At 71.4% G+C, this 230686-nt stretch carries 205 protein-coding genes, 7 tRNA genes, 2 pseudogenes and 2 riboswitches (2 of these 216 cut by a window edge); of the genes and pseudogenes, 119 read left to right on the forward strand and 95 right to left on the reverse strand.

All coding sequences use genetic code 11. The features are described 5' to 3' along the window. Positions 1-36, forward strand: the 3' end of a protein-coding gene (locus OG928_RS21865; protein ID WP_406286356.1) for a molybdopterin-dependent oxidoreductase. 1524 nt of this gene lie to the left of the window's left edge; the window shows 36 of its 1560 coding nt (coding positions 1525-1560); its start codon lies beyond the left edge, outside the window; the stop codon is at positions 34-36. Between the two features lie 27 nt (positions 37-63). Here the strand turns inward: OG928_RS21865 and OG928_RS21870 are convergent, their stop codons facing one another. Further along, the gene (locus OG928_RS21870) at positions 64-1104 is read right to left on the reverse strand and encodes an LLM class flavin-dependent oxidoreductase (protein WP_406291120.1); all 1041 of its coding nucleotides are present in this window, start codon (positions 1102-1104) and stop codon (positions 64-66) included. Positions 1105-1346: 242 nt separating this feature from the next. Here OG928_RS21870 and OG928_RS21875 point away from each other — a divergent pair, with 242 nt between their 5' ends. Then, on the forward strand, positions 1347-2798 hold the full coding sequence (locus OG928_RS21875) for a catalase (protein WP_406286358.1): 1452 nt from the start codon (positions 1347-1349) through the stop codon (positions 2796-2798). Positions 2799-2877: 79 nt separating this feature from the next. On the opposite strand, the gene OG928_RS21880 is transcribed toward OG928_RS21875, so the two are convergent. The 7 genes and pseudogenes from OG928_RS21880 to OG928_RS21910 all read right to left on the reverse strand — a co-directional run bounded on the left by OG928_RS21880 (position 2878) and on the right by OG928_RS21910 (position 7950). Then, on the reverse strand, positions 2878-3537 hold the full coding sequence (locus tag OG928_RS21880; RefSeq protein ID WP_406286360.1) for an RICIN domain-containing protein: 660 nt from the start codon (positions 3535-3537) through the stop codon (positions 2878-2880). 78 nt (positions 3538-3615) lie between these two features. Continuing rightward, positions 3616-3936: a quaternary ammonium compound efflux SMR transporter SugE gene (gene sugE / locus OG928_RS21885; protein WP_406286363.1), complete on the reverse strand. Its 321-nt coding sequence runs from the start codon at positions 3934-3936 to the stop codon at positions 3616-3618. 50 nt (positions 3937-3986) lie between these two features. Continuing rightward, positions 3987-4052: riboswitch (guanidine-III (ykkC-III) riboswitch) on the reverse strand. A gap of 165 nt (positions 4053-4217) precedes the next feature. Then, complete coding sequence (locus tag OG928_RS21890) at positions 4218-4520, reverse strand: GroES family chaperonin (protein ID WP_406291122.1); 303 nt, start codon at positions 4518-4520, stop codon at positions 4218-4220. Positions 4521-4720: 200 nt separating this feature from the next. Further along, complete coding sequence (locus tag OG928_RS21895; RefSeq protein WP_406286365.1) at positions 4721-5101, reverse strand: DUF3618 domain-containing protein; 381 nt, start codon at positions 5099-5101, stop codon at positions 4721-4723. A 216-nt stretch (positions 5102-5317) separates the two neighbouring features. Continuing rightward, positions 5318-6130 carry an energy-coupling factor ABC transporter ATP-binding protein gene (locus OG928_RS21900; RefSeq protein WP_406286368.1) on the reverse strand — a complete coding sequence of 271 codons (813 nt, stop codon included), beginning with the start codon at positions 6128-6130 and terminating at the stop codon, positions 5318-5320. After that, positions 6127-6906, reverse strand: a complete 780-nt coding sequence (gene cbiQ / locus OG928_RS21905) for a cobalt ECF transporter T component CbiQ (RefSeq protein ID WP_406286370.1) — start codon at positions 6904-6906, stop codon at positions 6127-6129. The genes OG928_RS21900 and cbiQ (OG928_RS21905) overlap by 4 nt, the downstream gene beginning before the upstream one ends. A gap of 1 nt (position 6907) precedes the next feature. Continuing rightward, positions 6908-7950, reverse strand: a pseudogene (locus tag OG928_RS21910) (energy-coupling factor ABC transporter permease). Between the two features lie 176 nt (positions 7951-8126). On the opposite strand from OG928_RS21910, the gene bcp reads away from it, so the two are divergent. Then, a complete protein-coding gene (gene bcp, locus OG928_RS21915) occupies positions 8127-8603 on the forward strand; it encodes a thioredoxin-dependent thiol peroxidase (RefSeq protein WP_406286372.1) in 477 nt (158 codons plus the stop codon). A gap of 286 nt (positions 8604-8889) precedes the next feature. Here the strand turns inward: bcp and OG928_RS21920 are convergent, their stop codons facing one another. Both OG928_RS21920 and OG928_RS21925 read right to left on the reverse strand, forming a co-directional pair. Then, positions 8890-10533: an amidohydrolase gene (locus OG928_RS21920; RefSeq protein WP_406286374.1), complete on the reverse strand. Its 1644-nt coding sequence runs from the start codon at positions 10531-10533 to the stop codon at positions 8890-8892. A gap of 67 nt (positions 10534-10600) precedes the next feature. Next, entirely contained in the window at positions 10601-12025 is a 1425-nt protein-coding gene (locus OG928_RS21925) for a purine-cytosine permease family protein (RefSeq protein WP_406286377.1), read from the reverse strand. A 353-nt stretch (positions 12026-12378) separates the two neighbouring features. On the opposite strand from OG928_RS21925, the gene OG928_RS21930 reads away from it, so the two are divergent. The 3 genes from OG928_RS21930 to OG928_RS21940 all read left to right on the forward strand — a co-directional run bounded on the left by OG928_RS21930 (position 12379) and on the right by OG928_RS21940 (position 13903). Beyond that, positions 12379-12969 carry a TetR/AcrR family transcriptional regulator gene (locus tag OG928_RS21930; protein WP_406286379.1) on the forward strand — a complete coding sequence of 197 codons (591 nt, stop codon included), beginning with the start codon at positions 12379-12381 and terminating at the stop codon, positions 12967-12969. 101 nt (positions 12970-13070) lie between these two features. Beyond that, positions 13071-13157, forward strand: a tRNA-Leu gene (locus tag OG928_RS21935). Positions 13158-13345: 188 nt separating this feature from the next. Continuing rightward, positions 13346-13903 carry a hypothetical protein gene (locus OG928_RS21940; protein WP_406286381.1) on the forward strand — a complete coding sequence of 186 codons (558 nt, stop codon included), beginning with the start codon at positions 13346-13348 and terminating at the stop codon, positions 13901-13903. Positions 13904-13997: 94 nt separating this feature from the next. On the opposite strand, the gene gndA is transcribed toward OG928_RS21940, so the two are convergent. Then, a complete protein-coding gene (gene gndA, locus OG928_RS21945) occupies positions 13998-15434 on the reverse strand; it encodes an NADP-dependent phosphogluconate dehydrogenase (protein ID WP_406286383.1) in 1437 nt (478 codons plus the stop codon). A 239-nt stretch (positions 15435-15673) separates the two neighbouring features. Here gndA and OG928_RS21950 point away from each other — a divergent pair, with 239 nt between their 5' ends. Then, positions 15674-16303 carry an HD domain-containing protein gene (locus OG928_RS21950; RefSeq protein WP_406286385.1) on the forward strand — a complete coding sequence of 210 codons (630 nt, stop codon included), beginning with the start codon at positions 15674-15676 and terminating at the stop codon, positions 16301-16303. A 48-nt stretch (positions 16304-16351) separates the two neighbouring features. Here the strand turns inward: OG928_RS21950 and OG928_RS21955 are convergent, their stop codons facing one another. Further along, positions 16352-16552 (reverse strand): DUF397 domain-containing protein, encoded by a 201-nt coding sequence (locus OG928_RS21955; RefSeq protein WP_406286387.1) that lies wholly within the window; start codon positions 16550-16552, stop codon positions 16352-16354. A 56-nt stretch (positions 16553-16608) separates the two neighbouring features. Continuing rightward, positions 16609-17349 (reverse strand): GntR family transcriptional regulator, encoded by a 741-nt coding sequence (locus tag OG928_RS21960; protein ID WP_406286389.1) that lies wholly within the window; start codon positions 17347-17349, stop codon positions 16609-16611. A gap of 379 nt (positions 17350-17728) precedes the next feature. On the opposite strand from OG928_RS21960, the gene OG928_RS21965 reads away from it, so the two are divergent. Further along, positions 17729-17956, forward strand: a complete 228-nt coding sequence (locus OG928_RS21965; RefSeq protein WP_406286391.1) for a hypothetical protein — start codon at positions 17729-17731, stop codon at positions 17954-17956. 74 nt (positions 17957-18030) lie between these two features. Beyond that, complete coding sequence (locus OG928_RS21970) at positions 18031-18570, forward strand: hypothetical protein (RefSeq protein WP_406286393.1); 540 nt, start codon at positions 18031-18033, stop codon at positions 18568-18570. A gap of 90 nt (positions 18571-18660) precedes the next feature. On the opposite strand, the gene OG928_RS21975 is transcribed toward OG928_RS21970, so the two are convergent. From OG928_RS21975 to OG928_RS21990, 4 genes are all read right to left on the reverse strand, one after another. Beyond that, the gene (locus tag OG928_RS21975) at positions 18661-19125 is read right to left on the reverse strand and encodes a hypothetical protein (RefSeq protein WP_406286396.1); all 465 of its coding nucleotides are present in this window, start codon (positions 19123-19125) and stop codon (positions 18661-18663) included. A gap of 157 nt (positions 19126-19282) precedes the next feature. Continuing rightward, the gene (locus OG928_RS21980; protein ID WP_406286398.1) at positions 19283-19723 is read right to left on the reverse strand and encodes a DUF6325 family protein; all 441 of its coding nucleotides are present in this window, start codon (positions 19721-19723) and stop codon (positions 19283-19285) included. 90 nt (positions 19724-19813) lie between these two features. Next, positions 19814-22411 (reverse strand): protein kinase domain-containing protein, encoded by a 2598-nt coding sequence (locus tag OG928_RS21985; protein WP_406286401.1) that lies wholly within the window; start codon positions 22409-22411, stop codon positions 19814-19816. Positions 22412-22476: 65 nt separating this feature from the next. Next, positions 22477-23223, reverse strand: coding sequence for a hypothetical protein (locus OG928_RS21990; protein WP_406286403.1), 747 nt, complete (start codon positions 23221-23223; stop codon positions 22477-22479). 541 nt (positions 23224-23764) lie between these two features. On the opposite strand from OG928_RS21990, the gene OG928_RS21995 reads away from it, so the two are divergent. Next, a complete protein-coding gene (locus tag OG928_RS21995; protein ID WP_406286405.1) occupies positions 23765-24298 on the forward strand; it encodes a cell division protein SepF in 534 nt (177 codons plus the stop codon). Positions 24299-24363: 65 nt separating this feature from the next. Here the strand turns inward: OG928_RS21995 and OG928_RS22000 are convergent, their stop codons facing one another. After that, positions 24364-24951 carry an NTP transferase domain-containing protein gene (locus tag OG928_RS22000; RefSeq protein ID WP_406286407.1) on the reverse strand — a complete coding sequence of 196 codons (588 nt, stop codon included), beginning with the start codon at positions 24949-24951 and terminating at the stop codon, positions 24364-24366. A 310-nt stretch (positions 24952-25261) separates the two neighbouring features. On the opposite strand from OG928_RS22000, the gene OG928_RS22005 reads away from it, so the two are divergent. Together OG928_RS22005 and OG928_RS22010 are read left to right on the forward strand one after the other, a co-directional pair. Further along, complete coding sequence (locus tag OG928_RS22005) at positions 25262-26044, forward strand: SDR family NAD(P)-dependent oxidoreductase (protein ID WP_406286409.1); 783 nt, start codon at positions 25262-25264, stop codon at positions 26042-26044. Between the two features lie 59 nt (positions 26045-26103). Then, positions 26104-26952, forward strand: a complete 849-nt coding sequence (locus OG928_RS22010; RefSeq protein WP_406286411.1) for a helix-turn-helix transcriptional regulator — start codon at positions 26104-26106, stop codon at positions 26950-26952. 82 nt (positions 26953-27034) lie between these two features. Here OG928_RS22010 and OG928_RS22015 read toward each other — a convergent pair. Then, positions 27035-27108: transfer RNA gene (locus OG928_RS22015), tRNA-Lys, on the reverse strand. Between the two features lie 209 nt (positions 27109-27317). Between OG928_RS22015 and OG928_RS22020 the strand changes: the two genes are divergently transcribed. The 7 genes from OG928_RS22020 to OG928_RS22050 are packed head-to-tail and all read left to right on the forward strand — an operon-like array spanning position 27318 to position 36378. Next, complete coding sequence (locus tag OG928_RS22020) at positions 27318-28601, forward strand: hypothetical protein (RefSeq protein ID WP_406286412.1); 1284 nt, start codon at positions 27318-27320, stop codon at positions 28599-28601. Positions 28602-28628: 27 nt separating this feature from the next. Further along, positions 28629-30683, forward strand: coding sequence for an AAA family ATPase (locus OG928_RS22025; protein ID WP_406286414.1), 2055 nt, complete (start codon positions 28629-28631; stop codon positions 30681-30683). Beyond that, positions 30676-31950, forward strand: a complete 1275-nt coding sequence (locus OG928_RS22030) for a hypothetical protein (RefSeq protein WP_406286417.1) — start codon at positions 30676-30678, stop codon at positions 31948-31950. Before OG928_RS22025 ends, OG928_RS22030 begins: the two co-directional genes overlap by 8 nt. Positions 31951-31954: 4 nt before the next feature. Beyond that, positions 31955-32440, forward strand: coding sequence for a hypothetical protein (locus tag OG928_RS22035; protein ID WP_406286420.1), 486 nt, complete (start codon positions 31955-31957; stop codon positions 32438-32440). Continuing rightward, entirely contained in the window at positions 32440-33402 is a 963-nt protein-coding gene (locus tag OG928_RS22040; protein ID WP_406286422.1) for a hypothetical protein, read from the forward strand. The genes OG928_RS22035 and OG928_RS22040 overlap by 1 nt, the downstream gene beginning before the upstream one ends. After that, positions 33399-35969, forward strand: a complete 2571-nt coding sequence (locus OG928_RS22045; RefSeq protein WP_406286424.1) for an Hsp70 family protein — start codon at positions 33399-33401, stop codon at positions 35967-35969. Before OG928_RS22040 ends, OG928_RS22045 begins: the two co-directional genes overlap by 4 nt. A gap of 1 nt (position 35970) precedes the next feature. Next, on the forward strand, positions 35971-36378 hold the full coding sequence (locus OG928_RS22050; RefSeq protein WP_406286427.1) for a hypothetical protein: 408 nt from the start codon (positions 35971-35973) through the stop codon (positions 36376-36378). A 206-nt stretch (positions 36379-36584) separates the two neighbouring features. Here the strand turns inward: OG928_RS22050 and OG928_RS22055 are convergent, their stop codons facing one another. The 5 genes from OG928_RS22055 to OG928_RS22075 all read right to left on the reverse strand — a co-directional run bounded on the left by OG928_RS22055 (position 36585) and on the right by OG928_RS22075 (position 41108). Beyond that, a complete protein-coding gene (locus OG928_RS22055) occupies positions 36585-37454 on the reverse strand; it encodes a TauD/TfdA dioxygenase family protein (protein WP_406286430.1) in 870 nt (289 codons plus the stop codon). Positions 37455-37990: 536 nt separating this feature from the next. After that, on the reverse strand, positions 37991-38374 hold the full coding sequence (locus OG928_RS22060; protein WP_406286432.1) for a BlaI/MecI/CopY family transcriptional regulator: 384 nt from the start codon (positions 38372-38374) through the stop codon (positions 37991-37993). Positions 38375-38521: 147 nt separating this feature from the next. Beyond that, positions 38522-39082, reverse strand: a complete 561-nt coding sequence (locus OG928_RS22065) for a TetR family transcriptional regulator (protein WP_406286434.1) — start codon at positions 39080-39082, stop codon at positions 38522-38524. A gap of 182 nt (positions 39083-39264) precedes the next feature. Continuing rightward, a complete protein-coding gene (locus OG928_RS22070) occupies positions 39265-39876 on the reverse strand; it encodes a hypothetical protein (RefSeq protein WP_406286437.1) in 612 nt (203 codons plus the stop codon). Between the two features lie 68 nt (positions 39877-39944). After that, on the reverse strand, positions 39945-41108 hold the full coding sequence (locus tag OG928_RS22075; RefSeq protein WP_406286439.1) for a hydrolase: 1164 nt from the start codon (positions 41106-41108) through the stop codon (positions 39945-39947). A 168-nt stretch (positions 41109-41276) separates the two neighbouring features. On the opposite strand from OG928_RS22075, the gene OG928_RS22080 reads away from it, so the two are divergent. Continuing rightward, positions 41277-42284: an acetamidase/formamidase family protein gene (locus tag OG928_RS22080; protein WP_406286441.1), complete on the forward strand. Its 1008-nt coding sequence runs from the start codon at positions 41277-41279 to the stop codon at positions 42282-42284. Between the two features lie 51 nt (positions 42285-42335). Here the strand turns inward: OG928_RS22080 and OG928_RS22085 are convergent, their stop codons facing one another. Beyond that, positions 42336-42899 carry a Uma2 family endonuclease gene (locus tag OG928_RS22085; protein WP_406286442.1) on the reverse strand — a complete coding sequence of 188 codons (564 nt, stop codon included), beginning with the start codon at positions 42897-42899 and terminating at the stop codon, positions 42336-42338. A 119-nt stretch (positions 42900-43018) separates the two neighbouring features. Here OG928_RS22085 and OG928_RS22090 point away from each other — a divergent pair, with 119 nt between their 5' ends. Next, complete coding sequence (locus OG928_RS22090) at positions 43019-43726, forward strand: endonuclease V (RefSeq protein ID WP_406286444.1); 708 nt, start codon at positions 43019-43021, stop codon at positions 43724-43726. Positions 43727-43849: 123 nt separating this feature from the next. Here OG928_RS22090 and OG928_RS22095 read toward each other — a convergent pair whose 3' ends face one another. The 3 genes from OG928_RS22095 to OG928_RS22105 all read right to left on the reverse strand — a co-directional run bounded on the left by OG928_RS22095 (position 43850) and on the right by OG928_RS22105 (position 48515). Further along, the gene (locus OG928_RS22095) at positions 43850-46411 is read right to left on the reverse strand and encodes an ABC transporter permease (protein ID WP_406286446.1); all 2562 of its coding nucleotides are present in this window, start codon (positions 46409-46411) and stop codon (positions 43850-43852) included. A 20-nt stretch (positions 46412-46431) separates the two neighbouring features. Then, positions 46432-47190, reverse strand: coding sequence for an ABC transporter ATP-binding protein (locus OG928_RS22100; RefSeq protein WP_406291124.1), 759 nt, complete (start codon positions 47188-47190; stop codon positions 46432-46434). Between the two features lie 332 nt (positions 47191-47522). After that, positions 47523-48515 carry a helix-turn-helix transcriptional regulator gene (locus OG928_RS22105; RefSeq protein ID WP_406286447.1) on the reverse strand — a complete coding sequence of 331 codons (993 nt, stop codon included), beginning with the start codon at positions 48513-48515 and terminating at the stop codon, positions 47523-47525. Between the two features lie 63 nt (positions 48516-48578). On the opposite strand from OG928_RS22105, the gene OG928_RS22110 reads away from it, so the two are divergent. Then, positions 48579-49076, forward strand: coding sequence for a pyridoxamine 5'-phosphate oxidase family protein (locus tag OG928_RS22110; protein WP_406286449.1), 498 nt, complete (start codon positions 48579-48581; stop codon positions 49074-49076). A 319-nt stretch (positions 49077-49395) separates the two neighbouring features. Here OG928_RS22110 and OG928_RS22115 read toward each other — a convergent pair whose 3' ends face one another. Beyond that, a complete protein-coding gene (locus tag OG928_RS22115) occupies positions 49396-51030 on the reverse strand; it encodes an ABC-F family ATP-binding cassette domain-containing protein (protein ID WP_406286450.1) in 1635 nt (544 codons plus the stop codon). A gap of 768 nt (positions 51031-51798) precedes the next feature. Here OG928_RS22115 and OG928_RS22120 point away from each other — a divergent pair. After that, the gene (locus OG928_RS22120; protein WP_406286452.1) at positions 51799-53010 is read left to right on the forward strand and encodes a hypothetical protein; all 1212 of its coding nucleotides are present in this window, start codon (positions 51799-51801) and stop codon (positions 53008-53010) included. Between the two features lie 66 nt (positions 53011-53076). Here the strand turns inward: OG928_RS22120 and soxR are convergent, their stop codons facing one another. Beyond that, the gene (gene soxR / locus OG928_RS22125; protein ID WP_406286454.1) at positions 53077-53553 is read right to left on the reverse strand and encodes a redox-sensitive transcriptional activator SoxR; all 477 of its coding nucleotides are present in this window, start codon (positions 53551-53553) and stop codon (positions 53077-53079) included. A 99-nt stretch (positions 53554-53652) separates the two neighbouring features. On the opposite strand from soxR, the gene OG928_RS22130 reads away from it, so the two are divergent. Both OG928_RS22130 and OG928_RS22135 read left to right on the forward strand, forming a co-directional pair. Beyond that, positions 53653-54357: an SDR family NAD(P)-dependent oxidoreductase gene (locus OG928_RS22130; RefSeq protein WP_406286456.1), complete on the forward strand. Its 705-nt coding sequence runs from the start codon at positions 53653-53655 to the stop codon at positions 54355-54357. Further along, positions 54354-55370, forward strand: a complete 1017-nt coding sequence (locus OG928_RS22135) for an S-adenosylmethionine:tRNA ribosyltransferase-isomerase (RefSeq protein ID WP_406286458.1) — start codon at positions 54354-54356, stop codon at positions 55368-55370. The genes OG928_RS22130 and OG928_RS22135 overlap by 4 nt, the downstream gene beginning before the upstream one ends. Here OG928_RS22135 and OG928_RS22140 read toward each other — a convergent pair. The 5 genes from OG928_RS22140 to OG928_RS22160 form a co-directional block, all read right to left on the reverse strand. Then, a complete protein-coding gene (locus OG928_RS22140) occupies positions 55329-56024 on the reverse strand; it encodes a DUF6629 family protein (RefSeq protein ID WP_406286461.1) in 696 nt (231 codons plus the stop codon). The genes OG928_RS22135 and OG928_RS22140 overlap by 42 nt on opposite strands. Before the next feature lie 109 nt (positions 56025-56133). Further along, positions 56134-56787 carry a class I SAM-dependent methyltransferase gene (locus OG928_RS22145; protein WP_406286463.1) on the reverse strand — a complete coding sequence of 218 codons (654 nt, stop codon included), beginning with the start codon at positions 56785-56787 and terminating at the stop codon, positions 56134-56136. 43 nt (positions 56788-56830) lie between these two features. Further along, positions 56831-58015: an Ig-like domain-containing protein gene (locus OG928_RS22150; RefSeq protein ID WP_406286465.1), complete on the reverse strand. Its 1185-nt coding sequence runs from the start codon at positions 58013-58015 to the stop codon at positions 56831-56833. Between the two features lie 132 nt (positions 58016-58147). After that, positions 58148-59404: an Ig-like domain-containing protein gene (locus tag OG928_RS22155; protein ID WP_406286467.1), complete on the reverse strand. Its 1257-nt coding sequence runs from the start codon at positions 59402-59404 to the stop codon at positions 58148-58150. A 945-nt stretch (positions 59405-60349) separates the two neighbouring features. Then, positions 60350-60423, reverse strand: a tRNA-Lys gene (locus OG928_RS22160). Positions 60424-60669: 246 nt separating this feature from the next. On the opposite strand from OG928_RS22160, the gene OG928_RS22165 reads away from it, so the two are divergent. The 4 genes from OG928_RS22165 (at position 60670) to OG928_RS22180 (ending at position 66573) form a co-directional block, all read left to right on the forward strand. Next, the gene (locus OG928_RS22165) at positions 60670-62493 is read left to right on the forward strand and encodes a hypothetical protein (RefSeq protein WP_406286468.1); all 1824 of its coding nucleotides are present in this window, start codon (positions 60670-60672) and stop codon (positions 62491-62493) included. Positions 62494-62567: 74 nt separating this feature from the next. Continuing rightward, positions 62568-63704: a hypothetical protein gene (locus OG928_RS22170; protein ID WP_406286470.1), complete on the forward strand. Its 1137-nt coding sequence runs from the start codon at positions 62568-62570 to the stop codon at positions 63702-63704. Beyond that, on the forward strand, positions 63701-65203 hold the full coding sequence (locus OG928_RS22175; protein ID WP_406286471.1) for a hypothetical protein: 1503 nt from the start codon (positions 63701-63703) through the stop codon (positions 65201-65203). The genes OG928_RS22170 and OG928_RS22175 overlap by 4 nt, the downstream gene beginning before the upstream one ends. Further along, a complete protein-coding gene (locus tag OG928_RS22180) occupies positions 65200-66573 on the forward strand; it encodes a helicase (RefSeq protein ID WP_406286473.1) in 1374 nt (457 codons plus the stop codon). Before OG928_RS22175 ends, OG928_RS22180 begins: the two co-directional genes overlap by 4 nt. A gap of 134 nt (positions 66574-66707) precedes the next feature. Here the strand turns inward: OG928_RS22180 and OG928_RS22185 are convergent, their stop codons facing one another. Then, positions 66708-67043 carry a hypothetical protein gene (locus tag OG928_RS22185; RefSeq protein ID WP_406286476.1) on the reverse strand — a complete coding sequence of 112 codons (336 nt, stop codon included), beginning with the start codon at positions 67041-67043 and terminating at the stop codon, positions 66708-66710. Positions 67044-67345: 302 nt separating this feature from the next. Further along, positions 67346-67783: a hypothetical protein gene (locus OG928_RS22190; protein WP_406286478.1), complete on the reverse strand. Its 438-nt coding sequence runs from the start codon at positions 67781-67783 to the stop codon at positions 67346-67348. Between the two features lie 358 nt (positions 67784-68141). On the opposite strand from OG928_RS22190, the gene OG928_RS22195 reads away from it, so the two are divergent. Next, the gene (locus tag OG928_RS22195; protein WP_406286481.1) at positions 68142-69143 is read left to right on the forward strand and encodes a transcriptional regulator; all 1002 of its coding nucleotides are present in this window, start codon (positions 68142-68144) and stop codon (positions 69141-69143) included. Between the two features lie 131 nt (positions 69144-69274). Here OG928_RS22195 and OG928_RS22200 read toward each other — a convergent pair whose 3' ends face one another. Then, on the reverse strand, positions 69275-69943 hold the full coding sequence (locus OG928_RS22200; RefSeq protein ID WP_406286483.1) for an HAD family hydrolase: 669 nt from the start codon (positions 69941-69943) through the stop codon (positions 69275-69277). A gap of 627 nt (positions 69944-70570) precedes the next feature. On the opposite strand from OG928_RS22200, the gene OG928_RS22205 reads away from it, so the two are divergent. Together OG928_RS22205 and OG928_RS22210 are read left to right on the forward strand one after the other, a co-directional pair. Beyond that, the gene (locus tag OG928_RS22205) at positions 70571-71707 is read left to right on the forward strand and encodes a phosphotransferase family protein (protein ID WP_406286485.1); all 1137 of its coding nucleotides are present in this window, start codon (positions 70571-70573) and stop codon (positions 71705-71707) included. Positions 71708-71950: 243 nt separating this feature from the next. Continuing rightward, on the forward strand, positions 71951-74233 hold the full coding sequence (locus OG928_RS22210) for a RelA/SpoT family protein (RefSeq protein WP_406286487.1): 2283 nt from the start codon (positions 71951-71953) through the stop codon (positions 74231-74233). A gap of 20 nt (positions 74234-74253) precedes the next feature. Here OG928_RS22210 and OG928_RS22215 read toward each other — a convergent pair whose 3' ends face one another. Both OG928_RS22215 and OG928_RS22220 read right to left on the reverse strand, forming a co-directional pair. Beyond that, positions 74254-74724, reverse strand: a complete 471-nt coding sequence (locus OG928_RS22215; protein WP_406286491.1) for a MarR family winged helix-turn-helix transcriptional regulator — start codon at positions 74722-74724, stop codon at positions 74254-74256. 128 nt (positions 74725-74852) lie between these two features. After that, positions 74853-75710, reverse strand: coding sequence for an enoyl-CoA hydratase-related protein (locus tag OG928_RS22220; protein ID WP_406286493.1), 858 nt, complete (start codon positions 75708-75710; stop codon positions 74853-74855). Positions 75711-75865: 155 nt separating this feature from the next. On the opposite strand from OG928_RS22220, the gene OG928_RS22225 reads away from it, so the two are divergent. Then, the gene (locus OG928_RS22225) at positions 75866-77587 is read left to right on the forward strand and encodes a class I adenylate-forming enzyme family protein (protein ID WP_406286496.1); all 1722 of its coding nucleotides are present in this window, start codon (positions 75866-75868) and stop codon (positions 77585-77587) included. 184 nt (positions 77588-77771) lie between these two features. Here OG928_RS22225 and OG928_RS22230 read toward each other — a convergent pair whose 3' ends face one another. After that, positions 77772-79469, reverse strand: a complete 1698-nt coding sequence (locus OG928_RS22230) for a protein kinase domain-containing protein (protein WP_406286498.1) — start codon at positions 79467-79469, stop codon at positions 77772-77774. Between the two features lie 119 nt (positions 79470-79588). Between OG928_RS22230 and OG928_RS22235 the strand changes: the two genes are divergently transcribed. Further along, complete coding sequence (locus OG928_RS22235) at positions 79589-80752, forward strand: NUDIX hydrolase (RefSeq protein WP_406286500.1); 1164 nt, start codon at positions 79589-79591, stop codon at positions 80750-80752. Here OG928_RS22235 and OG928_RS22240 read toward each other — a convergent pair. Next, entirely contained in the window at positions 80743-80949 is a 207-nt protein-coding gene (locus tag OG928_RS22240) for a hypothetical protein (protein WP_406286502.1), read from the reverse strand. The genes OG928_RS22235 and OG928_RS22240 overlap by 10 nt on opposite strands. 132 nt (positions 80950-81081) lie before the next feature. On the opposite strand from OG928_RS22240, the gene OG928_RS22245 reads away from it, so the two are divergent. Then, complete coding sequence (locus tag OG928_RS22245) at positions 81082-81333, forward strand: hypothetical protein (protein ID WP_406286505.1); 252 nt, start codon at positions 81082-81084, stop codon at positions 81331-81333. Positions 81334-81416: 83 nt separating this feature from the next. Here the strand turns inward: OG928_RS22245 and OG928_RS22250 are convergent, their stop codons facing one another. Continuing rightward, entirely contained in the window at positions 81417-81965 is a 549-nt protein-coding gene (locus OG928_RS22250) for a hypothetical protein (protein WP_406286507.1), read from the reverse strand. Positions 81966-82260: 295 nt separating this feature from the next. Then, entirely contained in the window at positions 82261-82785 is a 525-nt protein-coding gene (locus OG928_RS22255) for an NUDIX domain-containing protein (protein ID WP_406286509.1), read from the reverse strand. Between the two features lie 182 nt (positions 82786-82967). Here OG928_RS22255 and OG928_RS22260 point away from each other — a divergent pair, with 182 nt between their 5' ends. After that, positions 82968-83444: a hypothetical protein gene (locus OG928_RS22260; RefSeq protein WP_406286511.1), complete on the forward strand. Its 477-nt coding sequence runs from the start codon at positions 82968-82970 to the stop codon at positions 83442-83444. Between the two features lie 125 nt (positions 83445-83569). Here OG928_RS22260 and hemC read toward each other — a convergent pair whose 3' ends face one another. Beyond that, the gene (hemC, locus tag OG928_RS22265) at positions 83570-84469 is read right to left on the reverse strand and encodes a hydroxymethylbilane synthase (RefSeq protein WP_406286514.1); all 900 of its coding nucleotides are present in this window, start codon (positions 84467-84469) and stop codon (positions 83570-83572) included. 251 nt (positions 84470-84720) lie between these two features. Here hemC and OG928_RS22270 point away from each other — a divergent pair, with 251 nt between their 5' ends. From OG928_RS22270 to OG928_RS22280, 3 genes are all read left to right on the forward strand, one after another. Next, complete coding sequence (locus OG928_RS22270) at positions 84721-84924, forward strand: hypothetical protein (RefSeq protein ID WP_406286516.1); 204 nt, start codon at positions 84721-84723, stop codon at positions 84922-84924. A gap of 268 nt (positions 84925-85192) precedes the next feature. Continuing rightward, a complete protein-coding gene (locus OG928_RS22275) occupies positions 85193-85402 on the forward strand; it encodes a DUF6243 family protein (protein ID WP_406286519.1) in 210 nt (69 codons plus the stop codon). 112 nt (positions 85403-85514) lie between these two features. Beyond that, complete coding sequence (locus OG928_RS22280) at positions 85515-85658, forward strand: hypothetical protein (RefSeq protein ID WP_406286521.1); 144 nt, start codon at positions 85515-85517, stop codon at positions 85656-85658. 214 nt (positions 85659-85872) lie between these two features. Here OG928_RS22280 and OG928_RS22285 read toward each other — a convergent pair. The 4 genes from OG928_RS22285 to OG928_RS22300 all read right to left on the reverse strand — a co-directional run bounded on the left by OG928_RS22285 (position 85873) and on the right by OG928_RS22300 (position 89129). Continuing rightward, a tRNA-His gene (locus OG928_RS22285) sits at positions 85873-85948 on the reverse strand. 85 nt (positions 85949-86033) lie between these two features. Beyond that, positions 86034-86645 (reverse strand): oligoribonuclease, encoded by a 612-nt coding sequence (gene orn / locus OG928_RS22290; protein WP_406286523.1) that lies wholly within the window; start codon positions 86643-86645, stop codon positions 86034-86036. 4 nt (positions 86646-86649) lie between these two features. Then, positions 86650-87966, reverse strand: a complete 1317-nt coding sequence (locus tag OG928_RS22295; protein ID WP_406286525.1) for a GlxA family transcriptional regulator — start codon at positions 87964-87966, stop codon at positions 86650-86652. Between the two features lie 236 nt (positions 87967-88202). After that, the gene (locus OG928_RS22300; protein ID WP_406286527.1) at positions 88203-89129 is read right to left on the reverse strand and encodes a LysR substrate-binding domain-containing protein; all 927 of its coding nucleotides are present in this window, start codon (positions 89127-89129) and stop codon (positions 88203-88205) included. 71 nt (positions 89130-89200) lie between these two features. Here OG928_RS22300 and OG928_RS22305 point away from each other — a divergent pair, with 71 nt between their 5' ends. The 3 genes from OG928_RS22305 to OG928_RS22315 all read left to right on the forward strand — a co-directional run bounded on the left by OG928_RS22305 (position 89201) and on the right by OG928_RS22315 (position 92899). After that, a complete protein-coding gene (locus OG928_RS22305; RefSeq protein WP_406286530.1) occupies positions 89201-90262 on the forward strand; it encodes a YeiH family protein in 1062 nt (353 codons plus the stop codon). Between the two features lie 690 nt (positions 90263-90952). Continuing rightward, positions 90953-91450, forward strand: coding sequence for a universal stress protein (locus tag OG928_RS22310; protein WP_020550635.1), 498 nt, complete (start codon positions 90953-90955; stop codon positions 91448-91450). Positions 91451-91573: 123 nt separating this feature from the next. Next, positions 91574-92899: a MerR family transcriptional regulator gene (locus OG928_RS22315; protein ID WP_406291126.1), complete on the forward strand. Its 1326-nt coding sequence runs from the start codon at positions 91574-91576 to the stop codon at positions 92897-92899. A 45-nt stretch (positions 92900-92944) separates the two neighbouring features. Here OG928_RS22315 and OG928_RS22320 read toward each other — a convergent pair whose 3' ends face one another. Then, complete coding sequence (locus OG928_RS22320) at positions 92945-93613, reverse strand: TetR/AcrR family transcriptional regulator (RefSeq protein ID WP_406286533.1); 669 nt, start codon at positions 93611-93613, stop codon at positions 92945-92947. Between the two features lie 159 nt (positions 93614-93772). Between OG928_RS22320 and OG928_RS22325 the strand changes: the two genes are divergently transcribed. From OG928_RS22325 to OG928_RS22345, 5 genes are all read left to right on the forward strand, one after another. After that, positions 93773-96238: a beta-glucosidase gene (locus OG928_RS22325; RefSeq protein WP_406286535.1), complete on the forward strand. Its 2466-nt coding sequence runs from the start codon at positions 93773-93775 to the stop codon at positions 96236-96238. 441 nt (positions 96239-96679) lie between these two features. Continuing rightward, complete coding sequence (locus tag OG928_RS22330; RefSeq protein ID WP_406286537.1) at positions 96680-96982, forward strand: DUF397 domain-containing protein; 303 nt, start codon at positions 96680-96682, stop codon at positions 96980-96982. Positions 96983-97088: 106 nt separating this feature from the next. After that, positions 97089-97775 (forward strand): ATP-binding cassette domain-containing protein, encoded by a 687-nt coding sequence (locus OG928_RS22335; RefSeq protein WP_406286539.1) that lies wholly within the window; start codon positions 97089-97091, stop codon positions 97773-97775. After that, positions 97775-99136: a YhgE/Pip domain-containing protein gene (locus OG928_RS22340; RefSeq protein ID WP_406286541.1), complete on the forward strand. Its 1362-nt coding sequence runs from the start codon at positions 97775-97777 to the stop codon at positions 99134-99136. The genes OG928_RS22335 and OG928_RS22340 overlap by 1 nt, the downstream gene beginning before the upstream one ends. A 142-nt stretch (positions 99137-99278) precedes the next feature. After that, on the forward strand, positions 99279-100874 hold the full coding sequence (locus OG928_RS22345) for a tetratricopeptide repeat protein (RefSeq protein WP_406286543.1): 1596 nt from the start codon (positions 99279-99281) through the stop codon (positions 100872-100874). A 107-nt stretch (positions 100875-100981) separates the two neighbouring features. On the opposite strand, the gene OG928_RS22350 is transcribed toward OG928_RS22345, so the two are convergent. Together OG928_RS22350 and OG928_RS22355 are read right to left on the reverse strand one after the other, a co-directional pair. Further along, the gene (locus tag OG928_RS22350; RefSeq protein WP_406286545.1) at positions 100982-101632 is read right to left on the reverse strand and encodes a Rid family hydrolase; all 651 of its coding nucleotides are present in this window, start codon (positions 101630-101632) and stop codon (positions 100982-100984) included. Then, a complete protein-coding gene (locus OG928_RS22355) occupies positions 101629-103242 on the reverse strand; it encodes a flavin monoamine oxidase family protein (RefSeq protein WP_406286547.1) in 1614 nt (537 codons plus the stop codon). The genes OG928_RS22350 and OG928_RS22355 overlap by 4 nt, the downstream gene beginning before the upstream one ends. Before the next feature lie 252 nt (positions 103243-103494). Between OG928_RS22355 and OG928_RS22360 the strand changes: the two genes are divergently transcribed. The 4 genes from OG928_RS22360 to ppgK all read left to right on the forward strand — a co-directional run bounded on the left by OG928_RS22360 (position 103495) and on the right by ppgK (position 109289). Next, positions 103495-104148 (forward strand): ACT domain-containing protein, encoded by a 654-nt coding sequence (locus tag OG928_RS22360; RefSeq protein ID WP_406286549.1) that lies wholly within the window; start codon positions 103495-103497, stop codon positions 104146-104148. Between the two features lie 257 nt (positions 104149-104405). Then, positions 104406-105617: an LCP family protein gene (locus OG928_RS22365; RefSeq protein WP_406286551.1), complete on the forward strand. Its 1212-nt coding sequence runs from the start codon at positions 104406-104408 to the stop codon at positions 105615-105617. Positions 105618-105788: 171 nt separating this feature from the next. After that, the gene (locus OG928_RS22370; protein WP_406286553.1) at positions 105789-108440 is read left to right on the forward strand and encodes a right-handed parallel beta-helix repeat-containing protein; all 2652 of its coding nucleotides are present in this window, start codon (positions 105789-105791) and stop codon (positions 108438-108440) included. Positions 108441-108551: 111 nt separating this feature from the next. Next, the gene (ppgK, locus tag OG928_RS22375; RefSeq protein WP_406286555.1) at positions 108552-109289 is read left to right on the forward strand and encodes a polyphosphate--glucose phosphotransferase; all 738 of its coding nucleotides are present in this window, start codon (positions 108552-108554) and stop codon (positions 109287-109289) included. Between the two features lie 52 nt (positions 109290-109341). Here ppgK and OG928_RS22380 read toward each other — a convergent pair whose 3' ends face one another. Next, the gene (locus tag OG928_RS22380) at positions 109342-109947 is read right to left on the reverse strand and encodes an exonuclease domain-containing protein (RefSeq protein WP_406286556.1); all 606 of its coding nucleotides are present in this window, start codon (positions 109945-109947) and stop codon (positions 109342-109344) included. Between the two features lie 94 nt (positions 109948-110041). On the opposite strand from OG928_RS22380, the gene OG928_RS22385 reads away from it, so the two are divergent. Beyond that, positions 110042-110809 carry an SDR family NAD(P)-dependent oxidoreductase gene (locus tag OG928_RS22385; protein ID WP_406286558.1) on the forward strand — a complete coding sequence of 256 codons (768 nt, stop codon included), beginning with the start codon at positions 110042-110044 and terminating at the stop codon, positions 110807-110809. A 48-nt stretch (positions 110810-110857) separates the two neighbouring features. On the opposite strand, the gene OG928_RS22390 is transcribed toward OG928_RS22385, so the two are convergent. The 4 genes from OG928_RS22390 to OG928_RS22405 form a co-directional block, all read right to left on the reverse strand. Continuing rightward, positions 110858-111175, reverse strand: coding sequence for a helix-turn-helix domain-containing protein (locus OG928_RS22390; RefSeq protein ID WP_406286560.1), 318 nt, complete (start codon positions 111173-111175; stop codon positions 110858-110860). 28 nt (positions 111176-111203) lie between these two features. Next, a complete protein-coding gene (locus tag OG928_RS22395; RefSeq protein ID WP_406286563.1) occupies positions 111204-111569 on the reverse strand; it encodes a type II toxin-antitoxin system RelE/ParE family toxin in 366 nt (121 codons plus the stop codon). Positions 111570-111631: 62 nt separating this feature from the next. Continuing rightward, a complete protein-coding gene (locus OG928_RS22400) occupies positions 111632-112447 on the reverse strand; it encodes a metallophosphoesterase (protein ID WP_406286564.1) in 816 nt (271 codons plus the stop codon). Continuing rightward, positions 112441-112926, reverse strand: coding sequence for a hypothetical protein (locus OG928_RS22405; RefSeq protein WP_406286566.1), 486 nt, complete (start codon positions 112924-112926; stop codon positions 112441-112443). The genes OG928_RS22400 and OG928_RS22405 overlap by 7 nt, the downstream gene beginning before the upstream one ends. Positions 112927-112984: 58 nt before the next feature. Here OG928_RS22405 and OG928_RS22410 point away from each other — a divergent pair, with 58 nt between their 5' ends. From OG928_RS22410 to OG928_RS22420, 3 genes are read left to right on the forward strand one after another with little or no spacing between them, the layout of a single operon-like run. After that, entirely contained in the window at positions 112985-113176 is a 192-nt protein-coding gene (locus tag OG928_RS22410; RefSeq protein ID WP_406286568.1) for a hypothetical protein, read from the forward strand. 23 nt (positions 113177-113199) lie between these two features. Further along, positions 113200-114660: a carboxylesterase/lipase family protein gene (locus OG928_RS22415; protein WP_406286570.1), complete on the forward strand. Its 1461-nt coding sequence runs from the start codon at positions 113200-113202 to the stop codon at positions 114658-114660. Further along, a complete protein-coding gene (locus OG928_RS22420; protein WP_406286571.1) occupies positions 114642-115847 on the forward strand; it encodes a type ISP restriction/modification enzyme in 1206 nt (401 codons plus the stop codon). Before OG928_RS22415 ends, OG928_RS22420 begins: the two co-directional genes overlap by 19 nt. A gap of 100 nt (positions 115848-115947) precedes the next feature. Here OG928_RS22420 and OG928_RS22425 read toward each other — a convergent pair whose 3' ends face one another. Next, positions 115948-117120 (reverse strand): amidohydrolase family protein, encoded by a 1173-nt coding sequence (locus OG928_RS22425; protein WP_406286574.1) that lies wholly within the window; start codon positions 117118-117120, stop codon positions 115948-115950. Between the two features lie 214 nt (positions 117121-117334). Next, the gene (locus OG928_RS22430; protein WP_406286575.1) at positions 117335-118987 is read right to left on the reverse strand and encodes a serine/threonine-protein kinase; all 1653 of its coding nucleotides are present in this window, start codon (positions 118985-118987) and stop codon (positions 117335-117337) included. Between the two features lie 270 nt (positions 118988-119257). On the opposite strand from OG928_RS22430, the gene OG928_RS22435 reads away from it, so the two are divergent. Continuing rightward, the gene (locus OG928_RS22435) at positions 119258-119980 is read left to right on the forward strand and encodes a hypothetical protein (RefSeq protein ID WP_406286578.1); all 723 of its coding nucleotides are present in this window, start codon (positions 119258-119260) and stop codon (positions 119978-119980) included. 116 nt (positions 119981-120096) lie between these two features. On the opposite strand, the gene OG928_RS22440 is transcribed toward OG928_RS22435, so the two are convergent. The 3 genes from OG928_RS22440 to OG928_RS22450 all read right to left on the reverse strand — a co-directional run bounded on the left by OG928_RS22440 (position 120097) and on the right by OG928_RS22450 (position 124162). Next, entirely contained in the window at positions 120097-122007 is a 1911-nt protein-coding gene (locus tag OG928_RS22440) for a glycoside hydrolase family 5 protein (RefSeq protein WP_406286580.1), read from the reverse strand. Positions 122008-122257: 250 nt separating this feature from the next. After that, complete coding sequence (locus OG928_RS22445) at positions 122258-123394, reverse strand: serine hydrolase domain-containing protein (RefSeq protein WP_406286581.1); 1137 nt, start codon at positions 123392-123394, stop codon at positions 122258-122260. A gap of 165 nt (positions 123395-123559) precedes the next feature. Continuing rightward, positions 123560-124162: a TetR/AcrR family transcriptional regulator gene (locus OG928_RS22450; RefSeq protein ID WP_406286584.1), complete on the reverse strand. Its 603-nt coding sequence runs from the start codon at positions 124160-124162 to the stop codon at positions 123560-123562. 419 nt (positions 124163-124581) lie between these two features. Between OG928_RS22450 and OG928_RS22455 the strand changes: the two genes are divergently transcribed. The 5 genes from OG928_RS22455 (at position 124582) to OG928_RS22475 (ending at position 129675) form a co-directional block, all read left to right on the forward strand. Beyond that, on the forward strand, positions 124582-125745 hold the full coding sequence (locus OG928_RS22455; RefSeq protein ID WP_406286586.1) for an ABC transporter substrate-binding protein: 1164 nt from the start codon (positions 124582-124584) through the stop codon (positions 125743-125745). Between the two features lie 2 nt (positions 125746-125747). After that, on the forward strand, positions 125748-126620 hold the full coding sequence (locus tag OG928_RS22460; RefSeq protein ID WP_406286587.1) for a branched-chain amino acid ABC transporter permease: 873 nt from the start codon (positions 125748-125750) through the stop codon (positions 126618-126620). Between the two features lie 368 nt (positions 126621-126988). Beyond that, positions 126989-127909 (forward strand): branched-chain amino acid ABC transporter permease, encoded by a 921-nt coding sequence (locus tag OG928_RS22465; RefSeq protein WP_406286589.1) that lies wholly within the window; start codon positions 126989-126991, stop codon positions 127907-127909. Further along, positions 127902-128792, forward strand: a complete 891-nt coding sequence (locus OG928_RS22470; RefSeq protein WP_406286592.1) for an ABC transporter ATP-binding protein — start codon at positions 127902-127904, stop codon at positions 128790-128792. The genes OG928_RS22465 and OG928_RS22470 overlap by 8 nt, the downstream gene beginning before the upstream one ends. Before the next feature lie 85 nt (positions 128793-128877). Then, on the forward strand, positions 128878-129675 hold the full coding sequence (locus OG928_RS22475) for an ABC transporter ATP-binding protein (protein ID WP_406286595.1): 798 nt from the start codon (positions 128878-128880) through the stop codon (positions 129673-129675). Positions 129676-129718: 43 nt separating this feature from the next. Here OG928_RS22475 and OG928_RS22480 read toward each other — a convergent pair whose 3' ends face one another. Continuing rightward, positions 129719-130069, reverse strand: a complete 351-nt coding sequence (locus OG928_RS22480; protein WP_406286597.1) for a nucleotide pyrophosphohydrolase — start codon at positions 130067-130069, stop codon at positions 129719-129721. 103 nt (positions 130070-130172) lie between these two features. Between OG928_RS22480 and OG928_RS22485 the strand changes: the two genes are divergently transcribed. After that, a complete protein-coding gene (locus tag OG928_RS22485) occupies positions 130173-130964 on the forward strand; it encodes an exodeoxyribonuclease III (protein ID WP_406286598.1) in 792 nt (263 codons plus the stop codon). 81 nt (positions 130965-131045) lie between these two features. On the opposite strand, the gene OG928_RS22490 is transcribed toward OG928_RS22485, so the two are convergent. The 3 genes from OG928_RS22490 to OG928_RS22500 all read right to left on the reverse strand — a co-directional run bounded on the left by OG928_RS22490 (position 131046) and on the right by OG928_RS22500 (position 134051). Then, positions 131046-132203, reverse strand: coding sequence for a DUF5925 domain-containing protein (locus tag OG928_RS22490; protein WP_406291128.1), 1158 nt, complete (start codon positions 132201-132203; stop codon positions 131046-131048). A 130-nt stretch (positions 132204-132333) separates the two neighbouring features. Beyond that, positions 132334-132702 carry a GntR family transcriptional regulator gene (locus OG928_RS22495; RefSeq protein ID WP_406286600.1) on the reverse strand — a complete coding sequence of 123 codons (369 nt, stop codon included), beginning with the start codon at positions 132700-132702 and terminating at the stop codon, positions 132334-132336. 50 nt (positions 132703-132752) lie between these two features. Then, complete coding sequence (locus OG928_RS22500) at positions 132753-134051, reverse strand: MFS transporter (protein WP_406286601.1); 1299 nt, start codon at positions 134049-134051, stop codon at positions 132753-132755. A 193-nt stretch (positions 134052-134244) separates the two neighbouring features. Between OG928_RS22500 and OG928_RS22505 the strand changes: the two genes are divergently transcribed. Both OG928_RS22505 and OG928_RS22510 read left to right on the forward strand, forming a co-directional pair. After that, complete coding sequence (locus OG928_RS22505) at positions 134245-136383, forward strand: hypothetical protein (protein WP_406286602.1); 2139 nt, start codon at positions 134245-134247, stop codon at positions 136381-136383. Continuing rightward, positions 136380-137264, forward strand: a complete 885-nt coding sequence (locus OG928_RS22510; protein ID WP_406286604.1) for a hypothetical protein — start codon at positions 136380-136382, stop codon at positions 137262-137264. Before OG928_RS22505 ends, OG928_RS22510 begins: the two co-directional genes overlap by 4 nt. Positions 137265-137333: 69 nt before the next feature. Here OG928_RS22510 and rpmG read toward each other — a convergent pair whose 3' ends face one another. Next, positions 137334-137498 (reverse strand): 50S ribosomal protein L33, encoded by a 165-nt coding sequence (rpmG, locus tag OG928_RS22515; protein ID WP_020550670.1) that lies wholly within the window; start codon positions 137496-137498, stop codon positions 137334-137336. Positions 137499-137706: 208 nt separating this feature from the next. Between rpmG and OG928_RS22520 the strand changes: the two genes are divergently transcribed. Next, positions 137707-138255, forward strand: coding sequence for an N-acyl amino acid synthase FeeM domain-containing protein (locus tag OG928_RS22520; protein ID WP_406286606.1), 549 nt, complete (start codon positions 137707-137709; stop codon positions 138253-138255). Between the two features lie 66 nt (positions 138256-138321). Continuing rightward, positions 138322-139059 carry a Mut7-C RNAse domain-containing protein gene (locus OG928_RS22525; protein ID WP_406286608.1) on the forward strand — a complete coding sequence of 246 codons (738 nt, stop codon included), beginning with the start codon at positions 138322-138324 and terminating at the stop codon, positions 139057-139059. A gap of 178 nt (positions 139060-139237) precedes the next feature. Here the strand turns inward: OG928_RS22525 and OG928_RS22530 are convergent, their stop codons facing one another. Next, entirely contained in the window at positions 139238-140203 is a 966-nt protein-coding gene (locus OG928_RS22530; RefSeq protein WP_406286610.1) for a pirin family protein, read from the reverse strand. Positions 140204-140495: 292 nt separating this feature from the next. Here OG928_RS22530 and OG928_RS22535 point away from each other — a divergent pair, with 292 nt between their 5' ends. Continuing rightward, entirely contained in the window at positions 140496-141248 is a 753-nt protein-coding gene (locus OG928_RS22535) for a protein phosphatase 2C domain-containing protein (protein WP_406286612.1), read from the forward strand. Between the two features lie 32 nt (positions 141249-141280). Here OG928_RS22535 and OG928_RS22540 read toward each other — a convergent pair whose 3' ends face one another. Then, positions 141281-141640 carry a hypothetical protein gene (locus tag OG928_RS22540; RefSeq protein WP_406286615.1) on the reverse strand — a complete coding sequence of 120 codons (360 nt, stop codon included), beginning with the start codon at positions 141638-141640 and terminating at the stop codon, positions 141281-141283. A 156-nt stretch (positions 141641-141796) separates the two neighbouring features. Then, positions 141797-142603, reverse strand: coding sequence for a DeoR/GlpR family DNA-binding transcription regulator (locus tag OG928_RS22545; RefSeq protein WP_406286617.1), 807 nt, complete (start codon positions 142601-142603; stop codon positions 141797-141799). A gap of 167 nt (positions 142604-142770) precedes the next feature. Here OG928_RS22545 and galT point away from each other — a divergent pair, with 167 nt between their 5' ends. Genes galT through galK form a run of 3 tightly spaced genes read left to right on the forward strand, consistent with a single transcriptional unit; the run spans position 142771 to position 145945 of the window. Continuing rightward, the gene (gene galT / locus OG928_RS22550; protein WP_406286619.1) at positions 142771-143868 is read left to right on the forward strand and encodes a galactose-1-phosphate uridylyltransferase; all 1098 of its coding nucleotides are present in this window, start codon (positions 142771-142773) and stop codon (positions 143866-143868) included. A gap of 5 nt (positions 143869-143873) precedes the next feature. Continuing rightward, positions 143874-144839 carry a UDP-glucose 4-epimerase GalE gene (gene galE / locus OG928_RS22555; RefSeq protein ID WP_406291129.1) on the forward strand — a complete coding sequence of 322 codons (966 nt, stop codon included), beginning with the start codon at positions 143874-143876 and terminating at the stop codon, positions 144837-144839. Continuing rightward, complete coding sequence (gene galK / locus OG928_RS22560; RefSeq protein ID WP_406286621.1) at positions 144836-145945, forward strand: galactokinase; 1110 nt, start codon at positions 144836-144838, stop codon at positions 145943-145945. Before galE ends, galK begins: the two co-directional genes overlap by 4 nt. A 527-nt stretch (positions 145946-146472) precedes the next feature. Here the strand turns inward: galK and OG928_RS22565 are convergent. Next, positions 146473-146545 (reverse strand) — tRNA-Arg (locus tag OG928_RS22565). A 161-nt stretch (positions 146546-146706) separates the two neighbouring features. Between OG928_RS22565 and OG928_RS22570 the strand changes: the two genes are divergently transcribed. The 8 genes from OG928_RS22570 (at position 146707) to OG928_RS22605 (ending at position 156932) form a co-directional block, all read left to right on the forward strand. After that, the gene (locus OG928_RS22570) at positions 146707-147759 is read left to right on the forward strand and encodes a Gfo/Idh/MocA family oxidoreductase (protein WP_406286623.1); all 1053 of its coding nucleotides are present in this window, start codon (positions 146707-146709) and stop codon (positions 147757-147759) included. A 56-nt stretch (positions 147760-147815) separates the two neighbouring features. Beyond that, positions 147816-149201 carry an ATP-binding protein gene (locus OG928_RS22575; RefSeq protein WP_406286626.1) on the forward strand — a complete coding sequence of 462 codons (1386 nt, stop codon included), beginning with the start codon at positions 147816-147818 and terminating at the stop codon, positions 149199-149201. Beyond that, a complete protein-coding gene (locus OG928_RS22580; protein ID WP_406286628.1) occupies positions 149198-150865 on the forward strand; it encodes a GTPase in 1668 nt (555 codons plus the stop codon). Before OG928_RS22575 ends, OG928_RS22580 begins: the two co-directional genes overlap by 4 nt. A gap of 240 nt (positions 150866-151105) precedes the next feature. Further along, positions 151106-151576, forward strand: a complete 471-nt coding sequence (gene ssb, locus OG928_RS22585) for a single-stranded DNA-binding protein (protein WP_406286630.1) — start codon at positions 151106-151108, stop codon at positions 151574-151576. A 538-nt stretch (positions 151577-152114) separates the two neighbouring features. Continuing rightward, the gene (locus tag OG928_RS22590) at positions 152115-153527 is read left to right on the forward strand and encodes a Cys-Gln thioester bond-forming surface protein (protein WP_406286633.1); all 1413 of its coding nucleotides are present in this window, start codon (positions 152115-152117) and stop codon (positions 153525-153527) included. Positions 153528-154052: 525 nt separating this feature from the next. Continuing rightward, a complete protein-coding gene (gene ettA, locus OG928_RS22595) occupies positions 154053-155717 on the forward strand; it encodes an energy-dependent translational throttle protein EttA (RefSeq protein WP_406286634.1) in 1665 nt (554 codons plus the stop codon). 130 nt (positions 155718-155847) lie between these two features. Then, positions 155848-156288: an acyl-CoA thioesterase gene (locus OG928_RS22600; RefSeq protein ID WP_406286636.1), complete on the forward strand. Its 441-nt coding sequence runs from the start codon at positions 155848-155850 to the stop codon at positions 156286-156288. Continuing rightward, positions 156285-156932, forward strand: coding sequence for a hypothetical protein (locus OG928_RS22605; protein WP_406286638.1), 648 nt, complete (start codon positions 156285-156287; stop codon positions 156930-156932). Before OG928_RS22600 ends, OG928_RS22605 begins: the two co-directional genes overlap by 4 nt. Before the next feature lie 47 nt (positions 156933-156979). Here OG928_RS22605 and OG928_RS22610 read toward each other — a convergent pair whose 3' ends face one another. The 5 genes from OG928_RS22610 to OG928_RS22630 form a co-directional block, all read right to left on the reverse strand. Then, positions 156980-158605, reverse strand: coding sequence for a glycoside hydrolase family 13 protein (locus OG928_RS22610; RefSeq protein ID WP_406286640.1), 1626 nt, complete (start codon positions 158603-158605; stop codon positions 156980-156982). 43 nt (positions 158606-158648) lie between these two features. Next, positions 158649-159035, reverse strand: coding sequence for a globin (locus OG928_RS22615; RefSeq protein ID WP_406291131.1), 387 nt, complete (start codon positions 159033-159035; stop codon positions 158649-158651). Positions 159036-159083: 48 nt separating this feature from the next. Continuing rightward, positions 159084-160613 carry an SDR family oxidoreductase gene (locus tag OG928_RS22620; RefSeq protein WP_406286643.1) on the reverse strand — a complete coding sequence of 510 codons (1530 nt, stop codon included), beginning with the start codon at positions 160611-160613 and terminating at the stop codon, positions 159084-159086. Between the two features lie 213 nt (positions 160614-160826). Then, complete coding sequence (locus OG928_RS22625; RefSeq protein WP_406286645.1) at positions 160827-161855, reverse strand: mechanosensitive ion channel family protein; 1029 nt, start codon at positions 161853-161855, stop codon at positions 160827-160829. Between the two features lie 98 nt (positions 161856-161953). Continuing rightward, the gene (locus OG928_RS22630; RefSeq protein WP_406286648.1) at positions 161954-164119 is read right to left on the reverse strand and encodes a prolyl oligopeptidase family protein; all 2166 of its coding nucleotides are present in this window, start codon (positions 164117-164119) and stop codon (positions 161954-161956) included. A gap of 190 nt (positions 164120-164309) precedes the next feature. Between OG928_RS22630 and OG928_RS22635 the strand changes: the two genes are divergently transcribed. Continuing rightward, entirely contained in the window at positions 164310-164852 is a 543-nt protein-coding gene (locus OG928_RS22635) for an HNH endonuclease (RefSeq protein WP_406286651.1), read from the forward strand. Positions 164853-164986: 134 nt separating this feature from the next. Next, the gene (gene malQ, locus OG928_RS22640; RefSeq protein ID WP_406286654.1) at positions 164987-167161 is read left to right on the forward strand and encodes a 4-alpha-glucanotransferase; all 2175 of its coding nucleotides are present in this window, start codon (positions 164987-164989) and stop codon (positions 167159-167161) included. Between the two features lie 67 nt (positions 167162-167228). On the opposite strand, the gene OG928_RS22645 is transcribed toward malQ, so the two are convergent. From OG928_RS22645 to pepN (OG928_RS22655), 3 genes are all read right to left on the reverse strand, one after another. Next, a complete protein-coding gene (locus OG928_RS22645; RefSeq protein ID WP_406286657.1) occupies positions 167229-167399 on the reverse strand; it encodes a hypothetical protein in 171 nt (56 codons plus the stop codon). Between the two features lie 256 nt (positions 167400-167655). Further along, positions 167656-170202, reverse strand: coding sequence for an aminopeptidase N (gene pepN / locus OG928_RS22650; protein WP_406286659.1), 2547 nt, complete (start codon positions 170200-170202; stop codon positions 167656-167658). Between the two features lie 91 nt (positions 170203-170293). Continuing rightward, complete coding sequence (gene pepN / locus OG928_RS22655; RefSeq protein ID WP_406286662.1) at positions 170294-172837, reverse strand: aminopeptidase N; 2544 nt, start codon at positions 172835-172837, stop codon at positions 170294-170296. A gap of 310 nt (positions 172838-173147) precedes the next feature. Between pepN (OG928_RS22655) and OG928_RS22660 the strand changes: the two genes are divergently transcribed. The 8 genes from OG928_RS22660 to OG928_RS22695 all read left to right on the forward strand — a co-directional run bounded on the left by OG928_RS22660 (position 173148) and on the right by OG928_RS22695 (position 180281). After that, positions 173148-173774, forward strand: coding sequence for a disulfide bond formation protein DsbA (locus OG928_RS22660; RefSeq protein WP_406286664.1), 627 nt, complete (start codon positions 173148-173150; stop codon positions 173772-173774). A gap of 170 nt (positions 173775-173944) precedes the next feature. Further along, the gene (locus OG928_RS22665) at positions 173945-174538 is read left to right on the forward strand and encodes a hypothetical protein (RefSeq protein ID WP_406286666.1); all 594 of its coding nucleotides are present in this window, start codon (positions 173945-173947) and stop codon (positions 174536-174538) included. A 64-nt stretch (positions 174539-174602) separates the two neighbouring features. Then, positions 174603-176000, forward strand: coding sequence for an aldehyde dehydrogenase family protein (locus tag OG928_RS22670; RefSeq protein ID WP_406291133.1), 1398 nt, complete (start codon positions 174603-174605; stop codon positions 175998-176000). Positions 176001-176166: 166 nt separating this feature from the next. Then, on the forward strand, positions 176167-176763 hold the full coding sequence (locus OG928_RS22675) for a biotin transporter BioY (RefSeq protein ID WP_406286668.1): 597 nt from the start codon (positions 176167-176169) through the stop codon (positions 176761-176763). A gap of 96 nt (positions 176764-176859) precedes the next feature. Further along, positions 176860-177660, forward strand: coding sequence for a hypothetical protein (locus OG928_RS22680; protein ID WP_406286670.1), 801 nt, complete (start codon positions 176860-176862; stop codon positions 177658-177660). Positions 177661-177697: 37 nt separating this feature from the next. Next, entirely contained in the window at positions 177698-178165 is a 468-nt protein-coding gene (locus tag OG928_RS22685) for a ribose-5-phosphate isomerase (RefSeq protein WP_406286672.1), read from the forward strand. 123 nt (positions 178166-178288) lie between these two features. Beyond that, positions 178289-179116 (forward strand): Fpg/Nei family DNA glycosylase, encoded by an 828-nt coding sequence (locus OG928_RS22690; protein ID WP_406286674.1) that lies wholly within the window; start codon positions 178289-178291, stop codon positions 179114-179116. Between the two features lie 115 nt (positions 179117-179231). Next, positions 179232-180281 (forward strand): PP2C family protein-serine/threonine phosphatase, encoded by a 1050-nt coding sequence (locus OG928_RS22695; protein ID WP_406286675.1) that lies wholly within the window; start codon positions 179232-179234, stop codon positions 180279-180281. 143 nt (positions 180282-180424) lie between these two features. Here the strand turns inward: OG928_RS22695 and OG928_RS22700 are convergent, their stop codons facing one another. Together OG928_RS22700 and OG928_RS22705 are read right to left on the reverse strand one after the other, a co-directional pair. Then, positions 180425-181078, reverse strand: coding sequence for an FMN-dependent NADH-azoreductase (locus tag OG928_RS22700; RefSeq protein WP_406286677.1), 654 nt, complete (start codon positions 181076-181078; stop codon positions 180425-180427). A 142-nt stretch (positions 181079-181220) separates the two neighbouring features. Then, positions 181221-181511 (reverse strand): hypothetical protein, encoded by a 291-nt coding sequence (locus OG928_RS22705; RefSeq protein ID WP_406286679.1) that lies wholly within the window; start codon positions 181509-181511, stop codon positions 181221-181223. A gap of 93 nt (positions 181512-181604) precedes the next feature. Here OG928_RS22705 and OG928_RS22710 point away from each other — a divergent pair, with 93 nt between their 5' ends. Then, entirely contained in the window at positions 181605-182486 is an 882-nt protein-coding gene (locus OG928_RS22710; protein WP_406286680.1) for a sigma-70 family RNA polymerase sigma factor, read from the forward strand. A 65-nt stretch (positions 182487-182551) separates the two neighbouring features. Here OG928_RS22710 and OG928_RS22715 read toward each other — a convergent pair whose 3' ends face one another. The 6 genes from OG928_RS22715 to OG928_RS22740 all read right to left on the reverse strand — a co-directional run bounded on the left by OG928_RS22715 (position 182552) and on the right by OG928_RS22740 (position 187122). Next, complete coding sequence (locus tag OG928_RS22715; RefSeq protein WP_406286682.1) at positions 182552-183379, reverse strand: energy-coupling factor ABC transporter ATP-binding protein; 828 nt, start codon at positions 183377-183379, stop codon at positions 182552-182554. Next, the gene (gene cbiQ / locus OG928_RS22720; protein ID WP_406286685.1) at positions 183376-184119 is read right to left on the reverse strand and encodes a cobalt ECF transporter T component CbiQ; all 744 of its coding nucleotides are present in this window, start codon (positions 184117-184119) and stop codon (positions 183376-183378) included. The genes OG928_RS22715 and cbiQ (OG928_RS22720) overlap by 4 nt, the downstream gene beginning before the upstream one ends. 3 nt (positions 184120-184122) lie before the next feature. After that, complete coding sequence (locus OG928_RS22725) at positions 184123-184488, reverse strand: energy-coupling factor ABC transporter substrate-binding protein (protein WP_406286687.1); 366 nt, start codon at positions 184486-184488, stop codon at positions 184123-184125. After that, positions 184485-185189, reverse strand: coding sequence for an energy-coupling factor ABC transporter permease (locus OG928_RS22730; protein ID WP_406286689.1), 705 nt, complete (start codon positions 185187-185189; stop codon positions 184485-184487). Before OG928_RS22730 ends, OG928_RS22725 begins: the two co-directional genes overlap by 4 nt. 27 nt (positions 185190-185216) lie before the next feature. Next, positions 185217-185425, reverse strand: a riboswitch (cobalamin riboswitch). A 135-nt stretch (positions 185426-185560) separates the two neighbouring features. Next, a complete protein-coding gene (locus tag OG928_RS22735) occupies positions 185561-186100 on the reverse strand; it encodes an RDD family protein (RefSeq protein WP_406286691.1) in 540 nt (179 codons plus the stop codon). Positions 186101-186261: 161 nt separating this feature from the next. Further along, on the reverse strand, positions 186262-187122 hold the full coding sequence (locus OG928_RS22740; RefSeq protein WP_406286693.1) for a class II aldolase/adducin family protein: 861 nt from the start codon (positions 187120-187122) through the stop codon (positions 186262-186264). A 784-nt stretch (positions 187123-187906) separates the two neighbouring features. Between OG928_RS22740 and OG928_RS22745 the strand changes: the two genes are divergently transcribed. The 3 genes from OG928_RS22745 to OG928_RS22755 all read left to right on the forward strand — a co-directional run bounded on the left by OG928_RS22745 (position 187907) and on the right by OG928_RS22755 (position 190094). Then, the gene (locus OG928_RS22745) at positions 187907-188278 is read left to right on the forward strand and encodes a hypothetical protein (protein WP_406291135.1); all 372 of its coding nucleotides are present in this window, start codon (positions 187907-187909) and stop codon (positions 188276-188278) included. A 270-nt stretch (positions 188279-188548) separates the two neighbouring features. Next, positions 188549-189463 (forward strand): NAD-dependent epimerase/dehydratase family protein, encoded by a 915-nt coding sequence (locus tag OG928_RS22750; RefSeq protein ID WP_406286695.1) that lies wholly within the window; start codon positions 188549-188551, stop codon positions 189461-189463. A gap of 139 nt (positions 189464-189602) precedes the next feature. Then, positions 189603-190094, forward strand: coding sequence for a glutathione peroxidase (locus OG928_RS22755; RefSeq protein ID WP_406286697.1), 492 nt, complete (start codon positions 189603-189605; stop codon positions 190092-190094). 346 nt (positions 190095-190440) lie between these two features. Here the strand turns inward: OG928_RS22755 and OG928_RS22760 are convergent, their stop codons facing one another. Continuing rightward, positions 190441-191253 carry an integrase gene (locus tag OG928_RS22760; RefSeq protein WP_406286700.1) on the reverse strand — a complete coding sequence of 271 codons (813 nt, stop codon included), beginning with the start codon at positions 191251-191253 and terminating at the stop codon, positions 190441-190443. Positions 191254-191510: 257 nt separating this feature from the next. On the opposite strand from OG928_RS22760, the gene OG928_RS22765 reads away from it, so the two are divergent. Beyond that, complete coding sequence (locus OG928_RS22765; protein WP_406286702.1) at positions 191511-193295, forward strand: bifunctional metallophosphatase/5'-nucleotidase; 1785 nt, start codon at positions 191511-191513, stop codon at positions 193293-193295. A gap of 104 nt (positions 193296-193399) precedes the next feature. Here OG928_RS22765 and OG928_RS22770 read toward each other — a convergent pair whose 3' ends face one another. Then, on the reverse strand, positions 193400-194092 hold the full coding sequence (locus OG928_RS22770; RefSeq protein ID WP_406286704.1) for an alpha/beta fold hydrolase: 693 nt from the start codon (positions 194090-194092) through the stop codon (positions 193400-193402). 281 nt (positions 194093-194373) lie between these two features. Between OG928_RS22770 and OG928_RS22775 the strand changes: the two genes are divergently transcribed. Then, positions 194374-195372, forward strand: a complete 999-nt coding sequence (locus tag OG928_RS22775; protein ID WP_406286705.1) for a LacI family DNA-binding transcriptional regulator — start codon at positions 194374-194376, stop codon at positions 195370-195372. A 200-nt stretch (positions 195373-195572) separates the two neighbouring features. On the opposite strand, the gene OG928_RS22780 is transcribed toward OG928_RS22775, so the two are convergent. Together OG928_RS22780 and OG928_RS22785 are read right to left on the reverse strand one after the other, a co-directional pair. Next, complete coding sequence (locus tag OG928_RS22780; protein WP_406286708.1) at positions 195573-196403, reverse strand: hypothetical protein; 831 nt, start codon at positions 196401-196403, stop codon at positions 195573-195575. A 596-nt stretch (positions 196404-196999) separates the two neighbouring features. Continuing rightward, complete coding sequence (locus OG928_RS22785) at positions 197000-197905, reverse strand: ADP-ribosylglycohydrolase family protein (protein ID WP_406286710.1); 906 nt, start codon at positions 197903-197905, stop codon at positions 197000-197002. Between the two features lie 292 nt (positions 197906-198197). Here OG928_RS22785 and OG928_RS22790 point away from each other — a divergent pair, with 292 nt between their 5' ends. After that, complete coding sequence (locus OG928_RS22790; protein ID WP_406286712.1) at positions 198198-199034, forward strand: EamA family transporter; 837 nt, start codon at positions 198198-198200, stop codon at positions 199032-199034. Between the two features lie 66 nt (positions 199035-199100). Here OG928_RS22790 and OG928_RS22795 read toward each other — a convergent pair whose 3' ends face one another. Next, on the reverse strand, positions 199101-199535 hold the full coding sequence (locus tag OG928_RS22795; RefSeq protein ID WP_406286714.1) for a MerR family transcriptional regulator: 435 nt from the start codon (positions 199533-199535) through the stop codon (positions 199101-199103). Positions 199536-199693: 158 nt separating this feature from the next. Between OG928_RS22795 and OG928_RS22800 the strand changes: the two genes are divergently transcribed. Further along, positions 199694-200599, forward strand: coding sequence for a TIGR03619 family F420-dependent LLM class oxidoreductase (locus OG928_RS22800; protein ID WP_406286717.1), 906 nt, complete (start codon positions 199694-199696; stop codon positions 200597-200599). Between the two features lie 566 nt (positions 200600-201165). Then, positions 201166-201771 (forward strand): tyrosine-type recombinase/integrase, encoded by a 606-nt coding sequence (locus tag OG928_RS22805; RefSeq protein ID WP_406286719.1) that lies wholly within the window; start codon positions 201166-201168, stop codon positions 201769-201771. Here OG928_RS22805 and OG928_RS22810 read toward each other — a convergent pair. Next, positions 201760-201833 (reverse strand) — tRNA-Gly (locus OG928_RS22810). The genes OG928_RS22805 and OG928_RS22810 overlap by 12 nt on opposite strands. A gap of 96 nt (positions 201834-201929) precedes the next feature. Here OG928_RS22810 and OG928_RS22815 point away from each other — a divergent pair. The 6 genes from OG928_RS22815 (at position 201930) to clpX (ending at position 207197) form a co-directional block, all read left to right on the forward strand. Further along, positions 201930-202005: transfer RNA gene (locus OG928_RS22815), tRNA-Pro, on the forward strand. Positions 202006-202121: 116 nt separating this feature from the next. Further along, positions 202122-203543 carry a trigger factor gene (gene tig, locus OG928_RS22820; protein WP_406286722.1) on the forward strand — a complete coding sequence of 474 codons (1422 nt, stop codon included), beginning with the start codon at positions 202122-202124 and terminating at the stop codon, positions 203541-203543. A 293-nt stretch (positions 203544-203836) separates the two neighbouring features. After that, the gene (locus OG928_RS22825; protein WP_406286724.1) at positions 203837-204148 is read left to right on the forward strand and encodes a hypothetical protein; all 312 of its coding nucleotides are present in this window, start codon (positions 203837-203839) and stop codon (positions 204146-204148) included. 301 nt (positions 204149-204449) lie between these two features. Continuing rightward, positions 204450-205022: an ATP-dependent Clp protease proteolytic subunit gene (locus tag OG928_RS22830; RefSeq protein ID WP_406291137.1), complete on the forward strand. Its 573-nt coding sequence runs from the start codon at positions 204450-204452 to the stop codon at positions 205020-205022. 79 nt (positions 205023-205101) lie between these two features. Next, entirely contained in the window at positions 205102-205764 is a 663-nt protein-coding gene (locus OG928_RS22835) for an ATP-dependent Clp protease proteolytic subunit (RefSeq protein WP_406286726.1), read from the forward strand. A gap of 152 nt (positions 205765-205916) precedes the next feature. Then, positions 205917-207197: an ATP-dependent Clp protease ATP-binding subunit ClpX gene (gene clpX / locus OG928_RS22840; RefSeq protein ID WP_406286728.1), complete on the forward strand. Its 1281-nt coding sequence runs from the start codon at positions 205917-205919 to the stop codon at positions 207195-207197. A gap of 57 nt (positions 207198-207254) precedes the next feature. Here the strand turns inward: clpX and OG928_RS22845 are convergent, their stop codons facing one another. Continuing rightward, the gene (locus OG928_RS22845) at positions 207255-207911 is read right to left on the reverse strand and encodes a hypothetical protein (protein WP_406286730.1); all 657 of its coding nucleotides are present in this window, start codon (positions 207909-207911) and stop codon (positions 207255-207257) included. 194 nt (positions 207912-208105) lie between these two features. After that, a complete protein-coding gene (locus OG928_RS22850) occupies positions 208106-208813 on the reverse strand; it encodes a hypothetical protein (protein ID WP_406286731.1) in 708 nt (235 codons plus the stop codon). 291 nt (positions 208814-209104) lie between these two features. On the opposite strand from OG928_RS22850, the gene OG928_RS22855 reads away from it, so the two are divergent. The 16 genes and pseudogenes from OG928_RS22855 to obgE form a co-directional block, all read left to right on the forward strand. Beyond that, on the forward strand, positions 209105-211738 hold the full coding sequence (locus OG928_RS22855) for a valine--tRNA ligase (protein WP_406286732.1): 2634 nt from the start codon (positions 209105-209107) through the stop codon (positions 211736-211738). A 163-nt stretch (positions 211739-211901) separates the two neighbouring features. Further along, a complete protein-coding gene (locus OG928_RS22860; protein WP_406286734.1) occupies positions 211902-213353 on the forward strand; it encodes a bifunctional folylpolyglutamate synthase/dihydrofolate synthase in 1452 nt (483 codons plus the stop codon). Position 213354: 1 nt separating this feature from the next. Beyond that, positions 213355-213690, forward strand: a complete 336-nt coding sequence (locus OG928_RS22865) for a DUF4233 domain-containing protein (RefSeq protein ID WP_406286736.1) — start codon at positions 213355-213357, stop codon at positions 213688-213690. Between the two features lie 122 nt (positions 213691-213812). Beyond that, a complete protein-coding gene (gene ndk / locus OG928_RS22870) occupies positions 213813-214223 on the forward strand; it encodes a nucleoside-diphosphate kinase (RefSeq protein WP_406286738.1) in 411 nt (136 codons plus the stop codon). A 415-nt stretch (positions 214224-214638) separates the two neighbouring features. Then, positions 214639-215658: a rod shape-determining protein gene (locus OG928_RS22875; RefSeq protein ID WP_078979486.1), complete on the forward strand. Its 1020-nt coding sequence runs from the start codon at positions 214639-214641 to the stop codon at positions 215656-215658. A 113-nt stretch (positions 215659-215771) separates the two neighbouring features. Beyond that, complete coding sequence (gene mreC, locus OG928_RS22880; protein ID WP_406286740.1) at positions 215772-216839, forward strand: rod shape-determining protein MreC; 1068 nt, start codon at positions 215772-215774, stop codon at positions 216837-216839. Between the two features lie 4 nt (positions 216840-216843). Further along, positions 216844-217350 (forward strand): annotated as a pseudogene (gene mreD, locus OG928_RS22885) (rod shape-determining protein MreD); the annotation flags it as partial. 35 nt (positions 217351-217385) lie between these two features. After that, the gene (gene mrdA, locus OG928_RS22890) at positions 217386-219623 is read left to right on the forward strand and encodes a penicillin-binding protein 2 (RefSeq protein ID WP_406286743.1); all 2238 of its coding nucleotides are present in this window, start codon (positions 217386-217388) and stop codon (positions 219621-219623) included. Next, positions 219620-220870, forward strand: coding sequence for a rod shape-determining protein RodA (gene rodA, locus OG928_RS22895; protein WP_406286746.1), 1251 nt, complete (start codon positions 219620-219622; stop codon positions 220868-220870). Before mrdA ends, rodA begins: the two co-directional genes overlap by 4 nt. A 118-nt stretch (positions 220871-220988) precedes the next feature. Further along, positions 220989-222914 carry a TIGR03960 family B12-binding radical SAM protein gene (locus OG928_RS22900; RefSeq protein WP_406286748.1) on the forward strand — a complete coding sequence of 642 codons (1926 nt, stop codon included), beginning with the start codon at positions 220989-220991 and terminating at the stop codon, positions 222912-222914. 72 nt (positions 222915-222986) lie between these two features. Then, on the forward strand, positions 222987-223859 hold the full coding sequence (locus OG928_RS22905) for a hypothetical protein (protein ID WP_406286750.1): 873 nt from the start codon (positions 222987-222989) through the stop codon (positions 223857-223859). 71 nt (positions 223860-223930) lie between these two features. Then, entirely contained in the window at positions 223931-224800 is an 870-nt protein-coding gene (locus OG928_RS22910; protein WP_406291139.1) for a TIGR03936 family radical SAM-associated protein, read from the forward strand. A gap of 1066 nt (positions 224801-225866) precedes the next feature. After that, on the forward strand, positions 225867-228497 hold the full coding sequence (locus tag OG928_RS22915; protein WP_406286752.1) for an Rne/Rng family ribonuclease: 2631 nt from the start codon (positions 225867-225869) through the stop codon (positions 228495-228497). 209 nt (positions 228498-228706) lie between these two features. Next, positions 228707-229021, forward strand: a complete 315-nt coding sequence (gene rplU / locus OG928_RS22920) for a 50S ribosomal protein L21 (RefSeq protein WP_406286754.1) — start codon at positions 228707-228709, stop codon at positions 229019-229021. A 10-nt stretch (positions 229022-229031) separates the two neighbouring features. After that, entirely contained in the window at positions 229032-229286 is a 255-nt protein-coding gene (gene rpmA / locus OG928_RS22925) for a 50S ribosomal protein L27 (protein WP_161359950.1), read from the forward strand. A 111-nt stretch (positions 229287-229397) separates the two neighbouring features. Continuing rightward, positions 229398-230686, forward strand: partial view of a GTPase ObgE gene (obgE, locus tag OG928_RS22930; RefSeq protein WP_406286757.1) — the 5' portion only. 154 nt of this gene lie beyond the right edge of the window; the window shows 1289 of its 1443 coding nt (coding positions 1-1289); it begins with the start codon at positions 229398-229400; the stop codon falls past the right edge of the window.

Consider the following 230686-nt stretch of genomic DNA (forward strand, 5'->3'; position numbering starts at 1 on the left):
ACCGGCCACCACCGGATCACCGTCACGGTCCGCTGAGAGCCGGGGCCGGGTCCGTCCGCGGGCTCACTCGGCGATGAGGCCCCACGCCTTCGCTATCAGTTCGTACGACCGGATCCGCGCGTCGTGGCCGTACACGTTGCTGATCACCATCAACTCGTCCACCTGCGTCCGCTCGCGCAGCTCGCGCATCCCGGCGCGCACCGCGGGCAGGTCGCCGACGATGTGCTCGCGCTGGTAGGTCTGCGCGAAGTCGCGCTCGGCCGGCGTCCACGGATACGCCTCGGCCTCCTCCGGCGAGGGCATCCGCCCGGGGTTGCCGCTGCGCAGCCGGAGCATGGTCAGCGCCTGCGACAGCGCCAGGCGCCTGGCCTGCTCCTCGGTGTCGGCCGCGATCACGCCCGCGGCGATCATCGAGTACGGCTCCTTGAGCGACTCGGACGGCTGGAACGACTCGCGGTACAGCTCCAGGGCCGGCACCGTGTTGCGCCCGCTGAAGTGGTGCGCGAACGCGAACGGCAGACCGAGCATTCCGGCCAACTGCGCGCTGTACCCGCTCGATCCGAGCAGCCACACCGGCGCCTCGGCCGAGGCGAACTCGCCGCCCGCCTCGATTCCGGAGGCCGGACCGGGGACCGCGTGCATGCGCGCGTACGGGTGGTCCTCGGCGAACGAGCCGGTCACGAACCCGATCAGCTCGCCGAGTGCCTGCGGGAACTCCTCGACCGATTCGGCCCCGCCGCCGCGTCGCAACGCGCGCATCGTGACCTGGTCGGTTCCCGGCGCCCGGCCGATGCCGATGTCTATCCGCCCCGGGTGCAGCGCCTGGAGCGTGCCGAACTGCTCGGCGACCACGAGCGGAGCGTGGTTGGGCAGCATCACGCCGCCCGAACCGAGCCGCAGTGTGGAGGTGTGCGCGGCGAGGTGCGCGAGCAGCACCGGCGGCGACGAGCTCGCGATGCCCGGCATGTTGTGGTGCTCGGCCACCCAGAACCGATGGAAGCCCCACTGTTCGGCCAGCTTCGCGAGCTCGGTGCTCGTGCGCAGCGCCTCGGTCGCCGAGTACCCGGTCCCGACCGGTGCCACGTCCAGCACCGACAGCTTCACAGCATTCACTCCGCGTCCCTCTTCCTCGCCACCCGTGGCCCACTCGTGCTGGGTGGTGCAACCGCCGGACACCCCGCGCTGTTCCACGGGTCAGGCGTGGAGCGGATGAAGGTGGGCATAAAGGACCGTTGGAAAGATCATGAGTTGGATGAAGTACAGGTCTTGACCCATTCCAATTTTGACCTAGGTTGGAATCGGCGCCCCAAGACCCGGCACGTGAACCACACGAAGGGGAAATGGCGATGACCGAACGCCCTACGACCACGACCGACGCGGGCATTCCGGCCCCGAGCGACGAGTTCTCGCTCTCCGTCGGACCCAACGGCCCGCTGCTCATGCAGGACCACTACGTCATCCAGAAGATGGCGCAGTTCAACCGCGAGCGGGTGCCGGAGCGGGTGGTGCACGCCAAGGGCGGCGGCGCGCACGGAATCTTCCAGGTCACCCAGGACCTCAGCCAGTACACCAAGGCGGACCTGTTCCAGCCCGGTCGCGAGACGCCGATGTTCATCCGCTTCTCGACGGTCGCCGGTGAGCTCGGGTTCCCCGACACCGTGCGCGACCCGCGCGGGTTCGCGATCAAGTTCTACACGCGGCAGGGGAACTACGACCTGGTCGGCAACAACACGCCGATCTTCTTCATCCGTGACCCCAGCAAGTTCTCGGACTTCATCCACTCGCAGAAGCGGCGCTCCGACACCCACCTGCACGACCACAACATGCAGTGGGACTTCTGGACGCTCTCACCGGAGTCGGCCCACCAGGTCACCTTCCTGATGTCCGACCGCGGCACCCCGCGGACGTGGCGCAATATGAACGGCTTCGGCAGCCACACCTTCATGTGGGTGAACGCGGGCGGCGAGAAGTTCTGGATCAAGTACCACTTCCTGACCGACCAGGGCATCGAGAACTTCACCGACGCCGAGGCCGCCGCGCAGGCCGGCGCCGACCGCGACTTCCACATCCGTGACCTGCGCACCGCGATCAAGGGCGGCAACCACCCGTCCTGGACGCTGCACGTGCAGATCATGCCGTTCGAGGCCGCGGCCGACTACCGGTTCAACCCGTTCGACCTGACCAAGGTGTGGCCGCACGGCGACTACCCGCTGATCGAGGTCGGCCGGATGACCTTGAACCGCAACCCGTCGAACTACTTCGCCGAGGTCGAGCAGGCCTCGTTCGAGCCGGCCAACCTGGTCCCGGGGATCGGCGCCAGCCCGGACAAGATGCTCCAGGGCCGGCTGTTCAGCTACCCGGACACGCACCGGTACCGGATCGGCCCGAACTACCTCCAGTTGCCGATCAACCGGCCGATCGTGGACGTCCGCTCGTACAACAAGGACGGCCCGATGCGGTACGAGAACTACGGCGACCCGGTGTACGCGCCGAACAGCTGCGGCGGCCCGGTGGCCGACCCGGAGCTGTACACGGACGAGAACTACGCCGTCACCGGCGAGATCGTCCGCTCCGCCTACAAACTGCACGCCGAGGACGACGACTTCGGTCAGCCCGGCACGTTGTGGCGCAAGGTCATGTCCGAGACCGACCGGGAGCACCTGGTCACCAACATCGTCGGGCACATGAAGAGCGACGGGCCGGTCGGCGCCGAGGTGCTGCCGCGCGTGATCGAGTATTGGACGAACGTGGACCCCGACCTCGGGGCGCGGGTGTCCAAGGGCTTCAACGGCGGCTGACCCGTCGACAGGACGAAGGAGGGGCCGCCCGCGCTGTCGCGGGCGGCCCCTCTGTCCGTGCGTGCCGGGTGGTGAGCGCTTACGCGCCGCCGGCCTTCCAGACCGCGCCGGACCCGACCGGTACCAGGGCCAGGCTCTGCTGACCCTTGACCTGGTCGGCCAGACCCAACGCGGTCCCCTCGCGCGAGACCAGCACGACGCCGGCCCCGCTCGGCTGCGGCTTCCACAACTGGTTCTGGCCGCGACCGCAGTCGTCCTGCCGGGCGCGGGCACCGCGGCCGTCCGTCGCCTCCAGGCACTTGTGCGAATGCACCGCCTCCAGGCGGACGTAGCCGCCGCCCGCGTCCCGGACCACCCACTGCTGGTTCGCCTTGCCGGCGGTCATCGGGTACGCGATCACCGCCGCCCCGTCCCGGTCGCTCTCGCCCATGACGTCCATCGCCCGACCGTCCGCGAGCGTCAGGACGTAGGTGCGGCCCGCGGCCAGGCCCGGCTTGGGCGACGCGCTCTTGGAGGCCGACGGGGACGCCGAGGTCGGCGGGGGAGTCGTCGGCGGCGTGGTCGTGATCTCGGCGGCCACGCGCGAAGTCGGCCCGGGCGACCCGGTCGAAGCCGGGCCGGCCGCGGCCGGTGTACCGCCGCCGTCACCGCCGCCGAACACCCCGACGAGCCCGCCACCGATGAAGCCCAACAACGCGACCGCGCACAGCACCGCTATCCAGATCCGACGTCGCGGCATCTGTCCCTCTCCTCGTGGCCGGCTGTTCGTTCGGATCGGGACATCCTGGCAGAGAGTTCACCCGAACGGGCGAGTCCCTCAATGCGAGCCGGTGAGCTTGAGGCCGACGATCGCGATCACCATGAGGCAGAGGAAAAAGATCCGGCCGACCGTGACGGCCTCGCCCAGAAGCGCGATCCCCAGGATCGCCGACCCCACCGCGCCGATGCCCACCCACACGCCGTACGCGGTGCCGATCGGCAGCGTCCGGGCCGCCATCGAGAGCAGGAACATGCTTCCCGCGATGCCCAGGCCGGTCAGCACGCTGGGGACGAGGCGGGTGAATCCGTGGGTGTACTTGAGCCCGATCGACCAGCCGACCTCCAGGAGACCGGCGATTCCGAGCATGATCCAGGCCATGACGACACTCCTCGCTCCACCGCCGCGAACCCGAGGGTTCGAAAAGCGGTTCAGCGTCGTCCTTGCAGGCCCGGTACGGCGCACCTCGTCGGGGAGCGGGTCGATGCGACCGGCTCGGTTCAAGGCTCGCAAATCCGGCGCGGGAAACAAAGCCGCCGGGTGGTGAGACGGCTCACCACCCGGCGGTGCTGCGAACGATGGACGGCGTACGGCCCACGGATCGGGCCTACGGATCCGGACTGCGGATGCCTACAGCGGATGCCTACGGATACGGCGGATGCCTACAGATACAGACCGGTGACCTCGCCCGAGACCTCGATGCGCTCGGCGGCGACCGCGTGCAGGTCGCGCTCGCGCAGCAGGACGTACGGAACCCCGCGCACCTCGACCTCGGCACGCTCCTCGGGGTCGTACAGGACGCGATCGCCCGGCTCGACGGAGCGGACGTTCTGGCCGACCGCGACCACCTCGGCCCAGGCGAGTCGCTTGCCGACCTGAGCGGTCGCGGGAATCAGGATGCCGCCGCCGGAGCGGCGCTCACCCTCTGCCGCGTCCTGACGTACCAGGACGCGGTCGTGCAGCATGCGGATGGGCAGCTTCTCGCCGAGATCGTGGGCGGTGTTGCTCGAAGACTGGGACCTGTCGGAACTCACGCTTCGACAAGCTACCCGTCCGACGCCCGACGTGCGTCACCGGGAGGTGTGGTGTCCCGATCCGATTCGGGTTCGACGCGGCCTCGGTGCGGCCCCGACGCGGCTGGGACGCCGCTTCGGTTTCGCGGTCGTCAGCGCTTCTTCCTGCCCTTGACGTTCGTGACCTTCTTGGCGCTTTCGACGTTCTTGCCGCCCTTGCCGCGGCTCTTGACCAGCACGACGAGCAGGAGCAGTCCGGCGGCCCCGCCCGCCAGCGGCACGATGCGCTCCTTGCGCGGCGCGCCGGTGTCGCTGTCGATGAACTGCGCCCGTACCTTGTCCATCGCGCGGGCCGCGACGTTGGCCGGCTTGACGCGGTCGACGATCTCGTCGAGCGTCACCGCCAGGTTCGCGCGCGCCGCCTCGATGTCCCGCTCGATCTGCTGCGGCGAGCGTCGGTCCGGCAGGTCGCCGTCCGCGTTCCCATTCTTGTGCCCGGCGTTCGAAACGTCAGCCTTGTGCGCACCGTCCACCGAATCCACCCGACTCCGCTCAGCGTGTGCCGTCACGGGACGGCCCAACGCCGCCCGCCCCTGTCGCTCCAACTCCGCCGGAGACAGTTCCCGCCCGTGGTCGCTCACAACCCGTCCTCTCCGGCCTTGCGCTCGTGTGTTCCCCAAGTCTGTCAGGTACATCCCCACGCCTGTGGCAACCGGGTGGCGTGGCGGCCCCACCCGGGCGGGGCCCGGTCAGGCCGGGACCGACGACGGGTCGAATCCGTACGGCAGTTCCAGCCGGTGGGCGGCCATCAGGTCGCGATCCAGGAGCAGGTCGCGGGTGCCGCCGTCGGCGACCACGACGCCGTCCGCGAGCACGAGCGCGCGCGGACACAGTTCCAACGCGTAGGGCAGGTCGTGGGTCACCATCAGGACCGTGACATCGAGCGAACGGAGCACATCGGCCAGCTCGCGCCGGCTCGCGGGGTCCAGGTTCGAGGAGGGTTCGTCCAGGACCAGGATCTCCGGCTCCATCGCGAGCACGGTGGCGACCGCGACCCGGCGGCGCTGGCCGAAGCTCAGGTGGTGCGGCGGCCGATCGGCGAAACCGGCCATGCCCACCCGGGCCAGCGCCCGCTGTACCCGCTCCTCCAGCTCGGCCCCGCGCAGACCCAGGTTGGCCGGGCCGAACGCGACGTCCTCCCGGACGGTGGGCATGAACAGCTGGTCGTCCGGGTCCTGGAAGACGATGCCCACCCGGCGGCGGATCTCGCGCAGGGTGTCCTTGCCGACGGGGAGGCCGGCCACCTGTACCGACCCCGCGCCCGCGGTCAGGATGCCGTTGAGGTGCAGGACCAGGGTGGTCTTGCCGGCGCCGTTGGGGCCGAGCAGCGCGACGCGTTCGCCGCGCCCGATGGTGAGGTCGACGCCGTACAGGGCCTGGTGGCCGTCGGGGTAGGCGTAGGCCAGGCCGCGGACGGCAAGGGACGGGGCGTTCGGGTGCGGGCCGCTCGGGTTCGGCTGCGGCTTCGGGTTCGGCTTCGGGTTCGGCGGGGGCGTGCTCACGTGGGGAACTCCGTTCCTAGGGTCAGCGTGGCCGCCCACACCACGAGCGCCGCCGCCGGCAGCGTCGCGGCGGCGAGCCACTGGGTGCCGGTGGCGCGCGCGTCCAGGATCACCGGCATGGTCCCGGTGTAGCCGCGGCTGAGCATCGCGAGGTGCACCCGCTCGCCGCGCTCGTACGAGCGGATGAACAGGGCGCCCGCGGACTTCGCCACCGCGGGGGCCTGGCGCAGGTCGCGCGCGACGAAACCGCGCGATTCGCGGGCGATCCGCATCCGGGCCATCTCCGCCGTGATCACGCTTCCGTAGCGCAGCATGAACGACATGATCTGCACCAGCAGCGGTGGCATCCGCAGCTTCTGCAGGCCGATCAGCAGCGCGCGCATCTCGGTGGTGGCCGCGAGCAGGACGCCCGCGATCACCCCGAGCGTGCCCTTGGCCAGGATGTTCCAGGCACCGAGCAGGCCGTCGTGACTGACCGTCAGGCCCAGTACGTCGACGGTCGGCCCGTCGGCGACGAACGGCAGCAGCAGCGCGAAGCCCACGAACGGGGTCTCCACCAGCATGCGGCGCAGTACGAAGCCGGCCGGCACCCGGGCGATCGCCGCGACCACGCCGAGCAGCACCGTGTACGCGCCGAAGGCCCAGTAGGCCTCGCGCGGCGTCGACACGCCGGCCAGGACGAACCCGACCAGCGCGACGAGCTTGCAGTGCGGCGGCAGCCGATGGATCGGCGAGTCGCCCGGCCGGTAGAGCCGATGTCCGTGGCCCGCCGACACGTCAGGCGCCGGATCCGGCAGTGGACGGGGCGGCGGGGTCGGGGGTGTCGGCGGGCGAGCCGGTGGAGCGCTTGCGGACCAGCCAGAACACGCCGGTGCCGACGAGCAGGGTCGCACCCACGCCGATCACGCCGGCCAGGCCGCCGGAGAGCCGTTCGTTGTCGACGCCCTTGACGCCGTAGTCCGCGAGCGGCGCGTCCTTGAGCTGGTGGTCCTTTTCCTTGGCGTCGATGCCCTTGTCGGCGGACACCTTCTCCAGGCCGTCGGGGCTCTGGCTCGCGTAGAAGCTGACGAAGCCGGCCAGGACGAGGGCGAGCAGCGCCCCCGCGATCAGGAGGGTTCGGGTACGGACGCGGGTCATCGACGGTCACCTGCCGAGCGCAGTTCGAGGGGCCGCGCGAGGCCGCGCGCGCCGTGGACGAGGTCGGGCCGGACCGCGAGCACGCTGGAGATCGTGGCCGCGGTGATGATCGCCTCGCCGATGCCGATCAGCACGTGCACGCCGATCATCGCGCCGGCGACCTTGGAGATCGACACGTCGGTGGTGCCGCCGATCGCGTAGAGCGCGGTGAACGCGGTCGCGGCGGCCGGTACGGACACCAGCGCGCCGACGAACGCGGCGATCGGCACCGACGAGTACCGCGGCGGCAGCAGGCCGAGCACGAGCCGGAAGAGCCCGTAGCCGACCACGACCGTCACGACGCCCATGATCGTGACGTTCAGCCCGAGCGCGGTCAGCCCGCCGTCGGCGAAGAACAGGCCCTGCATCAGCAGCACCATCGCCACGCACAGGATCCCGGTGTACGGGCCGACCAGGATCGCCGCCAGCGTGCCGCCGAGGAGATGGCCGCTGGTGCCGCCGGCAACGGGGAAGTTGAGCATCTGGACGGCGAAGACGAACGCCGCGACCAGGCCGGCCAGCGGCGCGGTGCGCTCGTCGAGCTCGCGGCGGGCACCGCGCAGCCCGACGGCGATCCCGGCGACGGCGACGACGCCGGCTCCCGCGGACACGGGGCCGTCGATGAATCCGTTGGGTATATGCATGTGGCCCCTCCCGAAATGCCGGATTCGGCTGTCGGATTTTATGCCTTGGAGCCGCAACTGCAAAAGCCTCGCAACTGAGCCGAGCCGGATCGGGCCCGCCCGGCCTTCGCCGGCGGACCCGGCGGCCGGCGCTAGCGTGGTCGCATTCGTTGCCGTGCGATCCGAGGAGTCACTCCGTGAGCGACCGTCTCCAGGCGGGCGACACCGCCCCCGCCTTCACCCTGTCCGACGCCGACGGCAAGGCCGTCTCGCTGGCCGACTACGCCGGCCGCAAGGTCATCGTGTACTTCTACCCGGCCGCCCTCACCCCCGGCTGCACCAAGCAGGCGTGCGACTTCACCGACAACCTGGACCTGCTCGCGGGCGCCGGATACGACGTGGTCGGCGTCTCGCCGGACAAGCCGGAGAAGCTCGGCAAGTTCCGCGAGAAGGAGAGCCTGAAGGTCACCCTCGTCGCCGACCCCGACAAGAGCACGCTGGAGGCGTACGGCGCCTTCGGCGAGAAGACGATGTACGGCAAGACCGTCAAGGGCGTCATCCGCTCGACGTTCATCGTGGACGAGACGGGAAAGATCGAGCGCGCCCTGTACAACGTCCGCGCAACCGGCCACGTCGCCAAACTGATCAAGGACCTCAAACTCGACACGGCCTGACACCGGCCGGTCGCCCACGGGCCGAGCACGGGCCCGAGCAAATTCCATCGCGGCCTCAAGCGCCGGCCGAGCAAATCCCCAGCGCGACCTCCCACGGGGTCGAGCAATCCACCGGGGTCTTGCACGGGCCCGAGCAAAATCCATCGCGGCCTCAAGCGCCGGCCGGGCAAATTCCAGCCCGGCCGGCGTTTGAGGCCACCTCGGCCGAAGGCCGGGTACATCAAGCCCGGCCGGCGCTTGAGGCCAAGCGGGCCGCAGGCCGGCCCACCACCCCCCCGGCCAGCCGCTAGGCGCTATGCACGACTGAGCCCCCGACCGCCACGATCTCGCAGACCGTGCCCAAGATGTCGGCCGGGACCACGCTCAGGATGTCCCGCGACAGGACGACGAAGTCGGCCACCTTCCCGACCGTGAGCGACCCACGCTCGGCCTCCAGGAAGTTCGCGTACGCCGAGCCCATCGTGTAGCCGTGGATCGCCGTCTCGACGTCCACCGTCTCGCTGGGAATCCAGGACGGGCCGCCGGCCAGAGACGCACGTGTGAGTGCCGTGTACAGGCCGACCATCGGGTCCATCTCGGCCACGTTCCAGTCGCTGGAGAAGGCCAGCACGGCGCCCGCCTCGAAGAGGCTCCGCATCGGCCACGCCTTGTGCCACCGCTCCTCGCCGACGTTCTCGGCCCAGTCCTGGCCCGGTCCGGCGATCTCGGGCGCGCAGTGCCGCGGCTGCATGCAGGCCACCACGCCCAGCTCGGCGAAGCGCGACACGTCCGCCGGGTCGAGGCACTCCACGTGCACGACCTGGTGCCGCGCGTCGCGCTCGCCGTTGGTGGCGCGGGCGTGCTGTACGGCGTCGAGCACGGTCCGGATGCCGCGGTCGCCGGTCGCGTGCACGAAGCACTGGAAGCCGCGACCGTCCAGCTCGGCGAGCAGGTCGGCGAACTCCTCCGCCGGGTAGAACGTCTCGCCGCGGTGGTGTCGGCAGCCGCTGTAGGGCTCCAGGAGCGCGGCCGTGCGCGGCTCGACGACGTCGTCGATGTACAGCTTGAGCGGGCCGACCCGCAGCCGGTCGTCGGCGTACGCGCGCGCCGCCTCGGCGAACTCGTCCAGCTCCGCGGCGGTGGTGCCGCGCGGGTGGAACAGCGCCGCGACGATCCGCGAACGCAGCCGGCCCTCGTGCCGGGCCCGGGTGTAGAGGGCCAGGTCGTCGAGCGAGTTCTGCGGCTCGACCACGGTCGTGATGCCGAAGCGGATCGCGTCGTCGAGGCTCTTGACCAGCCGGCCGTACTGCCGGTCCGCCGACGCCCACGGCAGGCCCAGCTCCCGGAGCGCGCGGTGACCGTCCCGGGAGAGCCCGCGGACGGCGAAGTCCTTGATGAAGCCGGTCGGTTCGCCGGTGTGCTCGTCCTTGTCGACCCGGCCGAACGGCAGGATGTCGCTGTCCCGGGTGATCTCGAAGCGCTTCAGCGCCGCGCTGTTGAGCCACGCGGTGTGCACGTCGTAGCTGAGCACGAACGCCGGCACGTCGCCGGTGACCGGGTCGAGGTCGCTCGCACGCGGCATCCGGCCGTCGGGGATCGCCGAGTAGTCGAACGCCTCGGCCTCGATCCACTCGGCGTCCGGGTTGGCCGCCAGCCAGGAGCCGATCCGCTCGTGGATCCCGGCCAGGGTGCGCACGCCGGCGAGCTGTACGCACGCGTCGTCGGAGCCGAGCCGCACGTGGTTGTGCGCGTCGATGAAGCCGGGCAGCACGCGCCGCCCGGCGCCGTCGAGCACGGTCGTGTCCGGGCCGACCCAGGCCGCCGCGTCGGAGTCCGCTCCCAGCCACGCGATCCGCCCGTCGAGGACGGCGAGCGCCTCGGCCTCGGGCAGATCGGGGTCGACGGTGTGGATGCGGGCGTTGCGCAGGACCAGGTCGGCGGTGCGGGACACGGTGACAACTCCAGGGGGTGGTGCGAGTGCGAGTGGGGGTGGGGGTAGGGGACGCGGTCGGGTGGGGTCAGTGCCTGGCGAACTGCGGCTCGCGGCGGGCCAGGGCCCAGTACAGGAGGCCCGACACGACGGCGCCCAGCAGGGTGAGGTCGCCGTCGAAGGTCTCCACCAGGGCTCCGGTCCACAAGGCGGACTCGGCGGTCAGCGACGCGAAGACGATGCCTGCGGCGAGCGCGATCATCCCGGCGGGATGGAAGCCGCGGGTGTACCAATAGGCGCCGCCGTGCATGTCGTGCAGCGCGTCCGCGTCGTAGCGGCAGCGGCGCATCAGGGTGTCCGCGATGAACACACCGCCCCACGGCGCGAACACGACCACGAGCACGGACAGGAAGCTCGTGAGGTTGTCGTTGAAGTTGCCGTTGAACAGCGCCCACAGGGAGCCGAGCAGGATGCACGCGGTGCTGACCAGGATGCCCCGGGAGCGGGACCACGGGATGCCGAGCACCTGGAGGTTCAGGCTGGAGGAGTAGAGCGTCAGGATCGAGTTGGTGATCGAGCCGCCGACCACGAGCAGCAGGAACAACGCCTCGAACCACCCGGGCACCAGGTCGGCCATGCCCGCGACGGGGTCGGTCATGTCGGCCTGGGTGGCCGCGGCCACGCCCACGACGCCGAGCAGGACCGAGGACAGCATGCCGCCGGCCGCGCCCCACAGCGTGATCGACTTGAGCGTGGTGTCCCTGGGCAGGTAGCGGGTGTAGTCCGAGGGCATCGGCAGGTAGGAGATCGGCCCGGCGACCATGACCAGCACCGCGAGCGAGATCGCGTGGAAGGTGTTCGAGGTCTCGGCCGTGCCGCCGGTCTCCAGACCGGGCACCACCAGCAGGATCAGCAGGCCGAAGCCGATGCCCAGGACGTACGCCATCCAGCGCTCTGCGGCCTGCACGGTCGCGTGGCCCCACATGGCGACCGCGAAGGTCAGCGAGAGGGTGACCGCGAGCGCGACGATCCGGGCGACGTCGCCGCCGGCCCAGCCGAGCTTGCCGAAGAGCCCTTCGAGGGCCATCGTGCCGACGACGGTGTTCAGGATCGTGTAGCCGATCCCCACGATCCAGTTGAGCAGGCCGGCCGGGAAGTTGCCGTGCACGCCGAACGCGGCCCGCGAGACGACGAGCGTCGCGGTGCCGGTGCGGACGCCGGCGAAGCCGAGCGCGCCGACCGCGAAGAAGGACAGGCCGGTGAGCACGACCACGGCGGTCGCGGCCCAGAAGGACAGCCCGAACAGCACGGCCAGGGTGCCGTTGATGACGAACGTGAACGACAGGTTCGAGCCGAACCACAGCCAGAAGACGTCCTTGGCGCTGCCGTGGCGCTCGTCGTCGGGGATCGGGTCGATACCGCGGGTCTCCACCTGGAAGAGCTCGTCGGAGGCGACCCCCGTACCGATGCCGGATGGGGTGGCGCTCACGGAGTCCGTGCGGGGCAGGGTCACCGGACCTCCTCTTCGGGGTGTGCAGCCCGGCGGGAAGCCGGACTGGAAATCTGACTGGAACTTCGAACTGGGACTTCGACTGGGACTTCGACCGGGGGTTCGACTGCACCCCCGGCTGCAACCCCGGCCGGACTTCGACCAAGACTTTGAATGACGTTCAAGACAAAGCTTGAATGTCGTTCAAGGAGTTTGAACGTCACTCAAGGTGCGCCGAGAGAGGCGGAGGTGTCAAGACTTCGTGTGGAACCCGACTGGAATTTTGACCGTCGTTCAAGTTCCCGGGCCGCGAGGGAGTAGGGTCGAGCCCTTGCGCGAGCGGGTCGTCCGCGCGGTCGAAAGGCGGGGTACGGGTGGTGGCCACGAGGCGTAGCGACGGTCGGGTAGCCCAGGACCGGATGCTCGAAGAGGCCATAGCGGCGATCGCCGAGGACGGCCTGGAGGCGCTGACGATGTCCGGGCTCGCCAAGCGCCTGGGCACCAGCGGCGGGCACATCCTGTACTACTTCGGCAGCAAGGATCAGCTGCTGCTCGCCGCGCTGCGCTGGAGCGAGGACCGGCTGACCGGCGAGCGCGCCGCGCTGCTCGCCCGGCGGGTCGGCCCGCGGCGCAGACTCGACCTCTTCCTGGCTCTCTACCTGCCGGTCGGTCCGCGCGATCCGCGCTGGATGTTGTGGCTGGAGCTGTGGGCCAGGACGGCGGGCAACGCCGAACTGCGGGTCGCGCAGGACGAGATCGACCGCGGCTGGCAGGACGACCTGACGGCGATCCTGGTGAAAGGCGCGGCCAAGGGCATCTTCACCGTCGAGGATCCGGCGGCCGACGCGTCCGAGTTGCTGGCGCTGTTGGAGGGGCTGAGCACGCGTACGGTGCTGGGCCTCGGCGGCACCACCCGCGAGGTCGCGTTGGCGATGGCCCGGCGGGCGACCGAACGTCTGATCCGCTGATCGGTTGGTTGTGGGCCGGTGGGTGCCGGCTGCCCCGGGCGGCGAGGACTAGCATGAGCCGTGGTCGGTCTCGGGCGTTGACTCACGGGGCCGGCGTGCGCGCGGCCGTGGCGCAATTGGTTGACGCAGCAGGTTTAGGTCCTGCCGTCCGCAAGGACATGAGGGTTCGAGTCCCTTCGGCCGCACCATCGTGGTGTCCGTGGTGTCCGTGATGCCGTGGGTTTCGCGTCTCGGTGGTGTTCGTGGTGCTCCCGTTCGTGATGCTCGCGTTCGTGCCGCTCCCGTTTGTGGTGCTCCCGGCCTTTTTCGGCCGGTCTTGTGCTGGTGGCCCGGTACGGTTCCGCGCTAGCTTGCGGCTGTCGTCCAGGGAGGCGCCATGCACTGCGAGTACTGTCCGAAGGTTTCCGGCGGCCGAGTGCAGACGCCGCCCGCGGAGATGGTCGTACCCAAGGTCGCCGGGGAGTGGGTCGCGTGGGCGCGGGGGGCCGCCGGGCGCGTGCGGACCACCGGGCGGGCCGCGGTCGCGGCGCCCGAGGCGGAGTGTGTGATGAGTTTCGGCCGCCGCGTGTTCGAGGGCTCGCCCAAGAGTGGGCTGCACGCCGAGATGGACTGTCTGCAACAGGCCCGGACGCTCGGACTGCGCCTGGAGAGCGGCGAGTTCACCGATGTCCACGGCGCGTGTTGCCTGATGTGCGCGAGCGCGTTGGCGGCGGTGGGCATCCGGGTGCTGCCGGCGGTGGATCCCGCCCCGAGCGCGTGCGGGCAGTGGCACGCCCCCGGCTTCCTCTTCGAGGACCCGCTCCTGTGCGTGGGCCTGATGGGCGACCGCGGGGCGCACCTGTGGCTGCGGCATGTGCCGTCGGCGGTGCGGCGACAGCTCCGGGGCACGCTGACGGGGGCGACGACACGGATGCTGGCGGGGCGCTGGGAGTGAGCGGCGCCTTCTCCCGGCCCACCCGGGCGAAGGTGCCGCCCGGGTGGGCCCGACATCGGTCGTGCGCCGACGTCGGGCCACCGGGACCTCTTGGTCAGACCGCGCGCTCGTCGCGATCGCCGGACCACTCGGTGTGGAACGAGCCCCCGCGGTCCACGCGCCGGTAGGTGTGCGCGCCGAAGTAGTCGCGCTGGGCCTGGATGAGCGCGGCCGGCAGCCGCGGCGAGCGCAGGCCGTCGTAGTAGGACAGCGCGGCGGCGAAGCCCGGAGTGGGGATGCCGAGTTCGGCGGCGCCGGCCACCACCCGGCGCCACGCGTCCTGGGCGCCGGCGATCGCGTCGCGGAAGTAGTCGGCGGTCAGGAGCGAGTCCGGCGTGTGCTCGGAGCCGTACGCCTCCCGGATCCGGTTCAGGAACCGGGCCCGGATGATGCAGCCGCCGCGCCAGATCTCGGCGACCTTTCCGGGGTCGATCGCCCAGTCGTACTCCGCGCTGCCGGCCTGGATCTGGTGGATGCCCTGCGCGTACGCCACGATCTTCGACGCGTACAGCGCCTGCTCCACGTCGTCGGCGAAGCGGTCGGCGGCGGCGCCGTCCAGGGTGGCGCCGGCCGGTCCCGGCAGGCCCTGGGCCGCCGTACGCAGGTCGGCGTGGCCGGACAGCGAGCGGGCGAAGACCGCCTCGGCGATGCCGCTGACCGGAACTCCCAGGTCCAGGGCGGTCTGTACGGTCCAGCGGCCGGTGCCCTTCTGCTCGGCCCGGTCCTGGATGACGTCGACGAAGGGCTTGCCGGTGGCCGCGTCGGTGTGCGCGAGGACCTCGGCGGTGATCTCGATCAGGTAGGACTCCAGGCGCCCGGCGTTCCAGGTCTTGAAGACCTCGGCGATCTCGGCGGGCTTGAGGCCGAGCGCGCGGTTCAGCAGGTCGTACGCCTCGGCGATCAGCTGCATGTCGGCGTACTCGATGCCGTTGTGCACCATCTTGACGAAGTGCCCGGCGCCGTCGGGGCCGATGTGCGCACAACACGGCACGCCGTCGACCTTCGCGGAGATGTCCTCCAGGAGCGGGCCGAGGGCCTCGTACGCCTCGCGGGATCCGCCCGGCATGATGCTCGGGCCGAGCAGCGCGCCCTCCTCGCCGCCGGAGATGCCGGTGCCGACGAAGTGGATGCCGCGTTCGCGCAGTGCGGCCTCGCGGCGGCGGGTGTCCGCGAAGTGCGCGTTGCCGCCGTCGACGATCATGTCGCCGGGTTCGAGCAGCGCGGCGAACTCGTCGATGACCGCGTCGGTGGGCGCGCCCGCCTTGACCATGATCACGAGCCGGCGCGGGGGTTCGAGCAGGGCCACGAACTCCTCGGCGCTCTCGGCCGGCAGGAACGTGCCCTCGTCGCCGAACTCGTCGACCAACGCTCGCGTCTTGGCCGCGGTCCGGTTGTGCACGGCGACGGTGTGGCCGTGCCGCGCGAAGTTGCGGGCCAGGTTGCGCCCCATCACGGCCAATCCGGTCACACCGATGCGAGCTCGTTCCGCCATGTTGCGTCAACTCCTGGTCTCCGCACGCCCGGGTCCGGACGCACGCCGGCGAACCCGGTCGGGACCACGCGTCGTTCGCCGCCCCGCGACAGCCACACCGACATCGATCAATGGATGCGATCACCCGGACAACATCGTGCGCACGCCTGGTTAATCCCACAGACCGACGCGCCGCCACCGAGATCGGCGAGAGCCGGTCGGGTCAACGGATGGGAGGACGACGGGTAGCATCCGGGGGCATGGGTATCGGACTGCGGACGTTTGAGGCGAAGGCCGGTTGGTCGGGTCTGCGTGAGCGCTTGACGGGCCGGCTGCCGGAACACGACCTGGTGTTGTTGGACGAGGCGGTCGAGTTCGCGGTTGTTTGGCACGCGGACCAGGTGCGGCCGGCGGGTGAGCCGTACGTGGAGCACCTGTTGGAAGTCGTGTGCGTGTTGGTCGACGCGCTGGAGACGACCGACGTCGACGTGCTGCGGGCTGCGGTTCTGCATGACGTGGTCGAGGACACCGACTGCGCGCCGGCGGATGTGCGGCGGCAATTCGGGCAGCGGGTGGCGGACCTGGTCGAGTGGGTGACGAAGCCCGAGCCGACAGAGGGTCAACTCCCGGCGGAGGCACGGGCGGCGTACCTTGCTCGATTGCGGGCCGCCCCGACGGACGCGATCGTGGTCAAGCTGGCCGACCGGCTGAGCAACGTGCAGCGCTTGGATTCGCACCCCCGCCCGGAGAAACGCCGCTCGTACTACCAAGAGACCGTGCGCTCCATCGTCCCCCTCGCCCAGACCCACCCATGGTTCCGCGAGTGGTATGCGACCTGGGACCGCACGTTCGGGCACTTGGGCGCCGATAGCTCGGATGCCGTCGGTTAGTCCAGGAGCGGCCTCATCCGGTGAGCATGAGGCCGCTTGCGGTCGATGTCAGCGCTGGAGTTCCGTGGTCGGCGCGGACCATGCATCGCGGCCGGCCCGTATGGCGCCCGCCGTAAGCTCCTTGCTGTCGCGGACGGCTGCCCCGGCGTTCGCGACCGGCGCCACCTCGACGCACTCGCCGTTGCCTTGACTGTGGCTGGAGGTCCGCCACGCTTCCCGAGCGACATCGTTTGTCGTGCAGTCCCCCACTTCGTGCTCATAGGTGTCCCTCCCTGGGGTGCTGACGTCGGCTTCCGGCGCAGTTGCTAGTCGAGTTCGTATTCGGCGGCCAGCTCGCGGCCCGTGCCGAGGATGTCCATCGCGTACTCGGTCGCGGCGCCATGTTGGTCCCAGTACAGGTTGGTCATGGTCAGCGCGGGTGTCCCGGGATCGACGCCCATGACGGACGCTGCGTCGTCCGGCACCGGGCGCACCGCCACCACGTCACGACGCCGGACGGCCCGGCGGCCGGAGCGCTCCTCGACGAGACCGAAGGTCATCTTCGGCAGCGCCTCCGCGACCAGCAACTCGGGTGCGACATCGGCGAGTTGTCCGGGCAGCCACGAGGTCGAGAGCGTCACCACGCCATCGTCGTCGCGGTACAGGCGCCGCCTTCTGACGACCTCGGCGCCGTCCGCCAGACCCAGGGCATCGGTCACGTGTTCGGGCCCGGTGATCAGTTCGGCGCCCAGGATCTCGACGTCCTCCCCGGAGCGGAACCCGGTACCGGTGGCGCGGAGGAGCGCGAGGCGATCCGGACCCGTGGTCAGGCGTCGGGGTGTCGCCACGATCGTGCCGACACCCGGAATCGACTCGGCGTAGCCATCCGCCCGAAGCACCGCGGCGACTCGGGTGGCGGTGCCGATCGAGACGCCTTCGAGCTCGACGATCTCGCGCACGGAAGGCACGCGATCCCCGGGCCGCAACTCGCCTCGATCGATGCGAGCACGAATCTCGGCCGCGATACGCCGATACGGCGGCAGTGCCTGTGAACCGGCCACGATCACCTCTCTGTTCTAGAGCGCTCTAGAGCACATGTTGACTTACGTGAGTGTTCTAGAACACTATAAATCGAGGCGCTTCCCAAGCAACAGGGGACGGCTGTGTGGCGATCGGCCATGCCCAGTCGATGCCGCCGGATCGGTGGATTCCACCCCCCTCCTTGGGAGAACACGTGATCGATCGAGAACCCGAGGCGATCCGCGTCCGATCGTCCGGCGACCGGGCGCGTCCCATCGAACTCGCGGTGGGCGATGGGCGGGGGTTCGACCACGAGTGGTCGTGCCTCCGCCTCACTCGACAACAGGGGCGGCACGTGATGCTCGCCTTCCAAGCGGTGCTCGCCCGGCCCGGGCCGGACTCCGCATTCCTACGACCGTCGAAACGGTGCTGATAGTCATGTCCGAGATCCGCTTCACCACCCTCAAGCCCGACTGCCACCCCGTGCGCGACAAGCGGACGGGTGTGATCACGATGCCCCTGGTGCTCCACGACGCACACGGAAAGCCCAGCGGCGAAACCGAGTTGCTCCTCGACGGTGTCGGCGCCGAGCTGATGCACGCCTACCTGAACTGGACCCTCAATGGGATCGACGTACCCCGGAGCGTGCGATGACCGAGATCTCCATCCTCAAGCCGCTGCCCGTGGCGCCGGAATCCGCCGCCGACGCTCGGACGACCATGCGTCGGGTGAGCGACGAGCTCGGTCTCGTCGCGGACGCCCGCGACAGCCTGGTCTTGATGGTTTCCGAGTTGGTCGCGGACGCGGCGCTTCGCTCCGAGGTGCAGTGGCTGATCGTGGGGATCAAGACCCAGCTGGTCCAACTCGACGGTGCGGAATGGGAGTTCGCTCCCGTCGTCTACGTCGGCGTGCGGGAGGTTGTGCCTCGACCGACCTGGACGCCGTACGGCTATGGGCCTCAGCTCGTGCCCGGTCGGCGGTTTGATCGGGGGAGGGGGCTTGGGCTTGTTGCCGAGCTCGTGCATCACGACTGGGTCGGCGGTCGATGTGGGTGGTCTCCGGGGGCCGCTGGGCCTACGTCCTGGTTTCTTGCGACCGACCTCGAACCTCATCTCGTCGACGGGGCGATCGGCAGTGTTCTCATGGTCGCGCGCGGGATTCGTGATGAGTGTCTGCTGACGCCGGGGATGCTTCCCGAGCCCGAGCCCGAACCCGGAGGGGAATCCGCGACCGTGTTCGCGTTGTCGGCCGGATCGGCGCTCGGGTAGGGCGCCGCCGGTTCCGGTGCCGCGCCCGTCGGCCGCGAGGGCGCCCCCGCTCGGGCGGGGACGCCCTCTTGATGACCCGTCAGGTCACCGTCACTGCGGTGGGTCGGTGAGGTCGGAGATCCGGCCGCCGTCCAGCGGGACCTGGTACCAGACCTCGGTGGGGCTGCCGCTGCCCCAGTACTCGGTCACGATCACCGTCGCGTGGCTCGCGCCGCTGCCCTCGTAGCGCACCGAACGGTCCTGCGGGACGTTCTGCGCGCGGAAGACCGGGTCGGCCTGGTTCTCGTTCGCCCACTCGGTGAGGCGCGCGTCGAGCTCCGGGGTGAGGAACTCCGCGCGTACCTCTTCCGGGTTCATGTACGGGTTCGTTCCCTCGACGGCGGACTTGTACTGGTCGTAGAACGCGGTCACCCGCTGTACGACGTCCACCCGCCGGGTCTGCTCGACGCCCGGTGGTGCACTCGCGGCGGCGAGCACCGGGGCGGCCGCGCCTGCGGCGAGGAGGAGTCCGGTGGTCACCGCGATGGCGGCTGTCCGGCGAATCTTGGCGGTCATGACGACCTCCGCTTTTTTGCTTGGGAAAGTGGCCCTTGCATCCGGTGAGACGCCCAACCGGGTGGACGGGTTCCGGGATTTGCCCGACTTTACCCTTTGTAGATAATTTCGCGCCAAGGCAAACAGAGCCGAGCGGAGGTCGGAACTCGGTCGGAGGTCAGCCCAGATCCGCCGAACCGGCCAACGCCTCCTCCGCGTCGTCCACGACGGATTGCGGCAAACGGGTGTACGACAACAGCCGGCCGCCCGCATCGCGGATCCGGGTCGCCACCTCGCGGGCCCAGATGTTCTCCACGAACAGCACCACGACGAGCGAGTCCGGCGGCATGACCTGGCCGATCTGCTCGGCGTCCTCGGCCCCCGCGAGGCCCATCATCTCGCGCGCGGCCAACTCGGCCGCCATGTCGCGCAGCCCCTCGAACTCGCTGACCTCGTGACTGCTCACGATCCCCGAGATTTCCTTGACCACGATCAGCGCGTCGATCAGCCGGACGTCGCCGCGCTCCTCGACCGACTCGAACGCGTCGAGCACGGCCGACGTCAGACGCTGACCCGGAAAGCCCAACACGATGGCGTCGACGGGTCCCAACTCGGACATGTTGCCTCGCCTCGGGGAAGAGAAGGTTGCTCCGATGCCGTCCCCGTTCCCGCTTCGCGGGCAATCATGTGTCGGATCGGCCGACCCGGTTCACTCCTCGAACGCGCTCACCGTCGACGCCTGCTTTCCGGCATCCGGCTTCCGCCAATGCGCGACGTACACGCTGCCCTTCGCGCGTACGGGACGCGACGACAGGGGGGAGGAGAGTTCGGCTTCCCAGTCGACCTTGCCGCTTTTGACGCCCAGTGCGATCAGCCGGGCCTTGCTCGTGTCCGTCGCGTCCACCGAGACGTACACCTTGCCGGACTCGACGACCGGCCCGCCGAGTGTTCCGAAAGAGGGCATCGGCTGCGTCCAGACGACCACACCACTGGACGCGTCGAGGGCGTGGATCGTGCCCGTCGCGACCGTCGTGGCGGTCGGCGCGGTGGGTGTCGCGGTCGCGGTCGCGCTCGTACCGGGCAGCACGCCCGCCTGCGCCGAGGACGGACGGGCCCCGAAGATCACCAGGTCGCCCACGCGTACGGGCTCGGTGACGTAGCGGGCGGGCATCTCGTACTTCCAGAGCTCGTCGCCGTTGTACGGGTCGATGGCCACGACGCCGGACCTGCTCAGGTCGTCGGCGCCGTTATAGGCGACGAAGGCCGTCGCGTCGGCGAGGACCAGGTCGCCGGTGTTGCCGCCCTTGAACGCGATCGGACCCCACAGCTGCGTTCCCTGCACGGCGTCCACGCCGAATCGTTGCCACGTGTAGACGCCGCTGGAGGCGCTGTCCGCCACGAGCACGAGCAGCCGGTTTTTGTGCATGACCGGATCCCGGCCCCAGGTGGTCTCCTTGAACGGCACGTCCCACAGGAACCGACCCACCTTGTCGACGGCGCGGATCATCGAGCCGTCGGACGAGGTGTTCCCCTGCGAAAGGGCGTAGATCCGGCCTTCGGCGAATATGGGAGTGCCCGGGTTGCCGTGCTCCTTCGTCAGTACCGACTCCCACAGCACCTTGTGGGTGCTCGCCTCGACCGCGACGATCCGCCCGGGGTCGGTCGAGTAGGAGTTCTCCTCCGCGATGCCCAGGTAGAGCCGACCCTCGTCCAGTGCGGCGGGCAGGTTGACCCAGCGGGCCTCGTATTCGAGGGTCCAGCGCTGCTCGCCCTGGATCGGGTCGAAGGCGTGCACGGTGCAGATCTTGGGTTGACTGCTCTCCCGGTTGCCCGACCCGGCGACCGTCCAGGACACGACGAACACGTGGTCCCTGGTCACGAGTGCGTTCGACACCGTCTGTCCGGCGGTCGGCCGCTTCCAGATCTGTTTCCCGGACGTCGCGTCGATCGCCGTCACCTGCCCCGCGCCGCCGCCCGCGCCGTTCGCGACGTGGTAGACGAGGTCGCCCTGGGCGGCCAGCGACGACGCGCCCGCGGCTTCCGCCGGGTAGTCCCACACCTGTTTGCCCGGATCGGATTCGTCGCCCATCAGCAACCACCCGGTCCCGCCGCCGACCGCGACCACCGCGAGCGCGCCGCCGCCGATCAGGAAGCCTCGACGGGCCAGTGTCCGCTTGGGGATCGGCGCTTGCGGCATGCCCACGGTCGGCGGGAGGTCGGGGAGTGGCGGCGGGGCGATCCGGGTCCGTGGGAGGTCGGAGGAGAGCGCGCCGGCGGCGGTTTCGGTGGCGGCGGCGGTCGGCTCCGTACCGATTCCGAGCGCCCGGGTCGGGGGTTCGTCGCCCGAGGCGGGCGAGTCGGCCGACGTCGGCGCCGAAGCCGCCGGCGGGTCGGACGCGATCGACGAGACCGGCGCCATCGGGTCGCTCACGTGCCGCCGCTCCAGCTCGGCCGCGAGCGCCGCCGGCAGCCACGACCGCCCGGTCGGCAACTCGCCGTCGCCCACGCACCGGTCCAGGATCTCGGCCAATTTCGGCCGCCCCTCCGGCTCCTTGCGCAGGCACTCCAGAATCAGGTGCCGGATCCCCTCCGGTACGTCGGCCGTGTCCGGCTCGTCCCGCAGCACCCGCATCATCATCTGCAACTGCGGTACCGGGTCGCCGTGGAACGGCCCCCGGCCGGTCGCCGCGAACACCAGGACCGAGCCGAGCGAGAACACGTCGCTCTCCGGGCCCAACCGCCGCCCGCCCGCCTGCTCCGGCGACATGAACGACGGCGAACCGACCACCCGGCCGGTTCCGGTCAGACCCGCGCCGCCCTCGTCCGCGGCGCGCGAGATGCCGAAGTCGATCACGCGCAGCCGGTCCCGGCCGAGCACGACGTTGGACGGCTTGAGGTCGCGGTGGATCAGGCCCGCGCGGTGGATCGCCATCAGCGCCTCGGCGAGCTGCGCGCCCAGGATTCGCAAGGCGTCCTCGGGCAGCGGGCCGTATGTGCCGATCGCCGCGGACAGGGACAGGCCGGTCAGGTACTCGGTGGCCAACCAGGGCGGCTGCGCGTCGGGGTCGGCCTCGGCGATCGGTGCGGTCCAGGCGCTGTCCACGCGCCGGGCGAGGTCGATCTCGCGCCGGAACCGGTCCCGGAAGCCGTGGTCCATGGCGAACTCCGGCCGCACGGTCTTCACCGCGACTCGAACGCCGCTCGGGGAGATGCCGAGGAACACCTCGCCCATGCCGCCCTCACCGAGCCGGGCCCGCAGCCGATACGGCCCGAGCCGCATCGGATCCCCGTCGCGCAGTTCTTCCATGACCACCGTTCCCCGTTCCGGTCGGGCAGGACTCGCCACTGTAGCCGCGCGTCCCGCCGCCGGACTCAGGCACTTCCCCCACGGAAGAACTGCTGCCAGGCCTGGGTCTGCCGGGTCTCGGAATGGTCCGGACCCAGCACTCGGGCGAAGTCCGCGATCAGCACGTCGTACAGCCCCAGCGCCTCGGCGCGATACCCCGCGAGCCCGCGATTGACCGCCTGCCCCGCGCGCGCGACCAGCGAGTCCAGGCAGTCGGCGCCCAGGATCCGGGTCGCGTCGAGCGCGAGCGAGCCGTACATCGCGGCGGCCCGGACCGGATCGCCGGACTCGCCGGTGAACCGGGCCAGGAAGCTGCGCGCGGTCAGCGTGCTCGGCGCCTCGACCCCGAGCGCGCGGGTCATCTCCGGGACGAGCTGAGTGAACAGCGCGACGGCGCGCTGCGGCTCGCCGCCCTCGCCGGTGAACCGCCCGTGGCACAGGCGCATGTCGAGGGTGACCCAGTCGCCGGGGCCGAGCACCTGCGTGGCGACCGGGATCAGGCCGGCGAACAACTGCGTGGCACGCCTGGGGTCGCCGTCGTGGCCGACGAAGTGCGAGTACGCCCGGCGGATGTTGAGGGTGTCCCGATCGGTGCGCCCGAGCACCCGGTCGGCCACGTCGCCCAGCTGCTGGAAGAGCCGGACGGCGATCGCGGGATCCTCGCTCATCCCCCACTCCCAGATGGCGGCCACCTGTTCGTTGATCCGGGTGCGCGAGGGATAGGGCTCTTCGAGCGGACGAGGGGGCCGCACGATGCGGAAAGGCGAATCCATGCTCACCTCCGAAGATGTCGCATCCGAGTGTGCGACCTGACCCGCTCCACCGGTAGATGCGCGCCCACTCACCTTTGTCTCTCGTGTGAATGCACCAACGGCCTTATGGATCAACGCGATTCGAGTGTCGGCCCCGGGCCGTAGACGGTCGGCCGGGGGCGGATCTGCGGCGAGCTCGTCGGAGGTCGCGACGACGTGCCACGCGTTTTTGGGCGGGCTACCCGGTTGTCGAGGAGACCAGTCCTGTGCGGCGGGTCGGAAAGGGCCGACGCCATCCGCGTTTCGCCGACGACAATGCGGCAAATCCATGGTGTCGCACATTAGTTCGAGATAATGCGTTCGAATAAATGTGCGCAGGAAATGATCTCAAATGACATCAGAAGCCGCACTGGGTACGCCCGTTCGAGGTCGCTTGGATGATCTGTCCGTTTATAGGCGCGTCGTTCGACGCAACAAGCCCGGCACTCGCATACAGTTCGGTCGAGTGGAGGATGACGAGATAACCCGGACGGGGCCGGGACGAGCGGACGCGGAGGTGCCCATGGGCGCATTGCGCAAGGCCGGCTCGTGGCTCGGGATCGGTTCGGGGGACGTGGACGACGACCTGTACCGCACCGGCGCGGGTTCCTACGAGACCGGTACATACGACGCAGACGACGACGATGACACGGGGTCGCGCTGGGTCTACGACGACGAGCCCGAGGAATCGCGTTCTCGCGCCCTCGAAGGCAGCGTGGTCCCGGCGTCGGAGGTGTTCGCCGCGCGGGCCGCCGCCGCGGACGCGCCGGCCCGGCCGAGCACGCGGATCGCGGTCGTGCACCCGAAGAGCTACCACGAGGCAAGGGCGATAGGCGAATACTTCCGACAGGACATTCCGGTCGTGATCGACCTCACCGCGATGGACGAGTCGGACGCGAAGCGCGTCGTCGACTTCGCGTCGGGGCTGACGTTCGGGCGGCGCGGTGCGATAGAGCGACTGGCGAAGCGGGTCTTCCTGCTGATGCCGGCCGACGCGCGGCTGCTGACGGGTGACCCGTCGCAGCAGAACCACGACGGGTTCTTCAACCAGGCCTGACCACGTTTTCGAGGGCCCCGGCCGCGGCTGGGGTCCTCTTGCGTTGTCCGGTCGCCGCGCGGGCCTCAGGGTTCGAGGCGGCCGAGGTCCTCCGGGGTGTCGATGTCGTAGGGGTCCGCGATGTCGCCGCATTCGATCAGGCGGAGTCGGGCGCGCTGTTCGGTCAGGAGCGCGCGGGCGCCGGCGTCGCCCTCGGCCTTGGCGGCGAGCTCGGGCCACCACGCGCGGCCGATCAGTACGGGGTGGCCGCGAGTGCCGGTGTAGCCGGCCGCGATCAGGTCGTCGTGGGCGGTGTACGCGGCGATCAGGCGCCGGACGGCCGCGGCGCCGACGCCGGGCATGTCGACGAGGGTGACCAGGAAGGCGTCGGCGTCGGCGGGCAGGGCGGCCACACCGGCGGCGAGGGAGGAGCCCATGCCGGCGTCCCAGTCGGCGTTGCGCACGACGACGCACCCGTCGAGCCGGGCCACCGCGAGCACCGCCTCGGCCTCCGCGCCGAGCACCACCACGACCCGGTCACAGCCCCCGGCCCGCAACTCGGCCACGCCGTGCTCGACGAGCGGCCGGCCACGGTGGATCAACCCGGCCTTGGCCCGCCCCCCGAGCCGCCGCCCACCCCCGGCCGCCAACAAGAGTCCGACAACGCCACCCAAGACATACCTCCAATGTCGATGCCCAGCCGATCCAACCACCACGCGCCGGGTCGCGGGCCCGACGGGGCATCAGCGGAGCGCGGCGGAACCGCAGGCTGCGCAACTTTTCGGAACGAGCGGAGCGGGTGGGTACCCAACCTGACCCGACCAAGACGCGACCGCAGCCTCACGGGTCCGTCGTGGACGAGACGCGACGGCGGGACGGATGCCGGCCTGCCGGAGGACTACCTGACGCCTCAAGCCGGCCCTGCGCGACCCATGGTTGTGGCGGGTCTGGTTCGGCCTGGTCGCAGGGCGGAGCCTGGGTGGCATGAACCCTTCGCAGTACGCAATTTCCGACGAATTCGCCGGCCGGGTCGTCCTGGTCACCGGTGGTACGGCCGGCATCGGGCTTGCTGCCGCCCGGCTGCTTCTGGCCCACGGTGCCGACGTTGTGATCACCGGGCGCGATGACGCTCGGCTGGCTCGGGCGGTGGCCGAACTCGACGTCGGCGAGCGGGTGTTCGCGGTGCGTGCGGATTCCGCCGACGCCGCGGACGCGGCGGCCCTCGCGGCCCGGATCCGGGAGCGGTACGGCCGCCTGGACGGGGTCTTCGCCAACGCCGGGGTCGGCGTGTTCGGGCCCGCCGCCGAGCTCGCGGCCACCGACGTGGACCACATGATCGACGTCAACTTCAAGGGGGTCTTCCACACGCTCCAGGCGGCCGTCCCGCTGCTCGAAGCGGCCGGCGGCGGGGCGATCGTGCTCAACGCGTCGTGGACGCTGCACCGCGGGATGGCGATCGCGACCGTCTACTCGGCGACCAAGGCCGCCGTGCACAACCTCGCGCGGACCTACGGAGCGGACCTGGCCGGGCGCGGCATCCGGGTCAACTCGGTGAGCCCGGGCTTCATCGACACCGACATGTTCCGCGACGCGACGCCGGAGCCGGCCGACCGGGAGGTCTTCCGGGCCCAGGTGCCGCTCGGCCGGCTCGGGCGGAGCGAGGACGTGGCCGAGGTGGTGGCGTTCCTGCTGTCGAATCGGGCGGCGTACGTCACCGGCCAGGATCTCGCGATCGACGGCGGCCTGATCGCGATCCATCCGGGCTGAGCCCAAGCCGGCCCTGACAGGGCCAGGTTGGCCGGTCGCCGCGCGCGGACAATGGACGCATGACCGGTGTGATCGGAATGGGCGAGTTTCTGCGGGCGCGGCGCGAGCACCTGCGTCCCGAGGACGTGGGGCTCACCGCCTTCGGCGGCCGACGGCGGGTGGCGGGGCTGCGCCGCGAGGAGCTCGCGGGGCTCGCCGGGGTGAGCGTGGACTACTACACGCGGATGGAACAGGGCCGGGTCAAGGGGGCGTCCGCGGCCGTGCTCGACGCCCTCGCCAAGGCACTGCGTCTGGACCCCGACGAGACCGCCCACCTGCACCGCATCGCCAGGCCCGCCGGATCGGCCGGGCGGACCGTCCGGCCGCCCGCGCAGACGGTCCGACCGACCCTCGCCCACCTGCTCGCGGCGCTGACCGAGGTGCCCGCGCTGATCGTCGGGCGCAATCTCGACGTGCTCGCGTGGAACCCGGCCGCAACGGCGCTGTTCGGCGACTTCGGCGAACTCCCGCCCGCCGAACGCAACATGGTGCACATGACGTTCCTGCGCGAGCGCTCGCGCGAGCTGTACGGGAACTGGTCCGAGTGCGCGCGTGAGAACGTCGCGTTCCTGCGCCGCGAGGCGGGCCTGCGGCCCGACGACCCGCGCCTGGCCGCGCTGGTCGGCGAACTCTCGGTCAAATCGCCCGAGTTCCGCACCTGGTGGGCCGAACACGCGGTCCGCGAGAAGACCTCGGGCACCAAGCGCTTCAACCACCCCGTCGTCGGCACCTTCGACCTCGTCTACGACACCCTGCGCTCCGGCGACGACCCCACCCAGGCCCTGGTGACCTACGTGGCCGCCCCGAACTCGGCCGGCCACGACGCGCTCCGCCTCCTCCTGTCCTGGACCGCAGTGCCCGTCGGCTGACGGGCGCCCGACGGCCACCCGGGGAGCACGACGAGAAGGGCCCCACCGGATACCGGTGAGGCCCTTCTTCTTGTTACCGCTGTGCGCCGCCAGGGACTCGAACCCCGGACCCGCTGATTAAGAGTCAGCTGCTCTAACCAACTGAGCTAGCGGCGCGTGCTGCGTGGGAAATAGTACCCGATGTTCGGGGCCGCTCTCACCTCGGTTTCCCGGCGGGCCGGCTTGCACGGTCGGTGACGATCACGTTACGAGGACGGGTTCGGCGGGTGTGCTCCCCGGGGGTTCGCGTGGCCGAGTACCGTGCTGCTTGTACGTCGTCACGACCGGTGCCGTCGGGATGGTCGTGCTCGCGGGGGAGACACACCATGTCGGATGCCGGGGCGGTACGGGCATTCCGGATGGCCACGCATCGGGAGGGCGGGGTGGAGCCTCGACTCGTCGCCATGCGTGACTTCCTGGCCAATGCCTCCGACGCCGAACTGGAGCGCAACCGCGGGCTGATCGAGAGTCAGATCGAGGCCGTCGCGACCCAGCAGCCGGAGACCGCCGCGCGCATGCTCGCGGACGTGCTCGCGCGAGATCCCCGCGGGCGCTATCCGCGCGGGGTGGACGCGGTGCTGCGGTGGTGGGCGGTGCAGCCCTCGAACGGGTTCGCCGATACCTGGGACGCGCTCGACAAGGCGCTGGAGACGGGGCCACGACCGTTGGAGCGCGCGCTGCTCGACGTGCTCGGCGGCCTGGACGCGCGGGCGCCCGCCCCGCGATGGCGGGTCGCGGCCACGGCGCGGGTCCTGGAGCGCCTCGAAGAGCGCTTCGAGCAGCCCTCCCGGCACCCCGACCACGACCTGTGGCGGCTGCTTCCGATGATCGCGCCGCCCGGCGCGCCGAGCACGCGGGGCGAGTGGGTCTGCGTGATCGGGGATCGGGCGGCGGCGCGCGGCGACGAGGCCGAGGCGCGCACCTGCTATCGGCTCGCCTTCGAGCAGGGCTGCGCCGCGGCCGCGCCGCGCCTGGCGCATCGGCTCGCGGTCGAGGGGCATCGGGAGCTGGCGGCCGGTGACGCCGTGCGCGCGGTTCGGTTCCTGTACGAGGCGGCGATGCTGGACCCGGACCACGCGGAGTACCGCGAGCTGCACCTGGCCGCGATCGCGGCGCGGGACGGGCGGCCGGGCGGTGCGCGGGCCGGCTCGGCGGTGGCGCTGGTCGCGGACGCGGCGGAGCTGTTGGATCGCGGCGACGACATGGGCGCGGTACGGCTGCTGCGGCGCGGACTGGCCGACCCCGCCCAGGACGACCGGACCTGGCCCGCGCGGCTGTTGCTCGGCGCGTTGGAGGGCGATGACGCGATGGTCGCCGGCGCCGCGCGCGACCTGGTCGAACTGCACGGCGACGCGTGGGCCCGGCGCACGCCGCTCGGCCCGGGCCTGGTGCTGCACCGGGTCACGCGCGCCGACCCCGAACTCGCCGCGACGCTGGTCGAGAAGCTGCCGCCGGATCTGCGCGCGGGACGGCTCGCGCGGGCGGTGTCCACGGCGGCCGCGTACCGAATACTGGCCGCGGGTGTGCGAGCACTCGGGGCGGGCCGGCCGGACGAGGCCCGGGCCCGCGCGGAGCGGGCCGAGCGGCTGCTCGGCGGGGACGAAGCGTGATCGGGCGGCGGGGTGGAGAGAGGCGACGTGGAGACGGACATCCTGGGGGTGCCCGAGCGACTGTTCGACGGCAACCTGCTCTCGGCGACGCGCCGGTTCCGGACCGCGGCGGCGGTCACGCGTGAACTCGGCGCGGGCACGGTCGAGGTCGCGCACGCGTTGATCGCGCTCGCCCGGGTCGACGGCGGTGTCACGGCGGCGCTGTTCGCGCGCCAGGGCATCCCGCCGGACGTGCTCGCGGCCGGTCTGCTCGGCGGCGGAGGGATCGCCGGTGGTGGGATCGCCGGTGGGCTCGCGGCCGGACTCGGCGACGGGTTCGACGCGGGCGGTGCCGAACCGACCGGCAACGGCCGGTCCGCGGCGGGTGTCCTGGCCGGTCTGCCCGTCGCGGCGAGCCTGCGCGCGGCGTTCGAGGCCGCGGCGGTCGGCGGCCACCTCGACGAACGGGCCCTGGTCGCCGAGCTGTTGCCGCGACTGGAGCCGGCCGCGGTCGAACTGCTCGTGAGCTACGGCCGGGTCGACCTGGACGCGTGGCGGTCCGAGGTGGCCGCGCCGCACCGGGCGGTAGAGGTGTTCGGGGACGACGGGGCGATCGACGAGGCCGCGTTCGGGCCGGGCGCCCGCCGGGTACTCGCGATCATGGCGACCGAGGCGGCCGGCCTCGGCCACGACCGGTGCGGCATCGTGCTCCTGCTGCACGCGATGGCCACCACCCCGGGCGGGTTGCTGGAGCAGGCATTTCTGTTCCTGCGGCGGGACGTTCGGGCGCTGCGCGAACAGACCCTCGCGCTCATCGGCACCAGCACCGGCCCCCGCGCCCGCGGTACGGCGGCGACCGAACCGCCCGGGCTCGAAGAGTCGCTGCGACTCACACTGCGCCGCGCGGCCGGGTTCGCCGCGGCCGGACCGGCCACCGAGTCGCCGGCCCCGATCACCGAACGCGACCTGCTCGCCGCGCTCCTGGACACGCCCAGCGGCCTGGCCACCGGGTTCTTCCGCGACATCGGCCTCGATCTCGACCGGTTGCGCCGCTTCGCCGACGCCTACTACCAGGAGCCGGCCGAACCCGAACCGGCCAAGACCGCCGAACTCCCGACCCCGGAGGACGCGGTGCGCTGGGTGCGCGCCCGGCTGATCGGTCAGGAGAGCGTGGTCGAGCGGCTCGCCTTCCACATCGAACTCATCAAGCGCTCGCTCAGCCGCGGCTTCCGCCCCGACGACCGCACGCGCGCCGCGCTGCTGCTGTGCGGACCCAGCGGCTCGGGCAAGACGATGACCGCGCGCCTGCTCGCGCACGTCGTGTACGGGTCCGAGGACGACGTACTGGTTTTCGAGATGGGCCAGTTCAGCTCGCGCGAGTCGATCAACAACTTCATCGGCGCGCCGCCCGGCTACGTGGGCTTCGGCGAGGGCAAGCTGACCAACGGGCTGCGCGACAACCCCCGCCGGGTCTTCCTGTTCGACGAGGTCGAGAAGGCGGACGCGCGTGTGCTCGACGCGCTGCTTCGGCTGCTCGACGAGGGCCGGATCAGCGACCCGGCCGGTCCCGTCCGCGAGGCGCACGACGCGGTGGTGATCCTGACCACCAACCTCGGCGCGGCCCACTCCGCGGCCGACGCGGTCGACGACGACGTGGACAGCGTGGAGAACCTGATCGGGTCGATCCTGGACGAGGGCCCTGCCGCCAACACCGCCGCGAACGCACGGCTGCGCCGGACCATGGAGGGCTTCTTCCGGCCCGAGTTCCTCAACCGCGTCGACGAGGTGATCCTCTACTCGCCGTTCGGCCCCACCGAGCTGCGCGGCATCGCCGAGAACGGCCTGGGCCGACTCGCGGAGCGGCTGCGCGCGCAGATCGACGTCGACCTCTCGTGGACCGACGAGGCCGCCGACCACATCGCCACGATCGCCTGGCGCGGCCGCCCGGACGAGGCCGCGCGCGGCGTCAACCGCTGTGTCAACGCCGTGGTCCCGGACATCCTGCGCCTGCTCGACGAGGGCGACGCGCGCGGCCGGCCGGTGACCGGGGTGCTGGTCCGGGTCGAGGCCGGCGCGCTCGTGGTGGGGAGCGCCGATGACTGATCGCACCGTCCTGCGCGCCATCGCCGTCCGACTTCGCGAACACAGCGCGGGAGACGGCGTGCTGGACGGCGACGCGTACGCGAGCCTGGGCACCGGCGGCGACGCGCAGCCGTGGAGCGCGCGCGCCGAGGAGCTGTGGGGGAGCGGCGGCGGCCCCTGGCGCACCCACCACCTCGCGGTCGCACTGCACGCGCGGGCGTACGACCTCGAACTCGCCGACGACCCGGATGCCGCCTTCCCGTACTGGAAACGGGCGTTGGCGCACTGGGCCGAGCTCTACCACGACAGCGCGTTCTGGGACCGGATGCACGAGCACCTCGAAGCGGTCACCGGCGCGCCGGTCCCGGCGGCCACCGTGCAGGAGGTCCGCGAGCGGCTGCCGCGTGATCTGCTCGCACCGCACCTGACCCTGGCCGGCGACCGGCGGGTGCGGGATCCGCTGTACGCCCGTCGGCACCTGGACCTGGTCCGCGAGTCCGGGTTCCCGCGGTCGGCGATCACCCGGGCCCGGGCCGAATTCGTCCGCGAGGTGCTGAGCGAGGTCACCCGGGACGTCGAGGAGGGCCGGGTCGCCGACGCCGTCGAACTGCTCGCGTCCTGGCTGGCCGTGGACCCCGGCAACATCGGCCTCGCGCGCGCGTTGCTGTACGCGACCCGGCAGCACATCGAGATCGTGGTCGCCGCCCCCGGGTGGGCGAGCAAGATCGAGTCACTGGTCGAGCGGGTGGCCCGCCTGGTGCTGCCCGCGTGGGAGGAAGTCGGCACCCCCGAGGGGTCGTTCGCGGTCGAGCTGGCCCGGCACGAGTATTGGCGCGGGATCGTGGTGCGCGAACGCGAGTCCGGCCCGGCGACCGACTCCGTCGTCCTGGAGCGGGCCGCACTGCGCTCGGGCCGGCACCTGTTGCGCGCGATGGAGCTCGACCGTGACCTCGCGGTCAAGAGCATGTACCGCGACGTCGAGCAGCTCGCGGCCGAGGAGTGGGCGCTCGCGGCGACCGCGCGGCAGCGACAGGGCCTGCCCGACGACCACGTGCGCGACGCCCTGCGCCGCGCGCTCGCGATGTCCGCCCCGGGGCCGTGGGGACGGCTGTTCATGGCCCGGGTACTGATCAACCTGCACACCGTCCTGCCCGACGACCTCGCGACCGCGCGCCGGCTCGCGGACGAGGTCGCCGCCGATCCCGACGCGAGTCATCCCGACATCGCCAACGCGCTGCGCGGTGTCGTCCTGTCCCTGGCCACGGCGCGCGGCCCCGAATGGAGTTGAGCCGATGAGCGGCAACGCGAACGAGAATCCCCCGGAGAACTCCCGCGAGAACTCCCGCGAGAATCCTTGGGCCTGGCAGGCGGGGCGAAATCCCTATCGGGGCACGGCCTTCCAGATCCTGGACCTGGACCCGGACCTCGCGGGACGGGCCGCGATCAAGGCGCAGGTGCGCAAGCGCAGACAGCGGATCACCCGCAGCCCGGAGCGATTCCCGGTGCACGGCCGGGTCCTGGGCGCGGCGGAGGTCAACGCCGCCGAGGAGACGCTGGCCGATCCGGCCGGTCGGCTGATCGCCGAGCTGCTGACCCACCGACCCGAGCGGACCGGGGCGGATCCGGCCGACCTCGCCGAGGAGTTCGCCGAGACGGATCTCCCCGAGTTGCCCGCGCCGCCGAGGATCGGGATCGACCGGCGCGTGCTCGCGGTCCTGGTACCGCCGCCCGCGCCGCGCGAGTTCGCACCGTTGTGGACCGAGGAAGGGGCGCAGTGATGGCAGGGACGAGAGAGCGGGGTCCCGGCGCGACCGACCGCGCGGCCGGCGAGGCAGTCGGCGGGGCGACCGATCCGATGGCGATCACCGAGGGCGAACGCACGGTTCCCGACCGTCCGATCGACCCGCCGTTCGCGCTCGTGTACGACGTCGTGCGCCGTACCGCGCGCGAACGCGAGGCGGGCCGCGAGGAGATGCGCAAGCGCTTGGAGTCGACGCACGAGCGGTACACCGGCCTCGCGGCCGACGCCGCCGTCGCGCTGCACGAACTGCGCGGGTGCCTGGAGGGGGAGGCGGCGCCGGCGGTGCTCGCGTCGATCGCGCGCCGCTTCGCGACCGCGCTCGACCGCGCGGGCGTACGGTTCGACGATCCCGTAGGCGAGGCGTACGCGGCGGTCGGCCGGCGCGTGGACGTCGCGCACGCGCCGGACAGCGGCGACGAGGGGACGATGATCGTGGCCAAGACGCTGCGTCCCGGCGTCCTGCTCGACGACGGCGAGGTGATCCGGCGCGCGCAGGTCGTATTGGGCTTCGTGCCGACGCCGGCGCAGCGCGAAGGGGCGGCGAGCGCGCGGGCGGTCGAGGAACCGGTGGTGAGCGCGGACCCGGTGGTGAGCGCGGAGCCGGGACCGGGGGAGGCGGCAGCGGAGGCGACGGAGGTGGCGGCGGACGCCGAGCCGGAGAAGCCGAAGCCGAGCCGACCCCGGGCCCGGCGGGGCAAGCCGCGCAAGGCGGCTCGCGAGACCAAGCCGGTCGCGAAGAGCACGCGGAACGGCGAGCCGAAACCGGCGGCCGGGAACGGGCGGACGGCCGACCCGGAGCCCCGAAACGACACCGAGCCCCGAAACGACGCGAAGTCCCCGAAGTCGCCGAAATCGCCGAAGCCATCGAGCGGCCCGAAGTCCCCGAACGACCCCCACAGCCCGAACACTGCGAACCACGAAGGCGGTACCGCCGAATGAGCATCGTCGTCGGCATCGACCTGGGCACGACCAACTCGTGCATCGCCATCCCGGCCGACGCCGAGATCCCCGACAAGGAGGCGCTGATCGCGGCCCGCCGGCTGCGCCCGGTGGGCGACTCGTTGATCGTGGCGAACCCGGATCGCTCGCCGACCACTCCGTCCGCGGTGTGGATCGATCCGAGCGGCAAGGCGATCGTGGGTCTGTTGGCCAAGAACAAGGCCCGCCTGCCCGGCGCGCCGCCCGCGATGTTCTTCAAGCGGAACATGGGTACCGACCAGGTCGTCACGGCCGGTCACGCGCGGATCACCCCGCTGGAGGCCTCCACGCACATCCTGCGGCACCTCAAGCAGGTGGCCGAGGAGACCCTCGGCGTACCGGTGGAGCGGGCGATCGTCACCGTCCCGGCCTTCTTCGAGACGCGCGCCAAGAACGAGACCACGCGCGCGGGGCAGGCGGCGGGCCTGGAGGTGGTCGAGACGCTGATCGAGCCGGTGGCCGCCGCGCTGGCTTACACGCACGAGCGGGCCCGGGAGTCGAGCGAGCCGCAGACCTTCCTGGTCTACGACCTCGGCGGCGGCACGTTCGACACCTCCGTGGTCACCTGGGATCCCGAAGTGGGCTTCGAGAACCGCTCGTTCAGCGGCGACCGCTACCTCGGCGGCTTCGACTTCGACCGCCGGATCGTGTCCTGGATCGCGACCCAACTGCCCGAGTACGACCTCGCGATCGACTCCGAGGACCCCTCCGACGGGAAGGTCGAGGCCCAACTCCTGTCGGTCGCGGAGGGCGCCAAGCACGATCTGTCCCGCTACCCGGAGACGGAGATCGTCAGCCAGTACTGCGAGGACCGCCGCGGCACCACGATGAACATCGGACTGCCCATGCGGCGCGAGGAGTTCGAGGACATGATCGCGGATCGCATCCGCGGCACCCTCGACGACTGCGACCGCGCGTTGGCCCGGGCCGGGATGACCGCGGCGGACCTCGACGAGATCGTCATGGTCGGCGGCTCGTCCCGGATACCGCTGGTCGCCGCGATGCTCACCGAGCACTTCGGCCGCAGCCCGCGGTTGCTCAACCCCGACCTGTGCGTCGCGCTCGGCGCGGCCCTCAAGGCGGCGAACGTCCCCAGCCGCAGCGGGCATCTGGAGTTGGACCGGCCGGAATCGCTGCCGCCCGAGACCGACATCGGCGGCCGGGTCCTGGCCGGCCCGAAGCTCCCCTCGCCGGCCGGCGCGCAGGTGGTGCTGACCTCGGACGACGGTCTGGTGTGGCTCGCGGAGACGGCCGACGGGGAAGGCCGATTCCTGTTCGCCGACGTGCCGTTGCGCGAGGGCCGGGAAAACGGCTTCACCGTGCAGGTGTTCGTGGACGGGGACGAGATCGAGGCGCGGCAACTGCTCGTCGAGCCGGACGGCAAGCCGCGTTCGGACGCGACCGGCGACGTGCTCGCGCACGACTTCTCGATCGAGCTGGTGGACGGCCTGCACGTCGTGGTGCGGGCCGGGACGATGGTGCCGTACCGCACCGACTTCCGCCTGGAGACCGCGTCGTACGGATCCAGCCTGCGGGTCGGTCTGGTCGAGGGCCTGGTCCCGATCGGCGAGGTCTCGATCCGGGACCTGCCCGCCGACGTGCCGGTGGGCTCGACCGTCGAGGTGACTCTCGAATTCGAGGCGGGTTGGACGATCCGGGCCGAGGCGCGGCTGCCCCGGGTGGGCGCGGAGGGCAGCGCGGTGATCGACATCCCGCGCCGCGAGATCCCGGGCTGGCCGGAACTGACCGAGCGGCACCGGCAGGTGCAGAACGGGTGGGCCGAGAAGCGCGACGCGATCCCGCCGGCCGACGCGATCCGGCTCGGCCCGACCCTGGACCGGCTGCTCGCCGAGATCGCCGACCTGGTGCGGGACCGGATCGACCCGGGCAAGACGCACCACAAGATCCTGGAGGCGGAAACCCTGGTCCAGGGCCTGCGGGTGGCGACCACCGCGGGCAGCGCGCTCAACCCGCCGATCGGTGAGTTCGAGGACAACCTCGCGTTCCTGGCCCGACTCGCCGACCGGCTGGCCGAGCAGGATCCGGCCGAGGCGGAGCGCTTCCGCGGCGCGATCCCGGGCCTGCGGGCGACCGGCCGGGCGGCGCACGCGGCCGGCAACAAGATGGACTGGCACCTCGCGAACGAGGCGGTACGGGACCGGATCAACGCGGCCGAACGGATGCTGCACGGCGGCCGGTCCCCGCAGCAGTTCACCGCCGCCGAGTTCCAGGTCGCGGTGCTCCAGGAGGTCGAGTACATCCGCCGCTCGATCCAGGAGATGGACCAGGCGTCGGCCGGGCGGCATCGGGGCGAGGCCGAGGACTTCCTGCGCGAACTCGACACGATCGCCGAGGACGCCGCGGCGGTGGACGTGCGTGACGAGGCGGCCGGGAACCGAAGGCTCGTGGAGATCTATCGGGGTCGGATCATGCCGCTGCGCGCGCGTGCCGACCGCTGGATGGAACAGATCAGGGAGGGCTCCCCGCACATCGGGCTGCGGCTCCCGAAGAACTCCCTGGAGAAGTGACATGGCCTTCGCGATCACCTGCCCCCTGTGTCGCCGGCGCATCGCCGACCTCACCGACCGATGCCCGGCCTGCGGCGGCGACCTCGGCGCGCTCGCGGGCCTCGTCGAGTTGGCCGACCGGCACTTCAACGACGCGGTGCGGGCGGCGCGGCAGGGCCGTTGGAATTCGGCGGCCGAGCATCTCGCGGTGACGCTCGCGCTCAATCCGGCCGATGCGGAGGCTCGGCAGTTGCTCAGCAAGGTGCGGTATCACCAGGACCCGAAGACGTTGCCGGATCGGCTTTGGCGGAAGGCGCGGGCGCGGTTGCCGTATGGGGAGCGGTTGCCGGTGCAGTTGCCGCGTGAAGCGGAGTTGCGGCGGCTGCTGGATGTTGCGGGTCGTCGATTGGCGGCCCGGAGGGCGGGGTGACGGAACGGTGGCCTCAAGCGCCGGCCGGGCTGATTGGCCTCAAGCGCCGGCCAGGCTATTTGGCCTCAAGCGCCGGCCGGGCTATTTGGCCTCAAACGCCGGCCGGGCTGGGTGGCCTCAAGCGCCGGGCGGGCTGGGGATAGCCCGCCCGGCGCTTGAGGGCGGCCTGTCCGGCGTTTGAGGGCAGATCGGCCGGTGTTTGTGGGTTATGGCTTCAGGGCTCGGCTCGGGGTGTTGTCGACGCCGAGCGGGGTGTCGCCGTTGATGGTTACGCGGTGCAGCAGGCGGCGTTGGCCCACGTAGTCGGCGATTACGCGGTGCTGGGTTGCGCGGTTGTCCCAGATTGCCACGTCGCCTGTGCGCCACTGCCAGCGGACCGTGTTCTCGTACCGGGTGATGTGGTTCTGGAACAGCGTGAACAGCGCGAGCGAGTCCTCCGCGCTGTAACCCGCGAAGCGGCGGACGAACGCGCCTGCGAGCAGCGTGCGTTCGCCGGTGACCGGGTGGACGCGGACCAGTGGGTGCTCGGTCTCGTACATCGTGGACTCGAAGAGCTCCCGGTAGCCCTTCTGTGCCTCGGACACCTTGTCGGGGTCGACGGCCGCGTAGTCGTACTGGTTGCTGTGCACCGCGCGCAGCGAGTTGGCGAACGCCTTCAGTTCGGTCGGCAGACCCTCGTACGCGGTGGCCGTGTTGGCCCACAGCGTGTCGCCGCCGACGTCCGGCAGTTCGACCGCGCGCAGGATCGACGCGAGCGGGTAGGCCGGCACGAACGTGACGTCGGTGTGCCAGCGGTCGGCGACCACGCCGTGGTCGCTGTCGATCGGCACGATCAGGTCGCCGTCGGCGGACGCGGTCGGGTGTCCGATCGGTTCGCCGAGCAGCCGGCCGAACGCGAGTTGGCCCGCGTCGTCCAGGTGGTCCTGGCCGCGGAAGAAGATCACCTTGTGCCGGTGCAGCGCGCCGCGGATGGTGTCCACGGTGATCGGGTCGAGGTCGCCGCCGAGGCGAACTCCCTCTACCACGGCCCCGATTCGGGCAGCGACGGGCGATACGGCGATGGTGGTGGCGGTCATGAGTGTGTGGTCCCCTTCGGCCTTCAGATGGAAATGACGTCATCCGAAGCGGGCGCACGCGGCCGTGGACCGCCAAGAGCCTTGGCGGTCAAGCAATATGACGGAACGTCAGTGAAAAGACGGGACGAACCTGGGCCGGCGTACGCCCTAACGACAGCGCGTGCCGGGCGGAACGGGAAGGTGGGTGATCCGGTGTCGACGAATCACGCACGCGACGACATGGCCGGCGCTGCCGGCTGTCCGCGTAGTCCCCGTGATCCCCACGGGATGGATTCTGGTCACAGACGTGCGTACAGGTCAACCGTTTACCGACATGCGGACGGCGCAACCGTGCGTCATGGGTCGGCGGCAGGGCCCACCACCGGGGCGCCACGACGCTCACAGCACGTGGTCGGCCGCCGGCAGGATTCCGTGCAGGTCGTTCGCGGCGTCCCAGGTGGCCCATGTGGACACGGTCGCGCCGAGCGGCGAGTCGCGCCACCGGTACGGCGGTTATCGGCAGGAGTAGGGGCAGGTAGACGATCCAACGCACGAGACTACGACCCGCGCTCGTCCAGCAGCCTGCGCAGCAGGGCCTCGTCGTCGGTGGACAGATCCGACACGAAGCGCGCGAGTACCGCCTGGCGGTCGCCCTCCTTGTCCAGCACCTGCCGCATCCGCCGCGCCGCGAGTCCCGCCTCGTCGTACACCGGGGCGTACACGTAGGACCGGCCCGAGCGGGTGCGCTCCAGCACGCCCTTGTCGTGCAGGCGGGACAGGATCGTCACCACCGTCGTATAGGCCAGATCGCCCGACAGTCGGCTCTGCACCGCGCCCGCGCCCAGCGCCGTCGGCGATGTCCACAGCAGTGACAGGATCTCGGACTCCAGCTCCCCCGGGCCGCGCCGCGCGGGAGGTCCGCCTGCTCTGCTCTCGGTCACTTCGGCCTCCGGTGGGGGTTGGGCATAACGCCCGGGCAGCCTAAACGGTCGACTCGCGGGTTCGGCGGCACGCGCCCTCCACCGGATCGCGCCGCCGACCGCGCGCTCGTTGCGTCCCGCTCCGGAGCGGCGGCCGGCCGCGGCGGCTCAGGTCCGGTACCCGCGCATCAGTACGTCGAGCAGTACTTCGAAGTCCATCGGCGGATCGGCCGGGAAACGCCCGCCCTCCTCGACCGAGGTCCAGCCGAGCACGGCGGTCGCGAACACGTACCAGTATTGGTGCGCTCGCTCGCGGTCCGCGCCGCCGAGCATGAACGCCGCCACCGCGCCCTCCTGGATCGGCAGGTGTCTCACGGCCCGATGCGGACCGCTCATCAGGCGCGCCGCGAAGCCCGGGATGGCGCCGAACTCGCGGTGGATCGACCGGGCCAGATCGATCAGCCACGCGCGCCAGGTCTCGGCGGTCGGCGGCGCGGCCGGGATGATCCTGGCCGCCAGTTGCACGCCGACCAGGTCGAGCAGCTCCTCGCGGCCGTCCACCCACCGGTACAGCGCCGAGGTGGCGACGCCCAGCCGCTCCGCGAGCGCCTGCATGGTGAGCGTGTCGAGATCCATGGCCAAAGCGGCGGCCACGATCCGGTCCCGGTCGAGCCGGGCGGGCCGACCGAGCCGGGGAGTGCGGAGCGTGTGCGGCGGGACCTCTGACATGCGGACCAGGGTAGCCGGCGGCCGGAAGCAGGCACCGAAAACATCAGGGCGCGTGCACGACTACTCGCCGCTGGAGGCGAGCCTGTCCTTGTTCAGGCCGGATTTCGTACGCACGACCGGCGCGGCGACCCGGCACAGCGACATCGCGCGGCCCCGCCCGCGGCGCGTCGGTCCACGCGAACTCACCCCAAGGGCAGCAGATTCGTGACCACGAACGTCTTGAGTCGAGCCTGGTCGAGGCTTCCCTTGTCGGCACGCACGATCAGGGTCGGGTGGTCCTGCGACTTCGGGTCGCGCAGGGTCACGATCGCGACCGGCTCCTGCCAGTAGCGGACCGAGTTGGTGGCCTCGAAGTACTGCTGGGTGAACAGGATCGCCTCGCCCAGCGGCGTCGTGACCTTCTCGGTCGCGGCCCCGGGCGGGACGTCCGCCGCGGTGCGGTACATGCCGTGCCGGCCGTTGCCGGGCGAGCGGTCCTGCGGCTTGCACGCCACGGAGTTGGACTCGATCGTGACGTCGGTGAGGGCGAGCAGGACGCGCGCGCACGGGGTCGTCTCGGTCTGCGCGCCCTTGTCGGCGGCGCCCGCGGCGCGGACCTCGAACGCGACCGCGGCGGTGTCGACCGTGGTCTCGCGTACCGGATCCGGCGCGGCCGAGGTCCGCGTGGCCGACGGCGTACTGGGCGGCAGCGAGATCGGGTCGTCCCCCGAATCGGCGCAGCCCGCCACGCCCAAGGCGAGGGCCAGCGCGAGCCCCACCACCGGCGCCGTTGCCGTCCGTCGTCGTGCCGCCATCGATCCGCCCCTCGTAGTCCTCCGTGCAGGTTCGCAGGATGGACGCGACAGGCGGGCGGCGGGTTCCATCAGGCCGCGACGCGGACCTTGCGGGTCGGCGCGGTACGGGCGATGACATGCCCGGACTTGATCACGATCCGGTCCTCGGGAAGCGTCCGCAGCGCCTCCGCGAGCGATGTCGCGCGGACCGCCAACAGGTCGGCGGGGGCGCCGGGTTCGAGCCCGCCCGACTCCAGGCCCAGCACGGCGCGCGCGTGCCCGGCGACCGCGGCCCAGGCCCGGTCGGGGGCCAGCCCCGTCGCGGCGGCCGTCGCGAGCGGGTCGGCGCGGCCCATCGGGTGGCCGGTGTCGCGCAGGTGATCGCCGCCGGCCGCGACCGGGACACCCGCGGCGAGCAGCGCGCGCATCGGCAGCCCACAGCCGCGCGGCGAGGGCAGCGCGACCACGCGCATCCGGGACGCGGCGATCGTCTCGGTCACCCGGCCGAGCGCCGAGGGCGAGAGCCGGTTGAGGTTCGCGAGATGGCTCGCGGTCACCGGCCGACCGAAGCCCGACGCGCGCAACAGCCGGGCGAGGTCGCCGACCGCGAGCATGCGCGGGTCGAAGCCGTCGTCCAGATGCAGGTCGAGCGCCACCTCGGCGCGATCGGCGAGCCGCAGCAGCCGTCGGGTCTCCTGCCGGCAGTCCGGCGCCAGCCGCGGCCGACCGCCGATCACCCGCGCGCCCGCGCTCACCGCGTCCACGATCGTGCGATCGGTCGTGCCCGGCGCCGGCATCGCGACGATCTGCAGGTCCAGTACGCGGTGGAACTCGGCGCGCAGTTCGGCCATCACCTCCACCGCGCGCAACGGCACGCGGCCGTCGCCGATGTCCAGGTGGGTCCGGACGGCGGTGACCCCGCGCGCGGTCAGCGTGCGCAGCGCCTCGCGCGAGCGGCGGCGCAGGTCGCCGAGCCCGTACCGGGCGGGCCGGACCCGCCACGACCGGATCGCGCCGTCGCGCCCGTCCGGGTCGGAGCCCACCGGCTGCCAGGTCAGCGCGCGATCCAGGTGCACGTGCGGTTCGGCGGGCGCCGGGAGCAGCAGGTAGCCCGCGAGGTCCAGGCCGGCGAAGGCGCGTTGGTAGGGGTGGTCCGGGCCGCGGAGCACGCTGATCCGACCGTTCCGCAGCACGACGTCGCGTGTGCGTCCGTCCGGCAGCGTGGCGCCGGACAGGGTGATCGTGTCGCTCATCGCTACCCCCTGGAACTCGTACCGCATCGTCGACTTGCCCCGACCCACTGTGACCGGGTGCTGTTGCGGCGGCGTTTCGGCGCCGTTACGGACCACCCTTGAGGGGGGAAACGGGTACGTAACGTGAGCGACGCCGACCGGCAACGGCGGCCCCGTACAACAATCCCCATGACCATCACCGAGGCACCGCCCGTCGCCGTGCCGGGATCCCGACGGGGCCGGCAACACCTGCCGTCCGGTCCCGGCACCGTTCTGTGGGGCTGGCTGCCCGGGGCTCGGGACCGTCCCGTACTGATCGTCGACCCCGGCGAGACGCTGACCGTGGACACCGTGTCGCACGAAGGAATCCTGGGCGAACAGGGCCGCGATCCGGTCGCGTTCTTCGGCCGGCACCGGATCCCGGCCGATCGTGTCCTGGCCGACCACCGCGCGCTCGCGGCGTCCGCTCTCGCGCACGACCCGGTCGTGGACGGCCCGCACGTGGTGACCGGCCCGATCGCGGTGGCCGGCAGCCGCCCCGGCGACCTGCTGGCGGTACACCTGCTCGACCTGCGCCCGCGCACGTCGTACGGCGTCCTGACGGAGCGCCACGGGCGCGGCCGGGGCCCCGCGCCGGTCACCGTGTGCCCGATCCGGGACGGCCTCGCCCGGGTACCCGCGACGGCCGGCGAACTCGCGCTGCGACTGCGGCCGAGCCTGGCCGTCATGGGCGTCGCCACCTCCGACGGCCTGCGCCGACTGTCCACCCGGGTGGGCTCGCACGGCGGCAACCTCGACCTGCCGATCCTGGGCGCGGGCACCACCCTGTACCTGCCGGTGCAGACCGCCGGCGCGTTGTTGTACCTCGGCGGCCCGCGCTACGCGCACGGTCACGGCGCCGCCGTGGAGGGCCCGCTCAAGGTCACCCTGCGGGTCGAGGTGGTCCCGTACGAGTCGGCCCGGATCCGCTTCGGCGCGGGGCGCCGCCCGTTCGCGACCACCGCCGACGCGCTGATCCCCCTGGGCATCGCCGCCGACCCGGCCCTCGCACTGCGCCAGTGCGGCACCCAGGGCGAGGAACTCCTGGCCGCCGGCTACGGCCTGACCCGCGACCAGGCCCGCACCTACATGGGCGCAACCGCCGAATACGGCACCGGCCGCACCGGCCTCCACGCACGCGTACCCCTGCCGGAATAGCGGGTCACGGCAACGCGGCGACCACCGCCTTCGACGGTCGCGGAACCGAGCTCAGTACGTCGGAAAATCCGCCGTCGCGACGGCAAACCCGAAGTACGGCAGCGGGACCTCCTGTCCGAACACATACGCCGCGCGCGCCGTGTACTTCCCGGCCTTCGGTTCCGAGTTGACCGCGATCGTGCCCTGCCGTGGATCCACGATCAGATAGACCGGGATGTGCATGCGCGGATAGTCGCGCAGTTTGGCCTCCCAGTCGTTCTCGGGATTGGACCGCGACACGACCTCCACGGCGAGCTTCACGTCGGCGGCAGGGATGTGGTTCTCGACCGTCAGGAGGTCGTCCTCCGGGAAGACGCAGACATCGGGGTTGCGCCTCATCAGGTTCACCTCGTCGAGCACGTCCATCCCACCGTGCACCGCCATGCCCGCCCACTCGGCCCGCCCGGCGATCCCGTGCTCGATGCGCATCCGCAGCCGTCGCACGATGAACTCGTGAATCCCGGACCGGCCGGTCATCATCACGAGCGTGCCGTCGCTGATCTCGATCTTGTAGTTGGACGGCGCCCGCACACTGTCGGCGATTGCGGTCAGCCGGTCGAACTCCTCGCGACCCATCGGTTCATGGTAGATCGTGATCCGTCAGGGGCGGGGCGAGTCGGCTTCGGGAAGGGCTCGACGTGCGGGTGGGAGGCGGGGCGGTGGGGCGGTGAAGCGGCGGTCGGTACCGTGCCGGGATGAGTATTGCCGCGGTGATCGATTCCGCCGGACCTTGGCCCCGGACCGCTGCCGAGGCGCTCGCCGTGCAGGATCGCCTGCGTCCGCTCGTGGATGTGGTCGGGCCGGGACCGGCGCCGGCGGCGGTGCGTCATGTCGCGGGCCTGGACGTGGCCTACGCCGAGGACTCGGACGAACTGGCCGCCGCCGTCGTGGTGTTGGACGCGCGCACCCATGCCGTGGTGGAGCGGTCGGTCGTCTACGGCACCGCGAACTTTCCGTACGTCCCGGGCCTGTTCGCGTTCCGGGAGATCCCGGCCCTGGCCGCCGCGCTCGACCGGCTGGAGACCACGCCGGAGTTGCTCGTCTGCGACGGCCAAGGGCTCGCGCATCCACGCCGGTTCGGGCTCGCGTGTCACCTCGGCGTGCTGACCGGGCTGCCCTCGATCGGGGTCGGCAAGACGCCGTTCGTGGGCGTGTACGAGACCCCGGGGGAGCAGCGCGGTGAAGCCGCCGATCTCGTGCACGAGGACGACGTGGTCGGGCGCGTGCTGCGCACCCGGGACGGGATCAAGCCGGTGTTCGTGTCGATCGGGCACGGCGTCGACCTCGACACGGCGTGCGCGCACGTGCTGGCACTGACCTCGCGCTACCGCCTGCCCGAGACCACCCGCCAGGCCGACCAGGCCTGCCGGCAGGCGCTGAAGGACCGACCGCGGGAGCCCTGACGGCGAGTCGGCACCCGCACGCGAAAGAGCCCCCCGGTCCACCTGCGCAAGGTGGCCCGGGGGGCTCTTCGGTCACCGGCTCCCCAAGGGGGGAGGATGGGGAGCCGGCTGCTTATGGGTGGACTACTCCGAGGAGATCGCCCGCAGGACGTTCATCCGGGCCGCCCGGAAGGCCGGCATCACGGCGGCCAGCAGGCCGACCACCGCGGCCGCGATCACGATCGACACGATCGTGCCCCATGGGATCTCCAGCACGTCGAGCCCCTGCTTCGCGAGCAGTCGCTGCGCCCCGATGCCCCACGCCATGCCGAGCGCGAGCCCGACCAGTGCGCCGAACACCGCGATGACCATCGACTCCAGGCGGATCATCCGGCGGATCTGCCGGCGCGAGGCGCCGATCGCCCGCATCAGGCCGATCTCCCTGGTGCGCTCGACCACCGACAGCGCCAGCGTGTTGATGACGCCGAGGATCGAGATGATGATCGCGAGGCCGAGCAGACCGTAGATCATGTAGAGGAACGTGTCGATCTGCTTGCCGATCAGTTCCTTGTAGTCGCTCTGGTCGCGGGCCTCGACCTGCGGGAACGGGTCCAGCGACTTCTTCAGCGCGGCGCCGACCTTGGACGCGTCCTCACCATTGGCCGCGTTCACCATCATGATCAGGTACTGCACGCCCGGGACGGCCTTGCGCATCGTGTCGTTGGGGATCACGAGCGCGTCACCGGCACCGATCTCGGCGCCCTTGGCATCCTCGCGGATCGCGCCGACCTCGACCGTGGTCTTCGCGCCGTTGGGGAACGCGAGTTCCACCTTGCCGCCGAGGCCGAGCTTGTGGTCCTTGGCGTAGCCCTCGCTGACGATCGCCTTGCCCGCCGCGATGGCCGCGTCGCCCGATCCCTGGATGTACTTGGTCTTGAACGCGCCGTCCAGGCCGGTGTCCGAGCCGAGGACGAAGTCCTCGTTGGTCTTGCCGTCCGAGGTGATCTTCGCGCTGCTGATCGTCTGGGTGACGGTCTTGCCGATGCCCGGGGTCTTCTTCGCCGCCTCGACGACGTCCGCCGGGAAGGGGCTGCCCAGCGACTGAATCGTGTAGTCGGCGCCGAGGGTCTTGTCGATCTGCTTGTCGAACGAGGCCGACATCGACGAGGCCGCGACGGCCATGCCGCTCACGAGCGCGACACCGATCATGATGGCCGAGGCCGTGGCGCCGGTGCGGCGCGGGTTGCGCATCGCGTTCTCGCGGCTGAGCCGGCCCATCGAGCCGAACAGCTTCGGGTACCAGGCCGCGAGGGCCGGGATCACCGTGCGGGCCAGGAGCGGCGCGAGCACGATGAAGCCGAGCAGCGTGAACAGGACGCCCAGGCCCAGGAACGAACCGCCCTGACCGCCGTTCTCCGCCGTGGCCCCGGCGACGAGCGCGAGGGCGCCGAGGCCGAACAGGACGGCGCCGATGATCGAGCGGGTCTTGATCGACTTCTGCGGCGGCGCGCCGGCCTCGCGCAGGGCGGCCATCGGGGAGACCTTGCCCGCGCGGCGGGCCGGGACGTACGCGGCGATCACGGTGACAATCACGCCGACCAGGTAGGCGATGATCGGAGTGGCCGTCTTGATCACCAGGGACGTGCCCTTGAGGTTGACCCCGACCGCGCCGATCAGCGCCTTGAGCCCGACGGCCAGACCGAGTCCGGCCAGCAGGCCGAGCGTCGAGCCGACCACGCCGAGCAGGACCGCTTCAACCAGCACCGAGCGGTTGACGTCCGCCCGGCTCGCGCCGATCGCCCGCATCAGGCCCAGCTCACGGGTGCGCTGGGCGACGAGCATCGAGAACGTGTTGAAGATCAGGAAGATCCCGACCAGCACCGCGATGGCGGCGAAGCCGAGCATCGCGTACTTCATCACGTTCAGGAAGCCGCTCAACTGGTTGGCGTCGTCCTTGGCCTTCTCCGCGGCCGTCTTGACCTCGACGTCCGCGCCGAGCGCCTGCTGGACGTTCTGCTTGAGCTGGTCGTCGGAGACGCCATCGGCGGCGGTCACCGACACCGACGTGACCAGGTTCGGGTCACCGAGGAGCCGCTGCGACGCGGTCGCGGTGTCGAACGAGAGCAGTGCCGCGCCGGGGTTGGTCGTGGTGAAGGTCATGATGCCGCTGACCTTCACCGGGAACGTGCCGACGGGTGCGATCACCCGCAGCTCGTCACCGATCTTCACCTTCTTCTTGTCGGCCGTGTCGGCGTCGATCATCACCTCGCCCGGGCCCTTGGGCTCGGCACCGCTGGTGATCTTGACCGGCGTCCGGTCGGTCTCGAACCAGTCCGTCGCGATCGTGGGCGCGCCCCCGGACGGCCCCACGGACTTGTTGTTCTTGTCGACGACGGTGATCGACTCGAGGTCGACGCCACCGTGCGCCTGCTTGACGCCCTCGACCTTGGCGATCTTGTCGACGAGCGACTTCGGCAGGGTCGGGGTCTGCCCCGTCATCGCGAGGTCGTCCTTGTCGAACTCGGACTTGGGGGATACCGAGACATCCGAGGCCGTGGACTTGAACAGGTCGTCGAAGGTCTTGGTGATCGTGTCCGTGAACACGAGCGTGCCGGACACGAAGGCGACCGAAAGCAGCACCGCCAGGGCGGAGAGCAGCATGCGGCCCTTGTGGGCCAGGAAGCTGCGGAACGTGGCTTTCAACATGGTGGTGGTCTCCGCCTGCTTCAGCTGGTCCGGGCGCCGTCGAAGCGCTTCATGCGCTCCAGGACCGCGTCGGACGTGGGACGCAGCATCTCGTCGACAATGCGACCGTCTGCAAGGAACAGGACCCGGTCCGCGTAGGACGCCGCGTTCGGGTCGTGGGTGACCATCACGATGGTCTGGCCGAGCTCGTTGACGCTGCGCCGCAGGAAGCCGAGGACCTCGGCGCCGGAGCGCGAGTCGAGGTTGCCGGTCGGTTCGTCGCCGAAGATGATCTCGGGCCGGCTGGCGAGCGCGCGGGCACACGCCACGCGCTGCTGCTGGCCGCCGGAGAGCTCGCTCGGGCGGTGCTTGAGGCGGTCGCGCAGGCCGACGGTCTCGATCACGTTGTCGAGCCACTGCTTGTCGGGCTTGCGCCCGGCGATGTCCATCGGCAGCGTGATGTTCTCGAGCGCGGTCAGCGTCGGGAGCAGGTTGAACGCCTGGAAGATGAAGCCGATGTTGTCGCGGCGGAGCTTGGTGAGCGCCTTGTCCTTCAGCCCGGTGATCTCGGTGTCGCCGATCCAGCTCTTGCCACTGCTCACCGAGTCCAGACCCGCGAGGCAGTGCATCAGGGTGGACTTGCCCGAGCCCGAGGGACCCATGATCGCGGTGAACTGCCCGCGACCGATCGAGACATCCACGTTGTCGAGAGCGACAACTCGGGTCTCGCCTTCGCCGTACGCCTTCGTGAGCTGCTGCGCGCGGGCGGCGATGGTGCCCCGGGAGTCCGCGTCGGTCATGGCAGCCGTGGCCGTGGTCACGAGTCTGTCCCCCAGTGAGGTGAAAGAGATGGCGCGCCCCGCGTTTGCAAGTGCACAGCTTCACCGTATGGGGAAGGAGGCCGCACCGAATCGTCTGCAAGGGAGAGTCGCGGGTCCTACGCAGGGAGGAGCCGGGCTACGCCGTACGACCCGTCCCCCGAGGGGAGCCCCGTACCGATGAGGTACCTCTCGAACCGAAGTGGACCACCCGTCACGCTCTGTAGGCGTACTCCATGCGAACGATCCGCATCTGCGACGGCGTTCCCGGATTGTCGCTTCCGAGTCGGCGTGCACCCCGAGTCGCGGCCCCGTCAGCCTTGCGGTGGACCCGTCGGGTCGCGGTGGTTGGCCACGATCGCGGCGCCGATTCCGGCCACCGCGCGGCGCAGGTTCGGCGGTGCCACGGCCTCCACTTCCGCGCCCAGCATGACCAGTTGGCCCACCGCGATCTCCTCCGACTCGGCCCGCAGCCGCATTTCACGCCAACCGGCCGGGTCGGGCGGTCCGGCCGAGGCGATCGCGTCGGCGGCGACGACCGGGCCGAACACCCGGTGCAGATGCGCCCATCCGGACGATGACACCCGGATCACGCACGCGAACCGCATCAGTGACCGTGCGAAGTCGTCGCTGCTGCGCGTCCACCACGTGCCGAGGTCGAACCCGTCGGGGCGCTCGAAGCGCTCGGGCCGGGCGGTCGCGGCCGTGATCCGCGAGACCCGGTAGCTGCGGATGTCGGTGCGGTGCCGGGCGACCAGGTACCAGACGCCGGCCTTGAGCACGAGGCCGAGCGGGTCGAGCCGGCGGGCCACCTCGCGGTCGCGGCGGGCGTATCGCAGGTCGAGCCGACGGCCGTTCCACACCGCCGTGGCGATCTCGGTCAGGTGCGGGACCCGCTCGTCGGCGGCGAACCAGCTGGGCGCGTCGAGGTGGAAGCGCTGCCGGACCCGGCCCGCACGCGTGCGCAGGTCGGCCGGGAGCGTGGCCATCACCTTGGTCTGCGCCGCGACGAGCACGGTGTCCAGGCCCAGCGCGTCGGCCGCGTGCGGCGCGCCGGACAGGAACAGGGCGGCCGCCTCGTCTCCGGTGAGCCCGTCGAGCCGGGTCCGCCAGCCCTCCACCAGGCGGATCCCGCCGTGCGGCCCGGTCTCGGTCCACAGCGGCACGCCGGACGCCTGCAACGCGGCGACGTCGCGGTACACGGTGCGGATCGACACCTCCAGCTCGGTCGCGAGTTGGGCGGCGGTCGCGCCGCCGCTGCGGTTTTGGAGGTGCAGCAGGAGTGCCACGAGTCGGCCTGAGCGCATGACCCGAAAATATCCCGGAATCCCTGACAGCGGCTGTCAGGGATTCCGGGGCACGATGTCCGTATGACGAGTTGGGCGGAGTTCGAGAAGGTCGAGCCGGAGTTCGCGGCGACGGTGCGCGAGCGATTCGGGATGTACAAGCACCACGTGCTCGGCACGCTGCGTGCGGATGGGTCGCCGCGACTGAGCGGCCTGGAGGTGAACTTCCGGTTCGAGGAGATGTGGCTCGGCATGATGCCGGGGTCGCTCAAGGCTCGCGACCTGCTGCGTGACCCGAGGTTCTCGATCTTCGCGAACCCCGGCGAGGGGGCCGAGCTCGAACACGGTGACATCCGGGTGAGCGGGCGTGCGGTCGAGGTCGTGGACGCGGAGGTGAAGGATCGGTTCGCGGAGTCGGCCGGGGCGCCGGTGCCGTTTCATCTGTTCCGGGTGGAGTTGGGAGAGGTGAGTGGCTTCGGGGTCGAGGGCGAGGAGATGGTCGTTCGGGTGTGGCGGTGGGGGGCGCCGGTTCGGACGATTCGGCGGGGGAACGATGAGGCTCCGGCGCGGGTGGAGGGGTGACGGGGGTGGCCTCAAACGCCGGCCGGGCTGTTTGGCCTCAAGCGCCGGCCGGGCTGGACTGACCCGGCCTTCGGCCGAGGTGGCCTCAAGCGCCGGCCGGGCTACTTGGCCTCAAGGGCCGGCCGGGCTGTTTGGCCTCAAGCGCCGGCCGGGCTGGACTGACCCGGCCTTCGGCCGAGGTGGCCTCAAGCGCCGGCCGGGCTGGACTGACCCGGCCTTCGGCCGAGGTGGCCTCAAGCGCCGGCCGGGCTACTTGGCCTCAAGGGCCGGCCGGGCTGTGGATTGCTCGGCCGGGCGGTGAGGTGCTCGGTTGGGTGGTTCAGGCGTCGGTTGTGTTGGTTGGAGTGTTGCCTCGGGTGAGGGTGAGGGTTCGGGTGATGCCGAGCGCGGTCAGGAAGGGTTGGTCGTGGGTGGCCAGCAGGAGGGCGCCCTTGTAGGCGTGTAGGGCCTGTTCCAGTTGGTGGACGGAGGCCATGTCGAGGTTGTTCGTGGGCTCGTCCAGGACCAGGAGTCTGGGGGCGGGCTCGGCCGAGAGCAGGGCGACCAGGACGGCTCGGAAGCGTTCGCCGCCGGACAGGGTGCCGACCGGTTGTGCGGGGCGGTCGCCCTTGAACAGGAAACGGGCGAGTCGGCCGCGCAGCTGCTCGTCGGACGCGCTCGGCGCGAAACGCCGTACGTTCTCCAGCACGCACGCGTCCTCGTCGAGGATGTCCAGCCGCTGCGGCAGATAGCGCACGCCTTCCACGTCGACCCGCACCGTCCCGCGCGCCGGCGCGTCGAGGCCGGTCAGCAGCCGCAGCAGGGTGGTCTTGCCCGACCCGTTGTCGCCGACGAGCGCGATCCGCTCGGGGCCGCGCACGATCAGGTCGACACCGTCCGGGCCGTACAGGTCGTCTGCGGTGTTCACGCCCTCCAGCGTCAGCACCGTGCGCCCGGCCGGCACCTCGGTCTCGGGCAGCTCGATCCGGATCTCCTTGTCCTCGCGGACCGCGTCCTGGGCGTCGGTCAGTCGGGTGCGCGCATCGTCGAGGCGGTCCTCGTGCATGCCCTTGTACTTGCCCGCGGAGACCTCCGCGGCCCGCTTGAGGTTGCCCGCGACAATCTTGGGCACGCGCTTCTCGATCGCGGCCTTGCGCCCGCTTCGCAGCCGGCGCGCGAGTCGTACCTGGGCCTCGGCCAGCTCCTTCTTCTGCTTGCGCAGATCGGTCTGCGCGGTGCGCACGAGCCGCTCGGCGGTCTCGCGCTCCTGGGCCAGGACTTCCAGATACGCCGTCAGATTGCCGCCGTACGTGCGGGCCCGGCCCGGGAGCAGTTCCACGATCCGCTCGACGAGGTCGAGCAGCGCGCGGTCGTGGCTGACCACCACGAGCACGCCCGGATAGGTGCGCACCGCGTCGTACAGCCGCTCGCGCGCGGACCGGTCGAGGTTGTTCGTCGGCTCGTCGAGCAGCAGCACATCGGGGCGGCGCAGCAACTGCGCGGCGAGCCCGAGCAGGATCGCCTCGCCGCCGGACAGCGTGCCGACCGTGCGGTCGAGGTCGACGTGCGGCAGGCCGAGCCGGTCGAGTTCGCCGCGGGCGCGCTCCTCGACGTCCCAGTCGTCGCCGACCGCCTCGAAGTGCTGTGCGTCGACGTCGCCGCTCTCGATCGCGAGCAGCCCGGCCCGCGCCTCGGCGATCCCGAGCACGTCGTCGACGCGCCGGTCCGCGTCGAGCGGCAGGTGCTGCGGCAGGTAGCCGACGTCGCCGATCGCGGCGATCGATCCGCCGGCGGGTCGGAGCACGCCGGCGATCAGTTTGAGCAGGGTCGACTTCCCGGCGCCGTTGACGCCGACGAGGCCGGTACGGCCCGCGCCGATGGCCACGTCGAGGCCCTCGAACATGGGGGTCCCGTCGGTCCAGGCGAAGGACAGATCGGAGCAGACGATCGCGGGGGATGGGGTCGGAAAGGACATGAGGCAGCTCCCGGGTACGCGTGGTGAACGGATCGCGTGGGACACCGCGCGGCGGTTCGGGAGGGGCCGGACACGAAAAATCGTCCGGGATGGCCACGCCGAGGTCGGAACGCGACCGCGAGCGCACATGGGCTCGAGCGGCGCGATGTCCAGGACCTCAGATGCGCAAGGGACCATCCAGACGGACGACAATGTGACTCCGGAATTTTAGCGTGGGCTGCCGATGGGCCCAAGCGGTTTATTGGGCGCCCGAGGGATCGCCCTGGGTGCGGCCCGGGGCCGGCGCTCGAAGGGGTGGGCGGCGGCCGTGGTGGGCACGGTCCGGCTGAGGTGGCCTCAAGCGCCGGCCGGGCTATTTGGCCTCAAACGCCGGCCGGGCTGGATTGGCTGGGTCTTCGGTTGGGGTGGCCTCAAGCGCCGGCCGGGCTATTTGGCCTCAAACGCCGGCCGGGCTGGATTGGCTGGGTCTTCGGTTGGGGTGGCCTCAAGCGCCGGCCGGGCTATTTGGCCTCAAACGCCGGCCGGGCTGGATTGGCTCGGTTTTCGGTTGGGGTGGCCTCAACGTCGGGCTGATTCTGGTTGGCTTTGAGCCGGATGGTGGTAATAGTTCATTCCTTGTGGTGGTTGTGATTGTTTGTGGTGCATGTCGTGCTTCGGGTTGTGTGTGGGGGCGATTTAGCCTGCTGTGGATTTCCATCCCATTTATCAGGCTTTGGGGTATTCGTGCGATCATCCCGCGGCGCGGCCGTGCTTGTTTTGCTCGTGGCGGTGGTCGTTGCCATCGGCTTCGTCGTGTTCGCCGGTGGGTCCGGCGACGAGGAACAGAAGGCGGCGGCTCCCGCCCAGGCTCCGAAGGGGCAGGCCGGGCAGGAGCGGCAGGGGCCGGTCACCCTGATCGGGGACGGGTCGACCTCCGATTCGGGCGCGCAGCCCGGGCGGCTCAAGCCGGAGCGGCTCGCGCCGGGCCAGACCCCGCCGCAGTTCATCGTCTTCTCGTGGGACGGCGCCGGCGAGGACGACAAGCGGCTGTTCTCGCACTTTCGTCAGGTGGCCAAGGAGAGCAAGGCCAAGATGACGTTGTTCCTCTCCGGCGTGTACATCCTGCCGGAGGCGAAGAAGGCCAAATATCACCCGCCGCACAAGCCGATCGGGGCGTCGGACATCGGCTACCTCGAAGACGACCACCTCAGGATGACGATCGAGCAGCTCGGCGCCGCCTGGAACGAGGGCCACGAGATCGGCACGCACTTCAACGGCCACTTCTGCGGGCCCACCGGCGGCGGCTCGTGGTCGGCCGACGACTGGCGCAGCGAGGTCGAGCAGGCCAAGTCGTTCGTCAAGAACTGGAAGACCAACACCGGCTGGACCGACCTGCCTGCGCTCCCGTTCGACTACGACAAGGAGCTCATCGGCGGGCGGGCGCCGTGCCTGGAGGGTCAGAAGGCGTTGCTCGACGCCGCGCCCTCGCTCGGTTTCCGCTACGACGCGAGTTCGCCCGGTGGGCGCCAGGTGTGGCCGACCAAGGTGAACGGTGTGTGGGACCTGCCGCTCCAGCAGATCCCGCTGCCGGGGCGCAAGTTCGAGGTCCTGTCGATGGACTACAACGTGATGTTCAACCAGTCGCGCACGGTCAAGGGCGACCCCGCCAAGTTCAAGGAGTGGGAGGAGCAGGCGTACGCGAGTTACATGGCCGGCTATGAGCGCGCCTACACCGGCAACCGGGCGCCGCTGATGATCGGCAACCACTTCGAGGGCTGGAACGGCGGCATCTACATGAAGGCCGTCGAGCGCACCATGCGCACCGCGTGCGTGCGACCGGACACCAAGTGTGTGACCTTCCACGACCTCGTGGACTGGCTCGACGCGCAGGACCCGGCCGTCCTCGCCAAGCTCCGCACCTACGACATCGGCGCCAAGCCGGACTGGGCGACGGTGGCCTCGTCCGGCAGCCAGGGGGTCGCCATCCGCGACCGCTACTGAGCACCTCGTCCCCGGGCGCCGGACGGGCGGGCATCGGCCCGTTCGGTGCCGGGGGCGAACAGGGGGTCAGGCGCCGTGGTGCCGGCGGTCCTCACGGAGGAGTTCCGGGAGCGCCACCGCGCCCGACCCGTACTGGCTCACCACGTCGTCCGGGTTGGAGATCCGGCAGCGCTTCATCGAGAGGCAGCCGCAGCCGATACACAGTTCGAGGCCGTCCCGCAGCCGGATCAGCGCCTCGATCTCCTCGTCCAGCCGCCCGCGCCAGGCCCGACTGATCTTCGCCCAGTCGGCCGGCGTGGGCGTTCGGCCCTCCGGGAGCCTGCCGAGCGCCTCGCGGATCTCCTCCAGCGAGAGCCCGATGTTCTGCGCCGCGCGGATGAACGCCAGCCGCCGCAGGATGTGCCGCTCGTAGCGCCGTTGCCCGCCCGAGGTCCGGGTCGCGCCGATCAGCCCCTCGGCCTCGTAGTACCGCAGCGCGGACGCGGCGAATCCGCTGCGCGCGGTCATCTGACCGACTGTCAACAAGTCCGTTCCGGTGAGCACGCTTTCCCCTGGAGTCGTCTTGACCTGAAGTGCACTTTAACTTGCAGTGTAGAGGAGCAACCCATCACCGGGTGGGGTGTGGATTCCCCTGGAGACACCATGCCTGTCGCTCTCATCACCGGCGCCTCCCGCGGCCTCGGCCTCGCCTTGGCCCGATCCCTCGCCGCACGCTCGTGGACCCTCGTCGTCGACGCCCGCGTCGGGTCCGACCTGGACCGCGCCGCGGTCGAACTGCGCGGCCTCGGCGCCGACGTCATCGCGGTCGCGGGTGACGTGTCCGACCCCGCGCACCGCCGCGAACTGCACGACGTGGTCCGCGAGGCCGGACGCCTGGACCTGCTCGTCAACAACGCGAGCGTGCTCGGCCCGAGCCCGATGCCGGGCCTGGCCGACTACCCCGTGGCCGAGCTGGCCCGGGCCTACGAGGTCAACGTCCTCGCGCCGCTCGCCCTCGTCCAATCGACCCTGCCGCTGCTCGTCGCCGCCGGTCGCGGCGCGATCGTCGACATCAGCTCCGACGCCGCCGTCAACGCCTACACCGGCTGGGGCGGCTACGGCTCCACCAAGGCCGCGCTCGACCACGTCACCGCCACGCTGGCCGCGGAACAGCCCGACCTGGACGTGTACGCGTTCGACCCGGGCGACATGAACACCGTCCTGCACCAGGACGCCTTCCCGGGCGAGGACATCTCCGACCGGCCCGACCCCGCGACCGTGGTGCCCGCGCTGCTTCGGCTGCTCGACGAGCGCCCGGCGAGCGGCCGGTACACCGTCGGCGACCTCGCCGCGGTGGTGACCTCGTGACCACGCTGGTCGCCCGCGAGGCGACCGAACCGGCCGAGGCGCGCGGGCTCGCGCGGGACGGGATCCGGCTGCTCGTGCACGCGGGCGGGCGGGTCGAGCACACCGTCTTCCGCGACCTCGGGCGCCACCTGGGCCCCGGCGACCTGCTCGTGGTCAACACGTCCGCGACGCTGCCGGCCGCCGTGGACGGCTATCGCGCCGACGGCTCGCCGGTGACCGTGCACTTCGCCACCCGGCTCGACGCCGACACGTGGGTGCTCGAACTGCGGCACACCGACGGTACGCCCGGCCCGGTCCCGGGCGTGCGGCGGTTCGAGGCGGTCCGCTTCCCCGGGACCGGGTGCGGCATGGCGCTGCTCCTGGAGCCGTACCCGCACGAGCACACGCCCCAGCGGCTGTGGAAGGCGCGGATCACCGTTCCGCACGCTCGGGTCGAGACCTTCCTGGCCGATCGCGGCCGACCGATCACCTACTCCTACATGCGCGAGCGCTGGCCGCTGACGGCCTATCAGACGGTCTTCGCGCGCGACGAGGGCAGCGCCGAGATGCCCAGTGCCGGGCGTCCGTTCACGAACGAGCTCGTCGTCGACCTGATCACGCGCGGCGTCACGATCGCGCCGATCGTGCTGCACACGGGGGTGTCCTCGCAGGAGACCGCCGAGCTCCCGCTGCGCGAGTGGTTCGCCGTCTCCCAGGGCACGGCCGATCTGGTCCGCCACGCGCGCCGGGTGATCGCGGTGGGCACCACGGTCACCCGGGCGCTGGAGTCGGCCGTCGGGCCCGACGGCGAGATCGCCGCCGCGAGCGGCTGGACCGACCTGATGCTCGGGCCGGACCGGCCGGCCCGCGTGGTCGACGGGATCGTCAGCGGCCTGCACGCCCCCGAGGCCACCCACCTGCTGCTCCTGGAGGCGGTGGTGGGTCCCGAGGCGGTCCGCAGGGCGTACGACGAGGCGTACGCCGAGGACTACCTATGGCACGAGTTCGGGGACAGTTCCCTGCTGCTTCCCTGAACCGCCCGGTGGCAGGTCCCGCCGGGAGCGCACCCACCACAGCACGATCACGCTCGCCACGGCCGCCACGGCGCACCACGTCGACGCGAAGGAGCGGAACCACAGGCGCATCGTGACGGCCGCGCCGACGGCGCACACCAGGCCCAGCACCCGCAACAATCGATCCCGCGCCAGCAACAGCGACCCCAAGGTCGCGACGAGATACCCCGCGATCAGCCACGGGGCTGCCGGTATGCCCACGGAATAGCGCACGGTGTTGCCGCAGATCTCGGCGTTCACCGGCCCCGACGCGACCGCGTGGGTGAGCGCGCCGCAGACCACCAGGCCGAGCAGGACCAGGAACGTGGTCCGGACCCGCTCGCGGCCGCGTTCGAGGGGCCACTGCGCGGCCAGCACGGCGAGCGGCACGAAGGCGGGCAGCAGGGGAAACGCGAGCACCGCCCACGCCTCGCGCGCCAGGTCGGCGGTGCCCGCCGACACGGCGCCCTGCTCGCCCTTCCAGACCACGGACTCGATGAGCTGGTGGGCGCCCAGCACGACCGGCAGCAGCGCCATCGGCAGGTCGTTGATCCGCCGCACCGACGCGACGCTCGCGACACCCACGGCGGTGATGACGCCGCCCATCACGAGATCAGCCTCAGCGCTCCAACACACGGGTGCCTCGTCTCGCCACGGAAGGGGTGCTCCGCCTCAGGCGTACCCCTCGTCAATGTGTTCAACAGTTCATACGCTCATTCGGGCGCAGTCCGCAGCGTGGTTTCCGTCACGCATCGGTGTAGTGCACACGTACCGCCGGCTGACCCGTGTAGTTGGGCCCGGCGCTGTCGTCGGCGCCCAGGTAGCGGTACGGGAACGCGACCTCCCGGGCGCCGCGCAGAGTGATCCGCCGGCGTTCGGCATCGTAGGCGAAGCCCTGGCGGCGCAGTTCGCCCGGTACGTCGTCGGCGGCGATCCCGGCCGCGTCGAAATCCGCGACGAACAGGCCGGTGGGGGTCAGCCAGGACGCGATCCGGGCGAGCAGGCCGAGTCGGTCGCCCACGTAGTGCAGCCCGTGCACGCACGTGACGAGGTCGTAGCGCCGCGCCGGACGCCACTCGGTCGCGTCGGCGGCGACCAGGTCGAGCCCGGCCGGCCGGACGGCGGGCACGAAGAAGTCGACCAGGTCCACGCCGGTGATCCGCACCCCCTCGGCGCGCGGGTCACCGGCCGCCTCGATCAGCGCGCGGCCGGAGCCGCAGCACAGGTCCAACCACGCGTCGCCCGCGACCAGTCGGGACAGCGGGTCGAAGCCCAACTCGCGCTCGTAGCTGTTGACCCCGCGCAGACCCCGCTCGCGGTTCATCGCGTTGTTGGCGACGACCGCGGACCGGGTCAGCGCGAACGCGTCGAGCAGCGGCGGGTCCTGATGGGGCGTCATGCGGAAATAGAACCACTGTGCGAGCGCTTCCCCGGCGCGCCACCTAGTTGCCGGCGGTCCACTGCTCCCAGGTCAGGTTCCACGCGCCGTAGCCGTTGTCGGCCTTGACCGGCTTCTCCGCGTTGCCGGTGACCTGGACGATGTCACCGCGGATCGAGCGCTCGTAGAACCACTTGGCGTTCTCCTCGGCCATGCTGACGCAGCCGTGGCTGGTGTTGGCGCTGCCGAAGGTGCCGGGCAGGGCCCACGTGTTCGCGTGCAGGAACGTGCCCGACGTGGTGATCCGCATCGCGTAGGGCACGGCCGGCTGGTTGTACTCGTTGCCCAGGCCGACGGTCTGCGAGTTCATGTCGAGCGTGCGGTAGCGCTCCTGCATCACCATGATCCCGTTCCACGTCGTGTACTTGGGGTCCTCGCCCGCGGTGATCGGGATCGTCTTGACCACCTGGTCGTTCTCGGAGACCGTCATCGTGTGCTTGTCGGCGTCCACGACGGCGATCCGCTTGGTGTCCGAGATCTTGAACGAGAAGCTCTTGTACTGCTTCGACATCACGCCGCCGCCGAGGTCCACGCCGCGCAGGTTGAGGTCGACCTTCACCTGGGTGCCGGTCGCCCAGTAGTCCTTGGGCCGCCACTCCACGCGGGAGTTCCCGAACCAGTGCCAGGCGCCGTCGACCGCCGGGGTCGCGGTCACCTTGATCGCGTCCTGGACGGCCTTGTGGTTCTTGACCGGCTCGTCGAACGTGATCGAGACCGGCTGGCCCACGCCGACCGTGGAGTCGGCGTCGGGCATGAACGTCGCGGTGGCCGCCTGCGTGGGGTTGAGCACGGTGAACACCGACGTCGCGGTGGTCGGCTTGTTGTCGGCGTTCGTCGCGGTCGCGGTCACCGTGTACTTACCGCCGTACATGAACGGGACCTTCGGCTTCCACGCGTTGCCCGTCAACGCGCCGTCCACCACCTCGCCGCCCGCGTTGACGACCTTGACCTCGGTGGCCTTGCCGCCCTCGACGGCCACCGTGACCGGCGTGCCGGGCTCGACCCCGGTGGCCTTGTCGGTCGGCGTCAGGGTGACCGTGGCGGCCTCGGCCGGGCCGTTGCGGTTCTCCCCGGCGACCTTCTCGCCGCCCGGCGTCTTCTTCGCGTCGTCCTTGTTGCACGCGCCGGTCAACAGCAGCGAGGACGCGACGATCGCGGCGACGCCGATGCGGCGGCTGGTTCCAGACATGTGACAGATCCCCCGTACTCGACCGGCAGGTGCGTTCACCTGATGGACGCCGCAGGGGCTGCCTGCGTTGCGCGGGGGACCTGTGACCGGAATCTCAGCCGAGGGCCGGAACCGCGGCGGGCCGGCCGTGGATCACTGCTTCGTCGCGCTCGTGGCCAACCACTGGCTCCAGGACAGGTTCCACGCGCCGTAGCCGTTGTCGGCCGAGACCGCGCGCTCCTTGGAGTTGATCACCTTGACCACGTCGCCGCGGTCCGCGTGGTCGTAGAACCACTTGGCGTCCTCGGGCGGCATGCTCACGCAGCCGTGACTGGTGTTGGCCCGGCCGAACGGCGGATTCTTCTTGTCGTACCAGTAGTTGCCGTGCACGAACGTGCCCGAGGTGCTGATCCGGACCGCCCACGGGACGTCCGCGATGTCGTACTCCTTGCCCAGGCCCACGGTCGCCGAGTTCATCCGGGTCTTGGTGTACTTCTCCTGGACCACCATCACCCCGCCCCACGTGTCGTACTTGGGGGACTCGCCGGTGGTGACCTTGATGGTCTTGACGACCTTGCCGTTCTCGGTCGTCGTCATCGTCTTGGTGGCCGCGTCGACGGTGGTGATCCGGGCGATGTTGCTGATCGCGAAGTTGAAGCTCTTGTACTGCTTGGAGCCCGCGCCGCCACCGAGGTCGGCGCCGCGCAGGTTGAGGTCGACCTTCACCTTGGTGCCGGCCTTCCAGTACTCCTTGGGCCGCCACTCGACGCGGGTGTTCCCGAACCAGTGCCACGCGCCGCTCACCGCCGGCGTCGCGGTGACCTTCATCGCCTTCTCGGCCTCGGCCTTGTTCGCGATCGGGCGGTCGAAGCGCACCGAGACGGGCTGGCCCACGCCGACGGTCCCCCCGTCCGGGAAGATCGTCGCCGTCACCTCCTTGCCCAGCGTCTGGGTGGTGAACTTGGTGGAGACGGTGGTCGGTTGGTTGTCCTGGTTGGTCGCCGTCGTGCTCACCGTGTACACGCCACCGGGCGTGAAGGGGACCTTCGGCTTCCAGGACTTGCCGTCCTCGGCGAGCGTGCCGTCGACGGCCTCGCCCCTGGCGTTGACGACCTTGACCGCGGAGAGCTTGCCGCCGTCGACCGCGAAGGTCAGCGGGTCGCCGAGGTCGACACCGGTCGCGCCGTCCTCCGGAGTGACGGTCACCTGGGGCGCGGCGCCCTTGGCCTGCTCCTCGGGCTTGCCCGACTCGGCACCCCCGGTCGCGCCGCCCGAGGTCGGGGAGACCTTCGACTCGCTGCCCGCGTTGCTCGTCTTGTCGCCCTTGTCGTCGCCGCCCATCAGCCCGCAGGCCCCCGTGAACAGGATCGCGCCGGCGACCAGAACAGCCGGGACGGTGCGCCGTCGCATCGCTTTACCTGCCACGTTTCCGGATTCCCTTCACAACGGGTCGAAAGATGGAGGCCGCGCGATGCGAGTCTCCGCATCATTGACTCTCCCGGGGGGTTACAAGTTGCTCTCGGATGGATGTGATGTGTGTCTCGTGCCGGGCGGGACGGCTCGGGCGGCGGCGGGCGCGTGCCGGTGGCGGGCGCCCATGGAGCAGGAACGACATGCCGAGCAGGACACGGATTCCGGGCCTGCGCCCGGGTACGCCGGCCGCTCGTGCGGCGAGCGGGACACGCGCCGAGCCGGGACCGGCAACCTCGCCGGGACCTTGCGCGGACGACGCCGGCAAAGATATATGGCGCGCGGACGCGATCGCGGGCGGAAAGTCGGGACGCATGCCCCCGAAAGGTGTGCTGTCGCGACCCGGCCCGAGCCGCTGCTCGGGCCGCCGGCCGCGCTCCCGCCGCTTTCCCCGCGCCGCGCGCGATCCTCGGCGGACGGACGGAGTTCGACCGGGTCCGTTACGCCGAATGAGGCGAAGTTCGACGAATCGAGCGGGGGTTCGAACCCGGAGCCGGGATCGGGAAGGACCGCAGCAGGGGGTGCTCGTCCCGCATGGTCCGGTAGAGCGGGTAGGGATCGGCCGCGAACGCGGGCGAAAGTATGTCGGGTACGTCCGGGGCGGTCACCGAATCCCCTTGTCCACCGACGCGGACGAAGATCGTTTACAAACCGCTCCAGGCTATGGATCCGACAACCCGGGGTCCATCCCGCCGCCCGGCGGCGGCCCGGATATGCCTGCGAGGGGCGGCCGGAAATCTCTTTCGAACAATTGTTCCAGGAGAGTCGGGGGACTCCCGTCGCCTTTGTGTCGACGCCGTGTAATTCACCTGCGGAAACGGGGAAACGCCGAAACGGCGATGGGGCCCTCGGTATGAACCGAGGGCCCCATCGCCATTCGCAAGGTGCGCCGCCAGGGACTCGAACCCCGGACCCGCTGATTAAGAGTCAGCTGCTCTAACCAACTGAGCTAGCGGCGCTTGCGTTGCGTGGGAAACATTAGCAGGGGTCGGCGGTGATCGAAAATCGACACCCTCGGAAGGGCGCCGGGGGCGCACGGGGAGTGTTTCGACGGCGCACAAGGTCCCTCGTAGGACTTCTTTGAGGACACCGGGAGGACGCCCTTTTCCAGACATCCGCAAAGAGGTCCCCCAGCCCGTCTCACGGCGGGTACCGTCGGCATCACAGCCTGCAGAGCACACCGCACGTCGTAACCGGGAGGGCCGATGGCCATGCGGCAGGGGGCCGGTCCTTCGTCCGGGAATGTCCGGCTCAAGGCCCTGCGGCACTCCCATGGTTGGGTCTCCCAGCAGCAGTTGGCCGACGCCTTCGAGAAGAAGGCGCTCGAATGCGGTCTGCGGCTCGGGGTCAGCGTCCGACAGGTGCGCCGCTGGGAAAGCGCCGAGCCACCCTGGCCGACCCCCGATTATCAACAGGTCCTGCAAGCCTTGTTCGAGCGGCCGCTCACCGATCTCGGTTTCACCCCGCCGTGGCAGGCCGAGCTGGACGAGTACGGCGAGGGTTTCACGGAGGCGCCAACCGCGGTCGAGCAATCGCCCGCGCCGCCGGCGATCCCCGCGCCCGCTCGGGAAACCGGGCGGGCGCCCACACGCGGGGAGTACGCCGAATACGGCGAGGCCCGGGTCCGCCGACTGCCACCCGCGCCCGGCGGGCCGGTCGGCGGGGCCATGGCCGCACCGCTGCGCATGGTTCCCGCGCCACATCGACACGTGCCGCCGCCGCGCTCCGGACCGGTCCCGCCGCCCGGCCCCGTGCCCCCTCCCGGCCCCGTGCCCCCTCCCGGGCCGGTGCCCCCACCCGGACCGGTCCCACCCCCCGGACCGGCGCCCACCCCCGCGCGCTCCCCGTTCGACATCGGGCCGACCGTGGTCGGCGGCCGACGGCTCGAAGGCAATGCGCCCCGCGGTCTGCCGGTGCGCCCACCCCTGCACGCGATCGGACCGGCCGCGGCCGCGGCCGAGCCGCCGAGCACGACGCTGGAGATCGCCACCCCCGCGGTGCTGCGGCAACTGCTCAGGGACAGCCCCGACCCGGGCCCGCTGGCCGTCCCGATGCACTCGCGCATGGGCCAGCTCACCGTGGTCGGCGCCGACCAGTACGCGATGCTCACCCGCACCTACCGGCAGATGTACTGGGTCGCCCCCGCCGCGATCGCCTACCCGTCCGTGATCGCGCACGTCCGGCTCGGCACCCAGCTGCTCAACGCGCCCGGACCGGCCCGTGCCCGCCGGATCCTGGGCGCGTCGCTGGCCGAGACCGCCATGCTCGCGGGCCGGATGGCGTTCTTCGACCTCAGCCGCCCGCGCGACGCGCAGGACCACTACCTCGTCGCCTACCGCGCGGCCAAAGAGGCCGGCGACAGCCTGCTCGCCGCCGCGGTGCTGACCCACACCGCGTTCATCCCGGCGTTCGACGCGGCGCCCGCCGCAGCCGAGGACATCCTCGACTTCGCGCGCAAGACGGCCACCCGCGGGGCGCCGATGGTGATGCTCGCGTGGTTCGACGCCGTGCAGTCCGAGTTCGAGTCGTTGCGCGGCACCCCCGAGCGCGGGCTGCACCTGCTCGACCGCGCCGAGGACCTCCTGTGCCATCCCGACAACACCCCGACCCCGCCGTGGCTGGACTTCTTCGATGCCTCCCGGCTGTGGGGCTTTCGCGGCAAGACCGAGCTCACCGCGCACCGGATGGACCAGGCCCAGGGCTCGCTCAACGACGCGCTGGAGAACCTGCCGGCCAACGGCGACAAGCAGCGCGCGGTGATGTACGCCGACCTCGCCGAGGCGTCCTTCCAGGCGGGCGACGTGGACGCGACGTGCGGCCGGCTGTTCCAGGCGATCGACATGCTGCGCGTGCACTGGTATTCGATGGCGATGGACCGGGTGCGGCTCACCCGCAAGCAGTTGGAGCCGTACAAGAACTCCGTGGCGGTCCGACAACTCGACGAGGCCCTGGAATCCTTCACCGAACTCGCGCCCACCGACGATGCCGGCTTCGTGGCCCTGCCCGCGGCGGACATCGACACCGACTGAATTCGTCCTGTCGGACGCATGGTCCACACTGACCCGGGACCGGACGGTTCATCGAGGAAAGCCGTACACGAGACATGCGCACGACGGGTACGACCGGCGCCATCGCCACCACACTGGAGCAGTTGCGCGGCGAACTGCCCACGCGCAACCACAACGCCCGGACGGTGGCCGCGCTGGCCGCCAACCCCGGCTGCGCCCGACGCGGCGTCCTGGACGCCGCCGGCATCGAGAAGACCGTGCTCGCCGACCGGCTGGGCTTCCCGGCCCGGTACGGGCGCTCGCCCTTCGCGATCGGCCGGGGCAACGTGTTCGAGGCCCGGGTCAAGGCGGACGGCGGGCGGGAGCTGCGCCGGCTGCTCGCGGAGACCCTGGGCGCCGACCCCGACGGCGGCGAACTGGTCGACGTCGACGACGAGAGCCGCGGCCGGCCGAGCCGCGAGGAGCGGGTGGCCCGCACCCGCGAGGCCCTCGCCCGGGCCGCGCGCGGCGACGGGGACGCGTGCGCGATCCTCGACCACCCGCTGCTGCCGCTGGACGTGGCCGGGCAACGGGCCTACCTGGAGCCCGACGCGATGGCCTGCCGGGTCGCCGGCCGGCTCTACGTGGTCGAAATCAAGTCATTCGCGATCATCGACGGGTCGGCCGACCCGGGCAAGCTCGCCTCCGCCGCGCGACAGGCGGCCGTATACGTCCTCGCGCTCCGCAGGCTCGCTCGCGAGCTCGGGCTCGACGAGGACATCGTGGCCACCGACATCGTGCTGGTGTGCGCGCAGGACTTCTCGAACCGCCCGGTCGCGGCCGTGCTCGACGTGCGACGCGAACTCGCGACCACCCGGCGGCGGTTGGCCCGGCTGTCGGGCGTCGAGGAACTCCTCGGCGAGCTGCCGGGCGGTCTGACCTTCGACATCGACGGCGACGCGCGCGGGGCGGCGGTCGCGCGGGTGCCCGCCGCGTACGTGCCCGACTGCCTGTCCGCGTGCGAACTCGCGCTGTTCTGTCGGGACGAGGCCCGTACCTGCGGCACCGGCGGCGGCACCGTCGGCACGCTTGGCACCTCGGTGCGCGGTGCGCTCGGTGGGATCGAGGACATCGGCACCGCGCTCGCGCTCGCCGACGGCACCCGCGCGGCCGAGCCCGGCCAGGAGGACGTGGCCAGGCTGCTCCGCCGGGCCGAGGCGCTGCGTCGCGAGGCGCTCGGCGGCGTCGCGTGAGCGCGGTCGCCGCGCTCGGCCGACTGCGCGCCGCCGCGACCGGGCGGGCCCAACCGGCGGCGACCGTACGGCATCGGCATCTGTCGGCGCGGCCCGTGGTGCTGGTGCCCTACGTGCTCGCCGGCGAGGCGTTCGCGCCGCTGGCCGTCCTGGTGGGGACCGACCCCGCCGAGCCGCGTCTGCTCGCCGTTCCGCAACCGCGTGACCGCGACCGGCGGTTCGCGCACGCCGCCGAGCTGGCCGGGCGACTGCTGCCCTACCTGGGCGAGTTCGCGGCGGAGACCGAGACGATCGAGCGGCGCGCGGACGACCCGTACGAACGCGCCGTGGACGCGCCGCAGGTGCTGGTACCGACCGCGGGCGGCGTCGAATACCTGCGCCTGCTCGGCCGGTCGACGCGATTCCGCAGCATCGAGGGCGAGTACGCGGTGGCCCCGGAGGTGCCGCTGCTCGGGCGCTGGAGCACCTACCTCGCGGACCGGGCCGGGGTGCCCGGGTCGAGCCTGCTGCTGGCGATGACCGACCTGCTCACCCAGGCGTGGGCGACCGGGCAGAGCGCGATGGAGGACGGTGACCTCGCGGCACTGCTGGCCTGGATCGACCCGCCGGCCGGACAGCGCGGGGACGAGGCCGCGCGGGCCGTGGAGGGCGGACCCACCGCCGGGCCCGCGACCGACCCCGCGTTCGACGAACGGCTCGTACCGCTGATCACCGCGTTCGACGAGGCCGTCGACACCCAGGCCGAGAAGCCCGCCGAGGCGGCGATCCGGGACGCGCTGGCCGCCGAGCTGATGCCGACCTGGCACCGGATGTGGCGCGGCGTCGAACTGCTCGGCGCGCTGCCCGCCGGCGCGTCGGTGGCCGGGCGCTGGGAGGCCGACCGGGCGTCGTACAGCTTCTTCACCGCCGACCTCGCCGACCCCGAGTCGCGCCCGCAGCCGCGCGTGCCCGGCGCGGTGTCGGCGGCGGCCCAACTCGCCACCCGGGAGCGGGCCCAGGCCCGACTGGACGCCGAACAGGTGCGCGACGACCCGCTGTTGATGGCGGCGGTCCGGCTCGCGGGCGAGGCGTTCCGCGGCGACCTGGTCGCGGTGGACGCCGAGCGGATGGTCGCCGAGCCCGGCAAGAAGACCGCGCGCCCGCGTCCGATGCTGACCTTCGACACCGACGACGAACCACTGTTCGGGCCCGGAACCGACCTCGAATGCGTCGAACGCCCGGAGGCGAAGGCTCGGGTGCTCGACACCGGCCCCGGCCGGGTCGTGCTCGAACTGCGCGGTGGGATGGGCGGCGGCAAGGTGCCCAAGCCCGGCAGCGTGCCGGAGGTCGGCGAACTGCTCTGCTGGACCTCGCTGATCGCCGAGTTCCGGCGCAGCCCCGAGTGGCCGGCGGTGGAGGACACCCCCTGGACGCACGGCGGACCGCCGCCGGTGCCGCCGGACCCCGCGGCCGCGGCCGCGCCCGAGGTGGACGACGACGCGTTGGAGGAGTGGTCGTGACGGCCGCGAGGCTCGGTGTTTCGCAGGGTGCCGTTCCACCGGGTGACCCGGCGGCGCTCGCGGCGGCCGCGACCGACGCCGTGCTGGCCGACCTCGGTTCGGGCGCGCACCGCGGCGTCGTGGTCGACTCGCCGCCCGGCGCGGGCAAGTCGACGCTCGTGGTCCGGGCGGCGGGGGAGTTGGCCGCGTCGGGTGAGCGGCTGATGATCGTGGCGCAGACCAACAACCAGGTCGACGACCTGCTGGTCCGCCTGGTCGAGGACCATCCGGAGCTGTTGGTGGGCCGGTTGTCGGCGACCGGATATCGGCTGCCGCCCGCGCTGGTGGGCACGGCGGTGGTGAACGCCGAGAAGGCCGAGGCGCTCGACGCGTGCGCGGTGGTCGTGGCGACCGCCGCGAAGTGGGCGCTCGTGCGGGACCGGCGCTGGCCGTGGGCGATCGTGGACGAGGCGTACCAGATGCGCTCCGACGCGCTGTTGCTGGTGGCCCGGCTGTTCGATCGGGCGCTGTTCGTGGGTGATCCCGGGCAGCTGGACCCGTTCGCGACCGTGGACACCTCGCGCTGGCACGGGCTGACGTACGACCCCTCGCAGAGCGCGGTGGTCGTGCTTCGGCGACACAACCCGGACCTGCCCGTGCATCGGCTGCCGGTGTCGTGGCGGTTGCCCGCGAGCGCGGCGCCGCTGGTGTCCGAGGCGTTCTACCCGTTCACGCCGTTCCGGTCGGGCACCGGGCCCGGCGACCGGGTGCTGCGGTTCGAGGCGGCGCGCGGACACGACGCCTACGACGAGGTCGTGGACGTGGCGGCGGAATCCGGTTGGGGGCTCCTCGAGTTGCCCGCGCGGTTCACGGCGACGGCCGACGAGGAGGCGGTACGGGCGGTGGCGACGCTCGCCGCGCGGCTGGTGGCCCGGGGCGGGACGGCCTTCGGTGAGCGGACCCCGGGCGGCGTGCCGCTGGACGCGTCCCGGATCGCGATCGGGGTCAGCCACCGGGAGCAGCGCTCGCGGGTGGAATCGGCGCTGCGGGAGCTGGGGGCGGCGGACATCGTGGTCGACACGGCGAATCGGTTGCAGGGCCGCGAGTTCGACGTCACGGTGGTGCTGCATCCCCTGTCGGGGCGGCGGGATGCCACCGAGTTCCACCTGGAGACGGGGCGCCTTTGTGTGTTGGCGTCGCGGCATCGGCATGCGTGTTTGGTCGTGGCGCGGGCCGGGATTCCGGACTTGCTCGATGCGCATCCGTCTGCGGAGCCGGTGCATCTTGGGGTGCCCGTGAACTTCCCTGACGGGTGGGAGGCCAATCAGGCGGTTCTGGCCGAACTGGCCTTGCACCGGGTCGGGTTGTCCTCAAACGCCGGACGGGCTTGAAAGGTGGCCTCAAGCGCCGGCCGGGCTGGGTGGCCTCAAGCGCCGGCCGGGCTATCTGGCCTCAAACGCCGGCCGGGCTTCTTGGCCTCAAACGCCGGCCGGGCTATAGGGAGCCCGGCCGGCGATTGAGGCCCCTACTCGCCTCGCTCGGTCAGGAGGCGGCGGCCGTGTTCGATCATCTTGGCGGTGTACTCCTCGCCCCACTCTGCGCGGGCCGCGATTTGGGCCGTCGTCAGGTGGTCGAACCGGCTCGGGTCCGCCATGCGTGCGGCGGCCATGGCCTGGTAGTCGACCGCCTTGTCGGCCGCCGCGCGAAACGCCTCGGCCAGGTCCGTGGAGCGCGTCAGCACTTCCTGGGGATCGGTCAGATCGTCCAGGTCGAAGAAGCGTTCGTCGGGCGGTTCGGGCACCGAGGGCTCGAACAACAGCGGCGCGGGCCGCATGCGGGGCTTGCGCGACTCGGACGGCATGCGCGAATTCCTTCCGACGGTGCAGACGTGCTGACGACGACGAATGGACAGGTGGGGACGCCGGACAAGATCCGTGCCCTAGCCATTGTCGCCAACGCGGCGCCATCCGAAAGACCCTTGCCCGAAAGAGGGACCAGACCCACGATACCGCTCCGATAAACCCCGATCCGGACACACGGATGCGCCCCCACGCCGTGTGGCGAGGGGGCGCATCGCGTCTTGCCGGCACCGGTCGGGTCGAGCTGGTATTGGGGGAGCCGCTCGTGATGTCAGGTCCCCGACCGGTACGTCCTGGGCGATCCTCAGATCACCTGCTGGTGGCGCTCGGCGAGCGCGCGGGCGGCCTCGGCGATAGCCGCACGCACGTGTCGCAGCGTCGTCAGGCGGTTGTCGGGGGTCGGCGGGACGAGCCACACGAGCGGTCCGTCGTTCTGCTCCGGAGGCGGCGGGAAGGTGATCCACGCACCACGCCCGTGGTGGCGCGGGCCGAGCCTGCGCTCGCGCGGCCGCATCGGCATGACGGCGGTCGGCGGGACCAGGAATCCGATTCGGCGGTAACGGCGATCGAAGATGACGGGACCGACGGGCACGCGGTGCGCGTGCAGCGTGGCCAGTGCTTCACGGCCGAGCCGGTCCTCCACCTCGATCACGTCGAACGTCTCGCCGGCGGCGACCAGCCGGGGGGCGTACGGGTTCCGAAGCGCGTCCTGCGGCAGCGCTGCCGTCGTCGTTCGGTTCACGTCGGCGTCCATCGGTGAGGCGGTCCTCTCGTTTCGTCACGGAAACGGAATCGCCCTCGGGGGCCGGGGAGGTCCTCGAAGCGTCCTCTTCGTCCTGCACGTGCCCGAAGCGTCCGACTTTGGGGACGTCCGCTTCTGCCCTAGATGCAACCAGGTCGGCACACCCTGTGACGAGGCCCGCGGTGGGACTCCTGCAGGACGCGCTGAGGACTCTTGCCGCCCTAACGAGCTAGACACATGACGCCGCAGGTGGGGCGGGGTCACGATCGAGATCCAGCACGGAGCGTTCAGGCCCGGTGTATCGCGTGATCGGGTCGGCGCAGTCATGTCCGTCACCACTACGCGTATGGAGGACGCGGTGCAACGACGTACCTTTCTGGCCGGCGCGGCGGCCGCCGGGCTCACGGTGAAGAGCTCCGCCGCATCCGCCGCCCCCACCGGGCCCGCACCCGCCCTCCCCGATCCCGCCGCCTACACCACGACCACCGCCCGTCTGCGGTCCCGCTACTGGATCGAGGAACCCGGACGACTGCTCCCGGTGGTGGCCGAACACGCCCGCAACGGGGCTCGGCTGCTCGCCGAGGGGCCCGAGGGGGCGCACTACTCCGCGATCGCGGAGACCGCGTTGCTCGCGTCCCGAATAGCCTTCTTCGACCTGAGCCTGCGCGGCCCGCACGTGCGGCGCTGGCAGGATCTCGCGCTCGACGCGGCCGACCGGGCGCGGGACGGCTCGCTGGCCGCCGCCGTGCTCGGCCACATGGCCTTCGCGCCCGCGTGGTCCGGTCGCGGCACCGAGGCCAGGGACACCCTGGCCGCGGCCCGCGAGCGGACCACGAGCGGCGACGCCGGGCCCACGCTGCGCGCGTGGCTCGACGCGATCGCCGCCGAGGCGGAGGTGCGGCTCGGCACGCCCGAGGCGGCCTTCCCGCTCCTGGACCGGGCCGCCGACACCTACGCGCCGCCGGAGAGGCCCGGCTCGTGGACGGCGGACGGCCCGCCGGCCTGGCTGGACTGGTTCTCGGCGGCCCGCCTGGAGGGCTTCCGCGGCGCCGCGGAAGTCGCCGCCGGACGCTCCGACGAGGCGCGGGCGACCCTGGAGCGGACCCTGGCCGGGCTCCCCGCGGACAGCCACAAGCAGCGCGCGATGACCCTGGCCGAACTGGCCGCCACCGCGGTCGGCGCGCGTGAGCCGCAGGACGCCTGCCGCCTCCTCGAGGAGGCGCTGGACCTGGTCGGCGTGCAGGGTTACGCGACGGCCGTGGACCGGGTCCGCACGGTGCGGGCCTCGCTCGCCCCATGGGCGCGGGAGCCGTTCCTGCGGGACGTGGACGACCGCCTGCGCGGCGCCGTGGCGCCGTAGCGCGGGGAGCGGCCCGGCCCCGCGGCCGGGTTCGTGTCGGCGCGTGTCTTCGGCCCCCCGGCGGCGGGGGCCGAAGACACGCGCCGGAGGACCGGACCGGCCGACAGGGCCCGTCCGGATGACGCACCGCGTCACGCCCGCGTCGCGCCGCCGTTCGCCCGGGCCACGGCGGCCGGCAGCTCGCCGAGCCCTTCGAGTCGCAGGTCGGCGACCTTGATCAGTTCGGGGTCGTCCGCGGTCAGGTAGCCCCACGGCCCGCGCCGTACGTGCGCGGTGCGCAGGCCCGCGAGGTGCGCCGGACGGACGTCGTTGTCGAGTCGGTCGCCGACGTACAGGATCTCCTCGGCCGGGCACGGGCACTCCGCCACGAGCCGGGTGAAGAACGCCGGTTCGGGCTTGCTGATGCCCCAGTCGTCGGAGGTCGCGAGCAGATCCACGCCCAGGTCCAGGCCGCGCAGGATCATCCCCGCGTTCACGGTCTGGTTGCCGACGACGCCGAGCCACAGGCCCTGGTCGCGCAGCGCCTTCAGGCACGGCCGGGTGTCCCCGTAGAGGTCCTCCTCGCCGAACCACTCCGGGAAGCCGGCGGCCGTGCGCGCGGCCCGCTCGACGGTCAGGTCGAAGCCCGGTCGAAAGCGCTGGAACACCTCGCGGTAGTCCAGACCCTGCGCGATGACCGCCCCGAAGGTGGCGGCGAACGTGTGTCGGGGCACGCCGAGCCAGTCCGCCCAGGTCCCGTATTCCCGCGATTCGTCGACCAGGGTCTCGCCCACGTCGAACACCACGGCGCTGATCCGCATTACCGCTCCCCGCTGTCGTCGCCTTCCGGCCCCGTCCTTGTGCCTGCAGTCGGCCGGAGTCCGTCGGGCTGGGTCCGGGCCTGCCGGGCCGAGCCCGATCGGGAACCGCCCACCCGTGCGGGGGTTGGTCCGATCGGCGTCCGTCCGGTGCCGGGATCCTTGCCTTCACCGGGCACGGGACCACCCAGACGGTACCGCTTGCCTACAAGGCAAAAGTCATCCGAAGGCCGCATCTGGCTGATCTTGATCAAAACCGTCGGGACTGCCACGAGATAGCGGCCCAATGCGGCGGTTCTCTATTCATCTTCGATCACTCGAACAGGCTTCCCCGGCCCTGTCCGGCGCATCGCCACCCCGCCGCGGACCGTCCGGGCCGCGCGGGACCCACGGCGACGCGACCGCGCCGCGTGCGAGTGGGCCGGCGTCGCGCCGGGCCCGGGAGTCGCCGGGGCCGAGATCGCCACGCCCCGGCGGGCTCCGAAGCCATTGATGACACGTGTCACACATGATAGAACGTGTTTCACTTTTATGGCGGGCAGCCGTCGACATCAAGGCGGGGACCGAATCGTCGGCAGGGACGGTCGGCAGCGCCGGTCGCTCATCGCGACGTGGATACCGGAGGTTGTCGTGGCCGACTCCGACGAGGTCACCCGTCCGCAGACCAGCACGCGGGACCTGGCGAAGGTGCACGACCAGTTGCTCGCGTGGCTCGCGACCCGGCTGCCCGAGGGCGCGGAGCCCGAGGTGTCCGAGCTCAAGGCCCCGTCCGGCAACGGGATGTCCAGCGAGACGCTGCTGTTCGACGCCGGCTGGACGGTGGACGGCGAGCGCCGTACCGAGCGCTGCGTCGTGCGGATGCGGCCCGCGATGGACGCCAAGCCGGTCTTCCCCACCTACGACCTGGACAAGCAGTTCGCGATCATGACGCTGGTCGGCGAGCGCTGCTCGATCCCGGTGCCGACGCTGCTGTGGAACGAGCCCGACGAGGGTCCGCTGGGCGCCCCGTTCTTCGTGATGCGCCGGGCCGAGGGCGCCGCGCCGCCGGACGTGATGCCGTACACGATCGACGGCTGGATGCTCGCGGCCTCGCCCGAGGAGCGGGCCCGGCTCCAGGAGGCATCGGTCGCGATCCTCGCGGCGATCCACGAGATCGACGTCACACCCGAGGAGATCGCCTTCCTGCAGCACGAGGGCACCGGCGAGACGGCGCTGCGCCGACACCTGGACGACCTGCGCGCGTTCTACGAGTGGGGGATCGAGGGGCAGCGCGTCCCGCTCCTGGACCGGGCGTTCACCTGGCTCGACGACAACTTCCCCACCGACCCGGGCCCCGACGCGATCAGCTGGGGCGACGCCCGGATCGGCAACATCCTGTACGTGGACTTCGAGCCGACCGCCGTCCTGGACTGGGAGATGGCCGCCGTCGGTCCGCGCGAGCTCGACATCGCGTGGCTGATCTTCATTCACGCGTTCTTCCAGGACATCGCCACCCGATACGGCCTGCCGGGCCTGCCGGACTTCATGCGCACCGAGGACGTGTGCGCGCGCTACGAGAAGCTCACCGGCTACGCGCCGCGTGACATGCGCTACTTCGAGATGTATGCGGCCGTGCGGCACGGCGTGGTGATGGCCCGCATCGCGCACCGCCAATGGCACTTCGGCGAGCGCGAGCAACCGGAGAACCTGGACGAGACGGTGCTGCACCGCGGGCTCATCGAGGCGATGCTCGCGGGCACGTACTGGGAGCGCGCGGACGGGAGCTGACGCACCGTCATCACCACGCACGCGCCCGCCGTACGACGGGTGCGCTCCCCGAGCCGAGTGGGTGCGCGCCCGGACAAGATCCCGAGGGGTTAGGCTGGGCTCTTCACCATCATCCACAGCGGGCGCCATGACCCGTGCGGGTGATCGTGTGTGACGGGCGACATCACGCGGACACGGTCCGTGTTGTTGTCGGTAGCATGAATCACCGGGGGCGACTCCGGGGGTAGCTGCCGGAGGTGCCGCATGACGATCGGGGGACTCGACCCGCCGGCCGGTGCGGGTGTGCCCAAGGGCGCACCGCGAGCCGAGGGTGACGTTCCGGGCCGGAGCATGTCCGACCGCGTCGGACGACTGTCGCGTCGGCCTGTCCAACAACCCATCCAACGACTCGGCCTGGCCGCGGTCACCTTCCTCACCGGAAGCCGCCGCCGCACGCCCGACGCCGTGGAACCACTGCTCCAGGTGCATCGCGTGCACCACCCGAAGGCCGATGTGACGGCCCTTCAAGAGGCGTACGCGGTCGCGGAGTTGTCCCACCGCGGGCAGATGCGCAAGAGCGGCGAGCCCTACATCACGCACCCGCTCGCGGTGGCGACGATCCTGGCCGAGCTGGGCGCCGACACCACGACGCTGGTCGCTGCGCTGCTGCACGACACCGTCGAGGACACCGACCTGACCCTCGAAGAGGTCCGGGCGGCCTTCGGCGACGACGTCACGCACCTGGTCGACGGCGTGACCAAGCTGGAGCGGGTCGACCTGGGCGACCGCGCCGAGGCCGAGACGATGCGCAAGATCATCGTGGCCACCGGCCGCGACCTGCGCGTGACCGTGATCAAACTGGCCGACCGGCTGCACAACATGCGCACGATCCGATATCGCCGCCGCGCGAGTCAGATCCGCACGGCCGAGGCCACGCAGGAGGTGTTCATCCCGCTCGCCGAGCGGTTGGGCATCCACGTGCTCAAGTCCGAGCTGGAGGACATCGTCTTCGCGACGCTCCGGCCCGAGGAGCACGCCGCGACCGCGCGCACCGTCAGCGCGAGCCAGGCCGAGACCGACGAGGCCACCGCCAAGCTGTGCACGATGGTCAAACGCGCCCTGCGGGACGCCGGGATCGAAGCCGAGGTATCGCCGCGCGCGCGGCACCACGTATCCGTGCGCCGAGTACAAAAGCGTCGAGGGCGCGAGGACCTGGGACCGTTCGACCTGTCCCGGCTGATGATCGTCGTCGACGCGGACACCGACTGTTACGGCGCGCTCGGCGTGCTGCACACCTGCTGGTCGCCGATCGCGGGCGAGTTCAAGGACTACATCGCGACCCCCAAGTTCAACCTGTACCAATCGCTGCACACCGCCGTCACGCTGCCCGAGGGCGACAAGGTCGAGGTGCTCATCCGCACCCGCCGCATGCATCGCCTCGCCGAGTTCGGCGTGGTCGCGCAGGTCGCGCACACCGGCAAATCCGACTCCGGCCCCGATGCTCCCGAGCAGCTCGCGTGGCTGCACCGGCTGCTCGCGTGGCAGGGCGGCATCCCGGACGCGCACGTCTTCTGGAGCTCGCTGACCGCCGACCTGTCGGCGGACCGCGAGCTCCTGGTGTTCACCCCCGGCGGCCGGCCGCTCACCCTGCCCGCGGGCTCCACGTGTGTGGACGCGGCCTACGCGATGGGCGAGCAGACCGGGCACCGATGTATCGGCGCGCAGATCAACGGCCGCCTGGTGGCCCTGAGTTCGGTCCTCGCGGACGGCGAGACGGTCTCGATCATCACCGCCCCGCCGGGCGCCGCGGCACCCTCCAAGGAATGGCTCTCGTTCGTCCGCAGCCCACTCGCGCGGGTCGCGATCGAGGCGTGGCTGGCGAAGTACCCGCAGGGCGTCGACGGCCGCATCGACCCGCTGATAGACGCGTCGACCGCCCCGCCGCTGGGCAACCTCGCCGCCGCCGGAGAGGCCGCGGACCACCCCCCGGTCGAGGCCGCCGCGCCGCCGTCGACCGCCGACGTCGCGCAGGTCCCGGTGCGGACCCGGCGGGCCCCCGCCGACCCCGGCGAGGCCGTGGTCAGCGTGCCGGGCTCACCCGGGGCGCCCGTGCGGCTCGCGCGCTGTTGTACTCCGGTGCCGCCCGACGAGCTCGCGGGCTTCGTGATCCGCGGCGGCACGGTCGCGATCCACCGGGCCGACTGCACCAACGTGCAGCAGATGCGCCGGGCGGGCCGCGACGTGGTGGCCGCCTCGTGGCTGCCGCATCAGGCCGACCAGGGGTATCGCGTCACGGTCCAGATCGAGGCGCTCGACCGGCCCCGGCTGCTGGCCGACGTGACCGCGGCGATCGACGCGGAGGGCGCCGACATCACCTCGGCCTCGATCGCCCCGCCGCAGCAGATGCGGGTGCGGCAGACGTACACGATCCGCCTGGCCGACCTCGCGACGCTCCCGAAACTGCTCCGCGCGCTGCGCCGGGTCCAGGGCGTCTACGACGTGTACCGGGCCCGACCGCGCGTGCACCCGCGGGTGGCCGACAACTAGGGCGATCCGGCGCCGGGCCGTTACGGCTGCCGGTGTTCCTGCGGCTGTGGGGTCTCGGCGGTGTCGCCGCGCAGGACGTCGTTGAAGCGGGCGAGATGGTCGGCCAGCGCGCCCAGCTCCTCCTTGGGCCAGGAGGCGAACCGTTCCGTCATCACCGCGAGGCTGCGTTGGCGGGCGTCGGCGAGGCGCAGGTGGCCGGCCTCGGTGAGGGTGATCAGGTGCGACCTGCGGTTCGTCGGGTCGGTCGTGCGGGTGATCAGTTGCGCCTCTTCGAGCGCGGTGAGCTGTCGGCTGATCGTGGTCTTGTCCAGGCTCAACCGGCAGGCGAGTTCCTTGCCGGTCGAGGTGCCGCGTTCCTCCAGATGCGCGAGCAGGTGGTATTCCGCCTGCGTGATCCCCGCCGCGTGCAACGGGGGACCCATCAACAGCCGGATCAACCGGGTGGCCGCCCCGACCTCACGGACCACTCGCCGCTCAACGCTGTCCGACATCGCCTTGCTCCTCAACACCTGTGCGCCCTGATGTGCGCCAAGCGTGCCCGACACGGTTGCAAAACACAACAACATGTATCGGACACCTGACGCGCCGAGGACGAGGGTGGGGCCCGGCCCCACACGTCCTAGATGAGCGGGGGCAGGTCCGGGAGGTCTGTGCTCACGCGCATGCCGAATTTGGGGCGGCGTTTCTCCAGGAAGGCGACCACACCCTCACGGACGTCCTCGGAGCCGCCGGTCCAGTGCAGCGCCCGGGATTCGTGCAGGTGGGCCGTTTCCGGGTCGGGGACGCTCTGCATGTCCCAAAGGAGTCGGCGGGTGAGCGCGATCGCGACCGCGGGGGTGTTCTCGGCGATCGTGCGGGCCAGCTCGTGGGCGCGGGCGAGCAGGTCCGCCGGTGCCACCACCTCCCGGACCAGGCCGGACTCCTTCGCCTCCGTCGCGTCGAAGACCCGTCCCGTGAAGCACCATTCGAGCGCTCGGTCGATCCCGACGACGCGCGGCAGGAACCACGTCGAGCAGCCGTCGGGGGTGATCCCGCGCCGGGCGAAGACGAAGCCGAACCGCGCGTTCGAGGATGCGATCCGGATGTCCATCGGCAGCGTCATGGTCGCGCCCACGCCCACCGCCGCGCCGTTGATCGCCGCGATCAACGGCTTCTTCGAGCGGTACAGGCGCAGCACGAGCCGGCCGCCGTCGTCGCGAAACGCCTCCGCGTCGTCCACGGCGCCCTCGAACCGCTCCGCGTGCACGCCCGGGTCGAACGAGTCGGCGCCCATCTCCAGGTCGGCGCCCGCGCAGAACGCCCGCCCGCTTCCGGTGAACACCACGACGCGCACCTCGTCGTCCTCGTCTGCGTGGTCCAACGCGTCGGATATCTCCTGGCGCATCCGATACGTGTACGCGTTCAAACGGACCGGTCGAAACAGCGTCACGGTCATCACGTGGTCCCGGACCGACGTCGAGATCTGCTGGTAGTCCACGCGAGCTCCCCGGTTCGACGAACGCTCGCAAGCCACCCTGCCGCGCGATCACGTCGAATGCCAGGGTTCCCGGGATGCGATCTCCGCACTAGCTTTGATGGGCTCCTACACCCCGGTACCAGTCGCTCGCATCGTGCAGGAGGTGGACCCACCGGATGCTGGATCGGACACAGGCCCTGGCCGAACTCACCGGACCCGAATCGGCCTACGCGATCGAGGAGATCGTCCACGACGGCATCCCATGGCGGGTTCTGAGCAAGGCACCGCCCACGCTGCGCGTCGTTTTCGAGGACCTCGCGGCGTACGGGACACGTGACGCGCTCGTGTACGAGGACGAGCGGATCGACTACGCCGAACAGCACCGTCTGGTCGCCCACCTGGCCCGACATCTCGCCGCCGCGTGCGGCGTCCGGCGCGGCGACCGGGTCGCGATCGCGATGCGCAACCACCTCGAATGGCCGCTCGCGTTCTGGGCGATCCAGGTGCTCGGCGCGGTCGCGGTGCCGCTGAACGCGTGGTGGACCGCCGACGAACTCCGGTACGCCGTCGAGGACTCCGGCAGCACGGTGCTGATCTGCGACGGCGAACGGGCCGAGCTGACCCGGGACCGCCTCGACGGCACCGCGCTCACCGCCGTGCTCGTGGTGCGACCCGAGGGGCCGTTGGCGGACACCGAGACCGACCTGTCCGCGCTGCTGCGCGGCTGCACCGGCGAGGTCCCGCTGCCGGAGACCGGCCCGGAGCCGTTCGACGACGCGACGATCCTGTACACGTCGGGAACCACGGGGCGGCCCAAGGGCGCGGTCGGCACCCACCACAACCACACCACCAACCTGCACACGATGCAGCTGCTGAAGGCGATCGGGGCGGCGCGCCTGGGGCTGCCGACGGCCGAACTGGCCAAGGGGCCGGGGGCGATCGAGCAGATGCTGTCGGACCTGCCCGCGCCGAGCAGCCTCCAGGTCTACCCGTTCTTCCACATCGCCGGCCTCGCGGGCCTGTACATCGGCGCGGCCCAGGGCGCCAAGCTGTGCCTGATGCACCACTGGGACACCGCGAAGGCGCTCCGGCTGATCGAGGCCGAGCGGATCTCGACCGCGAACATGGTGCCGACGCTGCTGCGCCGGCTGGTCGAATCGCCGCTGCGTGAGGGGCACGACCTGTCCAGCCTGACCAGCCTCGGCGCGGGCGGCTCGCCGGTGCCACCGGACCTGGTCGGGCAGGTGGGCGTTATGTCGGGCAACGCCATCGTGCCGCTGAACGGCTACGGGATGACCGAGACCACGTGCGTGGTGGTCGCGAACTCGGGTGACGAGTACTACGAACACCCGGACAGCGTCGGGCATCCGGTGCCGACCGCGGATCTGCGGGTGGCCGATCCGGTGACCGGCGAGGAGTTGCCTGTCGGGCAAACCGGGGAGATCCGGTTCCGCGGTCCGCAGGTGGTCAAGGGCTACTGGAACCGGCCGCGGGAGAGCGAGGAGACGTTCCCGGACGGGTGGTTCTGTACCGGCGACCTCGGCTACACGGACGCCGAGGGCCTGCTGTACGTGGTCGACCGGCTCAAGGACGTGATCATTCGGGGCGGCGAGAACGTTTACTCGGCCGAGGTCGAGGCGGTCCTGTTCGAACACGCGGCGGTCGCGGACGTGGCGGTGGTCGGGGTGCCGCACCACGATCTGGGCGAGGAGGTCGCGGCGGTGGTTCGGCTGCATGTGGCCGGGGCGGCTACCGCGGCGGAGTTGCGTGGGCATGTCGCGCGGCGGCTGGCGGCGTTCAAGGTGCCGACGTTGGTGCGGTTCACGGAGCGGGCGCTGCCGCGGAATGCGGTTGGCAAGGTGTTGAAGCGTGAGCTTCGGGACATGCTTGCGCTCTGACGCCGCGGGGCGCGATTGGGCACGGCCTGCGGCCGGTGCGGCCTCAAGCGCCGGCCGGGCTGGGTTGGTTGGGTTGGGTTGTCCTCAAGCGCCGGACGGGCTGATTTGGCATGGCCTGCGGCCGGTGCGGCCTCGAGCGCCGGACGGGCTGATTTGGTTTGGTCGGGTGTGGGCGGTGTGGGGGTCAGGCCTGGTCTCGGAGGCGGGAGCGGTCGAGGCGGTGTTCCCAGGCGGTTAGTTCGTCCCAGACTTCGGTGACGAGTTCGTGGTCGGGGCCCAGGACGCGGATGACGTCGGGGACCAGGGCTCGGAGGAGGCGGACCGCGCCCTCGAAGTTGTCCGCGTCGCCCTCGCGTCGAGCGAGTTCGCGGCGGACGCGCAGGGTTTCCAAGTGGTCGGTGCCCAGGACCGCGACCTGGTCCGGCAGCAGGCCCTTGAGCAGTCGGGCGGCCTCGGCCGGGCGGCCCGCCTCGGCGGTCCACCGGGCCAGGCCGCGCCGCGCCCGCAGCGTGTCCGGATCCAGCGCGCCGCGCAGCCGCCCGCTGTCCGAGATCACCGAGCGCAGCAGCGTCGTCGCGGCCACCGGGTCGCCGTCCCGGCCGAGTCGCCCGGCCAACTGCTCGCGCAGCAGCAGGGTGTCCGGGTGATCCGGCCCGTACAGCCGCATCTGCTTGCCCAGTTCGGTGCGCATGACCTGGATCGAGTCGGCCGCCCGGACCGCCCGCGGGGCGGTGGGGGGCGGGGTCGCCCGAAGCCGGACCGGCTGGTCCTGGGTGGGCTGCGGGTCGACCAGCGAGCTCGGCTCCTCCGGCACCGTGCCCCACGGCTGCGGCGCGAGGTTGCGTGGCGGCGCGATCGACAGCTCGCACAGCCGATCGCGCACCTCGGCGGCGCTCCCGGGGCGGTTCGCCGGTCGCTTGCTGAGCAGGGCCAGCACGAGCGCGGCGAGGTCGTCGGGCACCTCAAGGCGGGTGTTGCGCACCGACTCGGGCGGGACGGTCAGGTGGTGGTGCATCATCGCGTGCGGATGGTCCAGGCCGAACGGCGGTGCTCCGGTGAGCAGTTCGTGCAGCACGCAGCCGACGCTGTACAGGTCGGCGCGGCCGTCGATGTCGCCGCCGCGGATCTGCTCGGGCGACATGTACGCCGGCGTCCCGAGCATGCTCCCGGGCAGCGTGATGCCCGCGCGCGAGGACACCGTCTCCATGTATCGCGCGATGCCGAAGTCGAGCACCTTGACCACCCCGCGCGAGGTCACCATGACGTTCGCCGGCTTGATGTCGCGGTGCAGCACGCCGCCCGAGTGCGCGACGTCGAGCCCGTCGCACAGTTGGATGGCCCAGCCGATCACGTGCCCGATCGGCAACCACGCGCCGTCCGCGACGAGCTGGGCGAGCGAGCGGCCCGTGATCAGCTCCATCGCGACGTACATGACCATGCCGTCGGTCTCCTGCATGCCGCCCAGGCTCGGGCCGAGCGCGGAGGTCACCTGCGCGTCGTGGGTGGACTGCGCGTCGTCGGGGAGCAGACTCCGGGTCTCGGGCCCGAACGGCGGCTCGGTACCCGCGAATGTCGGGCCGCCGCGGTGCTCGACCTTCTTCTTGCCGCGGTCGTGCACGACGATGATGTTGGGCGAGGACAGGCCGCCCGCGATCACGGCTTCGAGGCCGAATCGGTCGACGCTGTTGGACATCCCGAAGGACTCCTTCAGGACCTTCACCGCGACGAAGCGTTCCATCCGCTGGTCCCAGGCCCGCCATACCGTCGCGGCACCTCCCGAGCCCAGCCTCTTGACCAGCCGATACCGGCTGCCAAGCCACAACTGAGCCACCGCAAACGCCTCCCCGTACGCGCCGTATACACGCGATTCTTTCGTAGCCACGTCCGTGCGGGGAACGGTATGCGACATCACCACCCGGACACGGATCGGGTCGGCCGCGACGAGTCCCCTCGGCGTCCGCTCCATGCGCACCCGTATGTGGCCCCAGTACGGTCGGCCCCATGACCGAGATCATTGTCGTCAACTCGCCCGACGAGCCGCCCACCGGCTGGGACGCGAGCGTGTTCCTGGCCGGCCCCACACCCCGCGCGCCGCACGTGGCGTCCTGGCGTCCGGGCGCGCTCGACCTGATCCGCGAACGGTGGCGCGGCCCCGGTCGGCTCGTGGTGTTCGTGCCGGAGCCGGGGGACGGGCACTCGTGGCCCACGCACCAGGTGCAGCGGGATTGGGAGTTGCGCCAACTCGACCGCAGCGACCGGGTCGTGTTCTGGCTGCCGCGCGACCTCCGGGACCTGCCCGGCCTGACCACCAACGACGAGTGGGGCTGGCTCAAGGACTCGGGCCGTGCGGTCCTGGGCACGCCGCCGGACGCGCCGCGGGTGCGCTATCAGCGCGCGTACGCGCTCGGGCACGACGTGCCGGTGCGGGACACCCTGGCCGCGACTGTCGACACCGCGCTCGACGCGCTCGGTACGGGCTCCGCGCGGGTCGCGGGGGAGCGGGACATCCCGCTGAACGTGTGGGGCACGCCGGCGTTCCGGGACTGGTACGGCGCCCAGCGCGCGGCGGGCAACACGCTGCTCGGCGGCCGGATCGGGTGGGTGTGGCGCCGGGGCGACGAGGCGTGGCTGTGGGCGGCGCACGTGCGGGTCGCGATCGGTGCCGAGGGTGGTCGGGTCAAGGACGACGAGGTGGTGCTCGGTCGGCCGGACATCGCGACGGTCGTGCTGTACCGGCGCGGGGCGACGCTCGACGCCTGCACCGTCGTGCTGGTGCGGGAGTTCCGCTCGGCGGCGCGCACGGCGGACGGGTTCATACACGAGCCGCCGGGCGGGAGCGGGCACACGGCCGCCGACGCGTGCGTCGAGGTCGGGCAGGAGACCGGGCTCGTCCTGGCCGCGGAGCGGGTCCGCGCGCACGGTTCGCGGCAGCTCGCGGCCACGCTGGCGGCGCACCACGCGCACGTGTACTCGGCGGAGCTGACCGAGGACGAACTGGCCGCACTACGCAGCGACCCCGGCCCACATGGAGTGGCCGGGGACGGGGAACGCACTCACGTCGAGATCACGACGTACGGCGAACTGCTGCGCTCGGGGCGGGTCGACTGGTCGACGCTGGGCATGCTGGCGGCCGTGCTGACAGGGGCCGCCGAGGATCAGCGGTAGTTGCCGACGCCGGTGCAGGGGGCGTGCCGCTCGACGAGGCAGACGGTGTCGTCGATCGTCATCAGCCGGCCACCGACGATCTCCGGGGCGCGGAACGCCGGGACCTGCATCGTGACGAGCGAGCGCGGGCTGAGTGCCGCGACATACGGCTCGCCGCAACGGGTGCACATGGCCGGGGCGGTGAGGGTCTTCAGCATGGTGGTTCCTCCGAGACTGGTGAAGTTAACCTTCCGTTCACCTTTGGTTCGGTCCCCAGTTTCCTTCTTCCTCGCCAGAATGTCAACTGAGTTGGCCTACGGCGGTGGCCGTCCATATGGCATCCTGACACTGTGGATCACAAGGATGTCGACCGGAGCGGCGCGGACCACGCCGACCATGCCGGAGATCGCCTGGTCAAGGCCGCGAAGGCGTACCGAAGGACCGAGAAGGCGCACGAGGAGGCCCGTCAAGAGCTCAAACGGGCGGCGGTGCGGGCGATCGCTGCGGGGGTCAAGCAGTCCGAGGTGGTCAAGGTGACCGGGTGGACCCGCGAATACCTGCGGCGCCTGAAGAAGGACAAGAAGGACCGGGACGGCGATTGAGGCCGGGCCCCCGTGTGGGGGGTCCGGCCTCGGTCACGCTCGGTCTCGGTCGCGCCCGGACTCGGGTCGCGCCGCGTCTCCGGTCACGCGTTGTCGAGGTCGTCCAGGTGCTCGTGCTCGGGCAGGCCCGACGTCTCGGCGAGGTCTCCCAGCGGGCACAGCACGTGCCGCTCGACGATGTACGTCGTGCCGGCGGCGTTGAACACGTGGCCGGACACGGGGGAGTCGATCCGGGACAGGTAGCGCCGCTGGGTCGGGATCAGCTGGGCGATGTAGGGCTCGTTGCAGCGCGTACAGATCGCCGGCGTCGCGGTGGGCGCGGCGGTCGCGTAGCGGTCGAGGGCGAGCACGAGGCGGTCGGCCAGGTGCGCGGCGGTGCGCTGGATGGTCGCGACCCGGATGGTGTCGCCGGCCTCGCGGGACTCGGCGGCGGCACGCAGCGCGTCGCCGATCCGGCGCAGCGCGACCTTGTGGAACGGCGGGGCCTGCGACGAGAGGGCGTCCGCACGGTCGGCGAGCAGGCCGGCCGAGGCGGAGAACGCGGGGTGCCGCTGGGCGCCGTCGGCGCCGAGGGCCGTGACATCGGCGGCAAGGCCACGGAGTGCGGCTACGTTCTCGGGCGTCAAAGTCATGGGTATGCCGTTCCTTCCTGCCGTCCGATGGGAGGCAACCCGTCCATAGTGAACAGATCGGATCGATAAACGCCATGGAATGTGACGATCAGCACTTTGGTGACCGGTTTGTGGAAGTTTGCGCAGCGGTAAACCATGCCGACACCCGACCGGCGATACCCGACACCGCTCATCTGCGGCAGCCCGACAGCCCGACAGCCCGACAGCCCGGCAGCCCGACAGTCGGCAGGTGCGGGCGGCGCCGTTGCTGTAGGCCGGTGGCTTCCGTGGCACCCGCGGCCCCGCGATGCGTCGGTCAGCGCATGAGCAGGGCGCCGGAGGTCAACCACGCGTGCCCGGTGGCGGCGTTCGGGTTCCCGAGGGAGGTGAGCGCGCGCACGTTCGCGTACCGGCTCGCGGCGGTCGGGCGGTACGGGTAGTGGAAGACGACGTGGTCGCCGTCGATGGTGACGTCGGCCGGGATGTGGAAGGACACGTCGGACGCGAAGGCGGTGGGCAGCGGCTCGACCAGTTCCGGCGCGATGGCGCTCTGCTCGGCGAGTGCGCGCAGCGCTACACCGCGCAGCGAGTGGTCGCCGGCGCGAGGGTGTCCGCACGGCAGTATCCAGGAGTCGCTACCGTGGTCGCGTACGTGCAGTACCCGGCCATCGTCGGTGTGCGCGGCGACGGCCGCGACCACGTGCGCGTGGCCGCGCCCGTACACGACGTCGACGCCGTCGGCGAGCAGTGCGCGCAGGCCCGCGAGCGCCGGCGCCTCGTCGGGTCGACCGGCGAGGTACCCGCGCAGTGCGGCTCGAACGTCGTCCGGGGGGACGGCCATTGCGGCGGACCACCTTTCGCCGCGCGGAGGGTGACGCGGTAGTCGTAGGGGGAGGAGAACACACTCGACGTAGGTAAACGGGTGTGTAGGCGGAACCGTTACGCAATGGCCGAAAAGATCCCCTTGCTCCGTCGGGAACGAGGGGAGGAGAGTCTCGATCAACATCGTTTTAGGGGGAGAGCATGCGTACCTTCAAAGCCGGCTTGATCGCCGCCCTGATGTGCTTCGGGGTGGCCGCCTGCGGGGGTGACGACGACGGCGGCTTCGGCGGGCTCGGCGGGCTCGGCGAGACCACGAAGACCTCGGACAGCGCCGCGCCGACGTCGAAGGAGCCGACGGGGAAGGCGACCGACGACTCGACGCGGCGTCCCAGCGACCGTCCCACGACGTCGCGTCCGCGCACCACGGCCCCGGTCGACCCGCCCACCACCTCCAGGGGCAGCGGCGCCAACGACTGGAACCCCACCTACTCGAGGAACTTCCTCAACGGCTGCCTCAGTACTTCGGGGAACAACACGAAGTACTGCCAGTGCGCGCTGACGGAGCTCCAGGGCAAGTACACCCAGGCCGACATGAACGCGTTCGACCAGGAGTACGCCCGGACCAACAAGCTGCCGGCCGAACTGCAGACTGCCGTGTCGTCTTGCCTCAACCGCTGACCGGTACGCGGTAGCCACACCCGTCGGGCCACCTGGGGGGCCGGCTCGGCGGGTGTGGTCCGTGCGGCGACCGGTGGGCGTTCCGTCGTGGCCCGCTGTGGGGCGACCGATCGGCGCGCCGGGCCTCAGCGCGGGATCGCGTCGATCAGCGCGCGGGCGCCGCGGGCGAGGAGCTCGCCCGCCACGGTGGCGCCGAGCTTGTCGGGCTCCGAGCCGTGGTCGGTGGCCTGTAGGACGTCGGCCCCGTCCGGGCTGTACACGGCGGCGTGCAGGGTCAGGCCCGCGCCGGTGCCGGTGCAGTAGGCCGCGATCGGGCTGTGGCAGTGGCCGCGCAGCTCGCGCAGCAGGGCCCGCTCGGCGGTGACGCACGCGCGAGTGGGGGCGTCGTCGAGGGCGGTCGCGGTGGCCAGGGTCCGCTCGTCGTCGGTACGGCATTGCAGTGCGAGCACGCCGGCGCCGACCGCGGGCAGCATCTGAGTCGTCGTCAGGATCTGTGCGATGCGCAGGCTCTCGCCGATGCGTTCGAGGCCGGCGACGGCCAGGATCAGCGCGTCGAACTCGCCGGCGTCGAGCTTGGCCAGCCGCGAATTCGCCGAACCGCGAATCGGGAGCGGGTTCAGCTGCGGGTGGCTGCGCCGCAGTTGCGCCGCGCGGCGGACCGAGCTGGTGCCGATCCGGGCGCCGTCCGGGAGGTCGGCCAGGCGCGCGCCGACGACGCAGTCGTGGACGTCGTCACGCGGCAGGTAGGCCGCGATCGTGAGCCCCTCGGGCAGCGGGACGTCGCCGGGCACGTCCTTGAGGCAGTGCACGACCAGGTCCACCTCCCCGTCGAGCTGCGCGCGGTCGAGTTCCTTGACGAAGGCGCCCTTGCCGCCGAGTTCGGCGAGGCTGCCGCCCCAGCGGTCGCCGCTCGTGGACAGCGGAACGATTGTGGGTTCGTAGGGGAGCCGGGGGAGCAGGGACGCGACCAGTCGAGCCTGCGCGAGGGCCATGGGGGAGGACCGGGTACCGATGCGGAGCTGCATGCGCGCCACGGTAGGCCCGAAGCCCGCGAGACACGACACCGTGACCCGGATCGATCCCCCGAAGGTGGGACCCGCTCGCGCACCCGTCCGAACCTCGGCCGGATTCGGCCCGGCCGGGTGCTTGCGGCACCCGCCGTGGCCGTTCGGCGCAATTGGCGTGTCCTTTGGGGTGGTTGTCCCGTTTTCGAGACACCTCCCACCGAGCGTTCGAGACTTCGAGATCGCCGGATTTCCAGACAAGGAACCGTGCCGTGCAGCGATTCGTCCGCAGCCTGCTGGTCAGCACCACCGTCATCGCCGTGCCCGTCGTCGGCGCGACCGTCGCGGTGGCCACCCCCGCCGGGCCCGAGACCCACACGGTCCGGGCGGACAACATCGACACGGTCGGCGGCGTGTGCGGCAGCGCGGCCGACGCCCTGGGCGTCATCGATCCGGCCTTCGCCCGGAAGTGCTGACGAGCGGTTGGGCGGGTTCGCAAAATCCTTTGCCGGGCCGGCGGCGGCCTGCTTAGGCTCGCTCGTATGACAAGCCATCCCTACGTGTTCGGGTGCGGTCCGTACCCGACGCTCACGCGCGGCCCCCGCGAGCGCCGCACCCTCCCGGCCGCCCGGGGCGTGCGCGTCGGCTGACGCACTCTCGCACGAAGACCTCACGCGTACGCCCTTCGGGCCCGGCCTGACGACCGCAAACACAGTCGGACGGATCCGTTCCGGAGGGACCCCCATGAGCAGGAAACGAAGCGGCATGCTCGGTGTCGGAGGTCAGCGCAGCAAGCTCTCCCGCACATCGCTGCGCGGCGGCAACACCGCCGCCGCCCAGACGAACGAGCAATCGGCCGCGGCCTACAAGAAGGACCTCGCCCGCAGGATGCAACAGCGCGCGACGGCCGCGGCGGACACGGACACAACGGACACCGAGCAGGCGTCCGAGTAACCGAATGAAACGGGCGGCCCTCCCGGGACCGCCCGTTTCGCACGCCGGACCCCATGCGCCAGGGGCGGTGCCCGGGCCTGGAGATCGCCGCGGTCTGGACGCAGGCCGAAGTGTGCATGAGTACGCGGACCGGCTCGCACCCGAGTACGTGCAGGCACACCCGCTCGTGCGCGACACGGTGACCACGGCCAAGCGCAGGAACCTGCTCACCTCACGGGAGCCCGTGCTGCGCATGGCACGCCGTATCGGTGTGTGATTTCGACTGATTTACCGCACTTCGATGGACCGGGTACACGGTGTACCCGGTCCATCGCCGCAAGGCGCCCGCGCGGTGCTCGCCGACCGCACGATCGCCCGCCGGGTTCGGAACACGGCGACCAGTCGTGAACGGCGGCCTCCACGGGCCGGCCGACGGCATCGAGGCACGACAAAGGCCCGACCTGTCTGTCGCAGGTCGGGCCTTGATCTTCTGGGGTGAGTGACGGGACTTGAACCCGCGACTTCCTGGACCACAACCAGGTGCTCTACCAGCTGAGCTACACCCACCATCGCCGAGGCGTTTCCGTCCCGGCGAGGAAAAGTGTACAGGCTTGGGGAGACTGCTCGCCGCAGGGTTTCCGCGGGGGTGGTCTCAGGCGTGCTCGGCGGGCCGGTGGCCGTACTTCGCGGCGATCTCCTTGGCGGTCTCGCTGTCCGGACCGGGGTCCGGGACGAAGATCGCCTCACGGTAGTAGCGGAGTTCCTCGATGCTCTCGTGGATGTCCGTGAGCGCCCGGTGGTTGCCGGCCTTCGGGGGGCTCTGGAAGTAGACCCGCGGATACCAGCGGCGGGCCAGCTCCTTGATCGAGGAGACGTCGATGACCCGGTAGTGCAGGTAGTTGTCCAGCTCGAGCATGTCCCGGGCCAGGTAGCCCCGGTCCGTGCCGATCGAGTTCCCGCACAGCGGGGCCTTGCGGCCCTCCGGGACGTGCGCGCGGATGTACTTCAGCACCTCGGCCTCGGCCTCGGCGAGGGTCATGCCCGCGTCCAGCTCGTCCAGCAGACCTGAAGCGGTGTGCATCTTGCGCACCACATCGGGCATGCCGGCCAGCGCCTCGGCGGGCGGGCGGATCACGACGTCGACACCGTCACCAAGGATGTTGAGGTCGGAGTCGGTGACGAGGGCCGCCACCTCCACCAACGCGTCCCGGGACAGGTCGAGTCCGGTCATCTCACAGTCGATCCAGACCAAGCGGTCGTTCATGGGGTCACCCTACGGCCCGGGCGCACGCCTCCTCGTCTCCGGTCTCTTCCGGGCTGCGGGCGCGGAAGGTCTCGCGATACGAGGCGGGCGGGACACCCAATTGTTTGCGGAAGTGCCCGCGCAGCGCGACCGGCGAGCGGAATCCGCACCGCCGGGCTATCTCCTCCACCTGGAGATCGGTGGTCTCCAGGAGCCGCTGGGCCTGGAGCACCCGCTGGGTCAGCAGCCACTGCAACGGGGCGCTGCCGGTGAGGGTGCGGAAGCGTCGGTCGAAGGTGCGCCTGCTCATGTACGCGCGGGTCGCCAACTGCTCGATGTCGAAGCGGTCCGCGAGGTTCTCCAGAGCCCACGAGATGACTGTGGCGAGCGGGTCGCCGCTGATCTCCTCGGGCAGGGTCAGGTCCATGTACTGGGCCTGACCGCCGATCCGGTGGGCGGGCACGACGAGCCGGCGGGCGAGCGCGTTGGCCGCGTCCGGGCCGTGGTCGAGCCGGACCAGGTGCAGGCACAGGTCGATCCCGGCCGCGGTGCCGGCGCTGGTGAGGATGTCGCCGTCGTCGACGTACAGCTCGCGCGGGTCGACCCGGACCTTCGGGTACCGCTTGGCCAGGGCCGGCGCGTACATCCAGTGCGTGGTGGCCGGGCGGTCGTCCAACAGGCCCGCCGCGGCGAGCACGAACGCGCCGCCGCACAGGCCGACGATCCGGGCTCCCTCGCGGTGTGCCCGACGCAGCGCCTCGAGAACGGGCGGCGGCGGCATCCGGGACGGCGAGTGCCACGCCGGCACGATCACGGTGCCGGCCCGGGCGAGGGCGTCGAGGCCGTACGGGGCGATCAGTTCGACCCCGCCGGTGGTACGGAGCGGTCCGGGTTCGGCCGCGCACACCAGTAATCGGTAGTTGGGGACGCCGGCGTCGCGTCGGTCCACTCCGAACACCGATATCGGTATCGAGCTCTCCAGGATCGGCGAGTTCGCGAACAGCAGCACCGCGATGGTGTCCGGGCGGCGGCGGCCGAGCAGCGGGCGGTCCCGGCCCGGGGCGAGCACCCCCTCGGCGTCCGGGTCGTACGCGTCGTCGAAGTCGATGTCGTCGGCGAGATCGCCGTCGTCCTCGATCGAGTCGGACTCGGGCGGGGCCTCGGACAGCACGGTGGACGCGGCCACGATCTTCACCGCGTCCTCGTCGCCGGTCGCTTCCGAGCCGGGTGCGTCGGGCCCGGTGGACGCGGTGGCCTCGACCGCGCGGTCGGCCGCATGGTCGGCATCGACCACGCGGGTACGCCCCCGTCGCCGGTCCTTGTGGCTGTCGATCCTGCTCATGGCCCCGATCGCCCCCTTCACCCCTCTGTGCCCCGCATGGCCCCGGTCGTGCCCATGGTCGGGCCGCGCCGTCAGCCCCGCCCCAGTAGTTCACAGGCGTCACTCGCGTAACCCAAGATCGGAACTTACTCTCTCTTACCTTGTCTATGCATGGTGTTCTCTACGTGACGTTATGTAGATATGCATGTTTGTGACGGTGGTCACATCGCGGAACTTGTCGACATTTGCCTCCGCCGTCAGCTCTCCGGGCGCTGCCGAGCCGCGTGCAGCAGGTGCAGGGCCGCCTCGGGCAGCTCTCGACCGCGTGGCCAGACCGCCCGCAGCACCCGATCCAGGGCCGGGAGATCCTCCACCGGCACGGCCACCAGGCGCCCCTCGGCGAGGTCCTCGCGGACCGCGAGATCGGACAGTACGGCGGGCGCGGAGCCCGCGATCGCGGCCGAGCGCAGCGGCGCCGTGGCGCCCAGCTCCAAGGCCGGCACGGCCACCCCGTCGTGCGCCGCCAGGGCCCGTTCCAGGGTGTCCCGCGTGCCCGACCCCGCCTCGCGCAGCAGCAGCGGCGTGGCGGCCAGCTCGGCGGCCGACACCGGGCGCCGGCGCCGGGCCCACGGGTGGGTCGGCGCGACCACCACCACGAGCCGGTCCCGGCCCACCGACGCCGACTGGAGGTCGCGCGGCACCCACGGCCCCTCGACGAAGCCCAGGTCCGCCTCGCCGGCCCGCAGCGCCTCGATCACGTGCAGGCTGTTGGTCACCTGGAGGCCGACGTGCACGCCCGGCACCGCGTCCCGCAGCGCCATCAGCCACCCCGGCACCAGATGCTCGGCGACGGTCAGGCTGGCCGCGACCCGCAGCCGGTCCTCGCGTCGGGCCTTGAGCGCGGCCGCGCCCTCCACGAGCGCGTGCGCCTGGTCCAGCACGCCCCGCGCCCAGTCGGTGATCACCAGCCCGGCCGCGGTGGGCACCGAGCCGGTCGTACTGCGCTCCAGGAGCCGCACCCCGAGCCGCCGCTCCAGCGTGCGCATCCGCGCGCTCGCCGACGGCTGGCTGATCCCGAACCGGCGGGCCGCGCTGCCGAGGCTGCCGGTCTCGGTCACCGCGACGAGCAGTTCGAGCGTGTACAGGTCCGGCAACCGCGCCGGTGGGCGTGCGTGCGGGGTCATAGCCAAACCCTATGACCTGCCAGGCAGCCGACGGCTACCCGGGCCGAGGCGCCGGGCGGAGGGTGGTCGTCATGACCCTGACGGCCCCGCACCGAGGCGCGCACCGCACCCGCACCCGCACGCGGCACGCCACGACCGGGACGAAGCCGTCCCGGCTGTGGCCGGGCCTGGTCGCGGCCGTGCTCGCGGTCGCGGTCGGCTGGGGCGCGCACCGGCTCTGGCCGAACGTGCCGATGCTCACCATCGCGGTCGCGCTCGGCGTGCTGGCCGCCAACCTGCGGCTGCTGCCCGCCGCGACCGCGCCCGGTCTCGGCTTCGCGGCCAAGCGGCTGATGCGCGCCGGCGTGGTCCTGCTCGGCCTCAAGCTCGCCCTCGGCGACATCCTCGGGCTCGGCGTCGCGCCGGTCGCGATGGTGCTCGGCGTGGTCCTGGTGACGTTCTTCGGCACCCGGTGGCTCGGCCGCCGGATGGGCCTGCCCGGCGACCAGCCGCTGTTGATCGCGACGGGCTTCTCGATCTGCGGCGCGTCCGCCGTCGCCGCGATGAACGGCGTGAGCGAGAGCGACGAGGAGGACGTGGTCACCGCCGTCGCACTGGTGACGCTGTGCGGCAGCCTCGCGATCGGCGTCCTGCCGCTCCTGCGCGGCCCGCTCGACCTGGGCGTCGTCCAGTACGGCGGCTGGGTCGGGGCGAGCGTGCACGACGTCGGCCAGGTGGTCGCCGCCGCCGGCGTGGCCGGTCCGGTCGCGCTGCACACCGCCGTCGTGGTGAAGCTGATGCGCGTCCTGCTGCTCGCACCGATCGTCGTGGGCACCGCGTACTCGCTGCGCCGCCGGGCCAGGCGCTCGGGCACCGAGCGCGCCGACGGCGGGCGCCCGCCGCTGATGCCGCTGTTCGTGATCGGCTTCCTGGCCATGGTCGTGGTGCGCAGCACCGGCCTGGTCCCGGAGACGCCCCTGGAGGTCGCGGGCACCGCGCAGGACCTGCTCCTGGCCGCCGCGCTGTTCGGGCTCGGCAGCATGGTCGACCTGACCCGGCTGGTCCGGACCGGTTGGCGGGCCCTGCTCCTGGGCTTCGCCTCCTGGGGCCTGATCGCCGCCGCGGCCTACGGCGGCGTACTGCTGACGATGTGAGCCGGTCGGCCGCGAGCCCGCCCGCCGCCGGCGGACCGGCGGCGGCACGCGTCCGGAAGTACGTCGAACCCGCCGACGGCCCGGCGCGTGACGGGCCGTCAGACAGGTTCGACGTCGGCGCCGCGGCGCGGGTCGGCGTGAGGGAGGGTCGGCGTCCAACCAGGGGATCGCCGCCCGTTTCGACGCGGTCGCCCGGACGCACGGTGTCGTCCTGACCAACGCTCGGGCGGGGTCCGGGGTAACGCCCGTTCCCCCCTGCGGCGTCAGAGTGGACCCTCGATCGGGGCCGGGGCGGGCCGGGGAGGGGTTGCCGATCCCGGTTCGCCGCCGGCCCGATCCGGCCGCCGTCGCCCCGCGAATCCGCCGCGATCCCGGCCCGGGCCCGGCCCGGACCCGGCCCCGGAGTCGCCCCCGACGGGCCCCCGGCGCAGTCCCCATCACTCGGTCGGCCGCCCGGGTCTCCCCATTCACGGCGATGTCCCGCTAATGTGCGTGTCTCGCCGAGGCTTTGTCGGGGGCGCCATCCCCGTGCGTGGTCCGGCGGAACGCATCGAGCCCCGATCGGCACGCGTCGTGGTGTCGTTTTTGTCCGGGAGAACCCCGGTCGACACTTCGATTGTGCGGGTCGGCGCAGTAATCTGGTACAGAAAGCCCCGAGGCGCCCCTCCACAGCAAAGACGCCCGATTCCCATGGCTGCTTTCGAGTTCAGTGACCTTCCGGACGGCACACCGTTGCTCCGTCCCGACTCCCCTCATCAGCGCGATCCCGCGTTCCAACATCCCGTCGTCGTCGGTTTCGACGGGTCCGAGTCCAGCGAGCGTGCGCTCGCGTACGCGTCCGGCATGGCGCGCAGGCTCGGCGGCGGGCTCGTGATCGTGCACGTGGCCAATCGCATTCCGGCCACCGTGTGGGCCGGCTGTGAGCCGCCGGTCTTCATCGACGTCCCGGACAGCCGCTCCGAGGCCCTGGGCCTGGAATTGGCCTGCGCGGACCACCTGAGCGACGTGCCCTGGATCCTGGTCGAGCGCGGGGGTGACATCTGCCACGAGATCGAGGACGTCGCGCGCGAGTTCACCGCCGACGCGATCGTGGTCGGCGGATCCACCGGCCTCGCCAGCCGGATCTTCGGTTCGGTCGCCTGTCGTCTGGTCAAGCACGCCAAACGCCCGGTCGTCGTGATCCCCTGATCCGACCTCCCGTCCGGATGGCGGATGGCGGATGGCCGGGATCGGTGCGCCGCGTGGATCGGGCGCCGATCGAGCGCCGACCCGGCGCCGTGATCGCGTGCCGTGATCACGCGCCCCCGTCGAGTGCCGTCTTCGGCCGCCGCGACCGGGCAATCCCGAAGATCACCGTTGTGTCGTCGAACCTCGAACGCATCTGCATTACGTTGGCCGCGAACATGGTCACGAGGATCGCGAGGCACGAGGTTGGCGGATTACCGGATCGAGGACCTCGCCCGCGAGGGGGGCACGACCGTACGCAATGTACGGGCGTACCAGGACCGCGGGCTGTTGCCGCGGCCGCGGCGACAAGGACGGGTGTCGCTGTACGACGACGGGCACCTGGGCCGACTCCGGCTGATCGGACAGCTTCTGGAGCGTGGGTACAGCCTCGTCAGCATCAAGGAACTCCTGGACGCGTGGGACGGCGGGCGCAGTCTCGGCGGGGTGCTCGGTCTGGTGGCCGAGGCGAGCGGGCCGTGGAGCGACGAGTCGCCGGAGCGGATGACCCGGGCCGAGCTGATCGCGATGTTCGGCGGGCTGTCGGATCCGGTCGCGCTCGCGGGGGCGGTGCGGCTCGGGCTGCTCGAACCCGAGGACGACTCGCTGATGGTGTTCCGGGTGCCCAGTCCGCGCGAGCTGGCGGTCGGCGCCGAACTGCACGCGGCCGGGGTTCCGGTGGCGGCGGTCACCGAGCAGCTGCGGATGTTGCGGTCGGCGATGGAGCACGTGGCCGAGGGCTTCGGCCGGCTGATGGAGTCGCATCTGCTCCCGGCCGACGGGGACGCGGACGAGACGGCGGAGATGATCCGCCGGATGCGACCGCTGGCGCTGCGCGCGGTGGAGGCCGAACTCGCGCGGGCGATGCGGCGGACGGCGTCGCGCCGGCTCGGCGAGGAGCTCGGGAAGGTGCTGCGCGAGGAGCCCGCCGAGGCTCGGGCCCACGAGGAGCCGGTCGCCGAGGAGGAACCGGCGCTCGATCGGCATCAGTTCATGTCCGAGGCGTGGATCCAGGCGGTGTCCCGGCTCAGCCGGCTGATAACCCCCGACCCGGAGAAGCGCACGACGCATCCCGCGGTCGTGGACATCGTGGTGAGCGACGTCCCGGGCCGGGTCGACCCGGCGGAGCTGCACCTGGACGTCTTCCAGGGCCGCGTCCTGGTCCGCCCGGGGCTGCTGCCGGGGCCGGACCTGGTCGTGCACATGGACTACGAGACCGCGCGCCGGGTGATCCTGCTCAACGACCGGCACGCGCCGCGCGAGGCGCTCGCGACCGGCCGGATGACCGCGCGCGGCGACCTGTTCGGCCTCACCGTGTTCCGCGAGGCGCTCGCGAGCCTGTCGAACTGGGACCTGGGCGCGGTGCTGCGCGAGCTGACGGCGGGCGAGGACGCGCCGGGCGAACCGGAGTAGGACGCGCCCCGGGGCCGGGTCCGGGGCGTCCGGTCCCGGGCGCCGTCAGGCCCGGATCCGGGACAGCAGGTGTTCCACGTAGTCGCGGAACAGCGTCGCCATGTCCACGTGCTCGGGGTCGAGCAGCCATTGCAGCTGTAGGCCGTCCATCATCGCGAAGACCTGCGTGCCGACCGCGTGCACGTCCAGGTCCGCGCGCAGCTCGCCGGAGCGCCGACCGGCTTCGAGGGATTCGGTGATCCCGGCCCGCAGACCCGAATAACGGTCCTGCGCCCAGCCGTGCGCGGGGTGGTCGGTGGTCACGGCCTCGCCGGTGAGCACCGTGAAGAGCTGGACCAGGCCGGGGATGTTGCGGTTGTGCTCGGCGAGTTCGGCGAGCTTGTACAGCGCCGCCTCGCCGCCGGGGAGCTCGCCCAGGTCCAGGTGCTCCGCGTCCATGCGGTCGCGCAGGTCGAGCACGGCCACCAGGAGTTCCTGCTTGCTGCGGAAGTGGTGCAGCAGTCCGGCCTGGGTCAGTTCGGCGCGCTCGGCGATGCGGGCGAGCGAGGTGCCCCGGTAGCCGTTCTCGGCGAATTCCTGGAGGGCGATGTTGAGGATGCGGGTCCGCCGCGCGTCGCCCGAGGCGTAGCCGCGCCCGCGTGGTCTCGCCCGAGGGGCTCGGGTCGCGGGCGGGGTCGGCGGGGTACCGGGGGTCTCGTCGGGCTGCGCGTCCATGGGGCCATCCTGCCGTGTCCCGGAGGGGTCCCGTCGAGGGGTATATCACGTCGAGATAACAAAGCTACCGGTCAAAAGGTTTTTGGAGTTACGGTACGAACGGATCCCGCCGCCGACACGACCGGCGGGGCGACGAGGGATGAGGACGGAAGGCAGACGATGGCGTCTCACACCACACCCACCGGCACCGAGGCCACGGACGAAGAGCTGCGTGGCCTCGTGGCGCAGCTGACGCTCGAGGAGAAGCTCTCCCTCGTCGTCGGCGAGGACTTCTGGTCGCTCCCCGAGATCCCGAGGATCGGCCTGCGCAAGCTGCGCGTGTCCGACGGCCCGGTCGGCGTCCGCGGCGTCACGTGGGACGAGCGCGACACGTCGCTGCTGTTCCCGAGCCCGACCGCGCTCGCCGCCGCGTGGGACCCCGAGGTCACCCGCCGGGCCGGTTTCATCATGGGCGCGCAGACCCGGGACAAGGACATCCACGTCCTGCTCGCGCCGACCGTGAACCTGCACCGCAGCCCGCTCGGCGGCCGGCACTTCGAGTGCTACTCCGAGGACCCGCTGCTCACGTCGAGGATCGCGACCGCGTTCATCGAGGGCGTGCAGTCCGCCGGTGTCGGCGCCACCATCAAGCACTTCGTGGGCAACGAGACCGAAGACGACCGCATGTCGTACGACTCGCGGATCGACGAGCGCTCGCTGCGCGAGGTCTACCTGGCGCCGTTCGAGGAGGCCGTCCGCACCGGTCGGGTCTGGCTCGTGATGAGCGCGTACAACCAGGTCAACGGCGAGACCATGACCGAGAACTCGCGGCTGGTCAACGGGGTCCTCAAGGACGAGTGGGGCTTCGACGGCGTCGTCGTCTCGGACTGGATGGCCGTTCGCTCGACCGAGGCCGCGGCCGCCGGCGGCACCGACGTCGCGATGCCCGGTCCGACCGAGGTGTGGGGCGAGCCGCTGCTGGCCGCCGTGCGCGAGGGCCGGGTCGCCGAGGCCGTCATCGACGACCGGGTCGAGCGCGTCCTGCGGCTCGCCGCCCGCGTCGGCGTGCTCGGCGACCGCACGCCGGCCACGACCACCACGCCGGACGACGCGGTCGCCACGCTGCGCGCGATCGCCGCGCGGGCGATGGTGCTGCTCGGCAACGACGGCACGCTTCCGCTGGACACCTCGGCGCTCTCGCGCGTCGCGCTGATCGGCCCGAACGCGCTGCGACTGTCCGCGCAGGGCGGCGGCAGCGCGCACGTGAATCCCTCGCACGTGGTCTCGATCCCCGAGGGGCTGCGCGCCGCGCTCGGTGCCGGCGTCGAACTGACGCTGACCGAGGGCGCGTTCACGCACCGCGCGCTCGCCGACCTCTCGCTCGACATGGCCACCGACCCGGACGACGGCGAGGCCGGCCTGCGTGCCGAGTTCCTCGACGCCGACGGCAACGTGCTGGGTTCCGAGCACCGGCTGGGCTCCAGCCTGATGTTCTGGCCGGACAACATCCCGGCCGGCGCGACCGTGATCCGACTGCGGGTGAACATCACGCCGACGATCACCGGGACGAACATCCTGGACGTACGCGGCGCGGGCCGGTTCGAGGTGACCATCGACGGCGCGACCCGCACGATCGACATGACCGCGCCCGAGGGCACGGACGCGATCGAGGCGATCATGCGCCCCGAGGCCACCCGTATCGAGATCGAGGCCACCGCCGGTACGCCGGTGGCCGTCTCGGTCGACTTCACCCAGGGCAGCCGGTTCTTCATGGCCGCGCTGGGCCTGGGCTGGGCGAACCCGCGGCTGTCCGAGGACGCCGAGCTGGACGCCGCGGTCGAGGCCGCGCGGGCGGCCGACGTCGCCGTGGTCGTGGTCGGCACCACCGACGACATCGAGTCGGAGGGCTTCGACCGCAAGGACCTCGCGCTCCCGGGCCGCTCGGACGAGCTGGTCCGCCGGGTCGCCGCGGCCAACCCGAGGACGGTCGTGGTCGTCAACGCGGGCTCGCCCGTGCTGATGCCTTGGCGGGACGAGGTCGCCGCCGTGGTGTGGGCGTGGCTGCCCGGTCAGGAGGGCGGCGCGTCGCTGGGCGACGTGCTGACCGGCGTCGTCGAGCCCGGTGGCCGACTGCCCACGACGTACCCGGCCGCCGCGGCCGACGTGCCGGTGTACTCCACCGAGCGCGTGGACGGCGGGCACGACTACGCGGTGCGGTCCAGCAACATCGGCTACCGCGCGTGGGCCCTGGGCGAGGCCGCTCCGGCGTACCCGTTCGGGCACGGCCTGGGCTACACGACGTGGGAGTACGAAGGCGTCGCGGTCAAGGGCGACGCGTCCGGCCTCACCGTCGAGATCGCGGTGGCCAACACCGGTGACCGGGCCGGCCGTGAGGTGGCGCAGGTGTACCTGGAGACCGCCGACGGCACGCTGATGGGCCGTCAGGAGCCGATCCGCCTGGTCGGGTTCGCGGCGATCGACGCCCCGTCCGGCGCCAAGGTCACGGCCACGGTCGAGATCGACGCGCGCACGCTGGCCCGCTGGGACGAGCGGGGCGCGGCCTGGGTGACCACCCCGGGCACGTACCGGCTGCGCGTCGGCCGTTCGCTCGGCGACCTGCGGCTCGACGCCGACGTCACGCTGTAGCACCGCCCCGTTCCGGACCGCGAGGCCGCCACCTCGCGGTCCGGAACCGGCGCACCGACGGCCCCCACGGGCCGCCCACGGACCCGGCCGCACCGAGGGGGAGTCACGGCCCCACCCGGTGCGGTCGTTCGCGTGCGGGGACGGGCGGGTCGGAAGCCGAAGTCGGCGCCGCTCTGCGTGTCGAGCGGAAACGGGCCCCCGTTCGGCCATCGACTCGGCGTCGTCGTCTCGGAGGTTCGAGAGCCGTGACGCCGAGGGTTTCGGCGATCGCCGGAGAGGCACTGCGGCGGCCGAGGAGTCGGTGTCCGGGATCGGGGCCGCGCGGTGGGTCGGGTGGGAAGGTGGGCCCGCTGTCCGGGTTCGCGTTGTGTGGGGTGCCGTGGGCGGCGTAGCGTGCGGTGACCTGAGTGTCACACGCGTGTTATCAGGAGGATTTCGATCATGAGTACCGGCGAGTCCGAGCAGCCTTCGCGGCAGCAGCTCGACGATGAGAAGACCGCGCTGTACGCCATGGACATCAGCGGCGTCACGTGGGTCGGCTACGGCGAGGACACCACGGGCGAGGGCATCGTCGAGACGGCCGAGTTGCCCGGTGGCGGCATGGCGATGCGGAACTCCATCCACCCCGAGGGGCCGATCCTGCGGTTCACCGAGGGCGAGTGGACCGCGTTCGTGCTCGGGGTGCGGGACGGCGAGTTCGACCTCGACCGGCTCGCGGAGCCACTGCCGGAGCAGCGTGGCTGACGCCGCGTCAAGCCGCGCTCGAAGGAGCTAATTGCCGTATTCGACCGTTTGACGGCCTGTGTACCGGTTACCTCTCGGTGGATATCCCACCGACGGAGGAAGACCCGTGTCCACAGCCACCCCCGGGGTGGAGATCAGCGCGGTCGGCCTGGCGGCCCACGGACCGGACGGCACGATCTTTCGTGACGTCCGACTGACCGCGCCCGCGGCCGGACTGACGGTGATCGCCGGCCCCGGTGGCGCCGGCCGGACCTCGCTCCTGCTCGCCCTCGGCGGCCGGTTCCGGACCAGCGCCGGCACGGTGACCGTCGACGGCAGCCGCAACGCCAAGGTCGCCCGGGCCCGGACCGCGATCGCCCGCGCGCGGCCGGGGCTCGACCTCGAAGAGCACCTGCTGGTGTCCGAGGCCGTCGCCGAGGCTCAGGCCATCGGCGGCGGCCGGCCCGCCGACGTGGCGCTCGCGCGGATGTACGACCTGCTGCGCGTCGATCCACCCGGCCACGCGCTCGTCGAGCACCTGTCGACCGTCGAGCAACTGCTCTTCGCGGTCGCGCTCGCCGCCGCCGGTCACCCCGGCGCGGTGCTCGTGGACGACGTCGACACCGGGATCGCGGGCGCCGACCTGTCCCGCGCCTGGCGCGCGCTGCGCGAACTCGCCGACAGCGGCGTCACCGTCGTCGCCACCGCGACCGCGCCGCCGCCGACCGGCGCCGATCACGTGGTGGACCTGCCCGGACACCACCTGCATCCGCGGGTCGCACACCATCAGCACCCGAGAGGCGGTACCGCCTGATGGGTGTGCTGCGCCTGGCCTGGCTCGAACTCCGGCGCTTCCGCGGGCCGTTGCCACGGCTGGTGCCGGTCATGCTGATGCTCGTGCCGACCCTGTACGGCGCCCTGTACCTGTGGTCCAACTGGGACCCCTACGGCAAGCTCGGTGAGGTGCCGGTCGCGTTCGTGAACGAGGACCGGCCCGTGGACGTGCGGGGGCAGCACATCGACGCGGGCGGCCGGCTCACCGCCGTGATCCGGCAGGACGAGAACTTCGACTGGAAGGTCACCGACGCGAAGGAGGCCAGGCGGGGCCTGGACGACGGCGACTACCACTTCATCGTCACCGTGCCACCGGACTTCAGCGCCACGCTGGCCACCACCGCGTCGCCGCAGCCCAGGCAGGCGAAGCTGTACATGACCCTGGACGACGCCAACGGCTTCATCATCGGCAAGATGGCCGAGATCGCCAAGACCGAGCTCCAGCAGCAGATCTCGGCCACCGCGCAAAGCACCCTCGTGCAGCAGTCGTACGGCCAAACGGGCGTGCTCAAGGAACAGTTGACCCGTTCGGCCGACGGCGTGCGGGAACTCGCCGCGGGCCTCGGCCAGGTTCCCGAGGACGAACTCCGGGCCGAGGCCGAGCAACTCGCCGACGGGCTCACCCGGCTCGACGAGTCGGTCCCGGCGCCGCCGGCGCCGCAGGCCGCGCAGGGCGACGCGCAGGTGCTCGGGGCGCCGGTGGTGGTCGAGGTGTCCAACGTGCACCCGGCGGGGCTGTACGGGCGGGGCCTGGCGCCGTTCTTCTTCGGGATCGCGCTGTGGGTGTTCGGCCTGGTGGGCTACCTGCTGCTGCGGCCGTACAACCCGCGCGCGCTCGCGGGGCGGGCCGGCGCGGTCAAGGTCGCGATCGCCGGGTGGCTTCCGGTCGCGGCGCTCGGCGTGCTCGCCGCGTTCGTGCTGTACGCCGTGGTCGAACTCGGGCTCGATCTGGACGCGGACGATCCGGGCCCGAGTCTGTTGCTGATCGCCCTGGCAGCCGCGACGTTCGTCGCGATCGCGCAGTTTCTCCGGGCCGCGCTCGGGGCGGTCGGCGACGTGGTGGTCCTGGTCCTGTTGATGCTCCAGCTCACCTCGTGCGGCGGGCTCTATCCGGTGACCACGACACCCGCGCCGTTCCAGGCGCTGCATCCGGTGCTGCCGATGACCTACCTGGTGAACGGCCTGCGGGTCACCCTCACGGGTGGTGACGGCGCGCGTCTGGGCGTCGCCTTCGCGGTGCTCGGCGGATATCTCGTGGTCGCGCTGATCGCCACCACATTCGTGGTCCGACACCGCCGGATGTGGACGATGGCATCACTCAAACCGGCCGTCGACTTGTGACCACGCACTACCGATGGGTCAATGCGCTCCCCCGTACGGTTGTACCGGGGGAGCGCAACCACGTCCGCTCCGCGCGCGTCGCCCACAATCAGGGGGTACCGCGGGTTTGCCACCTGTGGTGGAGGAGGGAGAATCAGCGGCGATGAACGAGCAGGAGATACAGAAACTGAGGGCGGAGGCCGAGACCCGCGTGCGGGAGCTCGGGCCCGATCACCCCGGTTCGCTCGACGCGCGCGCCGCGTGGGCCCGGGTCGTCGGCGACGAGGGTAGGCCGGGAGAGGCCGCCCGGATGTTCGGCGAGCTCGCGCAGGACTATGCGCGCGTGCTCGGTCCGCAGCATCCCGACACGCTCCTGGCCCGACACAACCATGCCTATTGCCTCGGCCTGTCCGGCAACGCCGTCACCGCCGAGTCGTTGGCGCGCGACGTCGCGGCCGACTGTGTCCTGGTGCTCGGGCAGGACGATCCGGAGACGCTCAATGTGCGTGCCGGGTGGGCTCGTTGGATCGGCGAGGCGGGTGACGCTGCGGGCGCGGCCCGGATGTTGCGGCCGATCGTGGAGGAGGCGACCGACGCGCTCGGGCCGGTGCATCCGGACACGCTGACGATCCGTCACCAGCACGCGCACTGGACGGGTCGGTCCGGCGAAACGATCCAGGCGGCCCGGCTGATGGCGGCGATCGCGGACGAGCGGGGCGAGGTACACGAACCCGACGACCCGGCGGCCCTGACAGCCCGCCACGACCGCGCGATGTGGGCGGGGGAGGCCGGGGACGTCTCGCTGGCCCGGGACGGGCTCAGGCAGCTCGTGGAGGACGCCACGCGCATCCTGGGGCCGGACCACAACGACACCCTGGTGATCCGGCACAACCACGCGCACTGGACGGGCGAGTCCGGCGATCCGGCGGGCGCGCGCACGCTGCTCACCCAGCTCGTGTCGGACTGCGCGCGGGTGCTCGGCGAGCAGCACGCGGACAGCGAGAACGCGCGGCGCGGTCTGATGTGGTGGACCTACGGGCCCAAGGCCAACGATCCCGCGCCGGTGTTCGCGACCGCGGTCGGCAACACCTCGGTGCAGGCCGGCAAGCCGGCGAAGGAGCCGAAGCCGGCCAAGCCGGCGAAGGTGAAGGCGCCGAAGGCGGCCAAGCCGCCGCGCGAGAAGCGGCTGCCGCGGTTGACCGCGGCGGCCCCGGAGGCATCCGGCTCGGCGGCCGCGGCGGCTGCCGAGCCCGTGCCCGCGCCCGCCCTGCCCGCGCAGGCCACGCCGGTCACCGCGGTCCCGGCCGCCGAGCCGGATGGCGACGTCACCGCGTTCGCCTCGATCGCCGAGCCGGACGGCGAGGTCACCACGTTCGCCCCGGTCGCCGGGATCACCCCGGACACCGAGCCGAACCGGGCCGTGTCGGCGGCCCCGGCCGAGCCGCCCAGGCTCACCAAGGACCGGTCTCCCGACCGGACTCCCGACGCCGAGGCCACCCAGGTGTCGAGCGTCGAGCCGGAGCCGGAGCCGGAACCGGAGCCCGCGCAGGGGCAAGAGCCCGAGCAGGAGCCGGAGAACGCCAACGCTCCGACCCGGGTGACCGGTATCGCGCTCGACGACGAGCCGATCCACGTCGGCCCGCCGGCGAAGCCGACCGACCCACCCCCGGCCCCCGAGCCCGCGGCGGACGAGCCCGCGGACGACGAGCCGACCCAGGCGGCCGAGCCGTCGAAACCGGCGAAGAACAAGAAGAAGTAGCCGCGCACGGCAGAGGGGCGCCACCGAAGCCATCCGGTGACGCCCCTCCGCCGTTCGTCGTCAGCAGCCGCAGCCGCAGCCGCAGCCGCAGCAGGCCGCGACCCGCCTCACCGCTTCCCCGGATACGTGGCCGTCACCTCGACCTCGACGAGCCACCCCGGCACCGCCAGCGACGCGAGTTCCATCGTGGCCCGCGCCGGCCGCGCCGCGTTGGCCAGGATCGGGGCCTTGGCCGGCGACGTGCCCATCGGGACCGGCACCGGCTGTTTCGTCTTGAGGTCGATGTTCGCGAAGAACTGCCGGTACGCCCGGTTCCAGCCCGCGTAGTCGGCGGTCGCCGCACCCGGCGGCTTCGCCAGGTACGCCTTCATCGTCACCACGTCGGCGGGCGCAAGGCCGGCCGTCTTGAGGTTGTCGGCGATCGCCTGGAGAACCACGAGCGCCTGCGCCTCGGTGATCGACACGCCCTCGGCGCCGGCCGTCTGCGCGGGGTTCGTGTACGACTCGGGGCTGCCCTTGGGCGCGTTCGGGTTGAGCGCGCCGGGGCCGAGGCCGCTGCTCTGGTACACCGCGACCTCGCCGCCGATCGCGACGCCGTTCGCGATCGCCGGGTTGGTGTTGCCCTCGGGCAGCATCACCTTGACCTCGTTGTCGCGCGGGCTCCAGCGCCATCCGTGCGCGTCGGCGGCGGCCGTGCCGGCCAGGAACATCGCGCCCGCGGCGCCCGCCGCGACCAGCGTCCTGCCGATCCGGTTCATGCGCTCATCACCCGCTCGTGGATGTGCGTGACGGCCTGCCGGGCGGACGTGAACGCGCCGTGCTGCCACGCGATGGTGTGACTCAGCCAGTCGCCGGCGAAGTAGACGTTGCCCGCCGGCCGGTTGAGCAGCTTGTACTCGGGGCCCTCCTGGTTCGGCCAGCTCACCCACGCCGCCTCCAGGCCGGGCGTGCGTTGCCACGCGACGCTGAAGGACGCGTCGAGTTCGGTGCGGTAGCGCTCGCCGAAGATCTTGACGCCCTGCGCGACCGCGCGCTCCTCGCGCTCCCTGGGCGTGAGCTTCGCGTACGCCTCGGCGTTGGCACCGGTGTTGTAGTAGCCGACCACCGTGCCGCGTCGGCCGTGGAAGCCGTACGACGGGAACCACATGTTGGCGAGGTCCATGTCGGTGGGGACCACGCCGCCGTAGAAGTTGTCGTCCTGCTCCCACCAGCGTCGGCGGTACTCCAGGCCGATCTTGCCGGACGAGAACGGCTTGGGCGTCCGCAGCGCGGCGGTGATGTCGGTGCCGAGGTTGTGCCGCAGTCGGGCGGCGATCATCGGCGGTGTGGCGACCACGCAGAAGTCGCCGCGTTCGACCCGGGTCCGGCCGGTGCGGTCCGTGTAGGTGACCTCGACGCCGTGTTCGGTGTTGGTCACCGCGGTGGCCTCGGCCCGGTACTCGATGCTTCCGCGACCGCGTTCGACGGCCTTGGCGAGCGCCTTGGGGATCGCGTCCATGCCGCCGACCGGCTGGAACATCATCATCGCCTGGTCGTAGCCCAGCTCGAACGAGAACCGCCGGCCCAGCTGTGCGGCCAGCACGTCGCTCATCGAGGGCACCGGCCCGAGCACGGTGCCGGCCTGATCGCCCGCGCCGGGCTCGACCGCGTAGCCGCGGCGGTCGGTGCCGGCGTACCGGTAGCCGTCGGCCTTGCCCTTGAGCGCGCCGAAGTCCTGGAGGAAGGTGAGCAGCCGGTCCTTGTCGTCCTTGGTGAGGGTCTGGTCGAGCGCGCCCTGGTCGGTGGCCTTGGCGAGCAGTTCGGATATGTACCCGTAGGTGTCGGCCTTCGCGGTCCGCCAACGCACCGGCTGCTTGGCCAGCGGGCCGGGGACGTTCTCGTGGTAGATCACCGCGTCGGCGTTCTGGTTCAGGAACGGCTGGATCTCGACGTCGAGTTCGCGGCAGTAGTCGAGCGTGACGTGCGACTGGGGGAGCCGGCCGGGGCCGCAGTTCATGTACTGGCCGTCGGAGAACCGGGCCCGCTGGGTGCGGCCGTCGAGGTCGGTCTCGGTGGTGCCGCCGCGCGCCGTCCAGTTGCGGCCGCCGGGACGGTCCTTGGCCTCCAGGATCCGGCACTCGTACCCGGCCTTGCCGAGCTCGTACGCGGTCGCCAGGCCCGCGATGCCGGCGCCGAGGACGACGACCTTCCTGCGGCCGCGGCCGGAGAGCGTGAAGTCCGACTCCTGTGGAGGTCGAAACGATTCCGCCGAGGCGGTGGGGACGGGCGCGAGCCCCAGCGCGCCCATCGACGAATACAGCACTCCGGCGCCGCCGGCGATGCCGACGTTGCGCAGGAATCCGCGGCGAGATGTTCCGCTGTCCTCCATGGACCCTCCCTTTCGTGCGACGTCGCCGATCGGTGGGAAACCTGTGCGGTGACCGGTTCACCAACGGACCGACGACGTACCGCCGCTCTCACTGGGCGACGAGGGGAGCTTTGGCCACACGTGTTGCCGGAACGTGCCACGACCGTTTCTGATGGGTTGTCAAATGATCACTTGGACCCGTCATATGTACGCAACCTGATCGAAACGGGGAAAGGACAGGATCAAGAGGCAGGTCGATGAAGGAGGTGTCGCGTGCTGTACCGACTGAGGGTGTCGCTGCCCGATCGACCCGGATCACTCGCACGAGTGACGCAACTGCTGGGTGGGGCGGGCGCCGACGTCATGCAGATGACCGTGCTCGAACAGCTGGGCGGTCGTGCGGTCGACGAGTTCACCGTGTCGTGGGCCGGCGAGCGCGACATCGCCGCGCTGGTCACCGGCCTGGAGCGGTCCACCGGGGTACGGGTCGAGGGCTGCTGGGCCGCCGGGGAGGTGCCCGGGGCGGCGCCGGAACTGGACGTGCTCGGCCAGGTCGCGCGCGATCCGGGCCGGGCGGTGGCCACCCTGATCGACGCCGCGCCCACGCTCTTCCACGCCGACTGGGCGGTCGCCACCCGCGGCGGGCGCGGTCGGCAGCTGGTGCATCAGAGCTGGCGGGCCCCGGAGGTGCCGACGCTGCCCGCGCTCACGCCGATGCGACCGCTCGCGTTCGCGTACGAGGGCGAGGCCCTCGGCCACGGTGCGGCGGCGCCGATCGGGGCGTCCTGGCTGACGCTGTACGTGGTCCGACACGAGGGGCCGGCCTTCCACCGCAGCGAGTTGGAGCGGCTCGGCCGGATCGTGGACGTCGCGCTCGGCGTCCTGGGCGACCGCGGCGCGGCGAAGGCGACCCGAGCCGAGACGTGAGGGCGGTGCGGGCGGCCGTGCAGTGAGGGCGACCCGGGCCGTGGCATGAGGGGCGCGTGGCCGTGTCGTGCCGCGCGTGCGGCCTGCCTCGGCCCCTGCCGCGACGGCCGCGCGCTCGATGCCCCGCAGGGTCCCGCGCAGGCCGGCGCGAGGCGCCCGGAGGACCCGTCCGAGGGTTCGGATCCGGCCTCAGCGGGAACCATTTGGTGCTATTCGGCGTGTAACGATCGGAACAACGTATGGTTGTGTAATTGTGCGTGCTTCGGGCCATCGAGCCGGTCGCGCATCGAGCCCGGGGGCCCGACGAAGGCGAAGCGATCGTGCAGGACGAGGACGAGACGTCCCCGGCGGCTGCGGCCGTACCGGGGACGTCGGCTGAGGAGCCGGGCCGGGACGGTCCGGGCGGCCCCAGCCGCATACAACGGCGCACCCGGGATCGGCGGCGCCGACGTCGGCGCATCCTGGGCTGGAGCGTCGGCGGCCTCGTCGCCGTCCTGCTCGCGGCCGGCGGCTTCGGGTGGTGGCTGTACGACCACCTCAACGGCAACATCCGCACCCAGGACTTCGCCGACCAGCTGACCGACCGCCCGCCGCCCACCGGCGCCATGAACGTGCTGCTCGTGGGGTCCGACTCGCGCGCCGGCGACAACTCCGCGTACGGCCGCGACGACGGCGGCGGCCAGCGCTCGGACACCACGATCCTGCTGCACGTGCCCGAGGGCCGAAAGACCGCCACCGCGGTCAGCTTCCCGCGCGACCTGATGGTCAACGTGCCCGGCTGCCGGACCGGGACCGGCGTCCAACGGGCCTACTTCGGCCAGTTCAACAGCGCGATGGAGGTCGGCGGCGTGCCGTGCGTGGCGGCGACCGTGGAGAAGCTCACCGGCGCCCGGATCAACCACCAGATCACGATCGACTTCACCGGCTTCAAGAAGGTCGTGGACGCGCTCGGCGGCGTGCCGATGCACATCGACCAGCCGATCGACGACAAGGCCGCGCACCTACAGCTGCCCGCCGGCGACGTCAACCTCGACGGGGAGCAGGCGCTCGGCTTCGTCCGGGTGCGCAAGAGCCTGGGCGACGGCAGCGACATCCAGCGGATCGAGCGCCAGCAGGCCTTCCTCAAGGCGTTGATCCGCAAGGTCCAGAACGAGAACCTGCTGACCAACCCCGCGAAGGCGTACAACGTCATGGACGCCGCGACCAAGGCGATCACCACCGACTCCGGGATCAATACGCTCGCGAGCCTGTACGACTTCGCCAACGGCCTGCGTGCCGTCCCGGTGGACGACATCCGCTTCACCACGACGCCGATCACGAGCTACGCGCCGGACCCGAACCGGGTCGCGCTCCGGCAGCCGGAGGCGAGACAACTGTTCACCGAGCTGCGCGACGGGGCGCCGGCGCCCGAGCCGGCCGCGACCGCGACGGGCTCGATCGGCACGAATCCGGGCACTGCGGGTCGTTAGGCGTCACCGTGCCGTGACCTCGGTCGTTGAACTGTACGGTGCAGGGGTCCGCCGACGACGCGGGGACGAGGCCCTCGGGTGCAGACCCGGTCATGGGGCCGCCCGGGACGCTTTACGGTGGACTCGCGAGGCGTGCTGGGTGCGGACCGAGGGGCTGGTGGCAGGGTCGCCATGACGGGTCGGGTTCTTCAGGTGGTGCAGGGCACCCGTTGGCGACGGCGGGCGGGAGAATACGCCTCGATCGGGGCCGCGGTGAGCGCGGCGGCGGCCGGTGACTCGGTGCTGATCGCCCCCGGGACGTATCGCGAGGACGTGACGATCTCCGTCCCCGTGACGGTGGTCGGCTCGGACGGGCCCGGGACGGTGATCCTGGAGGCGGCCGACGGCGTGGCGCTCACGATCACCGCGGACGCGGCCGTGCACGGGCTGCTCGTCGACGGCGGCGCGGGCGTGCTGTCGCCGGCCATCGTGATCGAGGCGTGCGCGCCGATATTGGAGGAGTGCGTGGTCCGCGCGACCTCCGTGGTCGGGGTCGAGGTGCGCGCGGGCGCCGACCCGATGCTGCGGCGCTGCCGGGTGACCAACCCGCAGGGCGTGGGGATCGGGGTCACCGGCCGGTCGCGCGGCACGTTCGAGGACTGCGAGATCGGCGACACCGGGCGCGAGGGCTTCGACGTGCGCGAGGGCAGCGCGCCGATGTTGCGCCGCAGCCGGATCCGCGACGCGTCCGGGCACGGGCTGCGGTTCACCGGCCCCGGGACGACCGGCAGTGTCCAGGAGTGCGAGATCCACGACGGCTCGGACGCGGAGCCCGCGGTGCTCGTGGGCGACCAGGCGTCGCCGCACCTGACCGGGTTGTACATCCATGACGTCGGCGGCGGCGGGATCTGCGTCGCGGGCGGCGCCGCGCCGATCATCGCCGACTCGCGGATCGAGCGGGTGGGCTGGGCGGGCGTGTCCGTCGGCGGCCAGGGCAGCGGCGGCTCGCTGTCGCGGACCGAGATCACGGCGGTCAAAGGCACCGGCGTCCAGGCCGACGACCTCGCGACCTTCTCGCTGGACGACTGCACGATCCGCGACGCCGAGGGCAACGGCGTGTCCGTCGACCGCGGCGCCAACCTGACCCTGGTCGGCTGCCGGCTGCGCGACATGGGCCGCAACGGCGTCGACGTGCACGGCCACTCCGAGGTCACGCTCAGCGGCTGCACGATCCGCAGTTTCGGCCGCAACGGCCTCTCGCTCGCCGACCAGGGCGCCCGCGCGTCCGCGATCGACTGCGAGTTCCACGACTCGACCGGCGGCCGGCCCGCGGTGTGGGTCGCCGACGGGGCGGACGCGGCCCTCGGCGAGTGCCGCATCCACGACGTGCTCGACGGGGTCAAGGTGGCCGGGTCCGGCACCGGCCTGTCGATGCACGACTGCGAGATCCACGACGTGGACGAGACCGGCATCGGCGTCGGCGCGGGCGCGGTGGTCTCGGTCAAGTCGTGCAAGGTCCGCAAGGCCACCACCGGCGTGTGGTTCATGGAGTCCGACTGCGGCGGCATCATCGCCGACTGCACGATCGAGGACACCACCGACGGCGTCTCGGTCACCGGCGCGGCCGGGCCCACCGTGCGCCGGGTCCGGGTGGACCGGGCGACCGGCGAGGGGATCCGGATCTCCGGCGGCGGGCGCGGCGACTTCGAGGACTGCGAGGTGCTCGGCGGGCGCGGCTACGGCGTTCACGTGCGCGAGGGCTGCCACCCGGTCTTCACCCGTTGCACCACGCGCGACAACGCCAAGGGCGGCTTCGAGTTCGCGGGCCCGGGCCCGGTGGCGGTCGAGTGCACGTCGCAGGGTGACGGCGCGAGCGGCACCGACGTCCCGGCGGCCGCCGGCGGCATCCTCGGTACGCCGAGCCCGGTCGCGGGCGCGCAGCCGCAGGGCGTCGCCAAGCTCACCGCGACGCTGCCGATCCCGGGCGCGCGCGACGGCGTGAGTGCCGACGAGGCCGCGGCCGAGAAGCCGCCGCGCGAGGTGGAGGATCTGCTCGCCGACTTGGACGGCCTGGTCGGCCTGGCCGGCGTCAAGGCCGAGGTGCGCAACCTGATCGACCTGATCTCGGTCGGCCGGCGTCGCGAGGAGGCGGGCCTGAAGGCGCCGACCCTGCGCCGGCACCTGGTCTTCACCGGCTCCCCGGGCACGGGCAAGACCACCGTGGCCCGGCTGTACGGCGAGATCGCCCAGGCGCTCGGCGTGCTGCGGGTGGGCCACCTGGTCGAGGTCTCCCGGGTCGACCTGGTCGGCGAGCACATCGGCTCGACCGCGCCGCGCACCAAAGAGGTCTTCGACCGGGCCCGCGGCGGCGTGTTGTTCATCGACGAGGCGTACAGCCTGGCCCCGCCGGACCCCTCGCGGGACTTCGGCCGCGAGGCGATCGACACGCTGGTGAAGATGATGGAGGACCACCGCGACGACGTGGTGGTGATCGTGGCCGGCTACACCGACGAGATGGAGCGCTTCCTGGGCGCGAACCCCGGCTTCGGGTCCCGCTTCTCGCGCACCATCACGTTCCAGGACTACGCCGCGGACGATCTCGTGGAGATCACCCGCAAGCAGGTGCGCGAGCACGAGTACGTGCTGACCGACGACGCGTGCGAGGCGCTGCTCGGCTACTTCCGGCGGCTGCCCCGCGGGTCCTCGTTCGGCAACGCGCGCGAGGCGCGGCGCACGTTCGAGGCGATGATCGAGCGGCACGCGACCCGATTGGCCCAGTTGCCGGGGGCTGGTCTGGAGGAGCTGCGGACGCTGCATCGGGAGGATCTCCCCGAGTTGCGGTGAATCGGCGCGCTCGGGCGGGGTAACCGCCGGTGAGCGCATCGTGTCGCGCTGCCCGAAGCGACGTTCGTGGCGACGTCCGTAGCGACGTCCGTGGAGACGAAGGAGCCTCACGTGCCGGTCATGGGCATCGACATCGGCGGGACCGGGATCAAGGGCGCGCCGGTGGACACCGACGCGGGGCGGCTGACGCACGAGCGCGTGCGGCTGCCGACTCCCGAGCCGTCCGAGCCGCAGGCGGTGATCCGCGTGGTCCGGGAGGTCCTGGAGCAGTTCGGCGACACCCACGGACCGGTCGGGATCACGTTCCCGGGGGTCGTCCGGGACGGCATCGTGCGTACCGCCGCCAACGTGGACAAGTCGTGGATCGACCTGGACGCCGACGCGCTGTTCAGCGCGACGCTCGGCCGCCCGGTGACGATGGTCAACGACGCGGACGCGGCGGGCGTGGCGGAGATGCGGTTCGGGGCGGGCGCGGGGCACACGGGCACGGTGCTGATGTTGACGTTCGGCACGGGGATCGGCAGCGCGCTGTTCGTGGACGGCAAGCTGGTCCCCAACACCGAGCTGGGGCACCTGGAGCTGGACGGTCACGAGGCCGAGCACCGCGCCTCGGCGGTGGCCCGCGAGACGCACGGCCTGTCCTGGGAGAAGTGGGCGGTCCGGGTCCAGGACTACCTGCGGTACGTCGAGATGCTCTTCTCGCCGTCGCTGATCATCGTGGGCGGCGGGATCAGCAAGAAGCCCGAGAAGTTCCTGCCGTACGTCAAGATCCGCGCCGACCTGGTACCGGCGAAGCTGCACAACGACGCGGGCATCGTGGGCGCGGCGATGCTGGTGACGGGGGATTGAAGACACGCCCGAGCCCTCTTCGGGGGCGTGCGGGTCCCATCCGGACATGCCCCTACGGGATCACCGGGGGTAGCGAGGTCACGGGGCCGGTACCCGGTGGGTCGGAGCGTGCCGCACGCAGTACGCCGGCCAGCAGCGCGGCGATGTTCCACGCGTCGTCCACACCGCGGTGGTGGGTGCCTTCGAGCGGGACGCCGGCGTGGTCGAGGGCGCCGGCCATGCCGAGTTCGCGGTCGAGGCCGCGGGCGAGCGAGTAGAGCGACTTGGCGTTGAGGTGCCGGGTGCCGAAGGGGTACGGGACGCCCTCGGCCGCGCATTGGCGCTCGAACTGTTGGCGGTCGTACTCGCCCCAACTCGCCCAGACGCGCTGGTGCGACCGGTACTCGGCGCGCAGCAGGGCGCACGCGTCGGCGAAGGAGACGCCGCCGTCCACGTCGGCCTGGGTGAGGGTGGTCAGTTCGGTGCAGAAGGCGCCGACGGTCGAATGGGTGGGGCGGACCAGGACGCCGTGTCGGTCCACGCGTTCGCCGGTCGCGATGTCGATCGTGGCGATGCCGATCTCGATGATCTCGTTGCGTTGGCCCTCCGGGACCGGGCCGTCCCAACAGGTCGCCTCGACATCGATCACCAGGAGCAGATCCATCAGTCGTTTTGCCATGCCGGTCAGCAGAGCAGGATCGGCGACGTGCTACCACTGGATTTCTTCTGACGGTACGTCAGATGTCGGCCATCTGCCCACGGAGGAGTACGAAATGGGTACATACAAGACATCACCCGACACCGGTGTCGTGATCACCGGCGGCGCGTCGGGGATCGGCCGGGCGACGGCGCGGGCGCTCGCCGCGACCGGCCGCCCGGTCGCGCTGTGGGACATCGCGGCGGGGCCGGTGGAGGAGGCCGCCAAGGAGATTGCGGCCGAGCACGGGGTGCGGGTGTTCGGGCTGGCGCTGGACGTCACCGACACGGCGGCGTACCCGGACGCGATCCGCGCCTCCGCCGAGGCGCTGGGTACCATCGGCGGCTTCGTGCACGCGGCGGGCATCGTCGACTCGACCCCGATCACCGAGGTCACGGCGGAGAACTGGGACCGCGTCCTCGACGTGAACCTGCGCTCGTTCGCGCTCCTGGTCCAGGCGCTGACCCCGCACCTGCGCGAACACGCGGGCTCGGCGATCGTCGGCATCGCGTCCCTCAACGCGATCGTCGGCAACGCGCTCAACCCGTCCTACTGCGCCTCGAAGTCCGGCATGCTCGGCCTGAACCGCTCGATGGCCGCGAAGCTCGCCGAGCACGGCATCCGCTCGAACGTGGTCTGCCCCGGCTACATCGAGACCCCGATGCTGGCCCAGGCGTTCGAACGCCCGGGGGCCAGGGAGCGCCTGGAGCACAGCTCCCCGCTGCGCCGATTGGGCCGCCCGGAGGAGATCGCGAGCGCCGTCCGCTTCCTGCTCGGCGACGAGGCCTCGTTCGTGACCGGCACCCACCTGATGGTCGACGGGGGCATGACGGAGACGGTCTGACGTCGAGTCCGAACGGCTCAGCCCGCCCGCTCGGGCGGGCTGAGCCGCTTAGCTCAGTCGCAAGATCTCACCGTCGAACCGCGCAACCACTTCGAGGTGACCGCCCAGCGCCTCGATGTAGTTCTTGAGAGTTATCAGCGCACTCCGTTCGATGGCGCCGTTCTCCAACTTGGAGACCGCATTTTGCGAGACGCCTATTGCCGCCGCAACCTCGACCTGCGTCAAGGCCGCGCGGTGTCGGAGCTCCGCCAGGCGATAGGCATGCTCCCGCTCTCGGAGGGCATGCCGCTCGGCTTCGATGCGCCCCTCTTCGGCAGGTGTGAACGCGAACTCGCGTTCCATGTCTTCCCATGATGTCCCGCTCACGCTGTTCTCCTCCTCGGAGCACGATGGCTCAATCGTCGCTCAACTCGCGCAAATGTTGTGCGTACGACTCTTCAGCCAGCTTGATTGCTTCGGGATACCACGACTTCCAGATGCCCGCCTTGTCGCCACCGACCAACACGACGGCCTGGCGAGTTGGATCGAATACGAACAAGATGCGAACCTCGGATCTGCCACTTGAGCCGGGGCGGAGTTCCTTCAGGTTCTGGATTGCCGATCCTGCAATGGTGTCGACCAATGGTCGCCCCAATCCAGGTCCGCGCTCCTGAAGCTCGCGTATCGCGGCCGAGATTTGCTCCAGGGTCGAGCGATCCGTGACGCGCAACCCGTGAAGCCATGATCGCGCGGGTTCGAGCACCACAATTCGCCAGGCCAACGAAGCCTCCCCGATTGACGCACAACAGTATATCAACCTACAGGCTATATAGCCTACAGGTTCTATCTGGCGTGCAACTCCACCACGGTTACCTCCGGGGGTGCGCCGACTCGGACGGGTGGGCCCCAGAAGCCGGCGCCTCGGGTGATGTAGAGCATCGTGTCGTCGACCTTGTGCAGGCCGGCGACCGCGGGCTGGTCGAGCTTGACCAGGAGTTGGACGGGGAACATCTGGCCGCCGTGGGTGTGGCCGGAGAGTTGGACGTCGACGTCGTACTTGGTGGCGTCCTCGATCTGGACCGGCTGGTGGGCCAGCAGGACGACCGGGCGGGACGGGTCGCGGCTGCCCAGGGCCCTGGCGAAGTTGGGACCGTCGTGGTGCGACTTGCCGGTGATGTCGTTGACGCCCGCCAGGTCGAACGCCGCGCCGCCGCGGGCGATTTCGAGGCGTTCGTTGGCCAGCGTGTGCACATTGAGCTCGGCCAGCTCCGCGACCCAGTCGGCGGCGCCGGACATGTAGTCGTGGTTGCCGGTCACGAAGAAGGACCCGTGCCGGCTGGTCAACCGGCGCAGCGGTTCGACGTCGTCGCCCAGTTGCGCGGCGGTGCCGTCGGCGAGGTCGCCGACGATCGCGACCAGGTCGGGGTTGGTCCGGTTGATCGTCTCGACCACGCGCGTGGTGTGCGCGCGGCCGAGCAGCGGGCCGAGGTGGATGTCGCCGACCACCGCGATCCGGAAGCCGGACAGGCGCGGGTCGAGCCGCGCGACCGGCATCCGCACCCGCACCGTGCGCGGGGCGCCGAGGGCCTGGGTCATGCCGTAGCCGACGGTGCCCAGCGAGGTCCCGGCCGCGAGCAGCGCGACCGAGCGGGTCAGCACCAGGCGGCGGTCCGGGCCGAGCGGGGTCCCGGTAGCGGCGGCCGGCCCGGGGCCTCGGCCGCGTCCGACGCCTCGCCCGACGCGTCCCCGGACGCCCCGCCCGATGCCGGGACCGACACCGCCACCCGGACGTCGGCCGGTGCCGGCTCGGCCGCCGCCGCCCTGCGCCGCAGCGCCCGCAGCGCGAGCACCCGCGGTATCTCCAGGGCGGCGAGCGCGAGCACCACGTACAACAGCAGGCCCATCCACACGAACCCCGGCCACGCGATCCACTCCGTGCCGCGCGGCCCGAAAACCTTGGGCAGGATCAGCGCGCCCGCCATCGACAGCCCGAGCGCGACCACGACGCCGGCCCCCACACGCCGCACGATTCCGGGCCGGGTCGTGTCCCGCACGAGCCGCCGCCACACGTAGAGGTGCACGCCGACCAGCAGCGCGAGCGCGATCACGACCGCGACGATCACCAGGACAACGGTCAAGGCAGGACTCCCGAGATACCCGAGCGGACGAAGCGGCGAAGCGGCGAAGCGGACGGACGTGTCGCGTGAAGCGTGTCACGCCCGTGAGGGGCCGAGCATCCGGCTCGCGGAGTATCCGCTACTGCTCCGAGGGGAGGAAGGCGACGCCGTCGGCGCGTGCGTGGCGGGCCCGCGCCTGCCGTGGGTCCCGGAGGCCCTCGTCGCCGTCGTGGGCTCGCTCGTCGCGTACAAGCCGGCGGGGTTGCTCTGACGGCGGGTCATATGCTCGTTTCCATGGTGCGCATACAAACGTCGCTCGGGGGACTGGTCGGTGCGGAAACGGACGGCGTCCGGATCTTCCGCGGCGTGCCCTTCGCGGCGCCTCCGCTGGGCGCGGCGCGGTTTCGCGCGGCCCGGCCGCCGGCGGCCTGGAGCGGTGATCGGGACGCCCGCGAGTTCGCGCGCGCCGCGCCGCAGCCGGCCGGCCAGTACGGCGCGGCCCCGATGGACACCGACGAGGACTGCCTCTACCTGAACATCCACGCGCCCGTCGAGCCCGGCCCGCACCCGGTCCTGGTGTGGGTGCACGGCGGTGGGTACACCAGCGGCGCCTCATTCGAGGGCGTGTACGACGGCAGCGACCTCGCCCGCCGCGGCGTGGTCGTGGTGACGCTCGCGTACCGGCTCGGCGCGCTCGGCCTGTTGCACCTGCGCCACCTCCTCGGCGACACGTACGCCGACTCGTCGGCCAACGCGCTGCTGGACGTCGTGCGGGGCCTGCACTGGGTCCGCGAGCACATCGCCGCGTTCGACGGCGACCCCGCGCGCGTCACGCTGGGCGGGGTGTCGGCGGGTGGGAAGGTGATCACGAACCTGCTCGCGCTCCCCGCCGCTCGCGGTCTGTTCCACCGCGCGATCGTGCAGAGCGGTGGCGCGCACACGGTCCGGTCGGTGCCCGAGGCCGAGCACGCGACCGGGCACGTGCTGGCCGCGCTCGGGCTCTCCCGGGACAAGGCCGAGCGAATCGTCGACGTGCCGGTGGAGGACCTGCTTGCCGCGCAGGCCGACGCGATCGGGCGCGGGGAGACGCGGTTCGTGTTCCGGCCGGTGGTCGATCCCGAAGGGCCGTTGCCCGTACCGCCGTTGCGGGCGATCAGGGGCGACGTCCCGCTGCTGGTCGGGTCGAATCAGGACGAGGAACAGTTGTTCGCGCTGATGGACCGGTCGGGCGGCCGCGTGCCCGAGCCGGCCGATCTGGCCAATCTCCCGACGGGGGCGCTGCCGGAGCTGGTGGCGGCCTACGCGGACCTGTTCCCCGAACTGACCGTGAGCGAGCGGCGGATCCGGTTGCTCACCGCGGAGTCGTACGGGATCCCCACCACCCGGCTCGCCGAGGCCCAGGTCGCGGCGGGCGGCGGCGCGTACGTGTACCGCTTCCGGTGGGCGTCCAAGGCGCATCCGCAGAAGTTGCGGTCGCCGCACGCGATCGACATCCCGTTCGTGTTCGGCACGCTCGACACGCCGCTGGGGCGTTGGTTGACCGGCGGTGTGCCGGACGAGGCTCGTGCGCTGTCGGGCCGTGTCCAGGAGGCGTGGGCCGCGTTCATCAAGGGCGGGGCACCGGCTGCCGACGGGCTGCCCGAGTGGCCCTTGTACGAACCGAGCGAGCGGCGGACGATGCTGCTCGACGTGCCGGCGACGGTGGTCGGCGACCCGGATCGGGAGGAGCGGCTGGTGTGGGATCGCGCGATGTGATCCAGGGGGGCGGGCTGCCCTCGCTCGCCGATCTGATGCCGTGGGGCACGGCCGGGATCAGTGCGGGGCGGACGTGGGTCTACGCGCCGGAGCAGGCGACGTTGCGGCGGCGGTGGGAGCGGTTGGCCGCGGCGACGGACCGCGACGCGTTGTTGCGGCCGACCCGTTCGCGGACGACGGCGTCGGTTCCCGCGCCGCTGCCGGGATGTGACGCCCCGTCGGGCCCGCTCGCGCGCGAGGTCGGGCCGACGCCGCGGTTGTTGCGGATCGCGCGCCGCCCCTTCGACCGGCAGTGGCTGCTCGCGGATCACCGCGTGGTCGACTTCGCCCGGCCCGAGCTGTGGCGGGTGCGGGGTGAGCGACAGGTGTACCTGACCGCCCGTCAAGCCGGGGACGCCTGGCCGCTGTTGTGCAGTGCGCTGCTGCCGGACGCGGCGCATCACGGCGGTCGCGGCGGGCGGGTCGTGCCGCTGTATCGCGATCCGGCGGGGGTGGAGCCGAACCTCGCGCCCGGACTGACCGGGCTGCTCGCGGACCGGCTCGGCGTCGAGGTGACTGCCGAGGACGTGTTCGGGTGGATCGTGGCCGTGACGGTGGACCCGGCGCACGTACCGCTCACCGCCGACGCGGCGTTGTGGGCGGAGGGCGTGGAGCTGGGGCGCCGGTTGGTCAACCTGTACACGTTCGGCGCGCGGTTCGGCCGCCCCGGCGACGGCCGGCCCCGACTGCCGGGCGGCCGCCGCCCGTTCGTTCGCGAGGCGGTGCCGGCTCGCCCACCCGGCGCGACCTACGACGCCGAGACCAACGCGCTCCTGCTGGGCTCGGGCCGCATCGGCCCCGTCCCGCGCGAGGTGTGGGACCTGGGCGTGATCGAGCCGTGGGTCGCGGCCCGGATCGCGGCCTGGACCGAACCTGCGACCGACGGCCTGGAACGCATCGGCGAACGCACCTGGTCCACCGACCTGACCAGCGAACTCACCGACCTGCTCCACGTATTGGGCCTACTCGCCGACCTGACCCCGGCCCGATCCGCCCTCCGCACCCGCGCCGCGGACAGCCCCACCCTGATCACCTGCGAAACCCTCCGCACCACCGGCATCCTCCCCCTCCCACCCGCCACCCGCCGCCCGCCCACGGTCCTCGACATAACCGAGGAAGGCCCAGGCGGCCAAGCGGTGCTGGTCTGAACGGAAGCGACGGGTCAGCGGAAGAAGATCGACGTGTCCAACACGGCATCGAAATATGCGACAAAGAGGGAGAGCGTTCCACGGCGCGTCCACGCCGGACTCAGACCGGTCGCGGGGTGTTCAGTTCCTCCGCGTTGGTGCCCATGATCATGGCTCGGGTTCGGTCGTCGAAGGGCTTGAGTTCGGCCTCGTAGTCCCTCGGGTTGGGGAGGCCCTCGATGTGGGGCCAGTCGGAGCCGAAGACGACTCGGCCGGGGCCCATCAGGTCGACCACCTCGGTGAGGTCGTCCTCCCAGAACGGGTTGATCCAGATGTGGCGCTTGAAGGTTTCGACCGGGTCCTCGGGGAAGAGGCCGGGAATCTTGCGGCCGACCGAGCGGAGCTTGCGAAAGAGGTCGCCGAGGAACTCGGAGCCGTTCTCGACCGACACCACCCGGACGTTCGGGAAGCGCTGGAAGACGCGGTCCAGGATCAGCGACGCGAGGAAGTCGAAGATCGGCCGTTCCATCGTCCACAGCATCGTGACCGACGGGCCGCCGCCGCCCTTGAAGTCGGTGCGCAGGCCCTGCTTGCGGCTGTAGCCGTTGGCCGAGTAGCCGCTGTCGCCGGCGTGCACGATCACCGGTACGCCGGCCTCGTCGACGCGTGCCCAGAACCGGTCGAAGACCGGGTGGCCGGGCGGGTACGGGCCGTCCAGCGTGTTCGGCGCGGCCGGGCGCATGCACACCATGCGGGCGCCGCCCTCGAGTGCGCGGTCGAGCTCCTTGAGCGCGGTCTCGGGGTCGGCGAGCGCGATATAGGGCGCGGCGAAGATGCGGTCCCGGTAGGCGTAGCCCCAGTCCTCCTCCAGCCAGCGGTTGAAGGCCGAGTACAACTGGCCGACCGCCCTCGGGTCGTGCGCGAGGGCCGCCTCGTAGACCATGCCCAGGGTCGGGAACAGCCAGATCTTGTCCAGGCCCTGACTGTCCATCACCTCCAGCCGCGCGTCGCGGTCGCGGTACTCCGGGCGGATCGGCTCGCGCTCGCGCAGGTACTCCAGCGGGTTGCGGCCGGACGGGTTGCCCCGGAAGTACTCGGCCATCGCGCCGGCCTTCGCGATTGGGTCGAAGGTCGGGTTCACGACGGCGTGGTTCACCGTGCCGCCGATCACGTGGTACTTGCGACCGTTGATCTCGCACCACTGGATGACCTGCTCGCCCAGGCGCGGATCCAGGTGCCGGGTGAAGGCGTCGATGGCCTCGTAGTAGTGGTTGTCGGCGTCGAAGACGCGCATTGCAAAGACCCCCTCGGGCGAAGGCTCGTATCCCGTGTCCGTGTCCGGGGATTGTCGCTCGAACCGTCACACCGTTATAAGGTAAGGCTGTCTGTCTTTTCTTCGTTCGCGTTCCGCACGACCACGGCCGTCGGCCCGGATCCGGGGGCTCGTCGCCCGGAGAGTCCGAGGCGACCCGGTGCCCGAGCGCCGCGCATCGCGATCGGCCGGGAAATCACGCGCCGATGGGCCGTACTTCCGGCCATGGCGAGACCTCGGGCAGGAGCCATGCTCCGTCACCCTCACGCTCGGAGGAGATCAGCCTCAGGTGGTCCACGCCGCTCGGCCACACGGTGGCGGCGGACCAGAGGGCTCCGGAGAGTGTCGCGCCGTCCAGGTCCGTCTCGTGGAACTCCGTGCCGCTCAGGTCCGCGCCGCTCAGATCGACGTCCCGCAGGTCGCCCTTGATCAGCGTTGTGTCCACGAGGTACGTCCCGCACATTCTCGATCTGTGCAGATCCGCGCGGAAGAGCTTCGCATGGCCGACGCTCGCGTCGGTCAGATCGGCCCACGCGCAGTGCAGCTCGATGGGCTGGATTCCGGAGAGGTCGGCATTGATCAGGCGTGCGGAGGTCAGCATCGCCCGGTCCAGGAAGGCGTCGCTCAGGTCGGCCCGGGTGAGCAGGGCGCGGGCCATTTGCGCGCCACGAAGGTTGGCCCGGTGCAGCACCGCGCCGGTGCAGTCGGCGCCGCCCAGATTCGCGTTGAGCAGGTCGGCCCCGGTCAGGTCGGCGCCGCTCAGGTCCGCCCCGCCCAGGTCGGCGAAGCGCAACGGCGCTCCGCGCAGGTCGAAACCGCGCAGCGAGTCGTCGGCAGGCCAGGCGATCTCCTCGATCAGCCGGCGCATCGAGCGCCTGCCGGTGTCGTTCTTGGCGCTCTTCGGCAGCCCGCGCCATTGTTCGATGCGCTGTCGCGCTTCCGCGAGCAGGTCTCGGGCGAAGGCGGGGGCCTGGGCGGTGGTGTCGGGCAGGGCGGCGGCGGTGGCGCTACTCCCGTGCGTACGCGCCGCTGCCTCCGTACGCGTCGTCTCCGCACGCACCATCTCCGCACGCGCCAGCTCCGCGCGAGCGGTCGAGGCGTCGGGCGGACGCTGCGCCGGATCCCTCGCCAACATGCCCATGATCAGGCGATCGAGGAGGAGCGGGAAGTCCGGGCCGCCCGTCATGCCCGGCGGCATCGGGTCGTCCTTGTCCGGCAGTTCGCCCGTGACCAGTTGGTACAGCACGACGCCGAGTGCGAACAGGTCCGTACGGCAGTCCGGTTGGACGTCGAGGCGAAACTGCTCCGGGGCCATGTACTCGGGTGTCCCGATCACATGGCCGGTCCTGGTGAGCCCGCGCGGGCCGACCTCCTGGAGGAACCGGGAGATCCCGAAGTCGAGGATCTTGAGCGTGCCCGACCCGGTGACAATGATGTTCGCCGGCTTGATGTCCCGATGCAGCAGCGCGGCCGCGTGCGTCGTTTCGAGCGCCCGGAGGGCCTGGCCCGCCCAGTCGAGCAGGACCGGCAACGTCGGCAGGTCCCCGGACCGAATCACCTCGGCGAGCGTCCGACCCTCGACGAGCTCCAGCACGACGAAGACCGTGCCGTCCTCGTCGTCCCGCCCGTAGTCGTGCACGTTGACCACATGCGGCGACGACACCTGGGCCAACGCCTGGGCCTCGTGCGCGAGTCGCTTGATCTCCCGGGGATCGCCGTACGCGAACGGCAGCGTCTTGACCGCGACCGGCCGATTCAACCGCTCGTCCACGGCCCGCCAGACCAGCCCCATCCCACCCCGACCGAGCACCTCGTCAAGCCGATAGCGCCCCGCCAACACCCTCACCACACAAGCCCCCGTATCCCCTGCGGCCCCGCGGCCACCGACCCCACGCCTCCCGGATTGTCTCGCGCGGGCCCGCCCTCCGGGCGGATACGGAACGAGTGGGCGACTCGCGTGCCGCGGTCAGGGCAGCGCCGCGATCGGGGTGGGCCGGCGGGTGCGGGGGTTGCGCGGATCGCGCGGATCTCGTCCACCGTCGGCGGAGCGTTGGGCCGAAAGGGCGAACGGTGCGCGCGGCTGCCCTCGGGTCGGGACGCGGCGACCTAGCGTGGCGGGGTGCGCAGAATTCGACACCGCCGCGTGCTGTCCATGGGGATCGCCCTCGGCGCCTTCGCGCTCACCGCGGTCGCCGTCCCGGTCGGATCCGCGGCACCACTCACGCGACACCCCGCGGCCGGCGAAGGTGCTCGGGTCCCCGCGTACGACCGTCCCCTTCCGGGCGGACCGTCCGGCCCGCCGCCGCGAGGCGTCGACGTGGTTCCCGCGGAGATCTGCCCCGAGTGGCCCCGCTCCGCCGCGCGCGATGCTCATCCCGCCCCCGGCCTCCACGGCCCCGGCCTCCGTGACCTGCTCGACCGCGCACAGCCGCACCGCCGGGCCCCGGGCTCCGACCCCGCCCGCGTCGACTGCCCGGGCCCGCTCGCGCCGGGCACCCGTACCGAACCGCTCGCCGCGTCCCCGGCGGCGGCGCACCTCGCGCCCCGCCCGCCCGACGGCCGCCCGCCCAAGCACCCGGCGGGCAACCGCGGCCCGGGGCGCAAGGGCAGGACACAGGACGGGGAATCCGAGCCACGCCTCAAGCCCCCCGGCGCCGAGCGCCGCGGCGCCGCCGCCAGGCGGGCCGTGCACGACGGACCGATGGTGGCCGCCCGCAGGGCCATCACCGACCACATCGCGAGTACCGGTTCGGCGCCCGTCCTGCCGCTGAGCCTGGCCGCCGGTGCCCTCGTGCTGATCGGCGGCCTGCTCGTCGTCGGCACTCGGCACCGCAGGGGCTGACCACGACCGATCCCCGACCCGGGGCGGGCGATCGACCCGCGGCGCGACACGCGGCGCCGCCCCCGTGCCCGGGAACGGCGCCGCGTGGGCGAGGACTGCGGGCGATGGCCGCGCGGTCAGGCCAGGCTGCGGCAATACAGCGCGGCCGGATACTTCTGCGGTTGACCGAAGCGGCCGGTGTACGCGACGCCCGCCGCGTACTCGTTCGTCGCGCACTGCCCCTTGTAGTTGCCGGCCGCGAACTCACCGCCCGGGTCGCCCGCCGGACGGTTGTCGCCGCGGTCGAACCACACCGTGCGGCTCGCCGTCGCGCCGACCGGCGCCGGCGCGCACAACGCGCTCGCGAACGCGGTGCCGCGCAGGCTGTACCCGACCATCATCTGCCCGGTCGGGCACTGCACCTTGGTGTAGCCGCCGGCCCAGTCGTACGTCACATTGCGCTCGTCCCACACGACCGTGGCCGGCGCGCTCGGCACCACCCCACCCGCGTCCGTGCACAGCCCGCGGCCGTCGTGGTGGGAGAGGCCGATCAGCCGCTCGCCGTCCGAGCACGTGCCCTTGCGGGCGCCGACGTCCCAGTCCGGCCGGGACCGCATCACCGACGACGCGTTGAAGTCCCCGTGGTCCAGGTTGAGCATCGACCAGTCGGCGACGGGGGCCACCTGCCCCGTCCGCGAGGGCGCGCCGATCAGCCGGTTCCAGATCGGGGTGCGCCAGTCGCCGGGATCCAGGATCCCGGCCCGTCGGCCCGCCGGGTCCCAGGACACCAGGGACCAGCTGTTGGGCACGCCGGCGCGCTGCCAACCGACCAGCGGCCAGACCGCGAAGTCGGTGTCCTTGGCGATCAGGTAGTCGACGAAGTTGCCGAACCACGCGCGCGCCTTGGGGTCGGTCTCGCCGAACCCGTCGCCGAACTCGCTGATCCACAGCGGCGCGGTGTAGTGCCGCCCCTCGGTGGTGACGAAGAACGCCTGCCGATCCAGCGTCGCCTGGAGCTCGGTGAGGGAGAGCTCCTGGTAGCGCCAGTCGTGCGTCTCGCCGGTGCCGGTCGCGCCGGTGTGGTTCGGGCCGGTGTAGCCGTAGAAGTGCGCCGAGTAGACCAGCTTGCGCGCGTTCACCAGGGTGTGCGACAGCGTCTTGGCGGGCTCCAACGTCGGGCGCCCGTGCGGGAGTCCGTCGAGCGGGATGCCCTGCCAGTTGATCCCCTCGACCACGATCAGCAGGTCGGGGTTCGCCTCGGTCAGGATGCGGTCGCCCGCCCGCTGCGCCGCGAGTTGCCAGTCGGTGTCGTTGCCCCAGCCCCAGTTGGGGTCGTCGAGGATGTTGCGGCGGACCTCGTTGTACAGGTCGGCGCCCACGACCCGCTTGTTGGCCTGGTATCGACGAGCCATGAACAGCCAGTCGTTCTCCCAGGTGGCAGCGGACTGGGAGGTGTTCCAGCGCTCGTTGCCGTCGATGCCGCAGCACCAGCGCGAGGTCGTGGTGTGGTTGTTCATGATCACCGCGAAGCCCGCGTCGGTCAGCGCGGCCACCACGGCGTCGTACACCTGGATCGGGGTCTTGCCGCGCAACTGCGGGTTGGCCGCGACGGCCGCGTCCGCGACCGGCGTGCTCTTGTGGATCATCTCGTTGGAGAACTGGAGCCGGATGCTGTTCAGGCCCAGCTGCCGGAAGTTGTCCAGGACGGTCGGGATCGCGACGCGATCCAGCGCCATCGGCAGCTCGTAGGAGATCTCGTTGTCGTGGTAGTTCGCCGGGTCGTTGATGTCACCCGAGCCGCTCCAGGTGCCGGAGGCACCGTGCCAGCTCCCGGACTTGAGCTTGAAGCGGTCGCCGTTCGCGTCCACGATCCAGCGCCCCTGCGTGCTGAGCGGCGGAGTCCAGGACGTGGCGAGGTCGGTGGTCGCGGGGGCGCCGTTCGGCCCCGGCGACTCCGCCTGGGCGGCGGTGGTCGGGACGAGCAGGGCCGCCACCAGGGCGGTCAGCGCGCTGCCGATCAGGGCCGGCCCGAAACGTTGTCTGGTCAAAGGGATTCCCGTCGAAGGTCGTCGTCGCGCCCGTGGATGTCCGAGCGCTACCGAGCGTTCGCGAGTATCGATGCGGGAATCGTCCCGCACCAGAGCCGACACGAGTCGGAACTCCCGCCTCCAGCGCCTTTATTGAGTGACCATCAGCTCCGAGCGGACACCTGTCGTGCGATCGGCCCGCGCACGGCGCCGATCTTCGGGGGACGAGGAGCGGCGGCCGGGCCACGCGGCCCGACCGCCCGTCGCCGGCTCAGTGCGGCAGGCAGGTGCGTACCGCCTCGATGAGTCCGAGCGCCCGGACGTCCGTGTGCAGCGGGGACTGACCGTTGCTCACGTACGCGAACGCGAGCCCCGCCGCCGGATCGGCGAACGCGAGGGGGCCGCCGCTGCCGGGATGGCCGAACACGGCGGGATCGGGAGAGACACCGAAGAACGAGGTCTCCGGCTTCATGAAACCGAGGCTGAACGCGGTGTGCTCGCCGAGGATCCGGTCCGGGCCGCGCACGGCCGTCGTGGTCACCGCGGCGATGGTCTCGGGGGAGAGCAGCCGGACGCCGTCGAGCGTGCCGCCCGCGCAGAGCACCGCGTACACCCGGGCCAGCGCGCGGGCGTTGGTGACGCCGAGCCCCGAGGGGACCTCCCACGCGAGCACGTTCGCATCGTGGTCGGCGCCGGGGATGGCCAGTTCGGGCATCGCGAGCATGGCCCGGCCCAGGTCCGAGGCGAGGTCGATCGCGCCCGGGTCCATCGGCGCGATCGCGGTCAGGTGCGCCAGCCGCGGCGTGATCGCGGCCGGCAGGCCGATGTGCGCGTCCACGCCGAGCGGGCCGGCCACCTCGTCGGACAGGAACGCGCCGACCGTGCGGCCGTCCACCCGCCGGATCAGCTCGCTCGCGTAGAAGCCCCAGGTCACCGCGTGGTACCCGTGCGCGGTGCCCGGCTCCCATGCCGGCCGCTGGGCGGCGAGCGCGTCGGCCAGCGCGTCCGGCACGGCGATCTGGGCGAGCGTGATCGGATCGTCCAGGAACGGCAGGCCGGCCTGGTGGGACAGCAGCTGGGCGACCGTCACGTCACGTTTGCCGGCCGCCGCGAACTCGGGCCAGTAGCGGCATACCGGCAGCCCCGGGTCGAGTTCGCCGCGGTCGATCAGCATCGCCACACACGTGGCGACCAGGCCCTTGGTGACCGACCAGACCACCTGTACGGTGTCGCGCTCCCAGGCCCGACCGGCGGCCGGTTCGGCCAGCCCGCCCCACAGGTCGACCACCGGCCGGCCGCGCACATGGACGGCGAGGGCGGCGCCGACCTCGCCGCGGATCGCGAAGTTCTCCTTGAACACCGCCTCCACCGAGGCGAATTCGGGCGCGACGAAACCGTCGACGTGCATCGTGGGTCCTTTCGGGGTCCCTGGCTCGCCGGCGCCGGCGCCGGCGCCGACCTCGGCACCGAACTCCCGCGCCGAACGCCCCGCGCCGAACCCCGGCGCCGACCCGACGTACCGACCCGACGCACCGACCCCGTGCCGTCGCGAGCGGACCGCCGGGACGGCTCGTCAGTTCCGGGGGGTGACGCCTTCGAGGACGAGCGCCGTGAACTGGGCTTCGAGTTCGGACAGGGTGCGGTCGCTGCCGGACTTCCAGCCGGCGGTGAGCCACAGCGGATAGGCGAGATAGCGGTAGACCAGCTCCGGATCCAGGTCCGCGCGGAACTCCCCGACCTCGATCCCCTCCTGAAGGGTCGTCAGCCAGAGATCACGGACCCGGGCCCCGTCCACCGCGAGGTGCGCGAAGCGCGGCAGCGTGGCCAGGTAGGCGTAGTCCCGGACGTACATCGTGGCCGCGTCGGGATGGTGCTCGATGGTGCGGAACGCGGCGTGCACGAGCCCGCGCAACCGGTCGCCCGGAGTACGCGCCTCGGCGAACGCCTCGTCGTACCAGGCCGCCAGATCGTGCATCGCGGTGGTCAGGATCTCGTCGACCAGATCCTCTTTGGAGCCGAACCAGTGGTAGATGCTGCCCGCGAGGATCCCCGACGCGTCGGCGATCTCACGAACGGTGGACGCTGCGACACCCTTGCGGGCGAACAGCGCCGCGGCTTGGGACAGGATCACCTCCCGGCGCGGAAGTGCTTCGGGTTCCGTCTTCCTGCGTGCCATGAGCGCCCGTTCTCGGTCCGGCGGGTGGATGCTGCCGCGTCCTGCGAGGTTCCGCAGTCTGCGCAGCCTAACCGCAGGTGGAGCGGTTGCCGTTGATCGATGGGGGATGCCTTCGAGGGAGAACCGAACTGCCTATCTAACATTTGTTAGATTGTGCTGAACCTTCTACGCCTGTTCCCGAAACGCTGTCAAGACCCTTGCGGGGATCGAGGTTCGCGGTCTAGCTTGTGCCGCATCCGGGACTCCGTGGGGGATGGCCGGGCGGGGAGACGACGCGAGAGGCGTTGGCTCCCATGGCTCCTTGGACGGCACGGCGCGCCGCACGACGGGTGCGAGCAACACCCGACTCACGCGCGACCAGAGCCGATCGATCACGCCGCAGGCATCCGACCAGACGATCCTGGGCGGGCGGCCTCGCCGTGCTCGCACTCACCGCGACGGCGACCACCGCGTGCGGTGACGACGACAAGGACGGCAAGGCCGGCGGCTCGGACGCGCCCGCGAGGATCGTCGCCCTGTGGCAGGTCAAGGGCGAGGACCCGAACGCGATCGATGACTACAACAACGGCGCGGTGATCGCCACCGAGCGGATCAACGCGGCCGGCGGCGTGCTCGGCAAGCCGCTGCAATTCGAGCGGGTGGGCAGCCCGTTGACGCCGCAGGCCGCGCGGACCGCGTTCCTCCAGGCCGTGGACAAGAAGCCGTCCGGCATCGTCGGCTTCCCCGGCGGTACCGAGGCCGAGGGCCTGACCCGCGACTTCGACCAGGCCAAGATCCCGATCATCAACGTCAACAACCACGTCCCGCTCGCGTACGGCCAGAAGGCCGGCAGCGAGTGGATGTTCTCCACCAACCCCTACGACGTGGCCACCGCACGGAACATGGTCGCGCTCGCGCAGAAGCAGGGCTGGACCCGGCTGGGCATCCTCGGCAACGACATCGGCTACGGCCGCGACGGCACCGACCGGTCGAAGAAGGCCGCCGAGGGCACCCCGGTGACCGTCGGCACCACGCGCCTGGTCCCGGTCACCGCGACCGACGTGACCGAGGCGGTGCTCGCGCTCAAGGGCAGCCAGGCGGTGCTGTCCTGGACCTACCCGAACGTACTCGCCGCGCAGCTCACCCAGATGACCCAGAACGGCGCGAACGCGCCGGTGGTGGGCGGCGGTTCGGTGCCCGTCGTGGCCAACAACAAGCTCGCCCCGCCGAAGGCGCTCGACCAGCTGTACGCGGTGCTCGCGTGCCTGCCGGCCGCGGCGACCGAGGGCGGCGGGAAGGCCTTCAACGACGCCTACAAGGCCAAGTACGGCACGCCCGCGCCACCGCTCGCCGCCGCCGCGCACGACGCCGTGATGATGCAGGCCGAGGCGATCAGGAAGGCCGGCTCGACCACCGACCACACGAGGATCCGGGACGAACTCGCCAAGCTGAGCTGGACCGGCGGCGCCTGCCAGCCCGAGTACAAGGCCGACGGCTCGCACTACCTCGCGCACCAGCAGGTCGCGATCAAGTACGACCAGAGCGGTGTCGCGAAGATCATCGACACCTACCCGATCCCGGCGCTCGCGAAGGGCGCGTCCTGACCATGGCCACCTTCGTCGCGCTGTTCGCCGCCGCCGTCGCCTACGCCGCGGTGCTCACCCTCGCGGCGGTCGGTTTCCTGCTGCTGTACAAGGCGACCGGCGTCGTGAACTTCGCGCACGGCGACCTGCTGACCCTGGGCGGGTTCCTGGCGTGGTGGCTGATCGTGGACCACGGACTGCCGGTCCTGGTGGGCTCGTTGATCGCGATCGTGCTGCTCGCCGGAGCCGGCGTGGTGCTGGAGCGGGTGGCCTACGCGCCCCTGCGCCGCCGATCGCCGATGACGGTGGTGGTGGCGACGCTGGCCGCCGCGCTGGTGATCCGGGCGCTGCTGGGGATCTGGCTCGGCAGCACGCCGCGCCGGCTGCCGAGCCCGGTCGGGGAGGGCGCCTGGCATGTCGCGGGCGCGGCCGTCGCGTGGCAGCGGGTGCTGATCGTCGGCGTCGCGGTCGTGGTGGTCGGCGGGCTGTTGTACACGTTCCACCGCACCTCCTTCGGTCGCCAGGTGCGTGCGCTCGCGGCCGATCCGGAGGCCGCGAAGCTGTGCGGCGTGCGGGTGCGGCGGGTGTCGATGATCGCGTGGGCGCTGTCCGGCGCGCTCGCGGCGCTGGCCGGGATCCTGGTCGCACCGCTCACCGTGCTCGACCTGAACTTCGGCTTCGCGATCATGCTGGGCGGCCTCGCGGCCGCGGTCGCGGGCGGTTTCGGCAACCTCGGCGGCGCGGTGGTGGGCTGCCTCGGGGTGGGCCTGGTCCAACTCCTGGTCGGCGGCTACTGGTTGCGGGACTACGCGGGCGCGTTGCCGTACGTGGCCCTGTTCCTGGTGATCGTGCTGCGGCCGCGGGGGCTGTTCTCGACCACGGCGACCAGGTTGTGAGGGACGAGATGAACGAAACCACCACAGAAAACGTGTCGTGGCCGGGAGGTGACGCCGGGTCAGGAGGGGAACCGGCGTCCGACCGGGGCGCGGGGGCCGCCCCGGATACATCCGGAAGGGGGTCGGACGGGGTGGGGGAGCCTCGTCCGGCGCTCGATCCGGCTTCCGGTTCGGCCCCCGGTTCGGGTGGCGCGTGGGCGGGGGGTGACGCCGGAAGGGGAACGGCGTCCGGGCCCGCGCGCCGCCCGGGGGAAGGGTCCGATGCCGGGGCGTGGCTGCGTGCCCGCCTCGGCTCGGGCCCGGGACCACTGCGAAGCAGGCGCCCGTATCTGGGTGTCGCGGCCTTCACGATCGCCACGGCGATCGCGGTGCCCGCCCTGGTGAACTCCGCCGAGGGCGCCAACCTGGTCGACCTTTGGCTGTTGTACGCGCTGGCCGGGATCGGCTTCGCGTGGATCTTCGGCCTCGCCGGACGCTTCGCGTTCTGCCATACGACGCTGATGGCGGTCGGCGCGTATACGGCCGCCTACGCGGCCACGCACGACGTACCGTTTTGGGGAGCGGTACTCGCGGGTACGGCCTGCGCGGCCCTGGTCGCCGCGCTGGTCGGGCTCGCCCTCGCCCGCGCGCAACATTTCGCCTTCGCGATCGGGACGTTGGCGGTCAGTCAGATCGGCGTGGTGGTGTTCTCCCGCTCGGGCACCTTCACCGGCGTCAACGGCCAGGTGCACGGCGTCCCGTTCCCGACCGTGTTCGGGTACACGCTCGACACCGACCGCGACATCTTCTGGCTGCTGCTCGCCTTCGTCACGCTCGCGCTGCTGCTCGGCGTGTTCATCCGGCGCTCGCCGCTGGGCCGCGAGGCGGTGGCCGCGCGCGACGCGGAACTGGTCGCGCGCACGGCCGGGGTGCCGGTGCGGCGCATCCACCTGACCCTGTTCGTGCTCGGCTCGGCCACCGGCGGTCTGGCCGGTGCGCTGCTCGCGCACTGGCAGGGCTTCGTCGGGATCGACTCGTTCGGCCTCGACCTGGGGATCGGGATCTTCCTGATGGTGATCCTGGGCGGGACACATTCGCTGTGGGGCCCGATTCTCGGCGCCGGCTTCTACGTCTGGGCGCCGAAGCTGCTGAGCGGCCTCGACGAGTACCGCGCGGCCGTGTACGGCGGCCTGCTGCTGCTGATGATCATGCTGTGTCCCGAGGGCCTTACCGGGCTGGCCGCGCGTGCGCGGGCGGCCCTCGCGCGGGCTCGGGACCGGAGTCGCACGAAGGAGGGTGAGCATGCCTGATCCGGTAGCCCCACGAAGGCGGGCGACCACGCCGGATCCGGTGCCCCGGTCCGGTCTTGTGCCGCCGGCCGTTCGGGGGCCCGAACCCGCCCCGGCCACCGCGTCCGCGCAACTGCGCGAACCGGTCCTGAGCGCGCGGGACATCCGGGTGGACTTCGGTGGCGTACGTGCCGTCGACGCGGTGTCCGTGGACGTGTATCGCGGCGAGGTGGTCGGGGTGATCGGCCCCAACGGCAGCGGCAAGACCACGCTGCTCAACGCGATCACCGGGGTCGTCCCGGCGAGCGGCGAACTGTACGTCGGCGGCGTGCCGGTCCGCCTCGGCAGCCCCGAACGGGCGCGCCGCGCGGGCCTGGTGCGGATGTTCCAGACCCCGCAACCGGTCCGCGCGCTCACCTGCGTGGAGAACGTCCTGCTCGCGACGTCGGACACCCGGCACCGCGGCCTGCTCGCCGCGTGGCTGCTGCGGCCGCTGATGGCCCGGGTCGAGCAGGAGCGCCTGGCCGGTGCGCAGGCCGCGCTCGACCGGGTCGGGTTGGGCGATCGGGCCGAACTGAGCGCGGGCGTGCTCACCTATGGTGAGCAGCGCCTGTTGGACATCGCGCGCGGGATCGCCGCCGTGCCGCGCGTGCTGATGCTGGACGAGCCGAGCGCGGGGCTGAACTCCCGGGAGACGGACGCCCTGTTACTGCTCCTGCGCGCGGTCGCGGCGGACGGCGTCGGGTTGCTCGTGGTGGACCACAAGATCGATTTCATCGACGCGCTGTGCGACCGGATCACCGTCCTGGAGACCGGCCGGGTGGTCGCCGAGGGGGTGCCGGCCGCGGTGTGGCGGGACCGCCGCGTCATGGACGCCTACCTGGGAGTCGCGCACGATGGCTGAGGGCGAGACCGGGAACGAGGCGGTGTCCACGGTGCCGGCGGCGCCGACATGGCCGGCGGTTCCGACAGGGCCGACAGTGCCGACGGTGTCTGCGGTCGAGGCGGAGGGGTGCCTGCCGTACGAGCCGGACGCGCGGCCGACCCAGACCAGGCTCGATTCCGCGCCGGCCGCCGCGATGCTCGTCGTTCGCGGGTTGAGCGTCCGCTACGGGACCACGCGGGCCGTGCTCGACCTGTCGCTCGACGTCGCGGCGGGTGAGGCGGTCGCGCTGCTCGGCCCCAACGGCGCGGGCAAGACCTCCACGCTGCACGCGATCTCGGGGCTGATCGGGCACGGCGGCACGGTCGCCTTCGACGGCCGGGACCTGACCGGCCACGCGCCGGAGGCGATCGCCCGGCTCGGGCTGATCCACGTGCCGGAGGGACGCCGGGTCTTCCCGACGCTGACCGTGCGGGAGAACCTCGCGATGGGCCGGATCGCGGCGGCGGGCCGGACCGGGTGGACCGAGGCCGACGTGCTCGACCTGTTCCCGGCGCTCGGCCCACTGCTCGGGCGGGCCGGGTACGCGCTGTCCGGTGGCGAGCAGCAGATGGTCGCGCTGGGCCGGGCGCTGCTGTCGGTACCGCGCCTGCTGGTGCTGGACGAGCCGTCGCTCGGCCTCGCGCCCGCGGTGGTGCGCACCGTGTACGACGCGCTCGCGCGGATCGCGGCGGACGTGCCGATGCTCGTGGTCGAGCAGAACACCGCGGAGGCGCTCCGACTGTGTGTGCGCGGGCACGTCCTGGCCGCGGGCCGACTCGCGCTCACCGGCACCGCGGCGGAGCTGGGCGATCGGGACTCGCTGCTGGCGTCCTACCTGGGCCGCCGGGACGCGGCGGCCTGACGGCGGGCCGGCCCGGCGGGTTCGAAGACGTGCCCCGGCCGCCTCACAGGCCCGGCGCGCCCGGCGGATACTTGATCGCGTTCTTGACCATCTTGTCGCGCAGCGCCTGGGCCGGGTCGATGCCGAGCTGATCGGCGAGGCCGAGCAGATAGGCCAGCACGTCCGCGATCTCCTCGCGCACGTGCTCGCCGCGAGCCGGATCCGACATCACGTCGGCGGCCTGCTCGGGGGTGAGCCATTGGAAGATCTCCACGAGCTCCGCGGCCTCCACACTCAACGCCATCACCAGGTTCTTGGGCGTGTGGAAGGGCTGCCAGTGCCGCTCCGCGGAGAACGCGGCCAGCGCGGCGGTGAGTTCGGCGAGGTCCGAATCGGTGCGGGGAGTGGTGTCCATGCGTCATGCCTATCGCATCCGACCCGCGCCGGGCCGCCCGGTGGTGTCACCCCGGGGAGGGACAATGTGGCGAGATCGCCGTCGTCCGCTTTGGAAGGTTCGCATGAGGGTCGCCACCTGGAACATCAACTCGATCGGGGCCCGGCTGCCCAAGCTCCTGGAGTGGCTGGAGAGCGCCGCTCCCGACGTGGTGTGTCTGCAGGAGCTCAAGTCCACGCCCGAGGCGTATCCGCTGAAGGAGCTACAGGAGGCCGGCTACGAGTCGGCGGTCAACGCCGGCGGACGCTGGAACGGCGTCGCGGTGCTGTCCAAGGTCGGCTTGGAGGACGTCGTCCAGGGCCTGGAGGCGGGCCCCGGCTTCCCCGAGCTCGACGGCCCGCACGAGGCCCGGGCGCTCTCCGCGACCTGCGGCGGGGTCCGGGTCTGGTCGGTATACGTGCCCAACGGCCGCGAGGTGGACAACCCGCACTACGCGTACAAGCTGGCGTGGCTCAAGGCGCTGCACGCCGCGGTGGCCGCGGACGCGGCGGGCGCCCGGCCGTTCGCGGTGCTCGGCGACTACAACGTCGCGCCCACCGATCAGGACGTCTGGGACATCGCGCTGTTCGGCGACAACGCGACGCATGTGACGCAGGCCGAGCGCGACGCGGTCACCGCGCTGGAGAACATCGGGCTGCGCGAGGTGATGCCGCGGGCGCTCAAGTACGACGTCCCGTTCACCTTCTGGGACTACCGCGACCTGGGCTTCCCGAAGAACAAGGGCATGCGGATCGACCTCGTGTACGGCAACGCGGCCTTCAACGCCGCGGTCACCGACGCCTACGTCGACCGCGAGGCCCGCAAGGGCAAGGGCACCAGCGACCACGCTCCGGTCGTGGTGGATCTGAGCGTGTAGGACGGCGCCGCGGCGGTCTCGGCGACGGTCCCGGTCACGACGATCCGGGATCGGCCGACTCCGGGACCGCTGTCGGCGGCCCTACAGGTACAGCCCCTGGCCGCCCTGGTGCGGGCGTTCGACCTCCACCGGGGCGGCGCCGTTGCGCAGCGCGTACAACTCGGCCAGCGTCGCGTGGGTGCCGATGCCTTCGGCGGTGCCGAGCCACTCGCGGGCCTCGGCGAAGTCGAGCGGGCCCACGTCGATCTGGGCCAGGCACCGGCCGGGCCGGACCACGGCCGGATGCAGGTGGCCGAGGTTCTCGTTGGTGGTGATCGCGACCATGACGTTGCGGCCCTGGCCGAGCAGACCGTCGGTCAGGTTGAGCAGCCGCGACAGCGCCTGGCCGGCGGAGCGCTTGGCCTCGCCGCGGATCAGTTCGTCGCAGTCCTCCAGGACCAGCAGCCGCCACTTGTGCTTCTTGGACTTGTCGTGCGACTCCTCGTCCTCGTCGCCGCGCCCGATCGCGACGTCCATGAGGTAGCCGGTGTCGCCGAACAGCGCCTCGGGGTCGAGCACGCAGTCCATCCGGCACCAGTCCTGCCACGAGCGCGCGAGCGCGCGCAGCGCCGTGGTCTTGCCGGTCCCGGGCGGGCCGTGCAGCAGGATCAACCGGCCGGACACGTCGTCGGGGGTCACCTTCATCAGCCGGTCGAACGCGCCGGCCGTCGGCCCGGTGTAGTTGCGGCGGATGTCCTCCCACGGCGCGGCCGTGATGGCACGCGTCGTGCGGTATGGGCCGCGTCGGGCCGAGAAGTACCAGAAGCCCATCGCGACGGCCTCGTCCTTGGGCGGCGGATCGGCCGCCGCGCCCTTGACCGCCTTCTTCAGGACCGCGCGGCCGATCTTCTCGTCGACGGCGGTGACGGTCACCTCGCCGCCGCCGCTGCGCCAGCGGACCGAGCGCAGGGTCCAGCCGTCACCGATGGCCAGCTGCGCGGATCGGTCGTCCTCCTCGACGGCGCGGACGACCTTGGCGCCGCGCGGGACGAGCCGTGCGCCGGGCTTGACCCGGTCCAGGCGGGTGGTGCGGGCCCACGGCTGGGCACCGGTCAGGAACGCGGCGAGGGCGAGCCCGTCCACGGCGTCGTAAGGGGTGTCCGCGTCGTCGAGTCCGAACACGAAGGGCAGCAGCGTTGAGGGGTCGTCACCGGCTGAACTCGGCGCCCCATCCGGTTGGCGGGGCGTCTGGCGAGGCATCGACATGATTTCGATGATCCGGTGCCCCGGGCCGTCCGTACAGTGGTTTTCGGGTGTGGTTTTCCCCGCTGCCGTGACCGACCACGGCACCGGCCGGGCGGACCTGACGCCCTGTCTTCACCCGCGCACGCTACGGCTCGTAGACCACGTCGAACGCGGAGAGCGCGGTCGCGATCGCCTCGTCGCGGGTCAGGCCGAGCCGGTGCGCACGGCGCGCGTACTCGATCGCGGCCTCGCTCGCCGCCCGGTGCGCGCTGTCGCCGACGGCGGCGATGAAACTGCCCGAGCGCCCGCGGGTCTCGATCACGCCGTCCGCCTCCAGCTCGCGGTAGGCGCGGGCGACGGTGTTGGGCGCCAGGCCGAGGTCGCCGGCGAGGCCGCGCACGGTCGGCAGGCGGGTGCCGGCGGGAAGTGTTCCGGCCCGGGACTGGTCCGCGACCTGGGCCCGGATCTGCTCGAACGGCGCGATGGGCGAGGCCGGGTCGATGGTGATCACCATGCCGATGAGCCTAGGCCCCTCGGTGGGAGATCCCGACGGATTCCGATCGGTCAGGTCGCGCCGGTCGTCTCGGCCTTCGCCGGTTCCGCCGGTTCGACCGGTTCGACCGGATGGGCCGGTTCGACCGGATGGACCGAGCCGGTTCCGGACAACGCCCTGACCTCCGGGATCGCGAACACGCCGAGGATCAGCACGACGCACGCGCCGGCGAAGACCCACAGCACGCCCGCGTTGCCGAACGTGTTCCCGGCCGGACCAGCCAGGGCGGTACACGCGGGGGCGAGCGCCATCGAACCGAGCCAGTCGTAGGCCGAGACGCGCGCGACGTACTCGGCCGGGATCTCCTGGCGGAGCGTCAGCATCCAGCACACGCTGAAGACCTCCATGCCGACGCCGCACACGAACATCGACAGCGCGAGGATCGGCCACGGCGCGGGGATCGCGAGCGCCACGAAGGTCGGCGCCAGCGGAAGCAGCCCCCAGTTGCCGGCGTTCAGGAGGCGGCGCGGCCGATACCGGACCAGGACGAGGCCGCCGAGCAGAGTGCCCGCCCCGAGCGCGCTCATCGCCACGCCCCACGGCCAGGCCGCACCCCAGTGGTCCTCGGACACGACCGGTCCGAACACCGTCTCGCCCGCGACCATCATGCCGTTCAGCAGCGCGAACTGCAGGACGATGCCCCACAGCCAGCGCCTGGCCACGAACGCCCGCCAACCGTCGTGCAGTTGGCGCAGCATCGACTCGTCCTCGCCCGGACCCATGGCGGGGATCCGCATGAACACCCGCAGCAGCGCGGCCAACACGAAGCCACCGGCGTCCAGCGCGAGCACCGCCCCCGGGCCGAGCGCCGTGGTCAGCACGCCGCCGAGCGCGGCCCCGCCGATGTGGGAGCTGCTCACCGCGACCCGGTACGCGGCGAGCGCGGGTCCGGCGTCCTCGGCGTCGAGCGTGCTGAACAGCAGCCCCTGCGCGGCGGGCAGGTACAGCGCGTGCGCGGATCCGCCGATGCCGGCGAGCACCATCATGACCCACACGTCGCTGCCACCGGTGAGCACGAAGACCGCGAACGCCCCCTGCGACAGCGCGTTCGCGGCATTCGCGGCGACCATCACGTGATGCCGGGGAAAGCGGTCCGCGATCACCCCGCCGACCAATAGGAACACGACCAGCGGAAGCGTTCGCGCGGCCGCCACGAGCCCGACACCGGTACTGCCGCCACCGGCTTCGAGCACCGCGAACGCCGACGCGATCAACGCCCCGGAGTTCCCGAGCCCGGTGATGAACACGGCCGAGGTCTGTAGCAGATAGGTGCGGCCGGCCCACCGGGGCAGCCTGGATTGGCTGGACACCCGATGACTATCCGCACAGCCGACGGGGATCTGTCGAGAGCTTTTCCCGGGCGTACCCGGCGACCGCGGCGACCGGCGCCGGATCGGGCCGCACTTGCCGGGTTTTGCGAGTCGGACCGGATCCGAGCGAATCGGGGGTCGATCGTGTCGTTGTTCGACAGGGTGAAGGGACACCGGAGGACGGGGGCATGACGTGGCGACCTGGGTGTACGGCGAGTCGACGGCCGGCGCGGCCGAGGCCGGCGAGGCTGGGAATGACGAGGCAGGGGATCGCGGGGCCGGGAATCACGAGGCTCGGAATCACGAGGCTGCGAATCACGAAAACCTGGACGGCCGGGAGCTCGACGAGGCGTTCGGGCTGTGGTCGGCCGAGGAGGCCGACCGCGGGTACGACGGCGTGGCCGGCTCGCGCGGGCCCGCGGACGGGTATCCGCGGCTGCGGCAGGCGACGGACGGGCCGATCTGGCGGGAGGAGACCGAGCTGGTCGCGCGGACGTTCGTGCAGCCGATGGGATATCTCCGGGCGCGGAGCCTGATGGCACGTCAACTCATGCTGCTCACCGGCGAATCGGGGTCCGGCAAGCGGACGTTGGCACTACACCTGATGCAGGATCAGTACGTCGAGCACGTGATCGCCCTGGACACCGTCGAGGACCTGATGGGATTGACCGTCCGGCGCTGTACCGGCTACCTGGTCGACACCGCGGATCCGGCGGCCCTCGCCGGCTACGCGGCGCGGGACCTGGAACTGCTCCGGCGGCGGCTGACCGAACGGGACAGCGTCCTGCTCGTGACCTGCGACGTGGCCGCGCCGGATCTGGGCGACTGGGCGACCTGGGCGGTGCCGTGCCGGCGCCCGGACCCGGTCCAGGTGCTGCGCAGTCACCTCGCCCACCGGCTCGGCGAGGGCTGGGAGCGCGGCCACCTCGACCTCGTCGACGAGGACGTGGTCGAACTCGTCCGCACCGACGGCCGCCCGGAACGGGCCGCGGCCGTCGCCCGCGACCTCGTGGAGGTGGCCGCCGGGCGGTTCACCAGGATCGACCTGCTGACCGCGCTGCGCGACCGCGAGCACACCGCGGTCGACGCCTGGTTGCGGGCGCACTCCGGCTACGAGGACTGGGCGTTGATGATCGCCGCGGCCGTCTTCGAGGGCCAGGACTACGGCGTGGTGACCGAGCGGGCGGCGGCCCTGCGCGCGCTCCTGGCCGAGCGACTGCCACGGCGCGAACCCGAGCCGGACCAGGGCTGGCCACCGCGTCCGCGCGACGCCCGACTGCGCTCGATCCACGCGCATCGCTTCGCGGAGGACGTCTCGTGCGGCCGGGTCCGCTACCGGCTCGACCGGGTGCGGTTCGACCGCCCGCACTGGGGCGCGGCCGTCCGCGAACACGTCTGGTCCGGCTATCCCGACCTGCGGGGGACCCTGGTCGACTGGCTCGCGGAGACACCGCCGCGCCCGGTGGAGGCGCATCGCGACGCGGCCCGCGCGGTCGGCGACTTCATCGGGGCGGGCCGGGGCCATCAGCCGCTGGCCCCGGTGGCCCGATGGGCCCGCGAGGGCGTCGCCCGGCGGCCGTTGACGGTGCTCGCGCTGCGGGCGGCGGCCCAGGACCCGGTCGTGGCCACCCAGGTCCGCCGGCTGCTCGAACTGTGGAGCCGCGACCACATCCGCGCCGACCTGCGCCTGATCGCCGCGTACGCGTACCCGGGCCTCGCGTCGGTGTACCCGGGCCGGGCGGTGTCGCACCTGCTCGAACTGGCCCGCGACGACGACCGCGCGATCGCGGCCGCGGCCCGCGCCGGCGTCGTCGACCTGTGTCGCGGCGGGATGAGCGCGCCGGCGATCCTGGAGCGGCTGGAGGCGTGGGACGAGCTCGGCGCGGCGGCCGATCTGACCGCCCGACTGGCACGGGACGACCCCTCCGACGCGGTGTTGACCGGCACGTCGTTCGCGGCCGTCGTGCGTCGCGTGGTCGGTGATCCGGCCGGATACCCGGTCGTACTGCGGATGTTCACCACCCTGCTGGCCGGCACCGAGACCGACGAGCGACTGGCGGCACGGCTGCGGAAGGTGTTCGCGGCACTGTTCGGGGCCGATCGCGGGCACGGTCTGGAACGGCTCGCCTACGACCTCGCGCGGCTGGCCTACGAGGGCCTGCCGGACGGCGACGTGGTCGACATCGGCGTGCTCGCGCCGGCGATAGAGGCGTTCGAGACACCGGTAATCGGGAGACCGGGGACCGAGGCGTCGGGGGCACCGGAGGCGTCGCGCGTACCGGCGACACCAGAGGCACCGGCGGCACAACCGAGCGGGGGAGCAACCGCATGAACCGCGAACACGACGCACCGGCCCGTCCGGTGACCGGGTCCCGGACCCTGGCCTACCTCCGGGACCGACTCGGTCGGCGCGCCGAGCGCGTCCTGGTCGTCCCGGCGAGCGCACGGCGGCGCCCGACCCATGCCGAGGTGCGCCGGGCCGGCGAACTGTGGTGGGTGGAGGTGCGCGAACACGCCGAGGTCACCGCGTTCGACCTGCGCACCGGGCCGGACGGCGAGCGCGCGTACCGGGTCGAGGTCCAGCTGCACTGGTGGGTGTACGAGCCGAGGGCGCTGGCGCTGCGTCGACCCGTGGACGGGCTGTCCTTCGTCCGCCGGGACGTCGAGAACCGGATCCGCAAGGCGACGGCGGTCGTGCACGGCGCCGACGAGGGCCGGCTCCAGGACGAGCTCGACGAAGCGCTGGCCGACCCGGTACAGCTCCCGGAATGCGGCCTGAGTTATCGCCCGGCCGGGGTATTCCTACAGGCCGAGGAGATTCCCGCGGACATCCGCGCGAGCCTGGACCGGGCCCGCTGGGCGGTACCGCTCGAAAAGGAGCGACAACGGCTGACACGCACCCGGATGGAGTTTCATCGGGAGTTGATTCGCGAGGGCCCGGAGGCGTTGGTCGCCTACTGGCTGACCCGATTTCCGGATCAGGTCAAGGCCGTGGTGGACCACCTCGACGCCCACCCGCCGACGGAAAGCCCTGAGGTCGGTCTGAGCTCGGAAGTGCTGGCCCTGCTCGGCGACGCCGACGACTTCGAACGCAATCAACTGCGCAAGGCGATCGTGGCCGGCCTGGCCGCGTCCGGGCCGCGTGGAATGCGGGTGCTGCGGGACCTCGGATTGCCGACTGACCTGCCCGAAGGCGATTCCGGCCGGACCTGAGCGTGCGGCCGCGCGAGGGCCGCGCATCCGGGAATGGGATGCGCGGCCCTCGCGCGCGGCACGGTGTGTTTATCGCTCTTCGCGGAACAGCACGTGCTTTCCGGCGGCCGGATCGTACTTGCGCAGTGTCATCCGGTCCGGATCGTTGCGGCGGTTCTTTCGGGTCACGTACGTGAAACCGGTCCCGGCGGTGGACCGAAGCTTCACGATCGGACGAAGCTCGTTGCGAGCCATGGACGCCTCCTGGAAGTTCCGAAGTCTGCCTCGTGGCTGCTTGAAGGCGGGCGGGCGGCCGGATATTCCACCCGCCCGCACTCGGTCGGCCCAACGCGGGTGACCTCGGTATTCCCTCGGTCGTTGGCACCGAATGGACATCACTCCCGAATGCCGACCGATTCTTCGTGCCGTTCGTGGTGAGCGTGAGGTCGGCGTCGAAGCGTTGGTGCAGCGCGGCGACGGGCGGGCCCGCGGCGATGTGGTCGGGCTGCGGCAGCGATACGGCTTTCCCGGCGCGGACTGGGACGCGCACGACGACGCGGGGCTCGTCCTGCTCGCGTACGAGGGCGGGCGGCCGATCGGATCGGCGCGGGCCACCCTGCACCACGCCGCCGACGGGGCGCCCTACCCCTACTTCACGCCGGAGCTGACCCGGTACCTGCCCACTGATCCGCGCGGCTTCCTGTTCGTGTCCAGACTCGTGGTGGCACCGGGCGCCCGCTCGCTCGAAGTGCTCGCCGTGCTGATCCACGCCGGCGTGCTCGCGGCCCGGCAGACGTGGGACGCCGACGTGGTCGCCGGGATCGCGCTGCCGCAGCTGGTCCGGCTGTACGGGTGGCTCGGCTGTAAGCCGGTGTCGCCGGCCGCGCCGCTGGCCGGTCTCGACCTGGACGCGCTGCTGGTCGCGGGTGACCTGGCGACCTCCGACGCGCGCGCCTGCGAGCTGATCGAGCCGCGCGGGTGGGAAGTCACGGTGCCGACGCTGGTGGGCTGACGCCGCCCGGCCCGACGGTCGATAAACGGTGCGCGCGGCGGCCGTGCCCGATGGGATGCTGACCCGGTGAACCGATCGGACGTGCTCCTTCAGATCCCCGCCGAGTTGCAACAATTCCTGCCACCGCGCCTGCGTGGGATGCCGGTGACCGCTTCCGCCGACGGCGATTCGACCGTCGGCCACCTCGTGGAATCGGCCGGTCCACCGCTGCCCGAGGTCGGCCGCCTGGTCGTGGACGGCCGCGACGTCGAGCCCGGCCACCGGCCCGTGGGCGGCGAGGTCGTGGACGTGTTCCCGGTCCAACGCCCGCAGGCCATCCCGGAGTTCGCCGACGAGGCGCCGCGCTTCCTGCTCGACGTGCACCTGGGCGCGCTGGCCCGGCGGATGCGCCTGGTCGGGATCGACACGGCCTACCACAACGACTGCGACGACCCGACCCTGGTGATCCAGGCCAACGCCGAGCGGCGGGTACTGCTCACCCAGGACCGCGGCCTGCTCCGCCGCAAGAACCTGTGGTTCGGCGCGTACGTGTACGGGATCCGGGCGGATGCCCAACTCGACGACCTGCTGCACCGATTCGCCCTTTCGCTCGCGCCCTGGACGCGCTGTACCGCGTGCAACGGCGAACTGCGCACGGCGACCCGCGAGGAGGTCGAGTCGGAGGTCGAGGCGGGCACCCTCGACCGGGTCGACGCGTTCGCGCGCTGCCGGGTGTGCGACCGGGTGTACTGGCACGGCGCACACGGCGGCCACCTGGACGAAATCGTGGCCGTGGCACAACGCACGGTTGCGGGCATGCGCTGACGGTTACGGTCAGGACATGCCCGCCCGGCACCCACAAGCCCGCCCGGCACCAATCCAGCCCGTCCGGTGTTTGAGGACATGGAAGCCAACCGACCCTGTCCGGCGCCCGCGAACGAAAGCCGATCCAGCCCGTCCGGCGTTTGAGGACAACGGGCCGCAGGCCGCCACGTGCGACGGCTCAGCGAACGCGACCCCGTGGCCGCAACGGCGTGGACGGCAGCGTGGGCGCAGCCATCCGCGGGGAGGCGTAGCCGTGGACCGTGCCGAAGTCCGAGCCGTTCTCCCATGCCTCGCGCGCCGCGGTGATCTCCTCGCCCGTGCGGGCCACGAAGTTCCACCACATGACGATCTCCTCGGCGAACGGCTCGCCACCGAGCAGCATCAGGTCCGCGCCGTTCGCGGAGCGGAGACGCAGCTCCGTGCGCGAGCAGCCCAGGTACAGCAGGCCGCCCGGAGTGAGCGGCACGCCGTCCACCTCGGCCTCGCCCGACATCGACATGACCGCGTACTCGAAGTCCGGTTCCAGGGGCGGCCGCACGTCCGCGCCCGGGGCCAGGGTCAGGTCGGCGCCGACCAGCGGGGAGTACGCGGTGCCCGGCGAGGTCGAGCCGTCCAGGCCGCCCATGATCACCGTCGCGGTCAGCCCGCCGCCGGTGACCACCGGCAGTTCGGTGTGGTGCTCGAAGTGCGGGTCCACGCCCCGGTGCGCGTCCGGCAGCGCGACCCACAACTGCGCGCCGTGCAGCAGCCTGGCGTGCTCGCGCGGGGACTCCTCGGAGTGCGAGATGGCCCGTCCCGAGGTCATCAGGCCCAGCTCGCCGGGTCGTACGGTGGCGAGGCTGCCCAGGCTGTCCCGGTGCAGCACGGTGCCCTCGCGCAGCCAGCTCACGGTCTGCAGGCCCAGGTGCGGATGCGGTGGGACCTGCATGCCGGGCGCGTCCGCGATGTCGTCGGGGCCGTAGTGATCCACGAAGCACCACGCGCCGATCATCCGTCTGCCCAGGCTCGGCAGCAGGCGTCGCACCATGTGGCTCTCGCCGAGCTTGACGTCGCGCGATTTCAGCAGCTCGCGCACCGGCTCGGCCGGGACATCGGCCCGCCCTCCGCACGTGGTCAGAGTCGGTTTGGTATCGAGGTTGCTCATGCCGCCAACGGTACGCGGACGGGCCCCGCAGGCCCCAGCCTCCCGCACGCCACCGAGTTGCCGTGCCACAGCCAACCGGCGCGCCTGGACCCTCGCGACCTGCGCCCCGCCATGGAACCGACCGCCCGGCAGGTCCGCCCCCTCCTCGCCGGAGCGGCCCGTCCCGCCGCCTGACGACGGTCACCCACCCGGACCCGAGCGCATTCGCGACTGATGGTGGGTCCCTGTGAGGGTTGAGGGGTCGAGGCATTCCTCGGCACGCGTACGCGGTTCCCGAGTAGGCAGGAAGACCATGCAGGTCAGTCACATCAGCGAAGCCCAGCCCGGTGACATCAACGACGACTGCGTCGTGGCCGGCGAGCACTTCGTCATCGTCCTGGACGGGGCCACCGCGAACGGACTCCCCACGGGTTGCGTCCACGATGTCCCGTGGGTGGTGAGCCGCCTGGCGGCCCGGCTCGCGGCCCGCCTGATCGCCGACGACGGCGCCCCGCTCACCGACATCCTCGCGGACGGGATCGCGGGACTGCGCGAACTGCACGCCGAGACGTGCGACCTCACCCATCCGAACAGCCCGTCGACCACGGTCGCGCTGCTGCGGGTGCGCGCGGAAACCCTCGACTACCTGGTCCTGTGCGACTCGCCCGTCGTGATCGAGACGACCGGTGGCGAGGTCCACGTGATCAATGACGACGCGCTCGCGAACCTCCCCGGGTACACCCCGGAGATCATCCGGGACATGCGCAATCAACCCGGCGGCTTCTGGGTGGCGAGCACCGACCCCGAGGCGGCGAAGCACGCGCTCACGGGCTCCCTTCCGGTCGACGACGTCCATCGCGCCGCGGTCATGACGGACGGGATGTCACGCCTCGTGGACCGCTACGACTGGCAGTGGCGCGGGCTCTTGGACCACGTCGAGAAGCGCGGCCCCGTCGCCGCCGTCCAGGCCGTCCGCGCAGCCGAACTGCAAACCCCTGCCGGCACCTACCGGGGCAAGCGGCACGACGACGCCACCATCGCCCTGTGCACCCAATTCGGCCGCTGAAGCCGTGCCGTCGACGCGGCCGGCCGGGCCGGTCACGTGGCCGGGGCGCCCTGGAAGAGGGACAGGCCGGCCGCCTGGAGGGCCAGGCCGACGGCCACGATCGGGAGGCCGATCGCGAAGCGGCGGCGTTCGAGGCGCTTGGTCAGTTCGAGGCCGATGAGCGTGGCGACGAAGCTGAGGGCGAACAGGCCGAGCGTCCACGGCGCCCGGGAGTCGTACCAGGACCGGCACGCTTCGTCGGCGCAGGACTCCGCCGCCCCGCCGTAGCCGAGCAGGACGAACAGGTCGATCATCGCGACCACGACGAACACGAACAAGCCGACGACGAACGCCACCGCTCGCGCGAACCCGTTGCCGCCCTCACCCTGCCGCGCGGAATCCCTGTTTCCCATGCGGATCACGCTATGAGCGGCGCCCCGGAGCGGACATCCGTACAACTACTCACTTGAGCGCTTCCTTACGGCACCACCACGAGCCGCGTCCCCGTCCGAGGGCGGGCCCGGGTGTCCGTCTCGATCCGGCCCGACACCCGCCGCCCCGTGGGCGGTTCACGCCTGCGCGATCAGGACCTCGAGCCCCGCGTCGCGCAGCGCCTGGACCGTCTCGGGGTCGGCGGGCGCGCTCGTGATCAGCAGGTCGATGTCGGCGAGCGGGCATACCGCGGCGAGTTCGATCCGGCCCAGCTTCGAGCCGTCGGCGACCACGACCCGCCGGCCCGCCGCCCGCAGCATCGCCCGCTTGGCCTCGGCCTCGGGCAGGTTGACGTTGGTGATGCCGCCGGTGGGATGCACGCCGTTGCAGCCGAGGAAGACCGTGTCGGCGTGGATCCGCTCCAGGATGTGCTCGCCGAGCGGATTGATCAGCGAGTGCTGCAACGGGCGCAGCGTGCCCCCGGTGACCACGACCGAGAACCGCGGGATCGCGCGCTCCAACTCCAGCGCGATGGTCAGCCCGTTGGTGAACACGACGAGGTCGCGCAGCTCGTCCCGGTCCACCAGGGCGCGCGCCACGAACGTGGTGGTGGTGCCGACGTCCAGGACCACGCTCTCGGACGGCGACACGAGGGCGGCGGCGGCCCGCCCGATCAGCGTCTTCGCGGGCGAGGCCGCGGTCAGCGCCTCCTCGAAGGACGGCTCGACGCGCGGATCGCGGCCGGTGTACATCGCGCCGCCGCGGACCCGGCGCAGTCGGCCCTGACGCTCCAGGACCTCCAGGTCGGCCCGGACCGTCACGCGCGAGATGCCGAACGCCTCGGCGAGGTCGGTGACCTTGGCGAAGCCGCGGTCCGCGATCGTCGCGGCCATCCGGGCGCGGCGGCCCTCGGCGGGGAGACCGTCGGTGTCTTCGTCAGGCATGGGCAGCATCTTGCGGATGCTTTCCGAAACTTGTCAAACCACAGGATGCGGTGGTGGCTGCGACGACCCGGGAAGACAGCGGGCCCACGGCCGGGTGGTCGACTGTTCCGTGCTTTCTCATGACTTTCTCATTGACAAGATTTGGAAAGCTTCGCAAAATGAGCATCATGAAGAAGACGCAGGCCGTCATGGCCGACGGTCGCGAGATCGTCTACTACGACACCCGGGACGACGCGGTGCGCACCGCCGTCGACACCCGGGCGCTCGACCCCGTCGTCAGCGGGTCCGAGCTGCGCTACGACCGACTGCTCGACGAATGGGTCGTGGTCGCGTCGCACCGGCAGACCCGGACCCACCTGCCGGCCGCCGACGCGTGCCCGCTGTGCCCGTCCACGCCCGAGCGGGCCACCGAGGTCGCGGAGGCCGACTACGAGGTCGTGGTCTTCGAGAACCGCTTCCCGTCGCTGTCGGGAGCCGGGAGCGAACCCGGCACGGAGGTCGCGACCACGCCGGACGGCGGCCCCTTCCCGCGTCGTCCGGCCGACGGCCGGTGCGAGGTGATGTGCTTCACGCCGGAGCACCGCGCGTCCTTCAAGGACCTGACCCCCGAGCGCGCGCGTCTGATCCTGGACGTGTGGACCGACCGCACCGCCGAACTGGGCGCGCTGCCCGGGGTCGAGCAGGTGTACTGCTTCGAGAACCGCGGCCGGGAGATCGGCGTCACGCTGCCGCACGCGCACGGGCAGATCTACGCGTTCCCGATGGTCACCCCGCGCACGGCGGCGATGATCCGCTCGACCGCCGCGTACCGGCACCGCACCGGCCGCAACCTGTTCGACGACATCCTCGCCGCCGAGCGCGCGGACGGCTCGCGGATCGTGGCGACGGGCGAGCACTGGACGGCGTTCGTGCCGGCCGCCGCGCGCTGGCCGTACGAGGTGCACCTGTACCCGAATCGCCGGGTGCCGGACCTGACCGGGCTCGACGAGGACGCGCGCGCCGAGTTCGGCGGGATGTACCTCGACCTGCTGCGACGCTTCGACCGGCTCTTCGACGGCGAGCCCGCGCCGTACATCTCGGCGTGGCAGCAGGCGCCGGTCCGCTCGGGGCGCGTCGACTTCGCGCTGCACCTGGAGCTTTTCTCGATTCGCCGGGCACCGGGCAAGCTGAAGTACCTTGCCGGCACCGAGTCCGGCATGGGCGTGTTCATCAGCGATGTGCCGCCGGAGACCGCGGCGGCACGACTGCGGGAGGTCGGCGTATGAAGCTCATGGTCACCGGCGGCGCCGGTTACGTCGGCAGCGTTGTCGCGGCGCATCTCGTCGCGGCCGGGCACGACGTGGTCGTGCTCGACGACCTGTCCACCGGCCACCGCGACGCGGTCCCGGACAAGGCCGCGTTCGTCGAGGGCCGGGTACAGGACGCCGCGCGGCACCTGGACCCGTCGTTCGACGCGGTCCTGCACTTCGCCGCCTCCTCCCTGGTCGGCGAGTCGGTCACCAGCCCGGAGAAGTACTGGCACAACAACGTGGGCGGCTCGCTCGCGCTGCTCGACGCGATGCGCGCGCACGGCGTCGCCCGCCTCGTGTTCTCCTCGACGGCCGCGGTGTACGGCGCGCCGGACGTCTCGCCGATCACCGAGGACGCGGCGTGCGCGCCGACGAACCCGTACGGCGCCTCGAAGCTGTCGGTCGACCAGCTGATCTCGTCGTACGCCGGTGCGCACGGGCTGCGCGCGGTGAGTCTGCGCTACTTCAACGTCGCGGGCGCGTACGGGCGGTACGGCGAGCGGCACGCCACCGAGACCCACCTGATCCCGCTGGCCCTCCAGGTGCCGCACGGGACGCGCGGCTCGGTCGCGCTGTACGGCACCGACTACCCGACCCCCGACGGGACGTGTGTGCGCGACTACATCCACGTCGCCGACCTCGCGGACGCGCACCTGCTAGCGCTGGACGCGACGGCCGAGGGCGGCGCCGCGACCGGGCACCTGGTGTGCAACCTCGGCAACGGGGTCGGCTTCTCGGTCCGCGACGTCGTGGACGCGATCAGGACGGTGACCGGGTGCGCGGTACCGGCGCACGAGGCGCCGCGCCGGGCGGGCGATCCGCCCGTGCTCGTGGCCTCCGCCGACCGGGCCCGTGAGGTGCTGGGGTGGCGGCCCACGCGGACCTCCCTGGAGGACATCGTGGCCGACGCGTGGTCGTTCCTGCGGCAGGGCGAGGCGGCGCTGTGAGCCCGTTCGCGGTCGAGGGGGTGTGGGCGGCGCCGGGGCGGGTCAACGTGATCGGCGAACACACCGACTACAACAACGGGTTCGTGCTGCCGATGGCGACCCCGCACACCGCGCGGGCCTCGGTCGGGCGGCGGGCCGACGGCCGGCTGCGGCTGGCGTCGACGCACGCGGGGAGCGAATCGGTCGACGTCGCGGTCGCCGACCTGGCGCCCGGGGCGCTGTCCGGCTGGGCCGCCTACCCGGCGGGCGTGCTGTGGGCGCTGCGAGACGCGGGCCACGACATCGGCGGCGCGGACATCCACATCGACAGCGACGTGCCGGTCGGCGCGGGCCTGTCGTCGTCGGCCGCGCTGTCCTGCGTGGTCGCGCTCGCGCTGAACGACCTGTACGAACTGGGCTGCTCGCGGGTCGAGTTGGCGCGGATCGCGCAGCGCGTCGAGACCGACTTCGTCGGCGTGCCGGTCGGCATGCTGGACCAGATGGCGTCGCTGTGCTGTACCGCGGGGCACGCGTTCTTCCTGGACTGCCGGGACCTGACGGGCAGCCATGTCCCGTTCGACTGCGAGGGCGTGGGCCTGCGCCTGCTGGTGATCGACACCCGGGCCAAGCACGCGCTGGTGGACGGCGGGTACGCGGACCGGCGGGCCTCGTGCGAGGAGGCGGCGCGGCTGCTCGGCGTACCGTCGCTGCGCGAGGTGGACGACGCGGACGCGGCCCTCGCGGCGCTGCCGGCGGGGCCGTTGCGCAACCGCGTGCGGCACGTGCTGACCGAGAACGAGCGGGTGCTGCGGGTCGTCGCGGCGCTGCGGGCCGGCGACGTCCGGGGGATCGGCCCCGACCTGACCGCGTCGCACGCGTCGATGCGCGACGACTACACGATCTCGTGCGCCGAACTGGACACGGCCGTGGACACCGCGCTGGCCGCGGGTGCGCTCGGCGCGCGCCTGGTCGGCGGCGGCTTCGGCGGCTCGGTGATCGCGCTGACCGCCGCGGACCGCTGCGACGCGGTCGCGGAGGCGGTCGAGAAGTCCTTCGCGGCCCGGGGCTTCACGGCCCCGCGCTTCTTCGGGGCGATTCCGTCGGCGGGCGCACGCCGGGTCGACTGAACACCCCCGTGGGTCGGCGCACGACTGCGGTCGCGCGCCGACCCGCGGTGCCGTGCGCCGAGCCGGCGGCACCGGCCCGCCCTCCGGAGTCGTCTACCGGCGGGCATGGGGCGGCGCGCGCAAGCCTGTGCCGCCACCCGAGCAGTTCGCTTGGCCACGCGGTAAGAGGATGGAGGACCTGCGGCACACCCGCCTTACCGAGTGGCCGAATGCCGCGGGCCGCCCGCGCAGGTGGTTGTGTGGGCGGGGAACAGCGTTGCCGCTCTGCTCACGGCCTACGCTCTGTGCATTTCCGGCCACGAAGCGGACCCGCACAAGCGCATCGAAGCGGCGCTATCCATGGCCGGAGAAAACTTCGCCGCGTATTCGGCGCAGCCACCCGGATAACCCCGGTGACAGCCGGACAGCGCCGGATCCCCGACGATTCACCCGGCGGGTGGTCCGGCGCTTCGGCATGTCTGGTGATACCTACTCTGACCTGCGCGGACGCCGCCCGGGGGTGCGGGCGGCGGACGGCGGCGTGGCTGTGCCCCCGGCAGGACTCGAACCTGCGACCAAGTGCTTAGAAGGCACCTGCTCTGTCCACTGAGCTACGAGGGCGTGGGCGAATCAGGATCTTGCACTGGATCCGGTCGCGGCACAACAGAATAGGGCCGTGTGCATGCCTCACCGACGTTCCGGTGGTCACCGTTACCTGATCAGACGCAGTTGGCGGCCAGAATGTGATCAGAGAAGGCCCGAAACGGACAGAGGGAGGCTCAGTGGGTCCCACAAGGACTGTACTTGTCGGCTACGGCGTAGGGGGCTCGGCGTTCCACGCCCCGGTCGTCGAGGCCGTCGACGGGCTTGAACTGGTCGCCGTGGTGACCGGGAATCCCGATCGGCAGGCCGACGCGCGCAAGCGCCATCCGGGTGCGGACGTGATCGGGACGACCGACGAGATGTTCGCCCGCGCGGGTGACTTCGATCTCGTCGTGATCACCGTGCCGAACCGGTTCCACGTGCCGCTGGCGACGCGGGCGCTGGAGGCGGGGCTGCACGTGGTGGTGGACAAGCCGTTCGCGGGGACCGCCGCGCAGGGGCGTGCGCTCGCGGCGACGGCGGCGAGGCACGAGCGGTTGCTGGGGGTGTACCAGAACCGGCGGTTCGACGGTGACTTCAAGACCGTGCGGCGCCTGGTCGGGGACGGCCGGCTCGGCGACGTGTACCGCTTCGAGTCGCGGTTCGAGCGGTGGCGGCCGGACGTCCGGACCGAGGGCTGGAAGGAGCAGGCCGACCCCGAGGCGTTGGGCGGGATCCTGTACGACCTCGGCACGCACCTGATCGACCAGGCCGTGGCGCTCTTCGGGCGGCCCACGCACGTGTACGCCGAACTGGACACCCGTCGGGCCGGGGCGCTCGTGGACGACGACAGCTTCGTCGCGCTTACGCACGCGAGCGGTGTGCGGTCGCACCTGTGGATGAGTGCGACGGCGGCCGATCTCGGGCCGCGCTTTCGGGTGCTCGGGTCGAAGGCGTCGTACGTGAAGTTCGGCATGGACCCGCAGGAGGAGCTGCTGCGGGCGGGCGCGGACGTCGGTACGCCCGGGTGGGGGACCGAGGGGCCCGACGCGTGGGGGGTGCTCGGAACGCCCGGCGCCGTCGAGCCGGTCGAGACCGAGCCCGGCGCGTACCAGGACTACTACGCCGCGATCGAGCGCGCGGTGCGCGGTGCGGGTGAGCCGCCGGTGCGGATCGAGGAGGCGGTGACCGTCCTGGAGACGATCGAGGCGGCGCGACGGTCGTCCGCCGACGGAGTGACCGTCGCGCTGTGACGCGGGGAACGCGTTGAGAATGCGGACAATTCGGGCATTGGGCGCTCGTGGTGATCATGGGAAGCGACCGCCTGTCCGCAGCTCTCGCGGACCTGCGGGAACAGGTCGTGGCGACGTGCTTCCCGCTCGACCTGCCCGGTGCCGTCCAGGCGCGGCTGGCTCGTCGTGAGCTGATCGACCAGCTCGGCGACTACGTGCTGCCGCGCCTCGCGGTGCCGCGCGCGCCGCTGCTCGCGGTGGTCGGCGGGTCCACCGGTGCCGGGCGGTCCGCGCTGGTGAACGCGTTGGTCGGTCGGGAGGTCACCGCGGTCGGCGCACTGCGGCCGACCACGCGCGTGCCGGTCATGGTGTGTCGCTCCGGGGACCGGCACTGGTTCGCCCGAGAGCGCGGCATCGAGCTGCGGTTGGACGAACGGGTGCCGCCGGGGCTGGCGTTCCTCGACGTACCCGACATCGACTCGGTGTCCGCCGACAACCGACGCGTCGCGGTGCGCCTGCTCGGCGCCGCCGACCTGTGGATCTTCGTCACCACCGCGTCCCGCTACGCCGACGCGGCGCCGTGGCACCTGCTCCGGCTCGCGCACGACCGCAACACGCGGCTGGTGATCGTGCTGAACCGGGTGCCGCCGGAAGCACTCGACCGGGTACGCCCCGACTTCGTCGGGCTGTTGCGCCGGGCGGGACTCGGCGACGTGCCGCTGTACCCGATCGCGGAGACCGCGCCGGGGACCGGTCTGCCCGAGCGCAACGTGGTACCGATCCGGACCTGGCTGGCCGCGCGCGCCGCGGATCCGGACGCGCGGGCCGCGGTCGTCCGGCGCACGCTCGGCGGGCTGCTGCACAGCCTCGATCGGCGGGTGCCGCCGCTCGCACAGGCGGTGACGCGGCAGTGCGAGGCGGCGGGGCGCGTTCGCGCGTGCGTGGATCGGGCCTACGCGACGACGTCGCGGTGGGCGCTCAAGGCCCTCGACGACGGCTCGCTGCTGCGTGGCGCGGCGGTGACGTGTTGGTGCGACGGGGACGCGGCGGGGACCGCGCGGGCGGTTCGGGCGAGCCTGGACGCGCTGGTGGCCGACGCGTTCGCGCGGGGTGCGGATCGGTCGCTGGGGTGTCTGCCGCAGGGCGGGGTGCGGCGGGTGGGGGCCGCGCCGTTCGCGTGGGTGGGGGAGGATCTCGCGTTGATCGCGGCGGTCGGTGGCGTGGGTCCGGGGTCCGGGGCCGGGCCGGGGATCGGGCCGGAGGCGGCGGGGCGGCTCGGTACGCGGATCGGGGCCGAGCGGGCCGCGCGGCTGATCCTGGAGGTGCGGCGGGGGCTGCGGCGTGACGTCACGGCGGCGCTCGACGGCGAGCGGGCCCGGCGGCTCGCCGTGGTGGAGGCGCCGGACGGGCGGGTCGGCGCCGGGCTGATCGAGGCGCTCGACGTGGTGCGGAGGAGCGCGTGACCGCCGACCGTCACCTCGACCGGGACCTCGACCGGCACGTCGACCGGTTCGCCCTGCGGCGCGCGCGGCACGCGGCCTGCAGCGCCGAGTCCGGCCGATTGCTCGCTCGGCTGGTCGCGCTCGACCGGACTGCGGCGCTGGCCCGCGATCGCCTGCCGGCGGCCGATCTCGCCGCCGTCGAGGATCTGCTCGGCCATGCCGACACCCGGCTCGGCCCGGCGACGTGGCACACGGTCGTCGCGCTCGCGGGCGCCACCGGGGGCGGCAAGTCGTCGTTGTTCAACCTGCTCACCGGGCTTCGGCTGGCGGAGACCGGGGCACGGCGGCCGACCACGCGGACCACGCTCGCGTGCGCGTGGGATGCGGACGGCGCCGCGCCGCTGCTGGACCTGATCGGGGTCGAGCCGCCGAACCGGGTGGCCAGGCACGGTTCGTTGGACGCGCGACGCGGCGAGATGCCCGCCGGCCTCGTCCTGCTCGACCTGCCCGACCACGACTCGATCGACCTCGCGCACCGCCACGAGGTGGACGCGGTGGTGGCGGTCGCGGACCACATCGTGTGGGTGCTCGATCCGCAGAAGTACGCGGACGCCCTCGTGCACGACCGCTACCTGCGTCCGCTGCACCACCACGGGCGCAGCATGACCGTCGTGCTCAACCACGCGGACCGGCTGCCGCCCGGCGACCTCGCGGCGTGCCTGACCGATGTGCGCGCGTTGCTGGCCGCGGACGGGCTGGCCGAGGTACGGGTGTTGGCGACGTCGCCGGAGACCGGGCTGGGGATTGCCGAGCTGCGGCGGGTGGTGGTGGCCGCGGCCGGGAACGGTGAGGCGCCGGTGGCCCGGCTTTCCGCCGACGTGGACGCGTTGACGGAGCGGCTGGGTCGCTGTTTCGCGGGCGCGGTGCCGGGTGTGGACGCGTTTACGGCGGGGGATCGCGACGCGCTCGTGGACGGGCTGTGCGACGCGGCCGGGGTGGCGGTGGTGGCGGCCGCCGCGGGGGAGGGGCCGGGGACGCCGGTCGGGCCGTTGTGGCGGCGGGCGCGGCGGGTGGCGGTGCGGCCCGCGCCGGTGCAGGTGCATCGGGCCGAGCAGGCGATTCGGCGGGCGGGGGCGACGTTGACGGAGGGGCTGCCGATGGCGTGGCAGGGCGGGGTGCATCGGGTGTTGGCGGAGGGGCTGCGGCGGTTGCCCGGGGAGTTGGACGCCGGGCGGATGGAGGACGGGCCGGCCGGGGGCGGGGCCGAGTGTGTGCCGGAGCCGGCGCCGCCGACCGTCGGGGCGCGCATCGCGGCGGGGGTGCAGTGGGTGGGGCTGGTCGCGGTCGTGGTGGGGTCGGCCGGCGCCGTGTCGGCGCTGACGGGGGTGCCGGTCGTGCGGTGGTTCGGGGTGCCGGGGCCGTCGTGGGTGGTGTTCGCGGGGCTTGTGGCGGTCGGGGTCGGGGCGTGGTTCGGACGTCGGGAGGCGCGGGCGGCGGCGGTGCGGCGGGTGGACGAGGTGGGGGCGGCGCTGCGGGGGCGGGTGCGGGACGCGGCGGATCGGTTGCTGGTGGGGCCGGCGGAGGCGGAGCTGGATCGGTATCGGGAGGCGCACGGGTGTTTTGTGGCGGCCCGGGAGGGCCCGGGAGGGAGCGAGGGAGTGGGATGGGGTGGGGGAGCGGGGTGAGTTGGGGGTGGGGCCGGTGTCGGAGGCCGGTGTCGCGGAGGCGGTGTCGTGGAGGCGGTGTCGTGGAGGCGGTGTCCCCCACGTGGGGGTCCGTGTCACCTGCGTGAGTGAACGCGTTGTCCACAGGCGCCGAGTTGTCCACAGCCGGCGACGTACCGCCGGGCGGTGGCCTCCGGGTGCCGGATCGTCGAGGGCGGACGGCGTTGTTGCGGGGCACGCCGGCGACTCACGGAGGCAAGTGTGGACACGTACGTGACGGTGGTCGGCAACGCGGCGAGCGACGTCCGAGTGCAGATGACCCAGGCCGGCGTCCCGCTCGCGCGGTTTCGGCTGGCGGTGTCGCCGCGCCGCTTCGATCGGGAGACGAAGCAGTGGGTGTCGGGGGACGCGTCCTTCTACACGGTGGCGTGCTGGCGGGGGCTCGCGGAGAACGTGACGAGTTCGATCGACAAGGGCGATCCGCTCGTGGTCACGGGCCGGTTGCGGGTGCGTGAATGGGAGCGGGAGGGCCGCTGGTTCACGGTGACCGAGATCGACGCGGCGTCGGTGGGACACGACCTCGCGCGGGGGGTGGCGGAGTTTCGGCGGGTGGGCCGACCACCCAGGCTGATCGTCGTCGAGGGCTCGGCGGACGCGGGTCCGGTGGGTGAGCAGGGCTCGCTCGCGATCGAGGCCGCGAGCGTGCCGGCGGTCGCGGAGGAGGCGGCATGAATTGATGCGAGGCGCGCCCGGATGCTCGGGAAAGCCCATTGTTGGTGAAGTCCGGTGTAATACTCGGTGCTTTCCGACGGGATTCTGAAACAGAATTGTGACGAGCGGTGCCGGCCCGAGCCGAACTGAATCCGGTGAACCCGGTCGGAACGGTCATCGACTGCGGGAGATGTCCGGAAAGAAGCGAATCAGGTCGGGAAAAGTGCCGGAGAAAGCACCTTTGGGGCGGAAGATCCGGTTCATCCGGATGCGAACATTGACAAGTCAAGAGTGAATATAGGCCGGTGATCGGCCGAACTGTGGCTTGGGTACCGCCAAAGTCCGCTATATACGTCGCGGACTTGTCGACTTCCCGATATTCGAATTGGACTTCTCGAAGCGGATCCTCCCCCCGGGTAAAGAATGTGAAACAGATCCGTACCCCGGGTCGCGGTGGGCGGGGCGATCTCTCCTACTATTCGAACGTTCTTTACTCGGGGTCGCCGCGAGAGTGTGTTGCGACACGAGTCTGCTTACATTCTTTCGAGGGGACCACCACATGTTCCGTGCACCCGGGCGGATGGCCACCCGTCTGTCGGCCCTGACCGTAGCGACGGGTCTTGCGGCGGCCGGCGTGATCGGGTTCTCCGGGATCGCTCAGGCCGACGGTGTGAGCGGCGCGCTCAAGGGCTTCGGCAAGGACCAGGGCCTTTCCGTCGCGCTCAAGGGCTCGGGCCCGATCAGCGGTGTCCACCAGGCCGGCTTCTTCAACCTGCAGCTCGAGGGCGGCGAGACCATCAAGGTCTACTGCATCGACCTGCTGCACAAGACGACGGACAACTACAAGGAATCGCCGTGGGGCGGCACCTGGTTGTCCGACAAGGACGTCCCGGCCGACAAGAAGGCCAAGCTCAAGTGGATCCTGGCCAACTCGTTCCCGACCAAGTCGGTCGACCAGTTGAAGGCCACCACCGGCATCGCCGGCCTTGAGGCCAACGAGGCGGGGGCCGCGACCCAGGCCGCGATCTGGCACATGAGCGATGGCGCCGACATCGACACGGCCAAGGAGACGAACGAGGACGTCAAGAAGCTCTACGACTACCTCGTCAAGAACGCCAAGTCCGACGACGGCAACGAGCCGAAGATCTCCCTCAAGCTCGACCCCGAGGAAGTCAGCGGCAGCCCCTCCGACAAGCCCGGTGTCGGCCCGTTCACGGTGTCGACGAGCGCGAACGGCAAGGCGATCACCGCCGCGCTGAGCGGTGCCGCGGGCGCCAAGCTCGTCGACAAGGACGGCGCCGTCTCCAACGGCAAGGTCGGCGACGGCGACAAGCTGTGGGTCAAGCCCGCCGAGGGGTCCGACAAGGGCGAGGCGAAGCTCAAGGTCTCGGGCAGCGCGAACATCGACGCCGGCCGAGTCTTCAAGGGCGTCAAGCCCGGTCAGCTGCTCATCGCGGTCGGCCAGGAGAACGTCAAGGTCAGCGACGAGTCGACGGCCAAGTGGAACGCCAAGGGCGCGGCTCCGGCGTTCAACGCCAAGGAGCAGTGCACGGCCGGTGGCGTCGAGGTCGTCGTGACGAACAAGGGTGACCAGCCCTTCAACGGCACCATCGGCGACACCAAGATCTCGGTGAAGCCCGGTGTGCCCGTGACCCAGCTCGTCAAGGTCGCCGAGGACACCGCGTACAAGATCGTCGTCAAGGACGAGGCCGGCAAGGTCCTCAAGACCTTCGAGGGCACCCTCGACTGCAAGACCGAGACGACGACCGGTGGCAGCACCGGTGGCACGACGCAGCAGCCGACGGCGCCGGCCCCGGTGAACCCCAAGGGCCCGAACCTCGCCGAGACCGGCAGTGACGGCAGCAACACCCCCGCGATCCTGGGCGGCGCCGGCGCGCTCGTCCTCGTGGGTGGCGGCCTGGTGTTCTACACCCTCCGCCGCCGCAACGGCTCGAACGGCGCCACCGCCTGATAAAGGCAACGCCTTGAGCTGACACACCAAGGAGGGCCCCGGTACGCACCCAGCGCACCGGGGCCCTCCCCACGCCCCGCCGCGGTGAGATCCCCGAGCCGCCGGCCGGCCTGCGGCCCGCCGTCCTCAAACGCCGGACGGGCTGAGAAGGGCTTGCCTCGGGCGCGGCAGCTCGTCTGGCCTTTGAGGCCAACACGGACGAGGCACCATCCCAGCCCGTCCGGCGCTTGAGGACAGCCGGCCGCGGGCCGGTGGCGGCGCGGCGGCCCACCCCAGCCCGTCCGGCGCTTGAGGTCGGCACCATTCCAGCCCGTCCGGCGTTTGAGGACGGCGGGCCGCAGGCCGCCCAGCGCCGCGGCTCGGGCATCCCCCAGCCCGTCCGGCGCTTGAGGACACCGCAGCCCGGCCGGGAGCGATCCGTCCCACGCGACCCACGGGTCGACCAGGCACCCACCCACCCCATCCCCCGCGCCCTCCGGGCACCCATGCACGAGGCACTGCCCGCAAGACCATAGGCTTGGACGCATGGCTGAGTACATCTACACCATGCGCAAGGCGCGTAAAGCGCACGGCGACAAGGTGATCCTCGACGACGTGACGCTCAGCTTCCTGCCGGGAGCCAAGATCGGCGTCGTCGGCCCGAACGGCGCGGGTAAGTCGACCGTTCTGAAGATCATGGCCGGGCTGGAACAGCCGTCCAACGGCGACGCGTTCCTGTCCCCCGGCTACACCGTCGGAATCCTGCTCCAAGAGCCTCCGCTGGACGAAACCAAGACCGTCCTGGAGAACGTCGAAGACGGCGTCAAGGAGATCAAGGGCAAGATGGCGCGATTCAACGCCATCGCCGAGGAGATGGCGACCAACTACACCGACGCGCTGATGGCGGAGATGGGCGAGCTGCAGGACCAGCTCGACCACGCCAACGCCTGGGAGCTCGACTCGCAGCTCGAACAGGCCATGGACGCGCTGGGCTGCCCGCCCGGCGACTGGCCGATCGTGAACCTCTCCGGCGGCGAGAAGCGCCGGGTGGCGCTGTGCAAGCTGCTCCTGGAGGCGCCCGACCTGCTGCTCCTGGACGAGCCGACCAACCACCTCGACGCGGAGAGCGTCCAGTGGCTGGAACAGCACCTGGAGAAGTACGCCGGCACCGTCGTCGCGGTCACCCACGACCGGTACTTCCTGAACAACGTCGCCCAGTGGATCTGCGAGGTCGACCGCGGTCGCCTGCACCCCTACGAGGGCAACTACTCCACCTATCTCGACACCAAGGCCACCCGCCTGAAGGTCGAGGGGCAGAAGGACGCCAAGCGGCAGAAGCGGCTCAAGGACGAGCTCGAGTGGGTCCGCTCCAACGCGAAGGGCCGCCAGGTCAAGAGCAAGGCGCGCCTGGCCCGCTACGAGGAGATGGCCGCCGAGGCGGACAAGATGCGGAAGCTGGACTTCGAGGAGATCCAGATTCCGCCGGGTCCGCGCCTGGGCAACGTCGTGGTCGAGGTGCAGAACCTCAGCAAGGGCTTCGACGAGAAGCTGCTGATCGACGACCTGTCGTTCACACTGCCGCGCAACGGCATCGTCGGCATCATCGGTCCGAACGGCGCCGGCAAGACCACGCTGTTCAAGATGCTGATCGACTCCGAGACCCCCGACGCGGGCAACATCAAGGTCGGCGAGACCGTCAAGGTCTCCTACGTCGACCAGTCGCGTGGCGGCCTCGACCCGAAGAAGAACCTGTGGGAGGTCGTCTCCGACGGCCTCGACTACATCAAGGTCGGCAACGTCGAGGTGCCCTCCAGGGCGTACGTCAGCGCGTTCGGCTTCAAGGGGCCGGACCAGCAGAAGCCCACGGGTGTGCTCTCCGGTGGTGAGCGCAACCGCCTCAACCTGGCGCTGACGCTCAAGCAGGGCGGCAACCTGCTGCTGCTCGACGAACCGACCAACGACCTCGACGTCGAGACCCTGTCCAGCCTGGAGAACGCGCTTCTGGAGTTCCCGGGCTGCGCCGTGGTCGTCTCGCACGACCGCTGGTTCCTGGACCGGGTCACCACGCACATCCTCGCCTACGAGGGTGAATCGAAGTGGTTCTGGTTCGAGGGCAACTTCGAGTCGTACGAGAAGAACAAGGTCGAGCGCCTCGGCGCGGACGCGGCCCGCCCGCACCGCGCGACGTACAAGAAGCTCAAGCGCAACTGACCCACAGTCGCGGCGTCGCCGGTGGCCTGTCGTATGTCCGCATACGGCAGGCCACCGTGACGTGCGCGGCCGATCGGGCGGCCGACGGCACCCATACCCGGCCACCCCCGGGAGAGAAGAGGCTCGGCACGTGGCCAGGCACATCTACCAGGCGACGCTTCGGTGGTCCGACATGGACGCCTACCGGCACATCAACAATGTGCAGTACCTCCGCTACCTGGAGGAGGCGCGTGTGGACATGATGTTCACCCTCGGTCAGCGCGAGGGGGCCAAGTCCCTCTCCGAGGGCGTGGTCATCGCGCGCCACGAGATCGACTACAAGCGGCCGCTGGTGTGGCGGTCCGAACCGGTCCGCGTGGAGACGTGGGTGACCAGGATCGGCGCCGCGCGCTTCACCCTGGCGTACGAGGTCAAGGACGACGAGCAGGTGTACGCCAAGGCCACGTCCGTGCTCGTGCCCTACTCGCTCGAGCAGCAGCGCCCCCGGCGGCTGAACGGGGACGAGCGCGCCTATCTGGAGCGCTTCCTGGAACCGCAGGACGAACCGGCGGGGCGGCCGGTCGCGTCATGACCGTGCTGCGACTCGCCGACCAGGCCGCCGCCGCGGACCTGGGCGGCTACCTGACCCGGCTGCTCCGCTACGACCGCCGGGCGGCGGTGCGCGTGCGGGCCGAGGGGTCGGTGCTGGGCACGTTCGGCCACCCGCCGTTCGGCGAGGCGGCCGAGGGCGTGATCACACTCCGCGCGAGCGAGCTGGCCGAACCCGCCTCCCTCGACGCGACGGTGTCGGCCGGGCAGCTGCTCGACGCGATCGCCGACGACGCGAGCGTGGCCGTACCGGCGTCGGTCACCGGCCCCGGCTGGGTCGGCATGCTGCCACCGCGCACCGGCTGGGAGCGGATCGCCGAGCTCGCGGTGCTCGACGTCGCCCGCACCGTCGCCGGTGGCGTGGCCGAGTTCCGTGCGGAGACCGAACCCGGCATGCCGCGCGCCGACTTCGACCGGATCGCGGGCGCGATCTGGTCCCGCCCGATCGCCGACCGGCTCCCGCTGCGGGCCGCGCACGCCGCGCAGGTCTTCGGCTTCCTGGGCCCGCCGGACGCCGAGGCCCGGGTGGAGGTACTGCGCGCTGGGTCCTGGCTGCGCCTCGAAGCGCCGTACGGGTCGGTGTCGGTCCGGCGCGCGGGCGCACCGGGGCTGCTTTTCACACGCTGACCCGACTGACCCGACCGACTCGACCGATCCGTGAGCACCCCGTCGGGTCAGCCGCCGGTGGACCACCAGGCCGCGGTGTCGGCCGGCAGCACGACCCGGTCGCCGTCGACCGGGTCCACCGGGCCCGACGACAGGAGCAACGCGCCGTACGGCGGCACGCGCACCGCCCCGCCGGTCAGGTTCACCGCGCACACGAAACCCGGCTCCCGCGCGAACGCCAGCACCCCGGCCGGGACGCCCTGCTCGTGCCAGTCCAGGCGATGCGTGGCCGGACCCGACCCGAGCGCGGGGTGCTCGCGGCGGATTCGCAGCGCGGCGCGGTACAGCGCGAGGGTCGAGGCCGCTTCGCGCCGCTGCGCCTCGACCGTCAGCCCCGCCCACGCCTCGGGCTGCGGCAACCACGCCCGGGAGTGCGTGCTGAACGCGAACGGCGGGGACTGCCCCGCCCACGGGATCGGCACCCGGCACCCGTCACGACCCGGCAGCGCGCCGCCCGAGCGCACGAACACCGGGTCCTCGCGCAGCTCGGCGGGCAGGTCCTCGACCTCCGGCAGGCCCAGCTCCTCACCCTGGTACAGGTAGGCCGAGCCGGGCAGCGCGAGTTCGAGCAGCACCGCCGCGCGGGCCCGGTCCAGACCGCCGCGGCCACCGCCGAAGCGGGTCACCGGCCGCACCACGTCGTGATTGGACAGCACCCACGTCGGGGGCGCGTCGACCGTCGCCGCGGTCGCGAGCGTGTCGTCGATCACCGCGCGCAGCCGGGCGGCGTCCCAACCCGCGGTCAGGTAGGGGAAGTTGAACGCCTGGTGCAGTTCGTCCGGCCGGGTGTACGCGGCGAGCCGGTCGCCCTGCGGCCCCCACGCCTCCGCCACCCCGATCCGGGCGTCCGGGTCGGCGTAGGAGTCGAGCAGCCTGCGCCACGTCCGGTACACGTCGTGCACCTCGGGCTGGTCCCAGTAGGGCAGCGGATGCCCCAGCCGGCCCTCCCAGCCCTGCGGGACGCCGGCGGGCACGTCGGGCAGGCCGAGCGCCTTGACCAGGCCGTGCGCGACGTCGACCCGGAAGCCGTCCACGCCGCGGTCCAGCCAGAAGCGCAGGATCGACAGGTACTCGCAACGGACTTCCAGGTTGCGCCAGTTCAGGTCGGGCTGCTCGGGCGCGTACAGGTGCAGGTACCACTGGCCCGGGGAACCGTCCGGCTCGGTGATCCGGGTCCACGCCGGGCCGCCGAACTGGGACAGCCAGTTGTTCGGTGGTTCGGCGCCGCCGGGGCCGCGGCCGTCGCGGAACAGGAAGCGCGCGCGCTGTGCCGAGCCGGGCCCCGCGGCCAGCGCCGCGACGAACCACGTGTGCCGGTGCGAGGTGTGGTTCGGGACGATGTCCACGACCACCTTGAGGCCGAGGTCGTGCGCCCGCTCGAAGACTCGGTCCGCGTCGTCGAGGGTGCCGAACAGGGGATCCACGTCGCGCGGATCGGCGACGTCGTAGCCCCCGTCGGCCATCGGCGAGCGGTAGAACGGGTTCAGCCAGATCGCGTCCGCGCCCAGGTCCCGGACATGCGGGAGGCGGTCCAGCACGCCGGGCAGATCGCCGACCCCGTCGCCGTTGCCGTCCGCGAAGCTGCGTACGTAGATCTGGTAGAGGACCGCGTCGCGCCACCAACCACGTGCCATCGACCGCCTCCGTCGGATCGCTCCCGGTGTGGCTGTTTCCCCGTCAGTCGAGCCGATTCACCATCGATTGCGCGGCGTAGGTCAGGTAGTCCCACAGGGTGGTCTCCTGCTCGGCCGGCAGCGCGAGGTCGTCGACGGCGGCGCGCATGTGTCGCAGCCACGCGTCGCGCGCCTCCTCGGTCACCGCGAACGGGGCGTGCCGCATCCGCAGCCGGGGATGGCCGCGTTGCTCGCTGTACGTGCGCGGACCACCCCAGTACTGCATCAGGAACATCCGCAACCGGTCCTCGGCCCCGGTGAGGTCGTCCTCCGGGTACATCGGGCGCAGCAGCGGGTCCTCGCGCACGCCCTGATAGAAGCGGTGCACGAGCTTGGCGAACGTCTCCTCGCCGCCCACGGCCTCGTAGAGACTCGGTTCCGGCTCTCGCATCTCGGTCACGCCTCCATCCTCCCAGACGGCCCTGCGAGACGAGTCGGCTCAGTCGGATCGCGCGGCGGCCCGCGTGATGCCCCGGAGCATGCCGCCGAAGACGATGCCGTGGAAGGGCCACACGCACCACCAGTACGCGTGGCCGAACAGGCCCCGCGGGTGGAACAGCGCGCGCTGCCGGTAGCGCGTCCGCCCGTTCTCGCATGTGAGGGTGAACTCCAGCCAGGCCAGGCCCGGCAGCCGCATCTCGGCGCGCAGCCGGAGCAGCTCGCCGGGGACGACCTCCTCGACCCGCCAGAAGTCGAGCGAGTCGCCGACCCGGAGCCGATGCGGATCCCGACGTCCCCGGCGCAGTCCGACCCCGCCCACGAAGCGGTCCAGCCATCCGCGCACCGACCACGCGAGCGCCCACGAGTACCAGCCGTTGTCGCCGCCGACGCCCTCGATCACCCGCCACAGGGCGGCCGGGCTCGCGGGCACGTCCGATTCGCGGACGTCCTCGTACAGCGTGCCGCCCGACCAGTCCGGGTCGGTCGGCAGCGGGTCGCTCGGGGCGCCGGCGGTGCCCGCCGAGGACCAGCGGGTGGCCACGTCCGCGTCGCGGATGCGCTTGAGGGCGAGTTCGAGCGCGAGGTCGAAGGTGGTCAGGCCCTGCGGCGGGTCGGGGACGTAGCGCGCGATGTCGTGCTCGTGGCACACCACCTCGGTGCGCAGCGACTCGACCAGCGGCCGGGCCAGGCTGCCGGGCACGGGGGTGATCAGGCCCACCCAGTGGCTCGACAACCACGGCGAGAGCAGCGGTACGGGCACCACCCGGCGGCGCCGCAGGCCGGCCACGACCGCGTAGCGCTGCATCATCCGTTCGTACGTGAGCACGTCGGGGCCGCCGATGTCGAAGGCCCGGTTCACGTCGGCCGGCAGCGCGGCGCAGCCGACGAGGTAGCGCAGCACGTCCCGGACCGCGATCGGCTGGATCCGCGACGTGACCCACCGAGGTGTGACCATGACGGGCAGCCGCTCGGTCAGATAGCGCAGCATCTCGAACGACGCCGAGCCCGAGCCGATGATCACCGCCGCGCGCAGCACGGCGGTCGGCACCCGGGACGCGAGCAGGATCTCGCCGACCTCGGCGCGCGAGCGCAGGTGCGGTGACGAGTCGCGGGCCGCCGATCCGGCGGCGGGGCCGAGGCCGCCGAGGTAGACGATCCGGCCTACGCCCGCGGCCTCGGCGGCGCCGGCGAAGGTGCGCGCGGTCTCGCGGTCGGTGTCGCCGAAGTGGGATCCGGTGCCGAGGGCGTGGATCAGGTAGTAGGCCACGTCGACGCCGTCGAGGGCCCGGCGGACCGCGTCCGGGTCGAGCGCGTCGGCTTGGACGATCTCGACGCGGTCGGCCCAGGGGTGGTCGCGGAGCTTGTCCGGCGTGCGGGCCATGCAGCGGACGCGGTGGCCTGCGGCCAGCAGTTCGGGCACGAGTCGGCCACCCAGGTAGCCGGTCGAGCCGGTGACCAGACACAGCGGGGCATCCACGTGACCAGTCTCCCCGAAGCCGGGCAAACCCCTCCGGTGGACGCGCCGCATCGGCCCCAAACACCTTCGCCTCAAACGCCGGCGGGGCTGTTTGGCCTCAAGCGCCGGCGAGGCTGGTTGGCCTCAAACGCCGGCCGGGCTGGTTCGCCTCAAGCGCCGGCCGGGCTATTCATAGCCCGGCCGGCGTTTGAGGCCACCCCTCGGCCGGAGGCCGGGGTACATCAGCCCGGCCGGCGTTTGAGGCCGGAGTGGGGGGTGGGTCGGTCAGGGGGCGCCGGGGGCCTGCGGGGTTGGCGGGGGTGGGGGCGGTGATACCGGGACGGGGGCGGGGTCGGGCGGGGGCGGCGTGGTTGCCTCGTTCGCCGCAGGCCCCACCGCACTGGCGATCGGTTCGCTGATTCGGATACCCGCGTCGTCGAAGGCGCGCTTGAGGCGTCCCCGCAGTTCGCGGGCGACCGGGAGTTCCTGGCCCGGCATGGTCTTGATCTGGACCTGCAGGACGACCGCGTCGGGCGTCACCGCCTCCATGCCGACCACCGTCGCCGAGCCCCACACCCGCTCGTTCCACGGCTCGATCTCGGCCAGCGCCTCGGCGGTCGAGCCGATCACCGCGCGGACCTTCTCGACGTCCTCGTGGTAGCCGACCTGCACGTCCACCTTGGCCGTGCCCCAGCCCTGGCTCTTGTTGCCGATCCGCTTGATCTCGCCGTTGCGGATGTACCAGACCGTGCCGTCCACATCGCGCAGCTTGGTGATCCGCAGGCCCACTTCGACCACGGTGCCGGTCGCGGCCCCCGCGTCGACGAGGTCGCCCACCCCGTACTGGTCCTCCAGGATCATGAACATCCCGGACAGGAAGTCGGTCACCAGGTTGCGCGCGCCGAAGCCGATCGCCACGCCCACGATGCCCGCGCTCGCCAGCAGCGGCGCGAGATTGAGCTTGAACTCGCCGAGCACCATGAGCATCGCGATGCCCAGGATCACGAACGACGCGGCGCTGCGCAGGACCGAGCCGACCGTCTCGGCGCGCTGCCGGCGCCGCTCGGCGTTGAGCAGGAAGCCGGTGACCGGTCGCCCGCTGCTGTCCGTGCCGCTGTTGGCCATCCGGCCGACCAGTTGCGTGATCAGTTTCCGGGTGATCGCCCGCAGGATCAGCGCCACCAGGATGATCACGAGGATCCGGATGGGGGTCACCACGAGCGACTCACCGTGCCGGTCGAACCAGGACGACACCTTGCCGTCGTCCTCCGCCGCATCGAGCGACAGCAGGATTCCGGGGACGTGCACGGACACGTACGAGACCTTTCGGGCGGCGCGGACGACAACGATCGTCCCCACAGTAGTCACGAGGCGGCAGGCACCCGTGCGATACATCTGCTTCGTGCGCTATGTCACCGATCACTGCCTTCTCCGCTTTCGCGTGCGCTCGGGCCGTCCAGGTCCAGACCCGTCCGGGCGGCCAGGAAGGACAGCGTGTCCACGTTCAGCTCGATCGTGCGGGTGACCGAGCGGGCCGCGTGGCCGACCTCGGCCTCGGCCCGCAACAGCACCGGGCGGTCGCCGGCGCTCGCGTGCTGCAGGGCCGCGCACATCTTGCGCGCGTGCAGCGGGTCCACCCGGCTGTCGCCGTCGAACACGGTGAACAGCACGGCCGGATAGTCCACGCCGGCGCGCACGCGGTGATAGGGCGAGTAGCCGAGGAGCCAGTCGAGTTCCTCCGGCACCTCCGCGCTGCCGTACTCGTCGGACCACAACCGCCCGAGCCCGAAGCGCTCGTAGCGGACCATGTCGAGCAGCGGCATCGAGCACGCGACCGCCGCGTACAACTCCGGTCGCTGGGTCAGCGCGGCGCCGACGAGCAGCCCGCCGTTGGATCCGCCGGACGCGGCGAGGCGGTCGGGCGCGCTCCATCCGCGTGTGGTCAGGTGTTCCGCCGCGGCGTGGAAATCGTCGAACACGCGTTGCTTGTGCCCCCGCATCCCGGCTCGATGCCACTCCTCGCCCTCCTCTGTGCCGCCGCGCAGATTCGCGATCGCGTACACGCCGCCGGCCTCGACCCACGCGAGCACACCGGCCGAATAGGCGGGGCCGAGCGAGATGCCGAAGCCGCCGTACCCGTACAGCACGGCGGGCCGCGGTCGATCCGGGGCCGCGGTCGGCGCGATCACGAACATCCGTACCGTCTCGCCGTCCGCCGACGTGTACGACTCCTGGTGCACGTGTACGTCGGGCAGCGTCGCGCTGCCGGGCGCGGTGGCCCAGGTGTCGATCGCGCCGGTGCGCGCGTCGTAGCGCAGCACCGCGGCCGGCGCGGTGTAGTCCGACCAGCCGAACCACGCCTCGTGCCCGCCCTCGGGCCGCTCGGCCAGGCCGCCGATCGACCCCGGCGAGCCGCCCGGCATCGGCAGCCGCGCGATCGCGTGGCCCGTCGTCGGATCACACGCCGTCAGTTCGCCCACCGCGTGCCGGGTCCGGGTCACCAGCAGCACCGGCTGGGGCGCTTCCGGCCCGTCCAGGATCGCGAAGCCGGACAGCACCGCGTCCGGCTCCTCCGCGATCAGGTCGCGCCAGCCCGCGGGCCCGGGCGCCGCCGGGTCGGCCACGCACAGCCGGCCGCGCGGCGCGTCCAGGTCGGTGAACACGTACAGCCGCCCGTCCCGGCCCACCCGAGCCCCCGTGAGCGCGTCCAGGCCGACGGTCACCGGCCGCAGTTCGGGCCGGCCCGGATCGCCCGCGCCGAGGTCCGCCAGCCACAGGTCGTTGCGCGGGGCGGTGCCCGGCGACGAGGACACGGTGAGCCAGCGCCCGTCGGGCGAGACGCCGACGCCGAAGTAGGTGCCCGGCTCGCTGCCCGCCCCGAACACCTCGCTGTCCTCGACCGGGTCCGTGCCGACCCGGTGCAGGTACACCCGGCGGTGGTGCTGCTCCTCGCCCTCGGGCACCGCGTCCGGGGGCAGCCGGCGCACCATGTAGAACGCCTCGCCGCCCGACAGCCAGGCGATCGACGTGTCGCGCACGCGTTCGATCGGGCCCTCGATCCGCGTCCCGGTGTCGACGTCGAGCACGTACAGCCGCGACTCCTCGTCGCCGCCGCTGGAGAGCAGGTACGCGAGCCGGTCGCCCTCGTCGGAGGGCACCCACTGGTCGAGCGTCGTGGTGCCCGCCGGATCGATCGCGACCGGATCCACGAGCGCGCGCTCGGTCCCGTCCGGCTCGACCACGAACAGGATCGCGTGCTCGCTGCCCGGATCGCGTCGGACCAGGAAGTGCCGCTCGCCGCGCCAGCACGGCAGCCCCGTCATCCCGGTCGCGAGCAGCTCGCCGAGCCGCGTCCGCAGCCGGTCGCGTCCGGCCAGATGGTCCACATGCGCGTGGAACCACTCGTCCTGCGCCGCGGACCACGCGCGGGTGGTCGGCGAATCCGCCTCCTCGAGGGCCCGATAGGGGTCCGGAACGGGGCGGCCGAACAGCACGTCGACCGTGTCGCCACGGGCGGCGGCGGGGGCGCGCGAGGTCTCGTCGGGGGCGTGTTCCGCGGGCTGCACAGAGCGCGTCATGGGCGCACCCTAGACGCCGGCGCCGACCCGTGCGGACCGTCACGACCCCGCCACGCGCGGCCACTCGTGCAGGTGAACGCTCTGTGACCTTGTCGATTCCTGGTAGCGCGGGGGGTATCCCGCCATGGACACTGGAGGCCGATCGTCCCCGGCGCGAGCCACGCGCCGCCGGCGTCACAGGGAGGCATACGTGCCGCATTCGCTGGTCCTCAACGCGTCGTACGAGCCCCTGTGCGTGGTGCCCGTTCGCCGCGCACTGATCCTCGTGCTGAACGACAAGGCAATGTGCCTGGAAGAAACAGGCACCATCCTGCACAGCGCCAACACCCAGATCCCCGTTCCGAGTGTCGTCAGACTGACCCGTTTCGTCCGCATCCCCTTTCGGGGCCAAGTACCGCTCACGCGCCGGGCGCTGTTCGCCCGCGACGGAGGGCGTTGTGTCTACTGCGGAAGCGCCGCCACCAGCGTCGACCACGTCGTCCCGCGCAGCCGCGGCGGGCAGCACACGTGGGACAACGTGGTGTCGGCGTGCCGACGCTGCAATCACGTCAAGAGCGACCGGTACATCGCCGAACTGGGCTGGCGAATGCCGCGTACCCCATCCCAACCCACCGGCCTGGCGTGGCGGATCCTGGGAACCGGGTTCCGCGATCCACGCTGGGAGCCATACCTGGCGCCGTACGGTGCGCAGGAAGCGGGCTTCGACCATTTCGACCAGGTTGCGAGCGCCTAGAAGGCGGCGGATTTCCTCAGGGGAGCCCGTCGCCTTTTTTGTGTCGGCGGGTTCCCCGAGGGACCCGACACACCTGCGCGCGTGTCGGTCGGACACGCCCACGGGCGGGCCGTTCGGGTGCGATGCTCGCGGGCATGGAGGAACCACGCGCATCGCAGTTGTCTCCCGAATTGGTCCGGCTCGCCTCCGCGTACGGGGTGGCCACGGAGTATCAGGGTTGGCGCGGCGACGCCGTGCACGCCGACCCCGCGACGGTCATAGCGGTACTGGGCGCGCTCGGGGTGGACGCGTCGACCCCCGAGGCCGCGCGGGCCGCCCTGGCCGCGCACGACGAGGAGCGCCGGGCCCGACTGCTGCCGCCCGTGCTCGTGTTGCGCTCCGGGCGAGAGTCCGGATTCACCGTCAACGTGCCGACCGGGCACCGCGTCGACCTGTGGATCGAGTTGGAGAACGGCGGGGTCCGGCGTGACGTCGGCCCCGGCCCCGGCCGCGGATCGCTCGACGACGTCGGCGGGGCGCACCGGATCCCCGGCGACCTGCCGCTGGGTTGGCACACGCTGCACGCGCGTTGTCTGCCGCTGCCGGAGGTCGAGCTCGGCTCGGGGGGAGTGCCGAGCGTGGCCGGCGAGGGCATCCGCGCGTCCTGCCCGATCGCGATCACCCCGGCCGTGCTGCCCACCCTCGCGACCCGCGCGTGGGGGTACATGGTCCAGCTCTACTCGCTGCCCTCGCGCCGCTCGTGGGGCATCGGCGACCTCGCCGACCTGGCCGACCTCGCGGTGTGGTCGGCCCGCACCCAGGGCGCCGGCTTCGTGCTGGTCAACCCGCTGCACGCGGCGTCGCCGGTGCCACCCGTGGAGCCCTCGCCCTACCTGCCGGTCAGCCGCCGGTTCCCGGACCCGATGTACGTACGGGTCGAGGCCGTCCCCGAGTTCGCCTACCTGACCCCTGTCGAGCGCGCGGTCGCCGAGGAGCTCAAGGCCGAGGCGGGCGACGGGCACGACGGCGCCGAGCACCTGGATCGGGACGCGGTCCGGGTGGCCAAGCGCGAGGCGCTCGCGCTGGTGCACAAGGTGCCGCGCAGCATCGGCCGGGACGCCGACTACCGGGCGTTCATCGAGCGCGAGGGCCAGTGGCTCACCGACTTCGCCACCTGGTGCGCGCTGGTCGAGGAGTACGGGCCGTCCTGGCGGACCTGGCCGGCGGACCTGCACGACCCGGACTCGGCCGCGGTCGAGGCGGAACGGGCCCGGCTGGCGGGCACGATCGACTTCCACCGCTGGACCCAGTGGGTGCTGGCCGAACAGCTGCGGTCCGCGCAGCGTGCGGCGACCGACGCGGGCATGCCGGTGGGCATCGTGCACGACCTCGCGGTCGGCGTACACCCCGACGGCGCCGACGCGTGGGTGCTCGGGTCCGCGCGCGGCGGCGGGGTGCTCGCGCTCGGCGCCACCGGTGGCGCGCCGCCGGACGCGATGAACCAGCTCGGGCAGGACTGGAACCAGCCCCCGTGGCATCCGCTGCGGCTCGCGGAGGCGGGCTACGCGCCCTACCGCGAGCTGCTGCGCGCGGTGTTTCGGCACGCCGGCGCGGTGCGGGTGGACCACGTGCTCGGGCTGTTCCGGTTCTGGTGGGTGCCCAAGGGCAACAGCCCCACCGAAGGCGCGTACGTGCGCTACGACCACGAGGCGATGGTCGGCATCCTCGCGCTCGAGGCGCATCGCGCGGGCGCCGTGGTGATCGGCGAGGACCTGGGCACGGTCGAGCCGTGGGTGCGTACCCACCTCGCCGAGCGCGGCATCCTCGGCACCTCCGTGCTGTGGTTCGAACGCGACGACAAGGGTCGGCCGTTGCCGCCCGAGCAGTGGCGGGAGACCTCGCTCGCGACCGTCACGACACACGACCTGCCGCCCACCGCGGCGCGGCTCGCGGGCGAGCACATCGACCTGTGGGAGCGCCTGCACCTGCTGGCGCGCGACGCGGACACCGAGCGGGCCGAGGACCTCGCCGATCGCGAGCAATGGCTCGAACTGTTGCGCCGGCGCGGCTATCTGCGGCCCGGCGCGGGCGAGCGCGAGACGATCGAGGCCCTGCACCGACTGCTCGCCGCGACGCCGTGCAAGCTGCTCGGGGTGTGGCTGCCGGACGGGGTCGGCGACCGCCGCCCGCAGAACCTGCCGGGCACCTGGAACCAGTACCCCAACTGGCTGCTGCCGGTGGCCGACGCCGAGGGCCGGCACGTCTACCTGGAGGACCTGCCGGTCAACCCGAGGGGGGTCTCGCTGGCCCGGGCGTTCCGCGGGATGTAGTCCCCGGCCCCGGACGCGCCGAAGCCGCCGATCGGGTCTTGGCCCGATCGGCGGCTACGGTCGAAAGTCAGTGCTTCTTGCGGATGCCCGGGAGCATCACGAGACCCGCGATGATCACGAACGCCAGGACCGGCACGCCCACGAAGAGGGCGAGGGTCGCACCGATGCCCATCTCGGCACCCGGCTCGTCGCCGTCGTCGCGAATGTTCGCGAACGCCGGCGCCGAAATCAGCGACATGAGCGTAACAACGGCCGTCACGGCCCCGGCACGAAGAGCATTCCTGTTCACCACGAAACCCACGCTACCGGGCCGTCGGCCACGCACACGCACCGGGTTGACCCTTCCGTGCAAACCGCCCGGCCGGCAGCCTCGATCGCCGGCCGGGCCATTCCCATGGCCCGGCCGGCGTCTGAGGCCACCTCGGCCGAAGGCCGGGTCGAATCAGCCCGGCCGGCGTTTGAGGCCGAGCGGGCCGCAGGCCGCCCACCACGACCTACCGAGCGTCGCGCGCCCGCGCCCGAAGCGCCCGGGCCACACCATCGCGGCTTTCGAGCACCAGGCGCCGCAGACCCGCAGGGTGCTCCCCGGCCGCGAGCCACGCGTCGGTGCGGTCCAGGGTGTCCTGCGAGACCTGGAGCGTCGGGTACAGACCGATCACGATCTGCTGGGCGATCTCGTTCGTGCGGCTCGCCCACACGGCGGCGATCGCGGCGAAGTACCGGTCGGTGTACGCCGCGAGCAGGTCGCGCTGGGCGGGCTGGACGAAACCGCCGATCACCGCCGCCTGGATCGCGTTGGGCAGGCTGTCGGAGTCGATCACCGACGCCCACGCCTCGTCCTTGGCCGCCGTGGTCGGCCGCGCCGCGCGGCAGGCCGCCGCGTGCCGCTGCCCGGCCGCGGTGCTGTCGCGCTCCAGCTCGGCGTCCACGTCGGCGTCGCTCGCCACGCCCGTCGCGGACAGCCGCAACAGCAGCGCCCAGCGCAGGTCCGCGTCGACGGCCAGACCCTCGATCTTCTCGCTGCCGTCGAGCAGGCCGCGCAGGATCGCCAGGTGGTCCGGCCGGGCGGCGACCGACGCCAGGCAGCGGGTCCAGGCGAGCTGGTGGTCGCTGCCCGGCTCGGCCGCGCGCAGGAACCGCTCCGCCGCGACCGCCAGTTCGGCCACCGAGCGCTCGCGGTGCGCGGGGTCGGCGTACAGCTCCAGGGCGCTGGTGACCTGGCGCTGGAGCGACTGGACGATGTTGATGTCCTTCTCGGCACCCGCGCCGGCCAGCACGAGCTTGAGGTAGTCGCGCGCCGCCATCTCGGCGTCGCGCGTCATGTCCCACGCGGCGGCCCAGCACAGCGCGCGCGGCAGCGGGTCGACGAACTCGCCGATCGCGTCCGTGACGAACGCCAGCGAGGCCTCGTCGAGCCGGATCTTCGTGTACGTCAGGTCGTCGTCGTTGAGCAGCACGACGTCGGGCCGGGCCCGGCCGACGAGCGCCTCGACCTCGGTGCGCGCGCCGGTGATGTCCAGCTCGATCCGGTGGGTGCGGACCAGGCCCTCGTCGGTGCGGTCGTAGAAGCCGATCGCGATCCGGTGCGAGCGCAGCGTCGGCCACGCCTCCGGAGCCTCCTGAAGCACCGCGAACGACGAGATCACGCCGTCGCTCGAGGTCTCGATCGCGGGCCGCAGCGTGTTGACGCCCGCGGTCTCCAACCACTCGCGCGACCATGCCTTCAGGTCGCGACCGGAGGTCTCCTCCAGCGCGCCCAGCAGGTCGGCGAGCCGGCTGTTGCCCCACGCGTGCCGCTTGAAGTACGTCCGCACGCCCGCGAAGAAGTTCTCACTGCCGACGTAGGCGACCAGCTGCTTGAGCACCGACGCGCCCTTGGCGTAGGTGATGCCGTCGAAGTTGACCTCGACGTCCTCCAGGTCGCGGATGTCGGCGAAGATCGGGTGCGTGGACGGCAGCTGGTCCTGCCGGTAGGCCCAGGTCTTCATCCGGTTGCCGAACGTCGCCCACGCGTGCGACCAGCGGGTCACCTCGGCCTGGCAGCGCACCGACGCGTAGGTCGCGAACGACTCGTTCAGCCACAGGTCGTCCCACCACTGCATGGTGACCAGGTCGCCGAACCACATGTGCGCGAGCTCGTGCAGGATGGTCTCCGCGCGCGTCTCGTACGACGTGTCGGTGACCTTCGAGCGGAAGACGTAGTCCTCCAGGATCGTCACGCAGCCCGCGTTCTCCATCGCGCCCGCGTTGTACTCCGGCACGAAGAGCTGGTCGTACTTGCCGAACGGGTACGGGAAGTCGAACTGCTCCAGGAAGTAGTCGAAACCCTGCTTGGTGACGTCGAAGATGTTCTGCGCGTCCAGGTACGGCGCGAGCGAGGACCGGCAGTACACGCCGAGCGGGACCACGGTGCCGTCCGCGGCCGTGTAGCTGTCGTGCACCGCGTGGTAGTGCCCCGCGACCAGCGCGGTGATGTACGTGGAGATCCGCGGCGTCGGCTCGAACGCCCACACCGAGGCGCCGTCGGCGGCGGCCGCGGGTGCGGGGGTGGGCGAGCAGCCGACCACCTGCCAGTCGCTCGGCGCGGTGATCGTGAACGCGAACGTGGCCTTGAGGTCCGGCTGTTCGAAGTTGGCGAAGACCCGACGCGCGTCGGCCACCTCGAACTGGGTGTAGAGGTAGGTCTTGCCGTCGACCGGGTCGACGAAGCGGTGCAGGCCCTCACCGGTGTTCATGTACGCGCACGAGGCGACGACCCGCAGCTCGTTGTGCTCGGCCAGGTCGGTCAGCGCGATCCGGCTGTCGGCGTACACCGAGGCGACGTCGAGCGCCTTGCCGTTGAGGGTGATCTCGTGCACCTCGGGCGCCACGAGATCGACGAACGTCGCCGCGCCGGGCTCGTTGCACCCGAACCGCAGAACGGTCGTGGACGGGAAGGTGGTCCCCGTACCGGTCAGGTCGAGGGCGATGTCGTACGCGTCGACGGACAGGATCCGAGCCCGCTCGCGGGCTTCGTCACGCGTCAGGTTGGTACCGGGCACGCTGCGCTCCTAGTGGGATTGGCGCCGCCGAGGGTGGGCGGCCGAGGGGACGGACCCCGCCGAGGGTGACGGCGGGGTCCGGAGGACGGACTCAGCCGCGTCGGTCGCGCCCGCGGGCCTTGAGGGCCCGGGTGACGTCGTCGCGGCATTCCAGGACCAGGCGCCTGAGGGCCGGCGCCGGCTCGACCGCGGCCAACCACTCGTCGGTCCGGCGCAGTGTGTCGGGGTCGATCCGACCGGACGGGTACAGACCGACCACGATCCGGCGCGCGATCTCGATCGAGCGATCCCGCCACACCGACGCGAGGGCGGCGAAGTAGCGGTCGGTGTAGGCGTCGGTCAGCTCCTCCTGGCCGGGTGTCGCGAAGCCCGCGATCACCGCGTTGAGCATCGCGTTCGGCAGCTCGTCGGTCTCCACCACGAGCCGCCAGGCCTCGGCCTTGGCCTCGGCGGTCGGTCGGGCCGCACGGCACTCGATGGCGTGCCGTCGGCCGGCCGCGGTGCCGTCGCGCTCGAGCTCGGCGGCGATGTCGGGCTCGTCGGCGGCGCCGCCCGCGCACAGCGCGCCCAGCATGGCCCAGCGCAGCTCGGTGTCCATGGTGAGCCCGTCGACCTGCTGCTCGCCGGTCAACAGGTCGCGCAGGAACGCGAGTTCGGCCGGTGTCGAGGAGGTCGAGGCCAGGCAGCGGGCCCACGCGAGCTGGTGGTCGCCGCCCGGCTCGGCCGCGCGCAGCTCGGTGAGCGCGGCGGCCGCGAGCAGACCCAGGCCCTCGGCCCGGAAGGCCGGGTCGGCGTAGCGGTCCAGGCCGGTCTTGACCTGTACGTGGAGCTTCTGCACGACGCCCACGTCACGCTCGCGGCCGGCGTGCCGCAGCACGAGCGCGAGGTAGTCGCGCGCCGGCAGCTCGCCGTCGCGGGTCATGTCCCACGCCGCGCTCCAGCACACCGCGCGGGCGAGGGAGGAGTCCGGTTCGCCGAGCGAGTCCAGGACCGCCTGCCACGACCGCGCGTCGAAGCGCACCTTCGCGTAGGTGAGGTCGTCGTCGTTGAGCAGGATCAGCGGGGTGCGGGTCCGGCCGACCAGCTCGGGCACCTCGGTGCGCTCGCCGACCACGTCGACCTCGACGCGCGCGATCCGCTCGGCGCCGTCGTACAGGCCGATCGCGATCCGGTGCGGACGCAGCGTCGGGAACGCCGGCGACGCCTCCTGGAGCACCGCGAACGAGGTGATCACCCCGTCCGCGTCGGTCTCGATCGCTGGCCGCAGCGTGTTGACGCCGGAGGTCTCCAGCCAGTCCGCCGACCACGACTTGAGGTCGCGGCCCGAGGTCTCCTCCAGGGCGGAGAGGAAGTCGCCGAGGGTGGTGTTGCCCCACGCGTGCTTTTGGAAGTACGACCGGACGCCCGCGAAGAAGGCGTCCTCGCCGACGTAGGCGACGAGCTGCTTGAGCACCGACGCGCCCTTGGCGTAGGTGATGCCGTCGAAGTTGAGCTTGGCGTCCTCCAGGTCGTCGATCACCGCCACGATCGGGTGGGTGGTCGGCAACTGGTCCTGGCGGTACGCCCAGTCCTTGCGGCGCGCGGCGAAGGTCGTCCAGGCGTCCGTCCAGCGGGTGGCCGCTCCCTGCGCGTACGCGCCCATGAAGTCCGCGAAGGACTCCTTCAGCCACAGGTCGTCCCACCAGCGCGGGGTGACCAGGTCGCCGAACCACATGTGCGCCATCTCGTGCAGGATCACGTTGGCGCGCGTCTCGCGCGAGGTGTCGGTGACCTTGGAGCGGAAGACGAAGTCCTCGGTGAAGGTGACCGCGCCCGGGTTCTCCATCGCGCCGAGGTTGTACTCGGGGACGAAGAGCTGGTCGTACTTGCCGAACGGATACGGGAAGCCGAACCGGTCGTGGAACAGGTCCAGGCCCTGACGGGTGACCTCGAAGATCTCCTCGTGGTCGAACGCCTCCGCGAGCGACGCGCGGCAGAACCCGCCGAGCGGGACGACCAGGCCGTCCGCGCTCGTGTAGCTGTCGAAGACCGCGTGGTACGGGCCGGCCACGACCGCCGTCAGGTAGGTCGAGATCCGCGGCGTCGGGGCGAAGTCCCAGCGCGCGACCCCCTCGCGCACCGGCTCCGGCGCGGGCGAGGTCGAGTTCGACACGACGTGCCAGTCGGCCGGCGCGGTCACCGAGAAGCGGAAGGACGCCTTGAGGTCGGGCTGCTCGAAGTTCGCGAACACCCGACGCGAGTCGGCCGGTTCGTACTGGGTGTAGAGGTAGACCCGGTCGTCGACCGGGTCGACGAAGCGGTGCAGGCCCTCGCCGGTGCGGCTGTAGGCGCACGAGGCGAGCACGCGCAGTTCGTTGGCGCCCTCGACGAGGCCGTCGACGGCCACGCGCGTGCCGTCGAAGACCTGCGCGGGATCGAGCTCGCGGCCGTTGAGCACGACCTCGTGTACCCCGGGGGCGAGCAGGTCCACGAACGTGGACGCGCCCGCCTCGCTGCACTCGAAACGGAGCACCGTCTCGGAGCGGAACGTCTCCGTGCTGTCGGTGGTGACATCGAGCCTGACGTCGTAGTCCTCGACGCTCAGGATCCGGGCCCGCGCGCGGGCCTCCTCGCGGGTCAGGTTCCTGCCGGGCACTGGATCACTCCCTGGTTGGCTGCGGTCCCGGCCGATCCTTTCACGACCGGGGCGGACCTGTCGGCGGAGTTCTCGGCGACCGCGGCACGGCGCCGACAATGCCTTCGATGCGCGGACGACGCCCTCGAAGCGAAGACGTCCCATGATCTGAACACAGCGCTCTCGATTCGAACACACTGCCTTCGATCCCAAGGAATGGCAGGGTCGGGTGACGAGTTGCAGCCTTGATGACGGGCACTCCGCCGTTCGGCCGTTCCGGCTGCGCACACATCACCATGAACGACACATCAGGTTCGAGAGGAACTCCGCAGTGACCAACGACAACGGATCAGCCCGCGACGTCGCCCACTTCTGGTTCGACCCGCTGTGCCCGTGGGCGTGGATGACGTCCCGCTGGATGCTCGAGGTCGAGAAGATCCGGCCGGTCGACGTGCAGTGGCACGTGATGAGCCTGTCCGTGCTCAACAGTGGCCGGGACGACATCCCGGAGCAGTACAAGGAGATGCTGGCGCGCGGCTACGGACCGGTGCGCGTGTGCATAGCCGCCGAGCAGCGGTTCGGCAACGAGGTGCTGCTGCCGCTCTACACGGCGCTCGGCACCCGCAAGCACCCCGGTGGCCAGGAGTTCTCGCGCGAGGTGATCGAGGCCGCCCTGGTCGAGGCCGGGCTGCCCGCCGAGCTCGCCGACGCCGCCGACTCGACCGAGTACGACGAGGCGCTGATCAAGTCGCACCACGACGGCATGGACCGGGTGGGCATGGACGTCGGCACCCCGGTGATCAGTGTCAACGGCGTGTCGTTCTTCGGCCCGGTGGTGACGCCGGCACCCAAGGGCGAGGCCGCGGGCAAGCTCTGGGACGGTGTCGTCCTGGTCGCGGGTACGCCGGGCTTCTTCGAGATCAAGCGCACGCGGGACCAGGGTCCGATCTTCGACTGACCGGATGAAACCTCGGTGGATCTGACACCGAATCACGTACAAAGCGAAACAAAGCTAACTAATCTGGATAAATGACGGCTCCGGAACGCCAGAGCAGCGTGATCCACACGTCCCGAACCGGACGGCCGGATCCACGCACGCCCAATGGCAACGCCCCGTATGCATCGCGCATGCCGCGCCTGCGCGACCGCGCGCTCGCCTTCGGGCTGCGCGCGGTCGTGCCGCTGTGGCGACTCGCGGGTCTGCGCACGGGGGCCGGTTCGCTGCGGCACTACCTCATGGGTCGCGGCGCGCCGTTCGTGATCGATCCGGCCCAGCCGTTGCGGGCCGAGCCGTTTCGCCGCGCGGCGCTCACCCACTTCGAGGAGTGGTGGGCGCTCGCGGCGGTCCGGTGGCACGACAGCGGCGGCGCGGAGCGCGTGTTCGAGACCACGACGCATTGGCACGGCGTACTGATCAAGCGCGGGGACGACACCGACTGGTGGCTCGCGATGCGCGGGCTCCAGTACCGGATCACCGGGCGGATCGAGGTGCTGCCCGGGACCACCGCGGTCCCGGGCTCGCTCACGCTGCCCGACGTGCGGCTGGTGTACCGGGTCGAGGTGTACAAGGACTGGGGCTTCGACAAGGACAAGGGCGAGTACGGGCTGACCTTCACGCCGCTCGCCCGTCTGCACGAGGTCGGCCTCGCCCGCGAGTTTCCGGTCACCGGACGGAGCGAGGAGTTGGTCTGGCTGTCGAACTCGGGCCCGGTGCCCCTGTAGACCCGACACGTGTCGCCGTACGCTCGGGTACGTCCCAGTGACGAGCGACGAGGAGTTCGGCGGCATGACCAAGGCTTACGACACCATCTACATCGACGGTGCCTGGACGGCTCCCTCGTCGACCGAGACCATCGACGTCGTCGACCCCAACACCGAGCAGGTCGTGGCGACGGTGCCGCAGTGCACGCCCGCCGACGTGGACCGTGCGGTCGCCGCCGCCAAGCGCGCGTTCCCCGGCTGGGCCGCGACCCCGCCGACCGAGCGGGCCGCGCTGCTCGCGAAGGCGCGCGACCTGCTGGCCGAGCGGTCGGGCGAGATGGCCGCGCTGATCACGGCCGACATGGGCGCGCCCGGGTGGCTGGCGGAGCGGGTCCAGGTGGGGCTGCCGCTGACCGTGCTCGGGTCGTACATCAAGCTCGCCGAGGAGTTCCCCTGGGAGGAGAACATCGGCACCTCGCTGGTCGTGCGCGAGCCGGTCGGCGTGGTCGGTGCGATCACCCCGTGGAACTACCCGCTGCACCAGATCACCAACAAGCTCGGCCCGGCCGTGGTGGCGGGCTGCACCATCGTGGTCAAGGCCAGCGAGGCCGCGCCGCAGGCCGCGCACCTGTTCTTCGAGATCCTGCACGACGCGGGCTTCCCGGCGGGCGTGGTCAACCTCGTCTCCGGCACGGGTCCGGTGGTCGGCGAGGCCATGGCCGTGCACCCGGACGTGGACATGATCTCGTTCACCGGCTCGACCCGGGCCGGCGCCCGCGTGTCCGAGCTCGCGTCGGCGACCGTCAAGCGGGTCGCGCTCGAACTCGGCGGCAAGTCCGCCAACGTGATCCTGCCGGGCGCGGACCTGGAGAAGGCAGTGCCGGCGGGCGTCGGCGGCGCCTACCTCAACAGCGGCCAGACCTGCAGCGCGCTGACCCGGATGCTGGTGCACCGCGACGACCTGCCGCGCGCGGTCGAACTGGCCGCGACGGCCGCGACGGCGATGGCCGACCGACTCGGCCCGCTGGTCAACGAGGCCCAGTTCGAGCGGGTGCGCGGCTACATCGCCAAGGGCATCGCGGAGGGCGCGACCCTCGCGGCCGGCGGTCCGGACCGGCCCGAGGGCGCGGAGGTCGGCTACCACGTGCGGCCGACGGTGTTCTCCGACGTCACCGCCGACATGACGATCGCGCGCGAGGAGATCTTCGGCCCGGTGCTGTCGATCCTCCCGTACGACACCGAGGAGGAGGCCGAGCGGATCGCGAACGACACCCCGTACGGCCTGTCCGGCGCGGTGTGGGGGCCGACCCGGGAGGCCGCGGTGGCGTTCGCGCGCAAGCTGCGGACGGGCCAGGTCGAGATCAACGGCGGCGCGTTCAACCCGCTTGCCCCGTTCGGCGGTTACAAGCAGTCCGGCAACGGGCGCGAGCTCGGGCGCTACGGGCTCGAGGAGTACCTGGAGGTCAAGTCCCTGCAGCTCTGACGATTCGTCAGGGACGGATGGCGGTGCGCGGCGCGTGGGCGGCGGCTTGATTTCGGTCGTGTTCGACAAAGTACGGATCAGTACCTTGTCCGACACCGCCGTGATCATCCGACGATCGGTTGGTTAGGTTCACAGAGTCCCGCAACCCAAGAGTGTGGAGTCTGCTGTGAGCACTGCCCTTCTCGACGTGCGCCGCCCCGTCCTCGCCGACCTCGTGCCGGCCCGCGTCTTCCGCGGCGCGGCCGTGCGCGACGCCGCGCTGGTGGTCGGCGCGTCCGCGTTCGTCGGCCTCGCCGCCCAGGTCACCGTCCCCGTGCCCGGCTCGCCGGTCCCGGTGACCGGCCAGACCTTCGCCGTCCTGCTCGCCGGCAGCGCGCTCGGCGCGTGGCGCGGGCTCGCCGCGATGGTGCTGTACCTGGGCCTGGGCGCGGCCGGCATGCCGTGGTTCGCCGAGGGCACCTCCGGCACCGGCTTCCCGACCCTGGGCTACGTGCTCGGCATGGTGGTCGCGGCGGCTCTCGCCGGCTTCCTGGCCCAGCGCGGCACCGACCGCAGCCCGCTGCGCACCGCGGTCACGATGGTGTCGGGCAACGCGGTGATCTACGCCGCCGGACTCACCTACCTCGCGCACGACCTCGGGATCTCGATGTCGCAGGCGTACGAGATCGGCATGCGGAACTACCTGTTCGGCGACGCCGTCAAGATCGCGCTCGCGATGGCGCTGCTGCCCGCCGCGTGGAAGCTGGTCGGCCGGCGCGGCTGACGTTTCGCCGGGATTCGGACCCCGTTTCCCCATGCGCGGGGAGCGGGGTCCGAGTTTTCCTCGCGAACGGCGGTCGCGGGCGCCTAACCTCTGGATATGAGACCGGGGGCAACCAAGCGCATCGTCGTCAGTGGGACCATCGTCGCCTTCCTCATCGTGGCCGGCCTGGGCAACCAATGGGTGTTCGAGGAGTCATGGGGGGAGAGCAGCGACGACCACAAGTGGTACATGGTGCTGCTGCGCATCGTGAGCTTTCCGCTGTGGATCGCGGACAAGGGCGAACTCGGGGACGAGTTGCGCTTCACCTTCACCACAAAGTACGTCGTCGCCGGATACGTCGGCTTCGCGTTGCTGCTCGTGGTGGTCGCCGCCGTGCTGGCGCTCGGCGCGCGGGGCCTGGGCGAGCGCGCGGGCGGGTTCACGGCGTTCGTGCTCGGCTGGTTCTCGCTGGTGCTGGGCGGCACGGTGTTCGGCCTGACCGTGTTCACCATCGTGCACGACGACGACGCGCCCCGTCTGAGTGCCGGGGGCTTCGAGGACGCGATGAGCCAGATGCAGGCCGGGGCCTACTTCGGCGTGCTGACCGGGTGGCTCGTGGGCCTGGCCGCGGTCGCGGCCTACGGGGCGTCGGCGTCGTACGGCCCGCCGCCGGGCCCGCTCGGCGGGGGCGGCTACGTCCAGCCGAACGTGTTCAGCCAACCCACCTCCTACGGCCCCGCCTACGGTGTGCCCAGCGCGCCCGGTGCGCCCGCCGCCCCCGGCCACCCGGGCTACGGCCGTCCGCCGCAGGCCCCGTACGACGCCCCGACCACGATCCGCCCGGCCGGCCCGCCGCCCGCCGCGCCGCCGCGCCGGCCCGGCTCAACGGACACGCCACCCGGTGGATACCGGCCCTGATGGGACGTTCGGGGCCGAGCCTGAGAGACTGCCGCCCATGCGCGTTTACCTCGGCTCCGACCATGCCGGCTACGACCTCAAGCAGCACCTCATCGCGTGGCTCGACGCCAACGGCCACGAGGCCGTCGACTGCGGCCCGGCCGTACAGGCCGACTCCTACGACTACCCCGTGTTCTGCCTCCGCGCCGGAGAGCGCGTCGCGTCCGACCCGGGCAGCCTCGGCGTCGTCCTGGGCGGCTCCGGCAACGGCGAGGCGATCGCGGCGAACAAGGTCAAGGGCGTGCGCTGCGCCCTGGTGTGGAGCGAGGAGACCGCGTCGCTGGCCCGTGAGCACAACAACGCCAACGTGATCTCCATGGGCGCGCGCATGCACTCGCTCGACGACGCCACGAAGTTCCTCGAGGTCTTCGTGAACACGCCGTACAGCGAGGCGGAGCGGCACACGCGCCGGATCAACATGCTCACCAAGTACGAGAACACCGGCGAATTGCCGACCCTGCCGTAGCTCGCGGCGATACCTCCAGGCGCCCTCGATCGGCCGTTCCGATCGAGGGCGTCGGCATGTCGGTGCGGGTCGGTAACGTGGATCCGACACACCACCCCGACTTGCGTCTGCGCTGGAGGCCGCATGCCCGAGGGCCACACCATTCACCGTCTCGCCACCACTCACGAAGAGCGCTTCGGCGGGCTCGCGCTGCGCCTGACCAGTCCGCAGGGCCGGTTCGCGGAGAGCGCGGCGCTGCTCGACGGCGAGCAGCTGGTCGGCACCGACGCGCACGGCAAGCACCTGTTCCTGGAATTCCCCGGCGAGCGCTTCATCCACGTGCACCTCGGGCTGTACGGGCAGTTCTCGTTCGGCGAGGGCGACAAGCTGCCGGACCCGGTCGGCCAGGTGCGGCTGAGGATGGCCGCGAAGGTGCCGGGCGGCGCGACCTGGGCCGACCTGCGCGGGCCGACCGCGTGCCGGCTGCTGGAACGGGCGGAGAAGGACGCGGTGCACGCGCGGCTCGGCCCCGACCCGCTGCGGGCCGACGCGGACCCGGCGGCGGCGTGGCGACGGATCGAGCGCAGCACGAAGCCGATCGGCGCGCTGTTGATGGAGCAGGACGTGCTCGCGGGCGTGGGCAACGTCTATCGCGCCGAGGTGCTCTTCCGGTTCGGCGTGGACCCGCAGCTGCCGGGCAGGCGGCTCGTGCGTGCGACGTGGGACGCGATGTGGGAGGACCTGGTCACGCTGATGCGCGAGGGCGTGCGGCTGGGCCGGATCGACACCGTGCGGCCCGAGCACACCCCCGAGGCGATGGGCCGTGAGCCGCGCAAGGACGACCACGGCGGCGAGGTGTATGTCTACCGGCGCACCGAGGCTCCCTGCCTGATCTGTGAAACCCCGGTCAAGACCGCCGAGTTGGTCGGCCGAAATCTGTTCTGGTGCCCGACCTGCCAGCCGTCGGCGTAACCTCCGGTTGATTCCGGTTCGGTAGTGTCGCGGGGTGGCCGCGCCGACGAGCAGGGGAAATCGGGCAAGCCGGACCGGATGGCGTGCGGCTCCGGCGCGGTGGGGCCGTCGCGTCGTGTCCTGGCTGCGATACCGAGTGTTCCCGTCGGACCATTTCGCGCTCGCCGGGCTGTTGGCCGCGGTCACCGTGAGTGGGCTGCTGTCGGATGTGAACGCGGCGTGGTTTCCGGCGACCATGGCGGTCGTGCCGATCCTGATCGGCGGGCTGGTGCTGCGGATGCCGAGTCTGCTGCTGTTGTACGCGGCGAGTGCCGGCGTGCTGGTCGCGCAGAGCCAGGTGCACGATCCCGACGAGGTCACCCCCGGCACGATCGTGGTGGTCGCGGCGATCGGCGCCATCGTGCTGCTGATGGCGCGGATGCGGACCCGCCTGGGCGTGCAGTGGACACGTGGCGAGTCGATGCTGTTCGACCTGCGGGACCGGCTGCGGGCGCAGGGGGTGATGCCGGTACTGCCGCCGCAATGGCATACCGAGGTGGTGCTGCGGCCCGCCGGGGGTCAGTCGTTCTCCGGCGACTTCCTGGTCGCCACGCGGGGTTCGAGCGGCGGGCGCGTGCTGGAGGTCGTGCTCGTCGACGTCTCCGGCAAGGGCCTGGCCGCGGGCTCGCGGGCGCTGATGCTGTCCGGCGCGTTCGGTGGCCTGCTCGGCTCGCTGCCCCCGCACGGGTTCCTGCCGGCGGCGAACGACTACCTGCTGCGCCAGGAGTGGGCCGAGGGCTTCGCGACGGCCGTACACGTGGTCCTGGACCTCGAATCGGGCGAGTACGAACTCATCTCCGCCGGCCACCCACCGGGCGTGCACTGGATCGCCGGTACCGGCCAGTGGCAGGAGATCGAGGCGGTCGGCCCGCTCCTGGGCGTCATCGAGAACGCGAAGTTCGAGGGCGTGCGGGGCCGGCTGGACAGTGGCGACGCACTCTTGCTGTTCACCGACGGAATGGTCGAACTGCCGGGTGAGGACATCGCCACGGGCATCGACCGCCTCCTGGGCGAGGCCGAGCGTCTGGTGAAGGACGATTTCCACGACGCGGCCCGCCGTATCGTGGCGACGGCGGGCCGAAACGTGGGCGACGACCGAGCGGTGGTGCTGCTGCGCAGGCGCTGAGGCGGGGGTGGGGCAGGCCGGTCCGCCGGGCTGGGCGGGGGTCGCCGCCCACCCCGGTCCGCCGCGGCCGCCCCCTCCGCGGCCGCGACGTCCCACCCCCTTCTCACCCTCACCCCCACACCCCACCCCCGCACCCGGCGGAGTCAGGCCCTTTGGCCGAGCCCCTTCGCGATGCCCAGCGCATGTCGGCCGGCGCTCGCGTGCGCCTCCGCGAGTTGCTCCCTGGCCAGGTCCCGGAGGTCGGCCATCGCGGGATACGCGTGCGCCATGGTCAATTCGGCGGTCGCGAGGCTGACGTCCAGCCCCCAGATGTCGCCGAGTACGCGCTCCAGGTAGGGCGTGGCGTGGTTCCAGCCCTCGCGCGGGGTGCCCGGTGTGTACCCTCCGCCGCGGGCCTCGACCAGCACGGCCGGGCGGCCCGGGAGCAGCGGGATGTTGACGTCGCAGGCTCGACTGTCGGTGATGATCATGTCGATCCACTGCTTGACCTGGTGCGGGACGCCGAAGTTGTACATGGGCACGGCGAAGATGTAGGCGTCCGAGGTGAGGAGCTCGTCGACGAGTTCCGCGGCGAGCGCGGAGGCCGCGCGCTGCTCGTCGGTGAGCGCGTCCTCGGGCGCCACGCGGCGCGCTTCGGCGTCGGGCCAGACCGAGGGCAGCTGGTGGAGTCCGAGATCGCGGTGCACGAACTCCGCGTCCGGGAACTCGCGGATCCACTCCTGCTCCACCACGTCGGCGAGGGCTCGGGTGACGGAACCCTCGATGTGGATGCTGGAATCGAGGCGGAAGAATTTCATGAGCTTTTCCTTGATGGTGATTGCCGTGCGAGAAGCGCGGCCGGATGTTTCGGGCGTGCGGAATCGATTCGCCTCGGGGCGGCGTCGGCGACGACGACCGCCGGCGGCGAGGGCAGGAGTCGATCGGGATTGAAGACAGGCCCTAGGCGAAGAGCCGGTAGGACCCCAGGACGGTGACGGTTTCCGGAGCCGGCGGCTCGGCGAGCCAGTTCGGGAGCCGCCGCTGGAACTCCAGACACTCGGGGATCCCGCGGAGCGGGTTCTCCACGCCCTCGGCGAGTTCCAGCATGTTGACGAACGTCACGCCGTCGGCGAGCTTGCAGGACGCGTAGCGGGCGCCGGTCGGCCGTGCCCTGCGGATCGCGGCGTGCATCGCCTCGATCGCCTTCTCGATGTCGGCGACGTGTGCCTCGTCGGCGGTGAAACGCACCATCTGTAGACTCATTCGTTGTTTCCCATGCTGGTCGGGATCGTCGGGGAGTGATTCGTCTCCTCTTTGACGGATGCCGACCGGGAATGGTGACCGATGAACCGACAAGAGGGGTTGGCGGAGCGCTTCGAGGCCCACCGCGACCACCTGCGCGGAGTGGCCTATCGGATGCTCGGCTCGCTCGACGACGCCGACGACGCCGTGCAGCTCGCCTGGCTGCGGGCCGACCGGGCCGACCTCGACGGGGTCGAGAACCTGGCCGGTTGGCTGACGACGGTGGTCGCGCGCGTATGTCTGGACCTGCTGCGCACTCGGCGGAGCCGTGGCGAGGAACCACTGACCTCGACGGAGGACGCGTTCACCGAACGGCCGGGCGGGACCGAGCCCGAGCACGAGGCGGTGCTGGCCGAGACCGTCGGCCTCGCCTTCCTGGTCGTGTTGGACCGGCTCGGTCCGGCCGAGCGGGTCGCCTTCGTGCTGCACGACCTGTTCGCGGTGCCGTTCGACGAGATCGCGACGGTCGTGGGGCGTACACCGGTGGCCAGCAAGAAGCTCGCCAGTCGCGCCCGGAGCCGGGTGCGCGGAGTGGCGACGGTCGGCGAGGCCGATCTCGCCCGGCACTACACCCTCGTGGACGCGTTCCTCGCCGCCTCGCGCGGCGGTGATCTGGACACCTTGGTCGAACTGCTCGCGCCCGACGTGGTGCGCCGCGTCGACCGCGTCGCGGTGCCGGCCGACACCGCGACCGTGGTCCGCGGCGCCCGTGCCGTGGCGGAGGAGACCCGGGTGTTCGCGCACCGGGCCCGGATCGGCGAGGTGGCGCTCGTGGACGGCGCGCCGGGCATCGTCATGGCACCGGGCGGGCGACTGCGGCTGGCCCTGCGCCTGGTCATCGAGCACGATCGGATCACCGAGATCGACGTGATCGCCGACCCGGCCCGGCTCGACCGACTTGCGCTGGCGGTGGGCCCGCGCTGACCGAGGCAGCGCGGCGGCCGGTGACGACCGGCCGCCGCCGGGGTCGGCCCGCGGGCACCGCCGAGTCAGCCCGTACGCACCGCCAACGCCGCCAACTCCGCGGGCGTGCGCGGGAATCCGCCCTCCGGCAGCAGCCCGTGCGCGCGCAGCACGGCCGCGGCGGCGTGCGCCCACGTCGGGCGCAGGCTGGCCGCGGCCAGCAGTTCGGTGTCCGCGAGCAGATCGTCCGCCGGGCCCGTGTGCAGCCGCCCGTGCGCGAGCACCGCCGCGTCGTCGGCCCAGCGCAGCGCCAGGTCCACGTCGTGGGTGGCCATCACCACCGTCGTACCGGCCTCGCGCAGCTCCGCGAGCGTGTTCAGCAACGCCTCCTGCCCGGCCGGATCCAACCCCGCCGTCGGCTCGTCCAGGACCAGCACCTCGGGTCGCATGGCGATCGCCCCCGCGATCGCGACCCGCTTGCGCTGCCCGAACGACAGCAGGTGCACGGGCCGTTCGGCCAGCGCCGTGATGTCGAGCGCGGTCAGCGCCTCGGCCACCCGCGAGCGCACCTCGGCCGGTTCGAGCCCGAGGTTGAGCGGGCCGAACGACACGTCCTGGGCGACCGAGGCCGAGAACAGCTGGTCGTCGGGGTCCTGGACGACCAGCTGCACGGTCCGGCGCAGCGCGGTCAAACCCTTGCGGTCGTGCCGAATCGGCTCGCCGCGCAGCTCGACGGTGCCCGCGTTCGGGACCAGACCCCCGGTCAGCAGTCGCAGCAGCGTGGTCTTGCCGCTGCCGTTGGGTCCGAGCAGGGCGAGTGCGCGGCCCTGCGCGATGGTGAGGGACAGACCGCTCAGCACGGTCGGTCCGTCCTCGTACGCGTAGCCGATCTCTCGGACTCGCAACGGAATCACGGCAGCACCGAAACCAGGAGAAGGGTGGCAGCGACGACCGCCGCCACGAGGGACAGGGAGTAGGCGACGAAGGCGCGCGAGATCGGCACCTCGTCCACGAGCACGCGCAGGCGTCCGTCGTAGCCGCGCCCCGCGAGGCCCGCCTCCAGGCGCTGCGCCCGCGCGAACGCGTGTACGAACACGGCCGAACCGAGCCCGGCCACCGAGCGCCAGCGCGCCCGCCGGGTCCGATGGCCCAGCCGACCGGCCTGGGCCTGGTTGATCCGCGTGGTCGTGTCGTAGAGCAGGAACAACATCCGGTACATCACCGCGGCCACGTCCACGACCGCCGCGGGCACACCCACCCGGGTCAGCCTGGGCAGTACGTCCGACAGGGGTGTGGTGAACGCGAACAGCAGCATCGCGAGCCCCGCGGCACCGGTGCGCGCGAGCAACTCGCCCGCGTGCCGCGGCCCGTCGTCGGCCCAGCCCACGCCGTCGCCGCCGACGGACACGAGCAGCGTGACCGCGCCGGTCGCGGCGAACCCGAGCGGCGCGCGGGCCGCTCGCCACAGGCGTCGGGCCGGCACCGCGGCGAACCCGAACGCGACGACCAGCACGGTCACCGCGACCAGGACCGCGCCGGGCCAGGGCGGCAAGGCCACCGCGCACCCGAGCAGCCCGAAGGAGAGCACGGCCTTCTCGGCCGGATGGCGACGCCGCCACGAACTGGCGTGCGCCGCCGCGTCGATCGGCAGCACGGGTCAGCGCCCCGCGGCCGATACCGGGGTCTCGTCGGCCGTCGCCTCGTCGTCGGGGGTGTCCGCCGCCTCGGGAGCCAGTCGCCTGCGGGTGCGGACCACGCCGAACATGTACCCGACCACGCCCGCGCCGAGCGCCGCCTGGAGGGCGAAGAGGCCGGACTCGATCTCATCGGACGGGGGTTCGTACAGCGGGCTGAACCACGGTTCGTAGCCCGGGTCGTTCTCGGTGATCGCGGTCTCCGCCTGGCTGTCGGCGCCCGTGAACGGATCGTCCTTGTGGTCGCCCATCCCGAACACCACGGGCAGCGCCGCGAGCAGCACCACGACCAGCACGATCAGCAGGTTGATCTTCGTCGACCGCTTCACTTGGCCTTCGCCTCCTCGGACCCGACCCGCACGACGCCCAGCCGGATCAGATCGCCGCGGCTCGACTGCCGCAGCAGCCGTACGACGAGGACCGTCAGCAGGCCCTCGCTGACCGCGAGCGGGATCTGGGTGAGCGAGAAGATGCCGCCGAACTTGGCCAGTGCGCCGAGGAATCCGCTGTCCGGGTCCGGGAAGGCGAGCGCGAGTTGCACGCTGGTGACGCAGTAGGTGCTCAGGTCCGCGACGAAGGCGCCCATGAACACCGCGACGTCCAGCGGCAGCGTGCCCTCGCGCCGGTCGAGCAGCATCCGGGTCAGTCGATAGGCGCCGTATCCGGCCCACGGGCCGACGATCGCCATCGAGAACACGTTGGCGCCGAGTGTGGTGAGCCCGCCGTGCGCGAGCAACAGGGCCTGGAACAGCAGGGTGATCGTGCCCAGCACGGCCATGATCGGCGGCCGGAACAGGATCGCGCCCAGCCCGGTACCGGTCGGATGCGAGCAACTGCCGGTGACGGACGGGATCTTGAGTGCGGACAGCACGAACGAGAACGCGCCGGACGCGCCCAGCAGCAGGGTGTTCTCGGGTCTGTCGCGGACCTCGCGGGTGAGCGCGCGGGCCCCGTAGACGACGAACGGGGCAGACGCGACGCCCCAGGCGGCGGCGTGTTCCCAGGGCAGATAGCCCTCGGCGATATGCATGAGGAAGGGTCCCTCTCCAACACCTCGTGGACGGACGATCGCCGTGGCCGGTCTCCTGGCTGACGGGTCGTACGTTCACGTCTCCGCCTTCCCGGGGCCGCAAGCGGTCCCAGTGGCTTCCCCGAGGCGACGAATCAACGTTTCGGCGGGGATGGAGGAGAACTTCCCGATCACAGTGGCGAGGGCCGCGCCGGCATCGAACCGGCTTCCCGAGCACCACGGCGAGCCGACACTAGTGGTCGGATGGACATGGCGACAAGGTGGCAATTGCGATCCGTGTGCAAGGCCACAATTGGGACGGAGTGCGCGGGAATGTCGACTTTCTCGGGTGTCGGTGCCGGTGCCGGGGGCTCGGAGGTGCGGGGGTCCGCTCAGTCGAGGCCGGGGCCGCGACCGCGGACCACGAGCGTGCGCGCGACCCGGTCGCCGACGCGCTGGCGGCGCTCGCTGGTGAGCACCGCGGTGAGTCCGACCGCGCCCAGCGCGAACGCGTCGACCACCAGCAGCAGCCAGCGGACCCCGAGTTGGCGCCGGGACGCGCGGCCGCCGGAGACGTCGACCACGCGGATGCCGAACAGCTGCATGCCCCACGTGCGCCCGTCGTGCTCGGCGGGCCGCAGGACCCAGTACCAGAGCAGGATCGCGGCGGCGGCGCAGACGACGCCGGCCGTGATCGTCGCGGTCAACGGGCCGCTGCGGATCGAACCGTCGGCGTGCGTGGGCAGCAGCACGAACAGGAACATCGCGGCACCGGGCAGGAAGGTGGAGGCGATCGCGTCCAGCACGAACTGGGCGATCCGGCGCACGAGCAACGAGGGATCGACGGTGCGCTCGGCCGCGGGCAGCCACACCGTGGCCGAGACGGGCCGCGCTGACCGCGTGAATAGCTGCGGAAGGCTCCGTTCGTGCATGCCCTTGTACTTTCCGCAAGCGGGCCGGTTGATTCCCGGTGCGGCCGGATATCGCCGAGATTGCGCCCGGTCGGCGGATACCGGGACCGATCGGCGGGCGCGGGCGGCGTGTGTGGCGGGCGCGTGCGCCGGGCGGCGTGCGGCGGGCGCGGGCCCGGTGGTCAGCTCGCGGACTCCATCGGGCCGTGGACGCCGAACAGGTCCGGCTCGGAGCGGCTGATCACGTCGTACAGCGGCTTGTAGTTGATCCACGCGACGGTGTCGTTGCCGAGCTGATCGCGGGTCAGCCTGGCGTTCTCCGGCGAGATCGGCTTGAGCTCGCCGGCCGCCTGTGCGAGCAGCTGGACCTGGCAGGAGCGCTCCATCGTGATGAACCACCACGCCGCCGCGTCGACCGACTGTCCGACGGTGAGCAGGCCGTGGTTGCGCAGGATGAGCGCCTTGCGCGCGCCGAGCGTGCGGGCGATCCGCTTGCCCTCCTCGGCGTCCAGCACGACGCCCGCGTAGTCGTCGAACAGTTCGTGGTCCTCGTAGAACGGACACACGTCCTGGGTTATCGGTTCGAGCCTGATCCCGAGAGCCGATATCGCGCGCCCGTGGGTGGAGTGGCTGTGCGCCGCCGCGACCACGTCCGGCCGAGCCGCGTGGATCTGCGAGTGGATCGCGAACGCGGCCTGGTTGACGTGGAATCGGCCCTCGACGACCTGTCCCTCGTGGTTGACCAGGATCAGGTCGTCGACGGTGATGTGCTTGAAGGACATGCCGAAGGGGTTGACCCAGAAGTGGTCCGGGAACTCGGGGTCGCGCGCGGTGATGTGTCCCGCGACGCCCTCCTCGAAGCCGAACCGGCCGAACAGCCGCAGGGCGGCGGTCAGCCGCTCCTTGCGGTGCCGGCGCTCCTGCTCGACGGTCTCGAACACGGGGGGCAGCGCGAAACTCAGATCCGTCGGCGACACCGGCTGCGGCTTCGCGGCCGGTTCGGGCCGCGTGTCCTGGGGTCGGGGCGTTTCGGTGGCGGACATGTCCATCTCCTCGGGCTCGGGTCGCGCGCGGGGCCGCCTGTGACGCTACCCGTGGGTCACATCCGCTGGACAGTCCTCGCCGGCCCCCGCTTGCGGGAAGTCGCGGATTTTAGCGTCCGGAGGTCATCGGGACCGGGTTTCCGGAAAATAACCGAATTTTGCTTACCAGGATCCCGGGGCTGCTTCTACGCTGCCGTCCAGTGAACCCGAGCGGTCGCGTTCGAATTTCCGAGCGGGCATTGTGGGCCGGCATTGCGAGTCGGCGGCGCGAGGCTCGTGATGTCGAACTCACGGTCGGGTGCGCGAAAGAGCGACACACAAAGCAATGGGCGCACACACGGGGGAAGGGGCGCGTGACTTGAGCGGCGGGGGCGTGAATGCGATGGAGATCGCGAGCAGCGGCCCGCAAGCCGTTCTGGGAATTCCCTTGTTTGTGCGCGGTGATCAGGCGAACCCGCGTACGAGGGCCGAGGCGGGCAGGTGCGGACCGGCCTCGAAGGGGCCGGTCTCGAGGGAGTGGGCGGAGATGGCACAACCCCCGCGCCGGTCGAGGCCGGCCCGGCGCAGCTCAGCCGACCCGTCGACCGAATCCGCCGCCGAACGGACCCCAGTGATCGAGGCCGATCCCATCGAAGCTATCGAGGTCGATCCAAACGCAATGCCCCAGGTCGACCTCGTCGACACGGTCGACGCCGGCGCGGAGACGACAGATGTCCCGTCGCCGGAGGGTGAGCCTGGCGGAATCCACCGGAAAGCCGCACCGCCGATCGCCCCGGAGGCAATCATGGCCAATATGGAAACGGCCCTCAAGGAAGCATTGACGATCGAGGGTGCCGTGGGGGTGGCCCTGGTCGACTATACGAGCGGAATGGCGCTTGGAGTTCTCGGCGGCAGCAAGGAACTCGATCTCAACGTCGCCGCCGCGGGAAACACCGACGTGATGCGCGCGAAGATGCGCACGATGGAGATGCTCCATCTCGGCGATCAGATCGAGGACGTCCTGATCACGCTCGGCAAGCAGTACCACGTGATCCGACCGCTGAGCGGTCGCGCCGGCAAGGGCCTGTTCCTGTACCTGGTGCTGATCAAGGACCGCGCCAATCTCGCGCTGGCCCGGCACAGTTTGAAGCGTATCGAGGAGGAGATCGAGGTCTGAGTTCGAACCCGGCGACGTGTCGAGGCTCGACGTCGGGATTCGCAGGCCCATCCTCGATACCCCTGGCGCCCACCGCCACCCCCGTGCGGAGGGCGCCATCGGGGTGTCCGGGGACACGTGCGACGGGCCTGGTCTCCCTGCCTCGTCTCGGATATGACGGTACGTCAGATGTACTGTCGACCATCGACTTCGTACATCGCGGACATATCGCGTAGATGTGCCGTCGGCGTCGCGTGGACGCCGCGTACATCGAGTCCTCCGAGGAGTCGCATGCTGTCGGGCGAGAAGATCCTGATCACCGGTCCCGCGGGCCAGATCGCGTACCCGCTGACCGAGTTCCTGGCACGGGACAACGAGGTATGGGGCATCGCCCGCTTCTCGAACGCCGAGGACCGCAAGCGCGTGGACGCGCTCGGGGTGACCACCCGGTCCGTCGACCTCGGCTCGGGTGATTTCGACGAGTTGCCCGCGGACTTCACCTACGTCCTGCACCTCGCGACCTTCCAGGGCCCGGGCCTGGACTACGACGAGGCGCTGCGGGTCAACGCCGAGGGCACCGGGCTGCTGCTCCAGCACTGCCGGCGGGCGAAGGCGGCCCTGGTGATGTCCACCGCGTCGGTGCTCAAGCCGCACGAGGACCCGATGCACGTGTTCAAGGAGACCGATCCGCTCGGCGACTCCAACGTCTCGCACGCGCCGACGTACTCCGTGTCCAAGACCGCCGAGGAGGCGGTGTCGCGCTACTGCGCCCGCGCGTTCGACCTCCCCGTCGTGATCGCCCGGATGAACGCCTCCTACGGCCCCAACGGCGGCCTGCCGACGATGCACCTGGACGCGATGCTGGCGGGGCGGCCGATCGTGACGCGCTGGGACCCGTGCATGTACAGCCCGATCCACCAGGACGACATCAACGGCCAGACCGCGGCCCTGCTCGACGCCGCGTCCACGCCGGCGACGGTGGTCAACTGGGGCGGCGACGAACCCGCGAGCGTGCAGGAGTGGGCCGCCCACATGGCCGAGCTGAGCGGCCGGCCGGCCGAGGTCGTGGTGCGCGAACAACCGGGCACGCTGCGTGGCCAGGTGCAGGACACCACCAAGCGCGCGGCGATCACCGGGCCGTGCACCGTGGGGTGGCGCGCGGGTCTGGCGGATGTGTACGCCGGGCGACGCGGCGATTCGGCCTGACCGGGACGGGCAGCCTCAGGCTGTGCTCGATAGCGTCGGGTCTTCACGGCTCACTCCCGTTCACCCCCGCCGTCCCGGAGCGCTCGACGAGTTCGGATCGCGCCGTTCGGAGCGGCATTACGCAGGAAGGACAACGATCATGGGCATCCTCGACACCCCCATCGCCACCTTGGAGGGGGAGACCACGACCCTGGGCGGTGTGACCGAGGGGAAGGTCGCGCTGGTCGTCAACGTCGCGTCCAAGTGCGGGCTGACCCCGCAGTACACCGGCCTGGAGGAACTGCAGAAGGAACTGGGCGCGCGCGGCTTCACCGTCGTGGGCGTGCCGTGCAACCAGTTCATGGGCCAGGAGCCGGGCAGCGCCGAGGAGATCCTCGAGTTCTGCTCCACGACCTACGGTGTGACGTTCCCGCTCACCGAGAAGATCGACGTCAACGGCCCGGACCGGCACCCGCTGTACGACGTGCTCGCCGCGGCGTCCGACGCCGAGGGCACCGCGGGCGACGTGCAATGGAACTTCGAGAAGTTCCTGCTCTCCGCCGAAGGCGCGATCGTGGGCCGCTTCCGCCCGCAGACCGACCCGCACGACCCGAACCTGATCGCCGCCATCGAAAGCGTCCTCCCGAAGTAACGCCCCCCGATTCGTCCTCAAGCACCGGACGGCCCCTCACCCCGTCCGATGCCCCTCAGAGCCCGTCCGGCGCTTGAGGACGAACCGCCCGAACCCGAAGCGGTTCGGCGCTTGAGGACGAAGCCAACTCAGCCGGTCCGGCGTTTGAGGACGAAAGCCAATCCAGCCGGTCCGGCGTTTGAGGACGAAAGCCAATCCAGCCGGTCCGGCGCTTGAGAGCGAAGCCAACTCAGCCCGTCCGGCGTTTGAGGACGAAGCCAATCGAGCCCGTCCGGCGCTTGAGGACGAAAGCCAATCCAGCCCGTCCGGCGTTTGAGGACGCCCGGCAGCCGCCCCGGCCCAGCCGCTAGACAACCGCCCACACGGCCGTGGCATCGTCACACACCTTGCCCCGAGGCCACCGCACCCCATCCGAGTCGGACGCCTCCGCCGCCCGCACCCGCGCGAGCAACTCCGCCGGACCGAAGTGCCGCAGCGTCGTCATCAGCCGGTCCCAGTCGCTCAGCCCGAACCGATCGACCAGCCGACTGGCCCCACCGCTCAGCGCCGCCAGCCCCCGCACCTCGCCCATCGCCATGCTGCCCGTCAACGCCTCGCCCGCCGCCGCCGGATCGGCCGCCGCGACCCAATACCCGCCGGGCGCGTTCCGCGCCGCCCGCAGCGCGCCCGCGTACTCCTGATGCGCCGTCATGTACTCGGGTGTGCCCACCGGATAGCCGTCCCGGACTCGGCGCAACGGCGTGCCGATCACGTCCGTGCGGTCGTCGGTGATCACCACGAGGTCGTCGTCGCGCTCGACGAGCAGGGTCGAGTCGGACAGCACCAGGTATTCGAGCCGATCCCCGAGAACCCGCGCCACGACGGCGGTCGCGGCGGGCGCGTCCGGCCGGGCCAGGTCGCAACCGTCCACGTGCAACGCCGCGGTGTCCTCGATCGCGTCGTGGAGGCACTCGGCGAGCGAGCGGTCCGGACGCCCCCCGCTGTGCGTGAAAAGCGCGGACCCGAGCCGCTCGACGAACCACGGGACACCGTGCTTGCAGCCGTTGTCGGAACTCGACGTCACACCGTCGAGCAGTACCAGCGTCGTGGGTCCCACGACGACGAAATCCTCGTTCGGTTTGCCCGGATGACCCGGTTCGGTCGCGAATTCCACGCGCATCGCGGACATCCCTCCCTTTTAGGTGCCACGCCGTACGGCTGCCCAGCGTCCGGGGGTGGGAAACGGCCAATGATCATGCCCTGTGCGGCGGATGGGCCGGGAAGTTCACAGCGGTTTCACACAACGGTTTCGCGCGAGGTCTCGTGCGGGGTCTCGTGCGGGGCGGGGGAGAGCCCCTAATGTCTGGCTTCGAACCACGTTCCTGTCCCGGTTTCTACGCGCGTCACCCGTATGCGCGCGTCATCCGAAGGGATCCCATGTTCGTGATTAGACGACGCCGCGGTCGCCTCGCTCTGACCGGCCTGGTCGCCGCGAGCCTGTTCGCCGCCGGCGGCACCGCGTCGGCCGACATGCGCGCCGACCACGGCCGGCCCGCGCGCACGATGGACCTCCAACTGCTCGCGCTCAACGACCTGCACGGCAACCTGGAGGAACCGCAGGGTTCTGCCGGCAACGTCACCGAGATCGGTCCCGACGGCAAGCCCGTCTCGATCCCGGCCGGCGGCATCGAGCACCTCGCGACACAGTTGCGCGAGGCCCGCGCGCAGAACCCGAACTCGCTGACCGTCGCGGCCGGCGACATGATCGGCGCGAGCCCGCTCCTGTCGGGTCTGTTCCACGACGAGCCGACCATCGAGGCGCTCGACAAGATCGGCCTCGACGTCACGTCCGTGGGCAACCACGAGTTCGACGAGGGCCGCAAGGAACTGCAGCGCATGCAGTACGGCGGTTGTCACCCGACGGACGGCTGTTACACGCCCGGCCGCACCTTCAAGGGCGCCGACTTCGAGTACCTCGCCGCCAACGTGCTCGACGAGCGCACCGGTCTGCCGATCCTGGCACCGGTGAGCATCAAGAACGTGAACGGCGCGCGCGTCGGCTTAATCGGCATGACGCTCGAAGGCACGCCGGACATCGTCACGGCCGAGGGCGTCAAGGGTCTGAAGTTCAAGGACGAGATCAAGACCGCCAACAGCATCGTGCCGTGGCTGCGGCTGTTCGGCGTCGAGTCGATCGTGGTCCTGCTGCACGAAGGCGGCCTGCCCGCGAGCAACGCGTACAACTACGACTGCAACGCCGGTGGCAATCCGGGCCTGTCCGGTCCGGTCGTCGACATCGCCAAGGGTCTCGACCCGGCGATCGACCTGGTCGTCACGGGCCACACGCACCAGGCGTACGCGTGCAACATCCCCGACCCGGCCGGCAAGCCGCGGATGGTCACGAGCGCCTCGTCGTTCGGCAAGGTGTACACGCAGATCGACGTCACCTACGACAAGAACACCCGCGACATCGTGCGCACCTCGGTCAAGGCGCAGAACCACGTCGTGCGTCGCGACACGCCCAAGGCGCCGGACCTGACCAACCTGCTCGCCGATTGGCAGAAGCTCGCGGCGCCGGTCGCGAACCGATCGATCGGGTACATCTCCGCCGACATCCGCGGCCGCGGCGCGACCACGCCCGAGCAGCCGTTGGGCGATCTGATAGCCGACGCGCAGTTGGAGGCGATGGCGCCGGCCGACAAGGGCGGTGCGCAGATCGCGTTCATGAACCCGGGCGGCATCCGATCCGACCTGCAATACGCGGCGGCGGGTGCCGAAGGGGACGGCGTCGTCACCTACGGCGAGGCGTTCACGGTGCAGCCGTTCACCAACATGATGCACACCGTGGACCTCAAGGGGCAGGCGATCCTGGACCTGCTCGCGCAGCAGTACACGGGCGGCAACGCGGCGAGCCCGAAGGTCCTGCAGATCTCGAAGGGCCTGACCTACACGACCGATCGGTCGAAGACGGGCGCGGACAAGATCGTGCCGGGCAGCGTCAAGCTGAACGGGGTCGCGATCGACCCGGCGGCGACCTACAAGGTCGCCGCGAACGAGTTCCTCTCCGGTGGTGGCGACGGCTTCACGGCCTTCAAGACCGGCACGAACAAGCTGGTCGGCTCGTCCGACCTGGACGCGCTGCTCGGCTACTTCGCGGCGCACTCGTCGGCGGGCGCGCCGATCGTGCCGCCGGCGGCGGACCGGATCACCTTCATCGGGTAGAGCGGCTCGCACCATCGTCGGGAAGGCCCGGTCCCCTGGTGGGGATCGGGCCTTCTTGACGCGCCGTCAGGGGCGCGGGCGGGTGTGGACGTGGGTGTGGCGGCTCAGATCCAGCCGTCGAGCGACTTCATGAACGCGTCGAAGTCGTCGCGGTGGATGCAGTGGCCGGTGCCCTCGACCACCCGTACGTCATAGCCCCGCGAGCGCAGTTCCTCCGCCAGTTCGGCGTCCACGATGAAGCTCGGGTCGGCGAGTTGGACGAGTGAGGGCACGGTCGGCGCGGCCGGTACATACGTCGGGTCGAAATCGCTGACGCTCTGCAGGAAGTCGATGTCGTAGCGGCCGAAGCCGTCGAGCTCGGCCCGCACGTCGGCGTCCGACCAGCGCGGGTTCATCGCCCGGATGCCGTCCAGGGACGCGGTGGCGACCATCGCCTTCATGCCCTCCAGGGCGCCCGCCGGGATTCGGCCGAGCCGGAAGGCCGGGTCGCAGTACACGGCTTTCCTCGGCCGCAGCCGGTCGATCGCCAGCGACAGCGTGAGGGCGCCGAGCGAGTGCCCGATCGCGACGTCGGCGTCGGCGGGGAGGTTCTCCACGATGTCGTCCGCGAGCAGCCCGGGCGAGTACGCGCCGCGCGCGCTGAGCCCGTGCCCGCGCAGGTCGCAGGCGAGGACCCGGTAGCCCTTGGCCACGAGCGCGTCCTCGACGGCGTGCCAGGTGCCGTGGTCGGACATCACACCGTGGATGAGCAACGCGACCTTGTCGCCGGCGCCGCGCTCGTGGACGTGCAGCTTCATGGAGCCATCCTTTGGTTCTCGACGGGGAGTACTCGATCGCTTACTCGATTAAGCAGTCTCTCTTCCTCATGACCGGTCGGCAACCGGAACAGTTGAATTCGACTACGCCGGAAGAGCGGGCGCGGCGGGAGTCGTATCCCGCCCACTCGCCCTGGCCGGTCGACAGCACGCAAAACGCGCAACCGAAGCGTCCGCACGCCCATCGGGTGCGGACCGCCGACACGAACCCCACCAAACGCCCCCAGCCGAACGGACCCGCGTTCTTGGGCCACAATCGCCCCATGAGCACAACGAGACGCCCACCGACCGGGGCCGATGTGGCCCGCGCCGCAGGCGTTTCGCGCGCGACCGTGTCGTACGCGATGAACGACGTCCCGGACAGCCGCATCCCCGAGGAAACCCGCCGCCGCGTCCGGGAGATCGCGTCGACGCTCGGCTACGAACCACGCTCGGATGCCCGTTCGCTCCGGCGCGGACGCACCGACCTCGTGATCGTCCCGACGTACGTGGTCCCGTTCGGCCGACTCATCCAGACCTTCCTGGACGGCCTCGCGCGCGAACTGCACGGCCTGGGCCACACCCTCGTGATCCACGGCAATCCGGCCGCGCACGGTATCGGGGCCGCGAAGGCGTGGGGCGCGTTGAACCCGGCCGCGGTCCTGGTCCTGCCGGAGCGGATGTCGCCCGAGGGCGTCGAATACCTGACCAAGCGCGGCATCGCCGTCGTGGCCCTGGGCAGCAGCCCGGTCCCGGTCGCCCTCACGCTGAAGGCCGATCACGCCTCGGCCGGCGCCCGGGCGGCCGAGCACCTGATCGAGCGGGGTCGGCGTGACCTCGCCGTGGTCGTACCGCGCGAACCGGGCCTCGCCGAGATGGGCCTGGAACGCCTGGCCGGCTTCCGCGCCGTGGCCGACCGGGCCGACCTCACGGTGCGCGTGGTCGAGATGGCCGAGACCCCGGACGAGGCCGCCCGGATCGCGGGGGAGTGGCGGGAAGTGGGCTGCCCCGACGGCCTGTACGGCTACAACGACGAATACGCGGCCCTGCTCATGGGCGCGTTGGCCGACCTCGGCGTCCGAGTCCCGGAGGACATCGCCATCGTCGGCACGGACGACCTGTCCCTGTGCGAAATGGTCCGCCCCCGCCTGACCTCGGTCGCCTTCAAGGAACTGGTCCCGATGCACGCGGTAGCCGAGGCCATCATCGCCGCCACGGAGGGCGCCACCCCACCGGAACTGACCCTGTGGCAAATGACCGTACACACGAGAGACTCCACCTGACCCCAACCCGGACGAGGCTCAATCCAGGGCCGCAGGCCGGCCTATTGCCGTCGAGACCATGCGTGGGACGAGGCCCAACCCAGCCCGTCCGGCGCTTGAGGACAGCGGGCCGCAGGCCGGCCCATTCCCGCCGGGACCATGCGTGGCCCGATCCAGCCCGTCCGGCGTTTGAGGACAAACACGGCCACAGCCCGCCCCACCTAGCCCACGGCCACAAGCTTCTCCACCTGCCGCACCACCACCGCATCGTCCGACAGACTGGGAACCGTCCCCGACAATTCCGCGTTGCTGACAACCACGAGCGTCGAGCCCACCCGGACCAGGACCATCCCCAGCGCCCCACCGTCCTGGGGAACCATCCCGACCGCCAGCGTCTCGTCGCCGAGCTGCGCGTGCTGGATCTCGCTGTAGGTTTCCGTGGTGGTCGCCCCCTCGCTGTCCGTCGAGGTGATCGACGCGCACGTCTTCAGCGCGTCGCGGCCCTTGGCGAACAGGTCCGCCGCACCACCGTCCGCGAACGAGAACAGCTCGACGACGGTGAAGCTCGTCGGATACGGGCTGCCCACGGTCACCGAGGCCTGGGCCGACGCCGCCGGCGGGGTCGCCCCCTGCGCCGGCCGCAACAGGTCGATGAGCGGCTGACAGTCGGCCTGTTGGGCCGTCGCCCGGTCCTCGGCGGTGTCGGTCGGCTCGGTGTCGTACGTGCCCTGCGGCATCTCCGCCGCCGTGACCAGCGCGCTCGCGAGCTGATCCCGCGTCAGCGGTGTCGTCGACACGGGCGCGGCGGAGGACGGCGGCGCCGAGCCCGTCGCGGAAGGGTCCGCCGACGGCGGCGCCGTGGCAGCCGGGGCGGTCGCGGTGGGCGTTGCCCCCGGCGACTGCGACGCGGCGGCCGTGGTCTCGGGCGCGGCCGCCGGAGTCGGGCCGTACTTCCGGGCCAGCGCCTCCTCGTCGCGACCACACGCGGTCGCGGCCAGGAGCAGCGAACCGGCGATCGCCACAGTGCTCATCCGAAGCAGGATCTTGCGCATGTGAGGGTTCCTTCGGGGAAGTTCGGCCTCTCCCACGGTAGGCCCGATCGGCACGAGGGAGCGGGCGATCGGCCACCGACGAAGATCCGATGGACCATCAGGAAGCGAATCGCGGTCTGCCGACCGCACGCTCGCCTCACCCGTGAACAACGCACCCGGCGCCGACCGGAACGGAGTTCGTACCATCCGACCTCGACGGACGACTCCGCGCGACCGCGAACAGGGCGCTCCGTCGATCGGGCCGCAACGAGAGCGCGCTCATCATTGTGGAAGTCGCCTGAGTTTGCCAACCATTCGCCGCTGCCGCGGATATCGACCCCGCATCGATATGACAGACCATCAAAACCCTGCGCACCCGACACCCGACATCGCGCACCACCGGGCCGCCGCGCCGACCACCACCACCACCACCACCACCGGTGCCGGAGCGGACGGCCAAGCAGCGCAAACGATGTGACGGTCCCTCAGGAAGAAGAAGCCCCAACCGAGAGCGGGGCTCGGCGCAAGGCGGACCCCACTCAAGGCCGGTTGATCACGCCCCTATGCCTCCGGGAGTGGGCCCGTCCCGGGCCCGGCTTCCGACCATCGCCGCGGCGTCAGTCGCCCAAGTCCCCACCACCGCCATCGCCGACCTCCGCCCGCCACCAGTGCGGCAACTCCTCGACCCGGGCGGCCCATCCGGCCGGCAACTCCGCCCGGGCACCCACGATTCCGCCCACGATCGCGCACGTGGTGTCCACGTCCCCGCCCGCGCTCGCGGTGTCCCAGAAGGCCGCCGCGTAGTCGTCGAGGTGCCGAGCCGCCGACCACACCGCGAACGGCACCGTGTCCGGCGCACTCACCTGTCGGCCGTTCCCGAGGATCCGGCCCACCGCCCGCGCATCCTGACGGTCCACCAGATCCAGTGCCGCGCCCAGCCGTTCGCGGACCAGGCCGACCGGAGTCCGAGCCCGCACGTACGTCACGAACTCGCCCGCGCTCGGCCGCCGCAGCGTCACCGCCCCCGCCGCCGCGACGGCCACCGCGACCGCGCCCGCGATCCCCTCGGGGTGCGTATGCGTCACCGCCGCCGACAACGCGGCCTGTTCCACCACCGCGTCGAGGTCGTCCGCGAACCACGCACCCAATGGGGCGACCCGCATCGCGGCCCCATTGCCCCAGGACCCCTGTCCGTCGAAGGGTTCGGCGGCCAGAGTCCGCCAGTCACCGCCCTCGCGGACCAACCGCAACATTCGGTTCGTGGACGGCCCGTAGCCTCGATCGAAGTCGTGCCGCACGGCGAACACCTTGGCCAGCGCGTCCTGATCGATTCGCTGACGGGTGGTCAACTCGGCGTGGATCACACATGCCATCTCGGTGTCGTCGGTCCACGGCCAAATGCCGTCCGGGAGCAGGCGAGCGGTCAGCTTGGGGAGGTTGTCGGGTACGAAGAACTGCGCGCCGAGCGCGTCCCCGAGCGCGAGACCGCGCAGCGAGGCGTAAGCGGAAGAAGTGGAGGTCATATAGCGGCCATTATCGCGTCCCCCGTGCTTGGATGACCCGAATGACGTCTCCGGAGCGAATCGAGTCCATCCCCACCGGCAGCATGCCTACCGAAATCGAGTCCATACCAAGGGCGTTCACGGTGGGGTACGACTCACCCCCCGATCGGACAGCCGGACCCAAGGAACCGACCCGACCGGCCCCCGAGCCGCCCGCCCACGCCGAGGCGGCCGCCGACCGACGCATTGACGCCGACGCCGGAAATGCCGGACGCGCCGGCGATCCGGTGGCCCTCCTTGCGCGCGACCGGGCGTGACCCCGGCCGTCACCGCCGCGGTCCTCGGCTCGGCCGGGCTGCACGCGGCGTGGAACGCGCTGGCGCACGGGCTCAAGGACCGGCTCGGAACCATGATCATGATCCAGGTCGGCGGCCTGTGCCTGGGCTTGGCGTGCCTGCCCTTCGTCGGCATCCCGGCCGCCGGCGCGTGGCCGTGGTTGCTCGGGTCCGCGGCCCTGCACACCGCGTACAACCTGCTGCTTCTCGAGGCGTACCGGCTCGGCGACTTCGGTCAGGTGTACCCGATCGCGCGCGGCACGTCCCCATGGCTCACCGCGCTGATCGGCGTGACCCTGCTGCACGAGTACCTCACCGCGACCCAGACCGTCGGCGTGGTCGTGATCTCGATCGGCATGCTCGTCCTCGCGCTCGCCGGCGGCATTCCCGGGCGCGCGGAGGCCGCGGCCGTACTCGCCGCCCTGGCGACCGGCGGCGCGATCGCGCTGTACACCGTCCTGGACGGCGTCGGCGCGCGCTCGGCCGGTTCGGCGATGTCGTACGCGGCCTGGCTGTTCGTCCTCGAATCGGCCCCGACCATCGTTGTCCTCCACTACCGACGCGGCCCCGATCCCGAGCGCAACCCACAACGCGTATGGGGCCTGCTCGGCGGTGCGATGTCCGTCGTCGCGTACACCCTCGTCATCTGGGCCCAGACCCGAGGCACCCTGGCCACGATCGCGGCCCTACGCGAGTCCTCGGTCGTGATCGGCGCGATCATCGGCACCGTGGTCTTCCACGAGACCTACGGCCGACACCGAATAGCCGCCACGGTCCTGGTCCTCGGCGGGATAGTGGCGATCAACCTGCCATAGCCCCGGTTCGGCAGCGTCGAATCGCCGATCGGGGAGCGCCGCCGAGCCGCCCACGCCGGCTCCGGGTCATCGCGATCGGCGCCCCGCCGCGAAGCCGCCGGTCCGGGCGCGTTCCGGAAAGGCCGGATCACCGTGCGTCGCGGACCGACCCGCCGTCTCCGCAGCGGCGATCATCGCGTCCAGCACGGCCCGCTCCGCCGTGATCCGATCGATGTCGGCGGTCAGCCGGGCCCGTTCCCACGCCGGCACGTTCACGATGTCGGCGGCCGGGACAGGCCGCGCTGGATCACCCCGCAGCGACGGCAGCAGGTCGACGATCCGCCGCGTACACAGCCCCGCCGACAGCAGCGTGCGGATCCGGCCCACGATCACGACGGCGTCCGCGTCGTAGGTGCGGTAGCCGTTCGCGTCGCGCGTGGACGCGAGCATGCCCTGCTGCTCGTAGTAGCGCAGCAGCCGGACCGAGACCCCGGTGCACTCCGCGAGTTCCCCGATCAGCACGACGCCATCTTCTTTCGATTTGGCCCTGACACGGATGTGAGGCCCTACGGTCGAATCGTTGTCCCGAAGACCCCGCGACTGCGCGACCACAAGGAACCACGACCCACGACCCACGACCCCGGGTTTCCGATCGAACGAGGCTATCTCCGGAGGCGTACATGCGATTCGGCGTGAACATCCCCAACTACGGCCCGACCGCGAGCCCCGACACGATGCTGGCGTCCGTCAGGCATGCCGAGGACCTCGGCCTGGACGTCGCGATGCTGTCCGACCACATCGCCGTCACCCCGGACGTCGCGGCCCAATACCCGGCCCCGTTCTACGAACCGCTCACCGCGCTCGCGTGGCTGGCCGGACGGACCGAGCGCATTCGCCTGGGCACGACGGTGCTGATCATGCCGTACCGCGACCCGCTCCTGACCGCCCGCGTGACCGCCAACCTCGACCGGTACAGCGCCGGCCGCCTGGTCCTGGGCGTGGGCATCGGCTGGGCCGAACAGGAGTTCGCGGCCCTGAAGGTCGACTACGCCGAACGCGGCCGGATCACCGACGAATACCTCGCGGCCCTGCGCACGTTGTGGACCGAGGACATCGCGACCTTCGAGGGCACCCACGTCTCCTTCCGGGACGTACAAACCGCCCCGCGTCCCAGCCAATCCCCGCATCCGCCGATCTGGATCGGTGGCAACAGCCCCGCCGCCATCCGCCGCGCGGTCCGCCACGGCGACACCTGGCACCCACTGGGCGTCACCACGGCCTGGCTCGAGAAGCAGGGCCTCCCGGCCCTCCGCCAAGCCGCGGAACAAGCCGGCCGCCCCACCCCGACCGTGGCCCTCCGCACACCCCTGCGGATCACCACCACCCCCGCCACCGACGCGGACCGCCTCCCGGGCGAAGGCACCATCGCCCAAATCGAAGCCGACCTGGCGGCCCTCGCCACCCTGGGCATCGAAAACATCCTCCTGGACACCCGCTACGGCGACGCCGAACGCCTCCGCCCACCCACCCAGGACCAAGCCGACCTGGAATCCATCGCCCACCTACTCCCACCCCACCACCCCTGATCGGGCTCCACCACCGAGCCCGCCCCGGGTACCGCCACCCGAAAGCGAACGCGCCACCGCCGAGACCCCGCGACCACCGACGGCTCCCCGGGAGCCGTCACGACGGTGCCGGCGCCGCGTGGGAACCTGCGCGGCACGAACGCGATCGTGAGATTGCGCGCTCCACCTTTGGAGCGGGTGACGAGGATCGAACTCGCACCGCCTGCTTGGAAGGCTTGCCCGCGATCTTGGTCGCAACCTCGGCAACTGCCCACCTGCCGCCACGTGTTAACTCACTCCCCGCCTGGTTCCAGGGTGTACCGGCGCTCCTCGCCGTCGTTGACCCCAAGCCGGACCGTAACCGTGTGGCGTTCTCGTTCCGCGCGTCGGGCCTGCGGGCTCCGGTGGGCCGCTGAAGAGCGCGATCAAGACGGCCGCGGCCTGACGGCTCGTCGTGCGCGACAGGCGCGGCCCTGGTGCGAGCAGATCTTCGCGGGTTCGTCGCACCGGAGCCGCTCCCCATCCGAACGACCGAGTGATCTTCGAAGGGGTACTTCCATCATGCATGTCTTTCAACGGCCCGTGGTGTGGAACGGGGCCTTGGCGCTCGCCGTGTTGTATGTGGTCTTTGGTGCGGCTCGTCGCTAGGAACTCCGTGCCATCAAGAAGCCGAACAAATTCACTCGAACGAGTTCTCGGGCAAGGAACCGGACGCCATCTTGTTCCTCGGCCCGCGCGGCGGCCTGATCCGCCGGAACAACTTCGATCGCGTCTGGAAGCGCCTCTGCAAGATCAGGACCAAAGATGTCCATTTTCATGACCTTCGGCACACAGGGAACACACTTGCGGCCTCTACCGGCGCGCGCCTGTGGGAGCTGACGGCACGGATGGGACAGTCCTCGACCGGTGCGGCGCTGATCTACCGGCACACCCGCAGAACCGGACAAAGAGAGCACCGCCGTGGTGAGTGCCGAGATCCGAACGGCAAAGAGGCCGGTCGATGTGGCGAACCGGCTCGGAGCCCGGCGAGAAATCGCGTCAAGAAACCGGCCTCGGAGCGCACCGACCACGACTGGACCGCCGGGACCATCTGGTGCGGATCTGGTGCCCACCCCCACAAGAGCGCGGGCACGACAAAGGCCCAGATCAGAGAACCTGCCTCTGACCTGGGCCTTTACCTTTGGAGCGGGTGACGAGGATCGAACTCGCACCACTAGCTTGGAAGGCTAGGGCTCTACCATTGAGCTACACCCGCAGCTGGTGTGGCGTGCACGTGGCGCCTAGGTTAGCGGATTGGTGCGCGGCCAGTGCAGACTCTAGCGTGTCGTCCTCTAGACTTCATCGGGCGCCACGGGGCGTAGCGTAGTGGCTAGCGCGCCTGCTTTGGGAGCAGGAGATCGGGAGTTCGAGTCTCCCCGCCCCGACCACCACATCATGATTTCGCTGCAGGATGGATCGGTACCACCGGTCCTGAACCTTCAGTGTGCCGTCAGGCAAGATGCACAGGCCCGGAAGAACAGCCCGCAGCAAGGAGACCCTTACCGTGAAGAGCGCCGTCGAGACGCTGAACCCGACCCGGGTTCGGCTCACCGTCGAGGTTCCCTCCGAGGAGCTGAAGCCCAGCCTCGACGCGGCGTACAAGAAGATCGGCAAGCAGGTGACGGTCCCGGGCTTCCGTAAGGGCAAGATCCCTGCTCGCATCATCGACCAGCGCTTCGGTCGCGAGGCCGTCTTCGTCGAGGCGTTCGATGACATCCTCTCCTCCTCCTACGGCAAGGCCGTCGAGGAGAACGAGCTGCGCGTCCTGGGCCAGCCCGAGGTCACCGAGGTCACGGACGTGACCGAGCTGGCCGGCGGCGCCGATCTGAAGTTCACCGCAGAGGTCGACACCCGTCCCGTGATCGAGCTGCCGGACTACTCCGGCATCGAGGTCGAGGTCGATGACATCACCGTCACGGACGAGGACGTCGCCGAGAAGATCGAAGAGCTGCGTGACCGCTTCGGTGCGCTGAACACCGTCGAGCGCGCCGCGGCCGAGGGCGACACCGTCGTCATCGACATCGAGGCCAAGGTCAACGGCGAGGTCCTCGAGGACGGCGTCGCCACGGCGATGTCGTACCAGATCGGCGGCGACACGATGCTGGACGGCCTCGACGCCGCCGTCATCGGCGCGTCGGCCGGCGAGACCAAGACCTTCGACACCGAGCTCCAGGGTGGCAGCGCCGCCGGCGAGACCGCCGCGGTGTCCGTCCTGGTGACGACCGTCAAGGCCAAGGAGCTTCCCGAGCTCGACGACGACTTCGCGCAGCTGGCGAGCGAGTTCGACACGCTGGACGAGCTGAAGGCGGACCTCCGCGAGAAGCTCGACCACCAGAAGCTGCACGACCAGCAGAACGAGGGTCGTGACAAGGTTCTGGAGGCCCTCCTCGAGCAGATCGAGGTGCCGCTGCCGGAGAGCATCGTCACCGAGGAGATCGAGCAGCGTCGTGGTCAGCTCGAGCAGCAGCTCGGCATGATGGGCATGGACCTGGCCAAGTGGCTGGAGATCCAGGGCCAGACCGCCGAGGAGTACGACGCCGAGCTCCAGGACAGCGTCCGCAAGGGCATGCGCGCCCAGTTCGTGCTCGACGAGGTGGTCAAGAAGGAGCAGCTCTCCGTCAACCAGGAAGAGCTGACCCAGCACCTCATCCAGCGCGCGCAGCAGTCCGGCATGAGCCCGGACCAGTTCGCGCAGCAGGTCATGCAGTCCGGCTACGTGCCGGTCCTGGTCGGCGAGGTCGCTCGCGGCAAGGCCCTCGAGGTCATCGCCAAGGGCGCCAAGGCCAAGGACGCGTCCGGCAACGAGGTCAGCCTCGGTGTCGACCTGCACGCGGACGGCGAGGACGGCCACGAGGGTCACGACCACGCCGAGGGCGAAGCGGCCGCGGCGACGGACGAGACCACGGAGGAGAAGGCCGAGGCCTGATCCACCCGCGACATCCACACACACCTGGGCCCGGCCCCGCTTCGGCGGAGACCGGGCCCAGGTGCGTGACGGCCGGCTACGGATCGTGATGCCCCCATCACCCGATCGGCTCAACCCGTTCTGGACTGTGCCCCGAGAACCCCGGCAGGGGCCGAGGTAGTGCCACACGGGGGGTCGCATGGGCCCCGACTTCGGGGTCGACCTTGCCTGGCTGCGGGGGATGGTGGCCACGTTCAACGGCTGCGCGGGTGTCATGTCGAAGGTGTTCGGCGAGGCGCAGAAGGTGTTCCCGAATGGGCAGCAGCGAATATCGCCCCACCGAATCCGGATATCGACCGGAACTGTTCCTCTCGAGCAGCGGTGTATGGCTGCCCACCCCCGGCTCCGGCGGCGTGGCGGCCGCTGTCGAATTGCGGCCGGAGGGAGAGTCGGCCACCTCCAACCCTCTCGTTGATCCCTCGGGCTCGCCCGCATCCGCACGCATCGCCGACCCGGGTACCTGGACCGTGTACATCCGCGGCACCCGGTCGTCCCCGGAGTTGTACTTCCTCATGGGAGACCCCGACGCGGGAGTCGTCTACCCCTTCCGCCGCGTCGCACGGTGACCCGAGGCGAAGCCGCCCACACTCCCGGCCGACCCGCGCGCGACTGCCCCGTCACCGCCCGGATACCACCCTGCTGCGCTCTGGGCGAACAGTCCTGAGTCTGGGATGGCCTGCGCCGATCTGCGCGTTAGGGTCGCTGTACGAAGGGGGTCACCCGCCACAAAAGCAGGTGCCTCCCAAGGTCGACTTCGTGACGGTTCGGGATTGCCGTCGGAAACGAGCAGGTGGATACGTGACGAATCCGCAGATCGTGACTCCGGGGCTCGCGGTGCCCACTTCGCGTGCATCTCAGCCGGGTGGGATGGGGCTCGACGACCAGGTCTACAACCGGTTGCTGCGCGAGCGGATCATCTTCCTCGGCTCGGTTGTCGAGGACCAGATCGCCAACGCGATCTCCGCCCAGCTCCTCTTGCTGAACGCCGAGGACCCGGAAAAGGACATCTGGCTCTACGTCAACTCGCCCGGTGGTTCCATCACCGCCGGCATGGCGATCTACGACACGATGCAGTGGATCAGCAACGATGTCGCGACCGTCGCCATGGGTCTGGCCGCCTCCATGGGCCAGTTCCTGCTGACGGCCGGAGCCCCCGGCAAGCGCATCGCGCTGGCCAACTCCGAGATCCTGATGCACCAGCCGTCCGCCGGTCTCGGCGGCTCGGCCTCGGACATCAAGATCCAGGCCGAGCAGCTCCTGCGCACCAAGCGCAAGATGACTCGCCTGATCGCACACCACTCCGGGCAGAGCCCCGAGAAGATCGAGCACGACTCGGACCGCGACCGCTGGTTCTCCGCCGAAGAGGCCAAGGAATACGGCCTGGTGGACCACGTCGTTCGCAGTGCGGCCGAGGTTCCCAACACCGGCAGCACGAGCTGAATCCGGCGTCTGAACACGGCTGAAACAGCTTCCAGTCGCCCAGCCACTGAGTCCGCAGTCCCGGAGGGCTGAGATTTCCATGAATGACAATCTGTTCCACCGGCCCGAGGGCCTGGCACCGTTGGCCTCACGCAGCGCGGAGAGCCGTTACGTCGTCCCGCGCTTCATCGAGCGCACCTCGCAGGGCACTCGCGAGTACGACCCGTACAGCAAGCTGTTCGATGAGCGCATCATCTTCCTCGGCACGCAGGTCGACGACGCGTCCGCCAACGACATCATGGCGCAGCTGCTGACGCTCGAGTCGATGGACCCCGATCGGGACATCTCGATCTACATCAACTCGCCCGGCGGGTCCTTCACGGCGCTCACGGCGATCTACGACACGATGCAGTTCGTGCGCCCCGACATTCAGACGGTGTGCATGGGCCAGGCGGCCTCCGCCGCCGCCGTTCTGCTCGCCGCCGGAACTCCGGGCAAGCGAATGGCGCTGCCGAACTCCCGCATTCTCATCCACCAGCCGTACAGTGAAACCGGGCGCGCGCAGGTTAGCGACCTGGAGATCCAGGCTCGTGAAATCCAGCGCATGCGCACCATGCTGGAGACGATGCTCGCGAAGCACAGCACAAGGCCGATCGAGCAGGTTCGCGACGACATCGAGCGCGACAAGATTCTGACGGCCGAAGAGGCGCTGGCGTACGGCCTCATCGACGAGATCACGGCACCCCGGAAGGTCATCGGTTAGTGCCCCCGCCCGGTCGGCGGCTCGCCGCCGACCGGACAACGGTGGCCGGTTGATGGTCAAAACCGGGGGATCGGAGATTCCGGCGGGGTACCGTCGAAAGACCAGGCACCAGGTCCGGTACATCCGGGGCCCAGGCGAAGGAGATGCACCTCGTGGCACGCATCGGTGACGGTGGCGACCTGCTCAAGTGCTCGTTCTGCGGAAAGAGCCAGAAGCAGGTGAAGAAGCTCATTGCCGGTCCGGGTGTCTACATCTGTGACGAGTGCATCGACCTGTGCAACGAGATCATCGAGGAGGAGCTCTCCGAGTCCTCCGAGTTGAAGTTCGAGGAGCTCCCCAAGCCGCGGGAGATCTACGAATTCCTCGACGGCTACGTGGTCGGGCAGGAATCCGCCAAGAAGGCGCTCTCCGTCGCGGTGTACAACCACTACAAGCGGGTCCAGGCCGGCGAGACCGGCAAGGGCTCCCGGGACGACGGTGTCGAACTCTCGAAGTCCAACATCCTGCTGCTCGGCCCGACCGGCTGCGGCAAGACGCTGCTCGCGCAGACGCTGGCCCGCATGCTCAACGTGCCGTTCGCCATCGCCGACGCCACCGCGCTCACCGAGGCGGGCTACGTCGGCGAGGACGTCGAGAACATCCTCCTGAAGCTGATCCAGGCGGCCGACTACGACGTCAAGAAGGCCGAGACCGGGATCATCTACATCGACGAGGTCGACAAGATCGCTCGCAAGAGCGAGAACCCGTCGATCACGCGCGACGTGTCCGGAGAGGGCGTCCAGCAGGCGCTCCTGAAGATCCTCGAAGGCACCACCGCGAGTGTGCCGCCGCAGGGTGGCCGCAAGCACCCGCACCAGGAATTCATCCAGATCGACACGACGAACGTGCTGTTCATCGTGGGCGGCGCGTTCGCCGGCCTGGAGAAGATCATCGAGGGCCGGGTCGGCCGCAAGGGCATGGGCTTCGGCGCGCAGATCCGCTCCAAGCGGGACGTCGACAGCGCCGACTCGTTCGCCGCCGTGATGCCGGAGGACCTGCTCAAGTTCGGGATGATCCCCGAGTTCATCGGTCGGCTTCCGATCCTGACCTCGGTGCACAACCTCGACCGCGAGGCGCTCATCCAGATCCTCACCGAGCCCAAGAACGCGCTGATCAAGCAGTACCGGCGGCTGTTCGAACTCGACGGCGTCGAGTTGGACTTCGAGATGGAGGCGCTGGAGGCGATCGCCGACCAGGCGATCATGCGGGGCACCGGCGCCCGCGGCCTGCGCGCGATCCTCGAAGAGGTGCTGATGTCGGTCATGTACGAGGTGCCGTCCCGCAAGGACGTGGCCCGCGTCGTGATCACCGACCAGGTCGTGCTCAAGCACGTCAATCCCACGCTCGTGCCGCGCGAGATCGTCAAGCGCGAACGGCGCGACAAGAGCGCGTAGGCACCGAAGCGGGCCCGATCGGCAGGCACCGCCACCGGACACGGCCAACGGGCACGGCTAACGGGCACTGCCCGCGTACACGTTCGCGATCACCAGGCGGGCGTGTGCGACGCCGGCGCCGTCGCTGACGTACACCAGGTCGTTGTCGTCGCCCCACAGGCACATCGCCGTCTCGGGGTTGCTCCAGCAGCGGAGCAGCCCCGGCGGGCCGGGAGCGGCCGGATCCTCGGTCACCGGGACCGCCGGGACGAAGTCCCGGACGTACGCCGCCGGCGCCTTGTCGCGCTTGGTCGCGAGGGTCACGAGCACGGTCTCCCGGGTCTGCCCGCCACCGAAGACCTCGGTGCGGACGCCGGTGAACGTCCGGGCCATCGTCGTGTTCAGGTCGGCCACCGCGGCCGGCAGTTCGGTCTGCGGGATCGGCCCCCGGGCCTCGATCGTGCCCGGCATCGCGAGCGGCGCGGAACTCCTGGCGGTCGGCGGCGCGGTCGGCAGGCCGCGGGCCCGGGGCCCGGCGTCGTCGTCGGGGTCGAGCAGCAGGACCACGACCACCACCGCCGCCACGACCACCACCACACTGCCGACCACGCCCGCGATCAGCGCCAACCGATCGCGCGAGCGCTCGTCCGGCGGCGGCGATCCCAGTGGCGGACCGGTCGGGTATCCCGCCCCACCGGTCCCGGGCCCCTGCCACCCGCCGTATCCGTCGCTCATCGCCCACCACCCCCGTGGCTCGGCCCAAGATGTCGCCATCCCGTACAACGACGGTACGGCCGCGAGGCGACGCGGGACCGACGTCCGAGCCACCTCACCGAACCGATCGCCGAGCGATACCGCGCCGCCGACCGCCGACCGCCGCGCGACTTCGCGCGCCGCCGACGGCCGCGCCCGTCGGCCCGCCCCGTCCGCTACTTCTCCAGATCCGCCCGCATCGCCTTGAACCGCACCGCGGCCTGATCCGCCGACAGGTTCTCGAAGAACGCCACGGCGGTCGTGTACCTGTCCGCCCACCCGCAGATCGCCGCGGGCCGCGCGTCGTCGCCCGGCATGCACTCCAGCGTGCCGCCCTGCGGCCCCGGGTCGTAGCCCTTCATCGTCACCGACTCCGGAACGCTGCCGCCGCCGCCGTTCACGTACTCGACCATGCCGCGCGTCATGTGCTCGAGCCGCTTGCCGTCGATGCCCGTCAGGCCGTCCACTCCGACGAACAGGACCGTGCGCGGGCCCGCCGCGGACGCGCCGAAGGACGCCACGAGCACGTCGTTCACGCCCGGTGTCACCTCGCCCGGGTCCACCGGGACGTCGGTGGGCGCGCCCGCCCCGGTCAGCCGGGCGAGCCCGGCCGCCCGCGTCGTCGACACGAGCCGCTTGTCCGCGACCGTCGTCGAGGGTCTGCCGGTCGGCTTCGCCGTAGCCGGCACCGAAGTCACCGAAGGCCTCGGACTCGCCGCCGAGGTGGGCTTGTTCGCCGCCGGCGAGCCCTCGCTCGCTGCGGTCCGCACCGATCCGGCGCCCGGATCGGCCTTCTCGTCGTCGAACTGACAACCCGTCAGCGCGGACAGGCCGAGCACCGACACGGTGATGGCGGCGAGCAGCGCCGAACCACGAGTACGCACGAAAATCCCCCCGGATTCACGAATATCCCGAATGCCCCGAATACGCGGCCGCTCACGCGTACCCCGACCGATGCCCCCACCCGTCGAGGCCGCCCACGACCCACGGCGGACACTAGCGCCGCCCACGTTCGTCCGGAGGCCCAACCATCGAGCGCCGCGCATCGGTGACAGCCCGGTGACACCCCCGGGACGCCCCCATCGCGATCGGGACGAGAGCGACACCGCGCCCATCCGCTTCCGCCGTGCACACGGGCCGTCAAAGCCCTCGCGGGCCTTCCGTAGACTGGGGCGGTGACCGAGAACACCACTCCCGCAGCCGCTGCCGCCGAGCAGCCGCAGACCCTTCCCTCCCAGTACACCCCCGCCGAGGTAGAGGGGAAGCTGTACGAGCGCTGGGTAGCCGCGGGCTGGTTCGAGGCCGACGCCAAGAGCGACAAGCCGCCGTACACGATCGTCATCCCGCCGCCGAACGTCACCGGGCAGCTGCACCTGGGCCACGCCTTCCAGCACACGCTGATGGACGCGCTGACCCGCCGCAAGCGCATGCAGGGCTTCGAGACGCTGTGGCTGCCGGGCATGGACCACGCCGGCATCGCGACGCAGAACGTCGTCGAGCGCGAACTCGCCAAGGAGGGCAAGTCGCGCCACGACCTCGGCCGCGAGGCGTTCGTGGACCGGGTGTGGCAGTGGAAGGAAGAGTACGGCGGCCGGATCCTCGGCCAGATGCGTCGCCTCGGCGACGGCGTCGACTGGTCCCGCGAGCGCTTCACCATGGACGAGGGCCTGTCGCGGGCCGTGCAGACCATCTTCAAGAAGATGTTCGACGACGGCCTGATCTACCGCGCCGAGCGGATCATCAACTGGTGTCCGCGCTGTCTGACCGCGATCTCCGACATCGAGGTCGAGCACCAGGACGACGACGGCGAGCTCGTCTCGATCCGCTACGGCGACGGCGACACCTCGATCGTGGTGGCCACCACCCGCGCCGAGACGATGCTCGGTGACACCGCCGTGGCCGTGCACCCCGCGGACGAGCGCTACGCGCACATGATCGGCACCGAGATCGAACTGCCGCTCACCGGGCGGCGGATCCCGATCGTCGCCGACGAGCACGTGGACCCCGAGTTCGGCACCGGCGCGGTCAAGGTGACCCCGGCGCACGACCCGAACGACTTCGAGATCGGCCGCCGGCACAACCTGCCGATGCCGTCGATCATGGACGAGCGCGCCGTGATCACGGCGCACGGCCCGTTCCAGGGCCTGGACCGCTACGAGGCCCGTCCCGCGATCGTCGCCGCGCTGCGCGAGCAGGGCCGGATCGTCGCCGAGAAGCGCCCCTACGTGCACGCCGTCGGGCACTGCTCGCGCTGCAAGACCACCGTCGAGCCGCGCCTGTCGATGCAGTGGTGGGTCAAGGTCGAGCCGCTCGCCGCCGCCGCCGGCGACGCCGTGCGCGACGGCCGGGTCACCATCCACCCGCAGGAGCTGGCCGGGCGCTACTTCGCATGGGTCGACAACATGCACGACTGGTGCATCTCGCGGCAGCTGTGGTGGGGCCACCGGATCCCGGTCTGGTACGGCCCGAACGGCGAGACGGTCTGCGTCGGCCCGAACGACGAGGCGCCCACCGGCGAGGGTTGGACGCAGGACACCGACGTCCTGGACACCTGGTTCTCGTCCGGCCTGTGGCCGTTCTCGACGCTCGGCTGGCCCGAGCGCACCGCCGACCTGGAGAAGTTCTACCCCACCGACGTCCTGCTGACCGGCCACGACATCATCTTCTTCTGGGTCGCCCGGATGATGATGTTCGGCCTGTACGCGATGGACGGCACGCCGCCGTTCCACACCATCACGCTCACCGGCCTGGTCCGCGACCAGTTCGGCAAGAAGATGTCCAAGTCCTTCGGCAACGTGGTCGACCCGATCGACTGGATGGACGCCTACGGCACCGACGCGCTGCGGTTCACCCTCGCGCGCGGCGCCAACCCCGGCACCGACGTGCCGATCGGCGAGGACTGGGTCCAGGGCTCGCGCAACTTCTGCAACAAGATCTGGAACGCCACCCGCTTCGCGCTGATGAACGGCGCGACGGTCGAGGGCCCGATGCCGGCGGCCGAGCAGCTCTCGGCGACCGACCGCTGGATCCTGTCCCGGCTGGACGCGGTCGTGGCCGAGGTGGACGCGTACTACGACGACTACCAGTTCGCCAAGCTCTCCGACACGCTGTTCCACTTCGCGTGGGACGAGGTCTTCGACTGGTACGTCGAGCTCGCCAAGCTGCCGCTCAACGGCGACGACGAGGCCGCCGCACAGGCCACCCGGCGCGTGCTCGGGCACGTCCTGGACGTGACCCTGCGCCTGCTGCACCCGATCGTCCCGTTCGTGACCGAGGAGCTGTGGACCACGCTCACCGGCGGCGAGTCGCTGGTGCCGGCCCAGTGGCCGACCCCGAGCGGTTTCGCCGACCCGGCGGCCGAGGCCGAGATCACCACGCTCCAGCAGGTGATCACCGAGGTCCGCCGGTTCCGCTCGGACCAGGGCCTCAAGCCTGGCCAGCGGGTCCCGGCCAACATCTCGCTCGCGGGCACCGCGATCGCCGCGCACGAGGCGGCACTGCGCCAGCTCGCGCGCTGCACGCCGGCCGGCGAGGGCTTCACGGCGACCACATCCTTCCCGGTCGCGGGCGCGGTGATCGAGCTGGACCTGTCCGGCGCGATCGACTTCGCCGCCGAGCGCAAGCGGCTGTCCAAGGACCTGGCCGAGGCCGAGAAGGTCCGCGACGTGAACACCAGGAAGCTCGGCAACGAGGGCTTCCTCGCCAAGGCCGCACCCGACGTGGTGGACAAGGTCCGCGACAAGCTCACCACCGCCGAGGCCGACATCGAGCGGATCAAGGGCCAGCTGGACCGGCTGCCCGCGGCGTGACCCGGCCGTCCGCGCGGCTCTGGCACACCCACCCGAGCCGCGCGGACGATCGGCGAGCCGACACCTCCGGCTCGGACGAGGCCCGACCAAGGCCCGAGCAAGACTCGAACAAAACAACGCTCGAAGAACTCGAACAAGATCCCGAAGAACTCGATCAGAACCGGTGACACCTGTGACAGACCCCGCCGAGGCACTGGCCGCACAGCGCGCCGTCGAGGCCGAGCTGCTTGCGCGTTGGCCCGAGACCAAGCTCGACCCGTCCACCGACCGCGTCGTCGCGCTCATGGACGTGCTCGGCGAACCCCAGCGGGCGTATCCGGTCATCCACATCACCGGCACCAACGGCAAGACCAGCACGGCCCGGATGATCGAGGCCCTGCTGCGCACCTTCCAGCTGCGCACCGGCCGCTTCACCAGCCCGCACGTCGAGTCGATGACCGAGCGGATCAGCCTGGACGGCGAGCCGATCGGCGCCGAGCGGTTCGTGGAGACCTACCGCGACATCGAGCCCTACATCGACATCGTCGACGCGTCGCAGCCGCACCGGCTGTCCTTCTTCGAGGTGATCACGAGCATGGCGTACGCGGCGTTCGCCGACGCGCCCGTGGACGTGGCGGTCGTCGAGGTCGGCATGGGCGGCCGCTGGGACGCGACCAACGTCGTGGACGGCACCGTCGCCGTGGTCACCCCGATCGCGGTCGACCACGCCGCCCGGCTCGGTGACACGCCCGGCGAGATCGCGGTCGAGAAGTCCGGGATCATCAAGAAGGACAGCCTCGTCGTGCTCGCGCAGCAGCCCGTCGACGCGGCCGAGTCGCTGCTGCGGCGCGCGGTCGAGATGGACGCGACGGTCGCCCGCGAGGGCATGGAGTTCGGCCTCGTGCGGCGAGACCTCGCGGTCGGCGGACAGCTGCTCACCCTGCGCGGCCTGGCGGGGGAGTACAGCGACATCTTCCTGCCCCTGCACGGCGGCCACCAGGCGCACAACGCCGCGGTCGCGCTCGCGGCCGTGGAGGCGTTCCTGGGCGTCGGCGTGGCGGACCGGCCGGGTCTCACCAGCGGTGGTTCGCTGGACGCCGACCTGGTCCGCGAGGCGTTCGCGTCGGTCACCTCGCCCGGCCGCCTGGAGATCGTCCGGCGCAGCCCCACGGTCCTGATCGACGCCGCGCACAACCCCGCCGGCGCGCGGGCCACCGCGCAGGCGATGGCCGACTCCTTCGACTTCCGGCACCTGGTCGGCGTCGTCGGCGTGATGGGCGACAAGGACATCCGCGGCGTCCTGGAGGCGTTCGAACCGGTGTTCGCCGAGATCGTCGTCACCCAGAACTCGCAGCCCCGCGCGATGCCGGCCGACGCCCTCGCCGCGCTCGCGGTCGAGGTCTTCGGCCAGGACCGGGTCGAGGTCCAGCCGTCGCTGCCCGAGGCGATCGAGGCCGCGGTCACGCTCGCCGAGGAGGAGGGCGACCTCGGCGGCGCGGGCGTGCTGATCACCGGCTCCGTGGTCACCGTCGGCGAGGCGCGCCTGCTGCTCAAGGGCAGCAGCGAGGGCGACGGGGACGGCGGGGGCAGTGACGCTGATCGGGGAGCCGGCCACCGCGACGGAAGGGACGTCTGACATGCGTGCGCTCTGTTCGACCCACCTGATCGGCCAGGCGCTGGTGATCTGTCTCGCCGCGCTCGTCGCGATGCAGCTCACCGACATCTCGACCGGCACCTTGTGGGCGGTCGCCGGGCCGGCCGCCCTGGTGTGTGTCTGGCTGTGCGCCAAGCTGTCCCGACCCTGGGCGGTGGGCGCCGGCTGGGTGCTCCAACTCGGCCTGTTCCTCACCGGGTTCGTGATCCCGATGATGTTCCTGATCGGCGTCGTGTTCGCGGGGATCTGGTACGGCTGCGTGCGGGTCGGGCGGATCATCGACGCCGCCAAGGCGGCCCGCGTGGCCGCCGCGGACTGACGGGGGACACGCGGCCCGGAAGTTGGTGCGTGACCCCGGATAGGCTCGGGGCGTTGACCCGTTCGTGGGATCCGAGGCCGCAAACCCCGTAACCCCTTCATCGAGGAAGCAAGGAGCCAAACGTGTCCGAGCGCACGCTCGTCCTGGTCAAGCCGGACGGAGTCCGGCGTGGTCTCGTCGGCGAGGTCATCGGCCGGATCGAACGCAAGGGTTTCACCCTGGCGGCGCTCGATCTGCGGGTGATGGATCGCGAGACGATCGAGCGGCACTACGCCGAGCACGAGGGCAAGCCCTTCTACGCTCCGCTCGTCGAGTTCATGACGTCGGCGCCGAGCGTGGCGATGATCGTCGAGGGCGAACGCGTGGTCGAGTCGTTCCGCACCCTCGCGGGCGTCACCGACCCGATCAAGGCCGCCCCCGGCACGATTCGCGGCGACCTCGCCACGATCACGCGCGAGAACATCGTGCACGGCTCCGACTCGGTCGACTCGGCCGAGCGCGAGATCAAGAACTTCTTCCCCGAACACGCCTGACCCTCGTCGCGACCCGCTCGTCGCGACGACCACGTGCCGCGCGGCCGTTCTCGCCGCGACGATCCATCGAACGGCCGCGCGACGCGCGCGGGCCGCACGGTGGATCGAAAAGTTTCGTCACACCGCGCGGAGGCTCGCGCGACCTGCCCGGGCGCCTCTTTCGGCGCCGGCCGTGCGCTGTTAGGGGGAAATCCCTCGACTCGCCGCGCGTGGCACGCAACCCCTCGCCCCGTGATCACGTCATGGTGGATGGAGGGTGCAGCCGTGCCCCGGTATGTCGCGGGTCTGCCGCCGGTACACCGTGCCTACGATTGAGGCCGGTCGGTCCGGCGTCCACGTACGACGTCCCCCGATCGGCTCATGTCTCATGGCTACGAGCTCGGGAAGGCCCTAGGTTCTTTTTATGGCGAACAACTTGTCGTTCATCGGTCGTGACATGGCGGTTGACCTCGGTACGGCCAACACACTGGTGTACGTCAGAGGCCGCGGCATCGTGCTGAACGAGCCGTCGGTGGTCGCCAAGAACACCACCACCGGGGGCATCCTGGCGGTCGGCGCCGAGGCGAAGAAGATGATCGGGCGCACGCCCGGCAACATCGTGGCGATCCGCCCGCTCAAGGACGGCGTGATCGCCGACTTCGAGATCACCGAGCGGATGCTGCGCTACTTCATCCTCAAGGTGCACCGCCGCCGCTACCTCGCTCGTCCGCGCGTGGTCATCTGCGTGCCCTCGGGCATCACCGGCGTCGAGCGCCGCGCCGTGGTCGAGGCCTCCAGCCAGGCCGGCGCGCGCAGCGTGCACATCATCGAGGAGCCGATGGCCGCCGCGATCGGCGCCGGCCTGCCGGTGCACGAGGCGACCGGCAACATGGTCGTCGACATCGGCGGCGGCACCACCGAGGTCGCCGTGATCTCGCTCGGCGGCATCGTCACCGCACAGTCGATCCGCGTCGCCGGCGACGAGCTGGACAACGCGATCATCGCCTACGTCAAGAAGGAATACTCGCTGCTCCTGGGCGAGCGCAGTGCCGAGGAGATCAAGATGTCGATCGGCTCGGCCTTCGACCTCGGCGAGGACGAGCACAGCGAGATTCGCGGCCGCGACCTGGTCAGCGGCCTGCCGAAGACGATCGTGATCTCCACCTCCGAGGTCCGCAAGGCCATCGAGGAACCGGTCAACACCGTCGTCGACGCGGTCAAGAGCACGCTGGACCAGTGTCCGCCCGAGCTCGCCGGCGACGTCATGGATCGCGGCATCGTGCTCACCGGCGGCGGCGCCCTGCTGCGCGGCCTCGACGAGCGACTGCGGACCGAGACCGGCATGCCGATCCATATCGCCGACAACCCGCTGGACTCGGTGGCTCTGGGCGCGGGCAAGTGCGTCGAGGAGTACGAGAAGCTCCAGCAGGTGCTGGACGCACAACCGCGTCGCTGACGCGAGACGCGAGGGCGGTCGGCTCGGCCTCCGCCCCCGCGCCCGCCGCGGCACGACCGCACACCACAACTGCTCTGAAGCGCCGCGACGTACGAAAGGGGCGGGCGCGCATCGTGAGGGACTCCCGGCATGGTCGGCTGGTCCTCGTGCTGCTGCTGGCGATCTCTTTCGCCCTCATTACCGTGGACATCCGCGGTGGCCGGAACTCGCCCATCGCGAACGTGCGCGACTGGGCCTCGGCCGTGTTCGGCCCCGCCGAACGCGGTGTGTCCGCCGCTGTGGACCCCGTCGGCCGGGCCGTGAACGCGGTCAAGGACGCGGGATCCCACGAGGGCGACAAGAAGCGCCTGCAGGACGAGAACGCCAAACTTCGTCAACAAGTGGACAACATCGAGCTCGACCGCAATCGAGCGGCCGAACTGGACAAACTGCTCAAGGTCTCCACGGCCGGGCAGTACAAGGTCAAGCCCGCGAGGGTGGTCGCCATCGGCCCCGCCCAGGGCTTCTCCTGGACGGTCACGATCGACGCGGGAGCGGGCGACGGCATCAAGCCCGACATGACCGTGATCAACGGTGACGGGCTGGTCGGTCGGGTGACCCAGGTGGGTCCGATGACCTCGACCGTGCTGCTCGCCACCGACCCCGGTTTCTCGGTCGGCTCGCGCCTTGCGGGGTCGATGGAAATAGGGATCACCACCGGCCGGGGCGACCGACCGATGAGCCTCAAGCTGCTCAACGGTCAGGCCCAGGTCAAGAAGGGCGACCGGCTCGTGTCGTTCGGGTCGCAGGGCGGCAAGCCGTTCGTGGCCGGCGTGCCCGTCGGCGAGGTCGCCGAGGTCCGGAACAAGCCCGGCGAACTGACCCGCACCGTCGAGGTCAGGTCCTACGTGCGGTTCTCCAGCCTGGACACCGTCGGCGTCGTGGTCGAGCCGCCGCGCACCGATCCGCGGGACACGCTGCTGCCGGTGACGGCGGAGCCGACGCCGCCGACCGCGCCCGCGGCACCGCCCGCGCCTCCGGCGGCCGCCGAGCCGCCGCCGGCGACCACCGAGCCGCCCGCGGGTGCCCAGGCCACCCGGCCGCCCGCGGCGGGCGACCGTGCCAACAACGCCAACGCGAGCGGTGACGGTCGACGCAAGCCGTCGTCCGGCGGCGCGACACCACCGGCCGGAAGGGACTGAGACGGTGCGGATCTCCCGCGTCCTCTACGCCGCGCTGTTGATCGTCGCGGCGCTCGTGATCCAGGTCAGCGTGCTGGCCCGGCTCGGCCTGCCCGGCGCGGTGCCGGACATGCTGCTGCTCGTGGTGGTCGGGCTCGCGATGACGTACGGCCCCACCACGGGCTGTGTCATCGGCTTCTCGGCCGGTCTGTGCGCCGACCTCGCGCCGCCCGCCGATCACGCCGCCGGCCGCTACGCGTTCGTGCTCTGCCTGGCCGGCTACGGCGCCGGCCTGTTCGCCTCCCGCAACGCCAGACGCTCCGTGCTCACGCCGATCTCCGTCGTCGCGGTCGCCGCGGCGGTCACCACGGTCATGTACGCGGGGGTCGGCGCGCTCGTCGGCGACGGTGCCGTGCGCCAGGTGGGACTGACCAAACTGCTGCTCACCGCCGTGGTCTACGACTCGATCCTGGCGCCGTTCGTGGTGCCGTGGGTGATGGCCATCGCCCGCAAGGTCGATCCGAAACCGATGCTCTCGGGCCTGTCCCGGTAGGGGGTGAAGCACTCATGAAGCCCAGCCTGCGCAACGCCGGGCGCTCCAAGGGCGACGGCGCGCACCGGGTGCGCGCCCGCATGGTCGTCCTGCAGATCCTCGTGCTGTCGCTGATGATCACCCTGTTCAGCCGCCTTTGGTACCTGCAGATCCGCGAGGGCGACCACTACGCCGCGGCCGCTTCGCAGAACCAGGTCCGGGACGTGGTGACGCCGGCCGTCCGCGGCCAGATCCTCGACGACAAGGGCCGCCCGCTCGTCAACAACCGCACCGCCCTGGTCGTTTCGGTCAGCCGGACCGACCTGCTGCGGATGCCCGACGACGGCGCGGCCGTGCTGACCAAGCTCGCCAAGGTGCTCGAACTGCCGGTCGACGAGGTCAAGGCGCGTACCCGGCTCTGCGAGCGCAACGTGCCCAAGCCGTGCTGGAACGGCTCGCCGTACCAGCCGATTCCGGTCACCGACAACGCCACCACCCAGCAGGCGCTCACCATCATGGAGCACCGCGAGGACTTCCCCGGGGTGACCGCCGAACCGACCGCCGTCCGGCAGTACCCGGCGCCCGAGGGAGTGAACGGCGCGCACATCGTCGGCTACCTCTCGCCGGTCTCCGACGACGAGCTCGCCAAGCAGAAGGCCGAGGGCAAGAAGGACCTGCAGCGCGCCGACGAGGTCGGTCGCAGCGGCCTGGAACGCACGTACGATGCGGACCTGCGCGGGAAGTCCGGGGTCACCGGGCTGTCCGTCGACCACCTCGGCCGGGTCACCGGAACCGTGGGGGAGACCCCTCCGGTGGCCGGCAACCACCTCGTGACCAGCATCGACGCCAAGATCCAGGCGATCACCGAGCAGCAGCTCGACGAGGCGATGAAGCGGGCGCGCGCGACCTTCGACGCGGGCAACACGCACAAGAACTTCATCGCCGACGCGGGCGCCGCCGTGGTCATGGACGTCAGGACCGGTCGCGTGATCGCGATGGCCAGCGCGCCGAACTACGACCCGTCGGTGTGGGTCGGCGGCATCTCGCCGGAGGACTACAAGGCGCTCACCGACGAGAAGGCCGGCGTCCCGCTGGTGTCGCGGGCCATACAGGGTCAGTTCGCCCCGGGCTCGATCTTCAAGGTCGTGTCGACCTCGGCCGCGGCCGAGTCGGGCTACTCCACGAAGGCCAACTACGACTGCTCGCCGAGCATCTCGGTCGGCGGCCAGACCTTCAACAACCTGGAGTCCAGGGGCTACGGCTCGATCTCGCTCCAGCGCGCCCTGGAGGTCTCCTGCAACACCGTCTTCTACGGCATCGGCTACGACATGTGGCTCAAGGACGGCGGGATCTTCGGCAAGAACCCGAGGGACCCGATGGTCACGATGGCCAAGAACTACGGCCTGGGCTCCCCTTCCGGCATCGACCTGCCGGGCGAGTCCGGCGGCCGGATCGCCGACCGGGCCTGGAAGAAGCGCAACTGGGAGCAGAACAAGGACGCGTGGTGCAAGCAGGGCAAGACCGGCAACGACTACGTCGACAAGATCGCCAAGGAGAACTGCGTCGACGGCTGGCAGTTCCGCGCCGGTGACGCGATCAACTTCGCGATCGGCCAGGGCGACACCACCGTCACCCCGCTGCAGATGGCCCGGGTGTACGCGTCGATCGCCAACGGCGGCACGTTGTGGAAGCCGATCATCGGCAAGGCCGTGATCAGCCCCGAGGGCAAGCTCGTGCGCGAGATCCAGCCACAGTCGGCGGGCACGTTGCCGGTGAGCGGGCCGACGCTCCAGTACCTGCAGAACGCACTGCTCGGGGTCGCGCGCAACGGCACCGCGTCGGGCGTGTTCGCCAACTGGCCCAACGCGCAGGTGCCGATGTCGGCCAAGACGGGCACCGGCTCGGTGTACGGCAAGCAGAGCACGTCGTGGTTCGCGACGTACGCCGGTTCCACGGACGGTCCGCAGTACGCCGTGGTCATGATGGTCAGTCAGGGCGGCACCGGCTCCGGTACGTCCGGGCCCTCCGTTCGCAAGATCTACGAGGCGCTGTTCGGGGTCGACGAGAAGGGCGCGATCAACCCGGGCGCGGCCCTCCTGCCGAGCCCGCCCGCGGGCCTGCCGCAGGTCAAGGCGGACGGGACGGTCGTGCCCGCCGCCTACACCCTGCCGCCGCGTCCCGGCGGCGGCAACGGCCCCATCACTACCGCGTTGTCCGCGCCGGGGGCACTGCCGCCCGACCGCGTGGCCTACCGGACGGGAAGAGGTACATGAACCTGAAACTGCGGCCCGCGTCACGCGTGGCCGGGTTCGGTACGCCGGACCTGGGCCGACTCGCGCCGGTGTTCACACCGCGCCGGTCGATCACCCGGCAGATCATCCAGCGCGACGCCCCGGTGCGCCGCCTGGACTGGATACTGTTCGGCTCCGCGCTCGCCCTGTCGGTCGTGGGTTCGCTCCTGGTGTGGTCCGCGACCCGCAACCGGCGCGGACTCACCGGCGGGGATCCGCAGTTCTTCTTCAAGCGGCACCTGCTCAACCTGGCGATCGGGCTGGTGCTCGCGACGATCGTCGCGATGGTCGGTCACCGGCGGATAAGGGCGTTCTCCCTGTTCGTCGGCGTCCTCGCGGTGTTCGGCCTGATGGCCGCGCTGAGCCCGCTCGGCAGCACGATCAACGGTCAGCGGGCCTGGATCCAACTGGGTGCGGGCTTCTCGGTGCAGCCCTCGGAACTGGCCAAGATCGCGGTCATCCTGTGCATGGGGATGATCCTGTCCGAGCGGGTGGACACCGGGGACATGGACCGGCCCGGCAACAAGGCGGTGTTCTGGGCGCTGGTGGTGGCCGCGCTGCCGATGGGCGTGATCATGCTGATGCCCGACCTCGGCTCGGTCATGGTGATGGCGGTGATCGTGCTCGGCGTGCTGCTGGCGTCCGGCTCCCGGGCCCGGTGGATGGTCGCCCTGGTCCTGGCGGCGGCGGCCGGCGCGATGGCCGTCGTGCACTACGGCATGCTCAGCGAGTACCAGATCGACCGGTTCCGGGCCTTCGCCGACCCGAACTTCGACCCGGGTGGCGTGGGCTACAACACCGCGATGGCCCGTCTCGCGATCGGCTCCGGCGGGCTCACCGGCCACGGGCTCTTCAACGGTGAGCAGACCAGCGGCCAGTACGTGCCCGAACAGCAGACCGACTTCGTCTTCTCGGTGGCCGGCGAGGAGCTCGGGTTCGTCGGCTGCTGCGCGATCATCGGCCTGTTCGGGCTGCTGCTGTGGCGCGGGATCCGGATCGCGGTGCACGCCGACGACCTCTTCGGCACCATCGTGGCCGCGGGCGTGGTCGCGTGGTTCGCGTTCCAGATGTTCGAGAACATCGGGATGAACCTCGGGATCATGCCGGTGGCCGGGCTCCCGCTGCCGTTCGTGTCCTACGGCGGATCGTCGATGTTCGCGATCTGGATGGGGATAGGGCTGTTGCAGTCGGTGCACATGAGACACGCCGTCGCCTTCAAGTCGGCCTGACCCGACGCCGGGTCGCGCGCGCGGGCGGGCCCCCTCCGGGTTTCTCGGTAGGGCGGTCCGCCCGTGTCGCGTTAGGCTGGGAGGTCGATCCCCCTCCTCGCCCCTCGGAAGGACCGCCATGCCCGTCGAGTCCCTGTTCCCGCGTCTGGAGCCGCTTCTGCCCCAGGTGCAGAAGCCCATCCAGTACGTCGGTGGCGAACTCAACTCGACCGTCAAGGACTGGGACGCGTGCACGGTCCGCTGGGCCCTCATGTACCCGGACGCGTACGAGGTCGGCCTGCCCAACCAGGGCGTCATGATCTTGTACGAGGTCCTCAACGAGGTCGCCGACGTGCTCGCGGAGCGCACCTACGCGGTGTGGGGCGACCTGGAAAAGCTGATGCGCGAGCACCGGGTGCCGCAGTTCACCGTGGACGGCCACCGACCCGTCGGCGCGTTCGACGTGTTCGGCCTGAGCTTCTCCACCGAGCTCGGCTACACCAACATGCTCAACGCGCTCGATCTGGCGGGGATCCCGATCGAGGCCAAGGACCGCACCGAGGACCACCCGATCGTGCTCGCCGGCGGGCACGCCGCGTTCAACCCCGAGCCGATCGCGGACTTCATCGACTGCGCCGTGGTCGGCGACGGCGAGCAGGCCGTCCTGCAGATCACCGACATCATCCGCGCGTGGAAGGCCGAGGGCCGCCCGGGCGGTCGCGACGAGCTGCTGTTCCGGCTCGCGGTCACCGGCAACGTGTACGTGCCGCGCTTCTACGACGTGGACTACCTGGAGGACGGCCGGATCCAGCGGGTCGCGCCGAGCCGGTCGGGGGTGCCGTGGCGGGTCTCCAAGCACACCGTGATGGACCTCGACGAGTGGCCCTACCCCAAGCAGCCGCTGGTCCCGCTCGCCGAGACCGTGCACGAGCGGATGTCGGTGGAGATCTTCCGCGGCTGCACGCGCGGCTGCCGGTTCTGCCAGGCCGGCATGATCACCCGGCCCGTGCGCGAGCGCAGCATCAAGGGCATCGGCGAGATGGTCGAGAAGGGCCTGAAGGCGACCGGCTTCGAGGAGGTCGGCCTGCTGTCGCTGTCCTCCGCCGACCACACCGAGATCGCCGAGGTCGCGAAGGGCCTCGCCGACCGGTACACGGACGACAAGATCGGCCTGTCGCTGCCGTCCACCCGGGTCGACGCGTTCAACATCGACCTGGCCAACGAGCTGACCCGCAACGGCCGCCGCTCGGGCCTGACGTTCGCCCCCGAGGGCGGCAGCGAGCGGCTGCGCAAGGTGATCAACAAGATGGTGTCGGAGGAAGACCTCATCCGCACCGTCGCGACCGCGTACGGCAACGGCTGGCGGCAGGTGAAGCTGTACTTCATGGTCGGCCTGCCCACCGAGACCGACGAGGACGTGCTGCAGATCGCGGACATGGCCAAGAAGGTCATCCAGAAGGGCCGTGAGGTCTCCGGCAGCCGCGACATCCGCTGCACGGTGTCCATCGGCGGGTTCGTGCCCAAGCCGCACACACCCTTCCAGTGGGCCCCGCAGCTCGACCCCGCGGCCACCGACGCGCGGCTGCACAAGCTGCGCGACGCGATCCGCGCCGACCGCCAGTACGGCAAGTCGATCGGCTTCCGCTACCACGACGGCAAGCCCGGCGCGATCGAGGGCCTGCTGTCCCGCGGCGACCGCCGGGTCGGCAGGATCATCCGCGCGGTCTGGGAGGACGGCGGCCGGTTCGACGGCTGGAGCGAGCACTTCAGCTACGACCGCTGGGTCAAGTGCGCGGAGACCGCGCTGGCCGACGAGCCCGTGGACCTGGACTGGTACACGACCCGCGAGCGGGAGTGGAACGAGGTGCTCCCGTGGGACCACCTCGACTCCGGCCTCGACAAGGACTGGCTGTGGGAGGACTGGCAGGACGCGCTCGACGAGACCGAGGTCGACGACTGCCGCTGGAGCCCGTGCTTCGACTGCGGCGTGTGTCCTCAGATGGGCACCGAGATCCAGATCGGCCCGACCGGGCAGAAGCTGCTGCCCCTGAGCGTCGTCAAGTAGCCGCATAGTCACATAACACCGCATTTGGTGGCCCCGCTCCTGTCACGGGACCGGGGCCACTAACCTGCGCGGGTGACTGGAAACGGGGATCGGCCGGATCCGCAGCCGTGGGACACGGCGCGCGACAATCCGCACACGCGGGGCGCGCCGGAGCCACCGGCTTGGCAGCAGCACGCCGAACACGCGTACCCGCCGCACACCGGCGGCGGGCCCGAGCCCGGCGAGGGCTGCCTGTACTCGGTGATCCGCTGGCCCGCCCGGATCATCGCGCTGATCGTGGTGGTGCCGCTGCGCCTGCTGTGGGAACTGCTGAAGCTGATCGCCAAGGGCATCCGGATCCTGTTCTGGGACTGGTTCCTGCGCCCGATCCTCAAGGGACTCAAGGTCCTGCTGTGGGACTGGATCCTGTTTCCGGTCCTCAAGGGCCTGAAGATCCTGTTGTGGGACTGGTTCCTGTATCCGGTCGGCCGATTCCTGTACCTGTACGTGCTGCGCCCGATCGGGCGCGGGCTCGCGTGGTTCCTGGTCCACGTGATCATCCGGCCGATCGCCTTCGTGATCGAGCACGTCCTGGTCAAACCCGTGGTGCTGTTGTGGCGGTACGTGCTGCGGCCGATCGGGCGGGCGATCCTGCACGCGCTGCGGTTCGCGTGGGACGTGTCGACCGCGGTGTTCAACTTCCTGATCGTCCGGCCGCTGTCGTGGCTGTGGCGCAACGTGCTCGTGCCGCTCGGTCGCGGCATCGCGCTGACGTGGCGATACCTGGTCGTCCTGCCGGTCTCCTGGGCGTGGCGCAACGTGCTCGCGCCGATCGGCAGGGCCATGCGCGCCGTGTGGATGTTCGTCGTGGTCGCACCGCTGCGCTGGGTCGGGCGGGTTGTCCTGCGGCCGATCGGCAAAGCCACCAAAGAGGTGCTTCGGGCCTTCGGTATCGGGGGGCGCTGACCCGACACGTCCGGTGGCCGTAGGCTTGGACCGACTTCTGCCCCTACATTCGAGCCAAGGACTGAGCGAAACTGGCACGACGTACGCCCGAGGGACCGCCGCCCGCGCCGACGGTCCAGCGACTGCGCCTCCGGTACACCAAGCGCGGTCGCCTCCGGTTCACCAGCCACCGGGATTTCCAGCGCGCGTTCGAGCGGGCCCTGCGTCGGGCGGAAGTGCCCATGGCCTACTCCGCCGGTTTCACCCCGCACCCCAAGGTCTCCTACGCGGGCGCGGCGCCTACCGGCGTCGCCAGCGAGGCCGAATATCTCGAGATCGGCGTGGCCACACACTGCGACCCGGCCCATCTGCGAGACCTGCTCGACTCGTCCCTGCCGCTCGGTCTCGACGTCGTCGAGATCGTCGAGGCGCACGGCGGCAACCTCCCCGAACGCCTCGAGGCGTCGGTCTGGGAGCTTGCCCTCGCCGGGGTCACCGACGAGGAGGCCCGGCGCGCGGCAACCGCGTTCCTGGCCGCCGAGACCGTCGAGGTCCAGCGGATGAGCAAGAACGGCATGCGCACTTTCGACGCCCGTGCGGCCGTAGTCGATCTGACCGTCACCACCCCCGACGGGAACGACGCAGGTCACCAGGGTGTCGATGCGGGTAGTGGTTCGCCCTGTGCGATACTGCGATTGGTTGTCCGGCACACCACACCCGCCGTTCGACCCGACGACGTTCTGTCCGGTCTTCGCTTGGTCGCCGACCTTGTTACGCCCACCGCCGCCGCGGTCACCCGCCTGGCGCAGGGGCCGCTCGACACCGCGACCAATTCGGTGACCGACCCGCTCGCGCCCGACCGCGCAGCATCGGCGGTGGAGCACACCTCGCAGGGGGACGAGGAACTCCGGACCGGCCCGCAGGGCGGTGCAGAACCCGTCGTCGAAGCCTCGCATCGGTGACGACCGGGTACACGAGGCCCAAGGCTTGAATTTCCGACAGACTTATCGCCCGGTCCCGCCCGCAAGGTCGGGGTCGGCGAGTGAGAGAGAAGCTTCCGCGCGGCGCCCTGCGTTGGAGCGCCCGGAAGCGTGACGGGAGACAGACCCGCATGCTCGACACCGAGCCCAACGACACGCCTGAGACATCAGGTACACCCGGGGTTGTGAACTCCGGTACTTCCGACAACGACAACAGCACGAAGGACGACACGGCCACGACGCCGGCACCCCGCCGCCGTCGCAGGGCCGCCAGCCGTCCCGCAGGACCGCCGAGCGCGCCCTCTCCGGAGGCCGCGCCGGTTCCGGCCGCCGCGACACCCGAGGTTCCCGAGCCCTCCGACGAGGAGGACACGGAGGCTGAGGAGGCCGCAGTGGCCGACACCGCACCCGAGCCCGAGCCGGAGGCACCGCGACGTGCGCGGCGCACCCGCAAGCGGGTGACCGCGCCCGTCACCGACACGGCCGAGGTCGCGGCCGAGGTCGAGACCGCACCGGTACAGGCTGCCGAGCCCGTGCCGGTCGAGGTCGAGGCCGAGGCCGTCGAGGAGGCGCCGCGCCGCGCCCGTCGTACCCGTAAGCGGACGACGGTCGCTCCCGAGGCGACCCCCGAAGAGGTCACGCCCGAGCCCGCCGCACAGGTGGAGCCGGCCGCGGCCGAGCCCGCCCAGGCCGAGCCCGAGCAGACCGAAGAGGCCCCGCGTCGGCCCCGTCGGACCCGCAAGCGCGCCGTGCCCACGGCCGAGGAGACCGAGGCGACCCCCATCGCCGAGGCCGCCCCGGCCGCCGAGCCGGTCGCTCCGGTCGCCGTCGAGCCCGAGCCGGCTCCCGAGCCCAAGACCAGGGGTGGCCGCAAGGCGCCGCCGCCGGTCTTCCAGCCGCTGTTCCAGGCCCCGCAGGCCGCCGTCTTCGCCGCGCCGCAGCGCGCGGCCGAGCCGACCCCGCGCCGGCCGCCGTCGAGCCCGAGCCGGAGACCCGGACCGAGCCCGACGAACCGCGTGGTCGGCGTCGCCGCCGGCGCGCGCTGCCGGTGGACGAGGTGCACACGGCCGCCGACGCCGGGCCGGTGGACTCGCGCTACCGGGACGAGCAGGAGCGGCACCCGGGCCGCGCGGTCGAAGCGACCGAGCGCCCCGAGCCGACCGAGCCGTCCGAGCCGGACGAGGAGCCCGAGGGCACCGACGCGCACGACGACGCCGAGGGCGACCGCCCGACCCGTCGCCGCCGGCGCGGCGGTCGCCGGCGCCGTGGCCGCGGTGACGACAACGCCGACGACAACGGCTCCGACGAGGACACCGAGAACGAGGCGGAGGGCACCGGCGACGGGCCCGACGACGACGAGGACAGCGACGAGCCGGGCGACGCGGGTGCGACCACCAGCAGCCGTCGGCGCCGCCGTCGGCGCCGCCGCGACGGTGCCGCCGACGAGGTCGCCGAGACGCCGCAGGACGACCCCGAGCGCACGGTCGTCAAGGTCCGCGAGCCGCGCAAGCGCGAGGCCCGCGAGACCGAGAGCCCGACCGACGAGGTGCAGGGCGTCAAGGGCTCGACCCGCCTGGAGGCCAAGAAGCAGCGCCGCCGCGAGGGGCGCGAGCAGGGCCGTCGCCGGGTGCCGATCATCACCGAGTCGGAGTTCCTGGCCCGCCGCGAGGCGGTCGAGCGCGTGATGGTCGTGCGCCAGAACGGCGAGCGGACCCAGATCGGCGTCCTGGAAGACGACGTGCTCGTGGAGCACTACGTCAGCCACAGGCTCGACAATCAGGCGTACGTCGGCAACGTGTACCTGGGCAAGGTCCAGAACGTGCTGCCGTCGATGGAGGCCGCGTTCGTCGACATCGGCAAGGGCCGCAACGCGGTCCTGTACGCCGGTGAGGTCAACTTCGAGGCGGCGGGCTTCAGCGGTCCGCGCCGCATCGAGGCCGTGCTCAAGCCCGGCCAGTCGGTTCTCGTGCAGGTCACGAAGGACCCGATCGGGCACAAGGGCGCGCGGCTGACCAGCCAGGTCTCGCTGCCCGGCCGCTACCTGGTCTACGTGCCCGAGGGCACGATGACCGGGATCAGCCGCAAGCTCCCGGACACCGAGCGGGCGCGCCTGAAGACGATCCTCAAGAAGATCGTTCCCGAGAACGCGGGCGTCATCGTGCGCACCGCCGCCGAGGGCGCGACCGAGGACGACCTGACCCGCGACGTCACCCGGCTCCAGGCGCAGTGGGAGGAGATCAAGAAGAAGTCGAAGATGATCACGACCAGCTCCCCCTCGCTGCTGTACGGCGAGCCGGACATGACGGTCAGGGTCATCCGCGACATCTTCAACGAGGACTTCTCGAAGCTGATCGTCTCGGGCGACGAGGCGTGGGACGTCATCCACGACTACGTCGGCCACGTCGCCCCGGACCTGGCCCCGCGCCTGTCCCGGTGGACGAGCGAGGTGGACGTCTTCGCGACGTACCGCATCGACGAGCAGCTGATGAAGGCGCTCGACCGCAAGGTGTGGCTGCCCAGCGGCGGCTCGCTGGTCATCGACCGCACCGAGGCGATGGTCGTGGTCGACGTCAACACCGGGAAGTTCACCGGTCAGGGCGGCAACCTCGAGGAGACCGTCACCCGCAACAACCTGGAGGCGGCCGAGGAGATCGTCCGCCAGCTCCGGCTGCGCGACCTCGGCGGGATCATCGTCGTCGACTTCATCGACATGGTCCTCGAAGGCAACCGCGACCTCGTGCTGCGGCGCCTGATGGAGTGCCTGGGCCGGGACCGGACCAAGCACCAGGTCGCCGAGGTGACCTCGCTCGGGCTGGTCCAGATGACCCGCAAGCGCGTGGGTCAGGGCCTGCTCGAGGCGTTCTCCGAGAACTGCGAGCGGTGCAACGGCCGCGGCGTGATCGTGCACATGGACGCGCCCGAGACCAAGGGCCACGGCAACGGCGGCCACATCCACACCGGCAACGGCAGCGCCGGCACGGGTTCCGGGCGGCGCAAGCGCGGCAAGGGCACCGCCGACAAGAACGGCAGCGGCCCGATCACCGAGATCATCGAGACCGACGACATCGTGGACATCGATGCCCCGGAGCCCGAGGAGGCCGCCGAGGCCGGCGAACTCCCCGAGGTCGCCGCAGCGGTCGAATCGGTCGAGCCGGCCGAGGCCGTCGAGGCGATCGAGGTCGCGGAGCCCGTCGAGGCCGAGCCCGAGCCGGTTCCGCCGGCCGAAGCCGAGGCGGTCGCCGAGGTACTGGCCGCCGAGGAGTCGCCGGCCGAGGCCGCCGCGGCCGTCGACGCCGAGGTGGAGCCGGTCGAGCCGATCGAGGAGGCCCCGGCGCCGGCCAAGCGCGTGCGCAAGGCCGCCGCGAAGAAGACGGTCGCCAAGAAGGCCGCGGCCAAGACCGCGCCGGCCAAGAAGACCGCCGCTGCCAAGACGCCCCGGAAGTCGGCCAAGAAGGTCGCCGCCGAGGCGGCCGAGGCCGCGACGATCGAGGCGCCCGCCCCGCAGCCGGCCGCCGAGCCCGAGCCGAAGGCCGCCCCGCAGCCCGAGGCCGAGCCGGCCAAGCCCGCCAAGGCGGCCACGAAGCCGCGCAAGACGTCGCGGCGGGCCACCCGGCCCGCGGGCCCGCCGGAGGGCGCCGTGGACGGCGCCGAGCCGGTGTCGGCGGCAAGCGGATCCTGAGTCATACCGGGCCCGCCCCAGGTTCAAACACCTGGGGCGGGCCCGTTTGGCCTTCGCCCCCGGGCATCCTGTAACCTTTGCCCTTGGTGTGCTTAGGCACAGGCTCCTGAGCAACCACCCTCCGGGACTCGTTCCCGTGGGAGGCCCCCGATTTCTGTTCGGTGTGGCTGGCTTCAGGGGCTCGGACCCTGCAGAAAGAGAGATCCACGGTGTACGCGATCGTTCGCGCCGGTGGCAGGCAGCACAAGGTTGCCGTCGGTGACGTCGTCCAGGTCGACCGCATTCGCGGTGCGGCCGGTGCGGCAGTTGAGCTCCAGGCCATCCTCGTCGTAGACGGTGAAGCCGTGACGAGTGACCCGTGGGTCCTCGCGGGTGTGAAGGTGACGGCCGAGGTCGTCGATCACACCAAGGGCAAGAAGATCGACATTCTGAAGTACAAGAACAAGACCGGTTACCGCAAGCGCATGGGTCACCGCCAGCAGCACACCCAGCTGAAGATCACCGGCATCAACTCCGGGAAGTAGGAGAAGCGACATGGCACACAAGAAGGGTGCATCTTCCACCCGGAACGGCCGTGACTCGAACGCTCAGCGCCTCGGCGTGAAGCGCTTCGGCGGCCAGGTCGTCAACGCCGGCGAGATCATCGTCCGCCAGCGTGGCACGCACTTCCACCCCGGTACCAACGTCGGTCGCGGTGGCGACGACACGCTGTTCGCGCTGTCGGCCGGTGCCGTGCAGTTCGGCAAGGCGCGCGGTCGCCGCGTCGTGAACATCGTCCCGGCGGAATAATCACGCCGCGGCATTCGCTTTGACACCCGAGGGCGGACCCTATGCGGTCCGCCCTCGGTTGTTTGTCCCCAGTGTTTCGCCCCCCACCCGGGGAGCCTAGGAGGAATCCACGTGACGACCTTCGTCGACCGCGTCGTGCTGCATGTCGCGGCGGGTAACGGGGGCCACGGCGTGGCCTCCGTGCACCGGGAGAAGTTCAAGCCACTCGGCGGCCCCGACGGGGGCAACGGCGGCCGGGGTGGGGACGTCACGCTGGTCGTGGACGCCAACACCACGACGCTGCTCGAGTACCACCACTCGCCGCACCGCAAGGCCACCAACGGCAAGCCCGGCGGCGGCGCCAACCGGACCGGCCCCAACGGCTCCGACGTCATCCTCCTGGTCCCGGACGGCACGGTCGTCAAGCGACTGCTTCCGGACGGCGAGGAGGAATTCGTCGAGGACCTGGTCGGCAACGGCGCGCGCTACGTGATCGCCCAGGGCGGCCGCGGCGGCCTCGGCAACGCGGCGCTGGCGTCCCCGCGCCGCAAGGCCCCCGGCTTCGCGCTGCTCGGCGAGCCCGGCGAGGCCGGCGACTTCGTCCTCGAACTCAAGACGGTCGCCGACATCGCGCTCGTGGGCTATCCGAGCGCCGGCAAGTCGTCGCTGATCGCGACGCTCAGCGCGGCGCGGCCCAAGATCGCCGACTACCCCTTCACCACCCTGGTGCCGAACCTGGGCGTGGTCACCGCCGGCGACGTCGTCTACACCGTCGCCGACGTGCCCGGCCTGATCCCCGGTGCGAGCGAGGGCAAGGGCCTCGGCCTCGAATTCCTGCGCCACGTCGAGCGGTGCAAGGCGCTCGTGCACGTGCTCGACTGCGCGACGCTGGAACCCGGCCGCGACCCGATCAGCGACCTCGACACGATCGAGGCGGAACTGAAGGCGTACGGCGGCCTGGAGGACCGGCCGCGGATGGTCGCGCTGAACAAGATCGACGTGCCCGACGGCAACGACCTCGCCGACATGGTGAAGGCCGACCTCGAAGCGCGCGGACTCCAGGTGTACGCGGTCTCCGCGGTCAGCCGAGCGGGTCTGCGCGAGCTGTCCTTCGCGATGGCCGCCCAGGTGCAGAGCGCGCGCGACGCCGCGCCGCCGCCCGAGGCCACCCGGATCGTGCTGCGCCCGACCGCCGTCGACGACAGCGGCTTCACGATCACGCGTCGCGACGACGCGTTCATCGTGCGCGGCGCCAAGCCCGAACGCTGGGTGCGGCAGACCGACTTCAGTATCGACGAGGCCGTGGGCTACCTCGCCGACCGGCTCGCCCGGCTCGGTGTCGAGGAGGCCCTGTGGTCGGCCGGCGCCGTCCCCGGTGCCGAGGTCGTCATCGGTGACGACGTCACCGGCGTGGTCTTCGA

It is taken from the genome of Embleya sp. NBC_00896 (genome assembly GCF_045207785.1).
Lineage (GTDB): Bacteria > Actinomycetota > Actinomycetes > Streptomycetales > Streptomycetaceae > Embleya.

Bases quoted from the DNA above. Each gene is read 5' to 3' on its own strand.
- OG928_RS22310 (WP_020550635.1), top strand. From the start codon at position 90,953: ATGGCTGCTTTCGAGTTCAGTGACCTTCCGGACGGCACACCGTTGCTC.
- OG928_RS22620 (WP_406286643.1), bottom strand. From the start codon at position 160,613: ATGCGGCGCGTCCACCGGAGGGGTTTGCCCGGCTTCGGGGAGACTGGT.
- OG928_RS22095 (WP_406286446.1), bottom strand. From the start codon at position 46,411: ATGTTGAAAGCCACGTTCCGCAGCTTCCTGGCCCACAAGGGCCGCATG.
- OG928_RS22495 (WP_406286600.1), bottom strand. From the start codon at position 132,702: ATGGTGATCACCATCGACCCGGCCTCGCCCATCGCGCCGTTCGAGCAG.
- OG928_RS22450 (WP_406286584.1), bottom strand. From the start codon at position 124,162: ATGGCACGCAGGAAGACGGAACCCGAAGCACTTCCGCGCCGGGAGGTG.
- OG928_RS22830 (WP_406291137.1), top strand. From the start codon at position 204,450: ATGGGGCTCGACGACCAGGTCTACAACCGGTTGCTGCGCGAGCGGATC.
- OG928_RS22765 (WP_406286702.1), top strand. From the start codon at position 191,511: ATGTTCGTGATTAGACGACGCCGCGGTCGCCTCGCTCTGACCGGCCTG.
- OG928_RS22540 (WP_406286615.1), bottom strand. From the start codon at position 141,640: ATGGGAAACAGGGATTCCGCGCGGCAGGGTGAGGGCGGCAACGGGTTC.
- OG928_RS22170 (WP_406286470.1), top strand. From the start codon at position 62,568: ATGCGCACGACGGGTACGACCGGCGCCATCGCCACCACACTGGAGCAG.
- OG928_RS22800 (WP_406286717.1), top strand. From the start codon at position 199,694: ATGCGATTCGGCGTGAACATCCCCAACTACGGCCCGACCGCGAGCCCC.
- orn (WP_406286523.1), bottom strand. From the start codon at position 86,645: ATGAACGACCGCTTGGTCTGGATCGACTGTGAGATGACCGGACTCGAC.
- OG928_RS22425 (WP_406286574.1), bottom strand. From the start codon at position 117,120: ATGCGCGTCTTCGACGCCGACAACCACTACTACGAGGCCATCGACGCC.
- rpmG (WP_020550670.1), bottom strand. From the start codon at position 137,498: ATGGCTCGCAACGAGCTTCGTCCGATCGTGAAGCTTCGGTCCACCGCC.
- OG928_RS22745 (WP_406291135.1), top strand. From the start codon at position 187,907: ATGGCCAATATGGAAACGGCCCTCAAGGAAGCATTGACGATCGAGGGT.
- OG928_RS22080 (WP_406286441.1), top strand. From the start codon at position 41,277: ATGACCATCACCGAGGCACCGCCCGTCGCCGTGCCGGGATCCCGACGG.
- OG928_RS21940 (WP_406286381.1), top strand. From the start codon at position 13,346: ATGCACTGCGAGTACTGTCCGAAGGTTTCCGGCGGCCGAGTGCAGACG.
- OG928_RS22115 (WP_406286450.1), bottom strand. From the start codon at position 51,030: ATGTCCTTTCCGACCCCATCCCCCGCGATCGTCTGCTCCGATCTGTCC.
- OG928_RS22370 (WP_406286553.1), top strand. From the start codon at position 105,789: ATGACGGGTCGGGTTCTTCAGGTGGTGCAGGGCACCCGTTGGCGACGG.
- OG928_RS22485 (WP_406286598.1), top strand. From the start codon at position 130,173: ATGAGGGTCGCCACCTGGAACATCAACTCGATCGGGGCCCGGCTGCCC.
- OG928_RS22295 (WP_406286525.1), bottom strand. From the start codon at position 87,966: ATGAGCAGGATCGACAGCCACAAGGACCGGCGACGGGGGCGTACCCGC.
- OG928_RS22330 (WP_406286537.1), top strand. From the start codon at position 96,680: ATGAGTACCGGCGAGTCCGAGCAGCCTTCGCGGCAGCAGCTCGACGAT.
- OG928_RS22685 (WP_406286672.1), top strand. From the start codon at position 177,698: ATGCGCGTTTACCTCGGCTCCGACCATGCCGGCTACGACCTCAAGCAG.
- OG928_RS22050 (WP_406286427.1), top strand. From the start codon at position 35,971: ATGGCCTTCGCGATCACCTGCCCCCTGTGTCGCCGGCGCATCGCCGAC.
- OG928_RS22480 (WP_406286597.1), bottom strand. From the start codon at position 130,069: ATGGACACCACTCCCCGCACCGATTCGGACCTCGCCGAACTCACCGCC.
- OG928_RS22215 (WP_406286491.1), bottom strand. From the start codon at position 74,724: ATGTCGGACAGCGTTGAGCGGCGAGTGGTCCGTGAGGTCGGGGCGGCC.
- OG928_RS22780 (WP_406286708.1), bottom strand. From the start codon at position 196,403: ATGCGCAAGATCCTGCTTCGGATGAGCACTGTGGCGATCGCCGGTTCG.
- OG928_RS22105 (WP_406286447.1), bottom strand. From the start codon at position 48,515: ATGCGCTCAGGCCGACTCGTGGCACTCCTGCTGCACCTCCAAAACCGC.
- OG928_RS22630 (WP_406286648.1), bottom strand. From the start codon at position 164,119: ATGACGCGCTCTGTGCAGCCCGCGGAACACGCCCCCGACGAGACCTCG.
- OG928_RS22665 (WP_406286666.1), top strand. From the start codon at position 173,945: ATGCCGCGCCTGCGCGACCGCGCGCTCGCCTTCGGGCTGCGCGCGGTC.
- OG928_RS22155 (WP_406286467.1), bottom strand. From the start codon at position 59,404: ATGCGACGGCGCACCGTCCCGGCTGTTCTGGTCGCCGGCGCGATCCTG.
- OG928_RS22325 (WP_406286535.1), top strand. From the start codon at position 93,773: ATGGCGTCTCACACCACACCCACCGGCACCGAGGCCACGGACGAAGAG.
- OG928_RS22770 (WP_406286704.1), bottom strand. From the start codon at position 194,092: ATGAAGCTGCACGTCCACGAGCGCGGCGCCGGCGACAAGGTCGCGTTG.
- OG928_RS22250 (WP_406286507.1), bottom strand. From the start codon at position 81,965: ATGACTTTGACGCCCGAGAACGTAGCCGCACTCCGTGGCCTTGCCGCC.
- rodA (WP_406286746.1), top strand. From the start codon at position 219,620: ATGAACCTGAAACTGCGGCCCGCGTCACGCGTGGCCGGGTTCGGTACG.
- OG928_RS22415 (WP_406286570.1), top strand. From the start codon at position 113,200: ATGGTGCGCATACAAACGTCGCTCGGGGGACTGGTCGGTGCGGAAACG.
- OG928_RS22275 (WP_406286519.1), top strand. From the start codon at position 85,193: ATGAGCAGGAAACGAAGCGGCATGCTCGGTGTCGGAGGTCAGCGCAGC.
- OG928_RS21875 (WP_406286358.1), top strand. From the start codon at position 1,347: ATGACCGAACGCCCTACGACCACGACCGACGCGGGCATTCCGGCCCCG.
- OG928_RS22755 (WP_406286697.1), top strand. From the start codon at position 189,603: ATGGGCATCCTCGACACCCCCATCGCCACCTTGGAGGGGGAGACCACG.
- mrdA (WP_406286743.1), top strand. From the start codon at position 217,386: ATGAAGCCCAGCCTGCGCAACGCCGGGCGCTCCAAGGGCGACGGCGCG.
- OG928_RS22225 (WP_406286496.1), top strand. From the start codon at position 75,866: ATGCTGGATCGGACACAGGCCCTGGCCGAACTCACCGGACCCGAATCG.
- OG928_RS22045 (WP_406286424.1), top strand. From the start codon at position 33,399: ATGAGCATCGTCGTCGGCATCGACCTGGGCACGACCAACTCGTGCATC.
- OG928_RS21880 (WP_406286360.1), bottom strand. From the start codon at position 3,537: ATGCCGCGACGTCGGATCTGGATAGCGGTGCTGTGCGCGGTCGCGTTG.
- OG928_RS22610 (WP_406286640.1), bottom strand. From the start codon at position 158,605: ATGGCACGTGGTTGGTGGCGCGACGCGGTCCTCTACCAGATCTACGTA.
- OG928_RS22165 (WP_406286468.1), top strand. From the start codon at position 60,670: ATGGCCATGCGGCAGGGGGCCGGTCCTTCGTCCGGGAATGTCCGGCTC.
- OG928_RS22010 (WP_406286411.1), top strand. From the start codon at position 26,104: ATGACCGGTGTGATCGGAATGGGCGAGTTTCTGCGGGCGCGGCGCGAG.
- OG928_RS21995 (WP_406286405.1), top strand. From the start codon at position 23,765: ATGGGCGCATTGCGCAAGGCCGGCTCGTGGCTCGGGATCGGTTCGGGG.
- OG928_RS22785 (WP_406286710.1), bottom strand. From the start codon at position 197,905: ATGACCTCCACTTCTTCCGCTTACGCCTCGCTGCGCGGTCTCGCGCTC.
- OG928_RS22705 (WP_406286679.1), bottom strand. From the start codon at position 181,511: ATGGTGCGTTTCACCGCCGACGAGGCACACGTCGCCGACATCGAGAAG.
- OG928_RS22340 (WP_406286541.1), top strand. From the start codon at position 97,775: ATGGGTGTGCTGCGCCTGGCCTGGCTCGAACTCCGGCGCTTCCGCGGG.
- OG928_RS22670 (WP_406291133.1), top strand. From the start codon at position 174,603: ATGACCAAGGCTTACGACACCATCTACATCGACGGTGCCTGGACGGCT.
- OG928_RS22030 (WP_406286417.1), top strand. From the start codon at position 30,676: ATGACTGATCGCACCGTCCTGCGCGCCATCGCCGTCCGACTTCGCGAA.
- gndA (WP_406286383.1), bottom strand. From the start codon at position 15,434: ATGGCGGAACGAGCTCGCATCGGTGTGACCGGATTGGCCGTGATGGGG.
- OG928_RS22185 (WP_406286476.1), bottom strand. From the start codon at position 67,043: ATGCCGTCCGAGTCGCGCAAGCCCCGCATGCGGCCCGCGCCGCTGTTG.
- rpmA (WP_161359950.1), top strand. From the start codon at position 229,032: ATGGCACACAAGAAGGGTGCATCTTCCACCCGGAACGGCCGTGACTCG.
- OG928_RS22530 (WP_406286610.1), bottom strand. From the start codon at position 140,203: ATGAGCAACCTCGATACCAAACCGACTCTGACCACGTGCGGAGGGCGG.
- OG928_RS22235 (WP_406286500.1), top strand. From the start codon at position 79,589: ATGACCGAGATCATTGTCGTCAACTCGCCCGACGAGCCGCCCACCGGC.
- OG928_RS22900 (WP_406286748.1), top strand. From the start codon at position 220,989: ATGCCCGTCGAGTCCCTGTTCCCGCGTCTGGAGCCGCTTCTGCCCCAG.
- hemC (WP_406286514.1), bottom strand. From the start codon at position 84,469: ATGCAGCTCCGCATCGGTACCCGGTCCTCCCCCATGGCCCTCGCGCAG.
- OG928_RS22645 (WP_406286657.1), bottom strand. From the start codon at position 167,399: ATGTCGCTGATTTCGGCGCCGGCGTTCGCGAACATTCGCGACGACGGC.
- OG928_RS22260 (WP_406286511.1), top strand. From the start codon at position 82,968: ATGCGTACCTTCAAAGCCGGCTTGATCGCCGCCCTGATGTGCTTCGGG.
- OG928_RS21975 (WP_406286396.1), bottom strand. From the start codon at position 19,125: ATGACCGCCAAGATTCGCCGGACAGCCGCCATCGCGGTGACCACCGGA.
- OG928_RS22510 (WP_406286604.1), top strand. From the start codon at position 136,380: ATGAACCGCGAACACGACGCACCGGCCCGTCCGGTGACCGGGTCCCGG.
- OG928_RS22350 (WP_406286545.1), bottom strand. From the start codon at position 101,632: ATGAACCGGATCGGCAGGACGCTGGTCGCGGCGGGCGCCGCGGGCGCG.
- galE (WP_406291129.1), top strand. From the start codon at position 143,874: ATGGTCACCGGCGGCGCCGGTTACGTCGGCAGCGTTGTCGCGGCGCAT.
- OG928_RS22575 (WP_406286626.1), top strand. From the start codon at position 147,816: ATGGGAAGCGACCGCCTGTCCGCAGCTCTCGCGGACCTGCGGGAACAG.
- OG928_RS22545 (WP_406286617.1), bottom strand. From the start codon at position 142,603: ATGCCTGACGAAGACACCGACGGTCTCCCCGCCGAGGGCCGCCGCGCC.
- OG928_RS22775 (WP_406286705.1), top strand. From the start codon at position 194,374: ATGAGCACAACGAGACGCCCACCGACCGGGGCCGATGTGGCCCGCGCC.
- OG928_RS21950 (WP_406286385.1), top strand. From the start codon at position 15,674: ATGGGTATCGGACTGCGGACGTTTGAGGCGAAGGCCGGTTGGTCGGGT.
- OG928_RS22355 (WP_406286547.1), bottom strand. From the start codon at position 103,242: ATGGAGGACAGCGGAACATCTCGCCGCGGATTCCTGCGCAACGTCGGC.
- OG928_RS22035 (WP_406286420.1), top strand. From the start codon at position 31,955: ATGAGCGGCAACGCGAACGAGAATCCCCCGGAGAACTCCCGCGAGAAC.
- OG928_RS22085 (WP_406286442.1), bottom strand. From the start codon at position 42,899: ATGGGTCGCGAGGAGTTCGACCGGCTGACCGCAATCGCCGACAGTGTG.
- OG928_RS22710 (WP_406286680.1), top strand. From the start codon at position 181,605: ATGAACCGACAAGAGGGGTTGGCGGAGCGCTTCGAGGCCCACCGCGAC.
- OG928_RS22445 (WP_406286581.1), bottom strand. From the start codon at position 123,394: ATGCACGTCGACGGTTTCGTCGCGCCCGAATTCGCCTCGGTGGAGGCG.
- OG928_RS22100 (WP_406291124.1), bottom strand. From the start codon at position 47,190: ATGACCGACGCGGACTCCCGGGGCACCATCGCCGCCCGCGCGCAGCAG.
- OG928_RS21980 (WP_406286398.1), bottom strand. From the start codon at position 19,723: ATGTCCGAGTTGGGACCCGTCGACGCCATCGTGTTGGGCTTTCCGGGT.
- OG928_RS22070 (WP_406286437.1), bottom strand. From the start codon at position 39,876: ATGGCGGCACGACGACGGACGGCAACGGCGCCGGTGGTGGGGCTCGCG.
- OG928_RS22380 (WP_406286556.1), bottom strand. From the start codon at position 109,947: ATGGCAAAACGACTGATGGATCTGCTCCTGGTGATCGATGTCGAGGCG.
- OG928_RS21985 (WP_406286401.1), bottom strand. From the start codon at position 22,411: ATGGAAGAACTGCGCGACGGGGATCCGATGCGGCTCGGGCCGTATCGG.
- malQ (WP_406286654.1), top strand. From the start codon at position 164,987: ATGGAGGAACCACGCGCATCGCAGTTGTCTCCCGAATTGGTCCGGCTC.
- OG928_RS22130 (WP_406286456.1), top strand. From the start codon at position 53,653: ATGCCTGTCGCTCTCATCACCGGCGCCTCCCGCGGCCTCGGCCTCGCC.
- OG928_RS22740 (WP_406286693.1), bottom strand. From the start codon at position 187,122: ATGTCCGCCACCGAAACGCCCCGACCCCAGGACACGCGGCCCGAACCG.
- OG928_RS22090 (WP_406286444.1), top strand. From the start codon at position 43,019: ATGAGTATTGCCGCGGTGATCGATTCCGCCGGACCTTGGCCCCGGACC.
- OG928_RS22320 (WP_406286533.1), bottom strand. From the start codon at position 93,613: ATGGACGCGCAGCCCGACGAGACCCCCGGTACCCCGCCGACCCCGCCC.
- OG928_RS22605 (WP_406286638.1), top strand. From the start codon at position 156,285: ATGACCGTGCTGCGACTCGCCGACCAGGCCGCCGCCGCGGACCTGGGC.
- OG928_RS22700 (WP_406286677.1), bottom strand. From the start codon at position 181,078: ATGAAATTCTTCCGCCTCGATTCCAGCATCCACATCGAGGGTTCCGTC.
- OG928_RS22055 (WP_406286430.1), bottom strand. From the start codon at position 37,454: ATGACCGCCACCACCATCGCCGTATCGCCCGTCGCTGCCCGAATCGGG.
- OG928_RS22150 (WP_406286465.1), bottom strand. From the start codon at position 58,015: ATGTCTGGAACCAGCCGCCGCATCGGCGTCGCCGCGATCGTCGCGTCC.
- OG928_RS22470 (WP_406286592.1), top strand. From the start codon at position 127,902: ATGCCTGATCCGGTAGCCCCACGAAGGCGGGCGACCACGCCGGATCCG.
- OG928_RS22210 (WP_406286487.1), top strand. From the start codon at position 71,951: ATGACGATCGGGGGACTCGACCCGCCGGCCGGTGCGGGTGTGCCCAAG.
- OG928_RS22075 (WP_406286439.1), bottom strand. From the start codon at position 41,108: ATGAGCGACACGATCACCCTGTCCGGCGCCACGCTGCCGGACGGACGC.
- OG928_RS22040 (WP_406286422.1), top strand. From the start codon at position 32,440: ATGGCAGGGACGAGAGAGCGGGGTCCCGGCGCGACCGACCGCGCGGCC.
- OG928_RS22305 (WP_406286530.1), top strand. From the start codon at position 89,201: ATGACCCTGACGGCCCCGCACCGAGGCGCGCACCGCACCCGCACCCGC.
- OG928_RS22490 (WP_406291128.1), bottom strand. From the start codon at position 132,203: ATGCCTCGCCAGACGCCCCGCCAACCGGATGGGGCGCCGAGTTCAGCC.
- OG928_RS22300 (WP_406286527.1), bottom strand. From the start codon at position 89,129: ATGACCCCGCACGCACGCCCACCGGCGCGGTTGCCGGACCTGTACACG.
- OG928_RS22835 (WP_406286726.1), top strand. From the start codon at position 205,102: ATGAATGACAATCTGTTCCACCGGCCCGAGGGCCTGGCACCGTTGGCC.
- OG928_RS22240 (WP_406286502.1), bottom strand. From the start codon at position 80,949: ATGCTGAAGACCCTCACCGCCCCGGCCATGTGCACCCGTTGCGGCGAG.
- OG928_RS22535 (WP_406286612.1), top strand. From the start codon at position 140,496: ATGCAGGTCAGTCACATCAGCGAAGCCCAGCCCGGTGACATCAACGAC.
- ettA (WP_406286634.1), top strand. From the start codon at position 154,053: ATGGCTGAGTACATCTACACCATGCGCAAGGCGCGTAAAGCGCACGGC.
- OG928_RS21890 (WP_406291122.1), bottom strand. From the start codon at position 4,520: ATGCTGCACGACCGCGTCCTGGTACGTCAGGACGCGGCAGAGGGTGAG.
- OG928_RS22385 (WP_406286558.1), top strand. From the start codon at position 110,042: ATGGGTACATACAAGACATCACCCGACACCGGTGTCGTGATCACCGGC.
- OG928_RS22865 (WP_406286736.1), top strand. From the start codon at position 213,355: ATGCGTGCGCTCTGTTCGACCCACCTGATCGGCCAGGCGCTGGTGATC.
- OG928_RS22680 (WP_406286670.1), top strand. From the start codon at position 176,860: ATGAGACCGGGGGCAACCAAGCGCATCGTCGTCAGTGGGACCATCGTC.
- OG928_RS22690 (WP_406286674.1), top strand. From the start codon at position 178,289: ATGCCCGAGGGCCACACCATTCACCGTCTCGCCACCACTCACGAAGAG.
- OG928_RS22730 (WP_406286689.1), bottom strand. From the start codon at position 185,189: ATGCATATCGCCGAGGGCTATCTGCCCTGGGAACACGCCGCCGCCTGG.
- galT (WP_406286619.1), top strand. From the start codon at position 142,771: ATGAAGAAGACGCAGGCCGTCATGGCCGACGGTCGCGAGATCGTCTAC.
- OG928_RS22145 (WP_406286463.1), bottom strand. From the start codon at position 56,787: ATGACGCCCCATCAGGACCCGCCGCTGCTCGACGCGTTCGCGCTGACC.
- OG928_RS22825 (WP_406286724.1), top strand. From the start codon at position 203,837: ATGGGCAGCAGCGAATATCGCCCCACCGAATCCGGATATCGACCGGAA.
- OG928_RS21990 (WP_406286403.1), bottom strand. From the start codon at position 23,223: ATGGATTCGCCTTTCCGCATCGTGCGGCCCCCTCGTCCGCTCGAAGAG.
- OG928_RS22020 (WP_406286412.1), top strand. From the start codon at position 27,318: ATGTCGGATGCCGGGGCGGTACGGGCATTCCGGATGGCCACGCATCGG.
- OG928_RS22200 (WP_406286483.1), bottom strand. From the start codon at position 69,943: ATGCGGATCAGCGCCGTGGTGTTCGACGTGGGCGAGACCCTGGTCGAC.
- OG928_RS22345 (WP_406286543.1), top strand. From the start codon at position 99,279: ATGAACGAGCAGGAGATACAGAAACTGAGGGCGGAGGCCGAGACCCGC.
- OG928_RS22750 (WP_406286695.1), top strand. From the start codon at position 188,549: ATGCTGTCGGGCGAGAAGATCCTGATCACCGGTCCCGCGGGCCAGATC.
- OG928_RS22110 (WP_406286449.1), top strand. From the start codon at position 48,579: ATGACGAGTTGGGCGGAGTTCGAGAAGGTCGAGCCGGAGTTCGCGGCG.
- OG928_RS22845 (WP_406286730.1), bottom strand. From the start codon at position 207,911: ATGAGCGACGGATACGGCGGGTGGCAGGGGCCCGGGACCGGTGGGGCG.
- OG928_RS22065 (WP_406286434.1), bottom strand. From the start codon at position 39,082: ATGTCAGAGGTCCCGCCGCACACGCTCCGCACTCCCCGGCTCGGTCGG.
- OG928_RS22255 (WP_406286509.1), bottom strand. From the start codon at position 82,785: ATGGCCGTCCCCCCGGACGACGTTCGAGCCGCACTGCGCGGGTACCTC.
- OG928_RS22615 (WP_406291131.1), bottom strand. From the start codon at position 159,035: ATGCGAGAGCCGGAACCGAGTCTCTACGAGGCCGTGGGCGGCGAGGAG.
- OG928_RS22760 (WP_406286700.1), bottom strand. From the start codon at position 191,253: ATGCGCGTGGAATTCGCGACCGAACCGGGTCATCCGGGCAAACCGAAC.
- OG928_RS22005 (WP_406286409.1), top strand. From the start codon at position 25,262: ATGAACCCTTCGCAGTACGCAATTTCCGACGAATTCGCCGGCCGGGTC.
- OG928_RS22735 (WP_406286691.1), bottom strand. From the start codon at position 186,100: ATGCACGAACGGAGCCTTCCGCAGCTATTCACGCGGTCAGCGCGGCCC.
- OG928_RS22590 (WP_406286633.1), top strand. From the start codon at position 152,115: ATGTTCCGTGCACCCGGGCGGATGGCCACCCGTCTGTCGGCCCTGACC.
- OG928_RS22460 (WP_406286587.1), top strand. From the start codon at position 125,748: ATGGCCACCTTCGTCGCGCTGTTCGCCGCCGCCGTCGCCTACGCCGCG.
- sugE (WP_406286363.1), bottom strand. From the start codon at position 3,936: ATGGCCTGGATCATGCTCGGAATCGCCGGTCTCCTGGAGGTCGGCTGG.